The organism is Mesorhizobium sp. M8A.F.Ca.ET.202.01.1.1, from assembly GCF_004791595.1.
Classification (GTDB): Bacteria; Pseudomonadota; Alphaproteobacteria; order Rhizobiales; family Rhizobiaceae; genus Mesorhizobium.
On record NZ_SRUN01000005.1, the window covers coordinates 1 to 230,686 of the forward strand.

The window sequence follows — 230,686 nt, forward strand, 5'->3', positions numbered from 1 at the left end:
AAAGCCCAAAATGCTCATCCGCATCGCACTCGCCAGAAAACTTCTCGTCATCCTCAACGCAAAAGCACGCGACGCGAGAAGCGAATTCGCAAATGCAACTTGACACCCCAGATAGTCGCTCTCCCCCGATCGACGGGGGCGAGGAACCCAAGTCTTTGGAGGTCAATCCGGCCCAAACCCCGGTGATGTCGCGCTCCCATCATCCAGCTTCGACAGCCACTCGACCAATGTCGACCGATAGCGGGTCAAGCCCTTATAGGTGGCGAGTTCCTCCGGCAGGTCGCGTATGACGCGATGCAGGCGCCGCGCCCATTTCGGCTGCGTCACCAGTTCGTCCATCTTGATCAGGTAGCAGCGGATCGGGAAGACGATGCCGTTGGAGCGCGGCAGCCGCCAGAAGCTCTGCAACTCGACCCGCAGATGCACCTTGTCGCCGACGTTCTCGGGCGTCACCGTTGCCCGGTCCGGACCCCATTTGTGGTAGTTTTCGGGGCTGGTATCGAGGCGCGGATTGATGGTCATCGTCCAGTTCAGTCGCCTGGCCGGCTTGCCCTGCTGGATATTGGTGAGGAATTTCAGCGCCCTGACGAAAATCCCCTTCTCATGCGCCAGCGGCACCGGCGCGTGCCACTCGAAGAAATTCATGCCGATGTCGAAATCGAGCGACCAGTCGGCCTGGGTGGTGACCATGCCGGCATCCATCCACAGATTGCCGTCGCGCTGGTCGAGGATGCAGAAATCGCCCTGGCTCTGGCGGGTGATGTATTCCATCGGCCCGTAAGGCAAAGTCGAGGTGTCGCCGAAGGTGAAGGTGTCATCGATGCCGAGCGGCCGGTTGATCCAGCGCCACCGATCGCCGTCGCGCATCAGTGTGAAATGCTCGGGGTAACCCAGTGCCTGCTGCTCCATCAAAAGTTCCAGCAGATCCCAGCCGGCGAGCGTCATGTGCGGCAGCGACTGGCAGCGCAGCGGATCCTCTGCCAGCACCATCGCGCGGTCCTGCATCTCGGCGACATAGTGTTCGTCGACGTCGATCAGGTTCTCCAGCACCGAGCCCTTCGGGCCGACGACATGCGGCTCGATATTGACTGCATACATGTAGCTGTCTTCGTGGAACGGGAACGGAAATCGTCTGATGTGCTCAGGGCTGTTCCTGAAGGTGAAGTCGTCGCGGAACGTTTCCTTGCGAAAGGTGATGCCCATGATTTCCTCCTAGAGCGGGATGCCCGCTCTATCTCTTTGTTTTAGCCGCATTTCTGCGACGCCAAGTATCCACTTGGCTGCAAAATGCTCTACCGTTCCAGCACCAGCGACCGGCCTTCGAAGCGCGACACGCACGGCATGATCTTCCTGCCGGAACGGTGTTCTTCCTCGCTCAGCCAATGGTCGTTGTGGATGAATTTGCCGTCGCACGAGATGACGTTGGTCTCGCATTGGCCGCAGACGCCGCCACGGCAGAGATAGGGTGGATCGACGCCGGCCGCCTCGATGGCTTCGAGCAGGCTCTGCTGCGAGCCGACGCGGATCGTCTTGCCGCTGACGGCGAGCGTCACGTCGAATGGCAGGCCGGGCTGGGGCGCCGCGAAATGCTCGTAGTGCACGGTCTCCGGCGGCCAGCCGAACGCGGCGGCGCGGTCGCGCACCCAGTTGATCATGCCGGCGGGGCCGCAGACATAGAGATGCGTGCCGAGCGGTTGCGAGGACAACAGCCGGTCGAGATCGATGCGCTCCTCAAGGTCATCGTGATAGAGTCGGACCCGACGGCCGTAGCGTTCCCGGAGCAGGTCGGCATAGGTACCAAGCGAGGCGGTGCGGCAGGTGTAGTGCAGTTCGAAATTGCCGCCTTCGCCAGCCAGTTGCGCGGTCTGCGCCATGAACGGCGTGATGCCGATGCCGCCGGCCAGCATCAGGTGTTTTTTCGCCCTGAGATCAAGCGAGAACAGGTTGACCGGATAGCTTACCACCATCTCCAGCCCCGGCCGGACCTGGTTGTGCATGAACAGCGAGCCGCCACGACCGACATCGTCGCGGCGCACCGAGATGGTGTATTCGCGCGTGTCGAGCGGCGAGCCCATCAGCGAATAGGGATTGAGCCTTGTGCGCTCGCCATCGCGCATCTCGACCACGACATGGGCGCCGCCAGAAAAGGTGGGCAACAACCCGCCGTCACGCCGGCGGAAATGGAAGCGGGTGACCAGGTCATTGACCGGGACAACGTCGCTGACGACGACATCGAGCTTGGTGGTGCCGGTGCTCATGGGAAGGCCTCCTCGGTCGGAGGAATCTCGGAGCGGTCCTCGGCGTTGATGCAGACGCCCTGGAAGGCGGCGAGCCGTCGCGAATAGTGGTCGCGCACCAGAAGCAGCAGGCCGCAATGCGAACAGGTCGCGGGCTGCGTCGTCACATTTTCGGTTATGCCCTTGCAGTGCACGCACTGCATGCGCCGCGCCAGCGAGCCGCGATGCTCGGTCTGCATGGAGGTGTGGTCGATGCCGGCTTCGAGCGCCACCTGCATGGCCTGGCCGATCAGCCCTTCGGTGCCGGCAAGATAAAGGCGCAAGCCCATATGCGCGTTGGTCAGGGTCTGCTTCAGACGCGGCAGCAGGCTAGCGAAGGACGGCGCAATGTGCAGTTGCGCCGGCTTCAAGGCTTCGAGAGCGGCAACGTATTTGCCGTCTGGACCGGCAATGAAGACGATTTCGGCTCCGTCGAAGAATCCGGCCGGAGCCCTGGCGGCCATGTCTTTTATCGCGAGCGCGCCTTCGGCATCCGCCACGAAAAGATGATGCTTGCCCGGCTGCGGAGACAGGGTCCCGTAAATGGGCCGGCTGATGATGGTCTTGGCTGCCATTCTGTCTTTGTGCCTCGAAACCCTCGCTGTCGATTATGCCTCAGCCTTTCGCCGTGCGCTTGGTCTTCTTGGGATCGTCGAACGGCAAGGGCTGCGCCGTCGCCTTGATCGATCCGCTCTTGTTGCGGATTTCGAGCTTGGTGTCCTTGACCGCGCAGTCGACGTCGAGCCGGGCGATGCCCATCGATTTCTTGACCAGCGGCGAATACATGGCGCAGGTCACCACGCCGACCTTTTTACCGTCGCGATAGACCGGCGCGCCTTCATCGGCTGGCTCCTTGCCGTCGAGCAGGACGCCGTAGATCTTGAAGCGCTCCTTGCCTTTCAGGCGATAGTGCTCCTCGGCACCGCGAAAACCGGTCTTGCCGGGGCTGACGGTGAAGTCGAGGCCGAGTTCCCACAGCGTGTCGCCGGGGCCTTCATTGTCGAACGGGTATTTCTGCGAATTGTCATAGGGGTAAAAGAGCAGATAGCTCTCGACTCGCAGCATATCGAGCGTGGTGAAGCGGCAGGGAATGATGCCGAGACTTTTGCCCTCGTCGAGGATCCTGTCCCAGATCGTGCCGGCATCCTGGCCACGGCAGAAAATCTCGTAGCCGCGCTCGCCGGTGTAGCCGGTGCGCGAGATCATGACGGGGAAGCCGAAGAGCTGCGTCTGCATGTGATGGAAGTAGTTGAGGTCGCGAATGCCCGGCACGTGCTTGGCCAGATAGTCGACCGCCGTCGGCCCCTGCAGCGACAAATCGTGCAGATTGTCGTCGAAGCGCAGCGACACGTCCCGGCCCATGGCCGCTCGCTGCAATTCCTCATGGCCGGTGCCCGAGCCGTGCACCACCATCCAGGAATTCGGCCCGGTACGGTAGAGGATACAATCGTCGGTGAATTTTCCCGCTTCGTTCAGCATGCAGGCGTAAGCCGACTTGCCGGGATAGATTTTCTCCACGTCGCGCGTGGTGGCGAGGTCGATCAGGTGCGAGGCGTGCGGCCCTGTGATGTGAACCTTCTTCAGGCCGGAAACATCCATAAGTCCGGCCTTGGTGCGGATGGCGACATATTCCTCATCGGCATCCTTGTCATAGGTCCAGGCGGTGCCCATTCCGCTCCAGTCTTCGAGTTTCGACCCCAGAGCGCGATGGCGATCCGCCAGGGTTGAAAATCTCCAGGATGCCGTCATCCGCTCGTCCTCCGTTCGAAAATCATGCTGTTCCCTGCTCCTTTGCCCGAGGCCGGAGCTTTGGATGGAATATTGACCGCAAACGCGGGAAGCCTGCAATCCCCTTGAAGCAAATAATTTCATTGTCAGGCAAAATTGTTCACTCGAAGCGAGCGGTTAACTCTACGTAAATTCGTCTTGACAAGTCGGGGATTCGAGCGGAACTTATGAAAAAAATTTCACTCTCTTGAAAGAGGGCGGCGGGCGGTGGATTCGGAACCGGGCGTCGGCAAAGAAGGGGAAAACCGATGTCAGACCTGCAGCAGCGCATCGAAGCGCTGTACCGCTCCGATTTGCGCGGATCCGCGCTTCTGATCGTCTGCCTGTGGGCGACGATCCTCTTCGTCCTCCTCATGACTTGGCCATACATTCCGCAGGGCGGCATCAAGGCCGTCGTAGCCATGGCGGCCGCCGCGGTGCTCATCTTCAACACGGCGGCCATCCTGGCGATGGTCAAACACTACAAGGAAGACAAGGAGTTCATCTACGGGCTCGACATCAAGAACGCCGACGCGTCCCGCAACCGCAAGTCCTGAGGGGAGAAACAATGTCCCGCTACACGCCGCCGGAGCAGAGCAAGGCCGCGCAAGTCTTCGACATCGCCGTTGTCGTGGTCGCCATCTTCGTGGCGCTGTGGCTACCGCTGAAGCTTGGTCTTGCCGGGGCCGCAAAATCCATCGATGCACTCGATGCCAAGACCTGGGAAGCGCTCGGGCAGAATCCGACCATGGCCTCGATCTGGGAAAAGCTCGGCTATACGCCGGAGACCGCGCACGACATCATCCAGAACCGGTTCCACTACATCATCGACTGGCCGACACTGATCATCATGGCGGCCGTCCTGATCGGTTATTTCGTGTTCCTGTTCCGGGCATCCGACCGCGAATATCGCGATGTCATCAACGAGAAGTTCGACGACAAATAGAGTTTGGCGACGAAGAATTTGGGGACACGATCATGTGGGTGGCACTCTCTTACGCATGCTGGGGCATCTCGATCGTGCTCGCGCTGTGGATGCTCTACGACTGGTTCAAGATCGATACAAACTACTCCGAGGACGTTCTGACCTCGTCGCGTGAAGGCGAGCTTGAAGCCGCTTCCGAAAAACACCGGATCTGAGTGGGGATTGATCGATGACGGTCGCGCTTGAAAACAACATCACCACCACAATTCACGGCGACCGGGTATCGCTGCTTCGGGTGCTCGGCCCGGCCCATGTCTGGGCGCTCGGTGTCGGCATCGTTCTGGTCGGCGAGTTCACCGGCTGGAATTTCTCGGCCGACAAGGGCGGCGCGCTGGCGGCCCTGATCGTGTGCTGGGTCGTCGGACTGCTCTACACCTCGGTGGCCATGATCGATTCCGAGGTGACGTCGACTGTCGCCGCCGCCGGCGGCCAGTACGCCCAGGCCAAGCACATCGTGGGCCCGCTGATGGCGTTCAACGTCGCGCTGTTCCTGGTCTTTGCCTACACGATGCTGGAAGTGTCTGACGCCATCCTGCTCGGCGACACGATCGTCGCCAAGGCCGGAGTCGAAGGGCTAACCCACAATTCCTTCATCGCCGCGACCATCGTGGTGCTGGCCTGGCTCAACTATCGCGGCGTGCTGATGACGCTCAACGTCAATTTCGTCATCACGGCAATCGCCTATGTCTCGATCGTCGTCCTGTTCTTCTCGGTCAGCCCGTGGACGCAAGGCGCGGTGCTGAAGCTCAACGAACTGGTCACTCCAGGCAACGCGCTGCCCTATGGCTGGATCGGGGTCATTGCCGCCTTCCAGTTCGGCATCTGGTATTATCTCGGCATCGAAGGCACCACGCAGGCGGCCGAAGAGGTGCGCTCGCCCGCACGCTCGCTGCCCTACGGCACGATGGCCGGCATGATCACGCTTCTGATCGCCGCCGCCATGACCTGGTATGTCTGCGCCTCGCTGATGCCCTGGGAATATCTCGGCATCACCTATTATCCGCTGTGGGATGCCGGCAAGCTGACCGGAAGCCCGCTGCTCGAGAACCTTCTGTTCATAGCGACGCTGCTCGCCGCGCTTGCCTCGGCAAACGGCTGCATCAACGACGCGGCGCGCGCCTGGTTCTCGCTCGGCCGCGACCGCTATCTGCCGAGCTGGTTCTCGGCGGTGCATCCGAAATACCGCACGCCCTACCGCTCGATCCTGTTCCTGCTGCCGATCGCGCTGGCCTTCGCCTTCATCGCCGATCTCAACCAGGCGATCACCTTCTCGATCCTGTCGGGGGTCCTGCAGTACACTTTCATGAGCATCAACATCATGATGTTCCGCAAGAAGTGGCCGCTGGGGTCGATCCGCCGCGGCTACACGCACCCCTTCCATCCGCTGCCGGCAATCGTGCTGTTCTGCCTGTGCGTGGTGACCTTCTTCGCCATCTTCCTCGGCTTCGGCTCGCAGTTGATCGCCATGGTCGCTTTCTATTTCCTGATCTCGCTGTGGTTCCACTTCTACCGCTACAAATTCGTGCGGCGTGGCGACCAGTTCACCATGCCGTGGCCGAAACCGCAGGGCTATTGATGGGAGTAGGCCCGCCCAGGATCTGGACGGGCCTTGCACGATAAAATGTCCGAGGTGACATCAGCACTGCTTGCCGGGGCAATTGTCCTGGCTCTCGTCCTTCACTTTGCGTGGCTGGCACGCCGCAGCCGCGACAGGGCCTCGGCCGCGCTCGCCGCCGACGAGGCCAGCATTCGCACCGTCGTCGCGGACGTGGCCAATGTCTCGGAGGGCACGGCCGGCGTCATCACCTGGGAAGGATCGTGGAACGGCCATCATGTCCAGTTGCGCACCATCGTCGACACGCTTGCGACACGAAAGCTGCCGGCGCGCTGGCTGTCGGTGTCCCTTACCGAAAAGGTCGCGGTGCCGGCGGTGTTCGACATGATGATGCGGCCGGGCTCGCCGACGACATTCTCCAATTTCGACCATCTGGACCATACGCTGCCGAAAGCTCCGGGATTTCCGGCCGAAGCGGTGCTGCGGACGGACCGCAGAGGCACGCGTTTTCCGCAAGGCATCATCGCCGGCCATCTCGAACCCTTTGCGGATGGCCGCGCCAAGGAGCTGCTGATCACGCCAAACGGAGTGCGCATCGTGTGGTTGCTGGCCGAGGCCGAGCGGGCACGCTACGGGGTCTTCAGGCAGGCCGCGTTCGGTGACACGCGTATCGATGCGACGCTGATCGAACGGCTGCTCGTATCTCTCTCGAAGCTGCGCGACGCCATCAACCGAAGCGAACGGCAGGCCGCATGAGCACTTCAAACACTTCGCCGGCGCCAGTGAGCCCTTATCTCGTCCTGGGCGCCGCAATCGTGCTGCCGGCAAGCGGGCATGTCATTCTTGGCGTACCGGTGCGCGGACTGCAGTTCCTTTTCTTCATGGTCATTCTGGCCTGGGTGACCGCCAAGATTTCGCCGCCGGATGCCAACTTCGTCGGCCGTCACGCCGGCGGCTTCCTGATCTATGCGCTGTCGATCCTCGACGCCTATAAGATCGCCCGTATCCGCGCCGCCAAATGGGCTCATAATGCCCAGCGCGAGGGCGATGTTACGCAGAGTGGCATTGAGCCGCATACGTAACCAGAGGAAAATTTTTTTCATCCCATTGAATTCAAGGATTTCATTCGGTACATCATCTCTAGTCACAAACGTCGGGAGGCTGACATGTGCGGAATCGTTGGACTTTTCCTGAAGGACAAGGCGCTGGAGCCGAAGCTCGGCGCGATGCTGTCGGAGATGCTGGTATCGCTCAGCGATCGTGGCCCCGACAGCGCCGGCATCGCCATCTATGGCGCGACATCGGGCAACGAGGCCAAGATCACCATCCAGTCGCCGAAGCCTGACCGCGATTTCCGCGGGCTGGACGCCGAACTCGCCAAGGCTCTCGGAGCGCCGGTGAGCATTGCGGTGAAATCGACACACGCGGTGGTCAGGACCACGCCCGACAAGGTCGACGCGGCGCGTGAAGCCCTTCAGTCGCTCAGGCCCGATGTCCGCATCATGGGCGCCGGCGAAGCGGTTGAAATCTACAAGGAAGTCGGCCTGCCGGAGGCCGTCGTCGATCGCTTCGATGTCCGCAAGATGACCGGCACGCATGGCATCGGCCACACCCGCATGGCGACGGAATCGGCCGTGACGACGATGGGCGCGCATCCCTTCTCGACCGGCGCCGACCAGTGCCTGGTGCACAATGGTTCGCTGTCCAACCACAACAATGTCCGCCGCGAGCTGGTGCGCGAAGGCATGAAATTCGAGACCGAGAACGATACCGAGGTCGCCGCTGCCTACCTTTCCTCGCAGATGGCGCACGGCAAGAATCTCGGCGAGGCGCTGGAAGGCACGCTCTCCGACCTCGACGGCTTCTTCACCTTCGTCGTCGGCACCAAGAATGGTTTTGGCGTGGTGCGCGATCCGATCGCCTGCAAGCCCGCCGTGATGGCCGAGACCGACCAGTATGTCGCCTTCGGCTCGGAATATCGGGCACTGACCAAACTGCCCGGCATCGACAATGCGAGGGTCTGGGAACCGGAGCCCGCAACCGTTTATTTCTGGGAGCATTGAGTTCATGCCGGCAACCTCCAAGGCAACGCGCGAAAGCCATGCGCGCGTCTTCGACCTCGACGTCCAGTCGTTGCGGGAACTCAACCAGGCGCTCCATAAGCTGACCGCCGGCTCGAATGAGACGGCATGGGAAGTGCTCAACCCGAAAGGCAACCACTCGGTCGCCGTCGGTGTCGACCAGCCCGTCAGCATCGATGTGCGCGGCAGCGTCGGCTATTATTGCGGCGGCATGAATTCGGGCAGCGCCATCACCGTGCACGGCTCTGCGGGCCCCGGCGTCGGTGAAAACATGATGGCGGGCTCGATAACGGTGAAAGGCGACGCCAGCCAGTATGCCGGCGCCACCGGCAGGGGCGGGCTGCTGGTCATCGAGGGCAATGCCTCGTCGCGCTGCGGCATCTCGATGAAGGGCATCGACATCGTCGTGCACGGCGGTATCGGCCACATGTCGGCCTTCATGGCGCAGTCCGGCAATCTCGTGGTTTTGGGCGATGCCGGTGATGCGCTGGGCGATTCCATCTACGAGGCACGGCTTTTCGTGCGCGGCAAGGTCGATAGTCTGGGCGCCGACTGCATCGCCAAGGAGATGCGGCCCGAACATCTGGAATTGCTGCAGGGCCTGCTCGACCGCGCCGGCGTGACTGGGGTAAAGCCGTCGGAGTTCAAGCGCTACGGTTCGGCGCGCACGCTCTACAATTTCAATATCGACAACGCCGACGCGTATTGAGGCAAGATGACGTACCGCAACCCGCCGACGACACCGCGCAAATCCGCGACCTTCGACGACTACACGCTTTCCGAAATCCGCCGCGCCGCGGCGACCGGCATCTACGATATCAGAGGTGCCGGCGCCAAACGCAAGCTGCCGCATTTCGATGACCTCCTGTTCCTCGGCGCCTCGATCTCGCGCTATCCGCTGGAAGGCTATCGCGAGCGTTGCGACACATCCGTGGTGCTGGGGTCGCGGCATGCGAAGAAGCCGATCGAACTGAAAATTCCGATCACCATCGCCGGCATGAGCTTCGGCTCGCTGTCCGGCCCGGCGAAGGAAGCGCTCGGGCGCGGCGCGACGCTGTCCGGCACCTCGACCACGACCGGCGATGGCGGCATGACCGAGGAAGAGCGCGGCCATTCCAAGCAACTGGTCTATCAATACCTGCCGTCGCGCTACGGCATGAACCTGCGCGACCTGCGCCGCGCCGATGCCATCGAGGTGGTCGTCGGCCAGGGCGCCAAGCCGGGTGGCGGCGGCATGCTGCTCGGCCAGAAGATTTCCGACCGTGTCGCCGAAATGCGCACGCTGCCGAAAGGCATCGACCAGCGCTCGGCCTCGCGCCACCCCGACTGGACCGGCCCGGACGATCTCGAGATCAAGATCCTCGAACTGCGCGAAATCACCGACTGGGAAAAACCGATCTACGTCAAGGTCGGCGGCGCCCGCCCCTACTATGACACAGCGCTCGCGGTGAAGGCCGGCGCCGACGTCGTCGTGGTCGACGGCATGCAGGGCGGCACGGCGGCGACGCAGGAAGTGTTCATCGAAAATGTTGGGCAGCCGACGCTCGCCTGCATCAGGCCGGCGGTGCAGGCGCTGCAGGACCTCGGCATGCACCGCAAGGTGCAGCTGATCGTCTCCGGCGGCATCCGCAACGGCGCCGATGTCGCCAAGGCGCTGGCGCTCGGCGTCGACGCGGTGTCGATCGGCACCGCGGCGCTCGTCGCGCTCGGCGACAATGATCCCCGCTGGGAGGCGGAGTACAACGAACTCGGCACCACATCAGGCGCCTATGACGACTGGCACGAGGGCAAGGACCCTGCCGGCATCACCACGCAGGACCCGGAACTGATAAAGCGGGTCGACCCCGTGGCCGCCGGCCGCCGGTTGGCGAACTATCTCAAGGTGATGACGCTGGAGGCGCAGACCATCGCCCGCGCCTGCGGTAAGAACAGCCTGCACAATCTCGAACCCGAGGACCTCGTCGCATTGACGATCGAGGCAGCCGCCATGGCCGGCGTGCCGCTGGCCGGCACCAACTGGATACCGGGGAAGAACGGCTTCTAACACACACCCGAAATACCATAAGCGAGGAACTATAATGGGGAACGATCTCGCCGCTTTCGCCAAAAAGAACGGCGTCAAATATTTCATGATTTCCTACACTGACCTGTTCAGTGGCCAGCGTGCCAAGCTGGTGCCGGCGCAGGCGATCGCCGATATGCAGAAGGATGGTGCGGGCTTTGCCGGGTTCGCCACCTGGCTCGATCTGACGCCGGCGCATCCCGACATGCTGGCGGTGCCGGATCCGGACTCCGTCATCCAGTTGCCGTGGAAACCGGAAGTCGCCTGGGTCGCGGCCAACTGCATCATGGACGACAAGGAGGTCGACCAGGCGCCGCGCAACACGCTGAAGCGGCTGATCGCCGAGGCAGCCGCCGACGGCATGCATGTCAAGACCGGCGTCGAAGCCGAGTTTTTCCTGATCTCGCCTGACGGCAAGGCGATCTCCGACGAATACGACACGGCATCGAAGCCTTGCTACGACCAGCAAGCCGTGATGCGCCGTTACGATGTCATCGCCGAGATCTGCGACCACATGCTGGCGCTCGGCTGGGGCGCCTACCAGAACGACCACGAGGACGCCAACGGCCAGTTCGAGATGAACTGGGCCTTCGACGACGCGCTGCCGACCGCCGACAAGCATTCGTTCTTCAAGTTCATGGTCAAGTCGATCGCGGAAAAGCACGGCCTGCGCGCCACCTTCATGCCCAAGCCCTTCCAGGGCCTGACCGGCAATGGCTGCCATGCCCACATCTCTGTCTGGGACAAATCAGGCAAGACCAATGTCTTCGCCGACAATTCAATGGAGCTTGGCCTGTCGGCCAAGGGCAAGAACTTCCTCGGCGGCATCATGAAGCACGCCTCCGCACTCGCCGCGATCACCAACCCGACGGTCAATTCCTATAAGCGCATCAACGCGCCGCGCACCATTTCGGGTGCGACCTGGGCGCCGAACACGGTGACCTGGACCGGCAACAACCGCACCCACATGGTGCGCGTGCCCGGCCCTGGACGTTTCGAATTGCGCCTGCCGGATGGCGCGGCCAACCCCTATCTCCTGCAGGCGGTCATCATCGCCGCCGGCCTCGACGGCATCCGTTCGAAGGCCGATCCGGGCAAGCGCTACGACATCGACATGTACCAGCACGGCCACACGGTGAAGGGCGCGCCGATACTGCCGCTCAACCTGCTCGACGCCTTGCGCGAGTTCGACAAGGACAAATCGCTCAAGGCGGCGCTGGGTGAGGAATTCTCGTCGGCATATCTAAAGCTGAAGCACCAGGAATGGAATTCCTATGCCTCGCACTTCACGCAATGGGAGCGCGACCACACGCTGGACATTTGATCGTCCTGGCGGTGCGAGCGACCTCGGAATGAACGTATGAAATACTCGATCTTCTCGCTCGCGCGCGCCGCTCTTTCCGGCCACAAAAACTGGCAACGCACCTGGCGCGACGCTGCGCCGAAGGACCGCTACGACGTGGTGATCATCGGCGGCGGCGGCCATGGGCTCGCCACCGCCTGGTTCCTGGCCAGCGAGTTCGGCATCAAGAATGTCGCGGTGCTGGAAAAGGGCTGGATCGGCTCCGGCAATGCCGGCCGCAACACGACCATCATCCGCTCCAATTACGGCCTGCCCGGCAACACCGGCTTCTACGAATTGTCGATGAAGCTGTGGGAGCGGATGGAGCAGGACCTCAACTACAACGCGATGGTCAGCCAGCGCGGCGTTCTCAACCTCTATCATTCCGACGCGCAGCGCGATGCCTATGCGCGGCGCGGCAACACCATGCGCATCAACGGCATCGATGCCGAACTGCTCGACCAGCCGGCGCTGAAGAAGATGCTGCCGTTCCTGAATTTCGACCATGCGCGCTTCCCGGTGCAAGGCGGGCTGCTGCAACGGCGCGGCGGCACGGCGCGCCACGATGCGGTGGCCTGGGGCTACGCCCACGCTGCCAGTGAACTTGGCGTCGACATCATCCAGAATTGCGAAGTCACCGGCTTTGTCAGGGACGCGAACGGCAAGGTGACCGGCGTCGAGACCTCGCGCGGCAGGATCGGCGCCGGCAAGGTCGGCATGGCGGTTGCCGGCTCTTCCTCGCGCGTCGCTGATATGGCGGGCCTGCGCCTGCCTATCGAAAGCCATGTGCTGCAGGCCTTCGTCTCCGAGGCGATCAAGCCGCTCATCCCCGGCGTCATGACGTTTGGCGCCGGACATTTCTATGTCAGCCAGTCCGACAAGGGCGGCCTCGTCTTCGGCGGCGACATCGACGGCTACAATTCCTACGCCCAGCGCGGCAATCTGCCTGTGATGGAGGATGTCTGCGAGGGCGGCATGGCGATCATCCCGATGATCGGCCGCGTGCGGCTGTTGCGCCAGTGGGGCGGCATCATGGACATGTCGATGGACGGCTCGCCGATCATCGACAAGACACCGGTCGACGGGCTCTATCTCAATGCCGGCTGGTGCTATGGCGGCTTCAAGGCGACACCCGGCTCGGGCCTTGTCTTCGCCCATCTGATCGCGCGCGATGAATCGCACAAGGAGGCCGCGCGCTTCCGCCTCGACCGGTTCCGGACCGGTGCGGTGATCGACGAAAAGGGCCAGGGCGCCCAACCGAACCTGCACTGAAGGCGGCTGGAACCATGCGCATTACCTGTCCCTTCTGCGGCGAACGCGACCTCGGCGAATTCACCTATCTCGGCGACGCCAAGCCGGTGCGGCCGGCGGCCGACGCCGGCGAGGACGCCGTCTATGACTATGTCTATCTGCGCGACAATATCGCCGGCGTGATGGACGAGAACTGGTATCACGGCGGCGGCTGCCGGGCCTGGCTGAAGGTCACCCGCAACACGCTGACGCACGAGATTTCGGCCGTTGAGCCGGCAGCGGGCGCCGGGGCGAGGCAGGTTGCGAAATGAGCAATTTTGCTAACGTCGCCGCCCTTCGCCATGAAATGAGAGGCCGGACACCATGACCTCTCATCGCCTCTCTTCCGGCGGTCTCGTCGACCGTTCGGCGCCGCTGAATTTCAGTTTCGACGGCAAGAGCTACTCCGGCTTCAAAGGCGACACGCTTGCCTCGGCACTGGTTGCCAACGGCGTCAAGCTGGTCGGCCGCTCGTTCAAGTATCACCGGCCGCGCGGCATCCTGACAGCGGGGTCGGAAGAGCCCAACGCGTTGGTCGAACTGCGCAGCGGCGCGCGGCGCGAGCCGAACACCAAGGCGACGACGGCCGAACTCTATGAAGGTCTTGAGGCCGCCAGCCAGAACCGCTGGCCGTCGCTCAATTTCGACGTCATGTCGGTCAACCAGCTGTTCGCGCCGATCTTCGTCGCCGGCTTCTACTACAAGACCTTCATGTGGCCGGCGAAGTTCTGGGAAGCGATCTACGAGCCGGCAATCCGACGCGCCGCCGGCCTTGGCCGCGCGGCGGGCATCGCCGATCCCGACCACTACGACAAGGCGTGGGCGCATTGCGATGTGCTGATCGCCGGCTCGGGCCCGACCGGCCTCGCGGCCGCATTGGCCGCAGGCCGCACGGGTGCGCGCGTCATCCTGTGCGAGGAGGATTTTACCCCCGGCGGCCGCCTGCTTGCCGATGGCGGCACGATCGACGGCATGCCGGCGGCCGAATGGCTTTCACGGACGCTGGCTGAACTTGGATCCCTGCCCGACGTGCGCATAATGACGCGCACGACGCTGTTCGGCGTCTATGACGGCGGCACCTATGGCGCGATCGAGCGCGTCAACGACCACGTGCCCTCGCCGCCCGAGCATCAGGTGCGGCAGCGTCTGTGGCGGATCGTGGCCAAGCGCTGCGTCGTCGCCGCAGGCGCGCTCGAACGGCCGATCGTCTTTGCCGGCAACGACGCGCCAGGCGTGATGATGGCGTCCGCCATGCGCAGCTATATCACACGTTACGCGGCGGCCCCGGCCAAGCGCATGGCGCTGTTCACCAACAACGAGGATGGCTGGCGCACGGTCGAGACCGCACTCGGTGCCGGCTTGCAAGTGGCGGCCGTGATCGACGCGCGCGCGGAGATTTCGCCGGCGCATCGTTCGCTTGCCAGCAAGGGCGGCTTTCCCGTTCTGCATGGCTCGGTTAGAGGCATCGATGGCGGCAAGAGTGGCGTGCGCAAGATTTCGGTCTCGCTCCCCGGCGGCGCGCGTGCCGAAGTGGAAGCCGACGGGCTTGCCGTTTCCGGCGGATGGAACCCGACCGTGGGGCTCACCTCCTACCATCGCGGCCGGCCGAAATGGCGCGACGACATCGCCGCCTTCGTGCCTGACGGCGCACCGCCCGGCATGGTCGCAGCGGGCGCCGCAAACGGTGCCTTCGGACTTGGCGCCTGCCTGCGCGAAGGTTTTGCGGCGGGCGTGACGGCGGCACGCGATGCCGGACGTGGCAATGGTTCAGGCTCCACGCCGGTGGCCGATGACGAGGCCTTTTCGCTGACGCCGCTGTGGCATGTCGCCGGCAAGGGCAAGGCCTTTGTCGACCAGCAGCATGACGTCACCGCATCCGACATCGAGTTGGCGCAGCGTGAGGGTTTTGAATCGGTCGAGCACCTGAAGCGCTACACCACGCTTGGCATGGCGACCGACCAGGGCAAGACCTCGAATGTCGCCGGCCTCGCCATCATGGCGGCGGTCACGGGCAGATCCATTCCCGAGACGGGCACCACGATCTACCGGCCGCCTTACGTGCCGGTGGCCATCGGCGCCTTCGCCGGCCATCACCGCGACGAGACTTTTCACGCGACACGGCTGACGCCGTCGCATCACTGGGCCGCCGAGCAGGGTGCGATCTTCGTCGACACCGGTTTATGGAAACGGGCACAGTGGTATCCGCGCGCCGGCGAGAAGGACTGGCTGGAATCGGTGACCCGCGAGGTCAAGGCGGTGCGCGGCGGCGTCGGCTTCTGCGATGTCTCGACGCTGGGCAAGATCGACGTGCATGGCGCGGACGCCGGCGCCTTCCTCGACCGCGTCTACATCAACACCTTCTCCAATCTTGCCGTCGGCAAGGCGCGCTATGGGCTGATGCTGCGCGAGGACGGCATCGTCTATGATGACGGCACGACGTCGCGGCTGGCCGAGGACCACTATTTCCTGACCACCACGACGGCCAAGGCCGGGCTGGTGATGCAGCATCTCGAGTTCTGCCGGCAGGTGCTGTTTCCGGAACTCGATGTCCAGCTTACTTCGGTCTCCGACCAGTGGGCGCAGTTCTCCATTGCCGGACCCAAGACCCGCGATCTGTTGAAAGAGATCGTCGATCCTTCGGAAGACCTCTCCAACGAAGGTTTCCCTTTCATGGGCGCGCGCGAAGTCGCGTTGCGCGGCGGCGTCAAGGCGCGGCTGTTCCGCATCTCCTTCTCCGGCGAAATGGCGTTCGAGATTTCGGTGCCGGCACGCTACGGCGAGGCGATGGCCCGCAATCTGATGATTGCGGGCCATCCGTTCGGTGTGACGCCTTACGGCACCGAGGCGCTCGGCGTCATGCGCATCGAAAAGGGCCATGTCGCCGGACCGGAGCTCTCCGGCACGACAACCGCGGCCGATCTTGGCCTCGGCAAGATGATGTCGACCAAAAAGGATTTCATTGGCCGCGTCATGGCCGGACGCGAGGCGCTGATTGCAGCGGACCGGCAGGTGGTCGTTGGCATCAAGCCGACCGACAAGGCGCGACGGCTACGCTCCGGCGCGCACATCATTCCGAAGGGGCAGACGCCCGGGCCTGATAACGACCAGGGCTATGTCACCTCGATCTGCTTCTCGCCGACATCAGACCACTGGATCGGGCTTGCCCTTGTCGAGCGCGGCCGTGAGCGTATCGGCGAGATCGTGCATGCGCACGATCCGTTGCGCGGCGAAGACTATGACGTCGAGATTTGCAATCCCGTCTTCTACGATCCGGATGGAGGGCGCCAGCGTGGCTGAGTTTTCCTGGGAGACCCGCAGCCCGCTTGATCGCGCACTCGTTGCCGGGCCTCATGGTGCGAGCGGCGATGCCGGCGTGTCGCTGACCGAGATCCGCAATCTCGACCTCGTCCAGGTAATGGCGCGGCGTGGCAAGGCGGCTGAGATGGCCGAGGCGGCCAAGGCTCGCTTTGGCGTTGCTGCTCCGGAAACGCCGAACGCGCTCGGCGCGGCGGATGCCACGTTGATCTGGTCGGGGCCGGATCAGTTCCTTGCCCTGTCGACAGGCGGCAAGCATTCGATCGAGGCCCTTGAGCCCGGCTTTACCGGCTCGGCCTCGCTTTCCGACCAGTCGCATGCGCGGGTGTTGATCAGCATCTCCGGCGCCAAGGCGCGGACCATGCTGGCCAAGCTGTCGTCGATCGACCTGCACCCCGATGTTTTTGGCGTAGGCGCGGCGGCAGCCACGTCGATGGACCACACCAGCGTCACACTGTGGCGCGGCGCGGATCGCGACGGACAGGCGGTGTTCAATCTGCTGGTGTTCGCGACCTTTGCCGAGAGCCTGTGGCACACCATTCTGGACTCGGCCGCGGAGTATGGCGTCGAGATCGGGCATTCCGAGGAATTGGCGTAGCGGCGACGCCCCCTTCCTTCCCCCCTTGTGGGGGAAGGTGGATCGGCGCGATAGCGCCGAGACGGATGAGGGGTGTTCCAGCGGAGTGAGACGTTTGCGTTCCCTGGAACACCCCTCATCCGACCTCGCTTCGCGAGGCCACCTTCTCCCACAAGGGGAGAAGGGAAGATCAGGCGGCGCCTTGCCAAAAGCGACCACCCTGCTATTCTCTCAGCGAAAATAATTTTACACACAGGCAAACTAGTTTCTCGAACCGCAAGCTGAGATGAGCCAGTCGCCCTACCCCGCTGTCACTGCCGGACCGCCAAGGCCAAGTCTCATCCTGAGGCCCGGCCAGATCGCGCTGCCGGCGGGGATGGAACGCTACACGATCCAGGGCAATGGCGCGGTGCTGATCGAGGTCGAGGCGGGCGATACGGTCACGGTGCGCAACGTCGAGGGTGGTCAGGCCTGCGAGTTGCTGGCCTGGGATAAGTCGGGCGTCACCGACCCCGGCATTCTCGGCGAGAAATCCAACAGCAATGCCGCCGGCATCAAGGCGTTGCTCGCAGAGGGCGATGACAGCATCGCATCGCTGCGCCGCGGCCTTGAGCGCCGGCAGGTACAACTCGATCAGCCCAGAGCGGTGCGCGTGTTCGGCGGCGCCACGCCGGCCGGCACCGAGCAGAGCTTTTCGGTCCAGCGCGACGGCGCGCTGCTGATCGCGGCGCCTGGCGGGCCTATGCTGGTCGACGGCCACAACACGGCGACGACGCTGACCGTGATCGTGCGCCGCGCCACCATCCGGCTGAAGACGAGAGGGCAGCTTGCCGATCCGCTCGCCGATCCGGTGCTCGATCTCAGGGTGCATTCGGCAACCGCCGAATCCTATTTCGTCAAGGCCGGCGACTATCTGCAGATCATCGATGTCGACGGCCGCCAGTGCACCGACTTCCAATGCTTCTCGGCGCGCAAGCTCGACAAGGGCCTCGACCATCCGCTCGACGTCACGACGACGCGCACGCTGATGGGCGCGAGCTATCCGATGCCCGGCCTGCATTCGAAATATTACGACCAGGACATGGAGCCGCTGGTCGAGGTGGTGCAGGACATGTGCGGCCGGCACGACGCCTTCGCGCTCGCCTGTGCGGCGAAGTATTACGACGACATCGGCTATCCCGGCCACACCAACTGCTCGGAGAATTTCAACCGCGCGCTCACCGGCAAGGGCGTCAATCCCCGCGCCGGCTGGATGGCGATCAACTTCTTCTTCAACACGGCGATTGACGCCCATGGCGTCATGGTGTCGGACGAGCCATGGTCGCGCGCCGGCGACTATGTCCTTCTCAGGGCGCTGACCGACATCGTCTGCGTTTCCTCAGCCTGTCCCGACGACACGACACCGGCCAATGGCTGGGACCTGACCGACATCCACGTGCGGACCTATTCCGGCCAGCACAAATTCTCGCGAGCGATCGCCAGACGCATGACGCCCGATTCGGAACCGAAAATGACCCGCGAGACAGCCTTTCACCAGAGCTTTGCCAAGCACACGCGCGACTTCGTCGAGTACAGGGGCTATTGGCTGGCCAATTCCTTCGCCAAAGAAGGGGCCATCGCCGAATACTGGGCCTGCCGGCAGGACGCGGTAATCATGGACCTGTCGCCGCTGCGCAAATTCGAGGTCACGGGCCCGGATGCCGAAGCGCTGCTGCAATACACGCTGACGCGCGACGTCAAGAAACTCGGCGTCGGCCAGGTCGTCTACTCCGCCATGTGCTACGAGCATGGCGGCATGATCGACGACGGCACGCTGCTCAGGCTCGGCAAGGACAATTTCCGCTGGGTCGGCGGCGACGACCTGTCCGGCGAATGGCTGCGCGAGACGGTGACAAAGCTCGGCCTCAACGTGCTGGTGCGCTCGTCCACCGACCAGATGCACAACATCGCTGTGCAAGGGCCAAAGAGCCGCGACATCCTGAAACAGGTGATCTGGACCTCGCCGCTGCAGCCCTCGATCGAGGAACTCGAATGGTTCCGCTTCGCCGTCGCCAGGATCGGTGGCGGCAATGGCATTCCCATCGTCGTCTCGCGCACCGGCTATACCGGCGAACTCGGCTACGAGGTCTGGTGCCATCCGCGCGACGCCGAAAAGGTGTTCGACGCCATCTGGGAAGCCGGCCAGCCGCACGGTCTGAAGCCGATGGGCCTGCAGGCACTCGACATGGTGCGCATCGAGGCCGGGCTGATCTTCGCCGGTTACGAATTTTCCGACCAGACCGATCCGTTCGAGGCCGGTATCGGCTTTACCGTGCCGCTGAAGAGCAAGACCGACGATTTCATCGGCCGCGAGGCGCTGATCCGGCGCAAGGACCATGCGCAGACCAAGCTGGTCGGCCTCGAGATCGACGCCAATGTCGCCGTCGGCCATGGCGACTGCGTCCATGTCGGCCGCGCCCAGATCGGCGTCGTCACCTCGGGCATGCGCTCGCCGGTGCTGAACAAGAACCTCGCGCTGGCGCGTCTCGACGTCACTCATGCCGCCATCGGCACGGAGGTCGAGATCGGCAAACTCGACGGCCATGCCAAGCGGCTGCCGGCCCGGGTCGTCGCCTTTGCCCACTACGATCCGCAAAAGACCAAACCACGCTCCTGACCTGCCCTTTTTGGGTTCGCAAAGCGCCCGCCGGCCACCCCGCCGGACGCTTTGTCATCAGCGCGCGCAAGCGTGATGTGCACGGTTTCACAAATCGCTTGACGTGACGGCGCGCCGGATCAATCTTCACTCTTAAGAAAAAAATACGACTGAGTGGAAACACTGCGGCCGGAACGGTCATTAGCCGGGGAGCAAGCTTCGCGTAGCCGAGGCATCGCTGGCGGGGAACATCGAAAAAGGGGAACTCATCGACATGAGCACGATAAGTACGGTCCTGGACCAGCCTGCCGAAAGCAAGCTGCTCAGGCATATCGACTGGCGCGGCGCCTTCTGGGTGGCGAGCGGCGTTCCGGCGCTGGTCCTGTTCTCGATCGGCGGCATTGCCGGCACGACGGGAAAGCTGGCCTTCCTGATCTGGACGGTGTCCATGATCATGGGCTTCCTGCAGTCCTTCACCTATGCCGAGATCGCCGGCCTGTTTCCGAACAAGTCCGGCGGCGCCTCGATCTACGGCGCCACGGCGTGGCTGCGCTATTCCAAGTTCATCGCGCCGCTGTCGGTGTGGTGCAACTGGTTCGCCTGGTCGCCGGTGCTGTCGCTCGGCTGCTCGATCGCGGCTGCCTATATCCTCAACGCGCTGGCGCCGGTGCCGATCTTCACCGACACCTCGCCCGAGGTGGTGGCCTACATCGCCGCGCATGCCGGAACGGTTCCCGCAGACGCCATCACCGCGGTGACCGCCGCCGCGACTCCGGCCATCCGTAACTGGACGCTGTGGAGCCACACGCTGGGCCCGGTCTCGTTCACGCTCAACGCCACTTTTTTCATCGGCGCGGTGCTGATGCTGATCATTTTCTCGATCCAGCATCGCGGCATCCTGGGCACCGCCAGCGTGCAGAAATATATCGGCCTGCTGGTCATCATCCCGATGCTGATTGTCGGCGTTGTGCCGATCTTCACCGGTCAGATCGACTGGGCGAACTTCTCGCCGCTGGTGCCGCTGGCGGCTGCCTACGCACCCGAGCCCGGCTCCTGGAACATCGCCGGCTGGACATTGGCGCTCGGCGGCATGTTCATCGCCGCCTGGTCGACCTATGGGTTTGAGACGGCCGTCTGCTACACGTCGGAGTTCAAGAACCCCGGCACCGATACGTTCAAGGCCATCTTCTATTCCGGCCTGCTCTGCATGCTTTTGTTCATCCTGGTGCCCTTCACCTTCCAGGGCGTGCTGGGCCTGAACGGCATGCTGGCAACGCCGATCGTCGACGGCTCAGGCGTGGCCGACGCGCTGGCCGGCATGGTCGGCGGCGGCAAGATTATCCACAGCCTGCTTGTCATGCTGATGATCCTGGCGCTGGTGCTGTGCATCATGACGGCGATGGCCGGCTCCTCGCGCACGCTCTACCAGGGCTCGGTCGACGGCTGGCTGCCGCGCTATCTCAGCCACGTCAACGAACACGGCGCGCCGACGCGGGCCATGTGGACTGACCTCTGCTTCAACCTGGCGGTTCTGGCGATCGCCTCGGCCGACGCGACGAGCTTCTTCTTCATCCTCGCCGTGTCGAACTGCGGCTACATCATCTTCAACTTCCTCAACCTCAATGCCGGCTGGATCCACCGCATCGACAACGGCCATATCGTACGGCCGTGGAAGGCGCCTAGCTGGCTCTTGGGGATCGGGGCGATCTTCGCCTATGTCAACGCCATCTTCATGGGCGCAGGCGCCAAGGTGTGGAACCCGATGGCCCTGTGGGCCGGCCTGATCACCGCGGCGCTGATCATCCCGGTGTTCTGCTTCCGCCACTACATCCAGGACAAGGGCAAATTCCCGGACCACATGCTGGCCGACCTCGGCATGGCGGGAGCCGACCTCTCGGTCAAGAAGGCGGGCATGCTGCCCTATCTGACGCTGGTCGCCGGCGTGGCGGTCATGCTCATCGCCAATTGGGTATTCGTCATCTGATGATCTGACCGCGGCCCAAGCCACTGCATCAAGGAAAACCGGCCGGTCGCAAATCGACCGGCCGGTTTTTTTCTTATTCCGCCGCCAAAGCCAATTGCGGCCGTTCGATGCCTTCGATCTCTCCTGGCTCAGGGGCCTGCTCGTCGGTCTTCACCTTCTTCGGCTCGCGGCCGAAGAAGAGCGCATAGCCCGCCGGCAGCACCAGGATGGTGAGCACGGTCGCGACCAGAATGCCGCCCATCATGGCATAGGCGAGCGGCCCCCAGAACACGGCGCGCGAGATCGGGATCAGTGCCAGCACCGCGGTCATCGCCGTCAGTACGATCGGCCTGAAGCGGCGCACCGCCGAGCCGATGATCGCTTCGGAACGGTCCATGCCCCTGGCGATGTCCTGGTCGATCTGGTCGACCAGGATGATCGAGTTGCGCATGATGATGCCGAGCAGCGCGATAACGCCGAGGATGGCGACGAAGCCGAATGGCGCGCCGCTGATCAGCAGAGCGGCGGCAGCACCGATGATGCCGAGCGGGCCCGTCGCCAGCACCAGCATCGCCTTGCCGAAGTTCTGCAGCTGGATCATCAGCAGCACGACGATGACGGCCAGCATGATCGGCGCCTTGGCGGCAATCGAAGCCTGGCTTTCAGCCGAATCCTCGGCCCCGCCCTGAATCTCGATCTTGTAACCGGGCGCCAGGCCGTCGCGCAGACCCTGCATGTCCTTGTACATCTTGGTGACGACGTCGTTGGACTGCACGCCGTCGGGCAATGTGGCGCGCACCGAGATGGTCGGCAGGCGGTCGCGGCGCCACTCTATGCCTTGCTCCAGCACAGGCATGACCTTGGCGACCTGCGACAGCGGAACGAAGCCGCCGAAATCGGTCGGGATATAGACCGAGTCGACCGAGGACAGCAGGCTGCGGCTGGCATCCGGCTCGCGGGCGACGATGGACACCGTCTCCTCGCCGTCACGGAAATCGTCGAGCGGCGCGCCGGACATCGCGGCCTGCAGCATCTGGCGGATGCGCTGCGAGGTGACGCCGAGCGCACGGGCGCGATCCTGATCGATGACCAGCTTCATCGCCGGCACCGGCTCCAGCCAGTCGTCATGGACGGCGCCAAGCAGCGGATCCTCGCGGAACTTCGCCTTCACCTGGTCGGCGATGCGGCGCACCTCCTGACGATCCGGACCCATGACGCGCATCTGCACGGGCCAGCCGGTCGGCGGTCCGAGGAACAGGCGGTCGACCTTGGCACGGATCGACGGGAAATCCTGCGCCAGAACCGTGCGCAGCTTGACGATCAGCCGCTCGCGGGCCGGCTCGTCATTGGCCATGACAAGCATCTGGGCGAAATTCGGGTTGCGCAGTTGCTGGTCGAGCGGCAGGAAGAAGCGCGGGGCGCCCTCGCCGATATAGGTGGCGATGAAACGCTTGTCCTTGTCGTCCATCATCTTGGCTTCCAGGGCCTTGGCCTGCGTCTCGACTTCCTTGATCGAGGTGCCTTCCGGCAGCCAGAGGTCGACGAGGATTTCGGGCCGCGACGATTGCGGGAAGAAGTTCTGCGGAATGAACTGGAAGGCCCACAAGCTGGTGCCGAAAGTCACCAGCGTCATCACCAGCACGATGATGCGGTGACGCACCGCCCAGCCGACGGTCGAGCGAAGCCGGCGATAGAAACGCGTGTCGAAGGCGTCGTGGTGGGTGCCGGCATGCTTGCGCTGCTTGAGGATCATATGCCCCAGCCACGGCGTGAAATAGACCGCCACGAACCACGACACGATCAGCGCGATGCCGACGACATAGAACAGGGTGCGCACATATTCGCCAGCCGTCGAGGCGGCGAAGCCGACCGGGATGAAGCCGGCGGTGGTGATCAGCGTGCCGGTCAGCATCGGGAAGGCGGTCGAGGAATAGGCAAAGCTCGCCGCCTCGATCTTGACCAACCCCTCCTCGAGCTTCCGCTCCATCATCTCGACGACGATCATGGCGTCGTCGACGAGCAAGCCGAGCGCGATGATCAGCGCGCCCAGCGAAATGCGCTGCAGGTCGATGCCGATTTCATACATGATGGCGAATGTGGCGGCGAGCACCAGCGGTATGGCGATGGCGATCACCAGGCCCGAGCGCCAGCCGATCGACAGGAACGAGACGACGAGCACGATCAGCAGCGCCTCGCCGAGCGCATGCATGAATTCGGCGACCGCGTCCGTGACGACGCCCGGCTGGTCGGAAATCTGGTCGACCGAAACGCCATAGGGCAGCGCTTCCTCGAAGTGCTTGTAGGTCGCCTCGACATCCTTGCCGACATCGGTGACTTTAAAACCCTTGGCCATGACGACGCCAAGCTGCACGCTGTCGTGACCATTGAAGCGGTATTTGCGCTGGAAGGGATCTTCCAGCCCCGAAGTGACGGTGGCGATGTCGCCCAGTCGGGTCACCTGGCCGCCGGCGCGCAGGCGCAATTCCCTGATGTCGGCGGCCTTGGCGACGTCGCCTTCGACGGAGATGCGCACCGAATTGACGCCGGTATCGACGGAGCCGGCTGGATCGACGTTGTTCTGGCCCTTGATCGCGTTCTGCAGGTCGGTCAGCGTCAGGCCGCGTTCGGCCAGCGCCTTGGACGAGACGTCGATATAGAGTTTTTCCGGCTGGTCGCCGATGATGACGGCCTTTTCGACGCCTGATGTCGTCAACAGCATGTCGCGCGCCTGGATGGCGAACTTCTTCAGCTCCGGATAGGAGAAGCCGTCGCCGCTGATCGAATGCAGCGTGATGAAGGTGTCGCCGAACTCGTCGTTGAAATAGGGGCCGAGCAGGCCCTGCGGCAGGTCGCCCTGGATATCGCCGACCTTCTTGCGCACCTGATAGAAGGCATCCGTCACTTCAGCGGCGTTGGTGTCGCCCTTGATCTGGACGGTGATGATGGCGCTGCCGGCGCGGGTGAAGGAGCGCACGAAGTCGAGATGCGGCGTCTCCTGCAATTTGCGCTCGATCTTGTTGACGACCTGGTCTTCCATCTCCTGGATCGAGGAGCCCGGCCAGATCGCCTGCACGACCATGACGCGGAAGGTGAAATCGGGATCCTCCTTCTGGCCCATGCGCATCAGGCCGAGCGCGCCGGCGATGATGATCAGCCCGAACAGGAAGCGCGCAATGGAGGGATGGCCAATTGCCCAACGAGAGAGATTGAAGGGCCGCTTTTCTTCAGTGGAGGTCGTCATCGGTGCTGGTCCACTTTGCTTGGTTGCCGGCGCCCTTGTGCTTCGAGGAAGGTGCTTCGAAGAAGCGCGGCGCGCGAAACGAAATCATCTGCGTTCGATACTGGTTTCCGGGCGGCGTCGCTCTTCGAGCGGAGAGACACTCATCGCGGTGGGACGCGAGGATCGATGCGGGGGTACATCGGCCTTGACGTCTCGACCTTCGGGCACGCCGCCCGGAAACCTGCGGCCGCGGGAACGCGCGGCCGATCTGTCTGTCGTCAGCGCAGCTTGCTGGCGTCCTCGCCTTCGGCCGAGGCGGACTGCTGTGTGACGCCGCCGGCGAGTTTCACCTTCAGGTCCTCGGTCATGAACTGCGTACCGGCGGCGACCACGATATCGCCCGGTTTCAATCCCTCCGCCACGCGCACGCCGTCGGCGGCGAACTCGGCGACCTTGACTGGACGGGCATGAACCGTGTCGGCGCCGCGATCGACCGTCCAGACGATCGACTGGCTGTCTTTCTCGGCGAGCGCGCTCAGCGGGATAGAGACGAGCTGCTTTTCGTTGGCTGCCGACGCCTCGATATTGGCGGTCATGCCGAGCAGCACGCGCGGGTCGTTGGGCAGGCTGACGCGGACGGCAAAGGTGCGCGACTGCGGATCGGCGCTGCCGGCGACCTCGCGGACCTTGCCGTCGAGCGCCAGAGCGGCATCGGACCAGAAGCCCGCCTTGACGTCCTTGCCCGGCTTGAACTGCGCGATCTCCATTTCCGGAACCGCGATCAGCACTTCCTTTTCGCCATCGACCGCGACGGTGATCACCGGCGTGCCCGAGCCAACCACCTGGCCGACATCGGCGTTGACCGCCGTGACGATGCCGTCCCTGTCGGCCTTGAGGTCGGTATAGCCGACCTGGTTCCTGGCCTGGGCAAGCGTCGAGCGGGCGGAGTCGCGCGTGGCGACGGCCTGGTCAAAGGTCAGCGTCGCCTGTTCGAGCTGCGATTTCGGCGCGAAGTTCTTGGCGAAAAGCTGCTCGGCGCGCTTGCGGGCGAGTTCGACGGTCTCGACCTGACGTTCTGAGGCATCCAGCGCGGCCTGCGCGCTCTTGACCGACAGGTCATAGTCTGAGGGATCGATGCGGGCGAGCACATCGCCAGGCGCCACGTGCTGGCCGATGTCGACGAGACGCTCGGTGATCTTGCCGTTGACCCGGAACCCCAGTGTGCTCTCGGTGCGGGCGCGCACCGATCCGGAATAGGACAGCGTGCGGGTGTCATGCGCCTTCGCGATCTCGACGACCTTGACCGGGCGGATGATGTCCTTCACCTCCGCCTTTTCCTGCGAGCAGCCGGCAAGCCCAAGCGATGCGATGATCAGGCCGGCGGCTGGCAGCTTGCGAAGGATGGAACTGGGCAAAAACATCTTGATACTCCCGACTGGAGGCGGACTGTCGACACCGGCACCGGCTGGCGGCGGCTATTTCAAGGCTCTGATGGCGTAATCGATGAGCTCGTCGGGCATCGCCCGATTGGTCTTGGCGAGGCACTGCGCCACCATCTGCGGATGGCACAGGATGACGGTGGCGGCACCGAAACAGCGCGATGCGGTCACCGGGTCCTGTTTCCTGAACTCGCCGGCCTCGATGCCCTCGCGGATTACCTCGGCGAAGAGATCGTGGATGCTGTCGACATGCTTGTCGATGACGCCCCAGTCGCGCTCGAGGGCGACGATGACCATCTCGTGGACCTTCTGGTCGTCGAGCATGACCTCCATCGTCATCTTGTACTGCGCATGCACGTAACGCCGCAGCCGCTCCTCGGCGCTGATCGGCAGGTGCATGATCTCGTAGGCCATCTTGTAGCTGGCGCCGAGCATCCGGCCACAGACGGCCTGGTGGATTTCGACCTTGGAGGCAAAGAAACGATAGATGTTGGCCGGCGACATGCCGAGTTCGCGGGCAATGTCGGCGACATTGGTCTTGCCGTAGCCATAGTGCCGGAACAGGCGCTCGGCGCAATCGAGAATGCGCGTCACATTTTCCTGGCGGGCGACGTCGGCGACGATGTTGGCGGCTTCGGACATAGCTCTCTGTCAAATAACGAGTGACGAATTTCGATTTTCATCACTCGTAAATCGAAAGGGGCACTCTGTCAACACGGATTCGACGTACGCGTACGATAGGTGACAAATGGTGACATCCCATAGACGTCACAAGACGCCCCCAGGATGCGGGCCTCTGAAAATAATTCTCTCGAAAAGGCCCACGGAGGGCTTCAGGCGACCTTGGCCATTTCCCGCAGCCGGAATTTCTGGATCTTGCCGGTCGAGGTCTTCGGTATTTCGGCGAAGATCACCGCCTTTGGCACCTTGAAGCGGGCGAGCAACACCCGGCAGTGCTCTATCATCTCGGCCTCGCTCGCCTCCTTGCCCGGCTTCAGCTCGACATAGGCGACAGGCACCTCGCCCCACTTGTCGTCATGGCGTGCGACGACGCCGCAGGAGGCGACGGCGGGATGCTTGTAGAGCGCGTCCTCGACCTCGATCGAGGAAATGTTCTCGCCACCGGAGATGATGATGTCCTTGGAGCGGTCCTTGAGCTGGATGTAGCCGTCTGGGTGCATGACCCCGAGATCGCCCGAGTGGAACCAGCCGCCGGCGAAAGCCTCGTCCGTTGCCTTGCGGTTCTTCAGGTAACCCTTCATGACGATGTTGCCGCGGAACATGACCTCGCCGATGGTTTCGCCGTCGGCGGGCGTTTCGGCCATGGTTTCGGGATCCATCACCGTCAGGCCTTCGAGCGCGGCATAGCGCACGCCCTGCCGTGCCTTCTTGCCCGCCCTCGCCCCTTTGTCGAGTGCGTCCCAGCCATTATGCCATTCGTTGACGACAGCCGGACCGTAGGTCTCGGTCAACCCGTAGAGATGGGTGACGGCGAAGCCGGCATCGGCCATGCCCGACAGCACGGCTTCGGGCGGCGGCGCGGCAGCCGTGTTGAAGGTGACCGTCTGCGCAAACGCGCGCTTGTCCTCATCCCTGGCGTTGATCAGCACCGACATGACGACCGGCGCCCCGCACAGATGCGTGACGCCATGGTCGGCAATGGCGTCGTAGATCGGCTTCGGCCGCACCCAGCGCAGGCAGACATGCGTGCCGGCCTGGACGGCCAGCGTCCAGGGAAAACACCAGCCATTGCAGTGGAACATCGGCAAGGTCCAGAGATAGACGGCGTGCTTCGCCATGCCGGCATGGATGGTGTTGGTGTAGGCCATCAGGGCAGCACCACGGTGGTGATAGACGACGCCCTTGGGATTGCCTGTCGTGCCCGACGTGTAGTTGAGCGAGATGGCATCCCATTCGTCGTCGGGCATCGACCAGGCGAACTCCTCGTCGCCATTGGCGACAAAGGCCTCGTAGTCCACCGTGCCGACCCGCTCGCCTTTCGGGTGGGGCGCATCAGCGGCGTAATCGGGATCGTCGTAGTCGATGACCAGCGGCTTGACCTTGGCCAGACCGAGCGCTTCTCGCACGACCCCGGAAAACTCGCGGTCGACGATCAGCACCTTGGTCTCGGCGTGGTCGAGCTGGAAGGCGATGACCGCGGCATCGAGGCGCGTGTTGAGCGAATGCAGCACGGCCTTGGTCATTGGCACGCCGAAATGCGCCTCCAGCATCGGCGGCGTGTTCGACAGCATGACCGTCACCGTATCGCCCTTGCCGATGCCGTGCCTGTGCAGCGCCGAGGCGAGCTTCAGGGAGCGGCGCCAGAAGGCGCGGTAGCTGATGCGCTGCCTGCCGTGAATGATGGCAATATGGTCGGGATAGGTTTTAGCCGCGCGCTCCAGATAGGTGAGCGGCGTCAACGGCTGGTGGTTGGCGGCGTTCCTGTCGAGATCCTGTTCGTAGGGATTGGCCATCCCATCCTCCCCAAAGTCTTTTCGAGCTTTCTAACCCCAGGTTCGTCGTCACGCTATCCCCCTGGATGGCTGAAAATGCTATGCTGCGGCGACTTGCTGGAATGGTGATCTCCATCGAGCCGCGGCGGCAGAAGATCGCTTCCTGTCGATCCAAATTTGACTTTTGTCGAGAGCCGTGACTATTGTCAGCCAAGGAGGTGGCATGGCGATCCGACCGGCAGAACAGCTCATTCACAAGGCGGCCTGGCTTTACTATGCCCATGGGCTTCGGCAGGACGAAGTGGCCAATCAGCTCAACATTTCGCGCGCCTCCGTCGCCATGTATCTGCGCAAGGCGCGCGAGACTGGCATCGTCAACATCTCGACCTCGACGCAGCTCTTCACCGACGACGTCATGGCGCGCAGGCTGGAAGACGCCCTGAAGCTCGACGCCGTCTGGATCGCGCCTGAAAACGCCTATCTCGCCGACCCGTCGACCGATATCGCGGTGCTGGCGGCAAGCGTGTTCCTGGAACTCGTCAGGAAAGGCGACCGCATCGGCGTTGCCTGGGGCCGCACCGTCTACACCATCGCCGACATCATGTCCTATGCCGACCTGCAGGACGTCACCGTGGTGCAGCTCTGCGGCAATCTCGGCGCGCCCTACTCCTACCGGCCCGACCAGTGCACGATGGAAATCGCGCGCCGGCTCAACGCCAAGGGCCTCAACTTCTACGCACCCCTGGTGCTGTCGACCGAGGCACTGGCGCAAGGCCTGCGCGCCGAGCCGGTGATCCGCGACCAGCTTGCTGGGATCAGCGACTGCGATCTTGCGCTCTACTCCATCGGCGCGGTCGATGCCGACAGCCATCTGGTGAAGTGTGGCGCGCTGACGGCAGCCGAGATGGCGGCACTGCGCAAGGAAGGTGCGGCCGGTGTCATCGCCGGGCAGATCATCGATGCCGGTGGCGAGTTGCTCGACTGCAGCTACAACCGGCGGGTCATCTCGGCGGGGCTTGCTTCGCTGCGCGTCATCGGGAAACGGCTCATGGTCGTGCAGGAGGACAGCAAGTTCGAGCCGCTGCTCGCGGCCATCGCCGGCGGCCTCTGCACGCATCTGGTTGTCGGCGCGCATATGGCGCAGCGGCTGCTCGATCATGCCGGAACGTCAGCAGAAAAGGCATCCTGAAAATAAACCCTTTGCCGACGCATTGTCATCAAGGCGTCGCGGCATTCCTGTTTCACCACCTAAAGACAGCAACTGGACGAAGCGAACATGAAGAACCTGTGGAACGACGACGCGGCCGAAAAACTCGTTGCCGACTATGCGAAGAAGGGCGTCGGCCGCGATCTCGCCTTGCGTGTCTACACGACGCGGCTTCTAGGCGGCGTGCCACAGCTGGTCCTGCATGGCGGCGGCAACACCTCCTGCAAGATCAAGGCGACCGACCTCGTCGGCGACGAGTGGGACGTGCTGTGCGTCAAGGGCAGCGGCTGGGACATGGCCGTCATCGAGCCGCAGGGCCTGCCCGCCGTCAAGATGGGCGCGCTGCTCAAGGCGCGCAAGCTGGACAGGCTTTCCGACGAGGACATGGTCGCGCTGCAGCGGGCAAACCTGATCGACCCCGCCTCGCCCAACCCCTCGGTCGAGACGCTGCTGCATGCCTTCCTGCCGCACAAGTTCGTCGATCACACCCACTCGACCGCCATCCTGGCCATTGTCGACCAGGAAGACAGCAAGCCGCTGGTGGCAAAGGTGTTCGGAGCAAAAATGGGCTACGTGCCCTACATCATGCCGGGCTTCGATCTCGCCAAAGCGGCGGCCGATGTCTTCGACGCCGACCCAACGGTAGAAGGCCTGATCCTCGACAAGCACGGCATCTTCACCTTCGGCGACGATGCCAGGCAGGCCTACGACCGGATGATCCACTATGTGAACGTCGCCGAAGACTATGTGGCCAAGCATGCCAAGCCCAAGGTGGCAAAGGCAGCATTGCCGGCAAGGCTGGCGACGCCGGCTTCCATCGCGCCCATGCTGCGCGGCGCGGTCGCGGCGCCACGCGGCGAAGGCCGCTTCGACCGCATGATCAGCGACTTCCGCACCTCCGACGCGATCGTCGACTTCATCAATTCGGCTGACATTGCCGACTATGCCGGGCGTGGCGTGTCGACGCCGGATCTGTCGATCCGCATCAAGACCGGACCGATGGCCGTGCCGGCGCCCGATGCCGACAAGGCCGACGACTACAAGGCCGTCATCAAGAGCCATGTCGACGCCTTCGTCAGCGATTACCGCGCCTATTTCGAGACCAATGACGCGCTCGACGACGTCAAGCGCACCATGCTCGATCCCATGCCGCGACTGACGCTGGTGCCGGGGCTCGGCATGTTCGGTCATGGCCGCACGCTGAAGGATGCCAGGATCGCATCGGACGTCGGCGAGATGTGGATCGAGGCCGTGCGCGGCGCCGAGGCGGTCGGGCGTTTCCACCCGTTGTCCAAGGCGGACCTGTTCCCGCTCGAATACTGGTCGCTGGAACAGGCCAAGCTCGCCTCCAACAAGCCGAAGCCGTTGACCGGACAGGTGGTGCTGATCACCGGCGGCGCCGGCGCGATTGGTGCGGCGACCGCCAAGCTGTTCGCCGACAATGGCGCTCATGCCGTCGTCGTCGATCTCGACGCCGAAAAGGCCACCAATGCCGCCAAAAAAGCCGGCAACAATTCGATCGGTGTTGGCGCCGACATCACCGACCCGGCCCAGATGCGTGCCGCCTTCGACAAGGCGGTCGCCGTCTTCGGCGGCGTCGACATATTGGTGTCCAATGCGGGTGCCGCTTGGGAAGGCCGCATCGGCGAGCTTGACGATGCGCTGCTGCGCAAGAGCTTCGAGCTCAATTTCTTCGCCCACCAGTCGGCGGCGCAGAACGCCGTGCGCATCATGCTGGAACAGGGCACCGGCGGCGCGCTGTTGTTCAACACCTCCAAGCAGGCGGTCAATCCGGGCCCGAAATTCGGCGCTTATGGCGTGCCGAAAGCGGCGACGCTGTTCCTGTCCAGGCAATACGCGCTCGACTACGGCGCCCATGGCATCCGTTCTAATGCCGTCAATGCCGACCGCATCCGCTCCGGCCTTTTGACCGACGCCATGATCGCCAGCCGCTCGGGCGCGCGCGGCGTGTCCGAGAAGGAATACATGTCCGGCAATCTGCTCGGCCAGGAGGTGACGGCGCAGGACGTGGCCCAAGCCTTCCTGCACCACGCTCTGGCCGACCGCACGACCGCCGATGTGACGACGGTCGACGGCGGCAATATCGCCGCGGCGCTGCGCTAGGCATCTCCCGACAGGCAACAAAAAGGGCGGCTCACGGGCCGCCCTTTTCCGTCCTGTACTGGCGAGCCTTACTTCGCGTTCGGGTTCGGCATCCAGGCGGGCATGGCGACGTCGGCATGGGCGAACTGTGGCAGCTTGGCCGACAGGTCTTCCATGTTCTTGATGTCCTTGTCGATCAGCTCCTTCTGCGTGATCAGCGTCGGCGGCACGATGACGTTGTGGCCGGGATCTTCGCCGGCGAGCAGTTGCGCCAGCGCGCGCACCGAGACCTGGCCGACGACGGCCGGGTTGGTCGCCGCGGTCGCGGCCCAGGCACTGTCGGGCTCACGCATCGCAGCGATGTCGGACGTCGAAATGTCGGCCGAATAGATCTTGATCTTCTTGTTCAGGCCCGCTTCGTCGACGGCGATCTTCACGCCCTTGGCGAATTCGTCATAGGGGGCGAACATCACGTTGATGTCGGGGTGCGCCGACAGCACCGAGCGCGCCTGGTTGGCGACGGAGTTGGCGATCGGGTTGTCGAGCGTGCCGAACATGGCGGCCTCCTTGATGCCGGCATATTTCTTCTTCACGTCGACCCAGGTTTCGTTACGGCGGTCGAGCGGCGCAATGCCGGCGACATAGACATAGCCGGCATTCCAGCTTTCGCCATTGTCCTTGACCGCCTGCTCGAGCGCCAGCCGCGCCAGGTCCTTGTCCGACTGTTCGACTTGCGGGATCTTGGGGTTTTCGACATTGACGTCGAAAGCCACCACCTTGATGCCGGCGTCGACGGCACGCTGGGCGGCGTCCTTCATCGATTCCGTCAGGCCGTGCTGGATGATGATGCCCTGCACGCCGAGCGCGATGGCCTGATCAACCATGTCGGACTGAAGCGCGGCGTCCTGGCGGCTGTCGAGCACGCGAAGGTCGATGCCAAGCGCCTTCGACTGCGCCTCGACGCCCGAGAGATAGGCCTGGAAGAAGTCGCCGGTCGAGAGATAACGCACCAGCGCGATCTTGACGCCGGGCTTGTCGAACGGCGCCGGCTTGTCCGCGGCAAATGCCCCCTGCATCAGCATGGTTGCGCCGGCCAGCCCGAGCGCCACTTTCCCCAGAACTCTTCTTGTGATGTTCACCTTGTTTTCCTCCACTTCTGTTGAACCCAAAATCCTGTCCGGCCGAATGCTAGCCCCTGCCCCTGCCCGAAAGGGCAAAGGTGAAGACAAGGGCGACGACCAGAACCACGCCCTTGACGAAATCCTGCGTGTAGTAGGGCGCGTTCATCATCGTCAGGCCTTGCAGCAAGATGCCGACGAACAGCGCGCCGATGGCGGTGCCGAAGGCGTTCGGCTTGGCGGCGCCGAGCACCGCGTAGCCGATCAGCGCCGCGGCAACCGCATCGAGCAGCAGATTATTACCCGAGGCGATGTCGCCGCGTCCAAGCCGGGCGGCGAGCAAAATGCCCCCGATCGAGGCAAAAACTCCTGAAATAACGTAGGCCCAGATCTTGTATGCCTTGACAGGCGCGCCGGCGAGTTCGGCGGCGCGCTCATTGGAGCCGACCGCATACATCATACGACCGAAGCGGGTGTATTCGAGGAAGAACCAGATCAACACCGCCAGCACCAGAAGCACGACGACCGACACCGGAATGAGGTTTGGGATGAAGAAATCGAAGCGGTGGCGGCCGAGCGCCAGGAAGGCATCGGAGAATTTGCCGTTGGCGACCGAGCCGTCGGGCATGGTCATGCCCGTGGCGATCGAGCGGCCCTCGGTCGGGATGCGCTGCAGGCCGACCAGCAGGAACATCATGCCGAGCGTCGCCAAGAGGTCCGGCACGCGCATGTAGACGATCAGCCAGCCATTGATCAGGCCGACAAGGGCGCCGATCAACAGGCAGACGATGACCGCCACGACGGCGTTCTGTTCCAGTACCACCATGACATAGGCCGCCGCCATCATGGCCGAGGTCGCGACCGAGCCGATCGACAGGTCGAAGCCGCCGACCACCAGGGTGGCGGTAACGCCGAGCGCCAGCACGCCGGTGATGGCGACCGACTGGAAGATGAAGACGGCACTTTGCGGCGAGACGAACCCGTCGGCGGCGATCGCGAAATAGGCGACCAATCCGAACAGCAGCACGATGAACCCATAGCGGATGGCATAGTCGCGCAGCGTCATTCGGCGCACCCCAGCGCCGCTGCCGTTTTTACCCAACTCCAACCCATGGTCTCTCCATTCCAATCCATTCACCGCCACCCTCAGGCAGCGCTGTGCAGCGGTCCGCCGGCGACCTCGGCCAAAAGGCGGTCGAGGTCGACATCGGCATTGCGGTGTTCGCCGACGATCGTATGCTCCGACATCACCAGGATGCGATCGGCCGTCTCCAGCGCTTCGTCGAGTTCGGTGACGAACAAGAGCGTGGCACGGCCATTGGTGCTTGCCCTCAGCTTGGCGGCGATGTCGCGCCTTGCCGAAATGTCGACGCCTTGGAACGGCTCATCGAGGATGAACAGCGCGGCATTCTGCGCCATCCAGCGGGCGACCATCACCTTTTGCTGGTTGCCGCCGGACAGCGCCGACATCTCGTCCTTCTCCGAGCGGCAGACGATGCCGAGTTGCTCGATCTGCCGGCGCGCGGTGGCGCGTTCGAGGCGGCGTTTGAGCACGCTGAAATTCGACATACGCTTCAGGAAAGGCAGGCTGACATTGCGCTCGATGTTGAAGCCACCGATGATGCCGCTGCTGGCGCGATCCTTGGCGACGAGAAACACGCCGGCGGCGATCGCGTCGCCCGCCGAGCGCGGCGCGTAAGGCTTGCCGTTCATCGTCATGGTGCCGGCGAGCGGCCGGCGCACACCGAACAACGTTTCGGCAAGAGCGGTCTTGCCGACGCCAACGAGGCCGGTGATGGCGACGACCTCGCCATCGCCAAGCGTCAGCGAGATCGGCCGGGCACCCTGCGCGATGCGCAGCCCCTCGATGGCCAGGACCGCCCTGGCCGAACTCCTGGCGACGATCTGGTCGAGATGGATCTTGCGGCCGAGCATGGCGTTGACCGCGCCTTCATAGTCGAGCGGCTTGGTGTCGAAGGCGCCCGAGACGACACCATCGCGCATCGAGACGATGCGGTCGGCGAGCCGCCTGATATCCGACATGCGGTGCGAGATATAGAGGATCGCCACGCCTTGCTCGCGCAGCCGGTCGACTAGCGCGAACAGCCTGTCGGCTTCGGCACTGGAGAGCGATGAGGTCGGCTCATCGAGGATCAGCACTTTCGGCTGGTGCGCCAGCGCTCGGGCAATCGCCACCATCTGGCGGTCGGCCAGCGACAGATCGCTGACGCGTGCCTTGAGATCGATGGCCAACCCCATGCGATCGGCGACCGCCTTGGCTTCGCGGCGCACGCGGACGGGGTTGAACAGGGTCGGCACGCCTTTGCCGCTCAGCCTGTCGAGCGTGAGATTGGTGGCGACATCGAGGTCGGCGACAACACCGTCATTGATGTTCTGGTGCACGGTGACGACGCCGGCGCGGATCGCTTCCGCCGGCGTGTTCGGTGCGAAGTCCTGGCCGGCGAGCGTCATGGTGCCGCCGCCACGCTCGTAGACGCCGCTGACGATCTTGACGAGGGTGGATTTGCCGGCGCCGTTGGCGCCCATCAGCACGGTCACTTCACCGGCATGAAGGTCCAGCGCGATGCCGCCAAGCACCTCGTTGCGGCCAAAGGATTTCCTCAGTCCCTCTACGCGGAACACGGCATTGCCGACCATGCGTTCCTCCCTGACGACGACGCTATGGTCAATATCGGCAATTGTCAACACGATTGACAATTGCCAGACAGCTTCCTAGCTTGGCCCCGCCGCCAAGGCTCCCTTATGATCGGAGCACACAGGCGGGAGGGACGAGGATGACTGGGAAATTGCCGTTCGAAGCATTGTCGGTGGAGACGCTCGCAACACGTCTCGGCACGAACGAAGCGCTGTGCGCGAAGATCGGCGGGGACGCCAGCGCCTGGAAAGTCCGCGAAGTCGGGGACGGCAATCTGAACCTGGTGTTCATCGTCGAAGGCGCCAGTGGCGGCGCCATCGTCAAGCAGGCCCTGCCCTATGTCCGCCTCGTCGGTGACAGCTGGCCGCTGCCCCTGAAGCGCTCCTTCTTCGAGTATCACGCGTTGACCCGGCAAGAGGCGCGTGCGCCGGGCTCGGTGCCGGCGATCTATTACTTCGACGAGACCCAGGCGCTGATCATCATGGAATATCTGTCGCCGCACATCATCCTGCGGCGGGCGCTGATCGAGGGCCGGCAGTTGCCGAACATTGCCCGGGATATCGGCCTGTTCATGGCCCGCACCCTGTTCCGCGGTTCCGACCTGTCGATGGCGACCAAAGAGCGCAAGGCCGACCTGGCGCTGTTCGCGGACAATGTCGAACTCTGCGACATCACCGAGAATCTCGTATTCTCAGACCCCTATTTCGACGCCAAGATGAACCGCCACACCAGCCCGCAGCTCGACGCGTTGGTTGCCGAGTTGCGGGCCGACCGCGACCTCAAGGTCGAGGCACAGCGGCTGAAGCATATCTTTGCCGCCAATGCCGAGACGCTTCTACATGGCGACCTGCATTCCGGCTCGATCATGGTCACCGACCAGGAAACGCGGATGATCGATCCGGAGTTCGCCTTCTACGGTCCGATGGCCTTCGATGTCGGCATGCTGCTCGCCAATTTCTGGATGTCCTTCTTCTCGCAACGCGGACATGAGCAGAAAGGCAAGCGCGATGCCATGCGCGCCTATCTGCTCGATGTCGTCGTCGAGACCTGGGCGGTGTTTCGCGCCGAGTTCTCGCATCTGTGGCGCACCGAGCGCACCGGCATGCTCTACCAGAAGACCCTGTTCGAGGATCAGGGCGACATACTCGCCGCCGAGCAGGCGCTCGACCATGTGCTGCACCAGATCTGGACCGATTTGCTCGGTTTTGCCGGCATCGAGGTGCACAGACGCATCCTCGGCCTCGCCCACAATGCCGACTTCGAGACCATTGCCGATGAAGACCTACGCGCCAGTTGTGAGGCGAAGGCGCTGAAATTCGGCCGCCACATCGCCGTCAACCGGCACCAGATTCACAGCATTGACGAGGTCAACAACCTGGCCGCGCTGATCGAACAGGAGAACAGCATTTGAACGTCGGCGACCGCCACTATCGGACCATCTGGCTCAGCGGCGACGGCCGCTCGGTGGAGATCATCGACCAGCGCTGGCTGCCGCATGAATTCCGCATCGAGAAGCTCGGCACGGTCGCCGGCGTCGCCACCGCGATCCGCGACATGTGGGTGCGCGGCGCACCGCTGATCGGAGTCACCGCGGCCTATGGCGTCGCCATGCAGATGACGGATGACGCATCCGACGAAGCGCTCGATGCCGTCTGGGAAACACTGCACGAGACACGACCGACGGCGATCAACCTGCGCTGGGCGCTGGACGAGATGCGGCGTTTCCTGCGGCCGTTGCCGCCAGAAAAACGCGCCACGGCCGCCTACCGGCGCGCCAGTGAAATCGCCGACGAGGACGTTGGGCTGAACCGCGCCATTGGCAAGAACGGCCTTGAAATCATCAAGGCGATCGCGGCGCGCAAACAGCCGGGCGAGACGGTCAATATCCTCACCCACTGCAATGCCGGCTGGCTGGCGACCGTCGACTACGGCACAGCCACTTCACCCATCTATCTCGCCGTCGAGGCCGGCATTCCAGTCCATGTCTATGTCGATGAAACACGCCCACGCAACCAGGGTGCCCAACTGACCGCCTGGGAGATGGCCGGCCACGGCGTGCCGCACACGCTGATCGTCGACAATGCCGGCGGCCATCTGATGCAGCGCGGCGCGATCGACATGGTCATCGTCGGCACCGACCGCACGACTGCCGATGGCGATGTCTGCAACAAGATCGGCACCTATCTGAAGGCGCTCGCCGCCGCCGACAATGACGTGCCGTTCTACGTCGCGCTGCCCTCTCCCACCATCGACTGGACAGTGGGCGACGGCCTCGCTGAAATCCCGATCGAGGAGCGCTCGGGCGACGAGGTGTCGCTGGTCTGGGGCAAAACCGCCAAGGGCGAGATCGCCCAGGTGCGTGTGTCGCCCGAAGCGACGCCGGCAAGGAACCCCGCCTTCGACGTGACGCCGGCACGGCTGGTGACCGGACTGATCACCGAGCGCGGCATCGCCAAGGCCTCGCGCGAAGGGCTGAGGGCGATGTTCCCCGAGCGGGGATAATCGGTTGCGCGAAGGCGCGCGTTCAGAACCAAACGTTCACGGTCCGGGCCGTGCCGCCTGGCGATCTCCAGCACGCTGACAAAGTGCGGTGAGCACCGCGGGCCGCCGCGAATAATGGCATCCATGGGCGTGTTTTGGCGGCCGGGGACCATGACGCTTCAGGCACTCCAATCGCGGGCAGGCTAATAAGGCACGTTGATCTTCAGCGGATCGACAAGCGCCGTCGCCACCTGTTCGCCAGCCTGCACGTCCCCATCATCACCACACATACAGACCGGCGGTCTGCCGTGGGGCGCGCGGGACATCGTCCAGGATATCGTTGCTCTCCTCGATCTGGCGATGCCGGGCTGGAAAGTGCCGTCGCGACGGGCCGCCTTCTACAGCACGCGACGGCGACGCGGTGAAATCCGATCCGGACGCCCGAGGCGGTCCGCCCGGAATGACAGACGGATGATGATTTCCTCTTGCCAAAACGTGGTAGAGTGATCATACCAGTATATAAGGCAACGATCGGCTAAGCCATCGTTCAAGACCAGGGAGCAAGGGCTAGATGACGACGATCGCGCTGTTCGGTGCCGGCGGCAAAATGGGATACCGCCTTTCGACCAATTTCCGCGGCTCGCCCTACACGATCCGCCATGTCGAGGTCAGCGAGGCTGGGCGTGAGCGGCTGAAGACCGGACTGGGCTTCGATACGGTCAGCGCCGACGAGGCGCTGAAAGGCGCCGACGTGGTGATCCTGGCCGTGCCGGACACTCATATCGGCAAGGTCGCGGCCGGCATCGAGAGCAAGCTTGCGCCGGGCACGATGGTGATCGTGCTCGATGCCGCAGCACCCTTCGCCGGCCATTTGCCCGATCGTCCCGACCTGACCTACTTCGTCACCCATCCCTGCCATCCGCCGATCTTCAACGACGAGACCGACATGGCGGCCAAGAAGGACTATTTCGGCGGCGTCAAGGCAAAGCAGCACATGGTCAGCGCGCTGATGCAGGGACCGGAAGCCGACTATGCCAAGGGCGAGGCCATCGCCAAGATCATCTGGGCGCCGGTGATGCGCTCGCACCGCGTTTCCGTCGAACAGATGGCGCTGCTCGAGCCAGGCCTTTCGGAAACCGTGTGCGCCTCGCTGCTGGTCGTCATGAAGGAAGCGGTCGACGAGGTCGTGGCGCGCGGCGTCGACCAGCAGGCGGCGCTCGATTTCCTGCTTGGCCACATGAACGTGCTCGGCGCCGTCATCTTCGGTGAGACCCAGGGCGTGTTCTCCGATGCATGCAACAAGGCGATCGAGTTCGGCAAGCCGGTGCTGATGCGCGACGACTGGAAGCGCGTCTTCGAGCCGGAAGAGATCGCGGCCAGCATCCAGCGGATTACCTGAACGAGTCATCAGGTACATGTCACCTGAATTTGTGGTTGACTCATCATACCAGTTGGCTAAATTGTTGCTAGCTCGGATCGGGCACGCTTCGCTGGGAGTTCGAGCCGGGACGAGTGGAGGATGGCGGGGAACGGGAGCGCGGATCGGCTCTGAAGAAGCCGATCGACGGCTTGAGCCGAAGTGGTCCGCATTCTCCGCGGCCTGACGAATTCAGATGCAGTCGCCTCGACGACCGAGGCACAGATTTTTCAAAGGGAGGACTTCATGAAACTGACACGCAGAATGACGCTTGCCGCCTTCGCAGGTGTGCTGGCAATCGGCACGGCGATGCCCGCCTACGCGGCCGACCTCATCGCCATCATCACCCCATCGCACGACAATCCGTTCTTCAAGGCGGAAGCCGTCGGCGCCGAAGCCAAGGCCAAGGAACTCGGCTACGAGGCGCTGGTGCTGGTGCATGACGACGACGCCAACAAGCAGTCCCAACTGATCGACACCGCGATCGGCCGCGGCGCCAAGGCGATCATCCTCGACAATGCCGGTGCCGACGCGACCGTCGCCGCTGTGCAGAAGGCCAAGGACGCCGGCATTCCCTCCTTCCTGATCGACCGCGAGATCAACGCCACCGGCGTCGCCGTGGCGCAGATCGTCTCTAACAATTACCAGGGCGCGCAGCTCGGCGCGCAGGAGTTCGTCAAGCTAATGGGCGAGAAGGGCAATTTCGTCGAGCTGGTCGGCAAGGAATCCGACACCAATGCCGGCATCCGCTCCAAGGGCTATCATGATGTCATCGACGACTATCCGGACCTGAAGATGGTCGCGCAGCAGTCGGCCAACTGGAGCCAGACCGAGGCCTATTCCAAGATGGAATCGATCCTCCAGGCCAATCCCGACATCAAGGGCGTCATCTCCGGCAACGACACGATGGCGATGGGCGCCTATGCGGCGCTCGCGGCCGCGAACCGCAAGGATGTCATCGTCGTCGGCTTCGACGGTTCGAACGACGTGCGCGATTCCATCACCTCCGGCGGCATCAAGGCGACCGTGCTGCAGCCGGCCTACGCCCAGGCGCAGATGGCGGTCGAACAGGCCAGCGACTTCATCAAGAACAAGAAGTCGCCCGAGAAGGAAAAGCAGTTGATGGACTGCGTGCTCATCAACGGCGACAATGCCGCCAAGCTCGAAACCTTCGCGCTGAAGAACTGAGCCGGCGCGCTATAATTGCGAGGGGCGGACCCAGGTTCGCCCCTCGCCTCCATTCACGTTCCGGGTGCTTTTGATCGCCATGCCGAAGACATTGACCTGGCTAACTCTCGCCGCGCTCGCTGGCCTTGGCCTGAGCGGCTGCAAGATCCTGCCGACGCCAATGGCGCGGAGCGAAAATAGTGCGCCTGCCTTCAACCCAGACAAGATGGTCGAGGACATCTGGGCCTCGAAGGTCATCCCCTATCTCGTCCAGAAGGCCGGACCGTTGGCCGAAGTCCAGGCGCTGGCGAAAACCGATCCGGCGGCGGCCGGCGCCAAATACGGCAATCCCAGGAAGCAGACGAATTCGCCATGGACCTTCGCGGTCCGAGTCGAGGGCAAGATCATCACTGCCAACACGCAGTCGCGGGCGGGCACGATGGATATCGACGTGGACGGCGACGGCAAGGCCGATGCGCGCGTCCAGATCGGGCCGGCCATGCGCGGCACGGCGTTGCGGGACAGCCTCGATTTCGTCCAGTTCAACGACTTCACCAACCAGATCGACTTCGCCCAGTTCGGGAAGGCCTTCAACGCCTATGCCGACAAGACCGTGCTGTCCAAACTGCCGCGCGAGGCACTTGAGGGCCGGACCGCCAAGGTGCTCGGCGCCTATACGATCGAAGGCGGCCAGGACCTGCCCCTTGTGACGCCGGCGGAGGCCGAGATCGGGCCGAGGCCATGAGCCCCGCTCACGACGTCATCCTGAAGCTGGAGGACGTCTCGAAGGTCTATGCCGGCACTGTCGCGGTCAAGCAGGCGAACTTCGAGGTGCGCAAGGGTGCCGTCAACGTGCTGGTCGGTGAAAACGGCGCCGGCAAGTCGACGCTGATGAAGATCATCGCCGGCGTCGAGCAGCCGACCGCCGGCCGCATCCTGCTCGAAGGCGAAGAGGTTTCCTTCTCCTCGTCGGGAGATGCGGTGGCGCGCGGCATCGGCATGGTGTTCCAGGAGCTGAACCTGTTCGGCAACATGACCGTCGCCGAGAATATCTTCGCCACCCGCGAGATCACCAACCGGCTGGGCAAGATCGACCGCAAGGCGCAGGAAAAGCGGGCGGGCGAATTCCTCGACCGGCTCGAGGCCGGCATCCGGCCCGACATGCTGGTCGAGGATTTGCGCATCGGCCAGCAGCAGCTGGTCGAGATCGCCAAGGCGGTTTCGCTCGACGCCAAGATCCTGATCATGGACGAGCCGACCTCGGCGCTGAGCGCGGCTGAAGTCGAAATCCTGTTCAAGGTGATCGCCGACCTCAAGGCGCGCGGCGTCGCCATCGTCTACATCTCGCACCGCCTGGAAGAACTGATCCGCATCGGCGACACCGTTACCGTGCTGCGCGACGGCCGTATCACCGGCCAAGAGGAGATGAGGAACGTCGATACGCAGTGGATCGTGCGGCAGATGATCGGCTCGGACGCCAAGGATTTCGCCAAAGCCGACGGCCATCAGCCCGGCGCGGAAATCTTCCGCGCCGAGGAGATCTGCCTGCCGCGCGTGACTGGCGGGCTGGCGGTCGACCATGTCTCGCTGGCGCTGCGCGCCGGCGAGATCCTTGGCATATATGGGTTGATGGGCGCCGGGCGCAGCGAGTTGTTCGACTGCATCATGGGCCGTCACGGCCATGCCAGCGGCAATATCTTCATCGCCGGCAAGCAAGTGAAGGAGCGCGACACGACGCGCCGCATCCAGCGCGGGCTGGCATTGATACCGGAGGACCGTCAGCGCGAGGGGCTGGTGTCGATCCTCTCGGTCGCCAGCAATCTGACGCTGGCGAGCCTGTCGCGCTTCGTACGCCTGTTCCATATCCGGGGCGGCGCCGAACGGCAGGCCGTTGTGCAGATGGTGCGGGAACTGGCGATCAAGGTCGCCGATCCGGCGCAGGAAGTCTCGTCGCTGTCGGGCGGCAACCAGCAGAAGGTGGTGATTGGCAAGGCGCTGCTCACCGGACCGAAGGTGCTTTTGATGGACGAACCCAGCCGCGGCATCGATGTCGGCGCCAAGGCCGACGTCTTCCGCACCATGCGCAAGCTGTCGCGCGATGGTCTCGGCATCCTGTTCGCCACCTCCGATCTCGACGAGGTGATGGCGCTGTCCGACCGCATCGCGGTGATGAGCAATGGCAGACTGACCGGCATGTTCGACCGCGCCGAGGCGACGGAAGCAGCGATCGTCGCGGCATCGGCGCTGGGCCACGGACCCACCGCACAACTTGCCCCCGCACATGGAGAGCAACGCTGATGACTGACATTCCGGCCAAGGCGGCCGCTCCTTCCACCTCCAGCGGCTCCGCGTTGCTGACGCTGATGAAGCTTCGGACCTTCATCGCGCTGATCGCGGTGCTGGTGTTCTTCTCGATCGCCGCGCCGAACTTCCTGTCGGCGGCGAACCTGATCCTAATGGCCAAGCACGTCGCGCTCAACGCCTTCCTCGCCATGGGCATGACCTTCGTCATCATCACCGGCGGCATCGACCTTTCGGTCGGCTCGATCGTCGGCCTGTGCGGCATGGTGGCCGGCTATCTCGTGCTGAACGGCATCGACCTGCAGATCGGCTACACCGTCTATTTCAACGTCTTCGAGATCATCCTGATCACGCTTCTGGTCGGCATAACGATCGGCGCCGTCAACGGCCTGCTGATCACCAGGCTCAACGTCGCGCCCTTCATCGCCACGCTGGGCGTGCTCTATGTGGCGCGCGGTTTCGCGCTGCTGTCCTCCGACGGCCGCACCTTTCCCAACCTGGTCGGCAAGCCGGAATTGGGCACCACCGGCTTCGGCTTCCTCGGCGCTGGCCGGCTCCTCGGCCTGCCGGTGTCGATCTGGATCCTGGTCGTGGCGGCGCTGGGGGCCGCCTACCTCGCCCGCTACACCCCGCTCGGTCGCCACATCTTCGCCGTCGGCGGCAATGAGCGCGCAGCCCGGATCTCGGGCGTGCGCGTCAACATGGTCAAGATGTTCGTCTACATGTTTTCCGGCTTCTGCGCCGCGATCGTCGGCCTGATCATCTCGTCGGAGCTGATGGCTTCGCACCCGGCGACGGGCGAGAGCTTCGAACTGAACGCGATCGCGGCAGCGGTGCTCGGCGGCACCTCCATGTCTGGCGGCCGCGGCACGATCGGCGGCACCATCGTCGGCGCCTTCGTCATCGGCATCCTGTCGGACGGGCTGGTGATGATGGGGGTGAGCTCGTTTTGGCAAATGGTGATCAAGGGCCTCGTCATCATCGTCGCCGTCGTCGTCGACCAGGCGCAGCGCCGGCTTCAGCAGCGTGTTACCCTGATGCAGATGGCAAAGGCGGGCTGATCATGGCGGAGTTGCGAGGAGCGCTGATCGGCTGCGGCTTCTTCGCCGTCAACCAGATGCATGCCTGGCGCGACATCGAGGGCGCCTCGATCGTCGCCATCTGCGACCGCGATCCGGAACGGCTGCGCATCGTCGGCGATCAGTTCGGCGTAGCGCGGCGCTATGCGGACGCGGCGGCGATGTTCGCGGCCGAAAAGCTCGACTTCGTAGACATCGCCACCACCGTGGGCAGCCATCGGCCGCTGGTCGAGATGGCGGCCGAGAACCGCGTCCCTGTCATCTGCCAGAAACCCTTCGCGCCGACGCTCGCTGATGCCAAGGCGATGGTGAAGGCCTGCACGGACGCCGGCGTGCCGCTGATGGTGCATGAGAATTTTCGCTGGCAGTCGCCGATCCAGGCGGTGCGCGCCGTGCTCGACAGCGGCGAGATCGGCACGCCGTTCTTCGGACGCATCTCCTTCCGCTCCGGCTATGACGTGTTTTCCGGCCAGCCTTATCTGGCGACGGGCAAACGCTTCATCATTGAGGATCTCGGCATCCACATCCTCGACATCGCCCGTTTCCTGCTCGGCGACGTGACGAGCCTGACCGCGCGGACCACACGCATCAATCCCAAGATCGCCGGCGAGGATGTCGCGACGATGCTCATGGACCACGCCGGCGGCGCGACGTCCGTGGTCGATTGCAGCTATGCCACCAGGCTTGCCACCGAGCCGTTCCCGGAAACACTGGTCGAACTCGACGGCAGCGACGGCACGATCCGGCTGGCGCAGGGCTACCAGCTTACCGTCACCGGCAAGAACGGCACCACGGTCAAGGACGTCTCGCCGCCGCTGCTGCCCTGGGCCTCGCGGCCATGGCACAACATCCAGGAAAGCGTGCTGGCGATCCAGAAGCACTGGGTCGACAGCCTCGTATCCGGCAAGGAGCCGGCAACCTCGGGAGCCGACAATCTGAGGACGTTCGCCCTCGTCGAAGCAGCCTATGCCGGCGCCGAAAGCCGCGCGCCGGTACAGATCGACGACCTGCTGAAATGACGGCCGACGCTTTCCATCTCTACGGCACCGGGACGGCCGAAGCGGCGCCTATCCTGCTGCAGGCCGGCGCGCTCAGCGCGGAGCTGGTCAACGGCAACCTGCGCACCATCCGCCATGGCGGCACCGAAGTGCTGCGCGCCATCGCCTATATCGTACGCGACCGCGACTGGGGCACCTATGAGCCTGACCTGGAGGACCTGACCATCGACCAGACGGATGACCGTTTCTCCGTCAGCTACGCGGCAAGCTGCCTCGCCCCGGGCGGCGGCCGGCTCGGCTTCCACGCCACGATCGAAGGCACCGCCGACGGCAGGCTGGTCTTCGATGTGACCGCATTGCCGGAGAGCGATTTCGAGACCAACCGATGCGGCTTCTGCATCCTGCATCCGATCGCCGGCCTCGCCGGCAGCGCGGTGACGGTGGAGCACACCGACGGCAGCGTGGAAGAGACGGAACTGCCCGATCTGATCGACCCGTGGCAGCCGTTCAAGGATTTGCGCGCCATCACGCATCAGGTGCGGCCCGGCGTTGTCGCGCAATGCCGGATGGAAGGCGACACATTCGAGATGGAAGACCAGCGCAACTGGTCTGATGCCTCCTACAAGACCTATGTGCGGCCGCTGGCGCTGCCATGGCCCTATGTGCTGCCGGCCAGGCAATCCCTTCGTCAGACCATCAGCCTGAGCATCGCAGGCGACGCCAATCTGCCCGCCTCGGCCGTGCCGGCCGAGCCGGTCCGCGTCGAGCTTGGGCAAGCCGGCGCGAAGCTGCCTGACATCGGCGTCGTCATCTATCCCGAGGATGTGGAGGCGGCACTTGCCGATTTACCGCTGCTGGGAAGGCTCGGTCCCCGGCAGCTGATTTTCCATTTCGATCCGACGCGCGGCCACGGTCTCGACGCGCTGCGCGCCCATGCCCGACTCGCCGCCGCCTATCCCGCTTCGACGACGCTGGAATGCGTGGCCGCCTGCACCGGCGACCTCGACGCCGAACTTTCCGACGTCGCCAATATGCTGCGCCAGGTAGGCCTGCGGGTGGACGCCATCGCGGTATCGCCCGCGGTCGACCGCCAGTCGACGCCGCCGGGCAGCCCCTGGCCGGCATGTCCGCAGCTCGAGGACGTCTACGCGGCCGCCCGCCGCGCCTTTCCCGGCCTCCGTCTCGGCGGCGGCATGTTCAGCTATTTCACCGAGCTCAACCGCAAGCGCGTTCCCGCCGACCAGCTCGATTTCATCACCCACTGCACCTGTCCGATCGTGCATGCCGCCGACGATCTCAGCGTCATGCAGTCGCTGGAGACGCTTCCCTTCATCACCCGGTCCACCCGGGCGATCTTCGGGACAAAGCCGTATCGCATCGGGCCATCGACGATTGCCATGCGCCAGAACCCCTATGGTGGGGCGACCAAGGACAATTCGCGGGGACAGCGCATCGCCATGGCGAACCGCGACCCCCGCCATGCCGCGCAATTCGCCGCCGCATGGACGATCGGCTATGCCGCGCGCGTCGCGCCTGCGGGACTGGAGATGCTGACACTGTCCAGCTTCGCCGGACCGTTCGGCGTGGTTGCCGGATCAGGCGAACCCGTCGCGCAAGGAACGCCGCGGCCGATCCTCCGGGCCATCGAAGGGCTTTGTGAGTTGGCTGGACTGACGCATGTTTCCGCTACGACCAGTGACGAGACGCGAGTTCTGGCGCTGGCCGGCCGCGCTGCCTCCAGGGAAACCATCGTCTGGCTGGCGAACCTGACGGCGAATAATGTCCCGATCGATGTTTCGACGCTTGGCCAGGACCATCTCGTGATGTCGCCCTACGCCATTATGCGTGTCGGCTAGAGCGTCACTTCTCGGAATTCATCACATAGAGAGCACGCGAGCGTTCGAGGTGTTTGATCATCGCCTTCTCGGCACCGTCGGCATCCCTGTGCTCTATGCGGTCGATGATCTCTTCATGCTCCGTCAGCGTGTATTTTTCCTTGCCGGTCCAGATCAGCATTTCGGTGTGGTATTCCTTCAGCCAGCCCAGCGTGGCTTCGCTGACGGCGACATAGATCGGATTGCCTGAAATGGACGCGATCTGGGTGTGGAACTTCATATCGGCGGAGATGAAAGCTTCGGAATCGCCGCGCGCGGCGCGCTGCTCGGCCACGGTTGCCTTCAGCAGTTGCACATCCTGTGATGTGGCTTTTTCCGCGGCTTCCCTGACCATGCCGCGCTCGAAGAAGATGCGCGCGGTCTTCAAGTGCTCCAGCGTGTCCCTGGACGAGGACAGGATGATCTTGGCCGCGCCGTCGACCTGCTTGATGATCGACTTGGCGGTCAGTTGCAGCACCTTGGCGCGCTCGCCATGCGAGATGGCGACCAGCCCCATATTGCTCAGCGCCTGCATGGCTTCACGGATCGCCGGCCGGCCGACCTCGAAGCGCTCCATCAACTCGCGCTCGGACGGCATGTCGTCGCCGGGCTGCAGTTCGCCGCTGGTGATCAGCCGCTTCAGCCTTGCAAAGACTTCGTCGGAAAGTTTGCGCCGGACGATCGGCTCCGAACGGTTCATCGTGACGAATCACTCCCTGGCTCGGTTCTTGTTTAGCATTCCCGGCAGGATTACCGGAATGCCCGCACCTGGAGCGGGGACGCTCCAGCTTTTACGCAATTCCGGACAGAAAACCGTTGCACGGTTTTCCTGGAATTGCCCTAGCCCGCCCGCTCTTGCCGAGACTCGGATATTTCTTGCAATACTTATGTACTCATTATACCAGATTTCCTGCGCGACAAAACTTTTTTCGAACCCTTTTCGAGCGGCCGGTCGACCATGATCACACTTACCTATCGCATCGAAACCCCTGGCAGCATCGAGGCGCTGGCGGCCAAGATCGCCAGCGACCAGTCGACCGGCACCTTCGTCGCGCTGCCGGGCGAGACCGAGGAGTTGAAGGCGCGCGTGGCGGCGCGCGTGCTGGCGATCCGGCATCTGGCCGATGCTGAGCAACCATCGCTGCCCGGGTCCGGCAGCGGGCCATTCCGGCGCGCCGATGTTGACATCGGCTTCCCATTCGACGCGATCGGCACCGACCTGTCGGCGCTGATGACCATCGCCATCGGCGGCACCTATTCGATCAGGGGCCTGTCCGGCATCCGCGTCATCGACATGAAGCTGCCGGAACAATACCGGGGCGCCCATCCGGGCCCGCAGTTCGGCTTGACCGGCAGCCGCAGGCTGACCGGGGTCGAGGGCCGACCGATCATCGGCACCATCGTCAAGCCGGCGCTGGGGCTCAGGCCGCATGAGACGGCCGAAATGGTGGGCGAACTGATCGAGGCCGGCGTCGATTTCATCAAGGACGACGAGAAGTTGATGAGCCCGGCCTATTCGCCGCTGGGCGAGCGGGTGAAGGCGATTATGCCGCTGATCCTCGACCAAGAGCAGAAGACCGGCAAGAAGGTGATGTACGCCTTCGGCATCTCGCATGCCGATCCCGACGAGATGATGCGCAACCACGATCTCGTGCTCGAAGCCGGCGGCAATTGCGCCGTCGTCAACATCAATTCCATCGGCTTCGGCGGCATGGCATATCTGAGAAAGCGTTCCGGGCTGGTGCTGCATGCCCACCGCAATGGCTGGGATATCCTCACACGCCATCCCGGCCTCGGCATGGATTTCAGCGTCTGGCAGCAATTCTGGCGGCTGCTCGGCGTCGACCAGTTCCAGATCAACGGCATCGGCTCGAAATATTGGGAGCCGGACGATTCTTTCATCCGCTCGTTCGAGGCGGTGACGACGCCGCTGTTCTCATCAGACGATTGCGCGCTGCCCGTGGCCTGCTCCGGCCAGTGGGGCGGCCAGGCGCCCGAAACCTATCGGCGCACTGGCCGCACGCTCGATCTCCTCTACCTCTGCGGCGGCGGCATCGTCAGCCATCCGGACGGGCCCGGCGCCGGCGTACGGGCCGTGCTGCAGGCCTGGCAGGCGGCGGTCGAGGGCATCGCGCTGACGGACTATGCCCGCGATCACGTCGAACTGGCGCGATCGATCGAGAAATTCGGCGACGGCAGGGCGGCATGAGCATGGCCGTGCAAAACCTGCTCCTCAGTTATTACGGCGACGACCTCACCGGGTCGACCGACGTCATGGAGGCGCTCGAACTCGGCGGCGTGCCGACCGTGCTGTTCATGCGCCAGCCCGACCAGTCCCTGCTGGCGCGATTTTCGCATTGCCGCGCGGTTGGCCTGGCGGGCATCAGCCGAAGCGAAACGCCGCAATGGATGGAGGAAAACCTGACGCCGGCCTTCGAATGGCTGAAAGGCCTCGGGGGGGCGGTCTGCCATTACAAGATCTGTTCGACCTTCGATTCCAGCCCGGCGGTCGGCAGCATCGGCCGCGCCACCGAGATCGGCAGGCGCATTTTCGAGGCGGCAAGCGTGCCGATGGTGGTCGGCGCGCCACAGCTCAAGCGCTACACTGCCTTCGGCAACCTCTTCGCGGCGTTCCGCGGCGCATATTTCCGCATCGACCGGCATCCGGTGATGAGCAGGCATCCGGTGACGCCGATGGACGAGGCCGACTTGCTCGTCCACCTTTCGCGCCAGACCAGCCTTAGTTCCGGCCTAGTCGACCTGGCAACGTTGCAGGCGGACGATCTCGCGCGGACGGTCGACCAAGTCCTGCAAGACAAGGATATCGTCCTGTTCGACGTCGACAGCCACCAGACGCAGAAACGCGTCGGCGAACAACTCTGGCGTATCCACGGGAAGGGCCATGGTTTCGTCGTCGGATCCTCGGGCGCCGAATATGCCTTGCTGGCCGAATGGGCGGCCAAGGGCATCGTATCGGGGCATGCCGCATTCGCACCGCCCGGCCCCGTGGATCGGCTCGCCGTGGTGTCGGGCAGCGTCTCCCCTACCACGGAAAAACAGATCCGCCACGCGCTTGCTCACGGGTTCGACGGCGTCGAGATGGATGCGATGCGACTGGTCTGCGAAGGCGCCGGCGAAGCGACCGAGCAGGCGGTCGCGGCCGGGTTGGCGAGCCTGGCCAAGGGCCGCAGCGTCATCCTCTACTCCGCGCTTGGTCCACAGGCCGATCGCGGTGCTGAGATCGACCGGATCGAGGGCGCCCGGAACACACTCGGACGGGCGCTGGGAACCATCCTGCGCAGGCTGATCGCCGAGCAGAAACTCAAGCGCGCCGTGATTGCCGGCGGCGACACCTCCAGCCACGCGCTCGGACAATTGGCCATCGACGCGCTGACCGTGCGCATGCCGTTGCCGCAGTCACCGGGGTCGCCGCTCTGCGTCGCCCATGGCGGCGGCGCGATAGACGGCCTTGAGATCGCGCTGAAGGGCGGCCAGGTCGGCACCGACGCCTATTTCGAGACCATCCGGCTGGGGAGCTAATACAGCGGCTTGCCCAGGTGTTTCGGCGTCGGCCACTGCGCCGTGATGCCGGGCTGCACCGGCCGTTCGAGGTAAGTCGCCAGAACCACGTAGCTGCGCGTCGAAGTGACTCCGGGTGTCTCGTAGAGACGCAACAGCAGGCCTTCGAGTGCCTTGGTGTCCTCGGTACGCACCTTGAGCAATACGCAGGTATCGCCGGCGACGGTATGGATCTCCTCGACCTCGGGATATTCCGAGATCGCCATCAGTTCCGGGGTCTTGCCCCAGCCACTGGTGTCGATGTGGACGAAGGTGAGCAGCGGCTTCCGCACCGCGTTGGGATCGATGATGGCGGCCGTGTTGCGGATGGCGCCGCTGCGCCGGAGCCGCTTGACCCGCTCATGCGCTGCCGGCGGCGACAGGCCGACGCGATCGCCAAGCTCGGCATAGGTGACCGTCGCGTCGTCGACCAGAACGCCTAATATTTTTCGGTCGGTCGCGTCGACATCCCGGGCCGCCGGCCTGTTCCGCGGAATGCCATCTGTTTCTTCATCCATATCGATATTCCCGATTGTCACGGAATTTAATGCGGCCATTATGATGATATGTCGAACAACGATCAAGCCGCAGCCTTGGGCGCGGACACCAGACCGCCCATCCCGGCCCTCGCCTATCTGCTGACCGGATGCATCGCCGTGATCGGCTCGAATTCGCTGGTGCTGGGCCCGATCGCTCCGGCGGTGTCCGTATCGTTCTCGACCAGCGTTCCCATGGTGATGATGGCAGCGGCTGCCTTCGGCCTCGGCACGTCGGCGAGCGCCGTGTTCCTGGCACGCCATATCGACCGGGTCGGCGCGCGCCGGATGCTGCAGGCGGCCCTGCTGCTGCTGGCATTGGCCTTGGTCGCCAGCGCCGCCGCGCCTACCGTGACAGCGCTGGTTGCGGCACAGCTTGTCGCCGGCATTGCCGCCGGCGTCGCCATGCCGGCAATCTACGCCAGTGCCGCGGCCATCGCTCCGCCCGGCCGCGAAAGCGGCACGATCGGCGTGGTGCTGACCGGATGGACGCTCAGCATGGTGGCCGGCGTTTCCCTGTCGGCGGTGCTTGCCGATCTCGTTCACTGGCGTGCCGTCTTCGCCGCTGTCGCCGTGCTGGCCGCGCTGGCGCTCGGCGGCCTCACCGCATCGTCGCTGCCGGATGTCAGGAAGGCCGGACCGGCGCCCGCCCCGCTCGCGGCGCTGAACATTCCCGGCATTGTGCCGCTTCTGATTGCCTGCGGCGCCTTCATGACCGCCTTCTACGGTGTCTATGGCTATCTTGGCGATCACCTTCACAGCGGACTGGGGCAGCCGGTCAGCGCCAACGGCCTGGCCGCGCTCGCATACGGGGCGGGCTTCGGCACGGCGGCGCTCTTCGACGGCATCATCGATCGCCTTGGCGCAAGGCGTGTCATGCCTTTCGCCTATCTGCTCGTCGCCATGGTCTACGTGGCGATCGCCGCAACCAGCGACAGCTATGGCCTGACGCTCGCCATGGTCGCGGCCTGGGGGCTCGCCAATCATTTCGGGCTGAACGTGCTGGTGATGCGCCTGTCGGCGCTCGATCCGTCACGGCGGGGCACGATAATGGGCCTGAACAGCGCGGTGACCTACCTCGCGGTGTTTGTCGGCACCACCGGCTTCGGGCCGCTCTATTCCGGCTTCGGCTTTGCCGCCTGCGCGATGGTCGCGGCGGTGCTCATGCTGATTGCCGCCTCGGCCGCAGCGTGGCGCAGCCGGTAGAGCCAGCGTCTCATCGCATTGCTCCAGTCGACAGAACGTGATTGGCCACCAGCCCTTGGCGCGTTGACAGCGGCACCCCTGCCCTTCCATACAAAGCCGTTAATGTTCTCAGGGCGGGGTGAAAGTCCCCACCGGCGGTAAGGACTCCCAGTTGCGCATGAGGCTTTTCCGAAAACCGTTTCCGGTTTTCGGGGTCATGCGCGGGACCCAAGCCCGCGAGCGCCTTCCAGCAGTTGGAAGGGTCAGCAGATCCGGTGTGATTCCGGAGCCGACGGTTAAAGTCCGGATGGAAGAGAACGAAACGGAAAACGAACCGCCCCGGCGGGTCGGATTTCGTATCGTGCGTCCTGATTCTGGTTCGAAACGGAAGGATGGACCCATGAATCAGCATTCCCACAAAGACTATGAAACAATCCGCATCGCCGTCATCAGGGCGCGCTGGCACGCCGACATTGTCGACCAGTGCGTGAAGGCGTTCGAGGCCGAACTGGCCGAGATGGGCAGCGGGCGCTTTGCCGTCGACATCTTCGACGTGCCCGGCGCCTATGAAATCCCGCTGCATGCCAAGACGCTCGCCGGCACCGGCCGCTACGCCGCGATCCTCGGCACTGCGTTCGTCGTCAATGGCGGCATCTACCGGCACGACTTCGTCGCCAGCGCCGTCATAGACGGCATGATGAACGTGCAACTTTCGACCGGGGTGCCGGTGCTTTCGGCGGTGCTCACGCCGCACAATTTTCACGACAGCGCCGAGCATCACCGCTTCTTCTTCGAGCACTTCTCGGTCAAGGGCAAGGAAGCGGCCAACGCCTGCGTGCAGATTCTCGCGGCGCGGGAAAAGATCGCGGCATGAAATCTTCCCGGCCGGGTGGAAATCGCGATAACACCCGGTAGTATTTGCGAAAATACCGAGTTCGGGAGGATGCCGGTGCAGACCAAGAAGATCATCAATGACGGCAACCGTGCCGTCGACGAAATGCTCGAAGGGATCCTGGCCGCGCATCCTCGCCATCTCGCAAGCGTGGACGGCAGCCCGCGCTCGATCATCGCCCGCGACGGGCCACGGCCCGGCAAGGTCGGGCTGGTGATCGGCGGCGGTTCCGGCCACGAGCCGACCTTTCTCGGCTTTGTCGGCAAGGGGCTGGCGGACGCGGCGGCAATCGGCAACGTCTTTGCCTCGCCGCCACCGGATCCGATCCTGGAATGCGCCAAGGCGGTCAGCGGCGGCACTGGCGTCTTGTTCATGTACGGCAACTATGCCGGTGACGTGATGAATTTCGACATGGCGGCCGAGATGGCCGGCATGGACGACATCGATGTGCGCACGGTGCTCACCACCGACGACGTCGCCTCGGCGCCGCGCGACCAGCGGCACAAGCGCCGTGGTGTCGCCGGCAATTTCTTTATCTTCAAGGCTGCCGGAGCCGCCTGCGACCGGATGCTGTCCCTGGACGAGGTCGAGCGCATCGCGCGCAAGGCCAACGACCACACCTTCACCATGGGCGTGGCGCTGTCGCCCTGCTCGCTGCCGCAGACGCGGCGGCCGAATTTCGAGATCGGCGCGGACGAGATGGAGATCGGCATGGGCATCCATGGCGAACCCGGCATCGCGCGCGGCAAGCTCGGGACCGCCGACGAAATTACCGACGAGATGCTCGACAAGATTTTCGCCGAGATGGCGCCGAAGCGCGGCGACAAGGTCGCGGTGCTGGTCAATTCACTGGGCTCGACGCCGCTGATGGAACTCTACATCATGAACCGACGGGTCAAGCAGAGATTGGACGCAATCGGCGTTTCCATCCATGCCACCTGGGTCGGCAATTACTGCACGTCCCTGGAAATGGCCGGTGCCTCGGTGACGCTTTTCCATCTCGACGAAGAATTGCAGGCGATGCTCGACCACCCCTGCGACTGCGCCATGTTCCGTGCCGGCTGAGGAGCGCCCCATGACCATCGGTGCCTCCGACCTGAAAAGAATGTTCGACGCGATCGCGGTGGCGATCGAGGCCGACAGGGACCGGCTTTGCCAGCTCGACGGCGTCATCGGCGACGCCGACCACGGTATTGCCATGGCGCTCGGGTTCAACGCCGTGCGCGATGCGCTGGCATCGCTCGACCTTGCGGCGACCGAGCCGACCGCGCTCCTCAACACGGCGGCGAAATCGTTCCTCAATGCCGTCGGCGCGTCCTGCGGCCCGCTCTATGCCACGGCCTTCATGCGTGCAGCCGCCGCAGTCAAGGGCAAGGCGACGCTGGCGGATGCCGAATTCATCGCCCTGCTGCAGGCCATGGCGCAAGGCATCAAGGATCGCGGCAAGGCCGAGATCGGCGAAAAGACCATGGTCGATGCCTGGCAACCGGCGGCGGAAGCGGCTGGCGCCAGCAATGCAGGGGGAAAGAGCCTTGCCGACAGTCTGCAGGCAGCCCTTGCCGCTGCCAAGCGCGGTGCTGAATCGACCAAGGACATGATCGCCGCCAAGGGCCGCTCGTCGCGGCTCGGCGAACGGTCGCTCGGGCACATGGACCCGGGCGCGGCCTCAGCCGTCACCGTCATCGGCGCGATGACGCGGAGCCTGGCTTAGGCCTTCGCCGCGTCGAGCTTGTTGATCGCCTGGACGTTGCCGGCCGACGGCCCCTTCTCGTCGAACTCCGAGGCCAGCCACCTATCGACAATGGCCTTGGCCAGTTCCGGCCCGATGACGCGCGCGCCCATGGTGATGATCTGGGCATTGTTGGATTTCGCCGCGCGCTCGGCCGAGTAGGTGTCGTGGGTAAGCGCGGCGCGGATGCCCGGCACCTTGTTGGCCGAGATCGAGACGCCGATGCCGGTGCCGCAGAACAGGATGCCACGGTCGTTCTCGCCTTCGACGATCGTCCGGGCGAGTTTCTGCGACAGGTCGGCATAGAAGCCGGCCTGGCTGAGGTCGCTGACGGTGAGGCCGGGCTTGGTCGCCAGATGCGCGGCGATGACGTCGAGCAGCGGCTTGCCGGCGCTGTCGGCTCCGATGGCTATTTTCATGGTGATGTCCTTTCTGACTGAATGCGTTTTTCGATTGGTTCAGATCGCGGCCGAGGCGCGGCGCAGGATGTCGATATAGCCCTCGGCCTGCCAGGCGGAACGGCCGATGAACAGGCCGTCAATGTTGGGCTGGCCGATCAGCTCGGCGGCATTGCCGGGATTGACGCTGCCGCCATAGAGCACCGGCGGAACGGACGGCAGCAGGCCGGCGGCGACCTGCTTGATCAGCGCTTGCTGCCTGTCGGCATAGTCGGAACTGGCCGGGACGCCCTTGTCGCCGATCGCCCAGACCGGCTCGTAGGCGAACAGGATCTCTGCTCCCCTCGCCTCGTCGTCGAGGAATTGCAATGCACCCTCGACCTGAGCGGTCAGCACCGCATCGGCCTTGCCGCTTTCGCGCTCGGCCAGCGTTTCGCCGACACAGATCAGCGGTATCAGTCCATGCCTGACCGCCGCCGCCGTCTTCAGCCCGACCGTACGGTCGGTCTCGCCGAAATGTTCGCGCCGCTCGCTGTGGCCGAGTTCGACCAGGTCGAGGCCGCAATCGTTCAGCATTACCGGCGAGATCTCGCCGGTCCAGGCGCCGGCATCGACCCAATGCATGTTCTGCGCGCCGACCTTGATGCGCGTTGCCGACAGCGCCCGCTTGACCTCGCGCACCGCCGTGAAGGGCGGGATGACGAAAGGCTGGATGCGATCGTCGAAACCCGGCACGAAGCCGGCCAGTGCCCCGGCAAAATCAAGCGCCTCGGCCAGCGTCTTGTTCATCTTCCAGCTTGTACCGACCCAGTAAACCACGCGTACTCTCCTTGACCCTCAATCCTTGTCGGCGACGACCGTCAGCGAAACCCCCGCCGCATCCAGCGTCGCGCGCATCCCGGGCTCTGGCTCGCGCCCGGTGAAGACGGCGTCGAATGCGCTGAGATCGGTCAGGAAATGCAGTGCGCTGCGGCCAAACTTGCCGTGATCGACCAGCAGGTATTTGCGGGTCGCCGCGGCCATCATCAGCCGCTTGGCCTGCACCACTTCCTGATCTTGATGGAAGGCGGAGGCGCCATGGATGGCGGATGAGGACAGGAAGGCGACGTCGGCGCGCAGCGACCGCAGCGACGCCTCTGCGAGCAGGCCGAAGAAGCCATGGAATTTCTTCGAGTACTGGCCGCCGAGCGCGATCAGGTTGATGCCTCCGGCACCGGCCAGATCCTGGATGACGGCGAAGTTGTTGGTGATCACCGTCAGCGGCCTGAGATCGGCGAGATGCCGCGCGATGCCGCCCGCCGTCGAGCCGTCGTCGATGATGACCGTCTGGCCGGGTTCGATCACGGCCACGGCGGCCGCCGCAAGGCGCTGCTTTTCCCCGATCGCCTGCTTCTGCCGGTAGCGAAAATCGCTTTCAAACAGGCTGCTCGGCTGGATCGAGGCGCCGCCGCGCACCTTGCGCAGGAAGCCGCTCTCCTCGAGCTCGTCCAGGTCGCGATGCACGGTCATCCTGGAGACGCCAAAACGTGAAGCGAGGTCGTCGACGCTCGCCGCGCCGGCATCCACCAGGAAATCCATGATGCCTTGCCGTCTGTTGTCGCTCTTCATTGTCGCCGACTCGCCAACGCAGAACTCCGGCTGCTTGATCGAGCCCAGATATAACAGACATCGTCGCGCATGTATCACAATTTTTGTTATAATGAGATATTTCCATGGGATATTTCGCCGGCTTTTATCGCGCCGCTGTAACAAGAATTGCGGCCGGGACGGTCTGTCACGGTTGCGGTTGCGCGGAATTCCGGCCAGAAGCATCGGTGGGCTGAACGATGCGCGGACAGCCCGCAACCACAGGTTTGAAACCAGATACGGGAGACTAATCGTTGGCTCGCATCACACTGAGACAATTGCTCGATCACGCCGCCGAATACGGCTATGGCGTGCCGGCCTTCAACATGAACAACATGGAACAAGGCCTCGCCATCATGGAGGCCGCGGAGGAGACCAAGTCGCCGGTCATCCTGCAGGCAAGCCGCGGCGCGCGCGCCTATGCCAATGACGTGGTGCTGGCCAAGCTGATCGACGCGCTGGTGGAAATCCACCCGGACATCCCGGTCTGCATGCATCTCGACCATGGCAACAACGAAGCCACCTGCGTCACAGCCATCCAATACGGCTTCACCTCGGTGATGATGGACGGTTCGCTCAAGGAAGACGGCAAGTCGCCGGCCGACTATGCCTATAATTCCGGCATCACCAAGCGCGTCGTCGACATGGCGCATTGGGGCGGCGTCTCCGTGGAAGGCGAGATCGGCGTTCTGGGTTCGCTGGAGAGCGGCGGCGGCGAGCAGGAAGACGGCCACGGCGTCGAAGGCGCGATCAGCCACGACCAGCTCTTGACCGATCCGGTGCAGGCCGAACAGTTCGTGCGCGACACCCATGTCGATGCGCTGGCGGTGGCCATGGGCACCAGCCACGGCGCCTATAAATTCTCGCGCAAGCCCGACGGCGCGGTGCTGGCGATGAACGTCATCGAGGAGATCCACCGCCGCCTGCCGAACATGCACCTGGTCATGCACGGATCGTCCTCCGTGCCGGAGGACCTGCAGGAGATCATCAACAAATATGGCGGCCAGATGAAGCCGACCTGGGGCGTGCCGGTGGAAGAGATCCAGCGCGGCATCAAGCATGGCGTGCGCAAGATCAACATCGACACCGATAACCGCATGGCGCTGACCGGCGCGATCCGCAAGGTGCTGACCGAGAACCCCAGCGAGTTCGACCCGCGCAAATACCTGACACCGGCGATGGCGGCGATGAGGAAGCTCTGCAAGGAGCGCTTCGAACAGTTCGGCACCGCCGGCAATGCGCCGAAGATCAAGCCGCTGCCGGTCTCGGAAATGGCCAAGCGCTACAAGTCGGGCAGCCTCGACCCGAAGTTCGGCTAAGTTCGATCCATCTGCATTTTACGGGCAGGAGCTCTACCGGCTCCTGTCCATTTCTATCCAGCGTCCGGCAGCAGGTCAGCCCTGCCGGTCTCGATGAAGGGCGCCCAATAGTCGACCGACTCGCGGATCATGGCGACCACCTGATGGTCGACCGGCTCGCGCTCGCGGAACGACAGTTCGAGGCAGATTTCGTTGTCGGTGCCGCCGCCGCGCCGCACCGTTTCCAGCAGCTTTTCAGGCGTGATGCGGCCGTCCTTGTTGTGGGCTGCGGTGAACGGCCAGTGGCCGCCCTTGTTCATCGAGGATTGCTTGATGTGGATGATCGGCGACTTCAGGGGGAAGGCTTCGGCCCAGGCATAGGGATCGATGTCGGCCGGGTTGGAGGAGGTCACGTCACCATGGTCGATGTCGACCATCATCTCAAGCGGAATGGCCATTCCGGCCGCATCGATGGCATCCTGCAGCATGCGGCAGTTTTCGATGGTGTGGCCGAACTCGCGGCCGACCGACATCGGCTCCCAGAACAGGTAGGTCAGGCCCGCCGCCCGGGCGTGGTCGGCGACCTCGCGCCAGCAGTCCAGCGCGATGTCGAACAGGCGCGCGCGACGGTCGGGATCGTCGAAGTCGCGATGCGTGAAGATGGCGAACTGCGTGCCCATGCCGCCGGCGCCAAGCTCGGCCGAGACATCGGCGAAGGTCTTGAACCACTCGACATAGTAGCGGCGCACGTCAGCATCGGGATGGCCGAAATGGTTGAGTCGGCCATAGGGGCCCGTCATGCCTGAGGTGACGCGCACGCCGGTGCGGTTCAAGGCGTTGCGGAACAGGCGGACGAATTTGACGATCGTCGCCGCCGGCCAGCCTGGATTGACGAATTCATGCGTGAGCTGAATGTCCCTGATACCGATGCCGTAGGCAATAGTCTCGATCAGATCGTCCGGCTCCGCGAAGCGGTTGACCAGCGGATTGGTGTTGAGGGAGAGCGTGAAGGCCAAGGTCGCTATCCCTTCAACGCCGTCGCCGAACAGGGGCCATGAGCGCCATCAGCCTGCCCTCGCCTGCCGGCTCGCGCACCAATGCTCGAAGGCCGACTTCTCCTCGGCGGACAGATGCAGGCCGTGCTTGGTGCGCCGTTCGAGAATATCGGCCGCGTCTTGCGCCCATTCCTGTTCGAAGAGGTAGTTCGCCTCGCGCTCAAAGAAATCCTTGCCGAAGCACCGGCCCAGGGCGGCGAGCGAACGGGCGCCGCCAACTACGGACGGCGTTCTGGTGCCGTAGAGCCGGCCGTAATGCTTGAGCAGCGATGCCGGCATCCATGGATACTCATTTGCGAGGTCGCCGAGAAACTGCTCGAAGTCGGCATTGGCGATGTCGCCGCCGGGCAAATGCGCCTTCGCTGTCCAGGGCTTGCCCATCTTCGGAAAGAACGGTGCGATCCTGTCCAGCGCATGCTCGGCCAGTTTGCGGAAGGTGGTGATCTTGCCGCCGAAGACGGAGAGCAGCGGCGCCTGCGCCTCCGGCGCGTCGAGCTCGAAAATATAGTCGCGGGTCACCGCACTCGGATTGTCGGCGTTGTCGTCATAGAGCGGCCTGACGCCGGAGAAGGAATAGACCACGTCGTTGCGCGCAAGGCCGCGCTTGAAATAGCGGTTGACCACTCTGATGAGGTAATCGATCTCGCTCTCATCCGCGGTCACGTCCTCGGGCCGGCCTTCGTAGGGAATGTCGGTGGTTCCGATCAGCGCGAGATCGTTCTGGTAGGGATTGATGAAGATGACGCGCTTGTCGCTGTTCTGGACGAGATAGGCCTGCCGGCCCTCCCAGAACTTGGGCACGACGATATGGCTGCCCTTGACCAGGCGGACATTGCGCCTCGAGTTCTGGCCGGCAACGCGGTTGACGATGTCGTTGACCCAGGGACCGGCGGCATTGATCAGCGCGCGCGCCCGCACACTGGTCTTGATACCGGTCCTGACGTCGCGCATTTCGACGACCCAGAGGCCGCCCTCGCGGCGGGCGGCGGTGCAGGCGGTGCGGGTGAAGACCTTCGCTCCCCGTTCGGCCGCGTCGAGCGCGTTGATGACGACGAGGCGGGCATCGTCGACCCAGCAGTCGGAATATTCGAAGCCGCGCTTGAAACTGTCCCTGATCGGCGCGCCCTCGGGCGCGGTGCGCAGGTCAAGCGTGCGGGTGGCGGGCAGCCGCTTGCGGCCGCCGAGATGGTCGTAGAGGAACAGGCCGAGCCGCACCAGCCATGCCGGCCGGTCGTCCGGGCTGTGCGGCAGCACGAAGCGCATCGGCCAGATGATGTGCGGCGCCGATTCCAGCAGGACCTCGCGCTCGATCAGCGCCTCGCGCACCAGGCGGAATTCGTAATATTCGAGATAGCGCAGGCCACCATGGACGAGCTTGCCTGATCTCGAACTGGTGCCTTGGGCGAGATCGTCCTTTTCGCACAGGATGACCGAAAGCCCGCGGCCGGCGGCATCGCGCGCGATGCCGGCGCCGTTGACGCCGCCGCCGATGACGAAAAGGTCGACGATGTCAGGGCCGCCGCTCATCTCGTGTCCATGCCGGGTTTGCGCTCCATCGCCGTCGCTCTCAGCACGGATTGACCGGAGGCAGGCCGGCCAGGTAGCGGCGCACCTCCTCGGCGGCCTGCTCGGCGGCATAGGTCACCGTGCGCACCGAAGCGCCGGCGATATGCGGCGTCAGCGTCACGTTGGGCAGCTGCAGCAATGGCCAGTCCGATGGCACCGGCTCGACCGCGAAGGTTTCCAGCATGGCGCTGGCGATCTGCCCCGAAACAAGCGCCTCGTAGAGCGCGTCATAGTCGACCAGCGGACCGCGCGCGGTGTTGACGAAGATCACGCCAGGCTTCATCCGCCCGATTGTGTCCTTGCCGATCAGGCCGCGTGTCTCCTGCGTCACCCGCGAATGCAGCGTCACCACGTCGGAGCGCGACAGGAGATCGTCGAGCGCAACCAGTTCGACGCCGGCGTTGCGGTCCTCGGCGCTCAACTGCACATAGGGATCGCTGACCAGAACATGGCAGCCGAAGGCGCGCAGCAGGCGCACCACTTTCGTGCCGATATTGCCGTAGCCGACGACGCCGACCGTCATTTCGCCGAGTTCGCGACCGGTGCGGTCGGCACGGTAGAGATCGCCGCGCCATTCCCCCTTGCGCAGGGCTTCGTGGCCGACACGGATCAGCCGCGTTTCGGCCAGGATGGCGCCGATGGTGAACTCAGCCACGGCGGTGGCATTGCGGCCAGGCACGTTGACCACGGTGATGTCCTGCGCCCTGGCCGCTTCCATGTCGATGTTGATCGGCCCGCCGCGCGACACCGCCACCAACTTGAGATCAGGCAGGCGCCGCATCATGCTTTCCGACAAGGGCGCGAGCTGGGTGACGAGGACTTCGGCATCGCCGATGAAATCGACGACCTCGTCGGGATGGCCGAAGTACTCCTTGACCTTGTCGAGGCCGAGTGCCGGATTGCCGAACTCCATGGGCTCGTCGGGCCAAGCCGTCTGCAATGTCCTGATATCGAGGTCGCCGCTGGCGACCTTCTCGATTTTGGCGCGAAACACCTCCGGCAGCATGAAGTTGTCGCCAATGATCGCTATCTTTTTACGCATACTCGACTTCTCAATTTTCCTGCGATGTGGCCATGGCACGCCAGACCGGCCGCAGGGCCTGGTGCGCCAGCATGTAGGACGGAGTCATCCTGTCGTAGATCGCTGCGAGGGCCGGGTCGCTCGGCTCGGCCTCGCCGAGCAACGGCGTCACCCATTCGCCGACGCATTCGTCCATGGAGGCGTATTGGCCGACGCAGACCGCGGCGATCATTGCCGCACCGGCCGCACCGGCCTCCTCACGCGCGCTGGTGCGCGTGTCGGCGCCGATGGCCGCGCCCAGTATCTTGCGGAGCGCCGGGCTTCTGGCGGCGCCGCCGGTCAGGCGGATTTCGCGTGGCAGCGGCCCCATGGCGGCGTAGCAGTCGCGCGCCGCGAAGGCCAAGCCTTCGAAAACGGCGCGCACCAGATCGGCGTAGCCGTGCCGCGAGGAAATGCCGACGAAACCGGCCCTGGCATTGGCATCGACGAACGGTCCCCGCTCGCCGGCTTCCGACACGTAAGGCTGGTAGAGCAGCGAAGCCGGCCGCGAGGCCGCGATCCAGGCGTCGACCAGCGCGATCATCTCGCCATTGCTGCGGGTTATGCCTTGCGAGGCGAGAATGCCCGAGGCAAGCCCGAGCACCCAGTCGATGTTGAGCGTCGCCGCCATGTTGGACTGCATCTGTGCGAACACGCCGGGCGCCGGCATCGCCATGGTGTAGCCGGTCGCCGCCTCGTTGAGCTGCACATCGTCGGGCGTCTCGGCCAGCCGCATATGCATGCCGGTGGAACCGATGATCGAGCAGCCAGGCTTGCGCTCGCGGTCGAGAAGGCCGGCGCCGAGCGCGGTGCAGACGACGTCGACATAACCGAGCACGACAGGTGTCCCGGCGAGCATGCCGGTGACGGCCGCGGCGGCCGGCGACAGTCCGGTGCTGTGCCTGGTGCCGTCGACGATCGGCGGCAGCAGGTGCCTGAGATCGGCGACGCCGAGGACGTCGAGCACATCGTCGCTATAATCGCGGGTGCGGAAGTCGCCGAAGGTGAAAGTCCCTTCGGACGGATCGGTGGCGCGCTCGCCGGTCAGCTTGAAATAGAGCCAGTCCTTGCAGTGAAAGGCGGTGGCCGCCTTGCCGAGCATTTCAGGCATGGTGCGCTTCATGAAGACGAACTGCGAGCCCTGCTGGCAGGCGGCGAGCCCGCTGCCGGTCTTTTCGAAACGGAGCCGGTCATCGGGCCGCGCGCGGATTTCCTCGACGACGCCGGCGGCGCGCGCGTCGAGCCAGAGCCAGCCCTTCGCCACCGGCTCGCCCTTGCCGTCGATCAGCCAAGTGCCGTCGCCCTGCCCGGTGACCGCAATGGCGACGGTCCGGCTGGCGAGATCGGGCACCTTGTCGGCGAGCTGGCGCAGGGTCGTGGCGGCATCGGCCCAGGTGCGCGCCAGATCCTGTTCGGCGCCGCCGCCCGGCAGCGTCTCATAATGGTTCGGCGTCGCCGCCGCCGCGATCTGGCGGCCCTTCGTGTCGAAGGCGATGGACTTGATGACGGAGGTGCCGGCGTCGATGCCGATGAATATGTCGCGCATCACGCGAGCTCCATGCCGTGCGAGATGGCCTTGCCGCTCGCCTGGTCGAAGACGTGCAGGTTTTTCGGATCGATGCTGACATTGATGGGCGCGCCGAGGTCGAGCCGGGTGCGGTCATGCTCGACCAGGACCAGCGAGCCGCCGGCGAAATCGGCTGCGATGTGGGTCTGGTCGCCGAGCCACTGGTTGGCCGAGACCGTGGCCGGGACACCTTCCTTCGAGCGCCGAACCGCGTAGGGCCTGATGCCGATGACCACCCGTTCGCGGCTGAGCAACTGGTCGCGCACCGGAGCGCTGAAGGCGTCCTTGTCATAGTCGAGCGACAGCCCGTCGGGCAGCCGCAGGTTGATGCGGCCGGCGCCGGTCCCGACAAAGGCCTCGAAGACGTTCATCGGCGGCTCGCCGACGAAGGTGCCGGTGAACAGGTTCGCCGGACGCTCCTTGATCCGGTCCGGCGTGTCGAACTGCTGCAGCACGCCGCCCTCCATCACCGCGATGCGGTCGGCGAGCGCATTGGCCTCGGTCTGGTCGTGGGTGACCAGGATCGCGGTCAGGCCGCGCTCCTTGATGAAGTGCTTGATACGGCCGCGCAGCACGGCGCGAAGCTGCGGCTCGAGTTGCCCCATCGGCTCGTCGAGCAGATGCAGGTCGGCTTCCCGGATCAACGCCCGCCCAAGACTGGCACGCTGCTGCTGGCCGCCGGAAATAGAGCTGGGATAGCGCTCCAATATGTCCTCGATCTCCAGCAGCTTGGCGATGCTGGCGACCTTGGCGTCGACCTCGCTCCTGGGCAACCTTGCGGCCTTGAGGGCAAAGGCCATGTTCTCGCGCACCGTCAGCGGCGGATAGAGAGAGTAGCCCTCGAAGGCCATCGCCACATTGCGTTTGACCGGCGGCAAGGTGTGGACCTGGCGACCGGCGACCGCGATCGCGCCGCGCGAGACCTCCTCGAAGCCGGCGATCATGCGCAAGGTCGAGGTCTTGCCGCAGCCGGACGAGCCGAGCAGTGCCACGATCTCGCCCTTGCCGATCTCCATAGTCAGGCTCTTGACGGCGTGAACGCCCCTGTCGATCGGACCATAGAATTTGTCGACGCCTGAAATGGTGAGTGCGCTGGCGCTCATGCCGCTTCTCCGCTGCGCAGATTGACGATGTTCTTGGCGCCGATGCGCTCGCCACTGGCGTGATCGAACAGCAAGGCGCTCTTGCCGTCGACGGCGATATGGGCCTTGCCCTCGCTGCGGCCCGGCGTTCCGGCCGGACGCGAGACCAGGATTTCACGGCCGCGCACGGTGCGCACCAAGGTGACGATCTTCTCGTTGAGCGGCGTCTCGGCCTCGACTGTCACCGGAATGGCGCCGGGCTCGTTGTCGCCAACGAAATGCAGTGCCTCGGGCCGCAGCCCGATGATGCAGTCGCGGCCGATGGCGGTCTCGGGAGCATCGGTGAGATGGACCTGGACATTGGACAGGCCGACATAGACCCCCCTGGCATCCCGCGCGGGCTTGACGTCGAGCAGGTTGATGGTCGGGTCGCCGAACAGCCGCGCGATCTCGATGTTGGCCGGCTCGCGATAGATCTGCTCGGGCGTGCCGAGCTGCCGGATGACGCCTTGCGACATGACCGCGATGCGGTCGCCGAGCGCCATGGCTTCCTTGTAGTCCTGGGTGACGTAGACGACGGTGGCCCCGCGATCGGCGAGCAGCCGCGGCAGTTCGAGCCGCATCTCGAAACGTAGCTTAGCATCGACATTGCGCAAGGGATCATCGAGCAGCAAAAGCGGCGGCGAACCGACAAGGGCACGGGCAAGGGCCGTGCGTTGCTTCTGGCCGTTGGAGAGCGCGCGCGGCTTGTGGGAGAGCACATGGCCGATTTTCAACAGCTTGGCGACGCTCTCGACGCCGGCCTTGATCGCGCCTTGCGAGGAACGCTTGGCCTCCAGCGGCGTGGCGATGTTGTCGAACGCGCTCATATGCGGAAACAGCGCGAAATTCTGGAACGCCATGCCGACGCCACGGAATTCCGCGTCGACATCGGTCATGTCCTCGCCGCCGATGAATATTTTGCCTTCCTCGGGGTCGATGACGCCGGCGACGAGGCGCAGCAGCACCGTCTTGCCGGCGCCGGAAGGCCCGAACAGCACCAGCGTCTCGCCGTCGGCGACGGTCAGCGACAGATTGTCGAGGACGGTCTGACTCTTGTAGCGCTTGACGATATTTCTGAGTTCGAGGCTGGCCATGTCTATCCTTTCACCGCGCCGAGCGACAGGCCTTCGACCAGATAGCGCTGTGCGTAGAGGGCGAGCGCCAGCGTCGGCGTGATCGAGAGCACGATGGCCGCCGAGATCTGGCCGTACTGGATGCCTGACGAGGTGATGAAGGCGAGCGCACCGACAGTCACCGGCTGCTTGTCGGCCGAAGCCAGCACCAGCGCGAAGACGAAATTGTTCCAGGCGAAAATGAAGGCGAGCAGGCCGGCCGCCGCGATGCCCGGACCGGCGAGCGGCAGCGCGATCTTGCGGAAGGTGGCGAACCAGGAATGGCCGCCGATGCGATAGGCGTATTCGATGTCGGCCGGAATGTCCTCGAAATAGCCGCGCACGATCCACAGGATCAGCGGCAGGCAGATCAGCTGGTAGACCCAGATCAGCCCGATATAGGTGTTGGCGAGGCCGAGTTTCTGGAAATAGAGCGTCAGCGGCAACAGCACCAGCAGCGCCGGCGCGAACTTGAACGACAGCAACGTGAAGGCGATGTCCTCCGAGCCACGGAACTTGTGGCGCGCGAAGGCGTAGGCGGCCGGCACGCCGAGCAGCAGCGACACCGCAACCGAGGTCACCGACAGGAACACCGAATTCCAAAGGTTGCGCATGAAGGCGATGTCGAGCGTGCCGGCGGCGGTCATCAGCTTGCCGGTAATCAGCGCCGTGTAATTGGCGAGCGTAGGCTCGAAGATGAGCTGCGGCGGGATGCGCAGGATGGTCTCGTTGGTCTGGAACGACATCATGAAGATCCAGACGATCGGGAACATGAAGAAAATCACGACCAGCGTCAGCGCCGCGCCGCGCAGGATGCGTTCGAGCAAGGAGGTGTGTTCCATGGCCGCCTCCTATGCCTGGCCACGGGCGCGTTCGCGCAGCCGGAGCCAGTTCTTGATGAAGATGTTGGAGAGGAAATAGGTGATCGCCCACAGGATGATCATCAGCGCCGCCGAGCGGCCGACATTGGTCGACTGGAAGAAGTTGAGATAGGCCTCGACCTGGAAGACGGTCAGCGTGTCGCCCGGCCCGCCCTGGGTCATCGCGTAGATGATGTCGAACTGCTGGATGGAATCGAGCAGGCGGAACAAAGTCGCCGTCAGGATGTAAGGCGTCAGCATCGGCAGCGTGATGCGGAAGAAGACGAAGCTCCTCGGCACGCCGTCGAGGGCCGCCGCCTCGAAAGGCTGGGTCGGCAGGCTGCGCAGGCCGGCAAGCAGCAGGATCATGATGAAGGGCGTGTAGACCCAGATGTCGACCAGCACCACGGTGAACAGCGCCGTCGACGGCGACGAGGCCCAGCGGAAGTCCTGCAGCCCGATGAGGCTGGCGAGATAGCTCAGCACGCCGAAGCCGGGATTGGTCATCAGCTTCCACATCAGCGCCGCCAGTGCGGGCGCCGTCATCAGCGGCATCAACAGCATGATCGAGATGAAGTTGTTAAGCGTCGAGCGCTTCTGCAGCAGCAGCGCGATGGCGAGGCCCAAAAGCAGTTCCAGCACGACCGTGGTGCCGGCATAGAGCAGCGAGATCTTCAACGTGTTCCAGAACTTCGGATCGGTGAAGAAGGAGATGTAGTTGTCGCCCCAGTTGAACTGCCGCGCCCAGGGCTGGCTCAGCCGGTAGCGTTGGAACGAATAGACCACCGAGGTCAGGAACGGGATGAGGATGCCGATGCAGACCAGCAGAGCCGGCAGGCTGAGCACATAGGGCAGCACCCGCTTGCTGATCCTGAAGCCGGATGGCTTGAGCCTTTGCGATACCACCGCGGTCATCGAGCTGCTCCGTTGTTGCTGTCGCTTCGCCCTGCCGGCCGCCCAAGGGAGCAAGGCGGCCGGTCGGGCGAAATGGCGGTCACCTTTCGGCACCGCATCGCAAACATGAAAAGGTTTGACGAGGGCCGACCCGTCAAGCAGGCCGGCCCTCATTGCGACTTAACCGAGACCGGCTTCCTTGAGCTGGCCGTTGATGCTTTCGGCGAGCTTGTCGAGGCCCTCGTCGACCGGCACTTCCTTGGCCACCATCTTCTGCAGCGTCGCCGCCCATTCGGTGGTGAGGTCGAAGAACAGCGGCTGCGCGGTGAACTTGATCGAGGCGCCCGGCGCCGAGGCGTCGAACATCTCGACATAGCCGGGATAGCTCTTGTTCAGCTTCTCACGGAACATCTCGTCCTTCCACACCGATTGGCGGACCGGATTGACGAAGTCCATCTTGGTAGCGCCGAACAGCCCATGCTCCGGCCCGGAGGCCCATTGCATGAAGTACCAGGTGGCGTCCTTGTCCTTCGAGAAGTTGGACATCGCCAGCGACCAGATCCAGATGTTCGGTGTCGCCGCCTTGGCTGCCGGGTTGGCCTTGAAGCTAGCAAAAGCGAGCTTGCCGGCCATCTTGTTGTCGCCGCCATTCATGAAGTAACCGAGGATGTCGGCGTCGAAGATCATGGCCGAGGCGCCGGCGCCGAGATCGGTGCCGACCTGATACCAGGTATAGGTCGACCAGTCCTTGGGGCCGCTCTCCTGGATCATCTGAACCCATTGCTTGTGGAAAGCCTTGGACTGGGCGGTGTTCATCGCGGCCGACAATTTGCCATCGGCCGAGACGTTCAGGTCCTTCTGATCGAAATTGGCGTAGGCCGACAGGAAGCCGGGATGGATGGTCGCCCAGGAGCGCGAACCGCGCACGCCGATACCATAGACGCCACCACCGACATCCTTGGTGAGCTTGGCGGCCGCGGCCACCATCTCGTCCATGTTGCCGGGGATCTTGACGCCCGCCTTGTCGAACATGGCCTTGTTGTAGGTGATGTTGTTCTGCTCGAACCCCCACGGAATGCACCACTGCTTGGCATCATCCGAACCCAACGCGCCGCCCGGCTTGCCATTCCAGGCGCAGGAATTCTTGACGCCGGGCAGGAAGTCGTCCCAGGCATAGTTCGGGTTGGTCTTGGCCGGATCCTTGATCCATTCGTTGAGGTCGGTGATCCAGCCGGCTGGGCCGTAGGTCCAGGTCATGTAGGCGCCGGTCATGAAGGCGTCGTATTCGGGCGAGCTCGCCGACAGTGCCGCCGTCACCTTGTCGAAATAGACGTCTTCGGGGAAGACGTCATAGACGACGTTCATGCCGGTCAGCTTCTTGAAGTTCTCGAGGTCTGCGATCATGGCGTCGGCATAGGGATGCTTGTTGAGCAGGAGCTTGATGGTCTTGCCCTTGTGCGCCTGCCAGTCAAAGTCCGCGGCAAGCGCGCGCGTCTGGCCCAGGTTGAGCAGCGTGCCGGCGGTGCCGGCGGCGAGGCCCATCGCACCCAGGCCCTTGATCAGTCCGCGACGGTCGACTTGTCCGCGCAGGAAGGCGTCTATGAGGTCTTTCTCTTTCTCATGCATTTCGTCTTCTCCTCCACAGGGTAGTTTCAACTGAACTGTTGCCGGCTACCCGACCGGCGTCTCTTCCACGAGCGATCGCGCCGTCCGCTCGTCCGTTATCAGGCCCTTGAGATAGCGCCCCTCCAGCACCGACTTGATGGCACGAACCTTGATCCTGCCGCCGGCGACGGCGACGATCCGGCGGCTGGCGATATCCTCGCGCGCCAGCGCCAGCGCCCGGTTGGAGACGGTCGCCGCCACCGCCTTGCCGGCCTCGTCGAAGAAATGGCCAAGCAATTCGCCGACGCCGCCATTGCGGCGGATCTCTTCCATCTCGCCCTTCTCGATCATGCCGGTGGCGACCAGCGACGCCTCGCGTTCGGCGGTACCGATGCCGGCGAACAACAGATCGGCGGACCGCGCGAGATCGAAGACCTCGTTGATGCCCTTCTGGCCCAGCAGCACGATGCGGTCCTCCGCCGTGTTGGCGAACATCGGAACCGGCATCACATAGGCTTCGGCGCCGGTGCGTTCGGCGAGACGATGGATGACGTCATGCGGATTGGCCGAGAATTTCCGCGTCAGGCCGCCGAGCAGCGAAACGAAGCGGATCCGGTCGGTGGTGGTGCGCGGCAGATATTCGACGCAGGCGGCGAGCGTGCGGCCGTGGCCGACGCCGATCAGCGCCTGCTCGCCGCGCTCGATCTCGCGCTTGAGGAACTGCGCGCCGGCAATGCCGAGCGCCTTGAGCGGCAGGTCCTCGGAATCGAAATCCGGAACCACCTCGCAATAGTCGAGGCCGTAGCGGCGGGACAAATCGTCCTCGAGCTCGACGCATTCCGACACTTCACCGTCGATATAGACCTTCACCAGCCCTTCCTGGTTGGCCTTGGTGATGAGGCGGTGGGCTTTGAGGCTGGTCAGCCCCAGCCGCTTGGCAACCTCTGACTGGGTCAGGCCGCCGGCGTAGTGAAGCCATGCGGCGCGCGCCGCCATGCTGGCGTCATCGTCGCGCAAGAGGCCATTTCCAAAACCAACCACGTTTCCGTCCCGGTGATATTTTTATCAGTTGCTGCAAAATTTTTCACATGGCTCGATCAGAGTCAAGCGACCGCTGCGCGCAATTCACGACATGATGGCCAGGGCGGGCGTCGGCCGGCCCTTTGGCGATGTCAGCGCGTGGTGATGCGAAGCGGCCCTTGCGCCGTGCCTGTCAGCACCGCGGGCGTTTCAACGTTGCTTTTGGTTGCCGCTCTGGCGATGCCAAGCGGGCTTCTGGCGGCGAAGATAGTCGCGCCTCAGGCGTCAGCCATGGTATCATCGGCCTCGGCGCGGACCAGCTTGATATCGGCCCCGGCAGCCCAGGCGCCGATATCCTCGCGACGCAGTGCCGCGGCCATCATGTCGGGAAACAGATCCGGCGTGCAGGCAAAGACGGGAATGCCGAGTGCCGCAACCGACCCGGCCATTTTGGGGTCATAACCCGGCCTGCCCTGATCGGTCAGCGCCAGGAGCACGACCACATTGACGCCCGAGCGAACGAGTGCCGCCAGCCGCTGCAGCAATTCCTGGCCATTGCCGCCTTCATAGAGGTCGGTGATCAGCACCATATGCGACTTGGTCGGCCGTTCGATGCGGTCGGCGCAATAGGCGACCGCCTGGTTGATGTCGGTGCCGCCACCAAGTTGCACGCCGAACAGCACCTCGACCGGATCGCTGAGCTCCTCGGTCAGGTCGACGATCGCCGTGTCGAAGCAGACCAGCTTGGTCCGCACCACCGGCAAGGAGGCCATCACGGCGGCGAATATCGAGGCATAGATCACCGAACTGGCCATCGACCCGGACTGGTCGACGCACAGCACAACCTCGTCCAGGTCGACCATCCGACGTTGCTGGCGCATGAAGCCGATCAATCTTTCCGGCACGATGGTCTTGTGCTCGGGCTGATAGTGGCGAAGGTTGGCCGAAATGGTGCGCGGCCAATCTATGTCGCGCTGGCGCGGGCGGTTGGTGCGGCGCGAGCGGTCGAGCGCACCGCGTATCGCCTCGGCGGTCTTCTGCTCCAGCCGTTGCATCAGCTTGGCGACGATGTCGGCGATGATCGTGCGGGCGACGTCCTTGGTCTTGGCCGGCATGACCGAACGCAGCGAGATCAGATCGGCGACCAGATTGACATCCGCCTCGATCGCCTTGAGGAATTCCGGCTCCATCAGCATCTGCTTCAAATTGAGCCGTTCGAAGGCATCCTTCTGGACGATCTGCACCACCTGCGCTGGAAAGAACGACCTGATATCGCCCATCCATTGCGCGACTTTCGGCGCCGATCGCCCCAGCCCGCCGCGCCGCTTGCGCGGATCGGCACCAGCATCGCCCGCGCCGTCGCCATAGAGCGCATCGAGTGCCGCCGAAAGCCGCTTGTCGGTCTCGGAAAGCGCTGCCGATGACGGATCATCGGCGCCGATCGCCAGGCGCCAGCGGCGCTCGCGCTCGTCGCCCGCCTGGCCGGATTCGCTCATGTCGATCCCGTCATCCATGGTCATTCTCGCCCCTGAGCAACGGCGCGAGCCGATCGAGATGCCGGCGCCACGCCTCGCCGCCATCAGGTGTTGGTGTCAGCCCGGCCGGCAGGCGTCTGGCGCGGCCGAGCACCGCTTCGATCAGCCGCCGCCGCTCCATCGAGTCGAGGTGCGAAAAGACCCGGCGCAACAGCGGCAAATGCGCGACGAATGCCTCCTCGTCGAGCGATTTGAGCCAGGCGTCCACCGCACCGCGCAAACCTTCGTCGTAAATGAGCCGCTGGCCGGCAGTGCTGAAGAAGCCCTCGAAGAACCCCGCGGCCTCGGTGACCGCCGTGCCCGGCGACAGGCGCCGCGCGATCAAGCCCGCCGCTGCTTCAGCCGATAGATGGCCGGCCTCGTAGAGCAGATGCGCGGCACATCCCGCCACCAGCGCCGTCGAGCGCGATCCGTCGAGCACGGCAGCCAGTCCGTTGCGCCAGGCATCCAGGACGTCCTGTTCCGGTTCGACCAGCTTGATCGCCTCGTCGGCCTTGCGCATGGCGCCGACCAGGGCGGAGGAAGCCTGCGCATCGAGATCACGGGCGGCATAAGGGAGTGCGATCCCGCCTTCGACAATCAGTCGCGCCAGAAGACCGGACAGGCGGGCGGTTTCAGTCTTGCGGGCTTCGCCGTAGCGGATGATGTCGGCGAGCGGCGGAACCGATGCCAGGATTTCCAGGCATTCGCTGCTGTGCGCCGCGCGTTCCTCCAGCGTCGCGAGACCGACGGTCGAGGCTTCCGACAGGTTTGCCGTGATGGCGCCTTGTACGAGTGCCGCCAAGGCATCGAGGGATGCTGCCGCGGAAATCATCTGGATCAGCCGGCCGTTGGCGGCCTTTTCGATGGTTGGGCCATGGACCAGGTTCTCGACCAGGCGAACGGCATATTCTGGCTCCCATGACAGGGTCCAGCGCTCGCGGAAGGTGCCGCGGCTGCGGCCTGCGTCGGTCAGCTTGCCCCAATGCACGCCAAGCACGTTCAGCCGGTGCAGCAAGGTCGACCGAAACAGCCCGCTTTCGCTGCGCAGGTCGACCGACAATTCGCGCTCCAGCGCCTCGGGCTTCAGCCGCGCCGCCTTCTGGTTGCGCTGCAGGTCCTCGATCAGCGGCGCCAACGGGGTATCGGGCGGAATTTCGCCGACATCCGCACCCAACAGCAGTTCGGCCTCGACCAGCGCCCACAGGATGGCTTCGCCGTTGAACAAGGCGGCGATCGCGGCGTCGCGCAATTCCTCGAAGCCGGGCTTTGGCCGTTCGCGGATCACAGCCAGCGCGCGGGCCAGCCTTTCGGCTTCGATCAGCGAGGCGGTCGAGACCATATGCCCCTTCGCCCTCAGCACCGCGGCGATCATGGCGAGCCACAAGGTCGCCGCGTCATGCCGGCCGCGGGTGCGCCACAGATGCTTGCACCAGCCCGGTGCGACAACGCCGGCGCCATAGCCGAAGCCAAGCGCCAGACGCGGTCCGGTCCAAGGCGCCCAGGTCATCGTGCTCTTGCGCCGGGCTAGCCCTTTCAGGAGGGCCTGATCCTCTTTTTGCGGACGTGTCGCCTGCAGTGCCGGCACATGGAAGGCGCCGCAGACGACAGCGATCGGCCCGTCGAATTCCTTGCGCGCGGCGGCGATCTCAAGCCGCATATGCGCTTCGCGTTTGGCCTCGAATTCGGCAAGCGGACCTTCGCCTTCGCGCAGTGTCGTCATCGCATCGGCTATGGCCGCGAAGATCGGCCCCGGCTCCGGGTTCTGCTCGATGATGTCTGCCCACCAGCTTTCGCCATCCTCGTAGCCGGCGGCTTGTGCCAGCGCGCCGATCGGGTCACGCAGATGCGGCGCCGTTTCGCTCTCGACCTTGGCTTCCGTTTCGTCGGCGGCAGCTTCCTGCGCATCGTCAAGCGGTGCTACCCGGGCTGATGACGGCAGGTCGATGAAGCGCAATGCCGCGTTGTTGCCAACGGCCCACAGGGCCGCCTGGTATTCCGGCGAGAACTCGGCGAACGGCCAGAAGCTTGTCGAAGCCGGATCGTCTTCGGGATAGCACAGCAGCGCCACCGGCGGCTGCATTTCGGGGCGGGCGAGCAACGGCAGCAGCGCGGAAGCATCCGCGGGCCCCTCGATCAGCACGGCGACCGGTTTCAAGTCCTGCAACGCCTGCACCAGGCTGTCGGCGGAGCCGGGCCCGTGATGGCGTATGCCGAAATAGGAAACCTCGCCCTGCGCAATGGCGTCAGATCGCTGCGTTCAAGGCCGCGTAATAACCGGCATAGTCGGGCCGCTTCTTCAGCACCGTCTCCAGATATTCCTCCAGCACGAGCTTGTCCTGCACCGGATCTTTCACGATCGCGCCGACGAGGCTGGCGGCCAGGCCTTCGGCGCCGAGCTTGCCGCCGTCGAACCATGCCGCCTGGCTAAGCCCTCCGACCATGGTCGCGATCGCCTCGGCCGTGGACAGCGACCCGGATGGCGTCTTCAACGTCACCTTGCCGTCCGATGTCGCGCCCGAGCGAAGCTCGCGGAAAATGGTCAGCACGCGAGCGATCTCGTCGCCGACATTCTTCGGCACCGGCAGGTCGAGACCGCCGGCCATCTCGCCGACTCGCTTGGAGACGATCGCCACCTCCTCCGCCATGTCTTCGGGCAAGGGCAGCACGACGACGTTGAAGCGGCGCTTCAGCGCCGAGGACAATTCGTTGACGCCCTTGTCGCGGTTGTTGGCGGTGGCGATGATGTTGAAGCCGCGTTGCGCGTAGATCGAGGTGTTGAGCTCGGGGATCGGCATCATCTTTTCGGACAGCACGGTGATCAGCGTATCCTGCACGTCCGAACCCATGCGCGTCAGTTCCTCGAGGCGGCAGAGCTTGCCGCCTTGCATGGAGCGATAGAGCGGTGTCGGCACCAGCGCCTCCTCACTCGGGCCCTTGGCCAGAAGCTGTGCGTAGTTCCAGCCATAGCGGATCTGGTTTTCGTCGGTGCCGGCTGTGCACTGCACAATCAGCGTCGAGTCGCCCATGATGGCGGCGGCGAGATGCTCCGACACCCAGGATTTGGCGGTACCGGGAACACCAAGCAGCAGCAGGGCGCGGTCGGTTGCGAGCGTCGCCACCGCGGTTTCCATCAATCGGCGACGGCCGACATATTTCGGCGTAATCGGCGTGCCGTCGTCGGCTTTTCCGCCAAGCAGATAGGTCAGCACCGCCTTTGGCGACAGGCTCCAGCCGGCGGGCTTTTGCCGATCGTCGTTACGCGCCAGCGCCTGCAACTCGCCGGCATAGGCCTGCTCGACCGGAAGACGGATGACTGCGTTCATTTGCTGTTCTCCGGATTTGATCATTTTCGAGATTCGGACTGATATTCGGCCAGCGCCGCGTTGAGGCGCAGCAAGCCGAGCGAAGGGGCTGCCGGCGGCATGCCGGCTGTTACCATCTCGTCGATCAGCCGCTTTGCCGTGGCTGACGTGGCAAGAAAGCCAAGCATTTCGAGGACGTTGTCGGCGGTCCGCCTGGCGGCGTCATCGCTTCCGCCAACGGCCGGACGCAGCGCCTGCAGGACCTGCCCAAGGTCGCCCCACTCCACCCAGCCCGCCTCGGCGGCTTCGAGCAGGCTGAGCGAGGCGAGATATGCCGCGTCTTTCAAGATCAGCCGGATGAGGGCCTGTTTTCTTCCGGTATCCAGGCGCGGCATCAACTGGAGCACGAAAAGCGCCGGCTTGCCGCCTTCCGCGACAAGCGTGTCGGCCATCTGCGCCACCGCGCCATCGCTGCCCGAGGCGGCCACCATTCGCGCGAAAAAGATATCGGCATTGTTGTCGGCGCCGAACTGCCAACCGGCGATGAATTCGGTTTCGCCAACGCCAAAGCGTGTGGCGAGATCAACGAGATTGCAGGCGCCGAACAATTCGGCGCGGCGCTGGTCCTGCGCCGGGGATTTTGGTTTCACCGGCGTGTAGGTCGTGCGACGGCGGATGAACCCGGATTTGCCCGCGCTGATGAAGGCCGCAAGTTCGGTGACCGGATCTTCGCCTCCGCCCTCACCTGGAAGGCCGTGCTGCCCCAACCTTGCCAACAGCCGGCCGGCGAGTTCGCGCACCTTGCCTGAGCGATCGGCGGAGAGGCCCTTCAGAAACGGCACGTCATCCGGCCCCAGCCCGAAATGCATGAGTTGGATAAGGGCAAGCCTGATCTCCGCAGGCTCGCCTGATCCCTTGGCCTCGATCAGCAGTCGAGCCAAAGCCGGTTCGCGGCGGCGCATCTCGGCCAGTGCCGTACGCCGCGCCGCGGGGTAGAAATCATCCCAGTTTTGCGCCGTCAGCCTGTCTTGGCTGATATGGCTCTGCCCTTCGACGCCCGCCTGCCAGTCGACCCAGGGAGCATAGACATCAGGACTGTCCTGATCCGACGCGCCCGGCATCCAGTCCATCGGATGCAGCACCAGGCCATGGCTGGCGACAAGCGTCACCACCCGTGCCTTGCCCCTTGTGTCGGCCGCCTGTTTGAGTGCGGCTCTGACAAGCGGCCGCAGCCGGTCGGGCAACATCGGCAAAGCGAGTTCTGGTAACGGAGGGCGGCGTTTCAGCGCCGATGGCGCGGCGGGCCGCAAGGCGATTTCAAGCGCCTGCGCGGCGATCGCCAGCAGCCGGCGCTCCTTCTCGTCGGGGTCCGAACCGCCGGCGATTTGCTGCCACGCCACCGGGGCCAGGTCGAAGCTCGCTCCGCCGGTGATCCAGCAGTCACGCATCGTCGCCAAGCCTATCTGCTCAAGCTCGTTCACGACAGGTCAAGCCTCCCGAAACTGCTCCGCGCCGCCAGGAGGTCGAGCCGGCTGCCATTCCAAAGCGCGACCGTGGCCGCGAGATCGATGCCGAGCAGGGTTGGACTGACAGCCTCGTTGATCGGCAAGGCGATGCCGTTCGGGTCGCCAGCCGCCTGCCACCAGGGCGCGCGCCGGTCGTCGAGCAGGATCGCACCTGGCGGCAGCATGACAGGACAATCGGTGAGCCACGGCGCGGCGTCCTGACAGGCAAGATGCGTAGCGAGCGGATCCGGTTCGCTCGATGCGACAGCAGGCCATTCGCCCGACGAAACCTCCCCCTTGCGGTCCATCACCAGGGCACGCAGCGGCTGGCGTGACGGATAGAAGATCAGCCGCGCGTCGAAGCGGTCGCCTGGCGTGAAGGCGTTGGACCGGCGGCCGGCCGAAGCAGGGAAATAATCGAGCAGAAGCGCGAATTGCGGAGCGGCACTCCTGATATCGAGCAGCCAGGTCGAATGGCTGACGAGGCCATCGCGGCGGTTTTCGATCTTCTCGCCGAGAACCTCCCATGCACTTTCGACCTGGACCGCGTGGGGGCTGGCCAGAACCTGCTCGCGCGTTTCGGAAGTCGACACCAACCGCTTCAGTTCGGGATCGTCGGGCGCGGCACGCCAGGCCTTGGCCAGCAGCACCAGCTTGCCAAGTTCGCGGATCGCCGCATCGGGCCGTTCTTCGCTGCGCAGCGACATCAACCGCGACGGAATCTCATCGAGACGGCCGGCAAGAGCCGTCGCCTTCATGTCGACCAGCCGCGCGGCAATCCGGCGGCAACGGTCGCTGCTGTTGTCGACAAATCCGGCAAGACCAAGCCGCAACTGATCCGATATCCACTGGTCCATCTCGTCCAGCGCCGCCGACACCGAAGATCGTGTCTCCTCGGCCCGCTTGCGCTGTGCTGCTTCGCGGCGTTCCACGGCCGCCGCGTCTTCCACCTCGGTGTTCTCGTCGTTCCGCGCGGCTTCACCGATGCTCTTGCCGCCGGCACCCGAGGCCTGTTGCGTGGGCGGCGGCGTGGTCTTCCTGCGGCGGCCAAGCCAATCATTCACCCACTCCGGCGTCGAATCGGCGGGGGTAAAGCTGGTCGGCACCGTGGCGGCGATCCACATCAAGGCCAGGCTGTGCTTGCAGGGGAATTTTCGCGACGGGCACGTGCATTTATAGCCATGATCGCCGGTGTCGACGACCACACGATAGGGATTGGAGCCGGATCCCTGACACTCGCCCCACATAAGGGCCAGCGCTTCGTTCTTTTCGAGGCGTGGCCAGTTCGATCGTTTGGTCAGCTTGGAAGCGGCGCTCAGCGATGCCTGGTCAGGGGCAAGCGCCTCGATCGTTTTCAAGTCAAATTCCAAGCCGCGCCTCTGGTCGCCAGAACGAATGCCAGTTGCCAGTATAGATGGCCGTCTGTGACGGATTCTTGTAGCAGCGGCGGACTGGAGATCAATACAGGCGCTGCGTGCCGATTGTCCCTACCAGCCCGCTGCGCACGCAAAAAGGCGATATTGGCGAGGCCCGCCAATAAATCCTATTGGAGGATTCGTGTGGGCGCGTGGCCTGGATCCCGCGCCATATCGGCATGGACCTCCCCCTCGGCCAGCGAACGATCGAGCCCCGTCGCCACCACTGAGACCCTGAACCGGCCTTCCATGCTCTTGTCGAAGATGGCACCGACGATGATGTCGGCGTCCTCGTAGACTTCCTCGCGAATGCGGGTGGCCGCCTCGTCGACCTCGAACAGGGTCATGTCCCTGCCGCCCGATATCGACACCAGGACGCCCTTGGCGCCCTTCATGGACATTTCGTCGAGCAGCGGGTTGGCGATCGCGGCTTCCGCCGCCTTCATCGCCCGTCCGTCGCCGGACGCCTCGCCGGTTCCCATCATGGCGCGGCCCATGCCGCGCATCACCGATTTGACGTCGGCGAAGTCGAGGTTGATCAGGCCTTCCTTGACGATGAGGTCGGTGATGCAGCTGACGCCGGAATAAAGCACCCGGTCGGCGATCACGAAAGCGTCGGCGAAGGTGGTCTTGGCATCGGCGATGCGGAACAGGTTCTGGTTGGGAATCACGATCACCGTGTCGGCGGCCTCGCGCAGCCGCTCGATGCCCTCTTCGGCCATCTGCATGCGGCGCCTGCCCTCGAAGGTGAACGGCTTGGTGACGACGCCGACCGTGAGGATGCCGGCCTTGCGCGCCGCCTGGGCGATGATAGGAGCAGCACCGGTTCCGGTGCCGCCGCCCATGCCGGCGGTGACGAAACACATATGGGTGCCGGCCAGATGATCCATGATCTCGTCAAGCGATTCCTCGGCCGCGGCACGCCCAATCTCGGGCAACGAGCCGGCGCCAAGGCCTTCCGTGACGTGCGCGCCAAGCTGGATCAGCCGCGTCGCCTTCGACATGGTCAGCGCCTGCGCATCGGTGTTGGCGGCAATGAACTCGGTTCCCTGAAGCTGTTCCACGATCATGTTGTTGATCGCGTTGCCGCCACCGCCGCCGACGCCGATAACGGTGATCTTGGGTCTCATCTCGGAGATTTCCGGCTTCTTGAACTCGGCCATGCCTGCTTCTCCTTCGCCAATTGCGCGCGCTTCACGACCCACAAGCAGACTGCCGGTAAGACATTGCAATCGAGCGGCGTGACGCGAATCAGTCCGTTCGGATGGGTACCCCAAAAAGCCAGAGAGCGGCCGCACGTGCAAGTGTGTGAAGGTCAAGTTTTGTGATGAAGAGGCCGACCTGCGAGAACGCGATTGTCCGGTCCCGGGTGATCGCGATACTGTCGTCGCGGATCAGGCGCCACGACGGATGCCTGGCGATGGCCGGGCGGAACCCGCCTTTGCCAATCGTCTCAATGGCCAGGACGGGATCTCCGCGGAGTTCGACATCAATCAAAGCTGGAGGGGTATATCTCCCTTCCAGAACCCAAAAAGGCATGAAAGAGTTGTCCAGTTTGCCAGCCATGAGATTGCGTCAGCCGGGATTGCGGCGCGGACTTTCGCGGCGATGAAACGCCCCGTCGATCACGGCGCCATGGCCGTCTCAGGCTACACCGTTCCCTGGCATACAGCGGCCGGAACACCGGTCGCCCTTCATGTCTCGTCGTCGCGGCAGCTACGCGACGTGCAGGTCGTGCGGCTCGACACGCCCGCGGCCGAGCCGATGGACTGGCGCGTCGAGCCGACGGGAAATGGGGTGTCCCACCGCGATTTCGATCATGGATCCTTCCTGAAGATCGCGGCGGCGGAACTGGCCAAGGCCACCGAGATCGAAGGCGTCGCCTTCGAAGTGTATTTGACGCGCAACGATGGCGCCCGCGTGCTGTTCGAGAGCGGAAACCTGCGCCTCGGCTTGCAGGACGGGCGGCTGACGTCAGGCCACGACGGCAAGCCGCTCGAAACCGACTTGGCCTTGCCGGCAAAGACCTGGCTCAAGGTCGAGATTTCGGCAAACGACGGCGTGACCGTGCTGCGCATCGAATCGGACGATCTCCTGTCGCCGTTTCGCCTGCATCGTCAATTCGACCTCCCCTGGCGGCCCCTGTCCGGAGACATGGTCTTCGGGACCAGCGCGGCAAACGACCTCAGGTCTCTCAACGCCAAGTTCTCGGCAATCGCGCTGCGAACCGCGGCCGGTCGCATCGCTTGGGCGTTTCCTACTCTGCTGCCGAGCGGCCCGCTCTCTTCGACAGGCGCCGATCGCGTCCTCTTGCTGGAAACGGTCAACCAGCCTGCTTTCTGCATGACCTCGCGCCGCTGGGACGGGTCGAGTTTCGACCCCCGCCTGGTGCCGTCGCATTACGACGCCGTGCATTGCCACGACGACGACATGGGCGCGCTGCAGTGGCCCGCCTCCCACCAGTTACAGGTTCCCGCCGAGACGCCGTCCGGGGTCTATGCCTTCGAGGTCGGTCACGATGAAGGATCGGAGCGCGTCGTCTTCTTCATCACTTCGTCGGTGCGCCGGGCGCCGCTGTTGTTCCTGGTGCCGACGGCCACCTATCTCGCCTATGCCGATGAATTCCTGCCGGCGCATCTCTACGAATGGATGTGCGAGGATCGCGGCCAGCGCTTCGCGATCGACAACAATCTGAAGTCGCTCTACGACTACCACAGTGATCTCAGCGGCGTGTCTATCTGTTCCACCAGGAAGCCGAAGGCGACGCTGCGCGACGACTACAATTATCCGCTGTGCGGTTGCCCGCACAATCTGCCGGTCGACCTGCACTTTCTGCGTTTCTGCCACAGCAACGGCATTGCCTTCGATCTCATCACCGACCGCGACCTGCATGAGCGGGGCCTTGCCGGCCTGCAGGATTATCAGGCTGTCATCACCGGCAGCCATCCCGAATATATGTCGGTCGAGATGGAGCATGCGCTGCGCCAGTTCGCGGCGGCGGGCGGCAGCATCGCCTATCTCGGCGGCAATGGCTTTGCCGGCAAGGTCGCATTCAAGGACGATCTGATGGAACTGCGCCGCTCGCCGCTCGAGGCGGGCCGGACCTGGGACGGCCCCATCGCCGAACAGTCACTGTCGATCACCAACCAGCCGGGCGGCTATCTGCGCGCCAGTGGGCGCGGTGAATTCTCGCTGACCGGCGTCGCGATCTCGCTGATGGGTTTTGACGGCGCGCGACCCTTCACACGCACGCCGGAAAGCCATCAACCCTCGGCCGCGTGGTTGTTCGACGGCGTCACCAGCGAGACCTTCGGCGACGAGGGCATCGTGCTTGGCGGCGCCGCCGGCTACGAAGTCGATGCCACCGATCCGCATCTGGGCACGTCCCCCGACACCATGGTCATTGCCCGCGCGACCGGCTTCCCGGACAGCTTCGTCCATGATGCCACCCGTTGGTACGAGGGAGGTGACAGCGAGCGCGACGGCCGCCGCTGCGCGGAGATGACGCTGCGCCATCTGTCTTCGGGCGGCCTGATCTTCTGCGCGAGTTCGGTCGCCTGGTGCGGCGCCTTGCCGGCGGGCGATGCCATGAACGACGTCGGCCGGATCACCAAGAATTTGCTGACGCATCTGGCGGCGGAAAAGAGCCGGCAGGCCGGGGATCGATAGCCCGGAAAGGAAGGCAACCCACCGCACCGCGCCGGTTGGGGCAGTTGGCTTGCCGCGCAACGACCGAAGCGTCTATCATGCATGATCAATCGGCGGCTTGGGTGTTCCCGCCGTGCCCGGCTCAAGGTTTGTCCGCGGCGCGTGTCGTCAGGTCAATTTCAGAACGCATGAAGCAACGCCCCCGCCAATGGCCGACAGAACACATTTCGGTTTGACCGCCGTCGACACCGTGCCCTTGCACGAGAAGGTCTATCTGGAGCTCGTGCGGGCTTTGATGTCAGGGCAATTCCTGCCCGGCCAGAAGCTGACCTCGCGCAAGCTTGCCAGGGAACTGGGCACCAGCGACATGCCGGTGCGCAGTGCCTTCATGCGGTTGCAGGCCTTGCGGGCGCTGAGCCCGATGCCGAACGGCAGCGTCGAGGTGCCGGTGATCTCGGCCGAAAGGTTCTCGCAGTTGACCGCCGTGCGCACGATCCTCGAAGGCCCGGCGACCGAGCTTGCGACAAAACTGATCAACGGCAACAATCTGCGGGCGATCCGACGCCATTGCGCGGAATTGACCCTGGCCGCCCGCAAGGGCGACATCGGCGACTATCTCAGGAAGAACCACGATTTCAAATTCTCGATCTACCGTCATTGCGGCAACGAGCAGATGGTCTTCCTGATCGAGACGGTGTGGATGCAGGTCGGCCCGTTTCTCAGAAACCTCGCCATGGGGTTCGAGGACGACCTCTCCTCCATTCTGGACATCGACTATCACGAGGAAGTCGTCGCGGCGATCGAGGCACAGGACGGCGCGCGGGCGCGCGCGGCCATCGTTCGCGACATCGACGAGGGCGCCGCGCATATCCTGCGGCAGGCCAGGTTTCCGGAAGCGAGGAGCTAGACCAGGGTCTCCTGGACCCGTCACCAGATGCCACTTGGCTTTCCCTTGCCTTGCCGCTATGTTGCGATCGCAAATCGCGCAATTGGTTCCTGAAATGCCTCCTGACATCCCGGCTAATTATCTGAAAAAATGAAGGAAATTCTTCCGACTGATGTCGGAGATGCCTTCATGAACTCATCAGCTGTCTTGTCGTTAAATAGGGTGGCCGCCTCAGGCGCGGCACCGCAGGGAACCAGAGGTAACGGAAATTGAGCGATGCAATTGCGGACGTTCTGAGCTGGCTTGAAAGCAGAAACGACATCCAGAGCCTGAGGGCGGCGGTGTGCGACCTCAACGGCGTCATGCGGGGAAAACGCATCCCGGTAGAGCAGGCCCGCAAGGCGCTCGAAGGCAAGCTGCGCATGCCCTACTCGCTGATCGGGCTCGACATCTGGGGCGAGGATATCGAAGGCAACACGCTGGTTTTCTCCACCGGCGATGCCGACGGCCTTTGCCAATGGACGGGACGCGGCATCCTGCCGGTGGACTGGACCGCGCATCCGACCGCGCTTGTCCCGCTCTGGCTGGCCGACGAGAGCGGAGCGCCCTATCTCGGCGATCCCCGGCGCGCGCTGGCCCGTATCCTCGACCGTTACAAGGCGCTCGGCCTGACCCCGGTCGCGGCGACAGAACTTGAATTCTATCTGGTTGATCCGCAGTCGCAGCGGCCGGTCGGACCTGTCTCGCCGGTCACCGGGCGGCGTCTCGATTCCGACGCGGCATTGTCGATCGACGAGATCGACGATTTCGAGGCCTTCATCCACGACGTCTACGAGGCCTGCCGGGCGCAAGGCATTCCCGTCGACACGGCGATTGCCGAAAACGGCGTCGGCCAGTTCGAGATCAACCTCAACCATGTCGCGGACGCCCTGCGGGCCGCCGACGATGCGGTGTTGTTCAAACGCACGGTGAAAGGCATTGCCCGCAAGCATGGCTTTGCCGCCTGCTTCATGGCCAAGCCCTATGGCGACCGCGCCGGCAACGGCTTTCACGTCCATTTCAGCCTGGTCGACGCCGACGGTCGCAACGTGTTCGACGACGGCACCGATCAGGGCTCCGAAACCATGCGCAACGCGGTCGGCGGGCTGCTGGCGGCGATGGCCGAGAGCACGCTGGTCTTCGCACCGCACTTCAATTCGTATCGCCGCCTTCGCCCGCGCTCCTATGCACCGACCGCGGTCGCCTGGGGTTACGAGAACCGCATGGTCGCGATCCGCATTCCCGGCGGCCCGACCGGGGCGCGCCGCATCGAGCATCGCGTGTCGGGGGCGGATGCCAATCCCTATCTGGTGCTTGCCGCCATATTGGGAGCAGCCCTGATCGGCATCGAAAGACAGATGTCGCCGGGCGAGCCTACCGGGAGCGATGGCCAAGGCGCGGCGCCAGCCAAGCTACCGCCGGACTGGGCCTCCGCGATCGCCACTTTCGAAGGTGGAACGCATGTGGCGGAGATCTTCCCGGCGATCCTGCGTGACTCTTTTGTCGCCTGCAAACGCCAGGAGTTGAACACCTTTGCCCTCAATGTCAGCGACTTCGAGATCGAGACCTATCTCGAAAGCGTCTGAGTGTTTACGGCGATCATCCGGCCTTCAGCACCGAGACCGCCGCCTCGCTGTTGTGGACATAGTCGTTGGCGTCGGGCTGCCTCTGCACCAACAGGATGAACAACAGGTCGGTCAGCGTCAGCTGGGCGTCGCGCGCGGTGATGGAGGAGGAGCGCGCTCGCTCCTCGTCGGCGATGGTGTAGAGGCGGATGTCGGCGACCCGGCTCAGCGGATTGTCGTGCAGGCCGGTGACGGCGATCACCATTGTTCCGCGCTTGGCTGCAAGCTCGGCGATGCGTAGGGTTTCGATGCTGGCGCCGGAATAGGAGAGCGCGAACAGCACATCGTCGGGCCCCAACGTCGAGGCGTTGGCCATCTGGATGTGACTGTCGCTGTCGTGCAGCACATTGCGACCGAGCTTCATCAGCTTGTAGGAGAAGTCCCGCGCCACCAGCGAGGAGGCGCCGACGCCGACCAGATGGATGCGGCGCGCGCCATCCAGCAGATCGAGCGTCCTGGAGATGACGCGCTCGCTGTTGGCGGCGACGGTCTGCTGCATCGACAGCAGCTTGCTGCCGATCAGCTTCTTCAGGATGACCGCAAAGCCATCGCCGACCTCGATCGAACCGTGGATGACGCCGGCCGGCACCTGCCAATCCTGCGCCTTGGCCTCGCTGACGGCGAGCTTGAGCTCCTGATAGCTGGCATAGCCGAGCTTCTGGCTGAACTTGACGACGCTCGACTGGCTGCGGCCGATCTCGGCCGCGAGCGCCGCAGTCGACAGGCGCAGCATCTGGTCGGGATTGTCGACGATGTACCGGCCGATCTCGCGATCGCCGGGCGCCATGCCGTCGAGCTTCGCATTGATCCTGCTTAGGACGGACACGGGAATTCCTCGCTGTTCAGACTTGCAAGACGAGGAATAAATTATTCCAATTTCGATTGACAGCCAAGAATGCAGAATTAATTCTCAACTCGACCCGGATCAAAGTGCGGGATTCGGAGCAGGTCGCCAGTGTGGCCCTCATCGTCAAGGTTTCAGCCATGGACAGATTGCGGATCGTCGGCGGACAGAGACTGCAAGGCGCGGTCACCATATCGGGCGCCAAGAATGCCGCCTTGCCGCAGATCGCGGCTTCGCTGCTCAGCCCCTATCCGCTCGAACTGACCAACCTGCCTGACGTAACCGACGTCGAAAACATGCTCGGCGTGGTACGGCTTCACGGCGCCGACGTGACGCGGTCCGCCCATGCCGCGACCATCGACACCAGTGCCGCCGTCTCCAAGGAGACGTCCTACGACACGGTGCGGAAGATGCGGGCGACGGTGCTCGTCCTGGCGCCGTTGCTGGCGCGGTTCGGCCATGCGCGGGTTTCGCTGCCGGGCGGCTGCGCGATCGGCGCGCGGCCGGTCGACATGCATGTCGCCGCACTCGCCGCACTCGGCGCCAGGATCGCCATCGAGAACGGCCTGATCGTTGCCTCGGCGCCGAACGGATTGACCGGCACCCGCATCGTGCTCCCCTCGCCATCGGTCGGAGCGACGGAAACCGCCATGATGGCGGCGACCACGGCCAAGGGCGAAACCGAAATCCTCAACGCCGCGCGCGAACCCGAAGTGGCCGATCTCGCGGCTTGCCTCAACGCCATGGGTGCGCGCATCGATGGCGCCGGCACGCACCGCATCCTGATCGCGGGCGAAACCAGCTGGCGCCCGGCCAGGCACGACATCATCCCCGACCGCATCGAGGCCGGCACCTATGCGATCGCCGCGGCGATCACCGGCGGTCAGCTCGAACTCACCCATGCCCGGCTCGAACACATGGCCTCGGTGGTGCAATTGCTGGAAGCGACGGGGGTCAGCGTCTGGCCGGGCGATCGCGGCCTGATCGTGTCGCGCGACCGGCCGCTCAAGGCCGCCGACCTGACGACCGAACCCTATCCCGGTTTTCCGACCGACCTGCAGGCGCAGTTCATGGCGCTGATGTGCTGTGCGGAGGGTGCGTCGCTGCTGCGCGAGACCATCTTCGAGAATCGTTTCATGCATGTGCCCGAACTGATGCGGCTCGGCGCCAACATCAAGCTGCAAGGCACCATGGCGCTGGTGCGCGGCGGCGCGAAGCTCCATGGCGCGCAGGTGATGGCCACCGACCTGCGCGCTTCGGTGTCGCTGGTGCTGGCGGCGCTGGTCAGTGAAGGCGAGACAACAATCAACCGCGTCTATCACCTCGACCGCGGCTATGAGCAACTGGATCGCAAGCTGCGCCTTTGCGGCGCCGACATCGAGCGGCTGGGCGCATGAATACCGAGGCGCATTATTTCCTCGGCGTCGATGGTGGCGGCAGCGGTTGCCGCGCCCGCCTCGAGGACGCGCAAGGCGTGGTGCTGGGACAGGGCCTGTCCGGCCCGGCGACGACGCGGCTCGGTATCGAGGCAGCCTGGGCCTCGATCGCGAAAGCCTTCGGCGCAGCGGTCGAGGAAGCAGGTTTCGCGCCAGCCGAGACCGCCCGGATCCATGCCGGCATCGGCCTTGCCGGTATCGGCCGCAAGGGCGCGCTGGAGGCGCTGCGGGCAATCGCGCATCCCTTTGCCAGCACCGATTTCGTCAGCGACGGCGTCGGCGCCTGCCTTGGCGCGCACTCCGGCAAGGACGGCGCCATCGTCATTGCCGGGACAGGCTCGATCGGCCTTGGCTTTGTCGAGGGCCGCGACCTGCGCGCCGGCGGCTATGGATTTCCGATCTCCGACGAGGGCAGCGGCGCCGACCTCGGACTGAAAGCCGTGCAATTGGCATTGCGCGCCCATGACGGCCGGCACGAACGGACCGCGTTGCTGGCGGAGGTCATGCAGCGCTTCGCCGGCGACCCGATGGAGGCCGTCGCCTGGATGGACCGCGCCAGCGCGACGGACTATGCCGCGCTTGCACCCATGGTGATGCGCCATGCCGACCAGGGCGACCCTGTCGGACGCCGCATCGTGCAAAGCGCCGCCGAACAGATCGACACACTGGTGCGGGTGCTGTTCGAAAAAGGCGCGCCGCGCGTGACCTTGCTCGGCGGCCTCGCCAGCCCCCTCGAACCCTGGCTCTCCCCTGACGTGCGCCGCCGCCTGAAGCCCGCCGACGGCGACGCCGTGTCCGGCGCGATCATTCTTGCCAAGAGGTCGGTTGGCGGAGGATAGGTCGACAAGATAGGAATAAAATATTCCAAAATTCGATTGACGATGTGAATATTGAATTCTAAAAAGTTAACAAAGAAAACTGCGATGACGGACCCAGGATCCGGACGCGCTCCGCCCGTCGAGCGGTGCCGGACGCCGTGCAGCATGATTTTGAAAGCGCTGGAATGACCGAGCAAGGGTTGATGTCTGAGCTGGACCGGCTGGTTTCCGAAGGCCGGAACCCAAGGACCGTCGACATCGACCTGTTGCCGACCATCGACGTCCTGCGCAGGATCAATGACGAGGACAGGCTTGTCCCGGCGGCCGTCGAAAAGGTCATGCCGGAAATCGCCGCCGCGGTGGATCGCATCGTGCTCGCCTTCCAGAAAGGCGCGCGGCTGATCTACATCGGCGCCGGCACCAGCGGCCGGCTTGGCGTGCTCGACGCTTCGGAATGCCCGCCGACCTTCGGCGTACCCGAAGGCATGGTCGTCGGCCTGATCGCCGGTGGATCCGACGCGCTGGTGCGCTCGCTGGAAGGCGCCGAAGATGACCCGAAGATGGGCGCCAAGGCCTTGCAGGACATCGGGCTCACACCCGATGACGTGGTGGTCGGCATCGCGGTCAGCGGGCGCACGCCCTATGTGATCGGCGGCCTGACCTATGCCAAGCAGTTGGGCGCGGCGACGGTCGCGCTGTCCTGCAATCCGGCATCGACCATTGCCGGCATCGCCGACATCGCCATCTCGCCCGTCGTCGGCCCCGAAGTGCTCACCGGCTCGACGCGGCTGAAATCGGGAACCGCGCAGAAGCTGGTGCTCAACATGCTGACCACGGCTTCGATGATCCGCATCGGCAAAAGCTACCAGAATCTGATGGTCGACCTTAACCCGTCGAACCGTAAGCTGGTCGCCCGGGCGATCAGGATCGTCATGCAGACGACCGGCTGCACCGCGCCGCAGGCGCGACAGGCGCTCGACCGGACCGGCAATGACGTCAAGCTGGCGATCCTGGTGACCATTACCGGCCTCGACGTCGAAGCGGCGCGGGCCGCGCTGTTCAAGGCCGGAGGGTTCCTGCGAAAGGCGATCGGCGACGAAGCGGCCTGAGGCCGCCCGGGACATGACGGCTGAAAGCCGCTTTAGACATGACGGCAAGAAGCCGCATGGGACAAGACGGCGTCAAGCCGCATAGACTGGGCCGATACTCCAAAGCATGTGTGCCATGGAAGCGGCCGACGGAAACTGCAAGGCATCGAGTTCAATAGTGGGAGACGAGAATGGTTCATCTTACAAGAAGGCTGCTTTCGGGCATTACCCTTGGCGCGATGCTGGGCATCGCGACGGTTTCGACGCAGGCGGCGACGCTGCACATGGCATGGTCGCAGGACGCCACCGGGCTTGACCCGCACAAGCAGACGGCGTTCTCGTCGCTGCGGCTTTTGGAGCTGATCTACGAGCCGCTGGTGCGGGTCGATGCCAGCCTGCAGATCATCCCCGCCATCGCCAGCTCCTGGGAGTTCTCCAAGGACGGCAAGGAGCTGACCTTCAAGCTCGATCCCAAGGCGAAATTCCAGGACGGCACGGCCGTGACCTCCGCCGACGTCAAGGCCTCCTTCGAGCGCATCCTCGACGAGAAGACGGGTGCCGCCGCCCGCGCCAACTTCCTGTCTATCGCGAGCATCGACACGCCGGATGCGGCGACCGTAGTGTTCCATCTCTCGCAGCCCGACGTGCCGATCCTGACGGCGATGAGCGACGTCAACGCGGCCATCGTTCCGGCGACCGAGATCAAGGCCGGTTCGATCGGCACCAAGGCGGTCGGTTCCGGTCCATTCAAGCTCGACAAATGGGACCCCAACGCCAAGGAAGTTCTGAGCGCCAACAAGGACTGGGCCGGGGGTGCTACCGGCGTCGACGGCATCGAGATCAGCGTACTGCCGGACGAAGCGGCGATCCTCGCCGCCATGCGTACCAAGCAAATCGATTTTGCCCTGCTCAATGATCCGCTCGTCGCCACGCTGGTGCCGAAAGAACCCACCCTGCAGCTCAACCGCGTGCCGGTGCTGGCCTATCACGTTCTGCAGCTCAATCCGTCGCGCAAGCCGATGACGGAGCTCAAGGTGCGCCAGGCGATCTCATGCGCCATCGACCGGCAGGAGGTGCTGGACACCGCTTCGCTCGGCGAAGGCAAAGTCACCGGGCCGCTGACCATCCCGGCGCTCGCCACCGATCCGACCCAGTTGTTCTGCTACAAGCGCGATGTCGAGAAGGCCAAGAAGCTGATGGCCGAGGCCGGCTTTGCCGACGGCTTTTCGGCGACCGTGATCGGGGCCACCGGCGAGCCGCCGACGGCGGCGGCGGAAGCCCAGGTCATCCAGTCGCAGCTCGCTGAAATCGGCGTCAAGCTCGACATCAAGATGATGGAGCTCAACGTCTATGTCGACGCCTGGCTGAAGGGCGATTTCGACATGGCGATCGCGCTCAATGGCGGCCGTGCCGACCCCTACACCATGTACAACCGCTACTGGACCAAGGCTGGCAATCTGCAAAAGGTGTCGAACTACATCGACGACACGCTCGACAGCCAGATGCAGCAGGGCCGCGCCGAGACCGACCCGGCCAAACGCAAGGCGATCTTCGCCGCGTTCGAGAAGCATCTCGCCGAGATGTCGCCTTGGATCTGGCTCTACACGTCCTACAGCTACACGGCGCAGCAGAAGAACATCGCCGGATTCGTGCCGACGCCGACCGGCACGCTGTTCAGCCTGAGCAAGGTTACCATCCAGCAGTAGCCGCCGGAGGCATTGGACGAGAGGACTTCTTCGCGTGGACTATCTCTTGCGACGGCTGGCGACGTTTCCTCTCGTCCTGCTTGGCGTGTCCATCCTGGTCTTCGTCGCGATCAGGATGGTGCCCGGCGATTCGATCACGGCGATGCTGGGCACCGAAGCCGGCCTGCTGACGCCGGCACAGCGGGATTCGCTTGCCGCCTATTTCGGCATCGACCAGCCCTGGTTCATCCAGTACTGGCGCTGGATCGGCGGCATCCTGCACGGTAATTTCGGCATCTCCGTCACCTATGGCAGGCCCGTTCTCGACGTCATCCTCGAGCGCTTTCCGCTGACGCTGGAGCTAGCTGTGCTCTCCATGATCATCGCGCTCCTGGTCGGCATGCCGGCAGGCATCTACGCCGCCACGCACAATGAAAAACCGTCCGATCTCGGGGTGCGCATCGTCGCCATGATCGGCCAGTCGACGCCGAGCTTCGTGCTTGGACTGCTGATCATTTACACGCTTTCGGCAGGCTTCGGCGTACTGCCGGCGATGGGCGAATTCGCGCCGCTCTGGCAGGATCCCTTGCGCAATCTCAGCCAGTTGATCCTGCCCGCCATCACGCTCGGCTTCGCCTTCGCGGCGTCCGTCACCCGCATAGCCCGTTCCGCCATGCTCGACGTGCTGAGCGACGATTATGTGCGAACCGCGCGCAGCAAGGGCGCCTCGGCGCGCAGCGTCATCTGGCGGCATGCCTTGCCCAACGCGCTGATCCCGGTGGTGACACTGAGCGGCATCGAGTTCGGCTATCTGCTGGGAGGCGCGGTCATCGTCGAGCAGATCTACGCCCTGCCCGGCCTCGGGCGCATGGTGCTCGACGCCATCCTGCAGCGCGACTACGCGCTGGTGCAGGGAAGCGTGCTGTTCATCGCCTTCAACTTCATGATCGTCAATCTCCTGGTCGACCTCGCCTATGTCGCGCTCGATCCGCGCATCCGGCTTGGGGAACAGTGATGCGCATCCTGCGCGCCGTCTTCCGGCATGGCAGCGGCCGCATTGGCGGCGGCATCGTCTGCGTCTATCTGCTGCTCGCCATCCTTGGCCTGCTCGGGCTGACGCCGCACAATCCGATCACGCAATACCGCATCGACCGGCTGCACGCGCCGAGCGCCGGCTACTGGATGGGCACGGACCTGTTCGGCCGCGACGTCGCCAGCCGGCTGATGGCGGGCATCGGCCAGTCCTTCACGGTCGCCTTCTTCTCGGTTGCCTTCGCCACCCTTGCCGGCACGGTGCTGGGGCTTGCCGCCGCCTGGCTCGGCCGCCGCTGGGACGGCGTGGTGATGCGGGTCATGGATGTGCTGCTGGCCTTCCCGGCGATCCTGCTGGCGCTGCTCATCGTTACCGTTGCCGGGCCGGGCACCTGGACCAGCGTGGTGGCCATCGGCATCGTCTACACGCCGATCTTCACGCGAGTGGTTCGCGGCCCCGCGCTGTCGCTCAAGACACGCGAGTTCGTCGATGCGGCGCGTACCTTCGGCAGCAGCTCGTCCTACATCGTGACGCGGCATCTGCTGCTCAACCTTGTGGCGCCCTTGACCGTGCAGGTGACGCTGGCGCTCGCCTGGGCGCTGCTGACGGAAGCCGGCTTGAGTTTCCTTGGCCTCGGCACGCAGCCGCCCGCCGCCTCGCTCGGCCTGATGCTGAGCGACAGTCGCAATTTGATGGAGACCGCGCCCTGGCTGATGATCTTCCCCGGCCTGGCGATCATGATCAGCATCCTCGGCTTCAACCTGCTGGGCGACGCCTTGCGCGACATTCTCGACCCGAAGATGCGAAGGGCGTTGGCATGACCCCGCTCCTCTCGGTTTTAGACCTGCGCGTCGGCTTCGGCCGCAATCCCCAGGCCAACGAAGTGGTGCGCGGCGTCAGTTTCGATGTCGCCGACGGCGAGACGCTGGCCATTGTCGGCGAGAGCGGCTCGGGCAAATCCGTCACCGCGCTGTCGATCAACCGGCTCGTCGACTTCGGCGGCGGCCGCATCACCGGCGGCTCGATGAAGCTCAAGCGGGCCGATGGGACCATCTTCGAGTTGGCGACCGCAACCGAGCCACAACTGACCGGCATTCGCGGCGCCGAAATCGGCATGATCTTCCAGGAACCGATGACGTCGCTCAACCCGGTGCTGACCATCGGCACGCAGATCGAGGAATCGTTCCGGCTGCATCGCGGGCTGACGGGCCGGCAAGCCACGGCGGCAGCCAGGGACGCGCTCGACCGCGTGCGCATTCCCGATGCCGCGCGACGGCTGAAATACACGCCCAACCAGCTGTCCGGCGGCATGCTGCAAAGGGTGATGATTGCCATTGCGCTCGCCTGCAATCCGCGCCTGCTGATCGCCGACGAGCCGACGACGGCGCTCGACGTGACGGTGCAGGCACAGATCATGGCGCTGCTGGCCGAGCTGAAGCGCGAAAGCGGCATGTCAATGATCTTCATCACGCACGATATCGGCCTGGTCGCCGGCATCGCCGACAAGGTGATGGTGATGCAGAACGGCCAGGCCGTGGAACACGGCGAACTGAACCAGATCCTCGACAGCCCCCAGCATCCCTACACGCAGCATCTGCTGCAGGACGTGCCGCATTTCGCCAGCGGTCGGTCCACGCGCGCGGACGGGCTGCGCGACAAGGGCGCGAACACGCAACCGGCCTTGAAGGTCGATGGGCTCGTGGTGCGGTTTCCGCTCAAGAGCAGTTTCTTCAGTCGCGCGACCGGCGCGGTGCATGCCGTCGACGGCGTCGACTTCGACCTCATGCAAGGCGAGACGCTGGCCATCGTCGGCGAGAGCGGCTCGGGCAAATCCACCACCGCCAAGGCGGTGTTGGGGCTGGTGCGGTCGACGCGTGGCAATTTCTCCGTCGCCAGCCGAATGGCGTCGGCGGAGCGCAGCGCCAAGCCCGTGCAGATGGTGTTCCAGAACCCGTACGCATCGCTCAACCCGAGGCTCAACATCGAGAGCATCCTGGCCGAACCGGTGATCGCAACCAGTGGGCGGGTGGATACCGAGGCGAAGGCTAGGATGGCACGCCTGCTCGAACGCGTCGGCCTGCCCAAGAACAGCCTCGAGCGCTACCCGCATGAATTCTCCGGCGGCCAGCGGCAAAGGCTATGTATTGCCCGCGCACTGATGCTCAACCCGTCCGTGGTCGTTCTCGATGAAGCGGTTTCGGCGCTCGATGTCTCGGTGCAGGCGAAGGTGCTGGAGCTGCTGGTCGACCTGCAGCGCGAGTTTGGGCTGGCTTATCTGTTCATCTCGCACGACATGGCGGTGGTCGAACGGATCGCGCACCGCATCGCCGTCATTTATGCCGGCCAGATCGTCGAGATCGGCGACGCGCAGTCCGTGCTATCGCAGCCGAGGCATTCCTATACGAAGAAGCTGATATCAGCCGTTCCGGCCATCGATCGGCGGCACGAGCATTTCGAGATCGACACGCGTCAGGTGCCTTCTCTGGTCAGGCCGCAGGGATTTGAGCCGGCGCCGGCGAGATGGGAGCGGTTCGGCGGGGATCATATGGCGAGGGTGGAGACCTAGACATGTTAGCGGGACAGCGCCCCCCTCTGCCCTGCCGGGCATCTCCCCCTCTAGGGGGGAGATCGGATGTCACATTGGCCTTCGCCAATCTTCAACGTCTGAGGGCTGGCGCCGCGCACGAACTGCCAATCTCCCCCCTTGAGGGGGAGATGTCCGGCAGGACAGAGGGGGGCGCCGTAGGACGCCACCTCTCCGAAGGAGGCCGGCATTGACCGACCTCGCCCAGATCTTCGATCGCGCATTCGCGCCCTTGGCAACGGCCGTCTCGGCCAAGTGTATCCCCGGCGGCGTGCTCGGCATTGCCGACAAAAGTGGCGAACGCATCGTCCGCGCAATTGGCTCGGCACAGCTCGTGCCCAAGGTCAGGCCGATGCGGGAAAACACCTGGTTCGACCTGGCGTCCCTGACCAAGGTGATCTTCACCACGCCACGCATCCTGACGCTGGCGCAGGACGGCACCATCGATCTCGACGCGCCGCTGATCACCCTGCTTCCCGACCTTCGCCAGTATGACGCGAACGCCTGGGAGCGGAAGGTGACCTTCCGCCAGTGCCTCGGCCACCAGACGCCCTTCCCTGCCGTCGAGCCGATTTACACCTATGGACGCGATCCCGAACTGCTGCGCGCCTTCATCCTGCAGCGCGAATGGCGCGCCCGTGATCCCGTCTATTCCGACATCAACTTCATACTGCTCGGCTTCGCGCTAGAGCGGCTGTCGGGCAAGAGCATCCGCGACATGGAGCCCGGGCCGGGTTTTGCCTGGTTCGCTGAACCCGATGCCGCCGCCGCGACCGAGGACTGCACCTGGCGCCATCGCGTGCTGTCGGGCGAGGTGCACGACGACAATTGCTCGGCCCTGCAAGGTGCGGGTCATGCCGGCCTGTTCGGCACGGCCGCTTCGGTGCTCGATTTCGCGCAAGCGCTGCTGGACGGCACCGGCGCATCTGAGCGTTCGATCGCGTTGATGCGTATGCCCTTGTCGGCCACCCGCACCCATGGCTGGGAATGCCCTTATGAAGGGTGGTCCGGCGGTGCGCTGTGCGGTCCGGGAACGATCGGCCATACCGGCTTTACCGGCACCGGGCTGTGGATCGACTTCGACAGAGGCAAGGCATGGACCTTGCTCACCAACCGCATTCATCCGAAACGTCATTTCGACAGCGGCATCGTTTCGCTGCGGCAGGCGGTCGGCGATCTCATCAACAGGGACTAGGACCATGGAACCAATCTGGGCCGTCGGCCTGATGACCGGCACCGTACTTGACGGCAACATCGACGTGGCGCTGATCAAGACCGACGGCGAGCGGATCGACGATTTCGGCACCTACCGGCTGATGCCCTATCCCCAATCGATCCGCTCCTTGCTGGAAGAGACGCTGACGGCGGCCAGGGCCTGGAATTTCACCGGGCCAGAACCGGCGATCTTCCGCAAGGCCGAAGAGGCGCTGACGCGCGCCCAGTCGGCGGCGGTCAAGGAACTGGTCGAGGGCCACGGCATGACGATGGCCGAGATTGGCGTCGTCGGCTTCCACGGCCAGACCGTGCTGCATCGGGCGCCGCAGGTCGGGCGGCTCGGCCAGACCCGGCAGCTCGGCGATGGTGAACTGATGCATGAGATATTGGGCACCAAGGTCGCCTACGACTTCCGCTCGGCCGACATGCGCGCCGGCGGACAGGGCGCGCCACTGGCCGCGGCCTATCACACCGCGCTGATGCGCAGCGCCGGCGCCAGTGGCGAAGTGGCCGTGCTCAATCTCGGCGGCGTCGCCAACATCACCTGGTGGGACGGCGCCGACAATGTCATCGCCTTCGACACCGGCCCCGCCAACGCGCCGCTCAACGATTTCATCAAGTCGAAAGGGCTCGGCGAAATGGACCGCGACGGCGCGCTGGGCGGCGCGGGCAAGGTGGACGAAGCCCGGCTCGCCAGGCTGTTGCTTCATCCCTATCTGAGCAAGCCCTATCCGAAATCGCTGGATCGTTTCGACTTCGGCGCCGCCATGGCCGATGGCCTCGATGCCGAGGATGGTGCCGCCCTGCTCACCGCCTTCACAGCCGGCGCCGTAGGCAAGGCGCTCGACCTCCTGCCCAGCCGGCCGAAGAAGCTGGTCGTCAGCGGCGGCGGCCGCCACAACCCGACGATGATGGCCATGCTCGCCAGCCGCGCCGGCGTCGAGGTGGTGCTGGCCGAAAGCCTCGGCTGGAGTGGCGACGCGGTGGAGGCGGAGTGTTTCGCCTTCCTCGCGGTCCGCGTCCTGCGTGGCCTGCCGATCAGTTTCCCGAGCACGACGGGTGCGCCGCAGCCGATGCGCGGCGGCAAACTGGCAGGCTGATCACGCAACCAGCCTTTTCTGCAGGAAGATACGGCTGCGGCCGACGGGGAAATCGGCAAGGGTGCCGAACGGCTGATAGCCCTGGCGCTGGTAGACCTTGTCGGCGTTCGGGTTGAAGGTGTCGATCAACGCGCCGTGGCAGCCGCGCGCCACGGCTTCCTGTTCGGCCGCCTCGAGCATCTGGCCAGCCATGTGCCGGCCGCGCAGCCTTTCATCGACCCACAGCCATTGCACATAGAGCCAGCCCCAGGCGGTATAGCCGGAGATCCCGGCGACGATCGCACCGGCCTCGTCGCGGACGAAAACGGCCAGTGCCTTCCTCTGGGAAGCGCCGACATCGCTATCGTTGAACGCCGTCAGCCGTTCACCGAGAAAGGCGAGTTCTTCCGGGCGGGGATTGGCGGTCGTTTCGAGCGTGGTGTTCATGGCTTTTCCGGATTGCGGGGTTGGAAGCATCAAGAGGGGCGGAAGTCGGATGCGGCGATGCCATAGCGCTTGAGCTTGTCGTAGAACGTCTTGCGCGGCACGCCGAGCGCGTCGATGGCGCCGCGCACGTCGCCGCCATGGTCGCGTAGCGCGTCGCGGATGAGCTGCGCCTCGTACTGCCCAACCCTTTCGGGCAGCGCGGCGGCAGGCCCCGGCCGCGCGGGGCTCGCGCCGGCCTCGTCATCGGGCCCAAGGCCGAGCGCGACACGATCGGCGAAATGCGCCAGTTCACGCACATTGCCCGGCCAGTCGTGCGACTGGAGATAATCGCTCACGGCGGCATTCACCTTGCCGACAGGCCGGCCGAAGCGTTCCGCGGCCTTGCCGAGGAAATGCCCGAACAGCATCGGGATATCGCCGCGCCGCTCGCGCAGGGGCGGGATGCGCAGCGTCACCACGTTGAGGCGGAAATAGAGGTCCTCGCGGAAATCGCCGCGTTGATCCGGCCGGCCGAGATCGACCTTGGTCGCCGCGACGACCCTGAGATCGAGGCGCCGTGTCTCGTTCGAGCCGAGGGGGGTGAGGCTGCGCGTTTCCAGCACCCGCAAGAGCTTGACCTGCAGGGCCGGCGGCATGGATTCGATCTCGTCGAGAAACAGCGTGCCGCCGCTGGAGTGCTCGACGCGGCCGATGCGTCGCCGCTGCGCGCCGGTGAACGCGCCGGCCTCGTGACCGAACAGTTCGCTCTCGATGACGGTCTCCGGCAGGGCGCCGCAGTTCAGCGCCACGAAGGGCTTTGCACGGCGCCTGCCCCATCTGTGCAGGAGGTCGGCCACCACTTCCTTGCCGGTTCCCGTCTCGCCTTCCACCAGCACGTCGACATCCATGTCGGCGATCTGGCGCAAGGTCTCGCGCAATCGGCGGATGGCGGGCGCCTCGCCGATCAACGGCATACCGTCGGCGGCAAGTGCCGCGGCTTCGCGCAGCCGCCGGTTTTCCATCACCAGCCGCCGCTTCTCCGATGCCCGTTTCAGCGCCTCGACCAAGCGCTCCGCCGCATAGGGTTTCGGGATGAAATCGTAGACGCCATCCTTGAGCGCGGCGACCGCAAGATCGACATCGCCATGCCCGGTAACCAGGATCACCGGCAAGTCGGCGTCAACTGCCTTGACGCGGTCGAAGAGCTGCAGACCGTTCATGCCGGGCATGCGGATGTCGCTGACCACCACGCCTTCGAAACTCTCGTCGACAACGCCGAGCGCCGCTTCGGCGGCCTTCAGCGCAATTACTGTGAAACCGGCAAGTTCGAGCAGTTGCGTGGTGGCATGCAGCAGGTCCGCATCGTCATCGACGAGCGCCACCAGCCCTGATCCCTCGGTCATTCGATCCGCCTCAAGTCGATGGTGAAGGATGCGCCGCCGGCGGTGTCGGGGTCGAGCCGCAGCGTGCCGCCCAATTCCTGGGCGATCTCTTGCGAGATCACCAGGCCGAGGCCAAGCCCCTTCTCCTTGGTGGTCTGGAACGGCATGAACAGATTTCCGGCGGCTTCCGGCCCGAGGCCGGGACCATTGTCGCGCACCGAAATCAGCACCCGGTCGTCACGTTCGGCGAGGTCGATCTCGATGCGGGGATCGGGCCGGTCCTTCATGGCGTCCAGCGCGTTCTGCAACAGGTTGACGAGGATCTGCTCCAGCCGGATGCGGCTCGCCATCACCAATGGCGAGGCGGTGCCGTGCGGCTTGACGATGGTGACGCCGGAATCGCGGATGCGGCCGGACAGAAGCGACAGCGCACCTTCGATCGCCTCGCGCACCGGCAGTGGCGATGCCGCAACGCCGGGCCGGCGGGCGAAACTGCGCAAGGTGCTGGTGATGGCGCCGATGCGTTCGGTCATCGAGACGATCGACGTCAGATTGCCGCTCGCCGGTTCGGTCTTGCCGGCGTCGAGAAAGCGGCCGGCATTCTCGGCATAGGTACGGATGGCGGCGACCGGCTGGTTGATTTCATGCGCGACGCCGGCGGCGATCTGGCCGAGGATGGAGAGCCTGTTGGCCTGGGCGAGATCGTCGCGGAGCCGGCGGACCTTGGCCTCGGCGTTTTCGCGCTCGGCGATTTCGCCGGCAAGCGCCGTATTCGATCGCGTCAATTCGGCCGTCCTTGTGCTGACCCGGCTCTCCAGCTCGATGTTCATGCGGGCCAGCGCCTCCTGCCGCAGCCGGCTTGTGCGGCGGCGCCGGGTGAGCACATAGGCAAGCAAGCCCGTCAACAACAGCCCGAGCAGCGTCGTCAGGCGCGCCGTGTTGGCGGCGGCGGTCAGGGCGGCATCGGCGGGCGTCAGCAACCATAGGCGCCAACCGGGGACGGCACCAGGCAAGTCCTGCACCACCTCGACGAACCGGCGCGATTTTCCAGCCTCCTCGATTGTCGCCAGGCCATCACCGGCGCCACGCCGTATCGGCAGCGGTTCGAAGGCTGCGTCCAACTGAAGCTGGGCATGCGCGGCGGCTGCATCCGCGGCGGAGAGCGGCGCCAGCGCATGGAACCGCCAGTCGGGCTGGCTGGTGGCCAGAACGACTCCGCGTTCGTCGGTGACGAAAACGCGAAAGCCGCTTGCGCGCCAATTGGCTTCGACACCGCCGAGTTCGACCTTCAGGACCGCGACGCCAAGCGGTTTGCCGGCATCGTCGACACGGCCGGCGAGGTAGAGTCCCGGCTTGCCGCTGATCGTGCCGAGGCCGTACTGACTGGCAGCGCCCTTGGCCATCGCATCGGTGAAATAGTGGCGAAAATTATAGTCGATGCCGACAAAGCTGTCCGGCTGGCCGGCATTGCTGGCCGATATCGCGATGCCCGCAGTGTCGATGACATAGATGGCCGAGGCCAATGCATCGCCGGCTATCGCCTTCAGCTTGGCGTCGAGAGCCGTTTCCTCGACCTTCCCGGCGCGGCGCAGCGCATCGCGCACCGCATCGTCGCGCGCCAGCACCAGCGGCACGAGACGCTGCTTTTCGATTTCGCCGGTCAAGGTTCCCGCCGCCAGGGGCAAGGCGGCCAGTGCCCCATCGCGCAGCTCGCCGGCCGCCTGGCCCGCGGCGATGCGGCCGGCAATGGCAACCGCGCCGGCCAGCACCGCGAGCGCGATTGCCGCAAGCAGCCAACGCCCATCACGCAGGCGCGCTACCGCTTCGCGCAACAGGTCGCGGCCGGCAAACCCAGGGGTTTCGCTATCGATGCGCTGTCGCGGCGTCGGCCCTCTCCCTTCCCTGCACGGCTTTGGCCCCCAGTCTAATGCGAAATTCCGCCAGGGCAAACAAGACGTGTGCGGAAATCCGCACACGTCTCCGTCGAAAGCGGGGGCAGGAACGGCCGAAACCCGGGGATTCCGGCCTTCCTCCGATTTGGCACGGCGCTTGCAAAAGTTCTTCCAGCGGCGGGCAACCGGAGCGCCGCGATGGGAGAAGTCACGCAGGACGGCGCATGTCCGTCCCTTCCGGCCAGGGAGAGTTCGATGCATATCGCAGACCAATCCGCCGCGCCCGCCGCGCAGCGCAAGCCCCTCTATGCCCAGCTTTACGTCCAGGTGCTGGTGGCGATCACCGTCGGCATCCTGCTTGGCCACTACTATCCGTCGATCGGGGAGAGCATGAAGCCGCTCGGCGACGCCTTCATCAAGCTGGTCAAGATGATCATCGCGCCGGTCATCTTCCTGACGGTCGCAACCGGCATCGCCGGCATGAGCGACCTGCAGAAGGTCGGCCGCGTCGCCGGCAAGGCGATGCTTTACTTCCTCACCTTCTCGACGCTGGCGCTGATCATCGGCCTTGTCGTGGCCAATGTCGTGCAGCCGGGCGCCGGCTTCAACATCGACCCGGCGACGCTCGACGCGTCGACCGTCAACACCTACGCCGCCAAGGCACATGACCAGTCTGTCACCGGCTTCCTGATGAACATCATCCCCGGCACGATCGTCGGCGCCTTCGCCGATGGCGACATCCTGCAGGTGCTGTTCTTCTCGGTGCTGTTCGGCATCGCGCTGGCGCTGGTCGGCGACCGGGGTGCGCCGGTGCTCAACTTCCTGCAGGCACTGATGGCGCCGATGTTCAAGCTGGTCAGCGTGCTGATGAAGGCAGCCCCGATCGGCGCGTTCGGCGCCATGGCCTTCACCATCGGCAAATACGGCATCGGCTCGGTCATCAACCTCGCCATGCTGGTCGGCACTTTCTACGCGACCTCGTTCCTGTTCGTCTTCGTCGTGCTGGGTGCGGTCTGCCGCTACAACGGCTTCTCGATCCTGTCGCTCATCCGCTACATCAAGGAAGAGCTGCTGCTGGTGCTCGGAACATCGTCCTCGGAAGCCGCCCTGCCCTCGCTGATGGAGAAGATGGAAAAGGCCGGCGCCAAGCGCTCGGTGGTCGGGCTGGTCATCCCGACCGGCTATTCCTTCAATCTCGACGGCACCAACATCTACATGACGCTGGCGGCGCTGTTCATCGCCCAGGCGACGAACATCCATCTGTCGATATCGGATCAGATCCTGCTGCTGCTGGTGGCGATGCTATCCTCGAAGGGTGCCGCCGGCATCACCGGGGCCGGCTTCATTACCCTTGCCGCCACGCTTTCGGTGGTTCCCTCCGTGCCGGTCGCCGGCATGGCGCTGATCCTCGGCGTCGACCGCTTCATGTCGGAATGCCGGGCGCTGACCAACTTCGTCGGCAATGCGGTGGCCACGCTGGTCGTGGCGCGCTGGGAAGGCGAGCTCGACGAAGCCAAGCTGGCCCGGGCACTGGCTGGCACGGCCGACGACAGCCTGCCGGCGGCCATCGTTCCCGCCGAGTGATCCACGGCTTCATGCCAAGGACCATGGCCGCAAGCACGCCGCTTGCGGCCATTTTCATGTGTCATCGCTGTCAGACGGCTTTGCGCGGGAGTGGCAGGGCCTTGCCATCGGCAGCGAAAAGATCGCAGCGCGACGGATCGGCTTGCCGCGAGACAGGGCCGCGCAGCTTGAGCTCAGCCATTGAAGTCCCTCCTCCTCTCCGGATATGTGCTTGGGCCGGCAGGCATGGGAGCCGCCAATGTGCCGCCATCGTCGAACAGGACGAGGCTGGCCGCGCCGACCAGTCCGGCGTGGCGGCCGAGCTGGGCCTGGACCACCGGCACGTCGCGATAGGCGCGCATGGCGCGCTGGCGGATGGTCGCCCCGATGACGGGTGCCATCAGGTCGAGGCCATTGGCGATGCCACCGCCGACGACCAGCACATCGGGCGAATAGAGATGCAACAGGTTGGTGAAGCCGACGCCCAGCCAGCGAGCTTCCTCCTCGAGCAGCGCCACAGCGAGGTCGTCCTGCAGCCGTGCCGCCTCGACCACGTGGCGGCCGGTCACCTCGGCGTTTGCCGAGAGGCGGCGCAGCGTCGAGCCGTCCAGGGGCGACGTCGCCGCGTTGGCGCGGCGGCCGAGCGCTGTACCCGAGGCAATGGCCTCGAAGCAGCCGACGACGCCGCACACGCAGCGCTCGCCTTCGTTGGTAATGGTCATGTGGCCGATCTCGGCGGCAAGGCCGCGGCGGCCGTGCAGGATGCGGCCGTCGGCAACGACACCGCCGCCGATCCCGGTCGAGACGGTGACGAAGACCAGCGAGCGACCGCCGTGGCCGGCGCCGAAACGCCATTCGCCGAGCGCTGCCGCATTGGCGTCGTTCTCCAGCCGTACCGGCAGGCCGAGCCGGCGCTCGAGTATGTCGGCCAGCGGCACGTCCTGCCAGCCGGCCAGCGTCGGCGGTCCGACCGCGATGCCGGCGAGCGGATCGAGCGGACCCGGCGCGCCGACGCCGACGCCTAGGATCGACAGTGCCGGCGCCTCGGCATGGATGGTCGCGGCCAGCGCCTCGATCTGGCCGATCACCACGTCGGGGCCGGCCTGCGCCTGCGTCGGCACCGCCGCGAAGGCCAGGATCTTGCCGTCACGGTCGACCAAAGCGGCACGAAGCTCCGTGCCGCCAAGATCGATCGCGAGGGCGGCTTCGATGTTCATGCCGCGACCTTCAAACCATGCAGCCAGCCGATGCGGCCGGCGAGATCCTTGTCGCCGAAAGCGAGCGAACCCAGAACCACCGTCTCGGCGCCGGCGGCGCGCAGCAACGGCACGGTTTCGTGGCGGATGCCGCCGTCGGCGGCGAGCACCACCGCCGCCTCGCGGCCGGCCTTTCGCAGGATGGCGCGGGCCTCACCCAGCCTGTCACAGGCTTTCTCCGACAGGCCCTGGCCCTTGACGCCGATCGCGGTGCCGAGAAGCGTTACGAAAGCGACCTCGGATACGAAAGGCGTCACCGCCTCGACCGGGGTCTCCAGCCTCAGCACGACGCCGGCCTCGGCGCCGAGTTCGCGCGCCAGCCGCACCGCGCGCAGGCCCGCCTCGCCGTTCTCGGCATGGACGCTGATCATGTCGGCGCCGGCCTCGATGAACTGACGCGTCTGTTCTTCGACGATTGCCCCATCGACCATCAGATGGACATGGATGGGCTTGGCCGTCAGCGTGGCAATGCGGGCGACGAGATCGGGGAAAAACAGGAAGGACGGAGCGAAATGGCCGTCCGCGACGTCGATGTGGTGCAGATCGACATAGGGCTCGATGCGCTTCAAGTCGCTCTCGAAATTGGCCAGATTGGCCGACCATGACGAGAATTCGGCGACCAGACGGTCGCGCGGCAATGCGGCGATGGCGGCCGGGCCTGACAAAGGTTTCGAGATCATGACTGGTCCTGGTTGTTGAAATTTCTATCGAGGAAGCCGCCGATGGCGGCACGGATTTCGGCGAAGTGGCGATCCTTGTCGGTGGCCTTCGGGCTCACCTCGGCGAAGGCTGCGTTCGGGATGGTTTGGGCGAGTTCGCGGGCAGTCGCCAGGGGATGGACGAGATCGATGCCGCTGCCGATAACGAGCGTGGGCATCGCAAGGCCGGCAGCTTCGGCCCGCGTCACGCCGGGTCCATCATTGGCGATCGCCTGCATCACCTCGGCAAAAACGGTTGCGTTTTCGCGCGCGAAGAAGCTGAGCAGCGAGGCGAGATTGTCCGGCGCCTCGTCGCGAAAGTGGGCAGCGGTCGCGGAGGAGGCGAAGGCCGCGCGCGCCTCAGCCAACGGAAGCCGCCGGATGAGTTCCGCCACTTCGACGTAAGGCTGCATATTCTGGGGGGCCACGTCGAAGGTCCAGGCGGGGCGCACCAGCACGAGACCAGAGACGCGATCCGGGTGGCGGGCCGCCAGGTGCAACGCAATCGCCGCTCCCATCGAGATGCCGCCCGCGACGAAACGCTCCATTCCGGCTGCGTCGGCCGCGTTCATTACATCATCGGCGAACATCGCGATCGAGAACGGACGCTTGCTGCCGGCACTGGCGCCGCCTTGCGCGCGGCATTCGACGGTCAGCCGCCGGCGCGAAGGGCTGTCGGGAAAGTTCAAAGCCACCTGCGCGGCATCGCCGCCGAGACCGTGCTGGAAGACGATGGGAAGGCCCTGCCCCGTATCGAAGACACGGAGCGCTGCATCGTCGCACAGCATGATCGTCGGCGCCGCGCCCATCAGAGCAACCCTCGCAGGAAGGCGGCGACGCCGGCAGCCTCGTCGGCGGACAAGCCGTGCGTGACGAGCGCGCCATCGAAACCCACGCCCTTCAGCCGCGCGACGAAATCCGGGAAGTCGACAACGCCTTGCCCTGCGGTGGCAAAGCGGCCGTCACCGTGCCGGTCCTTGGCATGCGCCATGGCGATGTGGCCGGCGGCTTCATCGATCGCGGCGGCGACGATGGTGCGCGCCTCGTCCGGCGTCGCGTGCTCGAACAGGTTTGCCGGGTCGAGCACGATCTTCAGGTGCTTCGAGCCCATCTCGGCGATCAGGCGCATCGCATCACTCGCCGAAGTGACTATGTTGGCCTGCTCGGGCTCGATGCCGAGATCCACGCCTGCGGTCTCGGCCAGCGCCAGCGCCTTTTCCATCTCGGCGGCCATGTCGGACCAGGCGGCCGGTGTGGCGTTGTCGGGATGATATGCCCACTGGTCGGCTGCATTGCGCGAGCCGGTGCAGAGCGTGACCAACGGGATGGCAAGGGCGGCGGCAGTGTCGATGACCACCCCCAAGCGCCTCAAGCCCTCGTCGCGGACCGTCCTGTCGGGATGCGCCATGTTGTAGGTGCCCGACAGCGCGGCGAGCGAAACGCCTGACGACCGCACGGCGGCGCGGATGGCAGCGACGGCATCCGCCGGCACCGCATCCGGCATCGACGGCAGGCCGGCGCAGGCGAGATTGAACTGCGTCGTCTCATATCCGGCCTGCTTGACCGCGGCCAGCACGACGGCCGGGTCGGTGCCGGGAAAAGTCTTGGCGAAGATGCCGAGGCGCATCAGACGGCACCCGAAACCGAGGCGAGCTCAACCCGTTCGCCTGATACAACAGAGCGGGCAATGGCCACCATGGTGCGGATCGAGGCGATGCCGTCCTCGACATTGGCGCCGCGCATCGGCGCGCCAGTGAGCACGGTGTCGGCAAGGCCTTCGAGCTGGCGGCGGAAGAAATGGCCGTCGGCGCCGAGCGGTTTGCGCGAGGTCGCGTCCTTCTCATGGAAGATGTCCACCTCGCTGGCGCGGAAGTACCAGGGGTTGAAGGTCTTGGCGATGACCGAGCCATTCTCGCCATAGAGCTGGAAGCCCTCGTGCCAATCCATGCGCACGGCGACGGTCAGATCGAGATGGCCGAGCGCGCCGCTGGCGAATTCAGTCTCGACAAACCAGCAATAGGCGCCGAAGCGCTCGTTGAGGCGGGCGCGCACGGCGACGATGTCGCCACAGAGGAAGCGGGCCGTGTCGACCAGATGCGATCCGTGCGCCAGCATAAAATATTGCCTGAGATCGGCCTTGGGATTTCCCGCCGGCTTTTTCGCCAGCTTGCTGGTGACGGGCAGCGGCTGCACGGCATCGGTGTTGGTGTAGCGGTGGGTGGAATCGCAATACCAGGCCTTCAGCGCCAGCACCTCGCCCATCTCGTCGCGGACGAAGTCGCGCGCGGCCTCCAGCGCCGGGTCGAAGCGCTTCATGTGGCCGACCTGCAGCACCTTGCCGGAGCGCCTGACCGCCGCCGCCAGCGCCTCGCCTTCCTCCACCGAGGTGCCGATCGGCTTTTCGCAGAGAACATGCTTGCCGGCATCGAGCGCCTTGATCGACATCGGCACGTGATAGGCATCCGACGTGGCGACGATCACCGCTTCCAGCTCCGGATCGGCGAGCATGGCGTCATAGTCGGCATACATCTTCTGCGGTTCGTAGGTGGCGCCCATGCGGGCGAGCAGATCGGGGGCCGCGTCGCAGATGGCGTAGAGGTCGGCATTGCCGGCCTTGACGCAGGATTCCAGATGCGCGAACTGCGCGATCGGTCCGCAGCCGAGCACGCCGACCCTGAGGCGTCTGTCCTGTTTCTTGATCATCGCTCAGGCCCCGTAGCCGCGCATGGTCTGGCGGTTGGTCTTGACCGCCGCGGCCGGATCGGCGGCGGCCGTGTCGGATTCTTCTTCCAGCACCAGCCAGCCGTTGAAGTGCGGCGCGGTACCGGCGATTTCGATGACTTGAGGTGTGTCGCAGACGCCTTCGCCCAGCATCGCCCAGGTGCCGCTGGCGTCGACGTCCTTCAGATGGATGTAGCGGATGCGGTCGCGGTAGGTGGTGAGCGTGTCGGCCATGTCCTTGTGGCCGCGCAGGATGTGACCGGTGTCCGGCACCCAGCCGACCAGGTCGGGATCGAGCAAGGCAAAAATCGCGTCGTAGTCGGCGCGGTCGAACAGCAGCGTGTTGTGGTGCGAACTCGGATGCACCGCCACCTGGACGCCAGCCTTGCGGCCGAGCTCGCCGGCCTTGTTGTACACCTCGGCGGCAATAGCGAATTTGCCGTCGCGCGGCCCGTCGGAGACGAGGGTCGCCGAGCCCATCGACACTAGCGCGCCAGGAAAGGCGGCGACGAAGTCGATCCAGCGTTTGGCGGTTTCGAGATCGGTGCCGATCTGATCCTTCAGCGTGAAGCCGCTGCGTGAGCCGAAGGCGAAGGAGACGAGCGTCAGCCCAGACGACTTCAGGGCAGCGGCGAACTCGGCCGGCTTGCCGGCATAGCGGCCGATCATGGTGTCGGTGATCTCGATGCCTGCATAGCCGCCATCGGCGATCGCCTTCAACAGATCGTCGGGACCGCCGGTAAACCGGTCTCCCAGCATTTCCCAGGTGAAGGTCTGGCAGCCGACTTTGAGGTCTTTCACGTTCATCCTTTCATTCCTTGATACCGCTTACTCTTGATGCCGCCCCGCGATGATGTGGCGCTAGAAGAACAACACGAGTAGCGGAGCGGTGATGACGGACGAGGCCGCGGCGATATCGCCTGCCAGCAGACAAGGTCCAATCATCGATTGCAATACGCGGGTCAGTTCTCCTGGGGATGGACATCCTACTTGACCGAGCCCGCGGTCATGCCGGCGAGGAAGTACCTCTGGGCAACGAGGTAGATGAGCAAGAGCGGCAGCGAGCCGAGCACGCTCATCGCCATCATCTGGTTCCATTCGAAGGCGTGCTGCCCCATCAACAGCTGGATGCCGATCGGGACCGTGCGCATGGACGTCGACTTGGTCAGCGTCAGGGCAAAGAGAAATTCGTTCCAGCACAACAGGAAAGTATAGACCGAGGTCGCCACGATACCGGGCAGCGAGATCGGGACGATCACGCGCCAGAGCGCCGTCCAACTGCTGCCGCCGTCGACGGCCACCGCTTCATCGAGATCGCGCGGCAAGGTGTTCAGATAGCCCGTCATCAAAAGGATGGCGTAGGGCAGCGTGAAAACGAGGTAAGTCAGGATCAGCGCGACATAGGTGTCGAAGATGCCGTACGAGACGACAAGCCCGAAGAAAGGGATCAAAAGTGTGATCGGCGGGATCGTCTGCGTGCTGATGATGATTGTATTCAGGCTGCCCTTGCCGCGGAAGTTGAAGCGGCTGAACCCATAGGCCGCCAGCAAGGCGATCAGCACCGTCAGCACGGTCACCGCTCCCGCCACGAAGTAGCTGTTGAAGAAGAAGCGCAGCTTTACCGGGTCGCCAAGGATGGCGGCATACGCTTCCAGCGTGAAAGCCTTCGGCAGGATGGTTGGCGGCAGGGCAAAGATTTCGGTGTTCGACTTGAACGAGCTGCTCAGCATCCAGTAGATCGGGAAGGCCGCGAAGAACAGCCCTGCCGCAAGAGCGACATGCAGCGCGACGGTGATCAGCTTGTCTTTGCCAGAGTTTCGTTTCCTCATGGTGACTACCGAGCCTTCTGATAACGGATATAGAACAGCGTCAGGCCAAGCGAGATCAGCAGGATGACCACGGCGCTCGCCGACGCTTGAGACAGGTTGTAGCTCGAGAACGCCAGCTTGTAGGTGTAGGTGCTGAGGACCTCGGTCGCGTAGATCGGACCGCCGCCCGTGGTTATCCAGATCAACGGGAAGACCTGCATGGTCCAGATGAAATCGAGCAGCGAGATGCTGATGATGATCGGCATCAGCTGCGGGATGGTGATGAAGATCAGCTTCTGGTAGGCCTTCGCCCCGTCGATATCGGCGGCCTCGTAGAAATCCTTGGGAATGCCTTGCAGGCCCGCGAGCAGGCTGACCATGAACAGCGGATAGCCCGCCCAGATATTGGCGAAGGTGACGGCGTGCAGCGCGGTCTGCGGCGAGGAAAACCACTCGACCTTGGAACCGATGATGCCGATCTGCATGAGAATGCTGTTCACCACGCCATTCGGCTCGAGCAGCAGGCGCCAGATCACGGCGATGATCACCGCGGTAAACAGCCAGGGCAAGATATAGAGCACGCGCAGAATGTTGCGCAGCGTCGGATTGATGCGGTCGCTGTTCAGCATGAGGGCGAAGATCATGCCGATGGTCATGTGGAAAATGACGCTCATGCATGTGAAGTAAAGCGTATGCCAAAGCGACGCCCAGAACACCGGGTCGTCGAAGATCGCCTGGTAGTGCTTCAGTCCGGCAAAGGATGGGTCACGACGCAGCACGGCGCTGTTCTGGAACGAATAGGCAATCACCGTCACCATCGGCAACAGCATCAGAAGGCCGATGATGATGAGCGAGGGCGACAGATAGAGGTAGGGTGCGACCGCTCGTTTCAGCTTGTGGTGGGAGCGCTTTTGCCGGGTCATGTGCCAACCTTGGGATACGCCTTCAAGAGAAGGTAAGCTTCAAAAACAGGTCCATCTCAAATTGCCGATCCGTTGTTGCCGGGTGGCCTGCCCGAAGCCGGGCCACCCGGTCGAAGATAGCAAAGGGGAACAGGCCGATCAGAATTTCGCCATCCAGCCCTTTTGCGCGGCAGCGGCCGCCTCTTCCGGTGTCTGCTCGCCGGCAAGCATCTTCTGGGCTTGCACGTCGAACTGGGTCATCAGGTCTTCGGCCACCGGCAGGCCCGTGAACTCGTTGGCGAGATAGCCGGTCTTGAAGATCTCGAAGGCCTTGCCGAAAGCCTTGTCGGACGTCACGAAGTCGGGTTTGGCGTTGACGTTGCCCGGGAAGGCGTTTGCAAGCGAGACCAGCTTGGCGTTCACCTTTTCGCTCATCAGATACTGGACGAGTTTCCAGGCCTCCTCCTGATGTTTCGAGGCGGCGGAGATGCCGATGCCCCAGGACGCATAGGGAAGGCCGCGCTTGCCGGTATAGTTTTCCACGACCGGGACCGGGATCAGGTCGAAGTTCAGCTTCGGATTGCGCTTGCGGATGAGGTTCACATGCGCGAGCGAGTCGATCATCATCCCGACGCGGTCGTTGACGAATTCCTCGACCTTTTCCTGCTCGGTCTTGGTGGCGATGCCGGGCGAGATGGTGCCGGCGTCATTGAGCGATTTGACGAAGGAGAGCATATCGACCACCGGCTTGCCCTCGAGGGCGGGCTTGCCGTCCGCCATCATCGACTGGCCCGAAGCCCAGACCCACGACATCAGATCGTTCTGGACTCCGCCGGGAGACTGCAGCGACAGCGGCAGCACCCAGCCATACTGGTTCTTGTTGGCGTCGGTCATCTTTTTGGCGGCGTCGAGAAATTCCGCGCGGGTCGACGGCAGCTTGGTCACGCCGGCCTTGGCGGCGAGGTCCAAATTGACGAAGACCGGATAGACGAAGGATGCCACGGGAAACATCACCGCCTTGCCGTCGACCTTGATGATGTCGGCGACCTGGCTCTTGTCGAACTTGCTCGCATCCATCATCGGGTTCATGTCGGCGAGCGCGTTCTGCGCATTCAAATTGTTCACCCAGGCACCGTCGAGACCGACAACGTCGCTGAGCGTTCCGGTCGCAGCACCAACCGAGATCTGGTCTCGCGTGGTCGCGTAGGGACCGCTGACCAGCGTCACCTTTACGCCGGGGTTTGCGGCCTCGAACTCATCCATGATTGACCTGAGCGAGCCAGCCGGCAATTCGGGCTCCCACCATTGGGTGAATTCCAGCGTCGTGTCCGCCAGGGCGCCGGTTGCGCCGAGCAACCATGCGGCCGCGGCTATTTTCAGCACCGCGGGTTTAATACGAAACGTCATTTTCTCCTCCTTCTTTGGGGATCGACCGCACAATGCGGACGACCGTCTGGTTATTCAGAAGTCTTCTTACGCAGGCGCCTCACCCTCACCTGCGGGCCTTGCCGCGGGTCTTCAGATCGCCAGATGCGTCTCGGGATCGAAGAAATGGAGCTTGGCGTCATCCAGGGCCAAGCGGATTTCCGAGCCGGCGCGGACCGTGCTGGCCGGTTCGAATCTCGCCACCGCGTTCGACGCCAGGCCGAAATCCTGCACCGCGTCCGGGTCGCCGGAGTCCACCCGGACCGCATCGATGTTGAGATGGACGATGTGTTCGGATCCGAGTTCTTCGATCGAGGTCACCTTTGCCGGTATCGTCTGATATTTGCGGCCCGATTCGAGGTTGCTGTCATAGAGATCCTCGGGTCGGATCCCGAACACGACCTTGCGCCCCGCATAGGACTTCAAGCCCGGCTTGCGGACGAAGGCCGCATCCTGCAAACGGATAGCCAAGGCGCCGGACGTCAGTTCGTCGCCCGTCAGGGTCGCCTCGAAAAGGTTCATCGAAGGAGACCCGATGAAGCCCGCAACGAAAGCGTTCACCGGCGATTCATAGAGCCTCTTGGGGGTGTCGACCTGCTGCAGCACGCCGCCTTTCAACACCGCGACCCTGTCCCCCATCGTCATCGCTTCGGTTTGATCGTGGGTCACGTATATGGTCGTTACGCCGAGCTGCTTTTGCAGGCTGGTGATTTCGGCGCGCATTTGCACGCGCAGTTTCGCGTCCAGATTGGAAAGCGGTTCGTCCATGAGAAAGGCGGCCGGCTCGCGCACCATGGCGCGACCCATCGCAACCCGTTGACGCTGTCCGCCCGAAAGGTTCGCGGGTTTGCTGTCCAGCAGAGACGTCAGTTGAAGGGTTTTGGCGATCTCGTCGACGCGCTTCTTGCGCTCGGCCTTCGGCTTGCCGGCCAGCCGCATCGAAAAGGCGATGTTTTCGAACACCGTCATATGCGGGTAGAGCGCGTAGCTCTGGAAGACCATCGCGATGTCGCGGTCCTTAGGCGGCATGTCGACGACGTCGATACCGCCGATCCGAAGGCTGCCGCTGGTGACGTCCTCCAATCCCGCGATCATCCGCAACGCGGTGGATTTGCCGCAGCCGGACGGCCCGACGAGAATCAAGAACTCGCCGTCCTCGACCGACAGATTCAACTGGTCGATTGCGTGAAAATTGTTCCCGTACGTCTTGCAGATATTCTCAAGAACGACTTCTGCCATCTTCCTCCCTCCACAAGTCCAAGCCACTGATTTTTATAATTATCCTCGGCTTGAGTTCACCTGCGAGATATTTCCTAGGATAGTTCGGGCTCTGTTGCGGTATCGAGCCGCGCATGCTTCAGTTCGGCTGCCGACGGCGCGTTCGTCGATGCCAGGAGTTCCGTCACCTGATCGTCGGTCGGAAGCGCCTCGCGCCCGCCCCGTCCCGTTATCGAAAGAGCCGCAGCAGCGGCCGCGAATGCGACCCGGCCCGCGGTGTCGGCGCCGCGCGTCAATGCAAGGGCGTAGGCGCCATGAAAGCAGTCGCCGGCGCCGGTCGAGTCGACGACTTCAACCCGGTGCGGAGGCAGGTGCCACAGCCCGGCTTCGTCGCGTCCGCGATAGTAGACGCCCCTGCCGCCATCCGTCAGAACCACGGCGGACCGCGACGGCAACCACAATGCATCGAGTATCTCGGCCGGCGATCGGCGGCCCGTGGCGGTCCGCGCAAAGCCGAGGGGAAGAATGAGATGGTCGCAGAGCGCGATCAGCCTTTCGGTGGCTGGGCCGCCGTTCCATTCGACGTCGCCGAGGATCGCAAGGCCGAGGTCGCGAGCCCGCGCCACGACATCCAGCGACCCGATCGCATAACTGTCGACGATCAGGACGGTCGCGCGGCTGAGGACCTCGTCCGGAAAGTCCGGTGCGGTGCCCAGCATCGCTTCGTCGTCATAGGCGATGAACCGGTCTCCATCCGAACCGACCGTGATCCGTGAGCGCACCGGGCGCGCATCGGCGTGGCGCGGCGCGAACGCGGTTTCAACGCCGCTCGCAACGAGATCGCACAGCACGGCGTCGTCCACGGCACTGCCAAGCCATCCGATGAACCCGGCGCTTCCGCCGAGCCGCGCGACGGCGGCAAGGGCCGTCGCGACATTTCCTCCGAAAGCCCGGGCACTTTGCAGAACCTTCCCCTTGCCCGCCGACAACGGCTGATCGACATAGACGATGTCGTCGATCGAGATCGCTCCGAAGCCGAGGATTGAGGGAACGGTGGGCATGGTTCAGGCACCCGCCTTGGCCAGGGCGTCCTGCGCCGAGAGCCCGTCATGGATGACGCCCCGGAAAGCGGTCGCCGCCTTCTGAGGATCGCCATGCCCCCAGAGATTGCGGCCGACCACGGCGCCGCGCGCGCCGGCACGGATGGCGTCCGCCGTCTGCTGAAGGGCGCCGAGCAGCGTATCGGTCTTCGGGCCGCCGGCGATGACAACCGGCACCGGGCAGGTCCGGACGGTCTCTCGAAACGACTCGAAATCGCCGGTGTAACCGATCTTGATCACGTCGACGCCGGACTCGTAGCCGATGCGCGCCGCATAGGCGATCTCGTCGGGGGTGAAGACGATCTTTGCCCCGTCGGTGAAATCGCGAGGGTAGATATGCGCCACAACAGGCATGCCATAACGGGCCGCCGCGTTCACCGAATCTGTCAGCCAGCGAATGTACTTGCCCTCGGTCGCGCCGCGCACCGGAATGGCAACGGCCAGCGCGTCGGCGCCAGCCCGCACCGCGTCCTCGGGCGTCGCAATCAGTTCGCTGATGCGATCGTCCGGGGTGAAGCAGCCGGCCTGGATGACCAGGGAAGCCTTGCCCGCGTATTGCGGCCACAGATGGCGCGCGGTGCCGGGCTGGATGCTGACGTAGTCGGGCTTACCTTCCATGACGCGAGCGAGCGCGCCCGGCAGGTCGGCAAGGCCGCCTTTGCGCACGTCGCCATAGCCGACGAAGTGGTCGACCGCGCCGCCAAAAAGGTTCCCCGATGGATGCGAGAAGAGGCGCGCAAGGCGCACCTTGGTTCCGAGACTCATGACTGCAAAATTCTCCAATCGGTTGATTTCAAAATCCCAAACGCAGTGTTTGCGAAAGAAATCACAAAATCAATCTTTCGAAAGCTTTCGAATTTGCGTATTTTGGGTGTGACGAACCGAGGCCATGGCGATCGCCTGGCGCGTGGAGGCAAGGACGGGGCAATGTTGTCAGAGCAGAGACGCCAAGCGATCCTGGGCGAGGTGCAACGCAGCGGACAGGTTCGCATCAAGGACCTGTCCGACGATTTCGGCGTGTCGGAAGTCACGGTGCGCTCCGACCTCGAGATACTGGACCGCAAGGGACTGCTGACCAAGACCCGTGGCGGCGCGGTGACCCGGACCACGGATTCGACCACGGCCGCGTTCGCGCGGCGCATGCAAACCAACATCGAGGCAAAGAAACGCATCGCCCGGGCGGCGGTGGAACTGTTCGAGGACAACCAGTCGGTCATCTTCGACGGCGGCTCGACGTTGATGCTGGTTGCCATGCAGTTACCGCCGCTCAGCAATGTCGTGGTCGCGGCCACGGCGATGAATATCGTGCAGCATCTGATGCATCGGCCCGGGCTCGACGTTCACATGATCGGTGGCCGGGTCTATCCAGACACGGTGAGCACGCTGATCACCGATGCCGACACGGCTCTCGGCGGCTTGGTGGCGCATCAGGTCTTTGTCGGAGCGCATGCGATCGACTCCTCATTGGATGTGGTCGACGTGAATGAAGACATGGCGCGAACGAAGCGAAACCTGGTGCGCATGGCCCGGCGCGTGGTTCTGCTTGCGGATTCGAGCAAATGGGGCGTCAGCGGAACCTCCAAGGCTTTTTCGCTGTCGGGCGTCGATGTGGTGATCACCGACGATGGCCTGTCCGGTCCGATACGCAGCCAGCTCGATAGGACCGTGGCCAAGGTGATCTATGCCTGAAACCGTCGCGATCCACGGCCGCGAGGCCGGGATTCAATGCGCGTCTGGCCCACCAGATTCGGGTCGGTGCCCGGCCGATTTTTGCCTGTCATCTTCTCCTCCCAAGCGCCGGCAGCCTCCCGACCCCGCCAGCATTTCCGCATGTTCTATAAAAATTTTACGCGCGTCAATATTTAAAATGTTGTATAGCGATTTCGAAAACGATCCGGCAGCGCGACGGATCTGGCAGAGCGTGACCGTATTGGGAGGCAGAACAGAAAATGCAGGCAAACTCACAGGCCAAACTCGGCATCGGCGTCATCGGATGCGGCAACATATCGATGACCTATCTGCGCAACGCCGCGCTGTTTGGCGGGGTCGAGCTTCGTGCCTGCGCCGACATCTCGGCCGAAATGGCGGCGCTGCGAGCCAAGGAATATGGCATCCGTGCCCTTGGCGTCGATGCGCTGCTGGCCGATCCCGAGATCGACCTCGTCCTCAACCTGACCATTCCGGCGGCGCATTTCGACATTTCGATTTCAGCCCTGTCGGCGGGAAAGCATGTCTTCACCGAAAAGCCGCTGGCGACGTCGGCCAATGACGGGCGCCGCCTGGTGGCGGAGGCGGCGAAGCGCGGCGTGCTGCTCGGCTCGGCCCCCGACACCTTCCTTGGTGCGGCCGGCCGCCGGGCGCGCCGTCTGATGGATGAGGGCGCGATCGGCCGCCCGGTCTGCGGCACCGCCTTCATGATGGGACGCGGCATGGAACACTGGCATCCCAACCCGCAATTCTACTACCAGCCTGGCGGCGGCCCGGTGTTCGACATGGGGCCCTACTACCTGACCATGCTGGTCAACCTGCTCGGTCCGGTAGCGCGCGTTATGGCGATGGCGACGAAGGGCCAGGAGAAACGTTTGATATCGGCCGAAGGGCCGTTCAAGAACACGACGTTCAAGGTGGGCACCCCGACCAATGTGCTGTCGCTGCTCGAATTCCGCTCCGGCGCCACCGTCACCTTCGGCGCATCGTGGGACGTCTTCAGGCATTCCAACCATCCGATCGAACTGCACGGCACGGAAGGCTCGCTGCGCCTGCCCGACCCGGACACGTTCGGCGGCACCGTCTCGCTGTCCGAACGCGGCGCGGAGTGGAAGGATTTCGCCAGCGAAGGCGAACTCTACGGCGCCCGCAACTGGCCTTACGCAGCGCCCGACCGCGCCAATTACCGCATGCTCGGCGTCGCCGATCTCGCACGTTCGCTGAAGGCAGGCGCGGCGCCGCGCGCGTCCGGCAATCTGGCGCTGCATGTGCTGGAGATCATGGAAGCGATCCTGCGGTCGGGCGAGACGAAAAGCTCGGTCGCCATTGCCGGTGACGTCGTCCAGCCGGCCCTGCTCAGCGAAGACGAGGCGCGCGGCCTGCTCGCCTGACCTCCAGCGGAGATCACGATGACACTTGATCCGGATGCACAGCGTGCCCTCGAAATCGGCCGGGCCGCCGGCGGCGAGCCGTTCGAGAATGGCAGCGTGGCGGCGGCGCGGGCAGCTTATATCGCTTCGTTCCCAACCCAGCAGGGCGACCGCGAGCCGGTCGCGGCAACCGAGCAACGGCAGATCGACGGGCCGAACGGCCCGGTGACGATCCGCATCCATCGCGGTATCGGCGCGGCGCGGATGGGGGCGCGCGCCGTGCTCTATCTGCATGGCGGCGGCTGGGTCATCGGCAATCTCGATTCACATGACGAGATCTGCCGCTGGCTGGCCAATCTCGGCAACGCGGTCGTCATCTGTCCCGACTACCGGCTGGCGCCGGAGCACAAGTTTCCCGCCGGGCTCGAGGACTGCGCGGCAGCGCTGCGCTTCATGGCTGGGAATGCCGGAGACCTCGGCATCGATCCAATCCGCATTGCCGTCGCCGGCGACAGTGCCGGCGGCAACCTTGCCGCCGTTCTGGCGCTGCTTGCCCGCGACGGACTGGCGCCGCCGCTTGCCGCCCAGATTCTGATCTATCCCAACACCGATGCCCGCCAGACGGCGGACAGCTACCGGCGTTTCGGCGACGGCTTCGGGCTCACCGCCGCCACCATGGCCTGGTTCCGCGACCGCTATGTGCGAACGCCTGACGACATCGCGGACTGGCGTGTTTCGCCGCTTCTGGCCTCCAGCCTTGCCGGCGCACCGTCGGCCTTCGTCGCGATCGCCGGCCACGACATCCTTGCCGACGAAGGCACGGCCTATGCCGAGCGCCTGCGCGCCGACGGAGTGCCGCTGGTGTTGCGGCACTGGCCGGGCCAGATCCATGGCTTCGTCTCCATGGGCCGCCACATCCTGGCCGCGCGGCAAGCGGTGAGCGAGGCGGCGGCCTGGCTTCAACTGCAGACGCGTGCTCAGGCCGACTGACGCATCACCAGGGTCGCGCCGAGCTTGACGTTGCGCGCCATGTCGTGGCCGGGCGGATCGGCCTCGTCCAACAACGCCAGCAGGATCTCGACGCTGCGGCCAGCCATGGCAGCGAAGTCCTGCGCCATGGTGGTCAGCGCGGGACAGGTGTAGCGGCTCAGCGGATGATCATCGTGGGCGGCGACGCGAAAATCGCAATCGGCGCGGCGGCCGATCTTCAGCCCGCGCGAAAAGGCGGCCGACATGACGCCGAAGGCGAGACGGTCATTGGCGCAGAGCAGCGTGCGGGCCGGCAGGCCGCCTTTCTCGAGCGTCCTGTCCATCCATTCGTGACCGATGCGCTCGAAGTCCCAGCTGTAGTCGCCCGCCGCCTTGAGAACGGTGGGCTCCAGGCCTGCGGCGTGCATCGTGTCGACATAGCTCTGCAGACGTTCGCCCGAATTGTGGTTGACATGCGGAATGTCGACATAGACCGGCGGTTCGCCGGACCGGCAGAGATAATCGACGATCGTCGAGGTGCTCTGGTGGTTGTCATTGCCGACGAACGGCGTGTCGCCTTCGATGTAAGTGTCGAAATAGACGATCGGGATGTCCTCGCTCATCCGCTCGAAGACGCCAGGTTCGGAGACCCGTCCCAAAGGAGCGACGATGGCGCCGGCAACCTTCAGCGACATCAGCGTCCTGACCGATTCCGCCTCCAGCTTCGGCGAACCGTGCGAGGAAATGACGATCGGCCAAAACCCTTCGTCGCGGCAGCGCAGTTCGATGCGGCTGACCATCTCGGCGTAGAACGGATCGGTGATCGTCGGCACGACGATGCCGACATTGCGGGTGCGCTTGCGGTTGAGATTGCGGGCGAAAACATTCGGCTGATAGTCCGAGGAACGAAGTGCGGCCTCGATGCGCGCCCGTGTCGCCGGCTTCACGCTGGCCGGATCGTCGAAATACTTCGACAGGGTCGGCCGCGACACGCCGGACGCCCTGGCGAAATCATCCATCGTCCGGTGGGTCTTCTCCGCCATCTATATTTAGCCCTTTACCTCAAAGCCGCCCTTCGCGCTCTGGCCAGAATCAGCCTTGCGACCGTCGCGATGAGGCAGCATTGCTTGACCGAACTTATTCAGTCAAATTTCCACGTTTCCAGTACAACGCAAAAGTATTGCGCACGTCAAATTATTTATTGACGCTCTGAAAACAACAACTTAGGTTTTGAACTCGCACGGACATGGGGGGAGCGTACGGCAACCAGAGTCCGGCAGATGGTGAGGACATGAAGAAACTGGTTTGCGCCGGCGAGCTCCTGGTCGAGATCATGGCCGAGCGGATCGGCCAGAGTTTTCGCACCGCCGGCCCGCTGGTCGGCCCGTTTCCGTCAGGCGCTCCCGCCATCTTCATCGACCAGGCGGCGCGGCTCGGTCAGCCGGCGGGGCTGATCGCGGCAGTGGGCGACGACGATTTCGGCCATTTGAACATAGAGCGCCTGCGCGCCGACGGCGCCGACATCTCGGCCATCACCGTCCATCGAGGTGCCGCGACCGGAACCGCCTTCGTCACCTATGAGACCGATGGCAGCCGGCACTTCGTCTACAACATCAAACAGAGTGCCGCCGGACTGATCGAGATCGGTGCGGAAGCGCGCGCGCTGCTCTCTGGCGCCGACCATTTTCACGTCATGGGAACATCGCTGTTCTCGCCCGAGGTGATCGAGGTTGTCCGCGACGGGATCGAAGCCGTCAAGACGCGCGCCGGAACGGTTTCCTTTGACCCCAACATCCGCAAGGAGATGCTCGATCTGCCGGGCATGCGCGACGCCTTGCATTTCGTGCTCTCCAAGACTGATGTTTTTCTGCCGAGCGGGCCGGAACTCTTCACCTTCGCCGAGGCAACCGACGAGGAGAGCGCGGCGCGCGAAATGCTGGACCGCGGCATCTCCGCCGTGGTCGTCAAGAAGGGCGCGCAGGGCGCCGTTCACTACGACCGGTCGGGGCGCATCGCTTCACCCGGCTTCGTCGTCGAGGAAATCGACCCGACCGGCGCCGGAGATTGTTTTGCGGCGGCCTTCGTCTCCTTCTGGCTGCGTGGAGAAGCACCTAGGAGGGCGCTCGAGATCGCCAATGGCTGCGGCGCGCTGGCGGTGACGAAAAAGGGCCCGATGGAAGGCATCGCCTCGCTGGCCACTGTCGAGGCGTTCGTCGCGACCGCCAGGACCGGAGCACCGGCATGAGCCAGGCGACCGACAGGCTGGCCGCCATAGCAAAGCGTCGTACGGCCGGCGAGCGCGCCGGCATTGCCTCGATCTGCTCGGCCCATCCGTTGGTCATCGAAGCGGCGCTGCGCCACGGCAAGGCGCGCGGCGCCGATGTGCTGATCGAGGCCACCTGCAACCAGGTCAACCACGAAGGCGGCTATACTGGCATGACGCCGGGCGATTTCCGCCGCTTCGTCGAGACGATCGCCGGCAAGGCCGGGTTTCCCCTGGACAGGCTTGTGCTCGGCGGCGACCATCTCGGCCCCAATCCCTGGAAGCACCTGCCGGCGCCCGAGGCGATGGAAAAGGCAGCGCGCATGGTGGACGCCTATGCCGAGGCCGGCTTCACCAAGATCCACCTGGACGCCAGCATGGGCTGTGCCGGCGAAGGTGCCGCACCACCCGACGCGACGATCGCCGCGCGCGCCGCCGAACTGGCCGAGGTGGCGGAGGCCGCGGTTGAACGAACAGCCGGCGCCAAGCCTGTCTATGTGATCGGCACGGAAGTGCCGGTGCCGGGCGGTGCCCTGGAAGCGATGGACCATCTGGCTGTGACGACACCGGAAGCGGCTGGCGAGACGGTGCGCATCCACCAGCAGGCCTTCCACCAGCGTGGCCTCGACCATGCCTTCTCGCGGGCGATTGGCGTCGTCGTCCAGCCCGGCGTCGAATTCGGCAATGCCGAGGTCATCACCTACCGGCCCGAACGCGCCCGGGCGCTGGCCGGCACGCTGCGGGACCTGCCGCAATTCGTCTTCGAGGCGCATTCGACCGACTACCAGCCGGTCGCGGCCCTGACGGCACTTGTCGACGATGGCTTCGCCATCCTGAAAGTCGGACCTTGGCTGACCTTCGCGCTGCGCGAAGCGCTCTACGGTTTGAGCCACATCGCCGACATTCTTGCTCCCGACCCGGCTCGGGAAAGCCTGCCGGCGGCGATGGAGCGCGTCATGCTGGAGGCGCCCGGCAACTGGAAGAATTACTATCACGGCAGCGAAGCCGAGCAGCGGAGCGAGCGGCATTTTTCCTACAGTGACCGTATCCGCTACTACTGGCCGGCGCAGGCGGCGCGGCAGGCAGTGGACGCGCTGATGCAGGCGCTGGGCGAGCGCGACATCCCCTCGCCGCTGATCAGCCAGTATCTCGGCCGCCTCGACGGCGCGGTAGCGAGCGGATCCGTCGCCCCAAAGGCCAGGGAACTCCTGATCGCAGCCGTGACGGATGTTCTCGACATCTACGCCAGCGCAACCGGCTGATCCCGACAGTCATGCCCGTGGCACCAGAACGAGGGCACCCGTCGTGCGACGATCCTCCAGATCGCGATGCGCGCGAGCGGCATCGGCAAGATCGTAGTGCGTCGGCATCTCGACCCTGATCACACCCTGGCGCAGCGCCTGAAAAAACCTGGTGACATGGGTGCCGAGCTTTTCCGACGTGTCGGTGTAGTGGGCATAGTTGGGGCGTGAAACGGTGATCGATTTCGAGGCGAAGCGGCCGATGTCCCAATTGCCTACCGGCCCCGAAGCCTGGCCGAAGCTGACGAGATGGCCGCGCACGGCAAGCGCCGCCAGCGAGCCGGCAAACGTGTCGTTGCCGACCGCGTCGTAGGCGACATTCGCGCCCCTGCCACCAGTCAGCCGCATGACCGCCTCGGCAAAGTTGTCGCGGGAATAGACGATTACATGGTGGGCGCCGAGCCGCTCGACGATGCGCGCCTTGTCGTCGCTCGACACGGTGGCGATGACTGTCGCGCCGAGATGGCGCGCCCACTGTACCAGCAACTGGCCAATGCCGCCTGCCGCCGCATGGATGAGCACGATGTCCCCCGTCTTCACGGCATGAACATCGTGCAGCAGGAAACTCGCGGCGACCCCCTTGAGCAGGCCGGCAGCCGCGGTCTCGTCCGAAATATCGTCGGAAAGACGAACCAGCAGTTCGGGCGCCATGTTGCGCCGCTCGCTGTAGGCGCCGACCGGCGGACAGGCATAGGCGACCCGGTCGCCGATTGAGAAACCCGATACCGCCGGACCAACCGCCTCGATGACGCCGGCGGCTTCCATGCCCGGGACGCCAGGTGGTTGCAGCAGGTCGAAGAACCCGGTGCGGCAGTAGACGTCGATGAAATTGACACCGATCACCGTGTGACGGATCCGCACCTCGTCCGGCGCGGGCAGAGGCAAGGCGAAGTCCCTGAGTTGCAACTCCTCCGGTCCGCCATAGCGCTCGACGACGATCGCGTGGGTCGTTTCGGCATGGCTCGCGGCAGCCCTTGAGGTGACGAGCGGCGCGCTTGCGGATGAGGCCGGCGGGACGATCGCTGGCGATGATCGCGCCTCCAACGGCGCGCCGGCGTTTCGCCGCAGAAGAGCGCGCACGGCGGCGAAGCCGGCCTGATAAATGCCTTCGGTGACCAGCTTGACCAGCTCGTCGCGGCGATGCGCTGGCGGGTTGAACTCGGAGCGCCATTCCCAGAAGGTGGCGTCGCCGTCGGTCACCGGCTTCAGCCGCAGCGAGGCGACATAGCCCATCAGCGGCAGCGGCGCTTCGAGCAGGCAGTAACTCAGCCGCCGGTCCTTGTCGGACAGCGCCAGCAATTGCTCGCGCAATTCGCCGCCGTCGTTCAGCCTGAAATGGCGCACCGAGCCGACGGCATCGACCGGCTCGCTGCCTTCGATCTCGCTGAAGGCGATCGCCGGGTGCCAGCGATCATGGCCGTTGAAATCGCGCAGGATCGCCCAGACCTCGTCGATCGGTGCATCGATGATCGTGCTCTGGCAAACCCTGACCATCGGCCGGCGTCAGCGCCCGAACCGGTGCTTTAACGCGGTGAACGCGGTCTGGAACACGCCATTGCCGATCTGTTGCATGAGTGCCGCCTCGCGATCGTCAGCGCAGTCGAACTCCGCCTGCCATTCGGCGAGCGTCAGATTGCCGTCGGTGATCGGCGTCAACGATAGCGTGGCGACATAGTTCTCCACCGCCATCGGGCTTTCCAGAATCGCATAGCTGCAGGACAGGTCGTAATCCGACAGCGCCAGCAGCCTTTCACGGATGCGACCGCCGTCCTTGAGCGTGAAATTCCTGATGCAGCCGATCTGGTCGGCCTGCGCATTCTGTTCGATGCGGCTTTCGGCGACGAACGGCGCCCAGCCTGCCAGACCGTTGAAATTGCGCACGATCTTCCAGACCTCCGCCGCCGGTGCGGGAATGACCGAAGAGACATAGACCTTGGTCATGCTTGCTGGCCGAGAGTGGAACGATGGAGGCCGAGCTTGGGTGTGCCCTCCCTGTTGATGTCAGCGCCGACCCTCATTGTCCTGCCGGACATTTCTCCCCGTATAGTGACGGGGAGAAAGAGGCTGGCCGCTACCTCGGCGCCCACCTTGCAACGCTGGCTGCTGGCGAAACCGTCGATGACGGCGCCCCTCTCCCCGTCACTATACGGGGAGAGGATGCCGGCAGGCAGGTGAGGGGCAGCGCAGATGTTCACCTCAATGATCGCGGTCGTCATCGTCGTCCTTGGCGCCCTTGCCCTTGCCCTTCTTGTCGCGGGTCAGGCTGGAAATGTCCTTGGCGTCGCGCAGCACGTCGGTCATGCGGCCGAGCGAGCCGCCCTCGATGCCGATCTCCTTCATCAGATTGTCGATCATCGGCGCCTGCACCCGATAACGCAGCGCGGAGTCGATGACCTCGTCGGTGACGTTGCGGTTACCGCCCTGCCCGCCATTGATGCCATCGACATGCAGGATCTTGATGCCGTCGATCTTCTCCATCGGCTTGACGCTTTCGCGGATGATGCCTTCCATGTGGTCGAGCAGCTTGCCGCGCAGGCGGCCGGCGCGTGCCTCGCTGGACAACAGGTTCTCGGCCTCATTGAGCTGGCGGTTGCCGGCGGCGTCGACTTCGTAACGCTGTGCCGCGGCAAGGGCATGGATCTTCTCCGCTTCGGCCGATGCCAGCGCCGCGATCTTCTGCGCTTCCGCCAGACTCTTGGCCGCCTTCATCTCGGCGTCGGCAGCGGATGTGACTCGCAGCGCCTCGCGCTCGGCCTCGCGCTGCGCGCCGATCAGGTCGGTCAGCTTGCGGCGCTCGGCGATTTCACGTTCGCGGGCAGTGAAGGCCTGTTCCTCGGCCTGGATGGCCTTGGCGCGCACGGCTTCGGACGCCGCGATCGCGGAAGAACGCTCCTGCGTCTTCTTGGCGATGTCGATCGCCTTCTGGATTTCGGCGATTTCGATCTTCTGGTCGCGGTCGACGCCAAGCTGGCGGATGTCGCGTTCCTTGATCAGCCGCGCTTCCTCGATGCCGCGCTCGGTGGTGATGCGGGCCCGTTCGACCTCCTCTCCGGCCGAAATCTCGGCCTCCTCGAAGGCCTGCCGCTTGGCGATCTGAAGCGCTTCGAGATGCCGCTCCCTGGCGATCCGCACTTCATCAACCGCACGCTCCTGCGCGATGCGTGCGGTCTCGGTCGCCTGGTTCTCGGAAATTTCGGCGCGGCGCTTCTCAGCTTCCGCCTTCGTCACCTCGAGCGCCTTTTCGGCGAGTGCGATCTGCCGCTCCAGTTCGGCCACCTCGAGCAATTTCTTGCGCTGGATTTCGAGTTCACGCTGCGCGCCTTCGCGTTCGATGCGGGCTTTCTCCAGCGACAATTCGAGTGCGATCTGCTCGCGCTCGGTCAGTTCGCGCATCTTCATCTCGGTCTCGTCGAGCGAGCGGCGGCGGGCGATCTCACGGCGCTGCGTCTCTTCCTCGCTGTTGATGCGCTCCTGCGTGATGTTGCGCTCCTGATTGAGGCGCGATTTCTCGACCGCCTCGCGCGAGGAAAGCTGCGCCTGTTCGGACTCCTGGTCGCGCAATGCGCGCTCTATGGCGAGTTCGGAACGCTGCGCGGCGCGGCGGATCTCGACCTCGCGCTCCTGTTCGAGGCGCGCATATTCGGTGTCGCGGTCAATCTCCAGCACTTTGCGCTGGGTGTCGAGGTTCTGGTTGCGGATATCGACCAGCGTGCGTTGCTCGATCTCGTTGCGCATGCGGCGCCGGGTCTCGATCGATTCGGTCAGTTGCGTCAGGCCCTCGGCGTCGAAGGCGTTGGACGGGTCGAAATATTCAAGACTGGTCTGGTCGAGATCGACGATGGCGACGCTTTCGAGCTCGAGCCCGTTGGCGGCGAGCGACTCCTCCGCCAACCGGCGCACCTTGGCGGCGTAGTCGCCGCGCAGTTCATGCATTTCTTCCAGCGTCATCTGGGCGGCGACGGTGCGCAGCGCGCCGGCGAATTTGCCTTCCAGCAATTCGCGCAGGCTGTCGGGCTGCAGCGTGCGGCGGCCGAGCGTCTGCGCGGCGGCGGCCACCAGTTCGCGATGCGCGCCGACGCGGACGAAGAACTCAGCGATCAGGTCGACGCGCATGCGGTTGCGGGTGATCAGCGCCAGCGCGTCCTCGCGGCGCACCTCGATGCGCAGCACGTTCATGTTGACCGGGGTGATCTCATGCAGCACCGGAATGACGAAAGCGCCGCCATTCACCACCACCTTCTCGCCCATGAAGCCGGTGCGCACGAACGCCGTCTCCTTGGTCGAGCGGCGATAGAGCCAGCGCAAGATGTAGACGGCGATCACGACGACGATCGCCGCAATGATCAGCCACAACAGGAAAGCGCCAAAGGTCTGCGCGTCCATGATCTATCCTCCCCAAGACAATGCGGTCGGCGCGAGGCGACCGGCAGTATTTTCAAACATCCACCCGTCGGGCGGCGAAGTCCAATTCTTCATGCCCGCCTCTGCAGCTTCGGCGTGATGGCGTGGAACGCTGAGATCACCGCGTCGACAAAGGCCGGGTCATTGATGTTGGCCGGCACCCGCTCGACGTTGCGCTGCGGCGTCTGGCGAACGGTCCTCTCGATCGCTTCGAACAAAGCGTTGTCAGCCTCGGGATCATGAAAGGGCTGGCTGGGCGCACCGAGCATGGAAACGCCGCCCTCGGGCAGCAGGAACCGCACCGGGCCGTTCATGGCGTTGAGCCGCGCGCCGATCCATTCGCCGAAGGCGCGGTTCTCGTCACGCGTCGTGCGCATCAGTGTGACGTTGGGATTGTGGATGACGAATTTGCGGCTGCGGAATTTGTCCGGCACGCTGTCGCGCGGGCCGAAATTGACCATGTCGAGCGCGCCGGCCGAGCCGACATAGGGCAGTCCGGTGCGGATCGCCGCGCCAAAGCGATCCTGCGTCGCCGGGAAGACGCCCCCGACAATCATGTCGGCCACTTCGGTCGTGGTGAGATCGATGAAGGCTGACAGCAGCCGGGAATCGCCGAGGTTTTCCATCGCCCGCCCGCCTATGCCGGTGGCGTGGAAGACGAGGCAGTCATAGTCGGCTTCGAGTCGTCTGGTCACCGCCTGCACGGCAGGCGTGGTGACGCCGAACATGGTGATGCCGACCGCCGGCCGCGCCAGCTTGCGCTTGGCTTCCCAGGCCTCGGCATCGGGCAGTTGCGCGACCATGCCGGCCATGGCGTGCGCGGCATTGGAGAGCACCTGTTCGGTAATCGAGTTCAGCCCCTGCACATCGGCCACGGAATGGAACATCATGATGTCGGCGCCGCCGACATATTTGGCGACATCGCCGGCCGCCACCGTCGACACCATCAGCTTGGGAATGCCGACGGGCAGCACGCGCATGCCTGCGGTGGCCAGCGTTGTGCCGCCGGAGCCGCCGGCGGAAATCACGCCGCCGATGCGCGGCTCGCGCTCGATCCAGCGTGCGAAGGCGTCCGCCATGGCGCTGACCGAACCGCCGCGGTCATTGGTGAAGACGGCGGAGGATCCGCGCACATGCATGCCGGCGACCTGCATGGCCGGAACGTCGGCGCTGGTCGGTTTTCCCGAGGTCGACAGGTCGACCGTACGCGCCGGCAGGCCCAGCGCCTTCAGCCGGTCGGCCATGAAGCGCAATTCCTTGCCCTTGGTATCGAAGGTGCCGACAACCAGCACGGTCCTGCCGATGCGCTCGGCAAAGGGGATGGCGAAGATTTTTTTCGGATCGTCCTGCGGGGCGGTTTTGTCGACCGCCGCCTGGCGCAATTCGGTGACCGGGACGTTCCAGCGGTTGGGCAGTTCGACGACCGGTCGGTAGACGCCGTCTTGAGGCATCGGCTCGCCCGATGCGGTGCCGGTACGGTCGACGCGATAGACTTTCGCCAGTTGCTCCCTGGCCTGCGCGGCTTCGGCCAGCGTGACGGGCGCTTCCTCGGCGTGGCGGCCGACGCCAAGCAGCCGCTGCTGCAGTTCGCGGTCGGCGGCCAGCGCCTTGGCGTCCATCAGCCGGTTGATGCGGCCGTTGACCATGATGGCGACCTGGTTCGACACCGAGGTCGCCACGCCGATGTTCTGCTCGATGACCAGCACCGCCATCTCGCCCTCGGCGGCGAGATCGACCAGCATTTTTTCGACCTGGTCAACGATGACCGGCGCCAGCCCTTCGGTCGGCTCGTCCATCACCAACAGCTTGGGATCGCTGAGCAGCGCACGCGAAATCGCCAGCATCTGCTGCTCGCCGCCCGAAAGCTGCGAGCCGCCATTTGTCCGGCGTTCGGCCAGACGCGGAAAGGTCTGGTAGACCCGTTCGACCGTCCAGGAGGCGTCGCGCCTGTTGCCGGCCGCGAGGCGCAGATGCTCGTCGACCGTCAGGCTCGGCCAGACGCGGCGGCCTTGCGGCACATAGCCGACGCCGAGACGGTGAATCTCGTGCGGCTCAAGCGAGGTGATTTCGCGGCCGTCGAGGCGGATCGAGCCGGACTTCGCGCGCTTCAGGCCGACAATGGTGTTGCAGAGCGTCGACTTGCCCATGCCGTTGCGGCCGACCACCGACAGCACGCCGCTTTCCAGCGTCAGCGAAACGCCCTGCAAGGCATGGCTTTCGCCATAAAAGACCTGGAGGTCTTCTATGCGCAGCATTGCCTTGGCGGTCTTCCCGGCACGCTCAGCCATGCTTGCCCCCGAGATAGATCTCCTGGACTTCCGGGTCGGCTTCGATCTCCTGCGGCGTGCCTTCCTTGAACAGGCGGCCATTGTGCATCATCGAGACATATTCCGAGACGCGCAGCGCGACGTCGAGATCGTGCTCGATGATGATGTAGCCGATATGCCTGGGCAGTGCGTTGAGGATGGCGACGAGGTCGCGGCGCTCGGTTGGCGACAGGCCAGCCGCCGGCTCGTCGAAGAGGATGAAGCGCGGCGCACCAGCCAGCGCCAGGGCGATCTCCAGCTGGCGCTGCTGGCCATGGCTCAGCGTCGCCACCAGCGTGTCGCGATAGGTTTCCAGATGCACGGCGTTGAGGATCGATTCCGCCTGCACCATGTTGACGTCCGACGCGGCCGGCCGCAGCAGCGAGAAGCGCCGCCTCGAGACGCCGCGACAGGCAAGGAAGATGGAATCGAGAACCGACAGGCCCTTGAACAATTGCGATATCTGATAGGTGCGCCGCAGGCCGCGCCGGATGCGCTCATGCGGCGGCAGGTCGGTGATGTCCTCGCCGAAGAAGCGTATGCGCCCTGACGTCGGCATGAAGTCGCCGGTCACGGCGTTGAACAGCGTGGTCTTGCCGGCGCCGTTGGAGCCGAGGACCGCGCGCCGTTCTCCGGCCGCGATCCTCATGGTGATGCCCGAGAGCGCCACCAGCGCCCCGAAATGCCGCGCCACGCCATCGAGCTCCAGCGCATAGGCACCGGTGCTCTGGAGGCGGTTTGCTGCGAGGCTTTCGGTCACTGGCGGCTGCATTCGATATTGGCTGTTACGGGCAGCTCGGATTGTCGCGGTTGACCGCGCCGAGCTTCATGAACTCGTCTTCGGGAATGCCGAGCGTCTGGTTGACCTGCGGCACGACCTTGACCAGCTTGTTGAGGAGATTGCCGTCGGCACCTTCGGTGACCTCGGTCAGGAAGATGTCGGCGATGGCGTTGCGGTTCTTGTCGAGCGACACCTTGCCGGTCGGCGTGTCGAAGGAGAGCTTCGACAGCGCGTCGCGCAGCTTCTTGCCGCCGTCGGAGACATCGCCGCCGACCTGGTCGAGGCCGAGCAATGTCGCCTTCATGTCGACATAATAGCCATGGGCGAAGAGCGAGGGCGACGGAAAGGCGCCAGGCTGCTTCTTGTAGGCCTCGACGAACGCCTTCCACGCCGGCGCGTCATTGGTGTCGGCGGTCGGTCCGGCCGATGGCGTGCCCTTGAGCACGTCCTTCAGCTTGCCCTTCGAAGTCAGCACCGTCTGATCGACGGTGATCGAACCGCCGATCAGCGGCGCGGTGCCGCCGCCCTGCTGGTACTGGGTCAGGAAGTTGACGGCGTCGGCGCCGCCGAGCGCGACATAGATCGCATCGACGTCCTCGGGAATGGCTGCGATGACCGACGAAAAATCCTTGTTGCCGATCGGCACCCACGACTTCGACGGCACATGGCCGCCGGCCTTGCAGAACTCGGCCATGAAGCCGAACACCTGCGTGTAGGGGAAGGAATAGTCCTCGGCGACGGTGGCGACCTTCTTGTAGCCCTTGTCCTTGAAGGCATAGGTGCCAAGGCCGGCCATCCACTGCGCGCCGTCGGTGGAGAAACGGAAGAAGTTTTCCGCCGGATTGCGCAAAGTGGTGTCCTGCGCGGCCGACGTACCGTTTATGAAGGTCACGTTCGGCTGCGTCTTGGCGTAGTCCTTGACGGCGATGCCTTCGTCGCCCGAAAGCGGGCCGACCAGGACCTTGACGCCGTCCTGCTCGACCAGCTTGCGCGCCGCGCGCACCGCGCTGTCGGGCGAGGCGTCGGACGAGCCCTTGACGATCTCGATCTTCTTGCCGGCGACCATGCCCTTCATCTCTTCGACCGCGGTCATGGCGCCGCGTTCGCCGTCCTCGCCAAGCACCGTGAACGGCCCCTCGAAGGTGGCGAGCAGGCCGATCTTGACGGTGTCGTCGGCGGCCAGCGCCATCGACGGCGCGGTCAGCCCGGTGAACACCGCGAGCGCCAGTAAGGTACGTCTATGCATCCTCATGTTTTTTCCTCCCGTTGATTTCGTTTTGCAGTGGTTCATTCCATCCCGGTCGCTAGGCGCCGGAACGCAAGGACTCCTGGGCAAGATGTGGCTTGATCCTCCCCCACAACCCAAGAATTCCGTCCGGTGAGACGAAGACGATCACCAGGAACACAAGGCCGATCAGCGTGTTGAACCGCTCAGCGCCGACGATGTCGATGGCGAAGGTCTGCATCAGGACGACGACGAGCGCGCCGAGGAACGGCCCGATCGGATGGCGCAGGCCGCCGATGACGGCGATGATCAGCACATCGATCGCGGCATCAACGCCGATAGTGCCGGGCGAGACGCGGCCGTTGAACCAGACCAGCAGCACGCCCGCCAGACCGGCAATGACGCCGGAGAGCAGCCAGGCGAAGACCTTGTGCGCGGTGACATGGTAGCCAAGCGCGCGCATGCGGCGCGGATTGTCGCGGATCGCCTGCAAGGTCATGCCGAAGGTCGAGCGTGATCCGTAGAGCACCGCCGCGTAGCACAGCGCCGCCAGGCCGAGGCAAAGGTAATAGAAGGGCCTGGCGTCGCGCCAGCCGATGCCCCAGAAGGCCGGCGCGCGGATGCCGGCATAGCCGGAATGGCCGTTGAAGATGGCGTAGTTCTGCTGGGCGAAATAGTAGGTCGCGGTGGCGATCGCCAGCGTGATCATGATCGTGTAGATGCCCTCGGTGCGCACCGAGATCCAGCCGATCAGCGCCGATGCCAGCGCCGCCGCGAGCACGGCGAATGGCACCGCCAACCACCACGGCCAGCCGAAACCGAGGATATTGGAATTGTTGTTGCCGAGGATGGCGATGGCATAGGCCGATATGCCGGCAACGGTGATCTGCGCCAGGCTGACCATGCCGCCATAGCCGGCGAGCAGCATCAGCGACAGGCCGAGCATGCCGAAGATCAGCGAATAGCCGCCGATCTGCGTCAGAAAGAAATCGGACGCGACCAATGGATAAAGTACCAGTGCGACGGCAAGGATGATGTTGCCGGCGCCAAGCTTCTCCAGCCAGTCCCGCTGTGTGGTGGTGCTGTCGGTGGCGATGGCGAGGCTCATCTTGCCTTCCCCATGATGCCTTGCGGCCTGACCGCCAGCGTCACCACCATGATGACGAAGGTGAGCACGATGCCATAGGTCGGGAAATAAACGAGGCCGATCTGTTCGGCCAGCCCGATCAGCAGCGCGCCGATGGCCGCGCCAGTGATCGAGCCCATGCCGCCCACGATGACCACGACCAGCGATGCCAGGAGGTAGCGCACGTCCTCGCCGGGCGCGACCGACAGTGCCGACCCTCCGACGACGCCGGCAAAACCGGCAAGACCTGCGCCAACCGCGAAGACGATGGCGAACACCGCGTGCACGTTGACGCCGGAGGCCTGCAGCATGGCGCGGTCGTCGACGCCGGCGCGGATCATCATGCCGACGCGGGTCTTGTGCAGCATCAGCCAGAGGCCGACGCCGATGACGATCGCCGCCGCCAGCACGACGACGCGGTAGAGCGGATAGGTGAGGAAGACCGAGGCGCCGTTGGAACGCACCGCCGTGATGACAGGCAAGGTCAAGGCGCCGTCGAGCCATTCCGGCGTCGTGATCTGGTAAGTGCCGCCGGCCCACACCGCCAGCATCAGGTCGGCGGCGACGATCGAAATGCCGATCGACACCAGGGTCTGCCGCAGGTCGTCGCCTTCGAGGCGACGGAAGACGAAGACCTGCATGACGACGCCGACGATGGCCAGCACCGCGAAGCCGGCGGCGACGCCGAGCAGCCAGTAGCCGGTGCGGTTGGTGACCTCGTAGCCGATATAGGCGCCGAGCAGATAGAGCGAGCCATGTGCCAGATTGACGTTGCGCATCAGGCCGAAGATCAGAGTGAAGCCCGAGGCGACGAGGAAATAGAGGCCGGCAAGCGTAATGCCGTTGAGGATGGCGCTGACGAAAGCCTTCTTCGAGATCAGGATGGCGTTCAGCCAATCAGGCCAGACGGCAAAGACCAGCCATGCGATGACAGCGGCGGCGAGCAGGCCAACAAGGCCCCACGCTTGCCCGCGTGTCATGCCATCGCCCGGGGACAGCTCGGACGACGAGGATGGCTGGTCGAGCAGGCTCATGCCGTCAGCCGCCGGCGCTGCTCGTTCATGCGCGGCGCCTTGTGAAACTTGCCGTCCTTCATGATGGCGAGGATGCGGTTCTTGTCCTGCAGGATGCGCACATCCGAGATCGGATCGCCGTCGATGAGCAGGATATCGGCGAGGTAGCCTTCCTTGATCAGACCGAGCTCGTCGCCCATGTTCATGATCTGGCCGCCATATTTGGTGCCGGCCTGGATCGCTTCCATCGGCGAGAAGCCGAGCATCTCGACGAAGGTCTGAATGTCCTTGGCGTTGGTGCCTTGCGGCGTCCAGGCAAAGCCGTAGTCGCCGCCGATGCACACACGAATGCCGCGCCGATGCATCTTCTTCATCGTGTCGACGCACATTTCGAGTTCGCGCTCATATTCGAGCGAGAGCGGCGAGCCGGGCTTGATGCCCCATTGCTCGGCATGGCGAGCGGTGTTGATCAGCCAGGCAATGCCGGGCGCGACGAAGTGCTTGTCCTTGACCGCCTCGAGCATGTCGAGCGCCTCCTCGTCGGCGAAGGAGGCGTGATAGATGTTCTGGATGCCGTGGCGCACGCACTGCTTGACCGAGCCGGACGAGCGCGCATGTGCCGACAGGACCTTGTTGCGACAGCGGGCTTCCGAGGCGGCCATGGCGACCTCCTCCTCCGACATCGGCGTCTCCTCGGCGCCCATGCCGGTGATGCTCTCGCCGGACAAATTGAGCTTGATGGAATCGACGCCGTATTTGATCAGCTGGCGGACGGTGCGGCGGATTTCCTCGGGGCCGGAGACGACGAGGCCGAGGTTCAGCCCCTCATGCGGAATGTGCGATGGCGCTGAATCGCCGAGACCGCCGACGGTGGTGATCTCGGGACCCGCCGCGAGATAGCGCGGTCCGGGGAAACGGCCCTGGTTGATGAATTTCTTGGCCACGACATCGAGGCGCGGCTTGGCAGCGGCAGCGCCCCGGCCGGCGGTGAAGCCGGCGTCGAGCACCAGCTTGGCCATCTCCATGGTGACCAGCATGTGTTCCTCGACCTCCATCATCTGGATGGGATCGATGCCGGGCGCGTTGTTCCAGGACAGGTGCAGATGCGCGTCGATCATGCCGGGCATAAGCGTCGCGCCCATGCCGTCGATGATAGTTGCTCCCCCCGCCGCACCACCGCTGTAGGAGGACGACGAGGACGAGCCGAAGCGCGACGAACCCTTGGTGATCTGCTTGATGCGGTTGCCCTGCACCAGCACCTCGCCGGTGTAGGGATATTCACCAGTTGCGTCGAGCACGCGCACATTGGTGAACAGCGTGCTGCCCGAGCCGTTGCCGTTCCAGCTGTCGTCTGCCATCACAAGCCTCCCAACTTGCCGAGCGCATAAGTTTACGCCCGATCGGAATTCCTCACCTATCAACCCGTCTCAAAAAATCAGCGAGCTTTTGGGTGCTTTCGCGCGGGCTCTCGACCGTTGCCCAATGTCCGCACCGATCCAGCGATGAGAATACGGCGCCCTTGATTCTATCGGCAAGCGCCTGGGCGACGCCGGGCGGATTGACCGTGTCGGCATCGCCGGTGACCAGCAGTGTCGGCGCCGAGATCCGGCGCACATCGACGGCGGTCGCCTTGGCCAGCACCTCGCAGGTGCGGGCATAGGATTCGGGATCCTGCCTCGTGATCGATTCCCGCACGAAGGCGACTGCCGCCGGCGAGGTTTCCCTGCTGTGTGCCGAGATCGCGTTGGCGACGATCTGGTCGGCTATGTCGGCCATGCCGCCCGAGCGCGCCAGTTGCGCCCGCTTGCCGAGCCCTTGCCGTGTCGCTTCGGTCGGCTCGGCCAAGGCCCCAAACAGGGCGAGCGACCTAACCAGCGAAGGCTGCGCCGCCGCGATCTGCTGACAGACGATGGTGCCCATCGAATGGCCGACGAAATGGGCTGACGTGACCCCCATGCCGGCCAAGGCGCGGATCACCGCCTCGCTCATGCCTTCGATGGTCAGCGGCTCGATCGGACGCGGCGAACGGCCGGAGCCCGGCAAATCGAGCCGGATGACGCGATAGGCGGACAATGCCGCCATCTGCGGCTGGAACATGTTCGAGGTGCCGCCAAGGCCGTGGATCATCGCCACGGCAGCCCCCTCGCCGACAGTTTCGGCAACGACCTGGCCAACCGTCACCGTCGTCATTGAGCATGCTCCGCGAAGCGGTTTTCCAGCGTGCCGATGCCGTCGATTTCGATGCGCACAACGTCGCCAGCCTTCAGGTATTTCGGTGGATCGAAGCCGATGCCGACGCCGACCGGCGTGCCGGTGGCGATGATGTCGCCGGACTTCAGCGTGATGCCCTGCGACAGGGTGGCGATGATGGTGGGAATATCGAAGATCAGCAGCGATATCCTGGAATCCTGGCGCAGATCCTCGTTGACGAAACACCTTATTCCGGCGGTCGCCAGGTCGAGTTCGTCCCTGGTCACCGCCCAGGGGCCCATCGGGCAGAACGTGTCCTGCGACTTGCCGATCAGCCACTGGCTGTACTTGCCCTGCAGGTCGCGCGCGGTGACGTCATTGACGATGGTGTAGCCCCAGACGTGATCGAGCGCGTTCTCCCTGGAAATGCCGCGTCCACCTTTGCCGATGATGACGGCGAGTTCCGCCTCGTAGTCGATAGCCGTCGAGACGGAGGGATCGATCAGCACGCTGGCATGGTTGGCGACCACCGATTCCGGCACTTTGGAAAAGATGATCGGGTGCTTCGGGATCGCGCCGGCGCCGGCACTGGAATCAAAGCCCGAGCGGGCGAACTCATGCGCGTGCTCGTGATAGTTCTTGCCAACACAGAAAATGTTGCGGCGCGGCTGGGGGATCGGCGCCTCGATCTCGACCTGCGCAAGCGGGATCGGCGACAAGGTACGCGGGATGCCGGCGCCGTTGCGCTCGACCAGCGCCAAGATGCCGGACCTGGCCTGGTCGACCGAAAAATCGAAAGGCGCGATAGTCTGGGCATCGAGGTCGACAAGACCGACGCGACGTTCGCCTGATATCGAAAAAGTCGCGACCCGCATCCAGTTCCTCCCTGAACCAATATTGAGCCAATTTTTTGCTCTTTCGCTACACGCTATCGCCGATTGGTTTAGGCCGCAAGTGGAATCTCGGCTGAGCGCACCAAAAGTATCCGACCGCGATATGCCAGTTTCAGCGGAAACGCTCCGGTGCTGCGTAATGGACGGCGGTGCAAGAAGCTGATATGCGTGGTTCAGTATCGGATCAGATAAAAGTTGCCAGACATGCCGAAGCTCGTCGCCAACGATATCGCCACCGTCCTGAAAAAACGCATCTCCTCGGGCGAGTGGATCGAGAATGGCCGCATGCCGCCGGAGCGCGATCTGGCGAGTGAGTTCGGCGTCGCGCGCAACACGGTGCGGCGCGCCGTTTCCTTCCTCGAGGAGGACGGCACGGTGGTGCGCCATGTCGGGCGCGGAACTTTCCTGACCGCCACCAATCCGGCCTCGATGGCGGCGGTTGTCGGCCGGATGGAAGGCACCAGCCCTGCCGATATGATGGAGATCCGGCAGTTGCTGGAACCGGCGGCGGCATCGTTCGCCGCCACCAATGCCAGCGCCATGGAACTCAACGCGGTGCGCGAGGCGCACAAGATCGCCTGCGAAGCGCAGGACATGCCGACCTTCGAACACTGGGACGCGGAGTTCCACCACCGCATCTTCGCCTGCTCGCGCAACGAATTCCTCAAGGAGATCCACAATCTGATGCGCATCCTGCGCAATCAGGCACCGTGGTTCGAAATGAAGAAGCGCTCCTTTTCCGAGGAGCGCCGCGGCATCTATTGCAGCGAACACCAGACGGTTCTCGACGCGCTGCTGCGCCGCGATCCGGAGAGCGCCAGCCAGGCCATGCTGGCGCATCTGAAAACCGTCGAGCGCAATCTTTTGGGGCGGTGATCGCGCCGGGAAGGCGCGGCAGCGCCTCCCCCGCCCCTAGTATCACTCGCCGCGCATCGTTGCCTGGAAAGTCGGCAGGTGCTTCTTCTGCGCTTCCAGCATGCGTTCGCGGTAGACACCGTAGATGACGTCGGTGTCGTGCAGCGTGACGCCCGCGATCGTCGGCGAGGCAAAGACCGGCAGTTCGATGCCGCGCTTGGCGAGCTGCTCGGCGGTGCGGGCAATCAGCTCATGCGCCAGGATCATGGCGAGCACCGTCGACGAACCGGACACCGGACGACTCCAGCCCTCGACCGGCACGATGGCGTCCTCGATCGGCGAGCAGGTGTCGATGACGAGATCGGCCGCATCCGCCAGCCGCTTGCCGGAGGAATGCGTGGCAGGCTTGTCGAGATTGTTCTTGCTGGTCACCGCGACGACGAAGATGCCGCGTTTTTTCGCGTAGAGCGCGGTGTCGATGCCCGACGAATTGCGGCCGCTATGGCCGAAGATGATGATGGAATCGCCCTTGTTGAGCGGCTGGTGATCGAGGAACTTCTCGGCGTATTTCTCGGTCCGCTCCAGCCACAGAAGCTCGCGCACGCCGCCGGCGCCGAGCACGTTGTGCCACATCACGCGCGGGTCGGTCAGCGGATTGAAGCCGACATAGCTGCCGTAGCGCGGGAACACTTCCTGCACCGGCAGCACCGAATGGCCCGATCCGTAGAGATGGACCAGACCGCCGCCTTCAAGCGAATCGGCGAAGCGGGTGGAGGCCTCGCCGAAGGCCTCTTCGTTGGTTTTCGCTGCCTTGTCGATGAGAGCGGCGAGACGGTGGATGTAGAGATCGGACACGTGGGTACTCCTGTTTAAGTGTCTGCTTGGGAGGGTGGATCAGCTTCGCGGGTTCGAAGGGACGCGCCCGGCGCGCAGTGTCGAGCGGATTTCGTAGCGGTCGCCGCGCATGATGGAGACGGTGAATTCGAAAGGCCCGCGCTCGTCGGTGGTGATGCGTTCGACGATGAAGGCGGGGCTGCCGGCGGGCAGGTCGAGCAGCTCGGCGTCCGCCGCGCCAATGGCACCGACGCGGTAGTTTTCCCGCGCGGCCACCGGCACGATGCCGTAGTGACGCTCGAGCGCTTCGTAGAGCGAGCCTTGCAGCAGGCCGGCGTCGAGGAACCCCGGCACGCGCGCCGCCGAAAGCTGCGCCGTCTGGATGCCGATCGGCTCGTTGTTGCCCAACCTGAGACGCCGGATGCGCACCACCGGATCGCCTTCCTCGATCTCCAGCGCGCCGGCCGCCGCAGCATTGGCCGTCGTCAGGCTGCAATCGAGCAGGCGCGAGCCGGCGACCACGCCCATATTGCCCATTTCCTGGGTGAAGCTGGTCAGCTCGCGCGTGCCGGCCACCAGCGTGGTCGAGCGCACGAAGGTGCCGCGGCCATGCTCGCGCCGCAGCAGCCCGCCTTCCTCCAGATTGCGCAGAGCATGGCGCAAGGTGATGCGGCTGACGCCAAACAGAGCGCACAGCCGGTCTTCCGCCGGGATCTGGTCGCCGGTCGCCCATTCGCCGCTCTTGACGATGGCGCGGATAGCCTCCTCGACCTGATACCAGAGCGGCTCCGGGCGTCTGCGGTCCGGCTGCTGAAAGCTCGCTTCGCTCATCGCACCTGTCTCCACTCTTTCCCGGCGCGACCAGCCAGCGCCGCGCCGACAAGACCGGCACCCGGACCGAACCGGCCGGGCCGGACATCGATGCCACGCAGATGCGCCGGCAACTGACGCCGCAGCGCGGCAAGCAGCGGCGGCCGCATCACCTCCAGCGCCTCGGCCAGTCCCCCCGAAATCAAAACCGCCTGCGGATCGAGAAGCGCCACGGCCCCGGCCAGCGCCGTGCCGAGCCGCCGCGCCGGCACTTCCAGCAAGGTCTGCGCTGCGAGTTCGCCTGCCTGAGCGGCGGCGATCAGTTGGCGGCCATCGGTGAGGCCGATCTGGCCGGCAAGCGCATCGAGCGCCCGGCCCGAGGCGACGCGCTCCAGCCAGCCGCTGCGCTCCTCGCCATGATCCTTGATGTCGGCGCAAGCCCAGCCGAACGAGCAGGCGCCGCCATGCGCGCCGGCAACGATGCGGCCGTTGGCCAGCACCGCCGAGCCGATGCCGGTGCCAATGGCGAGCAGGATCGCATCCGACATGCCTTTTGCCGCACCCTCGACGGCTTCCGCCAGCAGCGCGATCTGCGCGTCGTTGCCGAGCGCCACGGGCAGGCCTGGAAACAGGGCCTGGACGTCGACGCCGTCGAGAAACGGCAGGTTCGGGATCCAGCGGCAGACGACACCTTCGACGAGCCCGGGCACCGCGATGCCGAGCGCCTCGACCGCCCCGGCTCCAGCGCGCAGCGCCTGGGTGCGGGCGACGAACGCATCAAGGCTTGCCGGAGCCGGCTCGCGGCTCGGCATGTCCAGCGCGCCGACATCGCCGGTGAAGACGGCGGCGCGCAGATTGGTGCCGCCGAGATCGATGGCCAGAACCCGCGTCATCGGCCGGGCCCCTTGCCGAACGGCGGCGCGAACAGGCCGCTGCCGGCATTCCACGAATGCGACGCCGCCGCGAAGGCTTGTGCGTAACGCGTACCGCGCAGGCAGCCGCGCAACCGGTAGAGCGCGCTGTAGTAATCGACATAGGGAAAGCTGCTCAGGCCCCGCGCCAACTCGTACTCCTTGACCGCCTCGCTCCAGGCCTCGAAGCCGTCGCTGACATCGACGAGATGTTCGGGCCGAAAACCGTCATCATCCTCCCAGTTCTCGCCGAACAGGAGCAGTTGCGGCGTGTGCGCCGGGTTGTCGCTGGCTACCGTCGGCAGGGCGGCGTAGAAGATGCCGGTTTGCGTCAGATGCGCGGCGGCGCGATGGTCCTTGTGCCAGCTGCCGTGCCAATGAGTGATGACGATCTCGGGTTTGAGTTCGCGAATGATGTCGCATACCTCGAGCGCCGTCTCGTCGTCCGACGGTAGGAAGGCGTCGCGCAGGCCGAGGCTGCGCACCTTGACACCAAGCCGCTCGGCGGCCCTGCCCGCTTCCTCTTCCTTCTGCACGCAATAATGCGCGGGGATGAGGCAGGGATGCCCCTGCTCGCCCATGGTCAGGTGCAGGAAGGTCACCGAAGCGCCGCGTTTAACGGCGGCGGCGGCCAGCGGCCCAGCGATCACCTCGGCATCGAAGGCGTGCGCGCCGACGACCAGGATGGAGCTTGCGGCGTAGATCCTGTCTTCGATCATTTCATGCCTCCCCCGGCGCCGACACCTTCGCGAATCTGGCGGGCGAGCAGACAATACATGATCAGGATGGGCGCCATGGAGATCGCCAGCGAGGCGAAGACCAGGCCCCAGTCGGTGCGGAACTGGCCGACGAAGACGCTGATCGCCAGCGGCACGGTCTTGTAGCGGTCGTCGAAGATGAAGATCAGCGGGAAGAAGAAGTCGTTCCACACGGCGATCGCCGTGAAGATGGCGACGATCGACACCGCCGGCTTCACCATCGGCAGGATAATCTGGAACAGGATGCGGGCCTCGCCGGCGCCATCCATGCGCGCCGCCTCGTCGAGTTCGGAGGGCAACACGCGCATGAAGTTGGCGAAGATGAAGACGGCGAAGGGAATGCGGATCGCCGAATAGACGAGGATCAGCCCGGTCAGCGAATCGAGCAGGCCGAGATTGCGCATCAAGGTAAACAGTTCGACCGAGGCCAGCCTGATCGGCAGCATGATGCCCGACAGGAACAGGCCGAGCATGATGGCGTTCCAGCCGAGCCGGTAGCGGCTGAGCGGATAGGCGGCCATCGCCGAGACGACGATGGTGAGAATGACCGCGCCGCCGGTGACGATCAGGCTGTTGATGAAATTGTGGCCGAGATCGGCGCGCGTCCACGCCCGGACGAAATTGTCGAAGGCCCAGCTTTGCGGCAGGCCGAGCCGATTGTCATAGATCTCGGCGGTCGTCTTGAAGCAGGAGACGACGAGGATGTAGAGCGGCAGCAGAACCGCGGCCGCCCAGAAGACCAGCACCGTCCAGCCGGGCAGCCGCGCCAGTCTCGGCGAGAAGGTCCTGTGCGGGATCGCCAGCGCGCTCATAGCTGCACCGTGCGGCGATCGAAGAAGCGCAGCATCAGAAGCGTGCCGATGCTGAGGATCAGGAACAGTACGGTGCCCAAGGCCAGCGCCAGCCCGATATCCGTGATGCCGACAGCGCCCTCGGCGCCAAAGGCCAGCCGGTAGAAATAGGTCACCAGCGTGTCGGTCGCGTAGCTCGGATTGCCCTGCACGCCCTGCATGACATAGACGATGTCGAACTGGTTGAAGGTGTTGATAAACGACAGCGTCGTCAGCGTGCCGAGCGCCGGCATCAAAAGCGGCAGCGCGATCGAAAACAGCATGCGTGCATTGCCGGCGCCGTCGAGCTTGGCCGCCTCGAAGATCTGGCCGGAAATCTGCCGCAGGCCGGCCGTGTAGATCAGCACCGGCAAGCCCATCCAGTTCCAGGCGTCGACGACGATCAGCATTCCGAGCGCCGTGTGGCTGTTGCCGAGCACGGTGAGGCTGCCCTCATGCAGGCCAAGCCCGTTCAGCGCCCATTCGACGACGCCGCCGGGCGCCAGGAGCAGCCGCCACAGCGCACCGACGATGACCGGGCTCAGCACCGCCGGAAAGAAAAACACCGACTGGAAGAAGGCCGCGCCCCTGTCGCGCAGGAACAGCAGCCAGGCGAACAAAAGACCGATGCCGTTCTGGAAGACCATGATGCCGAAGAACCAGGCGGTGTTGTGCCAGAGCGCGCCGTAGAGCCGCTCGCCGCTCGGGAAGACGAACAGCCGCGAGAAATTCGACAAACCGGCAAACTCGACCATGCGCAGCCCCTTCCAGATGAAGAAGCTGCCCCACAGCGACATCGCCAGGGGATAGAGGACGAAGAGCGCATAGACGGCCAGCGCCGGCAGGATGAAAAGCACGGCCATGCGCTGCTGCGTGCGTTTCAGGCTGCTTGTGCGGTGAAGGTTGGCCATACGTTCTGTCCGGCGAGAGGCCGGCCGCGATGCGACCGGCCCGGCTCCTCACTGCTTCGGCTTGAACCAGGTGGCGACGGCGGCCTGAATATCGGCGGCCAGCTTCTCGGGTGCGATGTTGCCTTCGACCATGTCGATGATCTCCGATTGCAAGACCGAGGAGGCCGTCGGCGACTGCCAGCGAAAGCCGACCAGCGTCAGATAGGGTGTCGAGTTCTTCGACATTTCCATCATCTGCGCCAGTACAGGGTCCTTCACCGTCACATCAGCGCGGGCCGGCGGCCAGCCGAGCTCGTCGGCGAACAGCTGGGCGAATTCGGCCGAGGCCATGAAGCCCAGCACCTTGGTGGCGTCCTCCTTGTTCTGACTCTCGGAGACAAGACCATAGGAGCCGTCCGAGAAGGCCGAGGTATAGAGCTTTGCCCCGGCTTCGTCGGCTGGGAATGGGAAGATGGAGAACTTCAGCTTCGGGTTCTGCGCCTTGAAACTGCCGTTCTCAAAGGACCCGCCGAGGAACATCGCCGCCTTGCCGCCGATGAACTGCTGCGTGGCCGTGGTGTAGTCGATGCCGGCGAAGCCGTCGGGGAAATAGGGCTTCAGCTCGGCGAAGCGCTTCAGTGCCGCGACATAGCGGGGGTCCTCGAAGGTCGCCTTGCCGGTCATCATCTCGTCGTAGAAATCAGGACCGTAGACGGTCGGGCCGATGACGCCGACGCCGATCTCCAGTTCCCAGGCGGAGCCATTGGCGCCGCCGGTGGCGATCGGGGTGATGCCGGCCGCCTTCAGCTTCTCGCAGGCGGCGACGAAATCCTTGTAGGTCTTGGGGATCTCGATGCCTTGCGCGGCAAAGATATCCTGGTTGTAGAACACCCCCATCATCGGCACCGAATAAGGCACGCCGTAGACCTTGCCGTCGGTGCGGCCGCGCGCGCCGCCAAGGGCTGCGTCCGGCATGTTCTTCAATTCCGGCACGCTGTCGTCGAGCACGTCGAGATAGCCGGCATCGACGAAGGGCTGCAACTCGCCATAGGCCTTAAGCTGGGCGATATCAGGCCCGCGGCCGCCGCGCAGCGCCGTGCTCAGCCGGTTCTGGTAGTCGGCATCCGGGGTGAACTGGATGTTGACCTTGATGCCGGGGTTCTTGGCCTCGAAGGCGTCGAAGATGCGGCGCATCGCCGCCTCGTCCTCGGTGCGCCAGCTCCACAATGTCACCGTGCTGTCGGCCCTGGCCGGCAGAGTCGTGAAGATGCCCGCGCAGGCGGCGGCAAGGCCGCCGATCAGCCCTAGCGCGGCGCGCCGGTGAATTGAAAGCATGCTCATTGCCAGTTCTCCCGTTTTTCTCTGTCCTTGGCGTCCCGCGACACTTCGATGCCGCGCGAGAGTCATTCGCTCGGCCTAAGTCATTATAACGACATAGCGTTGTTCGCAAGAGGTGTCATTTTCCCTCAGAACGGCATCGTCGAATGATCTGATTCAATAAATTCTATTAACTTATTGTTTTTCAATAACTAAATATCTCACTGTGGTGGCCATGGAAAGATGGCGCCAGTTTCTGCATGCAGCTTTTTCGCAAACGGGCCTTGCGCGATCGCTTCATGTTGTCATAACGTCATCGTGATCGCTATGCTCAAGTGGAGGATGAGGGATGTCGTTTGCCTGGACGTCGAAACTGGCACTGGCCGCGGGTCTTGCCATCCTGCCCGCCAGCGGCTGGGCGCAATCGGTCAACATCTCCTACCTGACGCACTGGTCGCCCGAGACGGTGGCGCTGCTGGAAGCGGCGGCCAAGGATTACGCCAAGACCAATCCCGACATCAGCGTCACCGTGCGCGCCGTTCCTTTCGGCGATCTCCTGACCACGCTTCGCTCCCAAGGCGGCGGTGCGGACGGTCCGACAATCGGTGGCATCTACGATCTCTGGCTGCCGGAACTCGCCCGCGACAAGCTCGTCGCTCCTGCCCCCGATGCGGTGGCGAGCGAGGTCAAGGTCGCCTGGCCGGCGGGCGTCGTCAGCGCCGCTTCGGTCGGCGACAAGCTCTACGGCATACCTAACGAGATCGACGTCTACGCGCTCAACTACAACAAGGCGCTGTTCAAGCAGGCCGGCATCGCCGCTCCGCCAAAGACGTGGGACGAGTTCAAGGACGCGGCGCGGAAACTGACCAACAAGGACGCCGGCCAACAGGGTTTTGGCATGATCAATTCATGGGCCGCGGGCGTCGTCCATCCCTTCGCGTCACTGCTGGTTTCCAATGGCGGCGAGTTGGTTAGGGAGGGCAAGCCGGTGCTGGACAGCAAGCAGGCCGGCGAGACGTTCCAGCTTTATGAAGACCTCATCAAGTCCGGCGCCAGCGTGCCGGCCATGGCGACCGCCGACGCCAACACGACCGGCCCGTTCCTCGACAATTTCGTCTCCGGCAAGACCGGCATGATCATCATGGCCAACTGGTGGGAGAGTGCGCTGAAGACCGGCATGGGCGACAAGTTCACCGACATCGCCACGGCCCCCATCCCCGTCGGCCCGAGCGGCGACAAGCCGCATGCGATCTCCTATTCCTGGATGACCGTGGTCAACGCCAATGCGGGCCAGGCCGAGCAGAAGGCGGCATGGGATTTCCTGGCCTGGCTCAACAATCCGAAGTCCGGCAAGAACGGCGCGTCGGCCATGTCCGACATCCTGATGTCGATGGGCATCCTGCCGTCGCGCACCTCCGACATCGAGGCGCACAAGGACAAGCTCGGCTCGGAATTCCTGTCCGGCTATGTCAGCGTGCTCGCCGACGCAAAGCCCTTCCCGGTGGTGCCCGGCGGACAGGAATTCTCGGAATCCCTGCAGCAGACGATCGAGGCGTTGCAGTATGGCCAGGTCTCGGCCAAGGATGCGCAGGCGACAGCGCAGGCCGACGCCACCTCGATCCTGGAGCGCGCCGCCAAATAATGATCAGACCGTAATGATCCAGAGGTACCGTGCCTCGGCGGGCATCATGCTTATGCCCGCCGTGACGCTGATCGGCATCTTCATCCTGCTGCCGATGCTGCTCACCGTCTGGCTGTCCTTCCAGGACTGGTCGACGCAGACATCGTTTTCCAGCGCCAGCTTCATCGGCCTTGACAATTTCCGCGAGATCTTCGGGCCGACCTCGGTCGGGCGCGACTTCAAGGGCGCGCTGACCAACACCGCCATTTATACCGCACTGTCCGTCGTCCTGATCCTGCCGCTGTCGGTGGCTTTCGGCCTGATGGTTTACCAGCACGATGTCGCCGGCGGCACGGCGCTGAGGACGGTGCTGTTCTCCACCTATATGGTGCCGATGATCGCGGTGGCGCTGGTCTGGTCGAAACTCTATTCGCCGAGCGAGGGGCCGCTCAACCAGATGCTCGGCCTGATCGGCGTCGGACCGCAGCCCTTCTTGTCGTCGCCGCGCTCGGCGCTGATCTCGATCGTCTTCCTCAACGTCTGGCAGCAGGTCGGCTATTTCACCGTGCTGGCAATCGCAGGGCTAACGCAGATTCCGGGCAGCCTCTACGAGGCGGCGAAGCTCGACGGCGCCAACCGATTCGAGCAGTTCCGCTTCATCACCTTGCCGCTGATGCGGCGCACGCTTTTGTTCAGCGCCGTCATCGCCATCATCAACGCAGTGCAAGTGTTCGAGCCGGTGGCGCTGATCACACAGGGCGGGCCGGTTGGCTCGACCAATGTCTTGACCTATCACATCCGCCGTGTCGGCATCGAACGCGCGCAGGGCGGACTGGGCTCGGCCATGGCTGTCATGCTGATGCTGTCGCTGATCGTCGTTGTCTGTGCGCTCTTCGCACTCGCCAACCGGAAGAACCAGGAATGAGCGCGGGAACGTCGAGCTGGCTTCCGCGCGGACGCCCCTCCGGCCGCAAGGCGCTGCTGGCGACGCTGATGCTGCTGGCCGCCGTCGCATCCGCCTTCCCGCTGGTGTGGATGGTGCTGTCGAGCCTGAAAACGCCGGCCGAGAGCATGCAGGTGCCACCGGTCTGGATACCGCATGCGCCGAGCCTCGAGGCCTATGAAAAAGTTTCGGGTGTGGTCAATGTCGGCCGGTCGATGTGGAACTCGCTGGTGATCGCCTCAATCACCACGGGCGGCGTGCTGGTCACCAGCATGATGGCCGGCTACGCCTTCGCCAAATACCACTTCCCCGGCCGCTCGCTTTTGTTTTCGGTGCTGATCGCCACCATGTTCCTGCCGCCGATCGTGACGCTGATCCCGCTCTATCGTCTTGTCGGCTCGATCGGCCTCAATGCCAGCCTTGCCGGCATCATCGTGCCCAACCTCGCCAATGCCTTCGGCATTTTCCTGATGCGCCAGTTCATCGCCGGGGTGCCCGACGACCTGATCGACGCCGCGCGCATGGACGGTGCCTCGGAACTTTTGATCCTGTTCAAGATCGTGGCGCCGAGCGTGGCGCCCGCGATCGCCGCACTGGCGCTGTTCGCCTTCGTCTATCACTGGAACAGCTATCTGTGGCCGCTGACGGTGCTGCAGGGCAACGCCGACGCCTATCCGATCGTCATCAGCCTCAGCCGGCTGTTGAGCTACAACAGGGGCGCGGTCAACACCGGACTGGTGATGGCCGGCGCGACGCTGGCCGTGCTGCCGCCTCTCATCCTGTTCGTCTTCCTGCAGCGCTTCTTCGTCGATTCCATCGTCGGCTCGGCGATCAAGGGTTAGCCGTCCTCAGTAAGGAAGGCCGACGTAGTTCTCGGCAAGCGCGGTCGACGCTGCGCGCGAGTGCACGAGATAGTCGAGTTCGGCCTCCTGGATGCGCTGGCCGAAGTCGCCGGTATCGGGAAAGCGATGCAGCATCGTCGTCATCCACCAGGAAAAGCGCACCGCCTTCCACACCCGCGCCAATGCCTTTTGCGAATAGGCGTCGATGCCGGCCATGGATTTCTCGCGGTAGAAGTCGCGCAAACCGGCAAAGAGATAGCGCACGTCGCTGGCGGCGAGGTTGAGACCCTTGGCGCCGGTCGGCGGCACGATGTGGGCGGCATCGCCGACCAGGAACAGCCGTCCGAAGCGCATGGGTTCGGCGACGAAGGAGCGCAGCGGCGCGATCGACTTTTCGAAGGACGGTCCGGTGGTGACGCCTGCTGCCGTCCGCTCCGGCAAGCGGCGGCGCAGCTCGTCCCAGAAGCGGTCGTCGGACCATGCCTCGACCCGGTCGTCCTGAGGGCACTGCACGTAGTAGCGGCTGCGGTGCGTCGACCGCATCGAGCACAGCGCGAAGCCTCGCTCATGATTGGCATAGACCAGTTCATGATCGGCCGGCGGCACTTCCGCCAGCACGCCCAGCCAGCCGAACGGATATTGCCGCTCGAAGGTTTTCAGCGCCCGCGCTGGTGCCGATTTGCGGGAGACACCGTGATAGCCGTCACAGCCGGCGATAAAGTCGCAGTCGATGCGATGGCTGACGCCATCCCTCTCATAGGTGACGAAAGGCGCGGCACCGTCGAAATCGTGCAGCGCGACATCGGCTGCTTCATAGACGGTGACCAGTCCCGCCGCTTCGCGCTTGTCCATCAAATCATGTGTCACCTCGGTCTGGCCATAGACGGTGACATGCTTGCCACCGGTGAGTGCAGTGAGATCGATGCGGTGCAGCCGTCCGTCGAAAGCAAGCGAGATGCCGGAGTGCGGAAGGCCTTCGGCATGCAGCCTTTCAGCAGCACCAGCCTCCCTAAGCAGGTCGACCGTGCCCTGTTCGAGCACGCCGGCCCGCACGCGGCCAAGCACGTGCTCGCGGCTCGACCGCTCGAGGATGACGGTCTCGACGCCGATGGTGGCGAGCAACTGGCCGAGCAGCAGGCCGGACGGTCCCGAGCCGACGATGACGACCTGGGTGCGCATCAGTGGCCGAGGCTTTCGACCTGCGCGGCCAGTTCGGCGGCAAGGCGCAGGGATGCGGCCGTCGCGACGACCATCTGCGGCAGCAGCAGCCATTCCAGCGTCCAGGCGGAACCCGAACGCTCCTGCTCATGCACCAGCGCCTGATGCATGCCGGAAAGTTGCGTGGCGTTGAAACGGGCAAGCGTCACCAGCGCCTCGGCCTTCACCGGGTTCTGCTTGTGCGGCATCGCCGACGAGCCGCCACCGCCCGATAGCTCGATGTCGGTGCCGCCTTGCGCCAGCAGCGCGATGTCCTGGCCGAACTTGCCGAGACTTCCCGTTATCAGCGACATCAGGCCGGCAAGATCGGCGAGCGCGTCACGCTGGCTCTGCCATTGCGGCGCATCGCCGAGGCCGAGCCTGGCGGCAAGCGCGGCGCGCACCGCCGGCCCCTTGTCGCCAAGCTTTTCCAGCGTGCCGGCGGCGCCGCCGAACTGCAGGACGAGCAGGCGCCCCGACTGTTGCGACAGCCTATCCTGGTGCCGCTGCAGCGGCGCCCGCCACGCCGTCACGCGATCCGCCACGGTGATCGGGATCGCCGGCTGCATGCGGGTCACCCCGGTCAGCGCCCTTTCCCCGAAGCGCTCCTCCAGGGAGGCGAGCCGTATGATTGTCTCGGTCAGCAGCAGGCCGAGATGCTCGACGACGGATTTCAGCCGGAGCACAAGGCTGGTGTCGACGACGTCCTGGCTGGTCGCGCCGAAATGGACCGAACCGCCATGCGGTTCGCCGACGGCCAGTTTGATCTGGCGCACCAGCTCCGGCACCACGACGCCATCCTTGGTGACGCCGGCTCGCAACTTGCCGGTATCCGGCCGGAACGAGGCAAGCGCCTTGACGATCGCCGCCGCGGCCTCCCTGGGGATGATGCCGTAGTCGGCCTCGGCCTCGGCCAAGGCACGTTCGAAATCCAGCATCGCGGCAATGTCGGCTTCCACCGAAAAATGCCGCGCCGCCTCCTCGTCGCCGAGCAGGCCCGAAAGCAGCGGATGGTCGAAGGGCGATACGGTCATGTCCTGCTCGTTGCGTCCATCAACTGTCGAAGAAGACGGTTTCCTTCTCCCCCTGGAGATGGATATCGAAGATATAGGCGTCGCCCTGGCGCTCGGCGATCAGCGTCGGCACGCGAACGCGGTGCTCGATACGCGCCAGGATCGGATCCTCGCCATTGGCCTCTTCCTCGTCGGAAAAATAGAGCCGTGTATGCAGACCGAGGTTGATGCCGCGCGCGACGATCCAGAGCGTGATGTGCGGCGCCATCAGGCGAGCGTCGCGGAACGGCACGCGGCCTGGTTTGATCGTCTCGAACGCGCAGAGCCCGGTTTCCATGTCGGTCGGGCAACGGCCCCAGCCGAAGAAGTTCGGATCGGCGGCACCGCGCATCTCGGCCGGCGAATTGTAGAGCCCGTCGGCATCCGCCTGCCAGATCTCGATCAGCGCGTCCTTCAACGGCGTGCCGGTGCCGTCGAGCACGCGAATGCGCAGCTCGATGCGCTCGCCCTTGGTCCGCTCATTGACCATGGCCGAGCCAAGATCGTCCTCATAGACGCCGCCGATGCCGCAGAAATTCGGCGTCAGCCCGATATGGACATAGGGTCCGGCGGTCTGCGAAGGGCTCTCCTTCGGCCGGTCGAGCGGCTGCGCCATCAATTGCCCTCCGGTCTGTTTTCGAACAGCGTCGAGCGGCGCCCGCGCAGCACGATATCGAATTTGTAGGCAAGCGCGTCCATCGGGATTGTCGATTGCATGTCGAGCGCGGCAATCAGCGCTTCGACGGCCGCCTTGTCGCGAATGCCGCCGACGATCGGACAGCGCCAGATCAGCGGATCGCCCTCGAAATACATCTGCGTGATCAGCCGCTGCGCGAAGCCGTGGCCGAAAACCGAGAAATGGATGTGCGCCGGCCGCCAATCGTTCGGGCCGTTCGGCCAGGGATAAGGACCGGGCCGGACTGTGCGAAAGGCATAGGCGCCGTCCTCGCCGGTGAGGGTGCGGCCGCATCCGCCGAAATTCGGATCGAGCGGCGCCAGATAGCCGTCCTTCTTATGGCGATAGCGGCCGCCGGCATTGGCCTGCCAGAACTCAAGCAGTGCACCGGGGACGCCGACGCCGCGCTCGTCGAGCACCCGTCCATGGACGATGATGCGCTCGCCGATGGCGCTCTCGCCCGGCCTGGCGAAATTGTGGATCAGGTCGTTGTCGCGTTCACCGATCATGGCATGGCCAAACACCGGGCCGGTCAGTTCCGACAGCGTGTTGTCGAATGACAGCAATGCCTTCTGTGGAGAACGCAGCACAGAACTCTTGTAACTCGGCGTGAACGCCGGCGGGTGCCATTGGCGGTCGCGCTGGAAGAAGGCGCCGGTTTCCGGCGTCCGGTTGGAGCCGGGCTCAGCCATGGGCAGCCTTGTCTGCGTCCATTTCCGCAAACACCTCCTTGGCAATCCTGAAGGCGCGGTTGGCCGCCGGCACGCCGGCATAGATCGCGACATGCAGGAAGGCCTCGCAAATATCCTCGCGCGTCGCACCGGTGTTGGCGGTGGCGCGCACATGCAAGGCGACCTCTTCATCATGGCCGAGTGCGGCCAGCAGCGCCAGCGTGACGATCGAGCGTTCGCGCTTGCTGAAGCCTGGTCTGGCCCACACCGTTCCCCAGGCAGCCTCGGTGATCAGTTCCTGGAAAGGCTGGTCGAAATCGGTGGCAGCGACCTCGGCCCGGTCGACATGCGGATCGCCGAGCACGGCGCGCCGCACCGCAAGGCCGGTGCGATACCTGGCTGCGTTGCCGGGGACTTCATCCATGGGTTTGTACTCCAGGGGCAAGCGATGCGATGAAATCGCGGATCAGGGCGGTGAGCGCCTCGGGTTGTTCGACGCAGGGAATGTGCCCGGCGTCGCGGATGATCTCGAAACGCGCACCGGGGATCAGGGCGGCCAGCGAACGGACGAGATCGGGTGGTGTCGAGCCATCCTGGTCGCCGGCGATACAGAGCGTCGGCACCGCGATGCGGCGTGCGGCATCGGTGAAATCCGCGTCGCGAACCGCCGCGCAAGTCCCGATATAGCCGGCGGGCGATTGCCGGGTCATCATGTTCCAGTAGCCGTCAAGCTCGGCCACCCGCGCCGCGTGAAAGGCAGGGGTGAACCACACTTTGAGGACGCCATCGGCAACGGCCTGAATGCCCTTGCTTTCGACCGTCGCAATGCGTGTGTTCCAGCTGTCCGTCGTACCGATCTTGTGGGCCGTGTCGCACAGGATCATGGCCTCGACGATTTCGGGCCGCCTGGCATAGAGCCCTTGCGCGATCATGCCACCGACCGACAGGCCGCACAGCACGACCTTCTCCAACCCGAAATGATCGATGAGCGCCGAGAGATCGTCGACATGATCGTCGATCGACCTGATGTCACCGATGTCGGACAGTCCGTGGCCGCGCTTGTCGTAGACCAGCAAGGGCATTTCCCCCTCAAGCGCCGAGACAGTTTCGTCCCAGATGCGAAAGTCGGTGCCCAGCGAATTGATGAACACCACCGGTGGCGTCCTGCCGTTCGCCTCGACATATCGGTGATGCAGCGTGATGCCGCCAAGGGTGACGAATGGCACGATTTCAATCCTCCATCTCCACATTGCACAAGGCGTTTGGTTCGGTAAAATGATATTTTGCGCCGTTTCATTAACTCAGGGGTTATCAAATTCATGTCCGAGAGCCGCATCCGGTTCCGTCACCTGCAGGCATTCCTGGAAGTCGCGCGACAAGGCAGCGTGGCCCGCGCCGCCGATTTTCTGCATGTCAGCGCGCCGGCGGTGACCAAGACGCTGCGTGAACTGGAAGACGCGCTGGGTGTCGCCGTCGTCGAGCGTGACGGGCGCGGCATCCGCGTCACGAGGCTTGGCGAGATCTTCCTCGGCCATGCCGGTTCGGCGATTACGGCTCTCAAGCGCGGTGTCGATTCCGTCCGCCAGGACGGCGCCGTCAATCGCCATCCGATCCGCATCGGCGCGCTGCCGACCGTGTCGGCGAAGGTCATGCCGCGAGCCATGAGCCTGTTCCTGCGGGAAAATACCGGCGCCGCGCTCAAGATCGTCACAGGCGAAAACGCCGTTCTGCTCGAACAGTTGCGCACCGGCGCGCTCGACCTCGTCGTCGGACGGCTGGCGGCGCCCGAGAACATGACCGGCTTTTTCTTCGAACATCTCTACTCCGAACAAGTGCTGTTCGTGGTGCGGGCCGGACATCCGCTACTGGAGCCGGGGGCCGACATCTTCGCCAGCCTCGACGAATTTCCGGTGCTGATGCCGACCCGGGAATCCGTCATCCGGCCCTTTGTCGATCGCCTGTTCATAACCAACGGCATGACCGCGCCGGCCACCGAGATCGAGACGGTCTCGGATTCGTTCGGCCGCGCCTTCATGCGGCAGAGCAATGCGGTGTGGATCATTTCGGCCGGCGTGGTCGCCAACGAGATCGCCAACGGCGCCTTCGTCTCCCTGCCGGTCGACACCGACGAGACCAAGGGGCCGGTCGGCCTGACGATGCGCACCGACACCGCCCCCTCGCCGGCCTTCACCATTCTGCTGCAAACCATTCGCGAGGCGGCCAGATCGGGCAGCTAAGGCATCGACTGGTCAGACGGGCTCCGTCTTCCCTCAGGAATCCGCTAACCCCAGGGTTAATGAAACACCGCAAAATATCATTTTACCGAACCAAATCACTGGTGCACTGTACCGATGGAGGACCACAGAGGGAGGAATGCATGACCTACGCTAGCAGTAGCAGATCCAGTATTCGTGGCGTGTCGCGGCGCCAGTTTCTCGCCACCTCGATGGCTGGCGGCGCGGCACTCGCGCTTGGTGGCGGCAAGGCCTTCGCCCAGGCTGAGAACACGCTGAAGGTCGGCTTCGTCAGCCCGCGCACCGGACCGCTCGGTGGCTTCGGCGAGACCGACGGCTATGTGCTCGACCTAGCCCGCAAGGCGCTGGCCGGCGGCATCGAGCTCGGCGGCAAGAAATACAGCGTGGAAATCCTCGACCAGGACACGCAATCGGATCCCTCCCGCGCGGGCCAGCTCGCCAAGGACCTGATCAACAACCAGGCCATCGACCTGATGCTCGCGGTATCGACGCCCGAGGTGATCAACCCGGTGGCCGATGCCTGCGAAGCCGCCGGCGTGCCGTGCCTGTCGACGGTCATGCCGTGGGAAGCCTGGTATTTCGGCCGCGGCGCCAAGCCCGGCGCGCCCTCGCCGTTCAAATGGACCTATCATTTCGGCTTCGGGGTCGACGAATTCTTCAGGGCCTACGTCTCGCAGTGGAACCTGATCGAGACCAACAAGAAGGTCGGCGTCATGTATCCGAACGACGCCGACGGCAACGCCATCCGAGCTCATCTCGCGCCGTTGCTGGCCAAGCAGGGTTTCACCATCGTCGACCCGGGCGCCTATGAGACCGGCACCACCGATTATTCCTCGCAGATCGCGCTGTTCAAGCAGGAAGGCGTCGAGATCTTCAACTCGTTCCCGATCCCGCCTGACTTCGCCGCCTTCTGGCGTCAGGCGGCCCAGCAAGGCCTGATCAAGCAGATCAAGATCTGCCAGGTCGCCAAGACCGGGCTGTTTCCCTCCGACATCGAGGCGCTCGGCGACCTCGGCATGAAGATTTCGAGCGCCGCCTACTGGCATAAGGCCTTTCCATACAAGTCGCCGCTGACCGGCGTCTCGGGGACCGAGCTTGCCGACGGCTACGAGGCGGCGAGCGGCAAACAATGGACGCAGCAGCTCGGCGCCTCGATGTCGCTGCTCGACGCCGGCTTCGAGGCGCTGAAAGCGAGCTCCAATGCCAAGGACAAGGCGGCGGTCGCCAAGGCGCTGAGCACGCTCAAGACCGAAACCATGATCGGCAAGGTCGACTTCACCGGCGGCCCGGTGGCCAACGTGTCGCCCGGCCCGATCATCGGCACGCAATGGATTGCCGCCAAGGAAGGCAGCAAGTTCCCGCTCGACTACGTCGTGACCGAGAACGCCACCGATCCGAACGTTCCGGTCGAAGCCAAGCTTCTGCCTTACAACGGCTGATGGACCGCTGACGAGGACCACCTGGTGACCCATCCGCAACAACAGGCTGTTCTCGCCGCCGCCGGCATCCACAAGCGCTTCGGCGCGCTCGTGGTGCTGGAGGCCGTCGACTTCGCTATGGCCGCCGACGAGGCGGTCGGCATTGTCGGCCCGAACGGTGCCGGCAAGACCACGCTGCTCAGCGTGCTTTCAGGCGCCTTTCCTCCGAGCGCCGGCTCGGTCTCCTTCAAGGGCGGCGATGTAACAGCGCTGCCGGCCACGGCGCGCTGCCGGCTGGGCCTGGTGCGCACGCATCAGGTGCCGAAACCATTCAGCGGCATGACCACCTTCGAGAATGTTTTTGTTGCCGCGTCACATGGCGCGGGGCTCGGCCGCGACGAGGCCTATGAGGAGGCGCTCGGCTCGCTGAAGCTGTGCGGCATGCTTGGGGTCGCCAACCGGCGCGCCGAGACGCTCGGCCTGCTCGACCGGAAACGTCTGGAATTGGCACGCGCATTGGCGGCCCGGCCAACGCTGCTGCTGCTGGACGAGATCGGCGGCGGCCTGACCGATGGCGAAGCCGGCGAGCTTGTCGACACGATCAAGGAATTGCGCCGGCGCAAGATCGGCATCGTCTGGATCGAGCATATCGTGCACATCCTCTTGCAGGTGGCCGAACGGCTGATCTGCATGGACGCGGGAAGGATCATCGCCGATGGCGAGCCGCAAACGGTGATGGCCGACCCGGAGGTCGTGCGCGCCTATCTCGGCGGAGGCCCGAAATGAGCCTGCTGTCGGTCGAGAACCTGGTTGTCCGGCACGGCCTGCTGCAGGCGGTGCGCGGCGTCAGCTTCGGCGTCAAGCGCGGCGAAACGCTGGCGCTGGTCGGCGCCAATGGCGCCGGCAAGACGACGCTGCTCAGGGCCATCGCCGGCGCGCACCAGCCGGCGGCCGGCCGTGTGCTTCTGGATGGCGCCGATCTCACCAGCGTGCCGTCGCACAGACGCGTCGGCATGGGCATAGCGCTGGTGCCGGAAGGGCGAAAACTTTTCGTGCGGATGACGGTCGAGGAGAACCTGCTGCTGGGCAAGACCACTGGGCGGCCGGGCGACTGGAGCGTCGACAGAGTGCTGGACATGTTTCCCAATCTGAAGCCGCGCCGACACGCCAAGACCGGTCATCTCTCCGGCGGCGAGCAGCAGGCGACGGCGATCGGCCGGGCGCTGATGAGCAATCCCGACGTGCTGCTGCTCGACGAGGTTTCGCTTGGTCTTTCGCCGCTGATCGTCGACCGTGTCTATGCGGCACTTCAGGGGCTGATCGCTTCGGGCACGACAATCATCCTCGTCGAACAGGACCTCAATCGGGCGCTGTCGGTTTCGGACAAGGTCATCTGCATGCTGGAGGGGCGCATCGCGCTCGAAGGGCCGAGCAGGAGCGTTTCGCGCGACGCGGTGACGAAAGCCTATTTCGGCCTGCACCGGAAGGGCACCGGGAGCGTTCCCGCATGAGCAACCAGATCATCCAGGGCATCCTGCTCGGCGGCTATTACGCGCTGATCGCCTGCGGCCTGTCCTTCATGTTTTCGGTGATGCGCATCATCAACCTCGCCCATGGCAGCCTTGCCGTGTTCGCCGCCTATGCGCTGTGGTTTTTGGCCTCGCGGTTCCACATCCCGCCGTTTCTCGGCCTGCTCATCGTCTTGCCAGTGATGGCCGCGATCGGCTGGGCGCTGCAGCGCTTCCTGCTCGAGCGCAGCGCGCGCGGCGGCGCCCTGCTGCCGATCCTGACCACGTTCGGCCTCGCCATCGTCATCGACAACATGCTGTTCCAACAGTTCGGCGCCGACACCCGTTCGCTGGCGCCCTTCATCGGCAGCCTGTCCTATGATTCCTGGGAATGGCCGGGCAGCATCTATGTCGGCAAGCTCGCGGTGATCATGTTCACCACCGCCGTGGTCCTGCTTGGCGGGCTGCAGCTATTCCTGACCCGCACCCGGCTTGGCCGCTCGATCCGCGCCACCTCGGAAGACCCCGACACCGCCGGCCTGGTCGGCGTCGATGCACGGCGTGCCAACGCCGTTGCTGCCGCCATCGCCATGGTCACCGTCGGCCTTGCCGGCGCGTTCCTCGGCATGCGCGCGACCTTCGATCCCTATGCCGGCGCGCCGCAATTGCTGTTCGCCTTCGAGGCGGCGGTGATCGGCGGCGCCGGGTCGCTGTGGGGAACGCTGATGGGCGGCATCGCACTGGCGCTGGCCCAGACGCTCGGCGCGCAAGTGCATCCGCAGGGATTTCTGATCGGCGGCCATGCCGTGTTCCTTGTCGTGCTGTTCGTGCGGCTTTCGGCATCCGGCCTTGGCCTGCGCGGACTGTTGCACCTGCCTTCCCGGAGCGCACCATGAGCGTCGGTCCGACTTCGCCCATGATCGAGCGTGGTACCGCGACCTCGCGCATCGCGGCTATCGCCGTGGCCATCGTCATCGCGCTGCTCGCCATCGCGCCGCAATTCCTCTCGGCCGGCGCGGTCGACCGCATGACGGCGCTGTTCATCTATGTGATCCTGGCGGCGATGTGGAACGCGCTGGCCGGTTTCGGCGGGCTGGTCTCGGTCGGCCAGCAGGTGTTCTTCGGGCTTGGCGCATATTTCGCCATCCGTCTTGCCGATGCCGGTCTCAATCCTTTCCTGGCGCTCTTTGCATCGGGAATTATCGTCGGCGCGGTTTCCTGGCCGCTGTCGCTCTTCATGCTGCGGCTCAAGAACGGTGAGTTCGCCATCGGCATGTGGGTGATCGCGGCGCTCACCCATCTGCTGGTCAATCTCGACCGGCTGGTGCAGGGCGAAACCGGCACCTCGCTGATCTCGCTCAACGTCTACGATGCCTCGATAAGGCGGGTGACCATCTACTGGCTGGCGCTGGCCTCGATGACGGCCCTGCTCGCTGCCCTCTTCGGCCTGCTGCGCGGCAGCACGGGCGTCGCCATCCGCGCCATTCGCGACAATGAGGATGCGGCCGCTTCGGTCGGCGTGCGCGTCACCGGCACCAAGCGGCTGCTGTTCGTGCTTGCCGCCTTCGGCATCGGCATTGCCGGCGCATTGTGGCTGGCGACCTCCATCACCTTCCAGCCGAAAACCTACTTCAACGTGCAGTGGACAGCCTACATGATCTTCATGGTTCTGGTCGGTGGCATCGGCACGTTCGAGGGCGCCATTCTCGGCGCGCTGGTCTTCTTCCTCATCGAGACCTGGTTCGGCGGCGCCGGCGTCTGGTACCTGATCGGCCTCGGCGCCACCGCCGTGCTGTTTTCGCTTTTCCTGCCGCGCGGCCTGTGGGGAACGATCGAGGAGCGCTTTGGGCTGCGCCTGCTGCCGGTCGGCTACCGCGTCAAGCTGCCGGCGAACGTCGCCGACGGCGGCATGATCCCGTCGCAGCAAGCCACAACATATCAGGAGAAGGCATGAGCATGCTTTTCGGCAAGACCATCCTCATCACCGGGGCTGCCTCCGGCATCGGCGCACGCACGGCGGAGCTTGCCGGCCAGCTCGGCGCCGACGTGATCGGCGCCGATGTGCGCGAGCCGGCCGCAGCGGTTGGCAGTTTCGTCAAAGCCGACATCTCGTCGAAGGCGGGCGTCGATGAGCTCATCGCGCGCCTGCCGCAGCGCATCGATGCACTCTGCAACGTCGCCGGCCTCTCCGGCAACACCGGTGCGGCCTCGACGCTGGCCGTCAACTTCTTCGGTCTGCGTGCGCTCTCGGAAGGGCTTGCGCCCAGCCTTCGCGAAGGCGGCGCCATCGTCAACGTCGCCTCGATCGCCGGTTATGGCTGGCGCGCCAATCTCAACCGCGCCGTCTCGATGGTCGGCATCGAAGGTTTCCCCGATGTCGCCAAAGTGGTCGCCGACCACGCGATGAAGAACGAGGAAGGCTACCCCGTGTCCAAGGAACTGCTGCTCCTGTGGACGATGCGCGCGGCACATCAGGAGCTGTTCAGGAACCGTGGCATCCGCGTCAATGCGGTGAGCCCTGGCCCGGTCGAAACACCGATCCTGAAACAGTTCCGCAGCGTGCTTGGCGATGCCCGCGTCGACAGCGATATCGCCCGGGTCGGACGTACCGGCACTTCGGGTGACATCGCGCCTGTCGTGCTGTTCCTGTGCTCGGACGGCGCGCGCTGGGTCAATGGCGCCAATGTGCCGGTTGACGGTGGCCTCGAAGCATCGATCAATGCCGAAGTGCTCGGCTTCTAATCTGTGAAGCTCCATCGAGAGCGAGGGAAAGAACAATGGATATCGGACTTCTGATCGACGGCGACGAAAAGGCGGCAACAGGGAAGGCTTCCTACGAGCGCATGGACCCGTTCACCGGCAAATTGGCGACGCGCGCGGCGGCGGCAAGCGTGGCCGATGCCAACGCCGCCGTCGAAGCAGCCGCCGCTGCCTTTTCCGCCTGGTCGAAGACCGGGCCCGGCGAGCGCCGGGCACTGCTCTCCAGAGCGGCCGATGTGATGGCCACCAAGGTCGGTGAATTCACCAGGCTGATGATGGAAGAGACCGGCGCCACCGGCCCCTGGGCCGGCTTCAACGTCATGCTGGCAGCCAACATGCTGCGCGAGGCTGCGGCCATGACGACGCAGATTTCGGGTGAGATCATTCCGTCCGACAAACCGGGCACGCTCGCCATGGCGATCCGCCAGCCGGCCGGTGTATGCCTCGGCATCGCACCCTGGAATGCGCCGGTCATTCTCGGGACACGCGCCGTGGCCATGCCGATCGCCTGCGGCAACACCGTGGTGCTGAAAGCCTCCGAAATGTGCCCGGGCACGCATCGGCTGATCGGCCAGGTGCTGGTCGAGGCAGGGCTGCCCAAGGGCGTCATTAACGTCGTCACCAACGATCCTAAAGACGCTGCCGGTATCGTTGAAGCGCTGGTCGCGCATCCCGCGGTGAAACGCGTCAACTTTACCGGCTCGACCAAGGTCGGCCGGATCATCGCCGAGCTCGCCGGCCGGCACCTGAAGCCCGCGCTTCTCGAACTCGGCGGCAAGGCGCCGCTGGTTGTGCTGGACGATGCCGACATCGACGCGGCGGTCAATGCCGCGACCTTCGGCGCCTTCATGCATCAGGGCCAGATCTGCATGTCGACCGAGCGGCTGATCGTCGACGAAACGATCGCCGACGAGTTCGTCGCCAAGCTCGCCGCCCGCGCCTCGAAGCTGCCGGCGGGCGATCCGCGCGGCCATGTCGTGCTGGGCTCGCTGATCAGCAGCCAGGCGGCCGACAAGATGGAAGAACTTGTCGCCGATGCCGTGGCCAAGGGCGCCAAGCTTGTCGCCGGTGGCAAGCGCAGCGGTACCGTGGTCGAGGCAACGCTGCTCGATCACGTGACGCCGACGATGCGCGTCTATTCGGAAGAATCCTTCGGACCGGTCAAGCCGGTGATCCGCGTCAAGGGCGAGGACGAGGCCGTGCGGGTCGCCAACGACACCGAATATGGCCTGTCGTCAGCCGTCTTCAGCCGCGACATCAAACGTGCGTTTGCCGTCGCCGCCCGCATCGAAGCTGGCATCTGCCATATCAACGGACCGACGGTCGGCGATGAGGCGCAGATGCCGTTCGGCGGCGTCAAGGGCTCCGGCTATGGCCGTTTCGGCGGCAAGGCCTCGATCGCCGAATTCACCGATTTGCGCTGGGTGACGATCGAGGACCCTGGCCAGCATTATCCGTTCTGACCGGACTGCTTTGGACGGCTGACCGTCAAACAGCCAGCGACGGTGTGAAGCGAATACTGGCGGATTGCTTCTGGCCAGGCGCCAGTACGATGCAGCCGGTATGGATCTTCTCGTCATCCATCCGGTTGAAAGCGTCGGTGATGTTGCTGACCGGCTCGGCGCAAAAGAACGGTTCGCCCGGCGGCGTGTAGAGGACGAGGAAATCGAGCGGCGCCTCCGCCTCGATGTCCAGCTGCCGTTCGTGTTCGGGCCAGGAGATTCGGGCGCGGCGCGTCCATCCCGTGAAGACCGTGTCGAAGTCGACCTCCGATACGTCAAAGCCGATGGATGGATCGGCCCCAGCAGGCGGCGGGACATGCCGGATGGGCAGGACCTCCGCATCGGTTTCCCACATGCCTGATACCCGGGCCTGGACATGCGTCCACGGTGTCGACGGGAAATACGGATGGAGGCCGAAGCCCACCGGCATCGGCGCGTCCGACAGGTTGCGCACCGCAATGGTCATGCAAAGCCTGCCGTCGGCCAGCGAGATCGCTTGCTCGGCTTCATAGCTCCATGGCCAGGTATCGGCGGTGTGCCGACAGCGCAGGACGATCATGCTGGCTTGGTGACTGACGACCGTCCATGGGCGACGCCAGCCATGGCCATGCTCGTAGTGCGGATCGTCAGGCTGGCTGGGCAATTGGATCGAACGCCCCGCGAATTCGAAGCGGCCACCCCTGATACGGTTGGAGTAGGGAACGAGCGGAAAGCAAGCCATGGCGCCAGCATCGCGACGGCTGATCGCCACTGGATCGGCCGGGCGCAGCCAATCCACGGCTGAACCATCCTGCCACCACCGATACGACGCCAGCGCTCCGCCGGCTGCCGGAGCAATCTCGACCGTCGCGATGCCGTCACTGATCGAGACCAGCTCCGTGCGCTGCGCGACGGCCACAGCGGAATTCTTTGTCATTGGCACTCCCCAATCCCTTGACTCCAATCGCCATGGCGATAAGACATATCATATGAATAGTATGAAGAATAGAAAATCGTTCAGCACGGCACGCACGTCACGGGTTGCCGTGGCGGTTTCCAGCGGCTCCACCGCGCTGCACGCCACCGTTGTCGAGCAGATCGGCTTGCGGATCGTGCAAGGCGACTTCCTCCCCGGCGAGGCCCTGCCCAATGCCGACGATTCCAGCGAGATGCTGGGGGTCAGCCGCACGGTGCTGCGCGAGGCGATCAAGGTGCTGGCCGGCAAGGGGCTGGTCGAATCGCGGCCAAAGACCGGCACGCGGGTGCGGCCTCGCGCCGACTGGAATTTCCTCGACCCCGACGTCCTGTCCTGGCGCTATGCCGGCGGTGTCAGCGCCGAGGATGTGCGGGCGTTGTTCGAATTGCGCCGCGCCATCGAGCCGATGTCGGCAGCCCTCGCCGCGCAGCGTGCAACGGAGGCGCAGATCGCCGAGATCCATGCGGCACTGGCCGAAATGGAAGCAGTCAGCGACGATGGCGACCGCTTCGCCAAGCCCGATTTGGTGTTCCACCAGACCATCCTGCGCATGACCGGCAACGAGTTGATCGGCTCGCTGGCGGCGCTGGTCGAGACCGCATTGGTAATGAGCTTTCGCCTTTCCAACGACAATCCGGAAGGCCAGCGCCATTCCTTGCCGCTGCACCGGGAAGTGGCCGAGAAGATTGCCGCCGGCGACGCCGCCGGCGCGCAAAAGGCGCTGCTGGTGCTCATCGACAATGCGGAGGACGACGTGCGCCGCAGCGTCGAGAACCGCAACAAACGCCGCAACGACCGGGGCCAGCAATCGTGACCGAAACCAAACGCAAACTGCGGTCCGAAGCCTGGTTCGGCGGTGAGGGCAAGAATGCCTTCATGCACCGCAGCTGGATGAAGAATCAGGGCATTCCCGCAGACGCTTTCGACGGCCGCCCGGTGATCGGCATCTGCAACACCTGGTCGGAACTGACCCCGTGCAATGCGCATTTGCGGGCGCTGGCAGACCACGTCAAACGTGGCGTCTACGAGGCCGGCGGCCTGCCGCTGGAATTCCCGGTCATGTCGCTGGGCGAAAGCAACATGCGCCCGACCGCCATGCTGTTTCGCAACCTCGCCAGCATGGATGTCGAGGAATCCATCCGTGGCAATCCGATCGATGGCGTCATCCTGCTGGTCGGCTGCGACAAGACCACGCCGGCGCTCTTGATGGGGGCTGCCTCGTGCAACCTGCCGACCATCGCCGTGTCAGGCGGACCCATGCTCAACGGCAAGTTCCGTGGACAGGATATCGGCTCCGGCACGCATGTCTGGAAATTCGCCGAGGAGGTCAAGGCCGGCCGCATGCCGGTCGCCGACTTCCTCGCCGCCGAGCAGGGCCAGAGCCGGTCGGCGGGCAGCTGTATGACGATGGGCACCGCTTCGACCATGGCAAGCATGGTGGAAGCGCTCGGCATCGGCATGCCGGACAACGCCGCGATCCCCGCCGTGGATTCGCGCCGTGGCGTGCTCGCCCAGCTGGCCGGACGCCAGATCGTCGATCTCGTCCGCCGCGACGTGACGATTTCGCAGATCCTCACCAGGCAGGCCTTCGAGAACGCCATCCGCGTCAATGGCGCGATCGGCGGCTCGACCAATGCGGTGCTGCATCTGATCGCCATCGCCAACCGGGTTGGTGTCGATCTCAGCCTCGATGACTGGGACCGCCTTGGCCGCGACGTTCCGACCATTGTCGACCTGATGCCGTCGGGCCGGTTCCTGATGGAAGATTTCTACTATGCCGGGGGGCTAGCTGCGGTCATGGCGTCGCTTGATGAAGTGGGGCTTCTTCATCGCGACGCCATGACCGTCAGCGCCAAGACCATCGGTGAACTGATCGACGGTGCGCCCAACTACAACCGTGAGGTCATCCGGCCCCTGAGCGAGCCGCTGACCAAGGAGGGAGGCATTTCGATCCTGCGCGGCAATCTGGCGCCCAACGGAGCGGTCATCAAGCCGTCCGCGGCAACGCCCGAGCTGATGCAGCATCGTGGCAAGGCCGTCGTCTTCGAGAATATCGAGCACTACTACGCCCGCATCGACGATCCGGAACTGGATATCGATGCCTCCTCGGTGATGGTGCTGAAGAACTGCGGGCCGCGCGGCTATCCCGGGATGGCCGAGGTCGGCAACATGCCGCTGCCGGCCAAGCTGCTTAGAGAAGGCGTCTCCGACATGGTGCGCATTTCGGACGCGCGCATGAGCGGCACGGCCTACGGTACGGTGGTGCTGCATGTGGCGCCCGAAGCCGCGGCAGGTGGCACGCTTGCCCTGGTGCGTGACGGTGATCTCATCGAGCTCGACGTTGCCGGCCGTCGTCTCGAGCTTTTGGTGTCGGATGAAGAACTGGCCATCCGCCGCCGTGACTGGAAGCCCCCGACGCCACCGCTGGGCGGCTACCAGAGCCTCTATGTCGAGCGCGTGCTGCAGGCCGACAAGGGCTGCGACTTCGACTTTCTCGTCGGCCGGCGCGATGCCGGCGTCCCCCGGCATTCCCACTAGAGAGGCGCGCGATGACGGATCAGATCGGCAGCTACGCGACCTATCCCAGCCTCAAGGGCCGCAGCGTGTTCATTACCGGCGGCGGAAGCGGCATCGGCGAAAGCCTGGTGCGCCATTTCTGTGCGCAAGGCAGCCGCGTCGCCTTCGCCGATCTGGCCGAGGAGCCTTCGCGGCGCCTGGTCGATGCGATCGTGACCGAGAGGCATGCCGCGCCGCTGTTCATTCCCTGCGACCTGCGCAATGTCGAGCAGTTGCAGGCGGCGACCGCGGAGGCGATGCAGCACAACGGCCCGATCCAGGTGCTTTGCAACAATGCCGGCAATGACGACCGCCACCAGACCAAGGACGTGACGGTGGCGTATTGGGACGACCGCATGGCGGTCAATCTGCGCCACCAGTTCTTCGCGGCCCAGGCAGTGCGCCCGCAGATGAGCGCGCAGGGCGGCGGCTCGATCATCAATTTCGGCTCCATCACCTGGATGGTCGGCGATCCCGATTGCCCCGCCTATGTGACCGCCAAGGCGGCGGTGTACGGCATGACGCGGGCGCTGGCCCGCGAACTCGGCCCCGAGCGCATCCGCGTCAACTGCATGGTGCCGGGCTGGGTGATGACCGAGCGCCAGATGAGCCTGTGGCTGAACCCGGCCGGCGAACGCCAGATCGACGAGAGGCAGTGCCTGCCCGACCGGCTGCAGCCTTCCGACATCGCGCGCATGGCGCTGTTCCTCGCCGCCGACGACAGCCGCATGTGCACGAGCCAGCAGTTCATCGTCGATGCTGGCTGGGTGTGACCGGTACAGCCTCAAAGGAAGAAGGGTATTTCATGCGTCTGGTACAGTACACAACGCCCGATGGCGGCAGGCGGGTCGGCCGGGTTTCCGATGACGGCAACCGCCTGCATCCGCTCGACAAAACCAGCACCGTGCTGGAACTCGCCGAAGCGGCGATTGCCCAGGGTGCATCGATCACGGCCCTGGTCGAGAAGCGGACGGGTGCGGCCACGGTCGACTATGGCGAACTGCTGCGCGATGGCCGCGTGCTCGCCCCCGTCGACCACCCGGAGCCGGCGCGGTTCCTGGTCACCGGCACCGGCCTGACCCATACCGGAAGTGCCGCCGCGCGCGACAAGATGCATGTGCTGACCCATGGCGAGGACGCCGAGGAATCGGATTCGCTGAAGATCTTCCGCATGGGCCTGGAAGGCGGCAAGCCCGGCGCCGGCAAGATCGGAATCCAGCCCGAATGGTTCTTCAAGGGTGTCGGCACCTGTGTCGTGCCGCCCGGCGCCGATCTGCCCATGCCGGCTTTCGCACGCGCCGGTGCCGAGGAGGCCGAGATCGTCGGGCTCTACCTCAATGGGCCTGATGGCCGCCCCTATCGCATCGGCTATGCGCTCGGCAATGAATATTCCGACCATGTGACGGAGGCCGAGAACTACCTCTATCTCGCCCATTCGAAACTCCGCTCCTGCTCGATCGGTCCGGAGCTCTTGATCGGCGACCTGCCCGAAGAAGTGCGCGGCCATTCCCGCATCCTGCGCGACGGCGCGGTCATCTGGGAACAGGAATTCCTGTCGGGCGAAGCGCACATGTCGCACTCGATCGCCAATCTCGAACATTTCCATTTCCGCTACCCCATGCACCGCAGGGCGGGCGACCTGCACGCCTATTTCTTCGGGGCGGCGGTGATGAGCTACGCCTCCGGTATCAAGACGGCTTCCGGCGACGAGTATGAAATCCAGGCACAGGCATTCGGCAAGCCGCTGCGCAACCGGATGGTGTCGGTGCCGGACGAGGGACTGGTCGCCGTCACCCAGCTGTGACGGCAAAAGCCCCGGAAATTACGGTCCACCAGAACGACAATGGGAGATTAAAAATGGGACTGAAGAAAGCATTTCTGAAATTAGCGACGATTGGGCTTGGCATCGGCCTGATGACATCGGCGGCGCTGGCCGCGAACCTTCGCGTGCTGGCCTGGGACGGCTATGCCGACCCGGACTGGGTGAAGGACTTCACCGCCGCCACCGGCATCGGCGTGGACGTCGTCTTCATCGGCAGCGATGACGAGATCTGGGCCAAGATCAAGGGCAGCGAAGGGCAGGACTTCGATGTCTTCGCCGTCAACACCGCCCAGCTGCAGCGCTACATCAAGGCCGATCTGGTATCGCCGATCGACATCGCGAAACTGCCGAACCAGAAGGACGTGCTGCCGCGCTTCCGCGACCTGTCGCAGGTCAGCGGCGACACCAAGGACGGCAAGGTCTACGGCATTCCGTTCTGCTTCGATTCCATCGGGCTGATCTACGACACCGACAAGGTCAAGCCGGCGCCGACCTCGATGTCGGTGCTGTGGGATCCGGCCTACAAGGGCAAGATCCTCGCCTATGACAATGGCGAGCACAATTTTTCGTTCACCGCACTGACGCTCGGCTACAAGGATCCGTTCAATCTCGACGAAAAACAGATGGCGGCGGTCAAGGCCAAGCTGGTCGAACTCAAGCGCAATGTGCTGAGCTTCTACACCACCGCCGACGAGGCCCAGCAGATCTACCAGAACAATGACGTCGCCCTGATCTGGGCCAATTACGGCCAGCAGCAGATCAAGGCGCTGCAGAAGATCGGCGCCCATGTCGCCTACGTCAACCCGAGCGAAGGCGCGCTTGCCTGGCTCGACAACTGGGTGATCTCCAAGGGCGTCCGCGACAATGCGGCGGCCGAGAAGTGGATCGACTTCATGCTGAGCAAGAAGATCGGCGGCGAGCTTTCCGAGCGTACCGGCTTCGGCAACACCGTGGTCGAGTCGAGCAGCGCCGGCGGCAACGACAAGCTGGTCTGGCTCAACAATGTCGAGGACCCGCTCAAGCGTTCGGACATGTGGAATGAGGTCAAGGCGACGCCCTGATCTTTTCCGCGCCTGACCTCGAAGGACCCGGCGGTCCGGACGTTCCGGACCGCCGAAGCGTATGCGAGAATATTCCATGAACCAGAACACCGACCTCTTGACGCTGCGGTCCGTCTCGAAATCCTACGGCACGGTTCCCGTGCTGCACGACATCGACCTGTCGATCCGGGACGGTGAGTTCCTCACCGTTCTTGGGCCGTCAGGTTCGGGCAAGACCACGGTCCTGCGGCTGATCGGCGGGCTGGAGCCGCTGACCGCGGGCGAAATCCGGCTGGACGGCCAGGAGATCAGCCGCATGCCGATCAACAAGCGGCCGTTCAACACCGTGTTCCAGGACTATGCGCTGTTCCCGCATATGACCGTTTCCGGCAATGTCGGCTACGGGCTTTCGGTGCGCCATATCAAGCGCAAGGAGATCGCGAGCCGTGTAGCGCAAGCCCTCGAACTGGTGCAGCTCGGACGTTTCGCCGACCGCTTTCCGGCGCAGCTTTCCGGCGGCCAGCGCCAGCGCGTCGCGCTCGCCCGGGCGCTGATCTGCCAGCCGCGCCTGATCCTGCTCGACGAGCCGTTGGCGGCACTCGATCTCGAACTGCGCCGGCAGATGCAGGAGTTCCTGAAATCCATCCAGCGCGAGATCAAGACCACCTTCCTGTTCGTCACCCACGACCAGGAAGAAGCGATCGGCATGGCCGATCGGATCTGCGTCATGCAGGCCGGCCATATCCGCCAGCTCGGCACGCCGCACGAGCTCTACTACAAGCCGAACTGCGAGTTCGTGGCGCGCTTCTTCGGCGAGAACAATCTGGTGGCCGGAAAGCTCGGTCCCGTGCAGGGCAAGCAGCGGCCGATCGAGACCGCGCTTGGCCGCCTGGTTTGCTCGATCAGCGGTCAGCCGCATCTCAAGGCCGCCGCCGACGGCGCCAGCGCCTTCGCGGCGTTCCGTCCCGAAGCCTTGCGTCTTGCTGATGCCAATGATGACGACAACCGCTTTTCCGGTATCATCGCCGATCTGGCCTTTGCCGGCTCGTCGACGGTCGCCACGATCATGGCGGGCGCGGACAACGCCGCGCAGCGCCTGCGGCTGCGCATGCCGAGTCGGATCGACGGCAGTATTTTGAAATCAGGCGAGACGGTCTCGCTTTGCTTTGCGCCGCATGAAGGCCATCTGGTGCTGGCATGAGCGGAGCCGGGTCGACACACGCGGCGGAACGGCGATTGTCGCAGTTGGTGACGGTGCTGGCCTTCGCCTTGCCGGTGGTCTTCGTCCTCGTGCCGCTGGCGATCTTCCTGGTCTACAGTTTCTTCAGCGTCGACCAGGGCACGATCGTCCATTCTCCGACGCTCGGCAACTATGTCAGGTTCTTCACCGATCCGATCTTTCTGCCGGTGTTCTGGAACACCATCGTGCTGTGCGTGTCGGTGGCGGTGATCTGCATCCTGCTCGCCTATCCCGCCGCCTATTTCCTGACGACGCTGAAAGGACGGTGGCGTTACGCCTTGCTGATGCTGCTCCTGGTGCCGCTGCTGATGAGCTACGTCATCAAGATCTATGCGATCCGCAGCATCCTCGGCCTCAACGGCTTCCTCAACAAGGCGCTGGTGGCGCTCGGCATCCTGGATCAGCCGTCAACGCTTTTTGTCTTCAACATGAACGCTATCCTTTTGACGCTGAGCCTGCTCTTGATCCCCTTCGCCATCCTGCCGATCTTCCTCTCGCTGGAGCGGATTCCGCAGACCTTGCTACGTGCCTCGGACGATCTGGGCGCCAGCAGCCTGCAGACGTTCCTGCGCATCACCTTGCCGCTCAGCCTGCCCGGCGTCGCCTCGGCGGCGAGTTTCGTCTTCGTGCTAGCGATCGGCGATTTCCTGACGCCGCAGATGGTCGGCGGAATCAGCGGCTTCACCTTCGGCCGCATCCTCTACAGCCAGTTTGGCACCGCCTATAACTGGCCGTTCGGCGCGGCGCTGTCGGTGGCGCTTGCGATCGTGGTGATCGCCGCCATCCTCATCGGCGAACGGTTCGGACGCAGCCGGGGGACGTCGGTATGAGTGCGCTGCCCCGGCCTTCCACCATCTTCCTGGCTGCGATCACGTCACTGGTCGCGGTTCTGCTCTACAGCCCGCTGTTCGTGCCGATCGTGTCGTCGTTCTTCGTCGTTTCACATGGCAATGTCGACTGGTCGTCGCCGACCCTTTCGACCTATGTGGCGCTGGCGGGTAACCACGACATCCTGGCCGCCCTGCGCACCACGATGATCGTCGGCGTCTGCACCGTAATCCTGTCGGTGGTCAGCGGGACGCTGCTGGCGCTCTACTACCACGGCCGCCGCTCAGGCCGTTCGGTTCTGCAATTCATCATCTTCCTGCCGTTCCTGATGCCGCCGATCATCAGCGGCCTGGCGCTGCTGATCTTCTTCCGCGAGATCGGCCTCGAACGGTCGCTGCTGACCGTCGTCATCGGCCACACGGTCTTCGTGCTGGCGATCGTCTATCGCACCGTGCTGATGCGGCTGCAGTCGATGAGCCGCACGCTGGTCGAGGCCTCCTACGATCTCGGCGCCAGCGGCTGGCAGACCTTCTGGCGCGTCATCCTGCCGAACCTGTCGAGCGCCATGGTCGGCGGCGCCATCCTGGCCTTCGCTCTGTCGTTCGACGAGACGATGATCACCATCCTGGTCACCGGCACGCAAAGCACGCTGCCGGTCAGGCTGTGGGCGATGATGCGGCTTGGCTTCTCGCCCGACATCAACGCGCTGGTGGCGCTGATCCTGATGTTCACTGTCCTGCTCTGCGTGCTCGCCGCCCGTTTTCTCATTCCCAGGCAGATGGCGACGGAACGGAATTGAGGTTTAAGCCAGGATGATCATCCGGCAGAAGCAGCCGGGCCGAGATCGAAGACTCGTCCTGGATTGAGGATGTTCTTCGGATCAAGTGCCGACTTCAGCCGCCGCATCGCAGTGATTTCGGCGTCGCTGCGCACCAGATGCAGCCACTGCTTCTTGTCGAGGCCGATGCCATGCTCGGCCGACACGCCGCCTCCGGCCGCCGCCACGCCGCGATAGATGATTCCATAGGCCGCCGCCGGATCCATCGTCAGGACCTGATAGTGCAGGTTGCCGTCGCCGAGATGGCCGAAGACATAGATGTCGGCGCCGGGATCGACGGCATGGATGGCGGCATCCGCTTCCTGCAGGAACGCTCCCATGCGCGCCAGCGGGATGCTGATGTCGACGCCGATCAGGCCCTTGATCGAAAACAGGACGCGGTTGGCGTCTTCGCGCACATCCCACAGCGTGCGGAATTCGCGCGGCGATTGCGAGACGACCACATCGTCAACGACGCCGTCCTCGACCGCCTGCATCAAGACTTCGGCGAAGCGCTCACTGTCGCGATCCGGCTCGCTGCCCTGGATTTCGGCCAGCACATAGACGGGTGAGCCAGCCGGCAGCGGCGCCGGCATGGCCATGCTGGCAACCATGACGTCGTAGAGCGGCGCGAAGTTGACCTCATAGGCGGACAAAAGCGGGCCGAGCTTTTGCCGCAGCAGCGCAAGCAAGGCGATCGCTGCATCGAGCGAAGGCAGCGCGCAGAAGGCGTTCACCTCGGAGGCAGGCTTCGGATGCAACCTGAGCGCGGCGCGGGTGACGACGCCAAGCGTCCCTTCCGCGCCGATGAAGAGCTGGCTTAGATCATAGCCGGAATTGTCCTTGGACAGGCCCTTCAGCGAGGACAGCACACTGCCATCGGCCAGCACCGCTTCCAGCCCCAGCACCTGCGCCCGGTACATGCCATAACGCAGCACGCGGATGCCGCCGGCATTGGTGGCGATGTTGCCGCCGACCGTGGCCGAACCGCGCGCGCCGATATCGACGCCGAACATCAGCCCGGCGTTGTCGGCCGCCTCCTGCACCGCCTGCAGCGTGGCGCCGGCTTCGGCGATAATGCTGGCGGCTTGGATGTCCGGGGCGGCAAGCCCGGTCATCCGCTCCAGCGACAGCACGATCTCGCCCGGCTGCACACGTGTGCCACCGGCCAGTCCGGTGCGCCCGCCCTGGATGACGACCGACTGACCGAGAGCGTTGCAGCCAGCGAGTGCTGCCGCCACACCAACGGTATCGCGCGGACGCAGCACCACTTCGGGCAGCGAGCCAAGCTTGCCGTCGGGATCGTCACGGTAGCGCTGGTCGACATCAGAGCCGGCGAGCACGCCGCCCGCGCCCAGCCGATCGCCAAGCGCGGACAGAAGTCGTTGTGTTTCAGGCGACATCGGGCTCAGGCGCCCGTGTGGCAAAACGCGTCATCCGCATACACCGACCGGACGGCCCGATGGGTACCCTTGTCCAACACGCTCGCATCCTTCAATTGCAGCCGGCCGATCCTATTCGTGATGGCGCGCCGTGCAAGCGATATTGGCCAGGCGATGCCGGCATCAATCGCGAAGAAACGCGGTTGATGCCGGAAGTACTGTCCAGCTCACCGAAGCTTGGCCTGCAGGGCGTTGACATCGTCGGTGGTCATTTCACCGTCGGTGGTCACCTTGCCGTCGACGATCTTCCACAGCCGGAACGGGCCGGTGATGTCGCCGAACTTGTCGAAGGCGACAGGGCCGATGACGCCTTCGTAACGGATCGGCTTGCCATCCTTGATCAGGCCGAGCGCCTTGGCGAACTCCTCCTTGCCGGCATAGATCGGCGTGCCGGCAGGGTCGACCGCCTTGTACATGGCATCCTTGATCTTGGCTGGATCCTCGGAGCCGGCAATGGCGATGGCCAGGCCGACGATGGCGCCGGCATCATAGGAACGGTCGGCCGCCGGGTTCGACGGTTCGATGCCGGAGAATGCCTTGTAGTTCTTTGTGAAATACTCGGTCGAGGCGGTCGGGCTGGTGCCGGAGGACGTGCCATAGGCATCCTTCAGATAATCAGCGCCGACGGAGTCGATGAAGTCAGGGCTGTTCATGCCGTCATTGAGCAGGAACTTCTGCACGCCGCCCTGGGAAATCCAGGTGCGGGCAACGGTGGCGCCATCGACCGGCGTGCTGACGAGATAGAGACCGTCCGGCTCGCCTCCCATCGCCGCGGTGACCTCGGACGCATAGCTCGATTGCTTCTCATTGTAGGGCGTGTCGGAGACGATGGTGCCGCCTAGCGCTTTGTAGGCACGCGAGAATTCTGCCACCATGTTGACGCCGAAGTCGTTGTTGACGTGGATGATCGCCAGCTTCTTGAAGCCCTTGTCGATGGCGTATTTGGCGGCGGCCACGCCCTGCAGCGCATCCGAGGTGATGGTGCGGAAGAAGATGCCGTTGGTCTTGCCGTCGCGACCGAGTGTCGTCAGCGTCGGCGAGGATGACGCCGGCGAGACCTGGACGATCTTGGCCGGAGCGGTGACCGAGGTCAGGATCGGAATCGACACCGAGGAAATGATACCGCCGATGATGACCGGCACCTTCTTGACCTGGACCAGCTGGGTCGCGGCGTCGACCGCGATGTTGCCCTGGCTCTGGCTGTCACGGGTATCGGTGACGAGATCGCAGCCGCGCACCCCGCCGGCATCGTTGATGTCGCGGAAGGCCATTTCGACCGACTTGGCGCCGGCCTGGCCATATTCGCCGGCCGGACCGGTCAGTTCCATGACGAGGCCGACGGTGATCTTGCAGTCGGCGGCCTGCGCAGCACCGGCAATCGTGACAAGAGCAAGCGCGGTGGTGAGTTGGAGTATCGTCTTTCTCATTGTTGTTCCCCTTGAGTTACACGAACTGATTTGACGTCTGGAAAGTCTCAGTGTTCCGGCACCTGCAGCCAGGTTTCATGCAGATGCCGCCATTGAACGCCATTGGGCGCCGATGAACTGGTGGTGAAAACGGCACTAGACTGGCGGCGGCTATGCCTGCCGCCACGCGACTGCGCCTCGACGTAGAGGACGACGATCGTATCGCCATCCTGCCATCCGGGCTTGATGTCCTCGATCGAGATGGCGAAGCCGTCGTCGCAAGTGGCGCGGCTGGAGTGCACATGGTCGATCACGGCATCGCGGTCGAGGATCTGGCCGCCTGGTGCGATCATGGTCAAGCCTTCGCCCATGACGGCTTCGAAGCGGCCGAAATCCACTTTGTCGGCCCGCGCGGCGACGAACCAGTCGACGAAAAAGCGGTGCAGGTCGATGATCTCGGCGCTGGCCTGCGAAAACAGCCTGTCGTCGTCCATGGTTTCACACCCGGCCCGCGTTCAGATTGTAATGCATGATCGAGCCGTGGCGGCCGTGGCGGTCACGCTCCAGCGTGTAGACGTCCCCCTCAAGGCCGGTGCCCCGCGCGATGGCGGCGGCAATCCGTGCCCGGTCATCGGCGTCGAGCACGACATCCATGATCTCCGCATTGGCCAGCGCGTGCGCCTGGTTGCGGGCGCCGACGATGACGGCGGCCACTTGCGGCTGCTCCAGCACCCAGGCGCTGGCTATCGTGGCGATGTCGACGCCGTGGCGGTCGCCGACGACCTTGAGTGCCTGGAGCAGTTGCTGGAACAGGTCCCAGCCGCCGAAATCATCGATGATCAGCTTGTATTTGACCAGCGAGCGGTTTTCGAGCGGCGTGACAGGTTCGGCCACGCCAAGCCATCTGTCGCTAAGGAAGCCGCCGGCTACAGATCCGTAGCACAGGAAACTGACACCGTTTTTCTCGGCAAGTGCCGCGAGGCTGTTCGCCGGACGCTGGTCGAGCACCGAATATTGCAGCTGCTGGCTGACCAGCGGAATGCCGGCGGCCAGGATTTCGGCGAGCCGTGGCGTGTCGAAATTTGTGGTGCCGAGATTGCGCACCTTGCCCTCGCGCCGAAGCTCCTCGAGCCAGCCCATCGTCTCGACGTAGCCGGCCATCGCATAATCCCACCAGTGGAACTGGACGAGATCGAGCCGCTCGGTCTTCAGCCGCCGCAGCGACTGGTCGACGATGCCCCTGATATAATCGCGGCTGATGTTGGCCAGCCGTTCCAGGTCGGGCACCAGCTTGGTGTGCACCTTCATTTTGGCCGCCGCATCGAGGCCGCGTTCATTGGCCAGCCGCAACCGCGCGGCGCCGATCAGTTCCTCGACGCCTGTGTAGATATCGGCGCAGTCATAGGTCCAAATCCCAGCATCGAAGGTGGCGATCAGGTCGGTCACCGCTTGGCTCCGATCAATGGCGCCATGGCCGCCGGCCAGTTGCCAGCCGCCTCGTATGACACGTGAGACGGTATAGCCGGGGCTGAGCTCGAAGGCCTTGGCGGTCATGTCCGGTCATTCTCCTTCGGCAGCGGTACGGCCGTGGTTTCGGCATGGCTGAACCGCCGCTTGGCCAGCCTGACGATCCGCAACCGGCTGGCGCAATTGGGATCGGGACAAGCGATCTCGGCGTCCGAGGTCATCCAGTCGTTCCGGTGGGTCGGGCGCTGTTTCGCCGCCAGCAGCGGCAGCACCGCGGCAAGCGAATAGATCGAAAAACCCTGCCCCGCCGGCATCGACAGCATCTCGCCCTTGAGCTCGAAATAATCGCCGGCCTTGGCGCCGCAGTAGATCGGTTTGCCCTCGGGGATGACCGCCTCGACGCGAAGATCGAAGAGCTCGAAACTGTCGTCGCGTTCAGCCATTCAACCCTCCACCAGGCTAAAGGTGATTTCGCAGGCGCCGTTACGCCGGATCACCCCACACGCGGCGGCGAATTGATCGCGCTCCTCGGCAAGCACCTGCGCCACCACGCTGCCGGCCAGCCAGCCGATCGGGAACAGAAGCCGAGCACCCTGCCAGTAGAACAGGCCGATGTCGAAGATGGCATTGGGATTGCCGCCCCACATGCGTGGCGGCACGTAGGACAGCACGATGTCGCCCGGCTGCGGCGTCAGCGTCGCGTTCTCCGCCGGCAAGGGCTTGGCATAGGTTTGGCCTTCAAGATCGGCGGCGGGAACCGGACAGGAAATCTCCGGTCCCGTCCACATCGCGTGGATGCCGGGGACGACGCGTGGCGTGGCCAGATACGCCGTGAGAAAGGCGGCGTTTTCCGGCGCTTTCCCGGGCAACAGGAGCGCGGTGACGGAAAGCTTCGAACGAGGCTCACTGATCCTGATGGAGGTCATGTCTGGGCTTTCGCGGCGGCGGATTGCAGCTTGTTCCGCAGGAAGGTGAAGGGCCGGCTGATGTCGGCGGCCAGCGCCTCGCGCGCCGCATGCGCGTCCTGCGTGGTCAGCGCCTCGACGATACGGCGGTGATACTGGGCGGTGTCGACCTCGCCGGCTTCCGAGAAGGCGTAGATGGCGACGCGGATGCATGGCCCCGATTGCAGCCACAAGCTCTCGATCATCGGAATCAGCACGGCCGAGCCGCAGGATCGGTAGATCTCGAAGTGAAAGCTCTGGTTGAGCGTCACTTCGCGGTCGACATCCTTCTTGTGTTTCAGCGCCCGCATCTCGTCCCATTCAGCCAGAATGGTTTCGATGGCGGCTATCTGGCGGGGCCCCATGCGCGCCGCGGCCAGCGCGATCGCCTCGCCCTCGATCAGGACGCGGGCACGCAGGAGATCGTCGAGACGTTCCAGCGTGATCGGCGGCACGCGCACTGAGCGGTTGGGCAGCGCCTCCAGCGCCTTCTCCGTGATCAGCCGGCCTAGCGCTTCGCGCACCGGCATCGTCGAGGTGACCAGCGCATCGGCCAGACCGCGGATCGTCAGCACCTGGCTTGGCTCGAACAGGCCGCCGATCAGCGCGCGCCGCAGTTCGGAATAGACGCGATCCTGCACCGTTTCGCGGCCGACCGGCGCGAGCTGGGCCGCGATCGCCTCGTTGTTCTTTCCGACAGCAGCCTTTTGCATGGAATTCCGTTCTCGGCGGGTTTTCGGCTTGCGGATGAAATTAAAGCCGAATAGCGTGATCAAAGCAAGTGTGATCACAAATCATAATCAGGAGGCGGCAACGATCGTCTTCGGCCAGAGGGTTCGATGAGCGAGGTAGCGGAACGCCAAGGGCGGGAGACCCGTGTGCCGGTTCTGACGGCGAGCCAGGTCGTCAGGCGGTTCGGCGGCCTTGTCGCCGTCAACGATGTCTCGTTCGACGTCAAAGCGGGCGAAATCCTTGGCCTGATCGGACCCAATGGCGCCGGCAAGACGACCATGTTCGACTTGCTGGCCGGCAGTATCCTGCCCACCAGTGGCAACATCCTGCTCAACGGCGTGCGCGTCTCCGGCGAAGCCGCTCACCTGCGCATCGGCCGAGGTCTCGGCCGCACCTTCCAGATCCCGCGCCCGCTCCCCAACCTGACGCTGATCGAGAACATCATGCTGGCGGCACAGGGCCAGGCGGGCGAAAGGCTGCTCGCCAACTTCGTCACGCCGTGGCGGGTGGCGGCGCAGGAAAGAGCCGCCCGGGCAAAGGCGCTCGAACTGCTGGAACTGGTCACCCTCACCCACCTCGCGCATGAGCCGGCGCGCGTGCTTTCCGGCGGCCAGCGCAAGCTGCTCGAACTTGCCCGGGTGATGATGGCCGATCCGGCCATCATCCTGCTCGATGAACCAGCGGCCGGCGTCAACGCGACGCTGCTCGAAGTCATCATCGACCGCATCCGCGACATCAATGCGCGCGGCATCACCTTCCTGCTCATCGAGCACAACATCGACATGGTGACACGGCTCTGCCACCGCGTCCTCGTGATGGCGAGCGGCCAGTTGCTCAGCGAAGGCACGGCGGAAGAAGTCGCTCGCGACCCGCGCGTCATCGAGGCCTATCTCGGGGGCGCCGCATGAGCGAGACCGTCCTCGATGTCCACAATCTCGAAGCCGGTTACGAACCCGGCGTGCCGATCGTGCGCGGCGCCTCGATCACGGTCAGAAAAGGTGAAATCGTCGTCGTCCTCGGTCCCAACGGCGCCGGCAAGTCGAGCTTCATCAAGGCGATCGCAGGCCTCGTGCCGATCACCGGCGGTTCAGTGTTCCTGGACGGCCAGGATATCACCACGGCACCGGCCCACACCATGGTGCGGCTTGGCCTCGCCTTCGTGCCGCAGACCGAGAATATCTTTCCGCTGATGTCGGTCGAGGACAATCTCAGGGTTGCCTGCGGCATCCTCGAGCGGCGCGACATCCCGGCCCGCATCGAGGAGATGTATGCCGCCTTCCCCGACCTCGTCCGCCAGCGCCGCACCGCGGCCGGCAATCTGTCCGGAGGACAGCGGCAGATGCTCGCCGTTGCACGTGCGCTGATCGTCCACCCCAAGGTGCTGGTGCTGGACGAACCGTCGGCTGGCCTGTCGCCAAAGTTCGTCTCGGCGGTGTTCGAGATGCTGGCCGGCATCCGCAAGTCCGGAGTCACCATCCTTTTGGTCGAGCAGAACGCCAAGGCAGCGCTTGCCATCGGCGACCGCGCCTATGTTCTGGTCGAAGGCAAGGACCGGCATGAGGGCGTCGCCTCGGAATTGTGGAACGACCCGGTCGTCGCCGAACTCTATCTCGGCCAGCGTCCCCAGCGCCAGCAGGGAGGCGCTGCATGAGCCTGCAGTTCATCGTCGACGGATTGCTGACCGGCTCGATGATCGGCCTCGGCGCCATCGGCGTGACGCTCACCTATTCGATCCTGCGTTTCTCCAACTTCGCCCATGGCGACTTCATGGCCTGGGGCACCTATGCGACACTGGCCGTGGTCAGCGCCATCGGTGCGACATTCGGCAAAGTGGCGCCGATCGGGCCGCTGTCCTTCGGATGGCCGCTCCTTGTTGCCCTGGTCGTCGGCATGGCGTTCACCGCACTGCTGGCGCTGCTGCTCGACAAGGTGTTGTTCTCGCGGCTGCGCTCGCAAGGCCAGGCGATCATCGTCGTGATGGCGAGCTTCGGCGCCTCGATGGCGCTGCGGAGCCTGTTGGAGTTCACCTTCACCTCACGGCCAACCTATTTCAGCCGAGCCATCCAGATCGCCATGCCGGTCGGCTTCGGCATCCGCATCACGCCCGACCAGATCGCCTTGCTGGCGCTGACCGCCGTGCTCGTGCTCGGCGTGCATCTGTTGATGACACGTACGCAGACCGGGCGTTCCATGCAGGCGCTGAGCCAGAACGCGGCGCTGGCCCGGATCGTCGGCATCGACGTCGCCAAGGTGGTGCGCGTCACCTGGATCGTCGGCGGCGCGCTTGCCTGCGTTGCCGGCGTGATGATCGGCATCCTGGTGCAGATCCGCCCCTTCATGGGCTTCGACATGCTGCTACCGATGTTCGCCGCCGCCATCCTCGGCGGCATCGGCAGCATCCCGGGCGCGGTGCTCGGCGGCCTGATCATCGGGCTCGCCGAAGCCGGCGCCGTGCAATTGATCGGTGCCGAATGGCGCGCCGCCGTCTCCTTCATCATACTGATGGCGGTGCTGTTCGTGCGGCCGATCGGCCTTTTCGGAGTTCGGGAAAGATGATCGATCTCGTCGGCTACGGCGCCTTCTTCCTGACCACGGCGCTGATCTTCTCGCTGGTCACGCTGGGGCTCAATCTGCAGTGGGGGCTGACTGGCCTGTTCAATGTCGGGCTCTCCGGCTTCGTTGCCATCGGCGCCTACACATCGGCGCTGCTGACGACACCGGACGACGCCGCGAGGCTGGGCGGTTTCGGCCTGCCGATCCTTGTCGGCTGGGCAGGCGCCATGGTGGTTGGCGGTATGGCCGCAGCCCTTACCGGCATGGCCACATTGCGTCTGCGATCCGACTATCTGGCGATCACCACATTCGGTGTCGCCGTGGTCGTGCAACTGGTCGCGCTCAACGCGCAGAAGCTGACGGGTGGCCCATTCGGCATCGGTTTCATCCCGCGCCCCTTCGGCGGCCTGGCGGAGACGCCACTGCTGTTCAACCTGTCCAACCTTGCCGTCGTCTCGGTGGTGACGCTGATCGCCTATCTCGCCTTGGAGCATCTGTCGCGCAGTCCCTGGGGCCGCGTGCTGAAGGCGCTGCGGGAGGACGAGCGTGCGGCGATCTCGCTCGGCAAGAGCGCGCGTTTCTACCGCGTCCAGGCCTTTGCCGTCGGCGGCGCCATCATGGCGCTGGCCGGGGCATTGCAGGCGCATTTCACCGGCTTCATCGCACCCGACAATTACCTGCCGATCCTGACCTTCCAGGTCTGGGTCATGCTGATCGTCGGCGGGTCCGGCAGCAATCTCGGCGCCGTCGTCGGCAGCGTGCTGGTCTGGGGAATATGGGCCGGATCGGGCACGGCGACCAGCGTGTTCTTCCCGCCCGAGCAGCAGGCGCGCGCCGCCTCGCTGCAAATCGTTGCCATCGGCGTCATGCTCTGCGTCATCCTTCTGATCAGGCCAAACGGCCTGTTCGGCGACAGGCCGCGGCGGGCACGCTTCGGCAAGCGGGCGAAACTGGACACGGCCAAAAGCAGTTCCAACGGATGAATGCGATGGTCAGGCAGGAGGCGCATGGCGCTTCGCTCTGGCACGCCGTCAGCCGCGATCGTCGCGAGCGGCCTGCGCTGAATGGCGACCTCGATGTCGACCTCGCCATTGTCGGCGGCGGTTTTTCCGGGCTTTCAACCGCACTGCACGCCGCCGGAAAAGGACTTTCCGTCGCCGTTCTCGAAGCCGAAATCATCGCCTGGGGCGCGACCGGCCGGAATGCCGGTTTCGTCGTGCCGAACTTCGCCAAGATGGACCCGGACGGCATCCTTGCCCATCTCGGCCCGGAACGCGGCGAACGCCTCATCGATTTTGCCGCCGGCAGCGCCGACCTCGTCTTCGGCCTGATCCGGCAGCACGGCATCGATTGCGACGCGGTGCAGAACGGATGGATCCAGCCGGCGCACTCGCCGGCGGCCCTGGAGAAGGTCAAATCACGCGCGGGACAATGGGCGCAGCGTGGACGGCCTGTCGTCACCCTGGATCGGCAGGATGTCGCAACGCTGACCGGCGCGCGCGGCTATCTCGGCGGCTGGATGGACCGTTCCGGCGGCGTACTCAATCCGGTCGCCTATGCACGCGGATTGGCCGATGCGGCGGAAAAGGCCGGCGCGCGGATTTTCGAACAGGCACGTGTCACGTCGATTGATCGCGTGGCCGACGGCTGGGCGCTGAAAACGCCATCGGGCTCGGTGCGCGCCGCCAGGGTGCTGATCGCCACCAACGCCTATGGCGGGTCGCTCGATCCGTCGCTGCAGCGGACTTATTTTCCGCTGAAGGTTTTCCAGATCGCCACGGCGCCGCTACCGCTCGAAATCCGCAAGCGTCTGCTTCCCGGGGGGCAAGGCGTCGGTGACACCAGGCGCAATCTCTTCACCTTCCGCTTCGATGCCGATAACCGGCTGATCAGCGGCGGCATGCATATCCTGAGCGCCGGTGCCGACAGACGCGTACCGCAAACAATCTGGCGCCGGCTCGCCGCCCGTCTCGACCTGCCCGACGTGCCCCCGCTTGCCTATAGCTGGTCGGGAATGGCCGCCGTCGAGCCGGATTTCCTGCCGCACCTCCTGGACCTCGGCCCGGGCCTGATCGCCGGCCGCGCCTGCAATGGACGCGGCATCGCCATGACGACGGCGATGGGCAAGGTACTGGCCGACTGGGCCGCTGGAACCGACGCCCGCGAGTTGCCACTGCCTTTCGCGCCACCGGCGCCGATCCCGTTCCACGCCCTGCTGCGGCACGCACCCAACATGCTGCTAGGCTGGAGCATGCTGCGCGACCGGATGGACGAAACAGCATAGGCCGACCGGGCCTGCCGTCCGATCAGTTTGTCGTGCGAAGATTTTCGGAGAGAACCGCGGCCGCCACGGCGATGTCCTGTTCAAGGGATACACGAACGGCCGGACCGTTGCGCCGTTCGAGCGCGGCGACAATCCTGTGATGTGCGTCATTGGACTGCGGAATGTAGCGATCGGCCCGCATCAGGAGCTTCAGATAAGGTCCGACGCGCCCCCAGAGATCGCGGATCATGTTCAGGAGGATCGGCGCGCCGGCGTGCTCATAAATAGCAAAATGGAAGGCCTCGTTCAGGGAAAGATAGGTCCTGGCGTCCTGCGCCTCGATGGCGCGTTGCATGCCGGCGAGCGCGACCTGTATGTCGGCCAGCGCGCTCTCACTCATGCGCGTGGCGGCCATCTCGCCCGCCAATCCCTCGACGGCGATGCGGATGCGCGTCAGTTCCGCGAAGGCGGGCTCCGACAGCAAGGGCACGATGATCGAGCGGTTGTTCTGCATTTCCAGAAGCCGCTCGGCGACCAGCCTTTGCAACGCCTCGCGGATCGGGGTGGTCGAAATGCCAAAGGTTTCCGCGAGCTTGCGGATGACCAGTGTCTGGCCCGGGCTGAAACCGCCTGAAATCAATTCCTGCTTGAGCGCGCCATAGGCGCGGTCGTTGAGGGTTTGATGCTCGAGCTTCAGCATGCGCCCGCTCAGCTCACCATGCCGACAGCGCGCGATCGAGCGTCTCGGCCAGTTGCTCGGCATTGTCCCTGGCAAAGGGCAGCGGCGGCCTGATCTTCAGTACATTGCCGCGCGGACCGCAGGACGAGATCAGCACGCCATCCTCGCGCATGGCTTCAACGACGGATGTGGTCTTGGCAGCGGTGGCCTCATCCTCCGCCGTCAACTCGACGCCGAAATAGAGGCCGTTGTGCCTGACATCGGCGACCATGCCGTGGCGGCTTTTCAAGGCGTCCAGCAGTTCTCCGGTATAGGCGCCGACCGTGCGCGCGTTCTCGATCAGCCCCTCGCCCTCGATCACGTCGAGCACCGCGATGCCGACGGCGGCCGCGACCGGATTGCCGCCGAAAGTGTTGAAGTAGCCGGTGTTCGAACCGAACGAGCTCACCAGCTTCGGCCGCACGATCACCGCGCCCATTGGGTGCCCGTCGCCGATCGGCTTGCCCATGGTGACGATGTCAGGTTCGAGGCCATAATTGGCGAAGCCCCACATGCCCTGGCCGAGCCGGCCGAAACCGGACTGGACCTCATCGGCAATGACGATGCCGCCCGCTTTCCTGACATGATCGGCCGCCTCGCGCATGACAGAAGCAGCGGGGAAGAAGATGCCGTCGCTGGAAAAGGCGGAATCGAGAAGCAGCGCCGCCGGACGGATGTTTCGAGCGCGCATATCCTCGATGGCGGCGGCGACATTTCTGGCGAAATCATGCGCGGCGCGGCCGCCGTCGCGGAACGTATCCGGCGCCGCCACGGTCCGGTGTTGCGCGGGCACGCCCTTGGCCCCGACCGCAGCCGGCGACAGTTGCGCGGTGGCGATGGTGGCGCCGTGATAGGCGAATTCGGTGATGATCACACCGGTGTTGCCGCTGGAGTGCTGGGCGATGCGGATGGCGAGATCGTTGGCCTCGCTGCCGGTGCAGGTGAACATGGCATGGCCGAGATGGGGCGGCAGCGTGCCAAGCAGCTTTTCGGCGTAATCGAGGATGATCTCGCTGAGGTAGCGCGTGTGCGTGTTGAGCGTGGCGGCCTGTCCCGACAATGCCTCGACGACGCGCGGATGGCAGTGTCCGACCGAGGCGACGTTGTTATAGGCGTCGAGGTATTTTCGGCCCTGGGCATCGTAGAGCCAGACACCGCTGCCACGCACCAGATGGATCGGGTTGCGGTAGAAGGCGCGATAGGTCGGCCCGAGCAATCTGGCGCGGCGTTCGAGCAGGGCGTGCTCTCGTGCGGAAACTCCGGTGTCGGCGGAGGCACTTGCGGGCGAGGACTGGGACACGGGCATCTACTCCGGCTTGGAATGGTCGAGAAAATAGCGGCGGGCGTCAGCGGGTGATAGACCGTCCAGCCGTTCGAGCGAGGTCCAGACCTCGGTGATGAGGCGAAGCACATAGTCGCGTTTGGCCGGAAACCGCCCGGCCTGCCAGCTGGCAATGTTGGCGATGAGCGCAAGCCGTGCACGAATGAGGTGGAAGAGGATGCCAAGCTCTTCGATTTCGAGCGGCTGCACCGACTGATAGCCGGCGACGAAGCGGGCCGCGGGCGCCAGAGGGTGACCTTCAGCCGGCCAGCGGTAGACGGCACCGATGGCGAGGTCGCAGATCAGCGGCGAATGGATCATGTCGCCGAAATCGAGGATGCCGCTCACCACTTCCGGCCGCGCGGCATCCATCACCACATTGTAGGAGTTCATGTCGTTGTGGACGATCTGGGCGCGCAGGCCGGGGATCACCGGCGCCGCATGTTCCTCGAAGGCGTCGATGACGCGCTCGACCATGGCGCGATGGCCGGCATCGGCGATGTGCGCCAGCATGGGCCGCGTCTTGGCGACCTTGCGAATGTCCCACAAAAGGTCGCTGCCGGCGGCCGGATGGAAGAAGCCGCGCAGTGTCCGGCCAAGCCGGGCGAGGAAGATGCCAAGATTGCGGTCCTGCGCCGCTGACGTGGGCGAGCGCGAAAGCAGCTGGCCGGGCAGATAGCTGACCAGCCGGACGATGCGCGGCGGCGATCCGCCGACGCCTACCATGAACTGTGCTTCGCCTTCGACGCTCTTGCGCACGGAAGGAACTGGCAAGGAAGGGTCGACCGTCAGAATGTGGTCGAGCGCCTTGTTCTGGAAATCGGTGAAGCCGGCCTCTTCAGCCGGATGCGAGACCTTCAGGACGAACTCGCCCTCGCCTTCGGTCTGGATATGGAAATTATGGTCGCGTTCGCCCGGCAGCGGGCGCGCGCTGCCGGTGAGCCCATAGTGCCGGCGCAACAGGGCAAGCGCCTCGGCGATCGAGACATCAGGCGCATCCTCCGCAAGCGTCTCGCCGAAGGCATCCGATACGGCTGCGTTCATGGCCTGACCTCGGCATTTATGGGTTCAAGACCGCACCAGTCGGCGATGAAGAGCGCAATGGTCTGCGTGACCTTGCGCACGGAGTCGAGATCGACGGCCTCGTCATAGCCATGCGGCATGCGGCAGATCGGGCCGTAGACGATTGCGGGCGTGTCGGCATAAAGGCCGAAGAAGCGCGCATCGGTGGTGGCCGAGGTGACGTGTTCCGTCAGCGGCTCACCCCACACGGCGGTGTGGCTGCGCCGCAGCACGGCTTCCATCTCGTCGGCCCCCTCAAGTACGTAACCCTCGGCCATGAAGCCGTTGTAGGTCATCCTTGGCGGACGATTGGCGAGGAACGGATCAGCGCGCGCCGCATTCGCGATGCAAGCTTCCAACTCGGCCCTGGCGTCCTCGAGCTTCTGGCCGGGATAGGTCGCGACACGCATCTCGAAGACGCAACGCGCCGGAACGCTGGACGTCCACTCGCCGCCTTCGATCTTGCCGAGATTGAAGCGGATCGGGTGCGGGTGATCGCAGAAATGCCTGTCGTCGACCTTCCTCGCATTCCAGACGATTTCGAGTTGCTTCAGCGCCTGGATGATGAGGAAGGCCTTTTCGATGGCATTGGCGCCGGCCGAGAAGGCGCCAGACGCGTGCTGCGGATCGCCATCGACCTCGACCCTGAACCAGATCGGGCCGACCTGCGCCCGCATCAGCCTTGGCTCCAGCGGTTCGGGAATGAAGGCGGCGTCGGCGCGGTAGCCGCGCTGCAGGCAAGCGAGCGCGCCATTGCCGGTGCACTCCTCCTCGACCACCGACTGCAGAAACACTTTCGCGGCCGGCTGGTAGCCGAGGCCACGCAAGGCGGCCAGCGCATAGAGGCAGGCCGACAGGCCGGCCTTCATGTCGCCGGCGCCACGGCCATGCATCCAGCCATCCTCGATCACCGGATCGTAGGGGTCGCGGACCCAGCGATCGAGCGGTCCCGTCGGCACGACATCGATATGCCCGTTGAGGATCAGCGAGCGGCCGGTGGCGTTTTTCGGCGTGTGAGTGGCGACGACGTTGAATGCGTCGTCATAGGAAACCGCAACGGGAGAAAATCCGGGCAGGTCGCGGATCGCGTCGACATCGACACGCCACATATCGACCGCATAGCCATCGGCTTCATAAGCCGCCGCCATGAAGGATTGCGCGGCATGCTCCTCGCCGCGTTGGGAGGGAAAGCGCACGAGATCGGCCATAAAGGCGAGCTGACGGTCGAAACCATCGTCGACCGCCCGCAAAATGGCCTCATCCGCTATTCGCTCAGGCATGATATTCCGCTTTGCTGTGAATGGTGTATCATATCTCATATGCCATCTCTGGAAAAGGCAAGAAGACAGGCCGGCCAAAATTATGGCCCACCCCTGCAGCCTCTTGGCAGGCGGCCGCAGAATTGGCATCAGCTTCCTGACATGCCGGTAGGCTGCGCGACGGAAGATCGAGGACAGATGCAAGTCACCGAAGGCACATTGCCGGATGAAATCACCGATCTCGCGTCCGGCTACCGGCGTATCCCGGCCGGCAAGATCGTCAATGCCGTGACATGGATGGAAGCGCGCGCGCCGGTGCAGGGTCTCGCGCATCCGCTGGCGATGACCCGCGTCACCAACCTCGAGCCCGCCTTCTACCGTTCGGTCTTTCTCGAGATTGGCGCTCCCTGGCTGTGGGATCGCGCCGCCGAAATGTCGGACGCCGACATCGCGGAGCATTTCGCCGACCCGCGCCAGCATCTCTATTACGGTCACGATGAACGCGGCAGCCATGTCGGCATGGCCGAATTCACTGTCGCCGACGGCAACGAGATCGAAATCACCTATTTCGGTCTCTTCCCTTCCTTGACCGGCCGAGGCCTTGGCAAGCGGCTGATGGCGGGTGCGCTCGATCAGGCATGGCGCCTAAAGCCGGGGCGTATCTGGCTGCACACCAGCAGCATCGATCATCACAGCGTCATCGGCTTCTACCGGGCTTGCGGATTTGAACCCTTCGCGGCCGGCTTCGAGATCACCGACGATCCGCGGATCAAGGGAACCTTGCCGCGCGATTGCGCGCCGCAAATTCCGCTGATCGAAACGGAATGGGTGCCCGGCGCCAGATGAGACCGTCTTCGCAACCCGCGGGCCAGGCATCGCCCCACCACCGAAGGTGGGTACGGCGCGAGCGCATCCTGTCGAGGCTGGAGCGGCATGTCGACACGCGCATCGTGCTGTTCGCCGCGCCCGCCGGCTTCGGCAAGTCGACGACGATGGCGCAATGGGCAGCCGAGGTCGCGCGCCACGGACGGCTGACGGCATGGCTGTCCTGCGAAGCGACGGACAATGACGAAGGCGCCTTCCTGTCGCATCTGGTTGGGGCGCTGCGCCATCTCGTGCAGAACCCGGCCGAGCTCGACCTTGCCTTCCAGTCGAGCCCGATCCCGCAGCTTGACGTGGTGCTGGCGGCCCTTGTGGCGGGTCTTGCGGCACGCCATGCCGACATCACCCTGTTCTTCGACGATTATCACGCTGTCGAAGCACCGGCGGTGAAGCGGTTCATGGAGCGCCTGACGCGGCAGGCCCCCGCCAACGTTGCCTTCGTCATCGGTTCGCGCAACCTGCCCGACCTGCAGCTCGGCAAGCTCAGGGTGCTCGGCGATGTCTTTGAAATCGGCCCGGACGATCTGCGTTTCGCCTCGTCCGAAGCCGAAGCCTTCTTCAACGACAAGCTTGGCCTCTCCATCGGCAGTGGCACGGTGGAGACCTTGTGCTCGCGCACCGAAGGCTGGGCCGCAGGCCTGCAGCTCGCCTCGCTGTCGCTCAGCGCTGCCCATGCGCCCGAAACCGTCATCGGCAATTTCACCGGTGCCAACCGCAATGTCGCCGACTTCCTGATGGGGGAAGTGTTCCTGGAACTGCCGCCGGCACTGGCGAAGTTCCTGCTCTACTCCTCGATCTTCGAACGTTTCAGCGCGGAGGCCTGCCGGGCGGTGATACGCGCGGCGGACGCCGAGGCTGCTATCACCGAGATCGAGACCCGCAACCTGTTCCTCGTGCCGCTCGACGAGGAGCGGCGCTGGTTCCGCTATCATCATTTGTTCCATGACTTTCTCAGCCGCGAGATGGAACGGCGCGAACCGGAGATGATCGCGCCGCTGCATCTGGCGGCTTCGGAATGGTTCGGCGAACGCAAGATGCTGACCGAGGCCATCGGCCATGCGCTCGCCGCCGGCGACCAGGCCCGCGCGGCGGTGTTCGTCGAGAACAACGCGCTCGAACTCATCGCCCAGTGCCAGTTGCTCTATGTGCGCCAGCTGCTGGCGCTGCTGCCGAGGAAACTGATCGACCAGCGCATCCGGCTGCAGCTTGTCGTGCTGTGGTTGGCAGTGCACTCGAGCCAGCCCGAGATTGCCCAGCAGACGCTCGCCAACGCGCGCAAGCTGGTCGAGACCGGGCCGACTGACAGCAATGACCCGGGCACGCTGACCGGCACCACGATCGAGGCCGAACTCGAGGTCCTTGCCGCTGCGGTCCACAGCACGCTGGAACAGTTCGAGGACGCACGCGACACCGCGCTGGCCGCGCTGCGCATCATCGCGCCCGATGCCTGGTTCATGGAAGGCGCGACCGCGAACGTCATCGGCTATAATCTCTATGCGCTGGGCGACCTCGAAGGGGCACGCGCGGCGGTGGACGCTGCACGCAAGGCGCATGAGCGAAGCGGCAGCCTGCTCGGCGTCACCATCGCCAATTGCTACATGGCCGTCATCGAGCGCTCGGCCGGCCGCCTGCCGGCCGCCGAACGGCTGCTGCGCAACGCGATCATCGAGGCGCGGACGCGGATCGGCGCGAACTCCTATGCCGAGGCGCTCGCCGGTACGCTGCTTGCCGAACTCGCCTACGAGACCAACGCGTCCGGTGAGGCGCTGTCGCTGGTCGAGAATCTCGGCCCGCTAATCGAGGGTGCCGCGGTCATTGTCTATCCCCTGGCCAGCGTGCCGACCTATGCCCGCGTGCTGCAGCTGACCGGCCGGGGCGACGCGGCCCTGGACATGCTGGAGCGCGTCTACCAGCGCGTGCGCGGCTCCGTCTACCGCCGCCTCGCTTCGGTGCTGGTGCATGATCGCATCCGGCTGCTGCTCGACCAGAACCGCGTCGCCGAGGCACGCGCATTGCTGAGCCAGCATCGCGGCGAAAGCGCCGAGACCGTCCCAACTGTCGCCAACGAATTTGAGTTCTTCGCCGAAGGCCGGCTGCTGACGGCGGAGAAATCCTACGCAGGGGGGGCGGCGATTTTCGACGCGCTGCTGGAGCGAACGAAAGGCAGCGGGCGCATGCGCCGGCACATACTGGCGCAGATCCTGCGCGCCAAGAGCGCCGGCCATGACCAGCGCGAGGCCGACCGGCATCTGCTCGAAGCACTGCGCCTTGCCCAGCCCTCCGGCTTCATCCGCTCCTTCGTCGATGAGGGCAGGCCCGTCGTCGAGGCATTGATGCGGCTGCGCGCGGCACAGGCAAAGACCGACCCGGCATTGTCGGCCTATGCAACGCGCATCATCGATGCCGCGCAGACACCGCCGGTGGCGACGCGCAAGCCGGCCATCCCGGTTGCCGAGAAGGAACAGCTCACCCAGCGCGAGTCCGAGCTGCTGCACTGCTTGTCGGAAGGCATGTCCAACCGCGATATCGCCGTTGCGCTGTCGGTGAGCGAAACGACGGTGAAGTGGCATTTGAAGAACATTTTCGGCAAGCTCTCGGTATCCAACCGCGTCCAGGCCGTGCGCGCCGCGCAGGCCGCCACAAACGTCCGCACCCCTCCGAAAGGAGGGGCATAGATTGCAGACATGGCCCCCTCTTTAGGGTCGGGCCAGGCGATTGTTAGCCTGCTAGCGTCATCTGGTTTTCGGAGGATGCCGCGGATGGCGACAGGCTACGTCTTTCACGAACAGCTGATGTGGCATGATACCGGCTCCAGCGCCGACATGATGCCGCCCGGCCGTTTCGTGGAGCCTGGCCGGCATCTGGAATCGCCTGGCTCGAAGCGCCGGCTGAACAACCTTATCCAGGTGAGTGGCCTGTCGCGCCATCTGGTGCCGATCATCGCCGAGCCAGTGACGGTCGAGGACCTGCTGCGCGTGCACACGCAGCGCCATATCGACGATATCCGCATGCTCAGCGAGCGCGGTTCCGGTTTCGCCGGGCCGCAAGCGCCGATCGGCCTCAACAGCTTCGATATTGCCCTGCTGTCCGCCGGTACCACCTATGCGGCGATGCGCGCAGTGCTGACCGGCCGCGTCGACAATTCCTATGCGCTGGCGCGTCCCCCAGGGCACCATGCCGAACCCGATCAGGCCATGGGCAACTGCCTGTTCTCCAACATTGGCGTGTCGGTGCGCCGGCTTCAGCATGAAGGCCTGCTCGGCCGCGCCGCGGTGGTCGACTGGGACGTGCATCATGGCAACGGCACCGAGACAGTGTTTTATTCCGACCCGTCGGTGCTGACGATTTCCCTGCACCAGGACAATCTCTATCCGACCGGGCGCGGCGCGCTGGCCGACAACGGCAAGGGCGAAGGCGAAGGCTACAACATCAACATCCCGCTGCCGGCCGGCAGCGGCACCGGCGCCTATGAAGCGAGCTTCGACCGCGTCGTCGCCCCGGCGCTGCGCGCCTACAAACCGGACCTCGTCATCGTCGCTTCCGGCTTCGACGCGTCGGGCTTCGACCCGCTCGGCCGCATGATGCTCAACAGCGAATGCTTCCGGCGCCTTGCCGCGCGCATGGTGGCGCTGGCCGCCGAAGTCTCGAACGGCCGCCTGATGATGACGCATGAAGGCGGCTACTCCGAAGGCTACGTGCCGTTCTGTGGCCACGCCGTCATCGAAACCTTGGCCAATCATCGCACCGAAGTGGTCGATCCCCTGTCGGAGCATATCGACGAATGGGCCGGGCAGGATCTGCAGCCACACCAAGCCAAGGTAATCGACGCCGCCGAAGGCCTGCTCGCGGGCCTGCGCCAACGCCTCGCCAGCGCGGCCTGACGCGATGGACTTTGTCGTCACCACACTGCTCAACGCGTTGACGCTGATCAGCATCCTGATGCTGGTCGGGCTCGGGCTGGCGATCAGCTTCGGCCTGATGAACGTGACCAATCTGGCGCATGGCGAGTTCGTCACTGTCGGTGCCTTCGCGGTCTATTTCGTCCAGAGCATCGGCGGCTCCTTCTGGCTGGGGTTGCTTGCTGCCCCGATCGCCGGCGCGGTGGTCGGCTGCATCCTGGAATTCGCCATCATCCGCCACCTTTACTCGCGGCCGGTCTCGACCGTGCTCGCCACCTGGGGTGTCAGCCTGATTCTGCAGCAAGGGCTGGAGCTGACCTTCGGGCTTGGCGCCAAGCCGGTGACGCCGCCGATCGAGGGTACGTTCGACCTGTTCTTCACCGTCTATCCGGCCTACCGGCTGATCCTGATCGGCATCGCCATGCTGACCTTGCTCGGCGTGATCCTGCTGATCAGCCGCACATCCTTCGGGCTCGACATCCGCACCGTCATCCAGAACCGGGAAATGGCCGAGGGCGTCGGCATCAACACGCGCCGCACCTACGCCATCGCCTTCACCTTCGGTGCGGCAATCGCGGGCCTGGCCGGCGGGCTGGTCGCGCCGCTGGCGATCGTACTGCCGCAGATGGGGGTGAACTATCTCGCCAACGCCTTCTTCGTCGTCATCGTCGGCGGTGTCGGCTCGATCGGCGGCCTCGTCGCCGGCAGCGTCTTCGTCGGCGGGCTGACCAGCATCCTCAACTACCAGATCTCGCCATCGCTGGCGCAGGCGATCGTGCTGCTCGCGGCCATCGTTGCCGTGCGGCTGCGGCCAAACGGCCTGTTCAACGGAGCGTCGCGATGATCGCCCGGGACCGCAACTGGCTGCTGGTCTTTGCCGTCTGCGCCGCACTCGCCGTCATCTATCCCTTCTTTGCCGACGGCTACCAGCTGACAGTGATCCGCGATGCGCTGATCTTCGGCCTGTTCGCCGCCAGCCTCGACTTCTTCTGGGGCCGCACCGGAATCCTGTGCTTCGGCCACGCCGCCTTCTTCGGCATTGGCGGCTACATCATGGCGCTGGTCACGCTCAACGACGCCATTCCTTTCGGCAGCCTGCTCGGCATCATGGGCGCGGTCACGGGTGCGGCCTTCGTCGCGGCCATCATCGGCTACTTCCTGTTCTTCGGCGGCATACGCGGCAGCTACTTCACCATCGTCACACTCGCCATGGGCGTGATCTGCCAGCAGGCCGCGGTCTCCTGGAGTTCGGTCACCGGCGGCGACAGCGGCTTGATCGGCATCCCGCCGATCGCGTTCGATGTCGGCGGCTTGCATGTCGACCTCAGCCAGGACCTGCCGAGCTACATCTTCGTCGCGGCCATCGTCGCGATGGCCGTTCTGGCGCTCTGGTCGATCAGCCGAGGCCGCTGGGGCACGGTGCTGACCGCAATCCAGGACAATGAGGTCCGGGCGGCAGCACTCGGTCACAATGCGCCCTTGCGGCTGCTTGTCACTTTCGTCCTGTCCGCGGCGATCGCCGGCCTTGCCGGCGCGCTCTATGTCTGCATGGCGGGGCTTGTGGCGCCAGATCTCTCCGGGCTGCTGCTGTCGACGGAAGTCATCGTCTGGGTGGCGGTCGGCGGGCGCGGCACGCTGCTTGGCCCGGTCCTGGGCGCCATCGCCATCCAGCGCGCGCAGCAGACCATCAGCAGCTTCAATCCGAGCCTGTGGCCGCTGCTGCTCGGCTGCGTCTTCGTCATCATCGTCTTTGTGCTGCCGGACGGCATCCTGTCGATCTACGCGCGGCTGAAGAGCCTGTTCAAAGGCCGGAGGCACGCGCGATGAGCGACGTCCTGCTCCAGGCCGAAAATGTCGGCATCCGCTTTGGCGGGTTGCAAGCGCTGGAAGGGTTGAACCTGACGGTGCGCGACAAGGAACTCTGCTGCATCATTGGGCCGAACGGCGCCGGCAAGAGCACCTTCCTCAACGTTTTGACCGGCACGCTTCGCCCGACCAGCGGCAGCGTCCGTTTCCTCGGCCACGACATTGCCGGCCTGCCGCTGCACCGCATCGCCCGGCTCGGCATCGCCCGAAAATTTCAGATCCCGTCGGTCTTCCCCAGCCTCTCGGTTGAGGACAATCTCAAGGTCGCACGGTGGGGCGCCCCATCGCCGGCCCGGCCAATCGGTGAATTGATGGAGCTGGTCGCGCTGACCAATCGGGCGGCTAGATTGGCCGGCGAACTGGCGCATGGCCAGAAGCAATGGCTGGAAATCGGCATGGCGCTGGCGATCGAGCCACGGCTGCTGCTGCTCGACGAGCCGACGGCCGGCATGACGCCGCAGGAGACGCTTGCCACAGCCGAAATGCTGCTGCGCCTGAAGGGTGAGTTTTCTATCGTCGCCGTCGAGCACGACATCCGCTTCGTGCGGGCGCTGAACTGCGAGACGCTGGTGCTGCATCAGGGGCGCCGGCTGCGAAGCGGTCCCTTCCACGACATCGAGGCCGACGAGATGGTCCGCGACGTCTATCTGGGGAGGCGCTGACCATGCTGCGCACGCTTGCCGTCTCTGCCGGCTACGGCCTGCTTCCGGTGCTGAACGGCATCGATATCAGCGTGGCATCCGGCGAAGTCGTCGGCCTGCTTGGCCGCAACGGCGCCGGCAAGACGACGCTGCTGCGCGTCATCGCCGGCGCCTTGAAGGCAAGCGGCGGTGCTGTGGTTCTCGGCGACCAGGATCTCACCCATGCTTCGGCCTTCCGCCGAGCGCGGGCGGGCATCGCGCATGTGCCGCAGGGCCGCGGCATCTTCAACCAGCTGACCGTGCGGCAGAACCTGGAGGTCGGCACCCGTGCCGCCCAGGACCGCGGCGACGGCGACATTCCAACGGACATTTTTGGCTATTTTCCCATCCTGCGCGAGCGCGAGACGCAGGTTGCCGGCACACTCTCGGGCGGCCAGCAGCAGATGCTGGCGATCGGCCGCGCGCTGTGCGGCCTGCCGTCGGTGCTGCTGCTCGACGAGCCCTCGGAAGGCATCCAGCCGAACATCGTGCAGTCGATCGCCGAGCTGGTGCCGCGCATCGCGCGCGAGCGCGGCATCGCCATCGTTCTGGTCGAACAAAATCTCGATCTCGTTCTCAAGGCCGCCGATCGCTGCCTGGTGATGGAGAAAGGCAGGATCGTGCACGAGGGCACGCCGGAAGCATTCGCCGACGAGACCCTGCTGAAGGACCTCTTGGCTTTGTAAGGCGTGCATGGGGCGCGCCTGGGATTGGAAGGGAACACTACAATGATAAGCAGAAGAACTATCCTGAAATCCGGCGGCGCCGCCGCCGCCTTCGCCATGGTCGGCGCGCCGTCGATCCTGCGTGCCGCCGATACGGTCAAGGTCGGACTGTCGATCCCGATCACCGGGCTGCAGGCGATCCTCGGCGAGACGCTGCTCAATTGCTACAAGCTCGCCGCCGCAGAGCTCAACGCCGCCAACGGCATCGGCGGCCGCCAGGTCGAGCTCTTCATCGAAGACAACCAGACCACGACGAAGGGGGCGATCGACAAGGCGCGCAAGCTTCTCAACGAGGACAAGGTCGACGTGATCATGGGCACGATCATCTCGCCCGAGCGCAGCGCCACGCTGTCGGTGACCGCGAAAGCCAAGAAGCTGTTCTTCTACCCGACCAATTTCGAAGGTGGCGAATGCAACCGCTACTTCGTCGCCACCGGCCCGATCCCGATGCAGCAGGTCGACCCGATGATGCCATGGGTGGCCGACAACCTCGGCAAGACGATTTACATCATGGCCTCCGACTATGCCTGGCCGCAGAAGATGACCGAGGCGATCACCTTGGCTTACGAAAAGGCCGGCGGCAAGATCATCGGCGCCGACTACTATCCGTTCGGTACCACCGATTTCGGCCCGGCGTTCCAGAAGATCAAGTCTCTGAAGCCCGATGTCGTCTGGTCGATGGTGGTCGGCAACGACGCCGTCACCCAGCTCAAGCAGTACCGCAGCTTCGACATCAAGCAGCCGGTGATCGCGCCGCTCGACGAGGTCTTCAACAAGGACGCGCTGCCGCCCGGTGTCGCCGCCGGCACCTACGCGCCGCAGCCCTACTGGATGGCGCTCGACAATCCGGTCAACAAGAAGTTCATCGCGAGCTTCCGCGAAAAGTTCGGCCAGGAGAAAATGGTCAACGGCATCGGCGAAGCCGGCTACAACGGCCTGCATCTCTACGCTCTGGCCGCCGAGAAAGCGGGCTCGCTGAAGGACGACGATGTGCTGAAGGCGCTGCCGACGATCGAGTTCGACGCACCGCAAGGCAAGATCCGCGTCGATGCCTCGAACAACCACACGCTTTGCCATTCCTATGTCGGCAAGGCGGCGGCGGACGGCATCGGCTACGAGATCGCCAAGGATTTCGGCACCATCGCGCCGGTAACGCCTTACTGCAAGCTGTAGGCCACACCCGGTCTGACGGCGGTGGTGCCGCTGCCGTCAGCTCGCCTTTGGCGCCGGCAGGCGCTCGCGCAATTCGTCGACAAGCACCCTGGTGTTTTCGGAATAGTCGATCGGCACGACGACGAGGTGGACCCCACCACCGGTGAAGGCCTGTTCCAGCGTCGGTTGCAGGTCGGCTATCGCGCCAACCCTGGTCCCCTTGGCGCCATAGGCCTCGGCGTATTTGACGAAGTCGGGATTGCCGAAGGTCATGCCGAAATCCGGGAACTCGTCGACCGCCTGCTTCCAGCGGATCATGCCATAAGCATGGTCTTCGAGCAGCAGGACGACGAGGTTGAGCTTGAGCCTGACGGCGGTCTCCAATTCCTGGCTGTTCATCATGAAGCCGCCGTCGCCGCAAATGGCCATGACACGGCGCTGGGGGTAGAGCAAAGCCGCCATCATCGCCGACGGCAGGCCAGCGCCCATGGTGGCGAGCGCATTGTCGAGCAGCAGCGTGTTTGCCATGCGCGTGCGGTAGTTGCGCGCGAACCAGATCTTGTACATGCCGTTGTCGAGCGCGAGGATCCCCTCGGCCGGCATCACGGCGCGCACGTCGTGCACGATGCGCTGTGGCGTGAAGCGGTCTTCGGTGGCGCGCGCGGCGATGCGGCTCAGAATGCCTTCGCGCAGCGGCAGCAGAGCTTGCGCGTTGTGGATCTTGCCTTCGACGCGGTCCGCCAGCAGCGCCAGCGACGGACCGAGGTCGCCGACGATCTCGGCCTGCGGAAAATAGACCTGCTCGACGTCGGCTGAGTGGTAGCCGACATGGATGACCTTCGGTCCGTTGGCGCCCATGATGAAGGGCGGTTTCTCGACCGTGTCGTGGCCGATGGTGATGATCAGATCGGCCTGCTCGATGGCTTCGTGCACATAGTCGCGTTCCGAGAGTGCCGCCGTTCCCATGTAGAGTTCGGTGCCGCCGGGCACGGTGCCCTTGCCCATCTGAGTGGTGAAGTAGGGGATCTGCGTGCGCAGCACGAATTGGGCGATGTCAGGGGTGACGCGCGGGCGCGACGCCGCCGCGCCGAACATCAGCAGCGGACGCTTGGCCTCGATGATCATGCGGGCGGCGCGATCGAGCGCGGCCGCGCTGGCTATGGGGAGGTCGACCGGGTGTGTCGGCACCAGCGCGACCGGCTCGCACTGCGCCGCCGCGATGTCTTCCGGCAGCTCCAGATGCACGGGGCCGGGGCGCTCCTCCTGCGCGACGCGGAAAGCTTCGCGCACCAGCGAAGGGATCATCCTGGGCGAGACGATCTGGCGCGACAGCTTGGTCAGCGGCTTCATCGCCGCGACGATGTCGACGATCTGGAAGCGCGCCTGCCGCGACGACAGGATGCCCTTCTGGCCGGTGAGCATGATCATCGGCATGGCGGCGAGCAGCGCATAGGCCGCACCGGTCGTCAGGTTGAGCGCGCCGGGGCCAAGCGTGGTGATGCACACACCCGGCTTGCCGGTGAGCCTGCCATAGGTGGCGGCCATGAAAGCGGCCGCCTGCTCGTGGCGGGTCAGGATGAGCTGGATCGACGAGCCGCGGATGGACTCGACGATGTCGAGATTCTCTTCGCCCGGAATGCCGAAAATCCGATCGACCCCTTCATTCTCGAGGACAGCCACGAACAGATCCGAACCCTTGGTCATCAACCGTCTCTCCTGCGATGCGCGCATTCCGCCAGCCATCTTCATATGGCACCGGAACGCGACGCCTCAAAGAGGGCTAGTCGTCTGCTGGCGATCACGCCATCATTTTCGGCAAGCCGGCCGCCAATGCGTCGACGGCCAGCCGGACCTTGAGCAGCAGATGCGGCGTCTGCAGCCAGAGCGCATGACAGTCGTAGGGATAGCGCGGCTGGTCCGGCAATAGTGCCACCAGCGCGCCGGCCTGGATTCGTTCGCGAACCAGCCAATGAGGCAGCCACGCGAGGCCCATGCCGCCGACGGCGGCATCGGCGATGGCATCGAGATCGTCGAGCCGCAGCCGGCCGTTTGGCATGAGTTCGAGCGCGGCTTGTCCCTCGCGCGGAAACAGCCAGGGCTGAGCGATCATGCCGAGCCGGCGGTAGACAATCGCCTGATGACCGGCGAGGTCCTCGATCCGCCGTGGTTCGCCATGAATTTCCAGATAGGAAGGCGCGGCACAGACGACCATGTCCTGGCGTGCAACGCGGCGCGCAATCACGCCTGCCTTGTCGTCCAGTTCACCGGTCCGAATGGCGAGGTCGTAGCCATCCTCGGCGAGATCGGCGAAGCGGTCGCTCAGCGACAGGTCGAGCTCCAGCATCGGATACCGCCGCGCCAATTGCAGCAATAGAGGGGTCACGCAGTGGCGACCGAAATGCGCCGGCATGGTGACGCGCAATTTTCCCCGCGGTTCCGAGAGCTGATCAGCAGCAAGCGCATCGGCGGCTTCGGCCTCGGCCAGCACCAGCCGGCACCGCTCATAATAGGCGCGGCCGAAATCGGTCAGGCTCTGGCGGCGCGTGGTCCGGTTGATGAGACGCACGCCAAGCCTGTCCTCAAGAAACCGGACATGCTTGCCGACCATCGGTCCGGATAGATCGAGCACGGTAGCCGCCGCCGCGAACGAACCGAGATCAACGGCCCTCACAAACACGGCCATGCTTTCAAGCCTATCCATTTTCGAAACTCCTGGTTTCTACTGCACAATATAAACAGCCATTTATCGCCAACGGGCTTCGCCTCATAGCTCATTCGGTTCAGATAATTTGGAGTGAGCAAAATGACCCGTATCGTCCGCTTCCACCAGCATGGTGGTCCCGAGGTCCTGCGCATCGAGGAGGTCGATCTTCCCCCGCCGGGCCAGGATGAGGTTCAAATCCGCGTCAAGGCACTCGGCCTCAACCGCGCCGAGGCGCTGCTGCGCGCGGGCAGCTATATCGAGACACCCGTGCTTCCCTCCGGGCTTGGGCTGGAAGCGGCAGGCGTCATCGAGACAATTGGCGAAGGCGTGACCGGGCTGAGCCCCGGCGATGCCGTCAGTGTCATCCCGCCGCAATCGATGGTTCGCTGGCCGGCTTATGGCGAGCTTGTCACCTTTCCCGCCGGGCTCATCGTCAAACACCCGCCGTCCCTCGACTGGGGGACGGCGGCGGCGATCTGGATGCCGTACCTCACCGCCTATGGTGCGTTGATCGAGATCGCCAAGCTGGGTGGACAAGACTTCGTCGTCATCACCGCCGCCTCCAGCAGCGTCGGGCTCGCCGCGATCCAGATCGCCAACAGGGTTGGTGCGACAGCGATCGCGGTGACGCGGACGTCAGCGAAGAGGCAAGCACTTCTCGACGCCGGCGCAGCGTATGTGGTGGTGCTCGAGGAAGAGGAACTGGCGGAAAGACTGGGCCAGATCGCCGGGCCGCAAGGCGTACGCGTCGTGTTCGATCCGATCGCCGGGCCGATCTTCGAGCCGTTGACCGCGTCCATGTCGTCGGGCGGCATTTTGATCGAATACGGTGGCCTCAGCCGCGAGCCGACGCCGTTCCCGTTGCCTGCGGTGCTAGGAAAGACACTGACGTTGCACGGTTATCTCGTCCACGAGATCACCGGAAATCCGGAGAAGTTGGAGGGTGCCAAGGCGTTCATCCTCCAAGGGCTTGAGGACGGCACGCTGAGGCCGATCATCGACAGAACGTTTCCCTTCGACCAGATCGTCGAGGCGCATTGCTATCTCGAATCGAACGAGCAGTTCGGCAAGATCGTCATGACGGTTTGAGCAGCAATCATTCTCACCGGCAATATTACCCCTTGAAGGCGCCGCCCCGCATTCCTAAATCCCGAATGCGGGCCGGGCCCCTCTGACTGTCGCTTTTCGGCGACCGTGATGTCGGACCGCTATAACGGGCCCCTTTCCATTCTTTTCGGTCGAGCGGGCTCATTCCTTCATTGGTTCGGAGCCCCTGATGACATCATCTCTGCTTGGTATGGTTTGCCCCTCCTGCCGCGTCGCGCTCGTAATGAGCGAACGCCAGGGGATCGAGATCGACTATTGTCCGCAGTGCCGCGGCGTCTGGCTCGATCGTGGCGAACTCGACAAGATCATCGAGCGCTCCGGCAGGGATGCGCCGCCCGCGCCGCAACCACAGCCGGCAGCATTCTCCCAGCCGCACCATGGCCGGGACCGCGATGACGACTATTCCCGCTCGCATGGCCAACGCTATCCGAAGCGGAAGAAGTCGTTCTTCGAAGAGTTGTTCGACTGATCGCATGACGCCCGCCACCCGGCCGACGTTTTGCTGAAATTTCCGAAACCACATCGATAAAGGTCACCCCGATGACTTCCCGCACAAGCCGATTTGCCGCCCTCTTCGCTGGACTGTTCCTCGCCTTCTCCATGGTCGCGATCGATCATGCCGAGGCGCGGCGCGGCGGCAGCTTCGGCAGTCGCGGCACGCGCACCTTCCTGTCGGCACCGCCGACCAGGACCGCGCCGGCGCCGACCGCGCCGGTCGAGCGTTCGATGACACCCAACACCGGGGTCAACAATGCTGCCCGGCAGCCGCAGGCCGGCCCGCAGAGGCCTGGCTTCATGAGCGGCTTCGGCGGAACGATGATGCGCGGCCTGCTGCTCGGCGGCCTGATCGGACTGCTCGTGGGCCAGGGCTTCGGCGGCCTCGCCGGCATGTTCGGATTCCTGCTCCAGGCCCTGCTCATCGGTGGCGCCATCATGCTGGCCATCCGGTTCTTCCGGTCGCAATCTGCGCGTGGTCCCGCGCCCGCGCTCGCCGGCATGGGCAATGCCCAGGCTTCGCGGTTCGAGAACCGCGCAACGGCACAGAAGGAGACCGGAACCGGGGGTTCCTTCACGATTCCCGGCTTTGGCGGCGGTTCGGGCGGAGGCCATGAGGCCACCGGATCCGAGGAGATCACGCTGGCCCAGACGGACCTCGACGCCTTCCAGCAGTTGTTGACCGAGGTCCAGGAAGCATTCGGCCGCGAAGACCATGCCGCATTGCGCCGGTCGGTGACGCCCGAGATGGTGTCCTATCTGTCGGAAGAACTGGCCGACAATGCCCAGAAAGGTCTCAGAAACGAAGTGTCCGATGTCACCCTGCTGCAGGCCGACATCGCGGAAAGCTGGCGCGAGGATGACCGCGACTACGCCACGGCCGCATTGCGCTACGAGTCTCGCGACGTGACGCGCGAACGGGCGAGCGGCAAGGTCGTCGACGGTGACGAGGATCATCCGACAGAGGCGACAGAGTTGTGGACGTTCACGCGCCAGAATGGCTCGACCTGGAAGCTCTCGGCAATACAAGAGGCTTGAGTCCGGCGAGCCTGCTGGCGATCAACCCACGATCTTGACGCACATCGGCGTGCCGATCTCGATGGCGCGTCCGGTTTCGGTCAGCATGCCGGTGCTGGCATCGCGGGCAAAGATCGAGATGCGGTCGGCGTTCTGGTTGGCCGAGAACAGATGACCGCCCGACGGTGTCAGCGCAAGGTTGCGCGGCGTGGCACCCCCGCAAGGAACATAGCCGACAAGGCGCAAGCCGCCGGTCTCCTGATCGACCGCCATGATGACGATGCTGTCGTGGCCGCGGTTGCCGCCATAGACAAAACGGCCATCCGGCGAGATCTGGATATCGGCGCAGTGGTTGGTCTCACGCGCCTCGTCCGGCACCGCCGGCTTGATGTCGATGATCGACAACCTGCCGGTCGCATTGTCGAGTGCCATCGAGACAATCGTCGAATCCAACTCGTTCATGACAAAGACGAAGCGGCCGTTCGGGTGCAGGGCGATGTGACGCGGACCGGCACCCGCTGGCAGTGCGGATTCGGCGAGCTTCACCAGACCCCCGTCCTGACCGATCCGGTAGGAGACCAGCCGGTCGATGCCGAGGTCGGCGACGATTGCCGTTCCACCGGCAATGGTTTCGTTGACGCTGTGCGCATGCGACCGCTCCTGCCGCGCCGCATTCGTTCCGGTGCCCTTGTGCAACACGCTGGCCAGCGGCGCGGACAGCGCACCGTCCTTGTCAAAAGCATAGATCGCCACCGCCCGATCCGGGCCACCCTGCCCGGCGCCATAGTTGGCAACCAGGAGTTTCGTCCCGTCACGGGTAATGCTGTTGTGGGCGGTGATGCTGCCAAGGGCGGGCTGCTTGTTCAGATAGCTCAGCCTGTTCGAGGCCCGATCGAAGCTGTAGGCGGAGACAGTTCCCTCCCGCCAGGTCGACACTTCCGAGTTGGCATAGAGGCGCGAACCATCGGGGGTGACGGACAGGAAGGTCGGGTTGTCGATGTCGTTGGTCTCAGCCAGCTTTTGAACAGCCAGCGTCCTTTCATCAAAACTGTAAACACCAAGACCAACACCGCGGGCGCCCTGAAAATACGGCGCCTCGCGGTTCAGACTGCCGACAAACACCAGACAGGCATTCCAGACACCGCGCATGATTTCCTCCTGCCTGCCCGCGCTGCCGCGCGCCAAACCCGGTCAAAATTTCGCCTGTCCTCGCTTGCAACGCAACCCCATATGTGAAAATAGTATTTACAAAAGAAGATTGACGGGAGGAGACGTCGTGCAGTCAGGCGCCTTGATGCGTGCTCGAATGATAGACCGGGCGTTCTCGCGAGATCGGTGGATTGCGCCATGAACGATTTCGCGCCAACCGTCGGCGTTGCCTCGACGCACCCTGCGAACATGCCTGCCGATCATGCCGCCCTGCCGGTGTGGAACGCCGAGAACTGGTTCTACGAGGACTGGCCGGTCGGCCAGAAAATCCGCTCGTTGCGCCGCACCATGGCCGAGGGCGACAGCCACCTCTTCAACACACTGGTCCTCGACATCCACCCCTATGTGCAGGACCAGATGTTTGCCGAGAGCGAGGGCATTTTCGGCAAACGGCTGATTGCCGGCGCGTTCGTCTTCTCGGCGGGCCTCGGGCTGGTCGCCACCAACTGTGTCAACGCCTTCTCCTATGGCTACGACAAGCTGCGCTTCATAAAGCCCGTCTTCATTGGTGACACGATTTATTCGATCCGCTCCAACCTCGACAAAAAGCCCCGCTACAAGGAGATGGGGCTGATCCGCGCCAGCTACGAGGTCTTCAAGGGTGAAGGCGAACTCGTTTTGTATTGCGAGCATTTGCAGACGGTGAAATACCGCAACCCTGCTGATTTCGTCGGCAAGACGGAGAAATGAAGATGCCGGCAGCAGCCGAATTGCCGCTTGCCGGCCTCGTCGTCGTCGACATGAGCCAGTTCCTGTCCGGGCCGTACTGCTCGCTCAGGCTGCTCGATCTCGGCGCCCGCGTCATCAAGATCGAACGTCCTGACGGGGGCGACCTGTCGCGCCGGCTCTATCTCAGCGACACCGAGATCGGCGGCGATTCCACCATCTTCCATGCCATCAACCGGGCCAAGGAAAGCCTGGCCATCGATTTGAAGAACGAGGCGGACCTCAAGGCATTGCGCGGGCTGCTGGCCAAGGCCGATGTGCTGATCCAGAATTTCCGGCCGGGTGTCATCGAACGGCTCGGCCTCGATTACGAGGCCGTCCGCCAGATCAATCCGCGTCTGGTCTATGCCTCGATCAGCGGCTATGGCGAGGAAGGTCCATGGGTCAAGCGGCCCGGCCAAGATCTGCTGGCGCAATCGCGCTCCGGCGTCATGTGGCTAAACGGCGACGAGGACCAGGGGCCGGTGCCGTTCGGCCTCGCCATTGGCGACATGCTGGCGGGCGCGGCCTGCGCGCAAGGCATATTGGCCGCATTGGTTCGGCGCGGCATCACCGGCCAGGGAAGCCATATCGAAACCAGCTTGTTGGAAGCGCTGGTCGACTTCCAGTTCGAGGTGCTGACCACGCATCTCAATGACGGCCGCCGCCTGCCCAGACGCTCAAGTTTCCGCAGCGCGCATGCCTATCTGTCGGCGCCTTACGGCGTCTATCCGGCCAAGGATGGCTACCTCGCCATCGCCATGACGCCGATCCCCAAGCTGGCCGACCTTTTGTCGCTCGGAGAACTGGCCCCCTATCGCGACAGACCGGCATCGTGGTTCACCGCGCGCGACGACATCAAGGCAATCATCGCGCGGAGAATTGCCACCAAGACCATCGACGAATGGCTTGATATCCTCGAACCAGCCGACATCTGGTGCGCCAAGGTGCTGACCTGGCCCGAGATGCTGGCAAGCGAAGGCTTCCAGTCGCTCGACATGCTGCAGACGGTGACGCGCGAGGATGATGTTTCCATCCTCACCACCAGTTCGCCGCTCAGGGTCGATGGGATCAGAGCCAAGGTCGACCGCGCGGCGCCGCGCATCGGCGAACACAGTGCGAAAATCCGCGCGGAGTTCGATCTGTGAGCGTGCATAAACTCAAGGGCATGACCTGGAGCCACCCGCGCGGCTACGATCCGATGGTCGCGTGTTCATCTCGGTGGGAGCAGAAAACCGGCGTTGCCGTCGAATGGGACAAGCGCTCGCTGCAGGATTTCGAATCTTTCCCGGTCGAGGAATTGGCGCGGGCCTATGATTTGATCGTCATCGACCATCCGCATGTCGGCCAGATCACGGCGGAGCGCTGCCTTGAACCGCTTGATGTCGCCGGCCGCGAGGGCGAGCGCGCGGCGCTCGCCTCCGGCAGCGTCGGCCAGTCCTATCCGAGCTACAGCTGGCAAGGCCGGCAATGGGCGTTTCCGATCGACGCGGCGGCGCAGGTGCAGGCCTGGCGGCCGGATGCGCTCGATGCGCCGGCAGCGACGTGGGGCGAGGTGCTCGATCTCGCCCGCCAGGGCCGTGTGCTGCTGCCGCTGCGGCCACCGCATTGCCTGATGACCTTCTACACGCTGGCCGGCAACCTCGGACGTCCTTGCGGGACCGACCCGTCCCACGATCTCATCGCTATCGAGACAGGCAGCGAAGTCTTCGAGAGGATGCGCGAGATCGCGGCGCTGCTCGACCCGGCCTGTTTCGACATGGACCCGATCGCCGTTTCGGAGCGCATGGCGGAGGCCGGCTCCCGCATTGTCTGCGCACCGCTGATCTACGGCTATGTCTCTTATGCGGCGTCGGGTTTTCGCGCGAACAGGCTGGCCTTTGCCGACATCCCGGTCATTGGTTCCGATGGTCCGATCGGCTCGGCACTCGGCGGCACGGGCATAGCCGTTTCAGCTTTCTCTGAGGCTAAAGAGGCGGCGATCGATTTCGCCTATTGGGTCGCCAGCTGCGATGTCCAGCGCGGCATCTATGCCGCCGCCGGCGGCCAGCCGGGCCACGCGGCTGCCTGGGAGGACCAGGCTGTCAATGAAGCGACCGGCAGCTTCTATCGGGACACGCGCGCAACGCTGGAGGGCGCCTGGGTGCGGCCGCGCCATGACGGCTACATGGCGTTCCAGCAGGCGGCGTCCGACCGCATCAATTCCGGGCTGACCTCCGGCCATCCGGCCGGCCAGGTCGTCGCCGATCTCATCAGCCTGTTCCGGGCCAGTACCCAGGCGCCCACCTGAGGGACCTGAACTGCATCGTTACTTCAACCGCCATAGCCTGCGGGCATTGCCCGACAGCAGCCCGTCGCGCTCCGAAATGCCGCAGCCCGAAAGCAGCGCATGGGTCGCCGCCACCCAGGTCGACAGACCGCCGCCAAGCGTGCAGACCGGCCAGTCGCTGCCCCAGACGACACGGTCCCAGCCGAACGCACCGATCGTGTGTTCGACATAAGGCCGCAGCGTCTCGACGGTCCAACTGCCGGGATCGGCATAGGCGACCACGCCTGAAATCTTGGCCATGACGTTCGGACGCCGCGCGATCTCGCTCATATGTTCGCGCCAGGGATGCTCGGCGTTGCCCTTGATGTCGGGGACGCCGCAATGATCGAGCACGAACTGGACATCGGGAGCCAGATCGGCGAGCGCGATCGCCCTGGGGATCTGGTGCGGCAGCACGACGAGGTCGAAGGTCAGGCCGGTGCCGCCAAGCCGCTTGATGTTGTCGCGGAACAATGCCCCTTCCGAAAGCTCATCCGGCACGACGTGAAGGACGCGGCGGAAACCCTTGACGAAGGGGTTCGCACGCTGGCGTTCGAGATAGGCAGGAAAGTCACCCTCTTCCGGTCGGCAGGATGCGATCACCCCGGCCAACATGCTGCCGGACTGCCGCGACAGGCCTTCGACACGGGCGGTTTCCGCCTCTATGTCGGCCGGATCGACATCGACCTCCATATGCAGCACGCGCCCGACACCGACACGCTGAGCCTCCACCGCATATTCCTCATAGGAGAAATCGCGGTTCAGCGCCGGCACGCCGGCAAGCCAGGGATAGCGCAGGGCCGAGCGATCGATGAGATGCAGATGGGTGTCGATGATCATGGCGAGGCTCCTCCGATAGCTTTTTTCAGATCATCTCACGGAGGAATTCTTCATTCAAATAAGAATTCACGCCGCTGAGCCGACAGCCGACCCGGCCAGATGCGACAGCTTTTCGCAGGTTGCCAGCAACAGCTCGATGGTCCGTGTGATATCGGGCGCGGATGGCGCATTGACCACCGTGATGTAGGGGATGGATAGCGCCGCGATGGCCTTGCCGTCGGAACCGCGCACCGGGGCCGAGAGGTTGAAGACGCCTGCCGTCTGCATGGAAGCCATCATCTCGTAGCCGCGGTCGCGGATCTGGTCGAGACGGGCGAAGAACTCGGCCGGCTGCGCAGTCTTGTCAGTGCTGCGGACGTGCTCGGAAATCATCATCTGGCGCTCTTCCGGCGAACGGAAGGCGAGCAGGACGTGGCCCGAACCGGTGTCGAACAGGCTGATGTGGGAACCGACGCGGATCGAGATGCCCCAGTAATTCGGCGCTTCCTGCTGGCCGATCACCACGGCGGAACCGCGATCAAAAACAACGAGTTGGTTGGCCTGCTGCGAGGTCTCGGCAAGCTCGCGCATCAGCGGCGTCGCATAGGAAACCAACCGCCTCACCGGCGCGTGCAACTGGGCCAGGCCAAACAGCTTCAGTGTCAGCGAATAGCGGTCGCCATCGAGCCGCGTGACGTAGCCGCGCCGCACCAGCCGGTCCAGCATGCGGTAGAATTCATTGGGGCTGCGGTCGAGCTTCTTGGCGATTTCGGCCTGGGTCAGGCCTCCGTCGACGCCGGCCAGCAGTTCGAGGATGTCGAGCCCCTTGTCGAGCGCCGGCGCGCGGTAGCGCTCGTCTTCGCTGTCGTCCATGGCTCATCCCTCCAGTGAATTCAGCTCTTCATATACGCAGGAACGCAGCCGGCGGAAACAAATTTCGCCTTGACGTACGTATGAATGTTTTGTTTGTATATGAATGTAGCATCTTTTGTCACGTGACGAGTTGCGGGCGCCATCGAGGCGCACCCAGGGAGGATATCGATGAACAGACTGCTTTCCGGCGTGTGCGCCGGCGCATTGGTGCTTGCGTCAGGCGCAGGCGCAGCCCTTGCCGGCGACCTGCCCGGCAAGTTCGAGGGCGTGACCGTCGACGTGAAGCTAATCGGCGGCCAGCAATATGAAAAGCTCTACGAGCGCATACCCGAATGGGAGAAGGCGACGGGCGCCAAGGTCAACATCCTGACCAAGAAGAACGGCTTCGACATCGACAAGGAATTGAAGTCCGACATCGCCTCGGGCAGCACCAATTGGTGCGTCGGCTGGAACCACTCCTCGTTCGCGCCGCAATATACGGGCCTCTACACCGACCTCAGCAAACTGCTGCCGAAGTCGGAGATCGACGCCTTCGTACCCTCGACCATCAAGGCGGCAACCATCGACGGCAAGCTGGAGATGCTGCCGCGCGCGCAGTTCGACGTTTCGGCTCTCTACTACCAGAAGAGCCTGTACGAGAACGCCGACAACAAGACCAAGTTCAAGGCGAAATACGGCTATGACCTGGTGCCGCCGGACACCTGGAAGGAAGTCACCGACCAGGCCGAGTTCTTCGCCAATCCGCCCAATTTCTACGGCACGCAATTCGCCGGCAAGGAAGAGGCGATCAACGGCCGCTTCTACGAGATGGTTGTCGCCGAGGGCGGCGAATATCTCGACAAGGACGGCAAGCCCGTCTTCAATTCCGAGGCTGGCATCCGGGCACTCGACTGGTTCGTCAACCTCTACAAGGCCAAGGCCGTTCCGGCCGGCACCACCAACTATCTCTGGGACGATCTCGGCCAGGGCTTTGCCTCCGGCACCGTCGCCATCAATTTGGACTGGCCGGGCTGGGCAGGCTTCTTCAACGATCCGAAGTCGTCGAAGGTCGCCGGCAATGTCGGCGTCAAGGTCGCGCCGAAAGGCTCCGCCGGAGTACGCACCGGCTGGTCGGGCTTCCATGGATTCTCGGTGACCGAGAACTGCCCGAACAAGGAGGCTGCCGCATCGCTGGTGTGGTGGCTGACCAACGAGGACAGCCAGAAGTTCGAGGCCGCCGCCGGCCCGCTGCCGACCCGCAGCGCGGTCTGGGACTGGGACCTGCAGCAGGCGGCCAACGATCCCTACAAGAAGGAGGTTCTGTCGGCTTTCCAGGAAGAAGCCAAGCACGCCTTTGCCGTGCCGCAGACGCCCGAGTGGATCGAGATTTCGAACGCCGTCTATCCCGAGCTGCAGGCCGCGATCCTCGGCGACAAGACCTCCAAGCAGGCACTGGATGAAGCCGCCGCCAAAGCGACGCAGATCCTGCAGGACGCCGGCAAACTCTAACCAATGCTCCAAAGGCCGCCTCTCCCATCGTGAATGGGGGAGGCGATCGCGTCTTGCCGGTACTGTTCACCGGGTCGGGCCTCGGCCCAACATTGCATGCCAGACACCAAAGGACCCCGATGAAGGGCTTCAAGCCATCCGCGCCATTCCTGCTGCTGCTTCCGGCTATCATCGTGCTGGCGGCGGTCGTCGTGGTGCCGTTGCTGCTCTCGCTCTATTCCAGCTTCACGCCGTTCCGGCTGACCAAGCCCGAGACGTTTTTCGTCTTCGTCGGTTTCCGCAACTATCTTTCGATCCTAGGCAACACCGATTTCTGGTGGGCGTTCGGGCGCACGGTTCTGCTGCTGACGATCGCGCTCAATCTCGAAATGCTGCTTGGCCTCGGCTTGGCGATGCTGGTCGAGAAGGCGACGCGCGGGCAGCGCATCCTGCGCACTCTGATGATGTTTCCGATGATGTTCTCGCCGATCCTCGTCGGCTTCCAGTTCAAGTTCATGTTCAACGACAATATCGGCCTGGTGAACAACGCCCTGCAGTCGCTTGGCATCACCAGGGATGCCATCCCCTGGCTGATCGAAGGCCATCTCGCCTTCATCGCCATCTCGATTGCCGAGATCTGGTCCTCGACGGCGATCTTCGCCATCCTGATCCTCGCCGGGCTGCTCGCCATGCCCAAGGAGCCGATCGAGGCGGCGCGCGTCGATGGCTGCACCCCGTGGCAGACATTCCGCTATGTGACGTGGCCTTTCGTCATGCCTTTCGCCTACATCGCCATGACCATCCGCTCGCTCGACGTCGCGCGCGCCTATGACATCGTCAAGATCATGACCGACGGCGGGCCAGCGGGCCGCACTGAACTGCTCTGGACGCTGGTGGCCCGCACCGCCTACAGCGACGGACGCATGGGCATGGCCAACGCCATGGCCTATTTCTCGATCCTGCTGTCGATCGCCTTCACCGTCTATTTCTTCAACAAGCTCGCCGCGGCGCGCACGCAGATCGGCGCTGAGTGGTGAAGGGCGGAGTGGTGAAAATGGACGAGAATTCTTCCGCCCGCCTGAAGCGCCGGCTCTTTGGTATCGTCTATCGCGTCGGCCTGTTCCTGGCGATGCTGACCATCTGCCTGCCCGGCCTCTGGATCGTGCTGTCGTCGCTGCGGCCGACGGTCGAGATCATGGCCAAGCCGCCGGTGTGGATCCCGCAGGATATCTCGTTCGACGCCTATGTCGCGATGTTCTCAGGCATCGGCAAGGGCGGCATCCCGGTCATCGAATATTTCCGCAACTCGCTGATCATCTCCGTGACCTCGACGGTGATCGCGGTCGCCATCGGCATGGCCGGCGGCTATGCCTTCGCGCGTTACCGCTTCCGCGGCAAATCCGGCGTTTTCCTCGGACTGATGCTGACGCGCACGGTGCCGGGCATCGCGCTGTCGCTGCCGCTGTTCTTCCTCTATGTGCGGCTCGGCATCATCGACACGCATTTCGGCCTGATCCTCGCCTATGTCGCGCTCAACGTGCCTTTCACCATCTGGCTGATCGACGGCTTCTTCCGCCAGGTGCCGAAGGACCTTGCGGAAGCGGCGCAAATCGACGGGTGCACGCGCTGGCAGGCCTTCTGGCAAGTCGAGTTTCCGCTTGCCGGCCCGGGCATTGCGTCGGCGGCAATCTTTGCCTTCCTGACCTGCTGGAACGAGTTCGCATTGGCCTCGCAACTGACCCGCTCGGTCAGCGCCAAGACGCTGCCGGTCGGCCTGCTCGACTACACGGCCGAGTTCACCATCGACTGGCGTGGCATGTGCGCGCTCGCCGTGGTGATGATCATTCCGGCGCTCACCCTCACTTACATTGTCCAGAAACACCTTGTCGGCGGCCTGACCTCCGGCGCGGTGAAAGGCTGACCCCATGGCAACGGTTTCCCTCAAAAAACTGACCAAGCGCTACGGCAATATCGGGATCGTGCATGGCATCGATCTCGATATTACCGACCGCGAATTCATCGCGCTGGTCGGCCCGTCCGGCTGCGGCAAGTCGACGACGCTGCGCATGATCGCCGGGCTGGAAGAGATCAGCGCCGGCTCGATCGAGATCGGCGGGCGCGTCGTCAACGATTTGCCGCCGCGCTCGCGCAACATCTCCATGGTGTTCCAGTCCTACGCGCTCTACCCGCATATGACGGTGCGCGAGAATCTAGGCTTTTCACTCAAGATCGCCGGGGCCGCCAAGGAAGACATGGACCGCCGCGTTGCCGAGGCTTCGGCCATCCTCGGCCTCGACACACTGCTCGACCGCCGCCCGTCGCAACTCTCCGGCGGGCAACGGCAGCGCGTCGCGATGGGCCGCGCCATCGTGCGCGATCCCGATGTCTTCCTGTTCGACGAGCCGCTCTCCAACCTCGACGCCAAACTGCGCACGCAGATGCGCACCGAGATCAAGAAGCTGCACGCCAAGGTGCAATCGACGGTGATTTACGTCACCCACGATCAGGTCGAGGCGATGACGCTTGCCGACCGCATCGTCATCATGCGCGACGGCTACATCGAACAGGTCGGCACGCCCGACGAAGTGTTCCGGCGGCCGGCGACACGCTTCGTCGCCGGCTTCATCGGCTCGCCGCCTATGAACCTGCATGAGGCCACGGTCAGTGACGGCCATCTGGTTTTCGCCAGCGGCGAGAAGCTGCCTTTGCCCGGCCAGTTCAAAGCCAATGTCGCCACCGGCGACAAGGTCGTGTTCGGGCTGCGGCCCGACGACATCTATCCGACCGGCCATGGCATCAGCTCCGGTGGTGCCGCCGACGTGCATCAGATCGAACTGCCGATCACCGTCACCGAACCGCTCGGCAACGAGACGCTGGTGTTCGTCGAGTTCAACGGCAGCGACTGGGTCTCGCGCATGTTGAACCCGCGACCGCTGAAGCCGGGCGAACAAGTGGCGATGAGCCTCGACCTGTCACAGGCGCATCTGTTTGCCGCCGACACCGGCAAGACTTTGCGGAGATGACGGACATGGCCAAGATCGAAAAGATAGAGTTGCGGATGGTGGACCTTGTGCCCAAGGTCAAGCGCACCGACGCTATCCAGAGTTTCGTCAGCCAGGAAACGCCAATCGTGACGATCACCGATTCCGACGGCGCGGTCGGCACCGGCTACAGCTACACGATCGGCACTGGCGGTTCCTCGGTGATGCGGCTCTTGTGCGACCATCTGGCGCCGCGCCTGATCGGCCGCGACCCCGACATGATCGAGGCGATCTGGCACGATCTCGAATTCGCCACGCATGCGACCACGATCGGCGCCATCACCGCCATCGCCATCGCGGCGATCGACACGGCGCTCTGGGATCTCAGGGCGAAGAAGCAGAACCTGCCGCTGTGGAAACTGGCCGGTGGCGCCAAGGACCGCTGCCCGCTCTACACGACCGAGGGCGGCTGGCTGCACATCGAAACGCAGGCGCTGGTCGATGATGCGCTCGCTGCCAAGGCCAAGGGATTTCGCGGCTCGAAGGTAAAGATCGGCAGGCCGCATGGGTCCGAGGATCTTGCGCGCCTGTCGGCGGTGCGCAAGGCGGTGGGCGACGGCTATGAGATCATGACCGACGCCAATCAGGGATTTTCGGTCGACGAGGCGATCCGGCGTGCGGCAAGGTTGCGCGAACTCGACCTCGCCTGGATCGAGGAGCCGCTGCCGGCCGACGACATAGACGGGCATATCAGGCTGTCGAACTCGACGCCGACGCCGATCGCGATCGGCGAGTCGCTCTATTCCATCCGCCATTTCCGGGAATACATGCAGAAGGGCGCCTGCTCGATCGTGCAGGTTGATGTCGGCCGCATCGGCGGCATCACGCCCTGGCTCAAGATCGCCCATGCGGCGGAGGCCTTCGACATTCCGGTCTGCCCGCATTTTCTTATGGAATTGCATGTCAGCCTGACCTGCGCTGTTCAGAACGGCAGGTATGTCGAGTACATTCCGCAACTCGACCAGTTGACCGGCAAGCACATGCGCATCGAGGATGGGCACGCCCTGGCGCCCGACGAACCGGGTATCGGCATCGACTGGGACTGGGACGCGGTGAAGAGCATGAGCATGGCCGAATTCACCACGGCGATCACGGCATAAGGGAGCTGATATGCAGCGGATGGGATTTGTACTGGGGCTAAAACCGGAAAAGGTCGAGGAATATGTCCGCCTGCACGCCGCCGTCTGGCCTGACGTGCTGACAATGATTTCGGCCTGCAACATCAAGAACTACTCGATCTACCTGAAAAGGCCGGAGAACCTGCTGTTTTCCAATTTCGAATACCATGGCACCGATTATGCCGCCGACATGGCCAAGATGGCCGCTGATCCCAGGACGCAGGAGTGGTGGGCGGTCTGCATACCTTGCCAGGAGCCGCTGGCGACACGCAAGGAGGGCGAGTGGTGGGCCGAGATGGACGAGGTTTTTCACCATGACTGAAGGGACTGAGGGCGGTTTCGACCCTGCCTCGCTCGTCCAGTCCTGGCCCAAACCCTCAAAGTCCCGGCCGATCGTCACCTTCGGCGCCGGCTCCATCGTCGGCGATGCGCATTTTCCCGCCTACCGGAAGGCGGGATTTCAGATCGCCGGCCTCTATGATCCGGACCAGGCCAAGGCGCGGGTCCTGGCCGACACATGGGGTGTGACGGCGTTCCGTTCGGCGGAAGAAGCCGCTGCAGTGAAGGACGCGATCTTCGATCTGGCAACGCCACCGGGGCGGCATGCCGAGATCCTGAAGGCTCTGCCCGACGGTGCGTTCGCACTGATCCAGAAGCCGATGGGCAACTATCTCGGCGAAGCAACCGAAATCCTCGAAATCTGCCGCGCCAAGAAGCTCAAGGCGGCGGTGAATTTCCAGCTGCGCTTCGCGCCGATGATGCTGGCGCTGAAGGACGCAATCGCCAAGGGTTGGCTCGGCGAGGTCGTCGACTTCGACGCCTGGCTGGCGCTGGCGACGCCGTGGCAGTTGTGGGAATTCCTGCTCAAGGCGCCGCGCGTCGAGATCGCCATGCACTCGATCCACTATCTCGACCTGATCCGGCAATTGCTCGGCGATCCCAAGGGCGTGCATGCCAAGACGCTTGGCCACCCCAACCATAAGGTGGCGCAGACGCGCACCAGTGCCATTCTCGACTATGGCGACACGGTGCGCTGCGCGCTGTCGATCAACCACGACCACAAGTTCGGGCGCCGGCACCAGGCCTGCGAGTTCCGCATCAGCGGCACCGAGGGTGCGGCCTATCTGAAGCTCGGCCTCAACCTCGACTATCCCAAGGGCGAGCCGGATATTCTGGAGATCTATCCGAAAGGCGGGAGCGATTGGATATCAGTGCCTTTGGCCGGCGAATGGTTTCCCGACGCCTTCGTCGGCCGCATGGCCAATGTCCAGCGCTTTGCATCAGGCGAAGACGATGAGTTGATCAGCTCGGTCGACGACGCCTGGAACACAATGGCGCTGGTGGAAGCGGCCTATCGTTCGAGCGCGGCGCCTGCGACGCCGATCGCGGAAAGGCCCTGATGGAACAGATCACCTATTTCGAGGACTACGAGATCGGCTCGTCACGCCTCACCAGCGGCCGCACCATCACCGAGACCGACTTCATCGTTCATGCCGGCCACACCGGCGATTTCTTCCCGCACCACATGGACGCCGAATTCATGAAGACGACGCCGTTCGGCCAGCGCATCGCGCATGGCACGCTGGTGTTCTCGGTCGGCATCGGGCTGACGGCGAACGTGATCAACCCTGTCGCCTTTTCCTATGGCTATGACCGGCTGCGCTTCATCAAGCCGGTGTTCATCGGCGACACGATCCGTACGCGCACCACCATCGCGGCCAAGGAGGACGATCCGAAGCGGCCTGGGTCGGGACGCGTGATCGAGCGATGCGAGGTCATCAACCAGCGCGGCGAGGTGGTGCTGGCGGCCGACCATATCTACATCGTCGAACGGCAGCCGGCGCAGAGCTGAGCTTCAGCGCCTACGAACCGGTGGCACGCTTGGTGATGCGCTCCAGCCCAAGCAGCAGGATCAGCGTCGCCGCCACCAGGATCATGGTGAGCGCGGCCCCGGCAAAGATGTCGCCACGATCGGTTAGCGAGAAGATCGACACCGGCAGCGTCACCCAGCCCGGCGGATAGACCATCACGGTCGCGCCCAGTTCGCCCATGGAGAGCGCGAAGCTCAGACCGAAGGCGGCGACCAGATAGGGCGCGAGCAAAGGCAGCGTGACATGCCGGAGCCGGTAGGCCGGCCTCGCGCCGAGGCTTGACGCCACCTGCTCGAAGTCGGGCGACAGCCGTGCCAGCCCGGCCGAGACGTTGCCGAAGGTGAAAGCCGAGATCAGCACGAAATGCGCGATCATGACGATTGCGATCGTGCCGTTGAGCAACAGCGGCGGATGGCTGAACGCAACCAGCAGGCCAAGGCCGACGGACACCGAAGGCACCGCGCTCGGGATGAAGAACAAAAGGCCGAGCAGCCGCTTCAAAGCCGGCCCTTGCAGGCGAAGCGACAATGCCGCCCAGGTACCGCTGACCAGCGCCAATGCGCTTGCCGCGAAGCCGGTGACGAGGCTCGCCTTGACCGCGTTCCAGGCCGCGCCCTTGGCGACATCGGCATAGTGCTCCGTGGTCAAGCCATTGGGAAGCACGCCGTTCCATTGGTCGGCGAGGCTGGACAAGAGGATGACCGCCAGCGGCGCCAGGAACAGCACGCCGAAGATCAGCGCGAAGATCACCCAGATGATCAAGCGGCCGGAGCGCGACCAGACCAGCATGGCTAGACTCCCAACCGGCCGGCGGCAAACCGGTAGAGACCGAACAAGCCGAGCGACAGCGCGATGTTGACCACGGCGATGATGCAGGCGACCTGGTAGGCCGATTCCTGGATCGCCTTGCCGTAGATCAGCAGCGGCAGGGTGATGACGCCCTTGGCGCCGATGAACAGCACGATGCCAAATTCGTTGACGGTGAGCAGCAGGCAGAGACTGCCGCCAGCGACGAGCGCGGGCACCGCCGCCGGCAGGATGACTTGGCGGACAATGCGGAACGGCCTGGCGCCAAGCACGCTTGCCGCTTCGATCTGGCCGCGATCGACCAGCGAAAAGGCGGCGAGCAGCGGCCGCAGGATGAAGGGTGTATACACCGTGACTTCCGCCAGCACGACGCCCCAGGTCGAATAGAGGAAATCGACAGGCGGCAGCGGCAGCGAGAAGGCCTCCATCAGCCCCGAGTTGAGCATGCCGGCGGAGCCGTAAAGGAAGGTGAAGGCAAGCGTCACCAGGAAGGTCGGCAGGGCGATGAAGGTGTCGATCAGCCGGGCTATGAAGCCGCTGCCGGGAAACGGCACGAAGGCGAGGATCAGCGCCAGCAGCAGGCCGACGATCAGGCATCCGGCCGTCGCGGTGACCGAGATCGTCACCGTGTTGACCAGCGCGTTGAGGAAGAAGCGCGAATGCAGGACGCGGATGATCTCCGCGACATTGGCGACACCGCTGTCGTCGAGGAACGCCTGGCGTACAATCAGCGCCAGCGGGTAGAAGAACAGCAGCGCCAGCAGGGCCGCCGGCGGCACGATCCACAGCCGGCCCGGCTCTCGCTTCCTGGCCGTCGGTGCACCAATGGCGAGCGCTTCAGACACCGGCGTCTTCCGGAAGAAGCGACGTATCGGCTGGCGCAAAGAACAGCGGTACCTTTGTGCCGGGTTCCGGCAGGGCCATAGGCAGCTTTGTTGCCGAGACGCGCACCGGCGTGCCATCGACATCGAGAACCAGATGGGTGAGTTCGCCCTGCCAGTGCACTTCCCTGAGCGTGCCGACAATGCGGTTGGTGTGCTCGCTGTCTGCCGTGAGGCTCAGATGCTGCGGCCTGATGCAAAGCAGGCTCTTGTCGCCGGCCTTCTCGTCGCGACCGGCACTGGTGAGCACGGCATCACCATGCCTTGCCGTGGCAAAGCCTTTCGGGCCGGCAGCTTCGGCAACCGTCACCGGCAGAAGGTTGGCGCGGCCGAGGAACTCGGCGGTAAAACGGTTTGGCGGGCGGCGATAGAGTTCGGTCGTCGGCCCATGCGAACAGACCCTGCCGTCGCGCATGATGGCGATCTTGTCGGCAAGCGTCAGTGCCTCGGTCTGGTCATGCGTGACGTAGAGGATGGTGAGGCCGGGCAGGCTGCGGTGCAGCCGGGCGATTTCCTCAACCATGTTGCGGCGGATCTGCGCGTCGAGCGCCGAGAGCGGCTCGTCGAGCAGGAGCACACGTGGCCGCACCGCAAGGGCGCGGGCAATCGCGACGCGCTGCTGCTGGCCGCCCGAAAGTTCGCGTGGATAACGCCGGGCAAACGTCGCCATGCCGACGGTGGCGAGCGCATCCTTCACCCGTTCGCCGATAAGCGCCTTGTCGGCGCCTTGTGCCCGCAGGCCAAAGGCGACGTTGTCCTCGACCCGCATATGCGGAAACAGAGCGTAGTTCTGCACCACCATGCCGAGCCCGCGTTCGTAGGGCGGCAGATCGGTCACGTCGGTGGCGCCGATACGGATGCGTCCGCTTCTCGGCCGCACGAAGCCGGCCACGGCCCGCAAGGCGGTCGTCTTGCCGGACCCGGACGGGCCGATCATCGCCAGGATTTCGCCCGGCGCGATGTCGAGGGTCAGCGGATGCAGGACGACATGCGCGCCATAGGCGACAACGACCTTGTCGAAGTGGACATTGGAGCCGGCGCCGCGAACTTTCGCGGCGTCGATATCCGTGACTTCGGAACCCGTGAAGGCGGCTGCCGACATGGCGTTGTTCTCCGGACTGTTTCCTTGGCGGATCAACTTCCGGTCGCTTCGTTCCATTTCTTGACGTAGTCGGGCAGCTTGCTCAGCGCCTCGTCCCAGTTCGGCGACCAGATGGTCAGGCCCTTCATGGCCTCCTGCAGCTTGGCGAAGTTGGCGTCGGAGGGCGTCACGTCCTTGCGGGCGGGCAAGCCGATGGCAATCGAGCTTACAGTCGACTGGGCTTCCTTGGACAGCAGGAAATCGATCAGCTTCTTGCCGTTGTCGGCATTGGGCGCACCGGTGACCAGCCCGATTTCGTAGGGCAGCGCGAAGGTGGAGCGCACGCCGTCAGGCCCCGCCGGCCAGAACACCTTGATGTTGGGATTGTCGGCCATCTGCGACATGTTCATCTGAAGGTCGCCATTGGCTACGTGCAGCTCGCCCTTGTTGACCAGTGCGGTCAGCTTGCCAGTCGAGGCGGATGGGCCGACATTGTTGTCCTGCAGCTTCTTCATGAACTCGAAGCCGGCGTCCTCGCCGCCGAAGGCATGAATGATCTGCAGCATGACGGCGGTGCCGTCACCGGCCTGGCCGGGGGTCGAATACTGGATCTTGCCCTTGAACTTCGGATCGAGCAGATCGTTGTAGCTCTTCGGCGCTTCCGACAGCACGGCGCTGTTGTAGATGAAGTTCATGTAATTGTTGACCAGCGGCCGATACTTGTCGGTGCCACCGTCGATCTGGGATGCGGCCTCCGGCTTGTAGTCCTGCAACAGGCCGTCGGCGGCGGCGCGCTGGATGAAGGGCGGCAAGGTCACAAGCACGTCGGCCTGCGGGTTAGATTTTTCCTTAGCGACGCGCTCGACGACGCCGCCCGAACCTGCCTCGATATACTGAACGGTAATGCCGGTGGCCTTGGTGAAGGCGGCGAATTCGGTCTCGTACCAGCTGCCATTGCCATCATGCAGGCCATCGGCGGAGTAGACGGTGACGACGCCGTCGGCGAGCGCCGGCCCGACGAGGGCCGCCGATGCAAGCAATGCGGCGAAGGCCGCGACCATGGTTGCGTTTCTTGATTTCATGACGAGTTCCCCTTTGATTGAAGGCACATTCTGCGATGCACTAGGACCACCCGGCCTTGGGTCTCTGACGGACGTTGAGCCGGTTGGATGTCTTCGTTGTGACAACTCTGGGGATCGGCGATCGATAAGTAAAATCTATTTATTTTATGAGAGCCAAACTTCTTCTGATATTTGTCACGGAACTGTCGCATCCACGTCGTGGCCATGAATGTGACTGCGCCGGGGGCAGCTATCAGCTTGAAAAATCTCGCTTATCAGCCGAACGCAATACCTGCCGTCTGCGCCCGCAATCGCGGATCATGCGAGCGGACGGTCACCGGCCTGCCTTCGAGGATCTCGAAACACCGCGCGAGCGTGTCGTCCTCGAGCCGGCGCATCGCCTCATGCGTGAAGAAGGTGAGATGCGGAAAAAGGATCACATTGTCGCGACCGAACAGCACACTCATCGGATGGCCTGACTTCGACAGCGGCTCCGCCGAATAGACGTCGAGCCCGGCACCACCGATGCGACCGGCGACAATCGCCTCGACGAGGGCCGCCTCATCGATCAACGCACCGCGCGAGACATTGACGATGATGGCCGAGGGTTTGAGGCAGGCGAGCTCATGCTTGCCGATCAGGCCGCGTGTCTGGTCGTTCAGAACGCAATGGATGGAAATGAAATCGCAGGCGCCCAGCATGGCATGGAGGTCGTCGGCCTTCTCGATGCCGGCGGCGCGCATTGTCGCTGCATCGACAGCGGGATCAAAGCCAAGGACGCGTGCGCGGAATCCCTGGCCTGCCATGCGCGCCATGCTGCGGCCGATCTTGCCGCAGCCGACGAGCCCAAGCGTGGCGCCGGAAATATCACGCCCCAGCCAGCGTTGCTCGGGCCAGATCCAGCCATCGCGCGACATTGCCTGCGTGATCGCAGGCAGCCGCTTGGCGAGCGCGATCATCAGCGCGAAGGCGCCTTCGGCAACGGTTTCCTCGGCATATTCGGGCACGTTGACCACGGGAATACCACGTCGCATCGCGGCGGCGATGTCGATTGCATCGATACCGACGCCATATTTCACGATGCCCTTCAGCCTTGGCGCCGCGTCTATCACCCGCGCGGTGATCGGCGTATAGCACATCAAGAGAAGGTCGGCGTCGGCAACCGCGTTGGCGAGTTCAGCTTCGGGAATGCCGTCCGGCAACGTCACCAGGTCGACGCCCCTAGCCCGCAAGCCGGCATCGATTTCAGGACATTCGAGTTCGTGGTCAGTGCGGACGGCCTTCATGGTCAGGCCGCCAGAACCGCGGTCTCGACGATGTCGAGCGCCCGGTCGAGATCGGTCTTCGAAATGACCAATGGCGGCGAGAGTGTCAGCACGTTGCCTTGGCTGACCTTGAAGCTCAGTCCCTGTTCCAGGCAGGCGTAGAAGACGCGTTCGGCGAGGTCGCGTGCCGGCTGGCGCGAGGCGCGATCCTCGACGAGTTCGACCCCGACCATCAGTCCCCTGCCCCTGACATCGCCGACATGGGGCGAACGCGCCATCAGGTCCTGCATCCGTCCAAGCATATGCCGGCCAAGTTCGGCCGAACGCTCGACCAGCCCGTCCTCCAGGATGATGTCGATGGTCGTCAGCGCGGCGCGCGTCGTCACCGGGTTCTTCTCATGGGTGTAGTGACCGATGGCGAAGCCGCCGGTGACGTCGAGGTCGCGGCGCGCGATGACGGCGGCGATCGGCAGGATGCCGCCGCCCAGCGACTTGCCGAGGACGACGATGTCGGGCGTAACGCCGTCATGTTCGTGGGCGAAGAATTTTCCGGTCTTGCCGAGGCCGGTTGGGATTTCGTCGAAGATCAGCAGCGTGCCATGCCGGTCGCAGGCTTCGCGCACCCGCTTCCAGAAACCGGGCGGCGGCGGATTGGGCGTCGCGCGCATCGGCTCGGCAACGACCGCCGCCACATCCTGCTCGCGGCCGAGCACATAGGCGATCATGTTGGCGCAAGCGAGCCCAGAAGCCTCTAGGGAATCGTGGCCATAGGGGCAGCGATAGCCGTCCCAAGGCGCGACATGCTCGGTGCCGGTCATCATCGGACCTGATATGTGCGAGCGAAAGGTCGCCTCGCCGCCGACGCTTGCCGCGCCAAAGCCGGCGCCGTGGAAGGCGTCCCAGAACGACACCGTCTTGAAACGGCCGGTCGCGGCGCGCGCGATCTTCAGCGCGACCTCGATGGCATCCGAGCCGCCGGTGGTGAACAGCACCTTGCCGAGGTCGCCAGGCGCGAGGGCCGCCAGTCTCTCCGCCAGTTCGACGGCGGGCTCGCAGGTAAAGCGGCGCGGCGCGAAGCAGAGTTCGTCGAGCTGTCTCTTGATCGCCGCCACCAATCTCGGGTGGCCGTAGCCGAGATGGTGGACGCTGTTGCCGTGGAAATCCATGAAACGGCGGCCGGCGGTATCCTCGATCCAGATGCCTTCAGCCTTGGCGATCGTCGAGAGGCACGGGCTGGACAGGCTCTGGTGCATGAAGACGGCGGCATCGCGATCGAGCAGGCCGCGAATGCGGGGATCGTCCTGGCCGGCATCCCAGCGGCCGCGCGCCGCCGTGGTGTTGGAATCGCCCTCTGTATGCACAAGCTCGGATATCGCGGCCATCATCATCTCCGAAACGCGAATGAGGGAGCGTTGGCCGCTCCCTCTGTTTTCTGTCCGTCGGTCGCGCCTGGTCAGGACCAGGGCAGCGAAAATGTCTTCACATTGGTGTAGCTCTTCATCGCTTCGATGACGCCTTCCTTGTAGCCATTGCCCGAATCCTTGATGCCGCCGAAGGGCGACATCTCGATGCGGTAGCCCGGCACCTCCCAGATGTTGACCGTACCGACCTGCAAGCCGGCAATGTATTTCTGCATGCGGGGAAACGAGTTGGTGCAGACGCCCGACGACAAGCCGAAGGCGGTCGAGTTGGAGAGCGCGATCAGCGCCTCGTCGTCATCGGGCGCGCGCACGATCGGGATGATCGGCCCGAAGGTTTCTTCCATCACCAGTTCGGATTTATGCGGCACGCGGTCGACGACGATCGGCGGCAGCAATGCACCACGACGGCCGGGATTGTAGAGGATGTCGGCGCCTTGCTCAGCGGCCATGTGAACGCGGGTTTCGAAGAGTGCGGCTGCCTTCTCGTGCACAACGGTGCCGAGATCGGTGGAACGGTCCATCGGGTCGCCGAAGCGGATCTTCTTCGCCCGCTCCAGCACCAGCGGCACGAAACGATCGGCGACGCTTTCCTGGACCAGGATGCGCTTGACCGCCGTGCAGCGCTGGCCGGAGTTTTTCGTCGCTCCGGCCACTGCCAGGTCCGCCGCCTTTGCCAGATCCTCGTCGGAGAGATCATTGAGGATGATCAGCGGATCGTTGCCGCCGAGTTCCAGCACCTGGCGCTTGTAGCCGGCGGTGCGGGCGATCATCTTGCCGACCGGCACGCCGCCGGTGAAGGTGATCAGGTCGATGTTCTCGTTGGTGATCATTTCGTTGCCGATGTCGGCCGGCCATCCCGTCACCACCGACAGCATTTCCGGCGGCAGGCCAGCTTCATAAAGGATGTCGGCCAAAAGCAGCGCCGTCATCGGCGTCAGCTCGGTCGGCTTGACGACCACGCAATTGTTGGTGGCGATCGCCGGCGCCACCTTGTGCGAGACCATGTTGAGCGGGTGGTTGAAAGGCGTGATCGCCGAGATCGCCTTCAGCGGCTCGCGGGTGGTGAAGATCTTGCGCGCCTTGCCGTGCGGGGTGAGGTCGCAGGAGAAGATCTGGCCATCGTCCTGGATGCACATCTGCGCCGACAGCGTGAACACGTCATAGGCGCGGCCGACTTCGTAGAGCGAATCCGTCTTGGAGATACCGAGCTCGAGCGTGATGAGATCGGAAATTTCTTCCCGGCGCGACGCCAGTGCTTCCGCCGTGCGGAACAGGATCTGCTGGCGCTCGTAGCGGGTCAGCTTCGACCGGTAGCCGGCGGCGATCTCGAAAGCTTTTCGCGCATGCTCGGCACGGCCGGCTGGCACGGTGCCGATAACAGTGTCGTTCCAGGGGTAGCGCACCTCGACGATGCCGTCGGCATCGACCTTCTTGCCGGCGATACGCATCGGCTCGTGGCGAACTTTGATGGCAGGGTCAAGTTGGGTCATGTGAGTCTTCCCTGTGCTCAGTGAGCAACATTGATCTTTTGTCGGCTAGGTCATCGCGTTTCGGCTCCGGCTTCCCCCACTCCGTCGCCGCTTCGCGGCGCCACCTCTCCCCCCCTCCGGAGGGAGAGGAAAGCCAAGGCCGGCGAACTCAGCGCCCTTCCTCTCCCCCGTCGATCGGGGGAGAGGTGGCCCGAAGGGCCGGAGTGGGGGTCGACCAGCACCATCATGGACGGCTACACGCTGCTGGCGATCCAACTCACTCAGCCCGCCAGCGCCGCCGCCATCGTCGCGTAGTAGAAGGCGTCGAAATTGCGCAAGGTCGGCTCATTGGGCAGATCCGGCAGCACGCGGTTGACGATGAACGGTACCTTCTGCTCGGTCAGCCCGCCATGCGAGCGCAGCGGCTCGTTCAGCGCCGCCAGATCGTGGCGATGTTCTGATGTGCCGATCGTCTTGTTCTCGGTGGAGATCAGCACGATGTCGCCGATGCGGTCGGCCGGCAGTTCGAAGCGCTCGCAGGCATCAGGGCTGTCGACGACCAGCATGATGCCGTCGATCTTGGCCAGCCGCGCCATGATGCCGGCCTGATCAGCGCCATCAGGCAAATAGGCGGTGGCGAAAGAGCCGAGAGCGCCGTGATGCACCACATAGGGGTCGGTGATCGGCAGGATGACGCGGGCGGCGTCCTTGCCCAGCCATTCGTCGAGCAGGTCCTGGACGTAGACGACGTCGGGCGAACCGTCCGCCTTGTGCTTGGGCTTCATGCCATGGTCGGCGGTGACGACGATCGCCGCGCCCAGCGCATCGAGCTCGGTCAGGTACTTGTCGAACATTTCGTAGAAGGCATTGGCCTGCGGCACGCCGGGCGCATATTTGTGCTGCACATAATCGGTCGTCGTCAGGTACATGATGTCGGGGCGGAATTCCCTGAGCAGCTGAACGCCGGCGGCGAAGACGAATTCCGACAGTTCGGCCGAATAGACTTCCGGCACAGGCAGGCCGAAATGCTTCGAGGCATTGTCGATGCCGTGCTCGGCCACTGTCGTGGTGTCCGACTTTTCAGCCGAGAAGCACAGCGCGCGGCCTTCGTCGAAGGCGAGGCCCTTGCCGAGCAGCGCACGCAGCTTGTCCTTGGCGGTCACCACCGCGACCTTGGCGCCGGCATCGTAGAAGGCCTGGAAAATGGTCGGCGCGCGCAGGAAGCGCGGGTCGTTCATCATCACTTCCTTGCCGGTCTCGCGCTCGTAGAGATAGTTGCCGCAAATGCCGTGCACCGAGGGCGGGCGACCGGTGGCGATCGACAAATTGTTGGGGTTGGTGAAGCTCGGAATGACCGAGTGCGCAAAGCGCACCGTGCCCTTCTGCTTGATCCTGACCAAGGCCGGCATCAGCCCGGCCCTGATCGCCTCGTCAAGATAGGCCGGCTCGCAGCCGTCAAGGCAGATGGCGATGGCCGGCACGCGCGGCCAGGCGTAGGTGCGGCCATTGACCGCGACGTTGATGGAAGACATCTGGTTCATCAAGAATCCTCGAAATCGGCCGCTTCAGGCGGCGAGTTTGGCGCGCTCGGCGATTGCCGCCGCGGGTGGAGCGGCGGTGTCGACGCCCATTTCATCAAGCGATTGCGCCGCCGCCTCGACGACGCGGCGCATGACATGTTCGTCCATCTGGCCGATGCAGCCGACGCGGAAGGAATCCACGACCGTCAGCTTGCCGGGATAGATGATGAAGCCCTTGTCCTTCATCAGTTCGTAGAAACGATCGAAGGCGAAGTTGGCGTGGGCCGGGTTGAAGAAGGTGACGATGATCGGCGACAGCCAGCGGTCCCCAAGCAGCGTCTCGAAGCCGAGTTCGCGCATGCCCGCCACCATGACGTCGCGGTTCTTGACATAGCGGGCGCCACGGCCGACGACGCCACCTTCGGCCTCATGCTGGCGCAGCGCCTCCAGGAAGGCGGCGACGACATGCGTCGGCGGCGTGTAGCGCCACTGGCCGGTCTTGTTCATGTGCGCCCATTGCGCGTGAACGTCGAGCGACAGGGAATGGCTGCGCCCCTTGGCTGCTTCGAGTTCGCTCTTGCGGGCGATGATGAAGCCGAAGCCGGGCACGCCCTCGATGCATTTGTTGGCTGAGGACACCATCGCCTCGTAGCGGATTTCGTTGACGTCGAGCGCGACGGCGCCGAAGGCGCTCATGGAATCGACCAGCAGCTTGCGGCCCTTGGCATGGACGGCTTCGGCGATCTCGGCGACAGGGTTCAAAATGCCGGAACTGGTCTCGCAATGAATGGCGATGACATGCGTGATCGCAGGATCAGCCTCAAGCGCGGCCGCCACCTCGTCGCCGCGCGGCGGCAGGTAGTCGCCCTTGTCGATCAGCGTATAGGCGCGGCCGAGATACTGCATGGTCTGGGCGGCGCGCAGGCCGTAGGCGCCGTTGGCCAGCACCAGAACCTTGCCATCCCTGGGCACGAACGAGCCCAGCATCGCCTCGACGCAGAAGGAGCCGCTACCTTGCATCGGAACGCAGTCGAACTCGCCTTTCGTATCGCCGGTCAAAGCCAGCAGGCGGCGGCGCATGTCTGATGTCATGGCGCGGAAGTCACCGTCCCACGATCCCCAGTCGCGCAACATCGCCTGCTTGACCGAATAGGCCGTGGTGAGCGGCCCGGGGGTCAAAAGATAGGGCTCGCCCAGGGCCGGCCTGGCCAGCGGCTCGGCGGCAAATTTCGTCTCGGCGAGCATGATGTCCTCCGACAGGTCGCTGCTTTTTTGATGTGGCGCCATTGTTGGTCCGGACGACGTATTTGTAAAATCGTTATTTTGTATCGATGTATCGATTAGAACGATGACAAAACTGCATTGGACAGGCTGCATGCCACTCATGACACGGCCGTGAACATGGGAGCGTTCATCCCCAGACATCAGCGGAATCGTTTATTCCGTCCTTTTGGCTAGCCAGGCTTATGATAAGATGCAGGCGGCTTCGAGACCCGAAAGGCACGTAACATGCGCTATGTTCAGCTGCGAGCCTTTCATCAGGTGGCGATCTCCGGCGGCTTTTCGCGGGCGGCCGAAGCGCTGTTCCTGACCCAACCGGCGATATCGGACCAGGTGCGCAAACTTGAGGAAGAGTATGACGTGCTGCTGTTCAACCGGAACAAGAAGCAAGTCACGCTGACGCATTCCGGCCAGAAACTGCTCGAGATAACCCACCGCATGTTCGACACCGAGCAGCAGGCGCTCGAGCTCCTGACCGAGTCGCGCGCTTTGCGTTCCGGCACGCTGCGCATCGTCGCCGATGCGGCGCACCACCTGCTTCACATCCTCGGCAGCTTCCGGGCCCGCTATCCCGGCGTACAGGTCTCGGTGCGCGCCGGAAACACCGAGACGGTGATCAGCAGCCTCTACAGCTATGATGCCGACATCGGCGTGCTGGGCGAAGTGCCCGCCGGGCGAGATTTCGAGGTGCTGAAACTGAATTCGACCCCGATCATCGCCTTCACCTCGATCGACCATCCTTTGGCAGGGAAAAAATCGCTGACGCTCAAGCAACTCGCGCAGGAATCGCTGGTCATGCGCGAACGCGGCTCGAAGACGCGCCAGAAGCTCGAAGACCTGGCCGCGGCGTCGAAGGTCGAGCTCAGGCCGGTGATCGAGGCCGAGGGCCGCGAAGCCGTACGCGAGATCGTCGCCTCGGGCGCCGGCATCGGCTTTGTCTCGGCGGCCGAATTCGGCCAGGATTCGCGGCTCGTCCCGATCACCATCGATGCGCCCGAGACCTTGATGGACGAGGCGCTGATCTGCCTGCGCGAGCGCAGCGGCGGCAAGTTGGTGCGCGCCTTTCTCGACATGGCGCGCTCGATGTCGGCGGACTAGTTGAGCATGATCTTTTCCGAAAACCGGTTCCAACTTTTCGGGATCATGCTTTAAGCCGCGACCTTGATCTCCACTGCATCGGCTTTCACCCGCTCCGACTTCGGATCATAGGGGCTGCGCAAATGCGCGGTAACCGCATGGCGCACGCCGGCAAGATCGATCTCGAAACGGCCGTTGGCCAGGAATGAAGCATCGACGCCCGCTTCGTGCTCGATCAGCCCAAGGGCCACGGAGCGTCCCAGCGTATGGCCGTAGGCGGCCGACCGAACCTCGCCGACCGGCTTGCCGTCACGCAGGATCAGTTCGCCGCCCCACAGCGTCGGCTCGGCATCGTCAAGGGTGAACAGCACGACGCGCCTTGCCGGTGCCGCTGACGGCTTTGCCCCGACCAGCGCATCGCGACCGATGAAGCCGCCCGGCTTGTCCATCGCGACGGCAAAGCCAAGGCCTGCCTGCCACGGGTTGATGTCGGGCGTCAGTTCGCGACCCCAGGCGCGAAAACCCTTTTCGATGCGCAAGGCATCGAGCGCGTAGTAGCCGGCGTCGGCCAGGCCGAACTCGCGGCCGGCCTCATGCAGCGCCTCATAGACGCCGACCGCGAACTCGATCGGTACGATCAGTTCCCAGCCGAGCTCACCGACATAGGTCATGCGGTTGGCGTAGGCTGTGGCATAGCCAACATCGATTTCGCGGATGGTGGCGAAGGGGAAGCCGGCATTGGAAAGATCCGCCGAAGACAATTTGCCCAGGAGGTCGCGCGAACGCGGCCCCATCAACGCCAGCACCGCGTAAGCCGAGGTGATGTCGGTCAGAATGGCATGCGCGTCCGCCGGGATGTTCTTGACGATCCAGTCGGCGTCGTGGACGGCCTGTGCGGAGCCGGTGACGATGAGGAATTTCTCCGCGGCAAGCCGCATCACGGTGAGATCGCTTTCGTAACCGCCGCGCGCATTGAGCACGCCGGTGTAGACCGACGTGCCGACCGGCACATCGATGTCGCCGGCGCAGATCCGGTTCAGCGCCGTACAGGCGTCGCGCCCCTGGACAAGCAGTTTGGCGAAGGAGGTCTGGTCGAAGATGGCGACGGCTTCGCGCGTCGCTTTCATCTCGCGTTGCATCGCCTCGTGCCAGTTCTGGCGGCCGAAGGCATAGTCATTCCCGGCTGTCTCCCCTGGACCGGCAAACCAGTTGGCGCGCTCCCAACCCATCTTGGAGCCGAAGCACGCGCCCTTGGCGGCAAGCCGGTCGTAAAGCGGCGAACGGCGGAATGGCCGCGCGGTGTCCAGTTCGCGGTTCGGCCATGGCATGGCGTAATGAAGGCCGAGCGTCTCCTTGACCCGGTCATGCAGCCAGCGCGGATTGTTGTTGAACGAGGCGAAGCGCCTGATGTCGACCGGCCACAGATCCATGGTCGGCGCGCCGTTGACGATCCATTCGGCCAGTGCCCTGCCGGCGCCACCGGCACTGGCAATGCCCATCGAATTGAAGCCGGCGCCGACATAGAAATTCTTCAGCTCGGGCGCTTCGCCGAGGAGGAAATTATTGTCCGGCGTGAAGCTTTCGGGACCGTTGTAGAATTTCTTGACCTCGGCCTCGGCCAGTTGCGGCACCCGCACCAGCGCGTTCTCCATCAGGATCTCGAACTGGTCCCAATCATCCGGCAGCAGCGCGAACTCGAAATTTTCGGGAATGCCGTTCATGCCCCACGGCTTGGCATGCGGCTCGAAGCCGCCCATGACGAGGCCGCCGACCTCTTCCTTGAAATAGATGAAGCCATCGGGGTCGCGCATGACGGGCAGATCCGGATGCACGCCTTCTATTCGTCCAGTGACGATGTACATGTGCTCGGCCGAGTGAAGCGGCACCGACACGCCGCACATCAGCCCGACCTTGCGCGCCCATTGGCCGGCGCAGTTGACGACGATCTCGGCGGCGATGTCGCCATGGTCGGTCTCGACACCGCAAGCGACGCCGTTCCTGACGCTGATACCAGTGACCTTGACCCGCTCGAAGATTTTGGCGCCGCCGTTGCGCGCGCCCTTGGCCAGCGATTGCGTGAGATCGGTGGGATTGGCCTTGCCGTCTCCGGGCAGCCAGACAGCGCCGACGAGATCGTCCGTCGCCATGACAGGCCACAGATCGCCGGCCTCCCTGGGCGAGATGACGTCGATCTCTACGCCCTGAGCCCGCGCCGACGCAGCCGTGCGCTTCAGCACCGTCATGCGGTCGGCCGTGCGCGCAACAGACAGCGAGCCGCAATTCTTCCAGCCGGAGGCAAGACCGGTCTCGGCCTCCAGTTCGCTGTAGAGCTGCGTGGAATAGCGGATCAGGCTGGTCATGTTGGAATGGCTGCGCAACTGGCCGACAAGACCAGCCGCGTGCCAAGTGGTGCCGCCGCTGAGTTGCCCCTGTTCGAGCAGGACAACATCGGTCCAGCCGAGTTTTGTCAGATGGTAGGCGACCGAGCACCCAATGATGCCGCCGCCGACAATGACGATTCGAGCCTGGGTGGGAAATTCATGGGCCATGAGCGTTCCGCCATTTGAAGGATGGCCGGGACATTAGCACGAGAAAACCAAATATCAACCCATAAAGTCACAAAATATCACATCAAGCCGCGACGATGAGTTCTGGACCCTTTTGCGAAAGCGCTTCGGCAAGCGCCGGTTCGGGATTGGCGTCGACGATCACCCCGGCGGCACGTTCGAAGTTGGGAATCCTGAGCGGCGTCAGCTTGCCGAACTTGCTGGCGTCGAGCACGAAATAGGCCTTGCCGGCGAGGGCGACCATGCGGCCGCGCTGTTCGGCGCCGGCGCGGGTGAAGTCGGTCACCTCCCCGTCCGGCGACAGCGCGCCGCCGCCAAGAAAGGCGATGTCGACACGAAAGCGGGCCATCGCATCGAGCGTGTCGATGCCGACAGCCGCCTCCTCGCCGGGGTCGACTTCGCCGCCCAGCATATGCACGCGCATGCCGGGGACATGGCATAGATGCAGCGCTATCTTCAGGCTGGCCGTGCAGATGGTGAGGTCGCGCAGTTCCGATATGGCATGCGCGACGGCCAAAGTGGTGGTGCCGGAATCGAGAAAGACCACCATGCCATCCCTGACCAGCCTGGCGGCCGCCCTGCCGATCGCCGCTTTGCCGGCCGCATTTTCCTGGCTGCGCAAGCTCATCGACGGCTCGCTCGGCTCGAAGCGGGCGGCCCCGCCATGCACGATGCCGAGCCTGCCCTGGTCCGAAAGCAGCTTCAAATCGCGGCGGATGGTTTCGCGCGAGACATCGAAGAACCCGGCCAGTTCGGCGACGCTGACGGAGCCCTGGGCGCCCAGCCGCCGCAGGATCTCATCATGGCGGCGCGGGGCAAGGGCACGTGCCGGCAGGTGGCTGACGGGAGACATGGCGATCCTTATGTCGAGCGTTGATGTTGCAATATGTGGCAGCGAACCGCCCCGCTGGCAACCGCGCGCCATGGCATCGATCGCGGACGGCCCTGCCCCTCGGGCTCAGGATTTTCGCGACAGTCCGCCGCCGTCTATCGCATTGACGAGTGTGTCGCTGCCTTCGCGAAGATGCTGCCTCAGAACGCTCACGGCCTTCTTCTCGTCACGCCGCCGGCAAGCGGCCAGCAGATCGCGATGCTCGCTCTGAGAGCGGGTGCGGTAGTCGAGGTTCGACAGCAGGATGCGGACATAGCGGTCGGCCGCGTTGTGATGCGCCTCGATCAGGTCAAGCAAACGGCGGTTGCCGCAGGCATCGTAGAGCGACAGGTGAAAGGCCCTGTTCAGGGCGCCCCAGCGGCCCGCATTGCGCTCCGCGTCGATCTGGTCGAGCACCTGCTCGGCTTCTTCAAGCTTGGCGCCGGGCAGGGCCGGAACGGACAGCCGGAGCGCCTCGCATTCGAGCAATTCGCGCACCGCGTAGATTTCGGCGATCTCGGCACCGTCCATCCCGGCGACATGCGCGCCCTTCGTGGGATGAATGGAAACAATGCCTTCCGCCTCCAATTGGCGAAGCGCGTCGCGGATGGGCATGCGGCTGAAACCGAATTGCTCGGCCAGTTCATCCTGACGCAGCGTGGTGCCTGCCTTCAGCGATCCGCTGGCTATAGCCTCGCGCAGGACATTGGCGACCTGTTCCGCCACCGTCTGCGGCCTCTCGATCAGGCCTTCCATAAATCCGCGCAATCGATGCTCCCATGCCACGCGATCGCCAGCCTAGTGGAAAACATCCGGCGATATAAGTATCCCCGTGTACGAGAGCGGTTTGGTTTCTGGCCGAAGAGCGACACGAGAAGCTGTCGATGGCTGGGTCCGCCCGGTTTGGTCCGGGCGGAGAAATCACGTCAGTCAATCGACCTTCACGGCGACCACCGCGGCGCAGTCGCCGGCCTTGACCAGTCCAGGGAAATGCCGTGCCGCCAGCATGCCCGACATTTTCGCCCGGATCTCCCGCGGAGCAACGCCGGTGCGGCCGGTGGAATGGATGCGGGCCAGTACCGCGCCTTCTTCGACGGGCTCACCAAGATCGACCATGGTTTCGATCATGCCGTCGTCCTCGGCAAAGCAGAAGCAATCTCCCGAGGGCATGTCCAGCCACTGGGTTTTGCCCGTCTCGACCGCCCCGGCGACGACACCGGCGTGACGCAACACGTTGAGGATGCCGCGCCGGGCGATCCGCACCGTTTCGGCTCGCGATGTGCCGCCGCCGCCGAGCTCGGTGGTAACGAAGACCTTGCCCATCTCTTCGGCCGCCGTGTCATACATGCCGATCGCATCGATCTCGGTCATGCGCATCGAGAACGGCGCCGAGAATGCCGCCACCGCCGCAAAGGCTTTCTGCTCCTGTGCCTTGTCGGGCAAGGTGTGAGCAGCGCAAAACGGCACGAAATCCAGCGTCCTGCCACCGGAATGGAAGTCGAAGACGATGTCGGCGCGGGGAAGCAACTCGCGTTGGAAATAATCGGCGATCTTCTGCGTCACCGTACCGTCCGGCCGGCCGGGAAAGCTGCGGTTCATGTTGCCCTTGTCGATCGGCGAGGTGCGCGTGCCGGCCCGAAAAGCCGGATAGTTCATCGCCGGCACGATGATCACCGTGCCGCTGACCTGGCTGGGATCGAGCGTTCGGGCGAGTTCGTAGAGCGCCAGCGGCCCCTCATACTCGTCACCATGGTTGCCGCCGGTCAGCAGTGCCGCCGGCCCCTTGCCGTTGCGGATGACGCAGATCGGGATCATCACCGAGCCCCAGGCCGAGTCGTCGCGGCTATAGGGCAAGCGCAGGAAACCATGCTGGACGCCGTCGCGATCGAAATCGACGGTCGGCGCGATCGGCGACGGGCGATGACTGGACATCGGGCTCAATCCTTCACCACCAGCTTGCGCGGCACATTGGCCAGGCACTCCACACCGGTTTCGGTGATCAGGATGGACTCGGTGATCTCCAGCCCCATTGTCTCCAGCCAAAGGCCGGTCATGAAATGGAAGGTCATGCCGGGCTTGAGCTCGGTGCGGTCGCCGGGACGCAGGCTCATGGTGCGTTCGCCCCAGTCCGGCGGATAGGAAATACCGATCGGATAGCCGGTGCGGTTGTCCTTGACGATGCCGTATTTCTTCAGGACGGCAAAGAAGGCGTTGGCGATGTCCTCGCATGTGTTGCCCGGCCTGGCGGCGGCAAGACCTGCTTCCATGCCTTCCAGCGTCGCCTTCTCGGCATCGAGGAATTCCTGCGTCGGTTTGCCGAGGAAGACGGTGCGCGACAGCGGGCAGTGGTACCTGTTGTAGCAGCCGGCGATCTCGAAGAAGGTGCCCTCGCCCCGCTTCATCGGCTTGTCGTCCCAGGTCAGGTGCGGCGCCGAGGCGTCCGCGCCTGACGGCAGCAGCGGCACGATCGCGGGGTAATCGCCGCCGATGCCGTCGACGCCGCGCGTGCCGGCATCGTAGATCTCGGCGACGAGATCGCATTTGCGCATGCCGACCTCTATTCTGTCGAAGATGCGCTGGTGCATCGCCTCGACGATGCGGGCGGCCTTGCGCATATAGTCGATCTCGGTCGGGCTCTTCACCGCGCGCTGCCAGTTGACCAGCGCGGTGGCGTCGACGAAGCGGGCGTTGGGCAGATGCTTCTGCAAAGAGGCGAAGGCGGCGGCGGAGAACCAGTAATTGTCCATCTCGACGCCGACGACAAGCTTGCCCCAGCCGCGATCGCTCAGCACGCTGGACAGGAAGTCCATCGGGTGGCGTTCTGTCGACTGCACATAGTGGTCGGCATAGCCGACGATGTTGTCATGCGCGAGATAAGCAGTGCGCTTGGCGCCGTTGGCGTCCTGGCCACGGCCATACCAGACCGGCTCGCCCGACGGCGGCACGATGACCGCCTGATGCACATAGAAGGACCAGCCGTCATATCCAGTCAGCCAGGCCATGTTGGATGGATCGCTGATAACAAGGAGATCGACGCCTTTGGCTTCCATCGCCTTGCGCGTCTTGGCGAGGCGATCCGCGTATTCGCTTCGCGAGAATTTCAGGTTCGGCTGCATTTTGTTGGTCCTCGTTTGTTGGGCCTGGAACCCGCTTCAACTTCGTTGAATCTGTCTCCAGGTATTGTTTTGTCGGAGCACGATCTGGTCGGAAAACCGGTTGCCACTTTTCCGGATCATGCTCCCGCGGCCAGGATCAGCTTTCGAAAATGGTTCCGGCATTGGCCGCCAGCGCGCGGTCGCGGGCGAGCGTGGCGATCGCAGTGTCCTGCACGCCGGTGCCGGTCAGGTCAGCGATGGTGATGTCGCTGGCCGAGCGCCTACCGTGTTTTTCGCCGGCGATGATCTGGCCAAGTTCGGTGACCTCGGCATCGGCTGCCATCACGCCGGCGGCGATGGCATGGTGCAGTTCGCCCAGCCGCCGTGTCTGCTTCGCGCTGTCGGCGACATAGAGATCGGCCATGCGCAGGATGGCAGGCGCGATCTCGTTCTTGTGCTCGGCATCCGAGCCCATGGCGGTGATGTGCTGGCCAGCCGAGACAAACCCAGCCTTGATCAGCGGCTCGGTCGACGGCGTGGTGGTGACGATGATGTCGGCGCCGGCGACAGCGTTGGCCGCGTCGGGTTCGTGGCGCACGTCGATGCCGAGCCGTTCGCGCAAGGTGGCCGCGGCCGCCTCCGCCTTGGCGGCATCGCGCGCCCAGATGCGGGCCTGCGTGATCGGCCGCACCAGCATCAGGGCTTCGAGCTGCAGCCCGGCCTGGACGCCGGCGCCGAAGATCGCGGCGACGGACGAGTCCTCTCGCGACAGGTGTTTGGCCGCGACGGCGCCGGCGGCGGCGGTGCGGACGTCGGTGAGATAGCCATTGTCGAGCAGCAAGGCGTCGACCACACCGGTCTTTGCCGAAAGCAGCACCATCATGCCGCCACCGCTTGGCAGACCGAGCTTTGGATTGTCGAAGAAGCCGGAACTGATCTTGACGGCGAAGCCGTCGATACCGGGTACATAGGCGGACTTCACGTCGACCTCGCCGCGATGCTCGGCGATGTCGAGGCGCAGGATCGGCGGCATGGCCACCGGCAATGTTGCCAGCGCGCGGAAAGCATTCTCGACGCAAGCGACGGCGTCGAGATCGAGCGTCACGATCGTGCGCAGTTCAGCTTCGGTGAGGATGGTCATCCTGCTCATGCGGCGCGCTCCGAAATCGATGGCATTTCCCCGCAGACGATCTTCCTGTGCAGTTCCATGTCGATGTTGCGGCCGGAAAGCAGAACCACCACCGGCCCCTCCGCCCTGACCTTGCCGGCGAGCAGCGCCGCGATGCCTACCGCACCTGCTCCTTCGACGATCTCGCGTTCCAGTTCATAGGCATGGCGAATGCCGGCGGCGATTTCGTCCTCACTGAGCAGGACGACATCGTCGAGCAGGTCTCGGCTCATGGCGAAGGTCAGCCGGTTGTCGAGGCCGACGCCCCCGCCGAGCGAATCCGCCAGCGTCGGCAGTTCCTCCACCAAGACGGGACGGCCCGCATCGAGGCTGGCCTTCATCGCGGCGCCGCGCGCCATCGACACGCCGACTATCTTTGTGCCGGGGCTAACGCCTTTGATTGCGGCCGCTACACCCGAGGCCAGCCCACCTCCGGAGAGTTGCACCAGCACCAGAGCGGCATCCGGGACCTGCTCGATCATCTCCAACCCGAGCGTGCCTTGCCCGGCGATGATCGCGGGATGGTCGAAGGGCGGCAGCATGACAAGCCCCTCCTCCGTCACCAGCCGCTCGACCTCCTGCTGGGCATCGTCCTGGCTGTTGCCGACAATACGGACTTCCGCGCCGAGGCGGCGGATTTCGTCCAGCTTGTTCTTGAGTACCAGTCGAGACATGCAGATCACCGCACGCATGCCCTCGAGCTTCGCCGCGTGGGCCAGCGCACGGCCATGATTGCCGGTCGATGCCGCGACGACGCCGCGCGCCTTCTCCTCGGCATCAAGCGATGCAACGGCGTTGGATGCACCGCGCAATTTGAAACTGCCGGTGGTCTGGCGATGCTCGAGCTTGAGATGAACCGGCACGCCCAGCCGTTCGGAAAGACTCGCCGAAAGCACGATCGATGTGCGCTCGACCTTGCCGGCAATTCGCTCGCGCGCGGCACGGATATCGCCAAGGGTCACTGTCGCCATGGTCGTCAGCCGCACGGCAAGGGCAGCGTCATCAGAC

Annotated in this window: 208 protein-coding genes, 1 pseudogene and 1 riboswitch (1 of these 210 cut by a window edge); of the genes and pseudogenes, 101 read left to right on the forward strand and 108 right to left on the reverse strand. The window is 64.4% G+C overall.

Annotated elements, in window-relative coordinates; translation table 11 throughout:
• Nucleotides 1-103 (forward strand): annotated as a pseudogene (locus tag EN845_RS36770) (IS110 family transposase); the annotation flags it as partial.
• A 59-nt stretch (nt 104-162) separates the two neighbouring features.
• Here EN845_RS36770 and EN845_RS13060 read toward each other — a convergent pair.
• From EN845_RS13060 to EN845_RS13075, 4 genes are all read right to left on the reverse strand, one after another.
• Entirely contained in the window at nt 163-1,203 is a 1,041-nt protein-coding gene (locus EN845_RS13060; protein WP_127870656.1) for a DUF3445 domain-containing protein, read from the reverse strand.
• Nucleotides 1,204-1,292: 89 nt separating this feature from the next.
• Nucleotides 1,293-2,258 carry a PDR/VanB family oxidoreductase gene (locus EN845_RS13065; protein ID WP_127870655.1) on the reverse strand — a complete coding sequence of 322 codons (966 nt, stop codon included), beginning with the start codon at nt 2,256-2,258 and terminating at the stop codon, nt 1,293-1,295.
• On the reverse strand, nt 2,255-2,851 hold the full coding sequence (locus tag EN845_RS13070; RefSeq protein ID WP_127870654.1) for a dimethylamine monooxygenase subunit DmmA family protein: 597 nt from the start codon (nt 2,849-2,851) through the stop codon (nt 2,255-2,257). Before EN845_RS13070 ends, EN845_RS13065 begins: the two co-directional genes overlap by 4 nt.
• Nucleotides 2,852-2,891: 40 nt before the next feature.
• Nucleotides 2,892-4,025: an aminomethyltransferase family protein gene (locus EN845_RS13075; protein ID WP_127870653.1), complete on the reverse strand. Its 1,134-nt coding sequence runs from the start codon at nt 4,023-4,025 to the stop codon at nt 2,892-2,894.
• Between the two features lie 287 nt (nt 4,026-4,312).
• Here EN845_RS13075 and EN845_RS13080 point away from each other — a divergent pair, with 287 nt between their 5' ends.
• The 16 genes from EN845_RS13080 to EN845_RS13155 all read left to right on the forward strand — a co-directional run bounded on the left by EN845_RS13080 (nt 4,313) and on the right by EN845_RS13155 (nt 21,869).
• On the forward strand, nt 4,313-4,600 hold the full coding sequence (locus EN845_RS13080; RefSeq protein WP_127870652.1) for a hypothetical protein: 288 nt from the start codon (nt 4,313-4,315) through the stop codon (nt 4,598-4,600).
• A gap of 11 nt (nt 4,601-4,611) precedes the next feature.
• The gene (locus tag EN845_RS13085; protein ID WP_127870651.1) at nt 4,612-4,989 is read left to right on the forward strand and encodes a hypothetical protein; all 378 of its coding nucleotides are present in this window, start codon (nt 4,612-4,614) and stop codon (nt 4,987-4,989) included.
• A gap of 32 nt (nt 4,990-5,021) precedes the next feature.
• Nucleotides 5,022-5,183 (forward strand): hypothetical protein, encoded by a 162-nt coding sequence (locus EN845_RS13090; protein WP_127280937.1) that lies wholly within the window; start codon nt 5,022-5,024, stop codon nt 5,181-5,183.
• Nucleotides 5,184-5,197: 14 nt separating this feature from the next.
• Entirely contained in the window at nt 5,198-6,604 is a 1,407-nt protein-coding gene (locus EN845_RS13095; protein WP_127280936.1) for an APC family permease, read from the forward strand.
• 45 nt (nt 6,605-6,649) lie between these two features.
• Complete coding sequence (locus tag EN845_RS13100) at nt 6,650-7,339, forward strand: hypothetical protein (RefSeq protein ID WP_167531348.1); 690 nt, start codon at nt 6,650-6,652, stop codon at nt 7,337-7,339.
• Nucleotides 7,336-7,665 (forward strand): hypothetical protein, encoded by a 330-nt coding sequence (locus EN845_RS13105; RefSeq protein ID WP_127870650.1) that lies wholly within the window; start codon nt 7,336-7,338, stop codon nt 7,663-7,665. The genes EN845_RS13100 and EN845_RS13105 overlap by 4 nt, the downstream gene beginning before the upstream one ends.
• Before the next feature lie 84 nt (nt 7,666-7,749).
• Nucleotides 7,750-8,646: a glutamine amidotransferase family protein gene (locus EN845_RS13110; RefSeq protein WP_127870649.1), complete on the forward strand. Its 897-nt coding sequence runs from the start codon at nt 7,750-7,752 to the stop codon at nt 8,644-8,646.
• Between the two features lie 4 nt (nt 8,647-8,650).
• A complete protein-coding gene (locus EN845_RS13115; protein WP_135907107.1) occupies nt 8,651-9,373 on the forward strand; it encodes a GXGXG domain-containing protein in 723 nt (240 codons plus the stop codon).
• A gap of 6 nt (nt 9,374-9,379) precedes the next feature.
• A complete protein-coding gene (locus tag EN845_RS13120; RefSeq protein ID WP_127870647.1) occupies nt 9,380-10,708 on the forward strand; it encodes an FMN-binding glutamate synthase family protein in 1,329 nt (442 codons plus the stop codon).
• 34 nt (nt 10,709-10,742) lie between these two features.
• Nucleotides 10,743-12,050 carry a type III glutamate--ammonia ligase gene (gene glnT / locus EN845_RS13125; RefSeq protein WP_127870646.1) on the forward strand — a complete coding sequence of 436 codons (1,308 nt, stop codon included), beginning with the start codon at nt 10,743-10,745 and terminating at the stop codon, nt 12,048-12,050.
• Nucleotides 12,051-12,086: 36 nt separating this feature from the next.
• Entirely contained in the window at nt 12,087-13,340 is a 1,254-nt protein-coding gene (locus tag EN845_RS13130) for a sarcosine oxidase subunit beta family protein (protein WP_127870645.1), read from the forward strand.
• Between the two features lie 14 nt (nt 13,341-13,354).
• Nucleotides 13,355-13,630 carry a sarcosine oxidase subunit delta gene (locus EN845_RS13135; protein WP_127870644.1) on the forward strand — a complete coding sequence of 92 codons (276 nt, stop codon included), beginning with the start codon at nt 13,355-13,357 and terminating at the stop codon, nt 13,628-13,630.
• Nucleotides 13,631-13,682: 52 nt separating this feature from the next.
• Entirely contained in the window at nt 13,683-16,655 is a 2,973-nt protein-coding gene (locus EN845_RS13140; protein ID WP_127870643.1) for a sarcosine oxidase subunit alpha, read from the forward strand.
• Nucleotides 16,648-17,271 carry a sarcosine oxidase subunit gamma family protein gene (locus EN845_RS13145; protein WP_127277898.1) on the forward strand — a complete coding sequence of 208 codons (624 nt, stop codon included), beginning with the start codon at nt 16,648-16,650 and terminating at the stop codon, nt 17,269-17,271. Before EN845_RS13140 ends, EN845_RS13145 begins: the two co-directional genes overlap by 8 nt.
• A gap of 265 nt (nt 17,272-17,536) precedes the next feature.
• A complete protein-coding gene (locus EN845_RS13150) occupies nt 17,537-19,906 on the forward strand; it encodes an aminomethyltransferase family protein (protein WP_127870642.1) in 2,370 nt (789 codons plus the stop codon).
• Between the two features lie 253 nt (nt 19,907-20,159).
• Nucleotides 20,160-21,869, forward strand: coding sequence for an APC family permease (locus EN845_RS13155; RefSeq protein ID WP_127277896.1), 1,710 nt, complete (start codon nt 20,160-20,162; stop codon nt 21,867-21,869).
• Nucleotides 21,870-21,942: 73 nt separating this feature from the next.
• Here the strand turns inward: EN845_RS13155 and EN845_RS13160 are convergent, their stop codons facing one another.
• The 4 genes from EN845_RS13160 to EN845_RS13175 all read right to left on the reverse strand — a co-directional run bounded on the left by EN845_RS13160 (nt 21,943) and on the right by EN845_RS13175 (nt 28,981).
• Nucleotides 21,943-25,089 (reverse strand): efflux RND transporter permease subunit, encoded by a 3,147-nt coding sequence (locus EN845_RS13160; protein ID WP_127870641.1) that lies wholly within the window; start codon nt 25,087-25,089, stop codon nt 21,943-21,945.
• Nucleotides 25,090-25,346: 257 nt separating this feature from the next.
• The gene (locus EN845_RS13165) at nt 25,347-26,489 is read right to left on the reverse strand and encodes an efflux RND transporter periplasmic adaptor subunit (RefSeq protein WP_127870640.1); all 1,143 of its coding nucleotides are present in this window, start codon (nt 26,487-26,489) and stop codon (nt 25,347-25,349) included.
• A gap of 54 nt (nt 26,490-26,543) precedes the next feature.
• Complete coding sequence (locus tag EN845_RS13170) at nt 26,544-27,149, reverse strand: TetR family transcriptional regulator (RefSeq protein WP_127277604.1); 606 nt, start codon at nt 27,147-27,149, stop codon at nt 26,544-26,546.
• Between the two features lie 191 nt (nt 27,150-27,340).
• Nucleotides 27,341-28,981, reverse strand: a complete 1,641-nt coding sequence (locus tag EN845_RS13175; protein WP_127870639.1) for an acyl-CoA synthetase — start codon at nt 28,979-28,981, stop codon at nt 27,341-27,343.
• A 202-nt stretch (nt 28,982-29,183) separates the two neighbouring features.
• Here EN845_RS13175 and EN845_RS13180 point away from each other — a divergent pair, with 202 nt between their 5' ends.
• Both EN845_RS13180 and EN845_RS13185 read left to right on the forward strand, forming a co-directional pair.
• Nucleotides 29,184-30,149 (forward strand): sugar-binding transcriptional regulator, encoded by a 966-nt coding sequence (locus EN845_RS13180; RefSeq protein ID WP_127870638.1) that lies wholly within the window; start codon nt 29,184-29,186, stop codon nt 30,147-30,149.
• 87 nt (nt 30,150-30,236) lie between these two features.
• Nucleotides 30,237-32,291: a bifunctional aldolase/short-chain dehydrogenase gene (locus tag EN845_RS13185; protein WP_127870637.1), complete on the forward strand. Its 2,055-nt coding sequence runs from the start codon at nt 30,237-30,239 to the stop codon at nt 32,289-32,291.
• A gap of 68 nt (nt 32,292-32,359) precedes the next feature.
• Here the strand turns inward: EN845_RS13185 and EN845_RS13190 are convergent, their stop codons facing one another.
• The 3 genes from EN845_RS13190 to EN845_RS13200 all read right to left on the reverse strand — a co-directional run bounded on the left by EN845_RS13190 (nt 32,360) and on the right by EN845_RS13200 (nt 36,046).
• On the reverse strand, nt 32,360-33,409 hold the full coding sequence (locus EN845_RS13190) for a substrate-binding domain-containing protein (protein ID WP_127277596.1): 1,050 nt from the start codon (nt 33,407-33,409) through the stop codon (nt 32,360-32,362).
• Between the two features lie 49 nt (nt 33,410-33,458).
• Nucleotides 33,459-34,454, reverse strand: coding sequence for an ABC transporter permease (locus EN845_RS13195; protein WP_127277593.1), 996 nt, complete (start codon nt 34,452-34,454; stop codon nt 33,459-33,461).
• An 80-nt stretch (nt 34,455-34,534) separates the two neighbouring features.
• On the reverse strand, nt 34,535-36,046 hold the full coding sequence (locus tag EN845_RS13200; protein WP_127870671.1) for a sugar ABC transporter ATP-binding protein: 1,512 nt from the start codon (nt 36,044-36,046) through the stop codon (nt 34,535-34,537).
• A gap of 137 nt (nt 36,047-36,183) precedes the next feature.
• Between EN845_RS13200 and mtnK the strand changes: the two genes are divergently transcribed.
• The 9 genes from mtnK (at nt 36,184) to EN845_RS13245 (ending at nt 47,343) form a co-directional block, all read left to right on the forward strand.
• Nucleotides 36,184-37,455: an S-methyl-5-thioribose kinase gene (gene mtnK / locus EN845_RS13205; RefSeq protein WP_127870636.1), complete on the forward strand. Its 1,272-nt coding sequence runs from the start codon at nt 36,184-36,186 to the stop codon at nt 37,453-37,455.
• A complete protein-coding gene (mtnA, locus tag EN845_RS13210; RefSeq protein WP_127277213.1) occupies nt 37,452-38,546 on the forward strand; it encodes an S-methyl-5-thioribose-1-phosphate isomerase in 1,095 nt (364 codons plus the stop codon). The genes mtnK and mtnA overlap by 4 nt, the downstream gene beginning before the upstream one ends.
• Before the next feature lie 550 nt (nt 38,547-39,096).
• A complete protein-coding gene (locus EN845_RS13215; protein WP_127277215.1) occupies nt 39,097-39,924 on the forward strand; it encodes a phosphogluconate dehydrogenase C-terminal domain-containing protein in 828 nt (275 codons plus the stop codon).
• A 264-nt stretch (nt 39,925-40,188) separates the two neighbouring features.
• Nucleotides 40,189-41,130, forward strand: coding sequence for a D-ribose ABC transporter substrate-binding protein (locus EN845_RS13220; protein WP_127277218.1), 942 nt, complete (start codon nt 40,189-40,191; stop codon nt 41,128-41,130).
• A 79-nt stretch (nt 41,131-41,209) separates the two neighbouring features.
• Complete coding sequence (locus EN845_RS13225) at nt 41,210-41,854, forward strand: DUF2291 family protein (protein WP_127277220.1); 645 nt, start codon at nt 41,210-41,212, stop codon at nt 41,852-41,854.
• On the forward strand, nt 41,851-43,407 hold the full coding sequence (locus tag EN845_RS13230) for a sugar ABC transporter ATP-binding protein (RefSeq protein WP_127870635.1): 1,557 nt from the start codon (nt 41,851-41,853) through the stop codon (nt 43,405-43,407). The genes EN845_RS13225 and EN845_RS13230 overlap by 4 nt, the downstream gene beginning before the upstream one ends.
• Complete coding sequence (locus EN845_RS13235) at nt 43,407-44,471, forward strand: ABC transporter permease (RefSeq protein WP_127870634.1); 1,065 nt, start codon at nt 43,407-43,409, stop codon at nt 44,469-44,471. Before EN845_RS13230 ends, EN845_RS13235 begins: the two co-directional genes overlap by 1 nt.
• Nucleotides 44,472-44,473: 2 nt before the next feature.
• Complete coding sequence (locus EN845_RS13240; protein WP_127870633.1) at nt 44,474-45,508, forward strand: Gfo/Idh/MocA family oxidoreductase; 1,035 nt, start codon at nt 44,474-44,476, stop codon at nt 45,506-45,508.
• Nucleotides 45,505-47,343, forward strand: coding sequence for a hypothetical protein (locus tag EN845_RS13245; RefSeq protein ID WP_127870632.1), 1,839 nt, complete (start codon nt 45,505-45,507; stop codon nt 47,341-47,343). Before EN845_RS13240 ends, EN845_RS13245 begins: the two co-directional genes overlap by 4 nt.
• Before the next feature lie 4 nt (nt 47,344-47,347).
• Here the strand turns inward: EN845_RS13245 and EN845_RS13250 are convergent, their stop codons facing one another.
• Entirely contained in the window at nt 47,348-48,061 is a 714-nt protein-coding gene (locus EN845_RS13250) for a transcriptional regulator NanR (RefSeq protein WP_127277231.1), read from the reverse strand.
• A 258-nt stretch (nt 48,062-48,319) separates the two neighbouring features.
• Between EN845_RS13250 and oiaX the strand changes: the two genes are divergently transcribed.
• Together oiaX and EN845_RS13260 are read left to right on the forward strand one after the other, a co-directional pair.
• The gene (oiaX, locus tag EN845_RS13255) at nt 48,320-49,570 is read left to right on the forward strand and encodes a 3-oxo-isoapionate-4-phosphate decarboxylase OiaX (RefSeq protein WP_127870631.1); all 1,251 of its coding nucleotides are present in this window, start codon (nt 48,320-48,322) and stop codon (nt 49,568-49,570) included.
• Nucleotides 49,571-49,578: 8 nt separating this feature from the next.
• Nucleotides 49,579-50,901: a four-carbon acid sugar kinase family protein gene (locus EN845_RS13260; RefSeq protein WP_127277237.1), complete on the forward strand. Its 1,323-nt coding sequence runs from the start codon at nt 49,579-49,581 to the stop codon at nt 50,899-50,901.
• Here the strand turns inward: EN845_RS13260 and EN845_RS13265 are convergent.
• A complete protein-coding gene (locus EN845_RS13265) occupies nt 50,898-51,437 on the reverse strand; it encodes an Lrp/AsnC family transcriptional regulator (protein WP_127277235.1) in 540 nt (179 codons plus the stop codon). The two genes, EN845_RS13260 and EN845_RS13265, sit on opposite strands and share 4 nt — an antisense overlap.
• 48 nt (nt 51,438-51,485) lie before the next feature.
• Between EN845_RS13265 and EN845_RS13270 the strand changes: the two genes are divergently transcribed.
• The 4 genes from EN845_RS13270 (at nt 51,486) to dhaL (ending at nt 55,243) form a co-directional block, all read left to right on the forward strand.
• Nucleotides 51,486-52,661 (forward strand): MFS transporter, encoded by a 1,176-nt coding sequence (locus tag EN845_RS13270; protein ID WP_127870630.1) that lies wholly within the window; start codon nt 51,486-51,488, stop codon nt 52,659-52,661.
• Nucleotides 52,662-52,761: 100 nt separating this feature from the next.
• Nucleotides 52,762-52,963, forward strand: a riboswitch (FMN riboswitch).
• Between the two features lie 77 nt (nt 52,964-53,040).
• A complete protein-coding gene (locus EN845_RS13275; protein WP_127870629.1) occupies nt 53,041-53,514 on the forward strand; it encodes a 6,7-dimethyl-8-ribityllumazine synthase in 474 nt (157 codons plus the stop codon).
• Nucleotides 53,515-53,589: 75 nt separating this feature from the next.
• Nucleotides 53,590-54,597, forward strand: a complete 1,008-nt coding sequence (locus EN845_RS13280; RefSeq protein WP_127276399.1) for a dihydroxyacetone kinase subunit DhaK — start codon at nt 53,590-53,592, stop codon at nt 54,595-54,597.
• Between the two features lie 10 nt (nt 54,598-54,607).
• Nucleotides 54,608-55,243, forward strand: coding sequence for a dihydroxyacetone kinase subunit DhaL (gene dhaL, locus EN845_RS13285; RefSeq protein ID WP_127870628.1), 636 nt, complete (start codon nt 54,608-54,610; stop codon nt 55,241-55,243).
• Here the strand turns inward: dhaL and EN845_RS13290 are convergent.
• Genes EN845_RS13290 through EN845_RS13300 form a run of 3 tightly spaced genes read right to left on the reverse strand, consistent with a single transcriptional unit; the run spans nt 55,240 to nt 57,267 of the window.
• Nucleotides 55,240-55,680, reverse strand: coding sequence for an RpiB/LacA/LacB family sugar-phosphate isomerase (locus EN845_RS13290; RefSeq protein WP_127870627.1), 441 nt, complete (start codon nt 55,678-55,680; stop codon nt 55,240-55,242). The genes dhaL and EN845_RS13290 overlap by 4 nt on opposite strands.
• Nucleotides 55,681-55,719: 39 nt before the next feature.
• Nucleotides 55,720-56,478, reverse strand: a complete 759-nt coding sequence (locus EN845_RS13295; protein WP_127870626.1) for a triose-phosphate isomerase — start codon at nt 56,476-56,478, stop codon at nt 55,720-55,722.
• An 18-nt stretch (nt 56,479-56,496) separates the two neighbouring features.
• Nucleotides 56,497-57,267, reverse strand: coding sequence for a DeoR/GlpR family DNA-binding transcription regulator (locus EN845_RS13300; protein WP_127870625.1), 771 nt, complete (start codon nt 57,265-57,267; stop codon nt 56,497-56,499).
• Between the two features lie 272 nt (nt 57,268-57,539).
• Between EN845_RS13300 and fba the strand changes: the two genes are divergently transcribed.
• Nucleotides 57,540-58,604, forward strand: coding sequence for a class II fructose-bisphosphate aldolase (gene fba / locus EN845_RS13305; RefSeq protein WP_095771163.1), 1,065 nt, complete (start codon nt 57,540-57,542; stop codon nt 58,602-58,604).
• Nucleotides 58,605-58,657: 53 nt separating this feature from the next.
• Here the strand turns inward: fba and EN845_RS13310 are convergent, their stop codons facing one another.
• The 17 genes from EN845_RS13310 to EN845_RS13390 form a co-directional block, all read right to left on the reverse strand.
• Nucleotides 58,658-59,599 carry a TIM barrel protein gene (locus tag EN845_RS13310; RefSeq protein WP_127870624.1) on the reverse strand — a complete coding sequence of 314 codons (942 nt, stop codon included), beginning with the start codon at nt 59,597-59,599 and terminating at the stop codon, nt 58,658-58,660.
• A 48-nt stretch (nt 59,600-59,647) separates the two neighbouring features.
• Nucleotides 59,648-61,165, reverse strand: a complete 1,518-nt coding sequence (locus EN845_RS13315; protein ID WP_127276387.1) for a glycerol-3-phosphate dehydrogenase — start codon at nt 61,163-61,165, stop codon at nt 59,648-59,650.
• Between the two features lie 40 nt (nt 61,166-61,205).
• A complete protein-coding gene (locus tag EN845_RS13320) occupies nt 61,206-62,246 on the reverse strand; it encodes a 2-hydroxyacid dehydrogenase (RefSeq protein ID WP_127276385.1) in 1,041 nt (346 codons plus the stop codon).
• Between the two features lie 10 nt (nt 62,247-62,256).
• Nucleotides 62,257-63,810, reverse strand: a complete 1,554-nt coding sequence (locus tag EN845_RS13325; protein WP_127276383.1) for an FGGY-family carbohydrate kinase — start codon at nt 63,808-63,810, stop codon at nt 62,257-62,259.
• Nucleotides 63,810-64,934, reverse strand: a complete 1,125-nt coding sequence (locus EN845_RS13330) for an ABC transporter ATP-binding protein (RefSeq protein ID WP_127276381.1) — start codon at nt 64,932-64,934, stop codon at nt 63,810-63,812. The genes EN845_RS13325 and EN845_RS13330 overlap by 1 nt, the downstream gene beginning before the upstream one ends.
• Nucleotides 64,931-66,049: an ABC transporter ATP-binding protein gene (locus EN845_RS13335; protein ID WP_127276379.1), complete on the reverse strand. Its 1,119-nt coding sequence runs from the start codon at nt 66,047-66,049 to the stop codon at nt 64,931-64,933. The genes EN845_RS13330 and EN845_RS13335 overlap by 4 nt, the downstream gene beginning before the upstream one ends.
• 2 nt (nt 66,050-66,051) lie before the next feature.
• Nucleotides 66,052-66,909 carry a carbohydrate ABC transporter permease gene (locus EN845_RS13340; protein WP_127276378.1) on the reverse strand — a complete coding sequence of 286 codons (858 nt, stop codon included), beginning with the start codon at nt 66,907-66,909 and terminating at the stop codon, nt 66,052-66,054.
• Nucleotides 66,910-66,918: 9 nt separating this feature from the next.
• Complete coding sequence (locus EN845_RS13345; RefSeq protein WP_127870623.1) at nt 66,919-67,842, reverse strand: sugar ABC transporter permease; 924 nt, start codon at nt 67,840-67,842, stop codon at nt 66,919-66,921.
• A 159-nt stretch (nt 67,843-68,001) separates the two neighbouring features.
• Complete coding sequence (locus tag EN845_RS13350) at nt 68,002-69,447, reverse strand: extracellular solute-binding protein (protein WP_127276374.1); 1,446 nt, start codon at nt 69,445-69,447, stop codon at nt 68,002-68,004.
• A 45-nt stretch (nt 69,448-69,492) separates the two neighbouring features.
• A complete protein-coding gene (locus EN845_RS13355; RefSeq protein ID WP_167531349.1) occupies nt 69,493-70,467 on the reverse strand; it encodes a sugar-binding transcriptional regulator in 975 nt (324 codons plus the stop codon).
• A 257-nt stretch (nt 70,468-70,724) separates the two neighbouring features.
• A complete protein-coding gene (locus EN845_RS13360) occupies nt 70,725-71,960 on the reverse strand; it encodes a VWA domain-containing protein (RefSeq protein WP_127870622.1) in 1,236 nt (411 codons plus the stop codon).
• Nucleotides 71,953-74,202 carry a DUF5682 family protein gene (locus EN845_RS13365; RefSeq protein WP_127870621.1) on the reverse strand — a complete coding sequence of 750 codons (2,250 nt, stop codon included), beginning with the start codon at nt 74,200-74,202 and terminating at the stop codon, nt 71,953-71,955. The genes EN845_RS13360 and EN845_RS13365 overlap by 8 nt, the downstream gene beginning before the upstream one ends.
• 4 nt (nt 74,203-74,206) lie before the next feature.
• Entirely contained in the window at nt 74,207-75,286 is a 1,080-nt protein-coding gene (locus tag EN845_RS13370; RefSeq protein ID WP_127870620.1) for an AAA family ATPase, read from the reverse strand.
• Nucleotides 75,287-75,306: 20 nt separating this feature from the next.
• On the reverse strand, nt 75,307-76,746 hold the full coding sequence (locus EN845_RS13375) for a DUF5691 domain-containing protein (protein ID WP_127870619.1): 1,440 nt from the start codon (nt 76,744-76,746) through the stop codon (nt 75,307-75,309).
• Nucleotides 76,743-78,128, reverse strand: coding sequence for an SWIM zinc finger family protein (locus EN845_RS13380; protein ID WP_245511733.1), 1,386 nt, complete (start codon nt 78,126-78,128; stop codon nt 76,743-76,745). The genes EN845_RS13375 and EN845_RS13380 overlap by 4 nt, the downstream gene beginning before the upstream one ends.
• Before the next feature lie 185 nt (nt 78,129-78,313).
• Complete coding sequence (gene ftsZ, locus EN845_RS13385) at nt 78,314-79,348, reverse strand: cell division protein FtsZ (RefSeq protein ID WP_127870617.1); 1,035 nt, start codon at nt 79,346-79,348, stop codon at nt 78,314-78,316.
• A gap of 88 nt (nt 79,349-79,436) precedes the next feature.
• Nucleotides 79,437-79,751, reverse strand: coding sequence for a hypothetical protein (locus tag EN845_RS13390; protein ID WP_127870616.1), 315 nt, complete (start codon nt 79,749-79,751; stop codon nt 79,437-79,439).
• A gap of 42 nt (nt 79,752-79,793) precedes the next feature.
• Here EN845_RS13390 and EN845_RS13395 point away from each other — a divergent pair, with 42 nt between their 5' ends.
• From EN845_RS13395 to EN845_RS13405, 3 genes are all read left to right on the forward strand, one after another.
• Nucleotides 79,794-81,854 carry a N,N-dimethylformamidase beta subunit family domain-containing protein gene (locus EN845_RS13395; protein WP_127870615.1) on the forward strand — a complete coding sequence of 687 codons (2,061 nt, stop codon included), beginning with the start codon at nt 79,794-79,796 and terminating at the stop codon, nt 81,852-81,854.
• Between the two features lie 187 nt (nt 81,855-82,041).
• Nucleotides 82,042-82,740 (forward strand): GntR family transcriptional regulator, encoded by a 699-nt coding sequence (locus EN845_RS13400; RefSeq protein WP_127870614.1) that lies wholly within the window; start codon nt 82,042-82,044, stop codon nt 82,738-82,740.
• A gap of 248 nt (nt 82,741-82,988) precedes the next feature.
• Nucleotides 82,989-84,344, forward strand: coding sequence for a glutamine synthetase family protein (locus EN845_RS13405; protein WP_127870613.1), 1,356 nt, complete (start codon nt 82,989-82,991; stop codon nt 84,342-84,344).
• 13 nt (nt 84,345-84,357) lie between these two features.
• Here EN845_RS13405 and EN845_RS13410 read toward each other — a convergent pair whose 3' ends face one another.
• Nucleotides 84,358-85,209: a MurR/RpiR family transcriptional regulator gene (locus EN845_RS13410; protein ID WP_127870612.1), complete on the reverse strand. Its 852-nt coding sequence runs from the start codon at nt 85,207-85,209 to the stop codon at nt 84,358-84,360.
• 158 nt (nt 85,210-85,367) lie between these two features.
• Here EN845_RS13410 and murA point away from each other — a divergent pair, with 158 nt between their 5' ends.
• The 9 genes from murA to EN845_RS13460 all read left to right on the forward strand — a co-directional run bounded on the left by murA (nt 85,368) and on the right by EN845_RS13460 (nt 96,186).
• Entirely contained in the window at nt 85,368-86,624 is a 1,257-nt protein-coding gene (murA, locus tag EN845_RS13415) for a UDP-N-acetylglucosamine 1-carboxyvinyltransferase (RefSeq protein ID WP_127870611.1), read from the forward strand.
• Nucleotides 86,621-87,502, forward strand: coding sequence for an N-acetylglucosamine kinase (locus tag EN845_RS13420; RefSeq protein WP_127278083.1), 882 nt, complete (start codon nt 86,621-86,623; stop codon nt 87,500-87,502). The genes murA and EN845_RS13420 overlap by 4 nt, the downstream gene beginning before the upstream one ends.
• 164 nt (nt 87,503-87,666) lie before the next feature.
• Nucleotides 87,667-88,590: an N-acetylmuramic acid 6-phosphate etherase gene (gene murQ / locus EN845_RS13425; RefSeq protein WP_127278084.1), complete on the forward strand. Its 924-nt coding sequence runs from the start codon at nt 87,667-87,669 to the stop codon at nt 88,588-88,590.
• Nucleotides 88,591-88,760: 170 nt separating this feature from the next.
• On the forward strand, nt 88,761-90,275 hold the full coding sequence (locus EN845_RS13430; protein WP_127870610.1) for an ABC transporter substrate-binding protein: 1,515 nt from the start codon (nt 88,761-88,763) through the stop codon (nt 90,273-90,275).
• A gap of 34 nt (nt 90,276-90,309) precedes the next feature.
• Nucleotides 90,310-91,269: an ABC transporter permease gene (locus tag EN845_RS13435; RefSeq protein ID WP_127870609.1), complete on the forward strand. Its 960-nt coding sequence runs from the start codon at nt 90,310-90,312 to the stop codon at nt 91,267-91,269.
• Nucleotides 91,269-92,108, forward strand: coding sequence for an ABC transporter permease (locus tag EN845_RS13440; RefSeq protein ID WP_127870608.1), 840 nt, complete (start codon nt 91,269-91,271; stop codon nt 92,106-92,108). Before EN845_RS13435 ends, EN845_RS13440 begins: the two co-directional genes overlap by 1 nt.
• Nucleotides 92,105-93,853 (forward strand): ABC transporter ATP-binding protein, encoded by a 1,749-nt coding sequence (locus EN845_RS13445; RefSeq protein WP_127870607.1) that lies wholly within the window; start codon nt 92,105-92,107, stop codon nt 93,851-93,853. Before EN845_RS13440 ends, EN845_RS13445 begins: the two co-directional genes overlap by 4 nt.
• A gap of 208 nt (nt 93,854-94,061) precedes the next feature.
• Complete coding sequence (locus EN845_RS13455) at nt 94,062-95,066, forward strand: serine hydrolase (protein WP_127870606.1); 1,005 nt, start codon at nt 94,062-94,064, stop codon at nt 95,064-95,066.
• A 4-nt stretch (nt 95,067-95,070) separates the two neighbouring features.
• On the forward strand, nt 95,071-96,186 hold the full coding sequence (locus EN845_RS13460) for an anhydro-N-acetylmuramic acid kinase (protein WP_127870605.1): 1,116 nt from the start codon (nt 95,071-95,073) through the stop codon (nt 96,184-96,186).
• Here the strand turns inward: EN845_RS13460 and EN845_RS13465 are convergent, their stop codons facing one another.
• From EN845_RS13465 to EN845_RS13475, 3 genes are read right to left on the reverse strand one after another with little or no spacing between them, the layout of a single operon-like run.
• Nucleotides 96,187-96,612, reverse strand: coding sequence for a GNAT family N-acetyltransferase (locus EN845_RS13465; RefSeq protein WP_127278729.1), 426 nt, complete (start codon nt 96,610-96,612; stop codon nt 96,187-96,189).
• A gap of 29 nt (nt 96,613-96,641) precedes the next feature.
• Nucleotides 96,642-97,994, reverse strand: a complete 1,353-nt coding sequence (locus EN845_RS13470; protein WP_127278728.1) for a sigma-54 dependent transcriptional regulator — start codon at nt 97,992-97,994, stop codon at nt 96,642-96,644.
• Nucleotides 97,991-99,808, reverse strand: a complete 1,818-nt coding sequence (locus EN845_RS13475; RefSeq protein ID WP_127870669.1) for a sensor histidine kinase — start codon at nt 99,806-99,808, stop codon at nt 97,991-97,993. Before EN845_RS13475 ends, EN845_RS13470 begins: the two co-directional genes overlap by 4 nt.
• Nucleotides 99,809-100,120: 312 nt before the next feature.
• Here EN845_RS13475 and EN845_RS13480 point away from each other — a divergent pair, with 312 nt between their 5' ends.
• Entirely contained in the window at nt 100,121-101,449 is a 1,329-nt protein-coding gene (locus EN845_RS13480) for a dicarboxylate/amino acid:cation symporter (RefSeq protein ID WP_127870604.1), read from the forward strand.
• A 173-nt stretch (nt 101,450-101,622) separates the two neighbouring features.
• On the opposite strand, the gene EN845_RS13485 is transcribed toward EN845_RS13480, so the two are convergent.
• The 12 genes from EN845_RS13485 to EN845_RS13540 all read right to left on the reverse strand — a co-directional run bounded on the left by EN845_RS13485 (nt 101,623) and on the right by EN845_RS13540 (nt 113,321).
• The gene (locus EN845_RS13485) at nt 101,623-102,645 is read right to left on the reverse strand and encodes an ROK family protein (protein WP_127870603.1); all 1,023 of its coding nucleotides are present in this window, start codon (nt 102,643-102,645) and stop codon (nt 101,623-101,625) included.
• A complete protein-coding gene (locus tag EN845_RS13490) occupies nt 102,642-103,364 on the reverse strand; it encodes a ribulose-phosphate 3-epimerase (RefSeq protein ID WP_127281284.1) in 723 nt (240 codons plus the stop codon). Before EN845_RS13490 ends, EN845_RS13485 begins: the two co-directional genes overlap by 4 nt.
• Nucleotides 103,361-104,191 carry an alpha/beta hydrolase gene (locus EN845_RS13495; RefSeq protein ID WP_127870602.1) on the reverse strand — a complete coding sequence of 277 codons (831 nt, stop codon included), beginning with the start codon at nt 104,189-104,191 and terminating at the stop codon, nt 103,361-103,363. The genes EN845_RS13490 and EN845_RS13495 overlap by 4 nt, the downstream gene beginning before the upstream one ends.
• Nucleotides 104,191-105,009 carry a sugar phosphate isomerase/epimerase gene (locus EN845_RS13500; protein WP_127870601.1) on the reverse strand — a complete coding sequence of 273 codons (819 nt, stop codon included), beginning with the start codon at nt 105,007-105,009 and terminating at the stop codon, nt 104,191-104,193. The genes EN845_RS13495 and EN845_RS13500 overlap by 1 nt, the downstream gene beginning before the upstream one ends.
• The gene (locus tag EN845_RS13505) at nt 105,009-106,085 is read right to left on the reverse strand and encodes a Gfo/Idh/MocA family oxidoreductase (protein WP_127870600.1); all 1,077 of its coding nucleotides are present in this window, start codon (nt 106,083-106,085) and stop codon (nt 105,009-105,011) included. Before EN845_RS13505 ends, EN845_RS13500 begins: the two co-directional genes overlap by 1 nt.
• A gap of 3 nt (nt 106,086-106,088) precedes the next feature.
• The gene (locus tag EN845_RS13510; protein WP_127870599.1) at nt 106,089-106,910 is read right to left on the reverse strand and encodes a sugar phosphate isomerase/epimerase; all 822 of its coding nucleotides are present in this window, start codon (nt 106,908-106,910) and stop codon (nt 106,089-106,091) included.
• A gap of 179 nt (nt 106,911-107,089) precedes the next feature.
• Nucleotides 107,090-107,932, reverse strand: a complete 843-nt coding sequence (locus EN845_RS13515; protein ID WP_127870598.1) for a carbohydrate ABC transporter permease — start codon at nt 107,930-107,932, stop codon at nt 107,090-107,092.
• 5 nt (nt 107,933-107,937) lie between these two features.
• Nucleotides 107,938-108,834 carry a sugar ABC transporter permease gene (locus EN845_RS13520; RefSeq protein ID WP_127870597.1) on the reverse strand — a complete coding sequence of 299 codons (897 nt, stop codon included), beginning with the start codon at nt 108,832-108,834 and terminating at the stop codon, nt 107,938-107,940.
• A 138-nt stretch (nt 108,835-108,972) separates the two neighbouring features.
• Complete coding sequence (locus EN845_RS13525; protein ID WP_127870596.1) at nt 108,973-110,220, reverse strand: sugar ABC transporter substrate-binding protein; 1,248 nt, start codon at nt 110,218-110,220, stop codon at nt 108,973-108,975.
• Between the two features lie 111 nt (nt 110,221-110,331).
• The gene (locus EN845_RS13530) at nt 110,332-111,477 is read right to left on the reverse strand and encodes an ABC transporter ATP-binding protein (RefSeq protein WP_127870595.1); all 1,146 of its coding nucleotides are present in this window, start codon (nt 111,475-111,477) and stop codon (nt 110,332-110,334) included.
• A 74-nt stretch (nt 111,478-111,551) separates the two neighbouring features.
• Nucleotides 111,552-112,517, reverse strand: coding sequence for a PfkB family carbohydrate kinase (locus tag EN845_RS13535; protein ID WP_127870594.1), 966 nt, complete (start codon nt 112,515-112,517; stop codon nt 111,552-111,554).
• A 3-nt stretch (nt 112,518-112,520) separates the two neighbouring features.
• A complete protein-coding gene (locus EN845_RS13540) occupies nt 112,521-113,321 on the reverse strand; it encodes a class I fructose-bisphosphate aldolase (RefSeq protein ID WP_127870593.1) in 801 nt (266 codons plus the stop codon).
• A gap of 162 nt (nt 113,322-113,483) precedes the next feature.
• Between EN845_RS13540 and EN845_RS13545 the strand changes: the two genes are divergently transcribed.
• The 3 genes from EN845_RS13545 (at nt 113,484) to EN845_RS13555 (ending at nt 116,623) form a co-directional block, all read left to right on the forward strand.
• On the forward strand, nt 113,484-114,245 hold the full coding sequence (locus EN845_RS13545) for a DeoR/GlpR family DNA-binding transcription regulator (RefSeq protein WP_127870668.1): 762 nt from the start codon (nt 113,484-113,486) through the stop codon (nt 114,243-114,245).
• Between the two features lie 260 nt (nt 114,246-114,505).
• Nucleotides 114,506-115,654, forward strand: a complete 1,149-nt coding sequence (locus tag EN845_RS13550; protein ID WP_127870592.1) for a Gfo/Idh/MocA family oxidoreductase — start codon at nt 114,506-114,508, stop codon at nt 115,652-115,654.
• Nucleotides 115,655-115,672: 18 nt separating this feature from the next.
• Nucleotides 115,673-116,623: an alpha/beta hydrolase gene (locus tag EN845_RS13555; protein WP_127870591.1), complete on the forward strand. Its 951-nt coding sequence runs from the start codon at nt 115,673-115,675 to the stop codon at nt 116,621-116,623.
• Here EN845_RS13555 and EN845_RS13560 read toward each other — a convergent pair.
• A complete protein-coding gene (locus tag EN845_RS13560) occupies nt 116,611-117,645 on the reverse strand; it encodes a LacI family DNA-binding transcriptional regulator (RefSeq protein WP_127870590.1) in 1,035 nt (344 codons plus the stop codon). The genes EN845_RS13555 and EN845_RS13560 overlap by 13 nt on opposite strands.
• A gap of 248 nt (nt 117,646-117,893) precedes the next feature.
• Here EN845_RS13560 and EN845_RS13565 point away from each other — a divergent pair, with 248 nt between their 5' ends.
• Entirely contained in the window at nt 117,894-118,847 is a 954-nt protein-coding gene (locus EN845_RS13565; protein ID WP_127870589.1) for a sugar kinase, read from the forward strand.
• Entirely contained in the window at nt 118,844-120,127 is a 1,284-nt protein-coding gene (locus EN845_RS13570) for a D-tagatose-bisphosphate aldolase, class II, non-catalytic subunit (protein WP_127870588.1), read from the forward strand. The genes EN845_RS13565 and EN845_RS13570 overlap by 4 nt, the downstream gene beginning before the upstream one ends.
• Before the next feature lie 9 nt (nt 120,128-120,136).
• Here EN845_RS13570 and EN845_RS13575 read toward each other — a convergent pair whose 3' ends face one another.
• The 11 genes from EN845_RS13575 to EN845_RS13630 form a co-directional block, all read right to left on the reverse strand.
• Nucleotides 120,137-121,660 carry a zinc-binding dehydrogenase gene (locus EN845_RS13575; RefSeq protein ID WP_127870587.1) on the reverse strand — a complete coding sequence of 508 codons (1,524 nt, stop codon included), beginning with the start codon at nt 121,658-121,660 and terminating at the stop codon, nt 120,137-120,139.
• A gap of 9 nt (nt 121,661-121,669) precedes the next feature.
• Nucleotides 121,670-122,107, reverse strand: a complete 438-nt coding sequence (locus tag EN845_RS13580; RefSeq protein WP_127275949.1) for an SRPBCC family protein — start codon at nt 122,105-122,107, stop codon at nt 121,670-121,672.
• Between the two features lie 255 nt (nt 122,108-122,362).
• Entirely contained in the window at nt 122,363-124,549 is a 2,187-nt protein-coding gene (locus EN845_RS13590) for a flotillin family protein (protein WP_127870586.1), read from the reverse strand.
• Between the two features lie 89 nt (nt 124,550-124,638).
• Complete coding sequence (locus tag EN845_RS13595; RefSeq protein WP_127277811.1) at nt 124,639-126,855, reverse strand: ABC transporter permease; 2,217 nt, start codon at nt 126,853-126,855, stop codon at nt 124,639-124,641.
• On the reverse strand, nt 126,848-127,633 hold the full coding sequence (locus EN845_RS13600) for an ABC transporter ATP-binding protein (protein ID WP_245511735.1): 786 nt from the start codon (nt 127,631-127,633) through the stop codon (nt 126,848-126,850). Before EN845_RS13600 ends, EN845_RS13595 begins: the two co-directional genes overlap by 8 nt.
• Before the next feature lie 25 nt (nt 127,634-127,658).
• Nucleotides 127,659-128,900: an ABC transporter substrate-binding protein gene (locus EN845_RS13605; protein ID WP_245511736.1), complete on the reverse strand. Its 1,242-nt coding sequence runs from the start codon at nt 128,898-128,900 to the stop codon at nt 127,659-127,661.
• 58 nt (nt 128,901-128,958) lie between these two features.
• Nucleotides 128,959-129,987, reverse strand: a complete 1,029-nt coding sequence (locus tag EN845_RS13610; protein WP_127870583.1) for a branched-chain amino acid ABC transporter permease — start codon at nt 129,985-129,987, stop codon at nt 128,959-128,961.
• The gene (locus EN845_RS13615) at nt 129,984-130,985 is read right to left on the reverse strand and encodes a branched-chain amino acid ABC transporter permease (RefSeq protein WP_167531366.1); all 1,002 of its coding nucleotides are present in this window, start codon (nt 130,983-130,985) and stop codon (nt 129,984-129,986) included. The genes EN845_RS13610 and EN845_RS13615 overlap by 4 nt, the downstream gene beginning before the upstream one ends.
• A 50-nt stretch (nt 130,986-131,035) precedes the next feature.
• Complete coding sequence (locus EN845_RS13620; RefSeq protein WP_127277806.1) at nt 131,036-132,376, reverse strand: amidohydrolase family protein; 1,341 nt, start codon at nt 132,374-132,376, stop codon at nt 131,036-131,038.
• Nucleotides 132,377-132,428: 52 nt separating this feature from the next.
• A complete protein-coding gene (locus tag EN845_RS13625; protein ID WP_127870581.1) occupies nt 132,429-133,208 on the reverse strand; it encodes an alpha/beta fold hydrolase in 780 nt (259 codons plus the stop codon).
• A complete protein-coding gene (locus EN845_RS13630; protein WP_127870580.1) occupies nt 133,205-134,083 on the reverse strand; it encodes a fumarylacetoacetate hydrolase family protein in 879 nt (292 codons plus the stop codon). The genes EN845_RS13625 and EN845_RS13630 overlap by 4 nt, the downstream gene beginning before the upstream one ends.
• Before the next feature lie 222 nt (nt 134,084-134,305).
• Here EN845_RS13630 and EN845_RS13635 point away from each other — a divergent pair, with 222 nt between their 5' ends.
• Nucleotides 134,306-134,977 (forward strand): FCD domain-containing protein, encoded by a 672-nt coding sequence (locus EN845_RS13635; RefSeq protein WP_127277803.1) that lies wholly within the window; start codon nt 134,306-134,308, stop codon nt 134,975-134,977.
• A gap of 42 nt (nt 134,978-135,019) precedes the next feature.
• On the opposite strand, the gene EN845_RS13640 is transcribed toward EN845_RS13635, so the two are convergent.
• Genes EN845_RS13640 through EN845_RS13670 form a run of 7 tightly spaced genes read right to left on the reverse strand, consistent with a single transcriptional unit; the run spans nt 135,020 to nt 141,330 of the window.
• Nucleotides 135,020-135,811 carry an SIS domain-containing protein gene (locus tag EN845_RS13640; RefSeq protein ID WP_127870579.1) on the reverse strand — a complete coding sequence of 264 codons (792 nt, stop codon included), beginning with the start codon at nt 135,809-135,811 and terminating at the stop codon, nt 135,020-135,022.
• Between the two features lie 39 nt (nt 135,812-135,850).
• Nucleotides 135,851-136,621, reverse strand: a complete 771-nt coding sequence (locus EN845_RS13645) for a GntR family transcriptional regulator (protein WP_127870578.1) — start codon at nt 136,619-136,621, stop codon at nt 135,851-135,853.
• Nucleotides 136,618-137,493, reverse strand: coding sequence for an ROK family protein (locus EN845_RS13650; RefSeq protein WP_127870577.1), 876 nt, complete (start codon nt 137,491-137,493; stop codon nt 136,618-136,620). The genes EN845_RS13645 and EN845_RS13650 overlap by 4 nt, the downstream gene beginning before the upstream one ends.
• Entirely contained in the window at nt 137,490-138,230 is a 741-nt protein-coding gene (locus EN845_RS13655) for a PIG-L family deacetylase (RefSeq protein WP_127277766.1), read from the reverse strand. Before EN845_RS13655 ends, EN845_RS13650 begins: the two co-directional genes overlap by 4 nt.
• Entirely contained in the window at nt 138,227-139,081 is an 855-nt protein-coding gene (locus EN845_RS13660; protein WP_127870576.1) for a carbohydrate ABC transporter permease, read from the reverse strand. Before EN845_RS13660 ends, EN845_RS13655 begins: the two co-directional genes overlap by 4 nt.
• Nucleotides 139,078-140,010 carry a sugar ABC transporter permease gene (locus EN845_RS13665; protein WP_127870575.1) on the reverse strand — a complete coding sequence of 311 codons (933 nt, stop codon included), beginning with the start codon at nt 140,008-140,010 and terminating at the stop codon, nt 139,078-139,080. Before EN845_RS13665 ends, EN845_RS13660 begins: the two co-directional genes overlap by 4 nt.
• A gap of 48 nt (nt 140,011-140,058) precedes the next feature.
• On the reverse strand, nt 140,059-141,330 hold the full coding sequence (locus EN845_RS13670) for an extracellular solute-binding protein (RefSeq protein WP_127870574.1): 1,272 nt from the start codon (nt 141,328-141,330) through the stop codon (nt 140,059-140,061).
• Nucleotides 141,331-141,655: 325 nt separating this feature from the next.
• On the opposite strand from EN845_RS13670, the gene EN845_RS13675 reads away from it, so the two are divergent.
• The 3 genes from EN845_RS13675 to EN845_RS13685 are packed head-to-tail and all read left to right on the forward strand — an operon-like array spanning nt 141,656 to nt 144,712.
• Nucleotides 141,656-142,948 carry an extracellular solute-binding protein gene (locus EN845_RS13675; RefSeq protein ID WP_127870573.1) on the forward strand — a complete coding sequence of 431 codons (1,293 nt, stop codon included), beginning with the start codon at nt 141,656-141,658 and terminating at the stop codon, nt 142,946-142,948.
• Between the two features lie 13 nt (nt 142,949-142,961).
• Entirely contained in the window at nt 142,962-143,852 is an 891-nt protein-coding gene (locus tag EN845_RS13680; protein ID WP_127870572.1) for a sugar ABC transporter permease, read from the forward strand.
• Nucleotides 143,849-144,712 carry a carbohydrate ABC transporter permease gene (locus EN845_RS13685; RefSeq protein ID WP_127870571.1) on the forward strand — a complete coding sequence of 288 codons (864 nt, stop codon included), beginning with the start codon at nt 143,849-143,851 and terminating at the stop codon, nt 144,710-144,712. The genes EN845_RS13680 and EN845_RS13685 overlap by 4 nt, the downstream gene beginning before the upstream one ends.
• A gap of 6 nt (nt 144,713-144,718) precedes the next feature.
• Here EN845_RS13685 and pobA read toward each other — a convergent pair whose 3' ends face one another.
• From pobA to pcaD, 6 genes are read right to left on the reverse strand one after another with little or no spacing between them, the layout of a single operon-like run.
• A complete protein-coding gene (pobA, locus tag EN845_RS13690; RefSeq protein ID WP_127870570.1) occupies nt 144,719-145,891 on the reverse strand; it encodes a 4-hydroxybenzoate 3-monooxygenase in 1,173 nt (390 codons plus the stop codon).
• Nucleotides 145,891-146,943, reverse strand: coding sequence for a 3-carboxy-cis,cis-muconate cycloisomerase (locus tag EN845_RS13695; RefSeq protein WP_127870569.1), 1,053 nt, complete (start codon nt 146,941-146,943; stop codon nt 145,891-145,893). The genes pobA and EN845_RS13695 overlap by 1 nt, the downstream gene beginning before the upstream one ends.
• Before the next feature lie 19 nt (nt 146,944-146,962).
• Nucleotides 146,963-147,577, reverse strand: coding sequence for a protocatechuate 3,4-dioxygenase subunit alpha (gene pcaG / locus EN845_RS13700; protein ID WP_127870568.1), 615 nt, complete (start codon nt 147,575-147,577; stop codon nt 146,963-146,965).
• Complete coding sequence (pcaH, locus tag EN845_RS13705) at nt 147,577-148,329, reverse strand: protocatechuate 3,4-dioxygenase subunit beta (RefSeq protein ID WP_127870567.1); 753 nt, start codon at nt 148,327-148,329, stop codon at nt 147,577-147,579. Before pcaH ends, pcaG begins: the two co-directional genes overlap by 1 nt.
• Entirely contained in the window at nt 148,322-148,732 is a 411-nt protein-coding gene (gene pcaC / locus EN845_RS13710; RefSeq protein WP_127870566.1) for a 4-carboxymuconolactone decarboxylase, read from the reverse strand. The genes pcaH and pcaC overlap by 8 nt, the downstream gene beginning before the upstream one ends.
• The gene (pcaD, locus tag EN845_RS13715; RefSeq protein WP_127870565.1) at nt 148,725-149,534 is read right to left on the reverse strand and encodes a 3-oxoadipate enol-lactonase; all 810 of its coding nucleotides are present in this window, start codon (nt 149,532-149,534) and stop codon (nt 148,725-148,727) included. Before pcaD ends, pcaC begins: the two co-directional genes overlap by 8 nt.
• A 93-nt stretch (nt 149,535-149,627) precedes the next feature.
• On the opposite strand from pcaD, the gene pcaQ reads away from it, so the two are divergent.
• The 8 genes from pcaQ (at nt 149,628) to EN845_RS13755 (ending at nt 157,712) form a co-directional block, all read left to right on the forward strand.
• Nucleotides 149,628-150,545 carry a pca operon transcription factor PcaQ gene (gene pcaQ, locus EN845_RS13720; protein WP_127277753.1) on the forward strand — a complete coding sequence of 306 codons (918 nt, stop codon included), beginning with the start codon at nt 149,628-149,630 and terminating at the stop codon, nt 150,543-150,545.
• Nucleotides 150,546-150,685: 140 nt separating this feature from the next.
• Nucleotides 150,686-152,002, forward strand: a complete 1,317-nt coding sequence (locus EN845_RS13725) for an ABC transporter substrate-binding protein (protein ID WP_127870564.1) — start codon at nt 150,686-150,688, stop codon at nt 152,000-152,002.
• Between the two features lie 21 nt (nt 152,003-152,023).
• Complete coding sequence (locus EN845_RS13730; protein WP_127870563.1) at nt 152,024-152,767, forward strand: ABC transporter ATP-binding protein; 744 nt, start codon at nt 152,024-152,026, stop codon at nt 152,765-152,767.
• Nucleotides 152,764-153,492 (forward strand): ABC transporter ATP-binding protein, encoded by a 729-nt coding sequence (locus tag EN845_RS13735; protein WP_127870562.1) that lies wholly within the window; start codon nt 152,764-152,766, stop codon nt 153,490-153,492. The genes EN845_RS13730 and EN845_RS13735 overlap by 4 nt, the downstream gene beginning before the upstream one ends.
• Nucleotides 153,489-154,385, forward strand: a complete 897-nt coding sequence (locus tag EN845_RS13740; protein ID WP_127870561.1) for a branched-chain amino acid ABC transporter permease — start codon at nt 153,489-153,491, stop codon at nt 154,383-154,385. Before EN845_RS13735 ends, EN845_RS13740 begins: the two co-directional genes overlap by 4 nt.
• Complete coding sequence (locus EN845_RS13745) at nt 154,382-155,443, forward strand: branched-chain amino acid ABC transporter permease (RefSeq protein WP_127870560.1); 1,062 nt, start codon at nt 154,382-154,384, stop codon at nt 155,441-155,443. Before EN845_RS13740 ends, EN845_RS13745 begins: the two co-directional genes overlap by 4 nt.
• Nucleotides 155,444-155,445: 2 nt before the next feature.
• Entirely contained in the window at nt 155,446-156,231 is a 786-nt protein-coding gene (locus tag EN845_RS13750; protein WP_127870667.1) for a coniferyl-alcohol dehydrogenase, read from the forward strand.
• Between the two features lie 35 nt (nt 156,232-156,266).
• Nucleotides 156,267-157,712 carry an aldehyde dehydrogenase gene (locus tag EN845_RS13755; protein WP_127870559.1) on the forward strand — a complete coding sequence of 482 codons (1,446 nt, stop codon included), beginning with the start codon at nt 156,267-156,269 and terminating at the stop codon, nt 157,710-157,712.
• Between the two features lie 25 nt (nt 157,713-157,737).
• Here the strand turns inward: EN845_RS13755 and EN845_RS13760 are convergent, their stop codons facing one another.
• Nucleotides 157,738-158,667, reverse strand: coding sequence for an aldose 1-epimerase (locus tag EN845_RS13760; protein ID WP_127870558.1), 930 nt, complete (start codon nt 158,665-158,667; stop codon nt 157,738-157,740).
• Between the two features lie 61 nt (nt 158,668-158,728).
• Here EN845_RS13760 and EN845_RS13765 point away from each other — a divergent pair, with 61 nt between their 5' ends.
• The 8 genes from EN845_RS13765 to EN845_RS13800 all read left to right on the forward strand — a co-directional run bounded on the left by EN845_RS13765 (nt 158,729) and on the right by EN845_RS13800 (nt 166,991).
• A complete protein-coding gene (locus EN845_RS13765; RefSeq protein ID WP_167531350.1) occupies nt 158,729-159,520 on the forward strand; it encodes a FadR/GntR family transcriptional regulator in 792 nt (263 codons plus the stop codon).
• On the forward strand, nt 159,517-161,244 hold the full coding sequence (locus EN845_RS13770; RefSeq protein ID WP_127870557.1) for an IlvD/Edd family dehydratase: 1,728 nt from the start codon (nt 159,517-159,519) through the stop codon (nt 161,242-161,244). Before EN845_RS13765 ends, EN845_RS13770 begins: the two co-directional genes overlap by 4 nt.
• A gap of 11 nt (nt 161,245-161,255) precedes the next feature.
• The gene (locus EN845_RS13775; protein ID WP_127870556.1) at nt 161,256-162,035 is read left to right on the forward strand and encodes an SDR family oxidoreductase; all 780 of its coding nucleotides are present in this window, start codon (nt 161,256-161,258) and stop codon (nt 162,033-162,035) included.
• A 32-nt stretch (nt 162,036-162,067) separates the two neighbouring features.
• Nucleotides 162,068-163,066 (forward strand): AraD1 family protein, encoded by a 999-nt coding sequence (gene araD1 / locus EN845_RS13780; RefSeq protein WP_127870555.1) that lies wholly within the window; start codon nt 162,068-162,070, stop codon nt 163,064-163,066.
• 53 nt (nt 163,067-163,119) lie between these two features.
• Nucleotides 163,120-164,145, forward strand: a complete 1,026-nt coding sequence (locus EN845_RS13785; protein ID WP_127870554.1) for an ABC transporter substrate-binding protein — start codon at nt 163,120-163,122, stop codon at nt 164,143-164,145.
• 76 nt (nt 164,146-164,221) lie between these two features.
• Nucleotides 164,222-165,325, forward strand: coding sequence for an ABC transporter ATP-binding protein (locus EN845_RS13790; RefSeq protein ID WP_127870553.1), 1,104 nt, complete (start codon nt 164,222-164,224; stop codon nt 165,323-165,325).
• 35 nt (nt 165,326-165,360) lie between these two features.
• Nucleotides 165,361-166,194: an ABC transporter permease gene (locus tag EN845_RS13795; RefSeq protein ID WP_245511737.1), complete on the forward strand. Its 834-nt coding sequence runs from the start codon at nt 165,361-165,363 to the stop codon at nt 166,192-166,194.
• The gene (locus EN845_RS13800) at nt 166,191-166,991 is read left to right on the forward strand and encodes an ABC transporter permease (RefSeq protein WP_127870551.1); all 801 of its coding nucleotides are present in this window, start codon (nt 166,191-166,193) and stop codon (nt 166,989-166,991) included. Before EN845_RS13795 ends, EN845_RS13800 begins: the two co-directional genes overlap by 4 nt.
• Nucleotides 166,992-167,008: 17 nt before the next feature.
• Here EN845_RS13800 and EN845_RS13805 read toward each other — a convergent pair whose 3' ends face one another.
• The 7 genes from EN845_RS13805 to EN845_RS13835 form a co-directional block, all read right to left on the reverse strand.
• Nucleotides 167,009-168,412, reverse strand: coding sequence for an FAD-binding oxidoreductase (locus EN845_RS13805; RefSeq protein ID WP_127870550.1), 1,404 nt, complete (start codon nt 168,410-168,412; stop codon nt 167,009-167,011).
• Nucleotides 168,413-168,618: 206 nt separating this feature from the next.
• Complete coding sequence (locus EN845_RS13810) at nt 168,619-169,878, reverse strand: ABC transporter substrate-binding protein (RefSeq protein ID WP_127870549.1); 1,260 nt, start codon at nt 169,876-169,878, stop codon at nt 168,619-168,621.
• Nucleotides 169,879-169,925: 47 nt separating this feature from the next.
• Complete coding sequence (locus EN845_RS13815) at nt 169,926-170,351, reverse strand: DUF4440 domain-containing protein (RefSeq protein ID WP_127280860.1); 426 nt, start codon at nt 170,349-170,351, stop codon at nt 169,926-169,928.
• A 4-nt stretch (nt 170,352-170,355) separates the two neighbouring features.
• Nucleotides 170,356-171,411, reverse strand: coding sequence for an aldo/keto reductase (locus EN845_RS13820; protein WP_127280859.1), 1,056 nt, complete (start codon nt 171,409-171,411; stop codon nt 170,356-170,358).
• Nucleotides 171,408-171,767: a TIGR04076 family protein gene (locus EN845_RS13825; RefSeq protein ID WP_127280858.1), complete on the reverse strand. Its 360-nt coding sequence runs from the start codon at nt 171,765-171,767 to the stop codon at nt 171,408-171,410. The genes EN845_RS13820 and EN845_RS13825 overlap by 4 nt, the downstream gene beginning before the upstream one ends.
• The gene (locus EN845_RS13830) at nt 171,768-172,250 is read right to left on the reverse strand and encodes a DUF3830 family protein (RefSeq protein WP_127870548.1); all 483 of its coding nucleotides are present in this window, start codon (nt 172,248-172,250) and stop codon (nt 171,768-171,770) included.
• Nucleotides 172,247-172,981, reverse strand: coding sequence for a GntR family transcriptional regulator (locus tag EN845_RS13835; RefSeq protein WP_127870547.1), 735 nt, complete (start codon nt 172,979-172,981; stop codon nt 172,247-172,249). Before EN845_RS13835 ends, EN845_RS13830 begins: the two co-directional genes overlap by 4 nt.
• Before the next feature lie 126 nt (nt 172,982-173,107).
• Between EN845_RS13835 and EN845_RS13840 the strand changes: the two genes are divergently transcribed.
• The 5 genes from EN845_RS13840 to EN845_RS13860 are packed head-to-tail and all read left to right on the forward strand — an operon-like array spanning nt 173,108 to nt 177,837.
• The gene (locus tag EN845_RS13840; protein WP_127280493.1) at nt 173,108-173,908 is read left to right on the forward strand and encodes an ABC transporter ATP-binding protein; all 801 of its coding nucleotides are present in this window, start codon (nt 173,108-173,110) and stop codon (nt 173,906-173,908) included.
• On the forward strand, nt 173,905-174,651 hold the full coding sequence (locus EN845_RS13845) for an ABC transporter ATP-binding protein (protein ID WP_127870546.1): 747 nt from the start codon (nt 173,905-173,907) through the stop codon (nt 174,649-174,651). The genes EN845_RS13840 and EN845_RS13845 overlap by 4 nt, the downstream gene beginning before the upstream one ends.
• Nucleotides 174,648-175,556 carry a branched-chain amino acid ABC transporter permease gene (locus tag EN845_RS13850; RefSeq protein WP_127280491.1) on the forward strand — a complete coding sequence of 303 codons (909 nt, stop codon included), beginning with the start codon at nt 174,648-174,650 and terminating at the stop codon, nt 175,554-175,556. Before EN845_RS13845 ends, EN845_RS13850 begins: the two co-directional genes overlap by 4 nt.
• Complete coding sequence (locus EN845_RS13855) at nt 175,553-176,536, forward strand: branched-chain amino acid ABC transporter permease (protein ID WP_167531351.1); 984 nt, start codon at nt 175,553-175,555, stop codon at nt 176,534-176,536. The genes EN845_RS13850 and EN845_RS13855 overlap by 4 nt, the downstream gene beginning before the upstream one ends.
• Complete coding sequence (locus EN845_RS13860; RefSeq protein ID WP_127870545.1) at nt 176,533-177,837, forward strand: FAD-dependent oxidoreductase; 1,305 nt, start codon at nt 176,533-176,535, stop codon at nt 177,835-177,837. Before EN845_RS13855 ends, EN845_RS13860 begins: the two co-directional genes overlap by 4 nt.
• A gap of 22 nt (nt 177,838-177,859) precedes the next feature.
• On the opposite strand, the gene EN845_RS13865 is transcribed toward EN845_RS13860, so the two are convergent.
• Genes EN845_RS13865 through EN845_RS13880 form a run of 4 tightly spaced genes read right to left on the reverse strand, consistent with a single transcriptional unit; the run spans nt 177,860 to nt 182,197 of the window.
• Nucleotides 177,860-178,516: a GntR family transcriptional regulator gene (locus EN845_RS13865; RefSeq protein WP_127870544.1), complete on the reverse strand. Its 657-nt coding sequence runs from the start codon at nt 178,514-178,516 to the stop codon at nt 177,860-177,862.
• Nucleotides 178,517-178,529: 13 nt separating this feature from the next.
• Complete coding sequence (locus EN845_RS13870) at nt 178,530-179,840, reverse strand: aspartate aminotransferase family protein (protein ID WP_167531352.1); 1,311 nt, start codon at nt 179,838-179,840, stop codon at nt 178,530-178,532.
• Nucleotides 179,841-180,899: a phosphotransferase gene (locus tag EN845_RS13875; RefSeq protein WP_127870542.1), complete on the reverse strand. Its 1,059-nt coding sequence runs from the start codon at nt 180,897-180,899 to the stop codon at nt 179,841-179,843. It lies immediately after the preceding gene.
• Nucleotides 180,896-182,197 (reverse strand): ArgE/DapE family deacylase, encoded by a 1,302-nt coding sequence (locus EN845_RS13880; RefSeq protein WP_167531353.1) that lies wholly within the window; start codon nt 182,195-182,197, stop codon nt 180,896-180,898. The genes EN845_RS13875 and EN845_RS13880 overlap by 4 nt, the downstream gene beginning before the upstream one ends.
• 177 nt (nt 182,198-182,374) lie before the next feature.
• Between EN845_RS13880 and EN845_RS13885 the strand changes: the two genes are divergently transcribed.
• The 8 genes from EN845_RS13885 to EN845_RS13920 all read left to right on the forward strand — a co-directional run bounded on the left by EN845_RS13885 (nt 182,375) and on the right by EN845_RS13920 (nt 191,401).
• On the forward strand, nt 182,375-183,022 hold the full coding sequence (locus EN845_RS13885; RefSeq protein ID WP_127870541.1) for a GNAT family N-acetyltransferase: 648 nt from the start codon (nt 182,375-182,377) through the stop codon (nt 183,020-183,022).
• On the forward strand, nt 183,019-185,733 hold the full coding sequence (locus EN845_RS13890) for a LuxR C-terminal-related transcriptional regulator (protein ID WP_127870540.1): 2,715 nt from the start codon (nt 183,019-183,021) through the stop codon (nt 185,731-185,733). The genes EN845_RS13885 and EN845_RS13890 overlap by 4 nt, the downstream gene beginning before the upstream one ends.
• Nucleotides 185,734-185,817: 84 nt before the next feature.
• The gene (locus EN845_RS13895) at nt 185,818-186,939 is read left to right on the forward strand and encodes a class II histone deacetylase (protein WP_127870539.1); all 1,122 of its coding nucleotides are present in this window, start codon (nt 185,818-185,820) and stop codon (nt 186,937-186,939) included.
• A gap of 4 nt (nt 186,940-186,943) precedes the next feature.
• Nucleotides 186,944-187,801 (forward strand): urea ABC transporter permease subunit UrtB, encoded by an 858-nt coding sequence (urtB, locus tag EN845_RS13900; RefSeq protein ID WP_127870538.1) that lies wholly within the window; start codon nt 186,944-186,946, stop codon nt 187,799-187,801.
• A complete protein-coding gene (locus tag EN845_RS13905; RefSeq protein ID WP_127870537.1) occupies nt 187,798-188,784 on the forward strand; it encodes a branched-chain amino acid ABC transporter permease in 987 nt (328 codons plus the stop codon). The genes urtB and EN845_RS13905 overlap by 4 nt, the downstream gene beginning before the upstream one ends.
• The gene (locus tag EN845_RS13910) at nt 188,781-189,485 is read left to right on the forward strand and encodes an ATP-binding cassette domain-containing protein (RefSeq protein ID WP_127870536.1); all 705 of its coding nucleotides are present in this window, start codon (nt 188,781-188,783) and stop codon (nt 189,483-189,485) included. The genes EN845_RS13905 and EN845_RS13910 overlap by 4 nt, the downstream gene beginning before the upstream one ends.
• 2 nt (nt 189,486-189,487) lie before the next feature.
• Entirely contained in the window at nt 189,488-190,189 is a 702-nt protein-coding gene (locus EN845_RS13915; protein WP_127870535.1) for an ABC transporter ATP-binding protein, read from the forward strand.
• Nucleotides 190,190-190,231: 42 nt separating this feature from the next.
• On the forward strand, nt 190,232-191,401 hold the full coding sequence (locus EN845_RS13920; RefSeq protein ID WP_127870534.1) for a substrate-binding protein: 1,170 nt from the start codon (nt 190,232-190,234) through the stop codon (nt 191,399-191,401).
• A gap of 36 nt (nt 191,402-191,437) precedes the next feature.
• Here the strand turns inward: EN845_RS13920 and EN845_RS13925 are convergent, their stop codons facing one another.
• Complete coding sequence (locus tag EN845_RS13925) at nt 191,438-193,084, reverse strand: acetolactate synthase large subunit (protein WP_127870533.1); 1,647 nt, start codon at nt 193,082-193,084, stop codon at nt 191,438-191,440.
• Nucleotides 193,085-193,178: 94 nt separating this feature from the next.
• On the reverse strand, nt 193,179-194,081 hold the full coding sequence (locus EN845_RS13930) for a LysR family transcriptional regulator (protein WP_127870532.1): 903 nt from the start codon (nt 194,079-194,081) through the stop codon (nt 193,179-193,181).
• Between the two features lie 102 nt (nt 194,082-194,183).
• Here EN845_RS13930 and EN845_RS13935 point away from each other — a divergent pair, with 102 nt between their 5' ends.
• From EN845_RS13935 to EN845_RS13945, 3 genes are all read left to right on the forward strand, one after another.
• On the forward strand, nt 194,184-195,173 hold the full coding sequence (locus EN845_RS13935; RefSeq protein WP_127278603.1) for a zinc-dependent alcohol dehydrogenase family protein: 990 nt from the start codon (nt 194,184-194,186) through the stop codon (nt 195,171-195,173).
• Nucleotides 195,174-195,360: 187 nt separating this feature from the next.
• Nucleotides 195,361-195,660 (forward strand): zf-TFIIB domain-containing protein, encoded by a 300-nt coding sequence (locus EN845_RS13940; RefSeq protein WP_167531354.1) that lies wholly within the window; start codon nt 195,361-195,363, stop codon nt 195,658-195,660.
• 71 nt (nt 195,661-195,731) lie between these two features.
• Complete coding sequence (locus EN845_RS13945) at nt 195,732-196,724, forward strand: Tim44 domain-containing protein (protein ID WP_127870531.1); 993 nt, start codon at nt 195,732-195,734, stop codon at nt 196,722-196,724.
• A 21-nt stretch (nt 196,725-196,745) separates the two neighbouring features.
• Here EN845_RS13945 and EN845_RS13950 read toward each other — a convergent pair whose 3' ends face one another.
• Nucleotides 196,746-197,852: a lactonase family protein gene (locus tag EN845_RS13950; RefSeq protein ID WP_127870530.1), complete on the reverse strand. Its 1,107-nt coding sequence runs from the start codon at nt 197,850-197,852 to the stop codon at nt 196,746-196,748.
• Nucleotides 197,853-198,050: 198 nt separating this feature from the next.
• Here EN845_RS13950 and EN845_RS13955 point away from each other — a divergent pair, with 198 nt between their 5' ends.
• Genes EN845_RS13955 through EN845_RS13965 form a run of 3 tightly spaced genes read left to right on the forward strand, consistent with a single transcriptional unit; the run spans nt 198,051 to nt 200,907 of the window.
• Complete coding sequence (locus tag EN845_RS13955) at nt 198,051-198,602, forward strand: MaoC family dehydratase (RefSeq protein ID WP_127278599.1); 552 nt, start codon at nt 198,051-198,053, stop codon at nt 198,600-198,602.
• A gap of 2 nt (nt 198,603-198,604) precedes the next feature.
• A complete protein-coding gene (locus EN845_RS13960; RefSeq protein WP_127278598.1) occupies nt 198,605-199,765 on the forward strand; it encodes a CaiB/BaiF CoA-transferase family protein in 1,161 nt (386 codons plus the stop codon).
• Nucleotides 199,762-200,907, forward strand: coding sequence for an extracellular solute-binding protein (locus tag EN845_RS13965; RefSeq protein ID WP_127870529.1), 1,146 nt, complete (start codon nt 199,762-199,764; stop codon nt 200,905-200,907). The genes EN845_RS13960 and EN845_RS13965 overlap by 4 nt, the downstream gene beginning before the upstream one ends.
• Before the next feature lie 18 nt (nt 200,908-200,925).
• Here the strand turns inward: EN845_RS13965 and EN845_RS13970 are convergent, their stop codons facing one another.
• Together EN845_RS13970 and EN845_RS13975 are read right to left on the reverse strand one after the other, a co-directional pair.
• Nucleotides 200,926-201,765 carry an amidohydrolase gene (locus EN845_RS13970; RefSeq protein ID WP_127870528.1) on the reverse strand — a complete coding sequence of 280 codons (840 nt, stop codon included), beginning with the start codon at nt 201,763-201,765 and terminating at the stop codon, nt 200,926-200,928.
• A 66-nt stretch (nt 201,766-201,831) separates the two neighbouring features.
• A complete protein-coding gene (locus EN845_RS13975; RefSeq protein WP_127870527.1) occupies nt 201,832-202,617 on the reverse strand; it encodes an IclR family transcriptional regulator in 786 nt (261 codons plus the stop codon).
• Nucleotides 202,618-202,785: 168 nt separating this feature from the next.
• On the opposite strand from EN845_RS13975, the gene EN845_RS13980 reads away from it, so the two are divergent.
• The 8 genes from EN845_RS13980 (at nt 202,786) to EN845_RS14015 (ending at nt 210,095) form a co-directional block, all read left to right on the forward strand.
• Entirely contained in the window at nt 202,786-204,105 is a 1,320-nt protein-coding gene (locus tag EN845_RS13980) for a sugar ABC transporter substrate-binding protein (protein ID WP_127870526.1), read from the forward strand.
• A gap of 119 nt (nt 204,106-204,224) precedes the next feature.
• On the forward strand, nt 204,225-205,121 hold the full coding sequence (locus tag EN845_RS13985; protein ID WP_127870525.1) for a sugar ABC transporter permease: 897 nt from the start codon (nt 204,225-204,227) through the stop codon (nt 205,119-205,121).
• A 17-nt stretch (nt 205,122-205,138) separates the two neighbouring features.
• Entirely contained in the window at nt 205,139-206,005 is an 867-nt protein-coding gene (locus EN845_RS13990) for a carbohydrate ABC transporter permease (RefSeq protein WP_127279176.1), read from the forward strand.
• A gap of 4 nt (nt 206,006-206,009) precedes the next feature.
• A complete protein-coding gene (gene ugpC / locus EN845_RS13995) occupies nt 206,010-207,107 on the forward strand; it encodes a sn-glycerol-3-phosphate ABC transporter ATP-binding protein UgpC (protein ID WP_127870524.1) in 1,098 nt (365 codons plus the stop codon).
• A 5-nt stretch (nt 207,108-207,112) separates the two neighbouring features.
• Nucleotides 207,113-208,225, forward strand: coding sequence for a mandelate racemase/muconate lactonizing enzyme family protein (locus EN845_RS14000; RefSeq protein WP_127870523.1), 1,113 nt, complete (start codon nt 207,113-207,115; stop codon nt 208,223-208,225).
• 10 nt (nt 208,226-208,235) lie between these two features.
• The gene (locus EN845_RS14005) at nt 208,236-208,565 is read left to right on the forward strand and encodes an L-rhamnose mutarotase (RefSeq protein ID WP_127279173.1); all 330 of its coding nucleotides are present in this window, start codon (nt 208,236-208,238) and stop codon (nt 208,563-208,565) included.
• Nucleotides 208,558-209,643 (forward strand): Gfo/Idh/MocA family oxidoreductase, encoded by a 1,086-nt coding sequence (locus EN845_RS14010; protein WP_127870522.1) that lies wholly within the window; start codon nt 208,558-208,560, stop codon nt 209,641-209,643. The genes EN845_RS14005 and EN845_RS14010 overlap by 8 nt, the downstream gene beginning before the upstream one ends.
• On the forward strand, nt 209,640-210,095 hold the full coding sequence (locus EN845_RS14015) for a MaoC/PaaZ C-terminal domain-containing protein (RefSeq protein ID WP_167531368.1): 456 nt from the start codon (nt 209,640-209,642) through the stop codon (nt 210,093-210,095). Before EN845_RS14010 ends, EN845_RS14015 begins: the two co-directional genes overlap by 4 nt.
• Before the next feature lie 10 nt (nt 210,096-210,105).
• Here EN845_RS14015 and EN845_RS14020 read toward each other — a convergent pair whose 3' ends face one another.
• The 9 genes from EN845_RS14020 to EN845_RS14060 all read right to left on the reverse strand — a co-directional run bounded on the left by EN845_RS14020 (nt 210,106) and on the right by EN845_RS14060 (nt 220,864).
• On the reverse strand, nt 210,106-210,903 hold the full coding sequence (locus EN845_RS14020) for an ABC transporter permease subunit (protein ID WP_127870521.1): 798 nt from the start codon (nt 210,901-210,903) through the stop codon (nt 210,106-210,108).
• Nucleotides 210,904-210,905: 2 nt separating this feature from the next.
• Nucleotides 210,906-211,766, reverse strand: coding sequence for a 2-aminoethylphosphonate ABC transporter permease subunit (locus tag EN845_RS14025; RefSeq protein WP_127870520.1), 861 nt, complete (start codon nt 211,764-211,766; stop codon nt 210,906-210,908).
• Complete coding sequence (locus tag EN845_RS14030) at nt 211,759-212,904, reverse strand: ATP-binding cassette domain-containing protein (protein WP_127870519.1); 1,146 nt, start codon at nt 212,902-212,904, stop codon at nt 211,759-211,761. The genes EN845_RS14025 and EN845_RS14030 overlap by 8 nt, the downstream gene beginning before the upstream one ends.
• A 32-nt stretch (nt 212,905-212,936) precedes the next feature.
• Nucleotides 212,937-213,965 carry a 2-aminoethylphosphonate ABC transporter substrate-binding protein gene (locus EN845_RS14035; RefSeq protein ID WP_127870518.1) on the reverse strand — a complete coding sequence of 343 codons (1,029 nt, stop codon included), beginning with the start codon at nt 213,963-213,965 and terminating at the stop codon, nt 212,937-212,939.
• Between the two features lie 254 nt (nt 213,966-214,219).
• Entirely contained in the window at nt 214,220-215,230 is a 1,011-nt protein-coding gene (locus tag EN845_RS14040; protein ID WP_127870517.1) for an NAD(P)-dependent oxidoreductase, read from the reverse strand.
• A 2-nt stretch (nt 215,231-215,232) separates the two neighbouring features.
• A complete protein-coding gene (locus EN845_RS14045; protein ID WP_127870516.1) occupies nt 215,233-216,591 on the reverse strand; it encodes an aspartate aminotransferase family protein in 1,359 nt (452 codons plus the stop codon).
• A 71-nt stretch (nt 216,592-216,662) separates the two neighbouring features.
• Nucleotides 216,663-218,120: a phosphonoacetaldehyde dehydrogenase gene (gene phnY, locus EN845_RS14050; protein WP_127870515.1), complete on the reverse strand. Its 1,458-nt coding sequence runs from the start codon at nt 218,118-218,120 to the stop codon at nt 216,663-216,665.
• A 260-nt stretch (nt 218,121-218,380) separates the two neighbouring features.
• Complete coding sequence (phnA, locus tag EN845_RS14055) at nt 218,381-219,640, reverse strand: phosphonoacetate hydrolase (protein WP_127870514.1); 1,260 nt, start codon at nt 219,638-219,640, stop codon at nt 218,381-218,383.
• A 24-nt stretch (nt 219,641-219,664) separates the two neighbouring features.
• Nucleotides 219,665-220,864, reverse strand: a complete 1,200-nt coding sequence (locus tag EN845_RS14060) for a 2-aminoethylphosphonate--pyruvate transaminase (RefSeq protein WP_127870663.1) — start codon at nt 220,862-220,864, stop codon at nt 219,665-219,667.
• 264 nt (nt 220,865-221,128) lie between these two features.
• Between EN845_RS14060 and EN845_RS14065 the strand changes: the two genes are divergently transcribed.
• Nucleotides 221,129-221,998 (forward strand): LysR substrate-binding domain-containing protein, encoded by an 870-nt coding sequence (locus tag EN845_RS14065; protein WP_127870513.1) that lies wholly within the window; start codon nt 221,129-221,131, stop codon nt 221,996-221,998.
• A gap of 50 nt (nt 221,999-222,048) precedes the next feature.
• On the opposite strand, the gene EN845_RS14070 is transcribed toward EN845_RS14065, so the two are convergent.
• From EN845_RS14070 to eutA, 8 genes are all read right to left on the reverse strand, one after another.
• Entirely contained in the window at nt 222,049-224,526 is a 2,478-nt protein-coding gene (locus tag EN845_RS14070) for an FAD-dependent oxidoreductase (RefSeq protein WP_127870512.1), read from the reverse strand.
• A gap of 82 nt (nt 224,527-224,608) precedes the next feature.
• Entirely contained in the window at nt 224,609-225,397 is a 789-nt protein-coding gene (locus EN845_RS14075; RefSeq protein ID WP_127870511.1) for a DeoR/GlpR family DNA-binding transcription regulator, read from the reverse strand.
• Nucleotides 225,398-225,502: 105 nt separating this feature from the next.
• On the reverse strand, nt 225,503-226,171 hold the full coding sequence (locus EN845_RS14080; RefSeq protein ID WP_167531369.1) for a GntR family transcriptional regulator: 669 nt from the start codon (nt 226,169-226,171) through the stop codon (nt 225,503-225,505).
• A gap of 174 nt (nt 226,172-226,345) precedes the next feature.
• Entirely contained in the window at nt 226,346-227,347 is a 1,002-nt protein-coding gene (gene doeB / locus EN845_RS14085; protein ID WP_127870510.1) for a N(2)-acetyl-L-2,4-diaminobutanoate deacetylase DoeB, read from the reverse strand.
• A gap of 5 nt (nt 227,348-227,352) precedes the next feature.
• Nucleotides 227,353-228,531: an ectoine hydrolase DoeA gene (doeA, locus tag EN845_RS14090; protein ID WP_127870509.1), complete on the reverse strand. Its 1,179-nt coding sequence runs from the start codon at nt 228,529-228,531 to the stop codon at nt 227,353-227,355.
• A gap of 136 nt (nt 228,532-228,667) precedes the next feature.
• Nucleotides 228,668-229,660, reverse strand: a complete 993-nt coding sequence (gene eutC, locus EN845_RS14095; RefSeq protein ID WP_127870508.1) for an ectoine utilization protein EutC — start codon at nt 229,658-229,660, stop codon at nt 228,668-228,670.
• Nucleotides 229,657-230,649, reverse strand: a complete 993-nt coding sequence (gene eutB / locus EN845_RS14100; protein WP_127870507.1) for a hydroxyectoine utilization dehydratase EutB — start codon at nt 230,647-230,649, stop codon at nt 229,657-229,659. The genes eutC and eutB overlap by 4 nt, the downstream gene beginning before the upstream one ends.
• Before the next feature lie 5 nt (nt 230,650-230,654).
• Nucleotides 230,655-230,686, reverse strand: partial view of an ectoine utilization protein EutA gene (gene eutA, locus EN845_RS14105; protein WP_127870506.1) — the end only. The gene runs 748 nt beyond the window's last position; only the last 32 of its 780 coding nucleotides appear in the window; its start codon lies off the right edge, out of view — the gene reads right to left on this strand; the stop codon is at nt 230,655-230,657.

Coding starts and splice junctions, on each gene's coding strand:
- EN845_RS13060 (WP_127870656.1), bottom strand. CDS start 1,203: ATGGGCATCACCTTTCGCAAGGAAACGTTCCGCGACGACTTCACCTTC.
- EN845_RS13065 (WP_127870655.1), bottom strand. CDS start 2,258: ATGAGCACCGGCACCACCAAGCTCGATGTCGTCGTCAGCGACGTTGTC.
- EN845_RS13070 (WP_127870654.1), bottom strand. CDS start 2,851: ATGGCAGCCAAGACCATCATCAGCCGGCCCATTTACGGGACCCTGTCT.
- EN845_RS13075 (WP_127870653.1), bottom strand. CDS start 4,025: ATGACGGCATCCTGGAGATTTTCAACCCTGGCGGATCGCCATCGCGCT.
- EN845_RS13080 (WP_127870652.1), top strand. CDS start 4,313: ATGTCAGACCTGCAGCAGCGCATCGAAGCGCTGTACCGCTCCGATTTG.
- EN845_RS13085 (WP_127870651.1), top strand. CDS start 4,612: ATGTCCCGCTACACGCCGCCGGAGCAGAGCAAGGCCGCGCAAGTCTTC.
- EN845_RS13090 (WP_127280937.1), top strand. CDS start 5,022: ATGTGGGTGGCACTCTCTTACGCATGCTGGGGCATCTCGATCGTGCTC.
- EN845_RS13095 (WP_127280936.1), top strand. CDS start 5,198: ATGACGGTCGCGCTTGAAAACAACATCACCACCACAATTCACGGCGAC.
- EN845_RS13100 (WP_167531348.1), top strand. CDS start 6,650: ATGTCCGAGGTGACATCAGCACTGCTTGCCGGGGCAATTGTCCTGGCT.
- EN845_RS13105 (WP_127870650.1), top strand. CDS start 7,336: ATGAGCACTTCAAACACTTCGCCGGCGCCAGTGAGCCCTTATCTCGTC.
- EN845_RS13110 (WP_127870649.1), top strand. CDS start 7,750: ATGTGCGGAATCGTTGGACTTTTCCTGAAGGACAAGGCGCTGGAGCCG.
- EN845_RS13115 (WP_135907107.1), top strand. CDS start 8,651: ATGCCGGCAACCTCCAAGGCAACGCGCGAAAGCCATGCGCGCGTCTTC.
- EN845_RS13120 (WP_127870647.1), top strand. CDS start 9,380: ATGACGTACCGCAACCCGCCGACGACACCGCGCAAATCCGCGACCTTC.
- glnT (WP_127870646.1), top strand. CDS start 10,743: ATGGGGAACGATCTCGCCGCTTTCGCCAAAAAGAACGGCGTCAAATAT.
- EN845_RS13130 (WP_127870645.1), top strand. CDS start 12,087: ATGAAATACTCGATCTTCTCGCTCGCGCGCGCCGCTCTTTCCGGCCAC.
- EN845_RS13135 (WP_127870644.1), top strand. CDS start 13,355: ATGCGCATTACCTGTCCCTTCTGCGGCGAACGCGACCTCGGCGAATTC.
- EN845_RS13140 (WP_127870643.1), top strand. CDS start 13,683: ATGACCTCTCATCGCCTCTCTTCCGGCGGTCTCGTCGACCGTTCGGCG.
- EN845_RS13150 (WP_127870642.1), top strand. CDS start 17,537: ATGAGCCAGTCGCCCTACCCCGCTGTCACTGCCGGACCGCCAAGGCCA.
- EN845_RS13155 (WP_127277896.1), top strand. CDS start 20,160: ATGAGCACGATAAGTACGGTCCTGGACCAGCCTGCCGAAAGCAAGCTG.
- EN845_RS13160 (WP_127870641.1), bottom strand. CDS start 25,089: ATGACGACCTCCACTGAAGAAAAGCGGCCCTTCAATCTCTCTCGTTGG.
- EN845_RS13165 (WP_127870640.1), bottom strand. CDS start 26,489: ATGTTTTTGCCCAGTTCCATCCTTCGCAAGCTGCCAGCCGCCGGCCTG.
- EN845_RS13170 (WP_127277604.1), bottom strand. CDS start 27,149: ATGTCCGAAGCCGCCAACATCGTCGCCGACGTCGCCCGCCAGGAAAAT.
- EN845_RS13175 (WP_127870639.1), bottom strand. CDS start 28,981: ATGGCCAATCCCTACGAACAGGATCTCGACAGGAACGCCGCCAACCAC.
- EN845_RS13180 (WP_127870638.1), top strand. CDS start 29,184: ATGGCGATCCGACCGGCAGAACAGCTCATTCACAAGGCGGCCTGGCTT.
- EN845_RS13185 (WP_127870637.1), top strand. CDS start 30,237: ATGAAGAACCTGTGGAACGACGACGCGGCCGAAAAACTCGTTGCCGAC.
- EN845_RS13195 (WP_127277593.1), bottom strand. CDS start 34,454: ATGACGCTGCGCGACTATGCCATCCGCTATGGGTTCATCGTGCTGCTG.
- EN845_RS13200 (WP_127870671.1), bottom strand. CDS start 36,046: ATGGTCGGCAATGCCGTGTTCCGCGTAGAGGGACTGAGGAAATCCTTT.
- mtnK (WP_127870636.1), top strand. CDS start 36,184: ATGACTGGGAAATTGCCGTTCGAAGCATTGTCGGTGGAGACGCTCGCA.
- EN845_RS13215 (WP_127277215.1), top strand. CDS start 39,097: ATGACGACGATCGCGCTGTTCGGTGCCGGCGGCAAAATGGGATACCGC.
- EN845_RS13220 (WP_127277218.1), top strand. CDS start 40,189: ATGAAACTGACACGCAGAATGACGCTTGCCGCCTTCGCAGGTGTGCTG.
- EN845_RS13225 (WP_127277220.1), top strand. CDS start 41,210: ATGCCGAAGACATTGACCTGGCTAACTCTCGCCGCGCTCGCTGGCCTT.
- EN845_RS13230 (WP_127870635.1), top strand. CDS start 41,851: ATGAGCCCCGCTCACGACGTCATCCTGAAGCTGGAGGACGTCTCGAAG.
- EN845_RS13235 (WP_127870634.1), top strand. CDS start 43,407: ATGACTGACATTCCGGCCAAGGCGGCCGCTCCTTCCACCTCCAGCGGC.
- EN845_RS13240 (WP_127870633.1), top strand. CDS start 44,474: ATGGCGGAGTTGCGAGGAGCGCTGATCGGCTGCGGCTTCTTCGCCGTC.
- EN845_RS13245 (WP_127870632.1), top strand. CDS start 45,505: ATGACGGCCGACGCTTTCCATCTCTACGGCACCGGGACGGCCGAAGCG.
- EN845_RS13250 (WP_127277231.1), bottom strand. CDS start 48,061: ATGAACCGTTCGGAGCCGATCGTCCGGCGCAAACTTTCCGACGAAGTC.
- oiaX (WP_127870631.1), top strand. CDS start 48,320: ATGATCACACTTACCTATCGCATCGAAACCCCTGGCAGCATCGAGGCG.
- EN845_RS13265 (WP_127277235.1), bottom strand. CDS start 51,437: ATGGATGAAGAAACAGATGGCATTCCGCGGAACAGGCCGGCGGCCCGG.
- EN845_RS13270 (WP_127870630.1), top strand. CDS start 51,486: ATGTCGAACAACGATCAAGCCGCAGCCTTGGGCGCGGACACCAGACCG.
- EN845_RS13275 (WP_127870629.1), top strand. CDS start 53,041: ATGAATCAGCATTCCCACAAAGACTATGAAACAATCCGCATCGCCGTC.
- dhaL (WP_127870628.1), top strand. CDS start 54,608: ATGACCATCGGTGCCTCCGACCTGAAAAGAATGTTCGACGCGATCGCG.
- EN845_RS13290 (WP_127870627.1), bottom strand. CDS start 55,680: ATGAAAATAGCCATCGGAGCCGACAGCGCCGGCAAGCCGCTGCTCGAC.
- EN845_RS13300 (WP_127870625.1), bottom strand. CDS start 57,267: ATGAAGAGCGACAACAGACGGCAAGGCATCATGGATTTCCTGGTGGAT.
- EN845_RS13315 (WP_127276387.1), bottom strand. CDS start 61,165: ATGAGCGGCGGCCCTGACATCGTCGACCTTTTCGTCATCGGCGGCGGC.
- EN845_RS13320 (WP_127276385.1), bottom strand. CDS start 62,246: ATGCGTAAAAAGATAGCGATCATTGGCGACAACTTCATGCTGCCGGAG.
- EN845_RS13325 (WP_127276383.1), bottom strand. CDS start 63,810: ATGCGCGACATATTCATCGGCATCGACGCCGGCACCTCCGTCATCAAG.
- EN845_RS13330 (WP_127276381.1), bottom strand. CDS start 64,934: ATGAGCGCCAGCGCACTCACCATTTCAGGCGTCGACAAATTCTATGGT.
- EN845_RS13335 (WP_127276379.1), bottom strand. CDS start 66,049: ATGGCCAGCCTCGAACTCAGAAATATCGTCAAGCGCTACAAGAGTCAG.
- EN845_RS13340 (WP_127276378.1), bottom strand. CDS start 66,909: ATGGAACACACCTCCTTGCTCGAACGCATCCTGCGCGGCGCGGCGCTG.
- EN845_RS13345 (WP_127870623.1), bottom strand. CDS start 67,842: ATGACCGCGGTGGTATCGCAAAGGCTCAAGCCATCCGGCTTCAGGATC.
- EN845_RS13350 (WP_127276374.1), bottom strand. CDS start 69,447: ATGCATGAGAAAGAGAAAGACCTCATAGACGCCTTCCTGCGCGGACAA.
- EN845_RS13360 (WP_127870622.1), bottom strand. CDS start 71,960: ATGGATGACGGGATCGACATGAGCGAATCCGGCCAGGCGGGCGACGAG.
- EN845_RS13370 (WP_127870620.1), bottom strand. CDS start 75,286: ATGAACGCAGTCATCCGTCTTCCGGTCGAGCAGGCCTATGCCGGCGAG.
- ftsZ (WP_127870617.1), bottom strand. CDS start 79,348: ATGGCCGAGTTCAAGAAGCCGGAAATCTCCGAGATGAGACCCAAGATC.
- EN845_RS13390 (WP_127870616.1), bottom strand. CDS start 79,751: ATGGCTGGCAAACTGGACAACTCTTTCATGCCTTTTTGGGTTCTGGAA.
- EN845_RS13395 (WP_127870615.1), top strand. CDS start 79,794: ATGAAACGCCCCGTCGATCACGGCGCCATGGCCGTCTCAGGCTACACC.
- EN845_RS13400 (WP_127870614.1), top strand. CDS start 82,042: ATGGCCGACAGAACACATTTCGGTTTGACCGCCGTCGACACCGTGCCC.
- murA (WP_127870611.1), top strand. CDS start 85,368: ATGGACAGATTGCGGATCGTCGGCGGACAGAGACTGCAAGGCGCGGTC.
- EN845_RS13420 (WP_127278083.1), top strand. CDS start 86,621: ATGAATACCGAGGCGCATTATTTCCTCGGCGTCGATGGTGGCGGCAGC.
- murQ (WP_127278084.1), top strand. CDS start 87,667: ATGACCGAGCAAGGGTTGATGTCTGAGCTGGACCGGCTGGTTTCCGAA.
- EN845_RS13430 (WP_127870610.1), top strand. CDS start 88,761: ATGGTTCATCTTACAAGAAGGCTGCTTTCGGGCATTACCCTTGGCGCG.
- EN845_RS13440 (WP_127870608.1), top strand. CDS start 91,269: ATGCGCATCCTGCGCGCCGTCTTCCGGCATGGCAGCGGCCGCATTGGC.
- EN845_RS13445 (WP_127870607.1), top strand. CDS start 92,105: ATGACCCCGCTCCTCTCGGTTTTAGACCTGCGCGTCGGCTTCGGCCGC.
- EN845_RS13460 (WP_127870605.1), top strand. CDS start 95,071: ATGGAACCAATCTGGGCCGTCGGCCTGATGACCGGCACCGTACTTGAC.
- EN845_RS13465 (WP_127278729.1), bottom strand. CDS start 96,612: ATGAACACCACGCTCGAAACGACCGCCAATCCCCGCCCGGAAGAACTC.
- EN845_RS13470 (WP_127278728.1), bottom strand. CDS start 97,994: ATGACCGAGGGATCAGGGCTGGTGGCGCTCGTCGATGACGATGCGGAC.
- EN845_RS13480 (WP_127870604.1), top strand. CDS start 100,121: ATGCATATCGCAGACCAATCCGCCGCGCCCGCCGCGCAGCGCAAGCCC.
- EN845_RS13485 (WP_127870603.1), bottom strand. CDS start 102,645: ATGAACATCGAAGCCGCCCTCGCGATCGATCTTGGCGGCACGGAGCTT.
- EN845_RS13490 (WP_127281284.1), bottom strand. CDS start 103,364: ATGATCTCGAAACCTTTGTCAGGCCCGGCCGCCATCGCCGCATTGCCG.
- EN845_RS13495 (WP_127870602.1), bottom strand. CDS start 104,191: ATGGGCGCGGCGCCGACGATCATGCTGTGCGACGATGCAGCGCTCCGT.
- EN845_RS13500 (WP_127870601.1), bottom strand. CDS start 105,009: ATGCGCCTCGGCATCTTCGCCAAGACTTTTCCCGGCACCGACCCGGCC.
- EN845_RS13505 (WP_127870600.1), bottom strand. CDS start 106,085: ATGATCAAGAAACAGGACAGACGCCTCAGGGTCGGCGTGCTCGGCTGC.
- EN845_RS13510 (WP_127870599.1), bottom strand. CDS start 106,910: ATGAACGTGAAAGACCTCAAAGTCGGCTGCCAGACCTTCACCTGGGAA.
- EN845_RS13515 (WP_127870598.1), bottom strand. CDS start 107,932: ATGAGGAAACGAAACTCTGGCAAAGACAAGCTGATCACCGTCGCGCTG.
- EN845_RS13520 (WP_127870597.1), bottom strand. CDS start 108,834: ATGACCCGGCAAAAGCGCTCCCACCACAAGCTGAAACGAGCGGTCGCA.
- EN845_RS13525 (WP_127870596.1), bottom strand. CDS start 110,220: ATGACGTTTCGTATTAAACCCGCGGTGCTGAAAATAGCCGCGGCCGCA.
- EN845_RS13530 (WP_127870595.1), bottom strand. CDS start 111,477: ATGGCAGAAGTCGTTCTTGAGAATATCTGCAAGACGTACGGGAACAAT.
- EN845_RS13535 (WP_127870594.1), bottom strand. CDS start 112,517: ATGCCCACCGTTCCCTCAATCCTCGGCTTCGGAGCGATCTCGATCGAC.
- EN845_RS13540 (WP_127870593.1), bottom strand. CDS start 113,321: ATGAGTCTCGGAACCAAGGTGCGCCTTGCGCGCCTCTTCTCGCATCCA.
- EN845_RS13545 (WP_127870668.1), top strand. CDS start 113,484: ATGTTGTCAGAGCAGAGACGCCAAGCGATCCTGGGCGAGGTGCAACGC.
- EN845_RS13550 (WP_127870592.1), top strand. CDS start 114,506: ATGCAGGCAAACTCACAGGCCAAACTCGGCATCGGCGTCATCGGATGC.
- EN845_RS13555 (WP_127870591.1), top strand. CDS start 115,673: ATGACACTTGATCCGGATGCACAGCGTGCCCTCGAAATCGGCCGGGCC.
- EN845_RS13560 (WP_127870590.1), bottom strand. CDS start 117,645: ATGGCGGAGAAGACCCACCGGACGATGGATGATTTCGCCAGGGCGTCC.
- EN845_RS13565 (WP_127870589.1), top strand. CDS start 117,894: ATGAAGAAACTGGTTTGCGCCGGCGAGCTCCTGGTCGAGATCATGGCC.
- EN845_RS13570 (WP_127870588.1), top strand. CDS start 118,844: ATGAGCCAGGCGACCGACAGGCTGGCCGCCATAGCAAAGCGTCGTACG.
- EN845_RS13575 (WP_127870587.1), bottom strand. CDS start 121,660: ATGGTCAGGGTTTGCCAGAGCACGATCATCGATGCACCGATCGACGAG.
- EN845_RS13580 (WP_127275949.1), bottom strand. CDS start 122,107: ATGACCAAGGTCTATGTCTCTTCGGTCATTCCCGCACCGGCGGCGGAG.
- EN845_RS13590 (WP_127870586.1), bottom strand. CDS start 124,549: ATGGACGCGCAGACCTTTGGCGCTTTCCTGTTGTGGCTGATCATTGCG.
- EN845_RS13595 (WP_127277811.1), bottom strand. CDS start 126,855: ATGGCTGAGCGTGCCGGGAAGACCGCCAAGGCAATGCTGCGCATAGAA.
- EN845_RS13605 (WP_245511736.1), bottom strand. CDS start 128,900: ATGCATAGACGTACCTTACTGGCGCTCGCGGTGTTCACCGGGCTGACC.
- EN845_RS13610 (WP_127870583.1), bottom strand. CDS start 129,987: ATGAGCCTCGCCATCGCCACCGACAGCACCACCACACAGCGGGACTGG.
- EN845_RS13615 (WP_167531366.1), bottom strand. CDS start 130,985: ATGACACGCGGGCAAGCGTGGGGCCTTGTTGGCCTGCTCGCCGCCGCT.
- EN845_RS13620 (WP_127277806.1), bottom strand. CDS start 132,376: ATGGCAGACGACAGCTGGAACGGCAACGGCTCGGGCAGCACGCTGTTC.
- EN845_RS13625 (WP_127870581.1), bottom strand. CDS start 133,208: ATGACGACGGTGACGGTTGGCCAGGTCGTTGCCGAAACTGTCGGCGAG.
- EN845_RS13630 (WP_127870580.1), bottom strand. CDS start 134,083: ATGCGGGTCGCGACTTTTTCGATATCAGGCGAACGTCGCGTCGGTCTT.
- EN845_RS13635 (WP_127277803.1), top strand. CDS start 134,306: ATGCCGAAGCTCGTCGCCAACGATATCGCCACCGTCCTGAAAAAACGC.
- EN845_RS13645 (WP_127870578.1), bottom strand. CDS start 136,621: ATGAGCGAAGCGAGCTTTCAGCAGCCGGACCGCAGACGCCCGGAGCCG.
- EN845_RS13650 (WP_127870577.1), bottom strand. CDS start 137,493: ATGACGCGGGTTCTGGCCATCGATCTCGGCGGCACCAATCTGCGCGCC.
- EN845_RS13655 (WP_127277766.1), bottom strand. CDS start 138,230: ATGATCGAAGACAGGATCTACGCCGCAAGCTCCATCCTGGTCGTCGGC.
- EN845_RS13660 (WP_127870576.1), bottom strand. CDS start 139,081: ATGAGCGCGCTGGCGATCCCGCACAGGACCTTCTCGCCGAGACTGGCG.
- EN845_RS13665 (WP_127870575.1), bottom strand. CDS start 140,010: ATGGCCAACCTTCACCGCACAAGCAGCCTGAAACGCACGCAGCAGCGC.
- EN845_RS13670 (WP_127870574.1), bottom strand. CDS start 141,330: ATGAGCATGCTTTCAATTCACCGGCGCGCCGCGCTAGGGCTGATCGGC.
- EN845_RS13675 (WP_127870573.1), top strand. CDS start 141,656: ATGTCGTTTGCCTGGACGTCGAAACTGGCACTGGCCGCGGGTCTTGCC.
- EN845_RS13680 (WP_127870572.1), top strand. CDS start 142,962: ATGATCCAGAGGTACCGTGCCTCGGCGGGCATCATGCTTATGCCCGCC.
- EN845_RS13685 (WP_127870571.1), top strand. CDS start 143,849: ATGAGCGCGGGAACGTCGAGCTGGCTTCCGCGCGGACGCCCCTCCGGC.
- pobA (WP_127870570.1), bottom strand. CDS start 145,891: ATGCGCACCCAGGTCGTCATCGTCGGCTCGGGACCGTCCGGCCTGCTG.
- EN845_RS13695 (WP_127870569.1), bottom strand. CDS start 146,943: ATGACCGTATCGCCCTTCGACCATCCGCTGCTTTCGGGCCTGCTCGGC.
- pcaG (WP_127870568.1), bottom strand. CDS start 147,577: ATGGCGCAGCCGCTCGACCGGCCGAAGGAGAGCCCTTCGCAGACCGCC.
- pcaH (WP_127870567.1), bottom strand. CDS start 148,329: ATGGCTGAGCCCGGCTCCAACCGGACGCCGGAAACCGGCGCCTTCTTC.
- pcaC (WP_127870566.1), bottom strand. CDS start 148,732: ATGGATGAAGTCCCCGGCAACGCAGCCAGGTATCGCACCGGCCTTGCG.
- pcaQ (WP_127277753.1), top strand. CDS start 149,628: ATGTCCGAGAGCCGCATCCGGTTCCGTCACCTGCAGGCATTCCTGGAA.
- EN845_RS13725 (WP_127870564.1), top strand. CDS start 150,686: ATGACCTACGCTAGCAGTAGCAGATCCAGTATTCGTGGCGTGTCGCGG.
- EN845_RS13735 (WP_127870562.1), top strand. CDS start 152,764: ATGAGCCTGCTGTCGGTCGAGAACCTGGTTGTCCGGCACGGCCTGCTG.
- EN845_RS13740 (WP_127870561.1), top strand. CDS start 153,489: ATGAGCAACCAGATCATCCAGGGCATCCTGCTCGGCGGCTATTACGCG.
- EN845_RS13745 (WP_127870560.1), top strand. CDS start 154,382: ATGAGCGTCGGTCCGACTTCGCCCATGATCGAGCGTGGTACCGCGACC.
- EN845_RS13750 (WP_127870667.1), top strand. CDS start 155,446: ATGCTTTTCGGCAAGACCATCCTCATCACCGGGGCTGCCTCCGGCATC.
- EN845_RS13755 (WP_127870559.1), top strand. CDS start 156,267: ATGGATATCGGACTTCTGATCGACGGCGACGAAAAGGCGGCAACAGGG.
- EN845_RS13760 (WP_127870558.1), bottom strand. CDS start 158,667: ATGACAAAGAATTCCGCTGTGGCCGTCGCGCAGCGCACGGAGCTGGTC.
- EN845_RS13765 (WP_167531350.1), top strand. CDS start 158,729: ATGAAGAATAGAAAATCGTTCAGCACGGCACGCACGTCACGGGTTGCC.
- EN845_RS13775 (WP_127870556.1), top strand. CDS start 161,256: ATGACGGATCAGATCGGCAGCTACGCGACCTATCCCAGCCTCAAGGGC.
- araD1 (WP_127870555.1), top strand. CDS start 162,068: ATGCGTCTGGTACAGTACACAACGCCCGATGGCGGCAGGCGGGTCGGC.
- EN845_RS13785 (WP_127870554.1), top strand. CDS start 163,120: ATGGGACTGAAGAAAGCATTTCTGAAATTAGCGACGATTGGGCTTGGC.
- EN845_RS13790 (WP_127870553.1), top strand. CDS start 164,222: ATGAACCAGAACACCGACCTCTTGACGCTGCGGTCCGTCTCGAAATCC.
- EN845_RS13800 (WP_127870551.1), top strand. CDS start 166,191: ATGAGTGCGCTGCCCCGGCCTTCCACCATCTTCCTGGCTGCGATCACG.
- EN845_RS13805 (WP_127870550.1), bottom strand. CDS start 168,412: ATGTCGCCTGAAACACAACGACTTCTGTCCGCGCTTGGCGATCGGCTG.
- EN845_RS13810 (WP_127870549.1), bottom strand. CDS start 169,878: ATGAGAAAGACGATACTCCAACTCACCACCGCGCTTGCTCTTGTCACG.
- EN845_RS13815 (WP_127280860.1), bottom strand. CDS start 170,351: ATGGACGACGACAGGCTGTTTTCGCAGGCCAGCGCCGAGATCATCGAC.
- EN845_RS13820 (WP_127280859.1), bottom strand. CDS start 171,411: ATGACCGCCAAGGCCTTCGAGCTCAGCCCCGGCTATACCGTCTCACGT.
- EN845_RS13825 (WP_127280858.1), bottom strand. CDS start 171,767: ATGGCTGAACGCGACGACAGTTTCGAGCTCTTCGATCTTCGCGTCGAG.
- EN845_RS13830 (WP_127870548.1), bottom strand. CDS start 172,250: ATGACCTCCATCAGGATCAGTGAGCCTCGTTCGAAGCTTTCCGTCACC.
- EN845_RS13835 (WP_127870547.1), bottom strand. CDS start 172,981: ATGCAAAAGGCTGCTGTCGGAAAGAACAACGAGGCGATCGCGGCCCAG.
- EN845_RS13840 (WP_127280493.1), top strand. CDS start 173,108: ATGAGCGAGGTAGCGGAACGCCAAGGGCGGGAGACCCGTGTGCCGGTT.
- EN845_RS13845 (WP_127870546.1), top strand. CDS start 173,905: ATGAGCGAGACCGTCCTCGATGTCCACAATCTCGAAGCCGGTTACGAA.
- EN845_RS13850 (WP_127280491.1), top strand. CDS start 174,648: ATGAGCCTGCAGTTCATCGTCGACGGATTGCTGACCGGCTCGATGATC.
- EN845_RS13855 (WP_167531351.1), top strand. CDS start 175,553: ATGATCGATCTCGTCGGCTACGGCGCCTTCTTCCTGACCACGGCGCTG.
- EN845_RS13860 (WP_127870545.1), top strand. CDS start 176,533: ATGAATGCGATGGTCAGGCAGGAGGCGCATGGCGCTTCGCTCTGGCAC.
- EN845_RS13865 (WP_127870544.1), bottom strand. CDS start 178,516: ATGCTGAAGCTCGAGCATCAAACCCTCAACGACCGCGCCTATGGCGCG.
- EN845_RS13870 (WP_167531352.1), bottom strand. CDS start 179,840: ATGCCCGTGTCCCAGTCCTCGCCCGCAAGTGCCTCCGCCGACACCGGA.
- EN845_RS13875 (WP_127870542.1), bottom strand. CDS start 180,899: ATGAACGCAGCCGTATCGGATGCCTTCGGCGAGACGCTTGCGGAGGAT.
- EN845_RS13880 (WP_167531353.1), bottom strand. CDS start 182,197: ATGCCTGAGCGAATAGCGGATGAGGCCATTTTGCGGGCGGTCGACGAT.
- EN845_RS13885 (WP_127870541.1), top strand. CDS start 182,375: ATGCAAGTCACCGAAGGCACATTGCCGGATGAAATCACCGATCTCGCG.
- EN845_RS13890 (WP_127870540.1), top strand. CDS start 183,019: ATGAGACCGTCTTCGCAACCCGCGGGCCAGGCATCGCCCCACCACCGA.
- EN845_RS13895 (WP_127870539.1), top strand. CDS start 185,818: ATGGCGACAGGCTACGTCTTTCACGAACAGCTGATGTGGCATGATACC.
- urtB (WP_127870538.1), top strand. CDS start 186,944: ATGGACTTTGTCGTCACCACACTGCTCAACGCGTTGACGCTGATCAGC.
- EN845_RS13905 (WP_127870537.1), top strand. CDS start 187,798: ATGATCGCCCGGGACCGCAACTGGCTGCTGGTCTTTGCCGTCTGCGCC.
- EN845_RS13910 (WP_127870536.1), top strand. CDS start 188,781: ATGAGCGACGTCCTGCTCCAGGCCGAAAATGTCGGCATCCGCTTTGGC.
- EN845_RS13915 (WP_127870535.1), top strand. CDS start 189,488: ATGCTGCGCACGCTTGCCGTCTCTGCCGGCTACGGCCTGCTTCCGGTG.
- EN845_RS13920 (WP_127870534.1), top strand. CDS start 190,232: ATGATAAGCAGAAGAACTATCCTGAAATCCGGCGGCGCCGCCGCCGCC.
- EN845_RS13925 (WP_127870533.1), bottom strand. CDS start 193,084: ATGACCAAGGGTTCGGATCTGTTCGTGGCTGTCCTCGAGAATGAAGGG.
- EN845_RS13930 (WP_127870532.1), bottom strand. CDS start 194,081: ATGGATAGGCTTGAAAGCATGGCCGTGTTTGTGAGGGCCGTTGATCTC.
- EN845_RS13935 (WP_127278603.1), top strand. CDS start 194,184: ATGACCCGTATCGTCCGCTTCCACCAGCATGGTGGTCCCGAGGTCCTG.
- EN845_RS13940 (WP_167531354.1), top strand. CDS start 195,361: ATGACATCATCTCTGCTTGGTATGGTTTGCCCCTCCTGCCGCGTCGCG.
- EN845_RS13945 (WP_127870531.1), top strand. CDS start 195,732: ATGACTTCCCGCACAAGCCGATTTGCCGCCCTCTTCGCTGGACTGTTC.
- EN845_RS13950 (WP_127870530.1), bottom strand. CDS start 197,852: ATGCGCGGTGTCTGGAATGCCTGTCTGGTGTTTGTCGGCAGTCTGAAC.
- EN845_RS13955 (WP_127278599.1), top strand. CDS start 198,051: ATGAACGATTTCGCGCCAACCGTCGGCGTTGCCTCGACGCACCCTGCG.
- EN845_RS13960 (WP_127278598.1), top strand. CDS start 198,605: ATGCCGGCAGCAGCCGAATTGCCGCTTGCCGGCCTCGTCGTCGTCGAC.
- EN845_RS13970 (WP_127870528.1), bottom strand. CDS start 201,765: ATGATCATCGACACCCATCTGCATCTCATCGATCGCTCGGCCCTGCGC.
- EN845_RS13975 (WP_127870527.1), bottom strand. CDS start 202,617: ATGGACGACAGCGAAGACGAGCGCTACCGCGCGCCGGCGCTCGACAAG.
- EN845_RS13980 (WP_127870526.1), top strand. CDS start 202,786: ATGAACAGACTGCTTTCCGGCGTGTGCGCCGGCGCATTGGTGCTTGCG.
- EN845_RS13985 (WP_127870525.1), top strand. CDS start 204,225: ATGAAGGGCTTCAAGCCATCCGCGCCATTCCTGCTGCTGCTTCCGGCT.
- EN845_RS13990 (WP_127279176.1), top strand. CDS start 205,139: ATGGACGAGAATTCTTCCGCCCGCCTGAAGCGCCGGCTCTTTGGTATC.
- ugpC (WP_127870524.1), top strand. CDS start 206,010: ATGGCAACGGTTTCCCTCAAAAAACTGACCAAGCGCTACGGCAATATC.
- EN845_RS14000 (WP_127870523.1), top strand. CDS start 207,113: ATGGCCAAGATCGAAAAGATAGAGTTGCGGATGGTGGACCTTGTGCCC.
- EN845_RS14005 (WP_127279173.1), top strand. CDS start 208,236: ATGCAGCGGATGGGATTTGTACTGGGGCTAAAACCGGAAAAGGTCGAG.
- EN845_RS14010 (WP_127870522.1), top strand. CDS start 208,558: ATGACTGAAGGGACTGAGGGCGGTTTCGACCCTGCCTCGCTCGTCCAG.
- EN845_RS14020 (WP_127870521.1), bottom strand. CDS start 210,903: ATGCTGGTCTGGTCGCGCTCCGGCCGCTTGATCATCTGGGTGATCTTC.
- EN845_RS14030 (WP_127870519.1), bottom strand. CDS start 212,904: ATGTCGGCAGCCGCCTTCACGGGTTCCGAAGTCACGGATATCGACGCC.
- EN845_RS14035 (WP_127870518.1), bottom strand. CDS start 213,965: ATGAAATCAAGAAACGCAACCATGGTCGCGGCCTTCGCCGCATTGCTT.
- EN845_RS14040 (WP_127870517.1), bottom strand. CDS start 215,230: ATGAAGGCCGTCCGCACTGACCACGAACTCGAATGTCCTGAAATCGAT.
- EN845_RS14045 (WP_127870516.1), bottom strand. CDS start 216,591: ATGGCCGCGATATCCGAGCTTGTGCATACAGAGGGCGATTCCAACACC.
- phnY (WP_127870515.1), bottom strand. CDS start 218,120: ATGACCCAACTTGACCCTGCCATCAAAGTTCGCCACGAGCCGATGCGT.
- phnA (WP_127870514.1), bottom strand. CDS start 219,640: ATGAACCAGATGTCTTCCATCAACGTCGCGGTCAATGGCCGCACCTAC.
- EN845_RS14060 (WP_127870663.1), bottom strand. CDS start 220,864: ATGCTCGCCGAGACGAAATTTGCCGCCGAGCCGCTGGCCAGGCCGGCC.
- EN845_RS14065 (WP_127870513.1), top strand. CDS start 221,129: ATGCGCTATGTTCAGCTGCGAGCCTTTCATCAGGTGGCGATCTCCGGC.
- EN845_RS14070 (WP_127870512.1), bottom strand. CDS start 224,526: ATGGCCCATGAATTTCCCACCCAGGCTCGAATCGTCATTGTCGGCGGC.
- EN845_RS14075 (WP_127870511.1), bottom strand. CDS start 225,397: ATGTCTCCCGTCAGCCACCTGCCGGCACGTGCCCTTGCCCCGCGCCGC.
- EN845_RS14080 (WP_167531369.1), bottom strand. CDS start 226,171: ATGGAAGGCCTGATCGAGAGGCCGCAGACGGTGGCGGAACAGGTCGCC.
- doeB (WP_127870510.1), bottom strand. CDS start 227,347: ATGTCCAGTCATCGCCCGTCGCCGATCGCGCCGACCGTCGATTTCGAT.
- doeA (WP_127870509.1), bottom strand. CDS start 228,531: ATGCAGCCGAACCTGAAATTCTCGCGAAGCGAATACGCGGATCGCCTC.
- eutC (WP_127870508.1), bottom strand. CDS start 229,660: ATGAGCAGGATGACCATCCTCACCGAAGCTGAACTGCGCACGATCGTG.
- eutB (WP_127870507.1), bottom strand. CDS start 230,649: ATGGCGACAGTGACCCTTGGCGATATCCGTGCCGCGCGCGAGCGAATT.